This is a genomic window from Pseudarthrobacter cellobiosi (genome assembly GCF_023913815.1).
Taxonomy (GTDB): domain Bacteria; phylum Actinomycetota; class Actinomycetes; order Actinomycetales; family Micrococcaceae; genus Arthrobacter; species Arthrobacter cellobiosi.
The window spans coordinates 56896-242665 of record NZ_JAMXBK010000021.1 but is presented as its reverse complement, the minus strand read 5'-3'; the positions used below and the strand labels follow the sequence as shown (position 1 = coordinate 242665).

The following is a 185770-nucleotide window of genomic DNA, read 5'->3' as shown; positions in this document are numbered from 1 at the left end:
TCCTCACAGACGGCCGCTTCTCCGGCGGAACCACCGGCCTCTGCATCGGCCACGTGGCACCGGAAGCTGTCGACGGCGGCCCCATCGCCTTCGTCAAGGACGGGGACCGGATCCGCGTGGACATCGCCGCCCGCAGCTTCGACCTGCTGGTTGATGAGGCCGAACTCGAATCCCGCAAGATCGGCTGGGAGCCCCTCCCGGCCAAGTTCACCAAGGGTGTGCTGGCCAAGTACGCCAAGCTGGTCCACAGCGCCTCCACGGGCGCATACTGCGGGTAGCACGGTTTCGTTCCTCAACCTCCGGCCGCTGGTTGAGCCCAACTAGGTAGCAGTAACTGTCGTTATGAGCGCTCATAACGACAGTTACTGCGACCCAGTTGGGGAACGTGGCCAACCAGTGGACAATGGAGTCCACACTGTGAGATGCGCACAGTCCTCGTTGACATGTATCTCACACAGAGGGAAAACTGAACGCATGATCGCATTCGTTACCAGCTGCGCCGCTGCAGATGCAGCCGTCGTCCTTACCAAGCGCGTGGCTAACTAGCCCGACTGGTAACGAACCGTCACGCGCAACCCCTCGAAAAGCCGCCAGGCTGAGGGGTTTTTTTATTTCCCGCATTTCCAAGTACACAGATGATCCACAAGGAAGAGTCCGATGAGCAAAGGATCGCCGATCAGCCCCTCGCTGATGGCTACTAAGTCCGCTGGAGCCCCCAAGGCTCCGGAACGCGCCGACCGTACGGCTGACCAGCCCGCCGTCGTCGCTGATCTTGCCGCTGTCTCTCCTGTCCTTGGGCCGAACAACGTTGTACCCCCAACGGTGATGACCGGCTCGCAAGCTATTGTCCGCTCGCTCGAAGAACTCGGCGTCGACGATATTTTTGGTTTGCCTGGTGGCGCGATCCTGCCTACCTATGACCCCTTGATGGCCTCCAGCATGAATCACGTACTGGTCCGTCACGAACAGGGAGCCGGCCACGCCGCGCAAGGCTATGCCATGGTTACCGGTCGGGTGGGCGTCTGTATCGCCACCTCGGGCCCCGGTGCCACCAACCTCGTTACCCCCATCATGGATGCCCACATGGACTCCGTGCCGCTGGTGGCCATCACCGGCCAGGTCTCCAGCGGCGTGATTGGCACCGATGCCTTCCAGGAAGCCGACATTGTTGGCATCACCATGCCGATCACCAAGCATTCGTTCCTGGTGACCGACCCCAACGACATCCCGCACGTTATGGCAGAGGCGTTCCACCTGGCCTCCTCTGGACGTCCCGGCCCGGTGCTCGTAGACATTGCAAAGGACGCCCAGCAGGGTCAGATGACCTTCTCCTGGCCGCCGAAGATCGACCTCCCCGGCTACCGCCCGGTGACGCGCGGCCACAACAAGCAGGTCCGCGAAGCAGCCAAGCTGATCGCCGCGGCCACCAAGCCGGTGCTGTACGTGGGCGGCGGCGTGGTCAAGGCACACGCCTCCAAGGAACTCCGCGAACTGGCTGAACTGACCGGCGCCCCCGTTGTCACTACCCTGATGGCGCGCGGCGTGTTCCCCGATTCCCACCCGCAGCACGTGGGCATGCCGGGTATGCACGGCACCGTTTCCGCGGTCACGGCGCTGCAGCAGTCCGATCTGCTCATCACCCTCGGAGCCCGCTTCGATGACCGGGTGACCGGCATCCTGAAGTCCTTCGCGCCGAACGCCAAGGTGATCCACGCGGATATTGACCCCGCCGAAATCTCCAAGAACCGCACCGCCGACGTGCCGATCGTGGGATCCGTCAAGGAAATCATCCCCGAGCTCACCGAGGCTGTCCGCTCACAGTTCGAATCCGCCGGCACGCCGGACCTCACCACCTGGTGGGCGTTCCTTAACAACCTTAAGGAAACCTACCCACTGGGCTGGACCGAGCCGGAGGACGGGCTCAGCGCCCCGCAGCGCGTCATCGAACGCATCGGCGCGCTGACCGGCCCTGAAGGCATCTACGTTGCCGGCGTTGGCCAGCACCAAATGTGGGCCGCGCAGTTCATCAAGTACGAGCGCCCGCACGCCTGGCTGAACTCAGGCGGCGCCGGCACAATGGGCTATGCCGTACCGGCTGCCATGGGCGCCAAGGTGGGGGAGCCGGACCGTGTGGTCTGGGCCATCGACGGCGACGGCTGCTTCCAGATGACCAACCAGGAACTGGCCACCTGCGCCATCAACAAGATCCCCATCAAGGTTGCCATCATCAACAACTCCTCGCTGGGCATGGTCCGCCAGTGGCAGACCCTGTTCTACGAGGGCCGCTACTCCAACACGGACCTCAACACCGGCCACGAAACCGTGCGGATCCCGGACTTCGTCAAGCTGGGGGAGGCCTACGGCTGCGCTTCCTTCCGCTGCGAGCGGGACGAGGATATTGATGCCACCATCCAGAAGGCCCTCGAAATCAATGACCGCCCCGTGGTCATCGACTTCGTGGTGAGCCCCGACTCCATGGTGTGGCCAATGGTGCCCGCCGGCGTGAGCAACGACCAGATCCAGGTTGCCCGCAACATGACCCCGGAATGGGAAGAGGAGGACTGAACATGACCCGCCACACACTGTCCGTTCTGGTTGAAGACAAGCCCGGTGTACTGACCCGCGTCGCGAGCCTCTTTGCCCGACGCGCCTTTAACATCAACTCCCTGGCCGTCGGCCCGACGGAAGTTCCGGGCATGTCCCGGATGACCGTCGTCGTCGACGCCGACGGTGACCTGATTGAACAGGTCACCAAACAGCTCAATAAGCTGGTCAACGTGATCAAGATTGTTGAGCTCACCTCCGAATCTTCCGTGCAGCGAGACCACATCCTGGTCAAGGTACGTGCGGATGCCGCGACTCGTCTGCAGGTGACCCAGGCTGCAGACCTGTTCCGTGCTTCAGTGGTTGACGTCTCCACAGACTCCGTCGTCATTGAAGCAACAGGCCACCCCGAAAAGCTCACGGCGCTGCTCTCAGTGCTTGAGCCCTTCGGCATCCGCGAAATTGTGCAGTCCGGCACCCTGGCCGTTGGACGGGGATCCCGCTCCATGAGTGACAGGGCTTTGCGCAGCGCTTAGTTAAGGCGGGGCACGGCCCCACCTGCGGCGCAATGCCCGTGCAGTACCGCAACACCCCAGACTAATTACCCAGTGAATCACTCAAGAGGAGTTACCCAAGTGACTGAAATGTTCTACGACGACGACGCCGACCTGTCGATCATCCAGGGTCGTAAGGTCGCCATTGTTGGCTATGGCTCCCAGGGCCACGCCCACGCGCTGAACCTGCGCGACTCCGGCGTCGAGGTTGTCATCGCCCTCAAGGAAGGCTCGAAGTCGATCGCCAAGGCCGAAGAAGCCGGCTTCAAGGCCCTGACCGTTTCCGACGCCGCCGAATGGGCCGACGTCATCATGATCCTGGCACCGGACCAGCACCAGCGCTCGATCTACAACGACTCCATCAAGGACAAGCTGACCCCAGGCAAGGCACTCGCCTTCGCCCACGGCTTCAACATCCGCTTCGGCTACATCGAGGCACCTGAGGGCGTTGACGTCATCCTGATCGCTCCGAAGGCTCCCGGCCACACCGTGCGCCGCGAATTCGAAGCAGGCCGTGGCATCCCGGACATCATCGCCGTGGAGCAGGACGCCTCCGGCGCAGCCTGGGACCTGGCCAAGTCCTACGCCAAAGCCATCGGCGGCACCCGCGCCGGCGTCATCAAGACCACCTTCACCGAAGAGACCGAAACCGACCTCTTCGGCGAGCAGGCTGTCCTGTGCGGCGGCGTGTCCCAGCTGGTCCAGTACGGCTTCGAGACACTGACCGAGGCCGGCTACCAGCCGGAGATCGCCTACTTCGAGGTGCTTCACGAGCTCAAGCTCATCGTTGACCTCATGTGGGAAGGCGGCATCGCCAAGCAGCGCTGGAGCGTTTCCGACACCGCAGAGTACGGCGACTACGTCTCCGGCCCGCGCGTCATCACCCCCGACGTGAAGGAAAACATGCAGGCTGTCCTCGCCGACATCCAGAGCGGCGCGTTCGCCAAGCGCTTCATCGACGACCAGGACAACGGCGGCGAAGAGTTCAAGGCCCTGCGTGCCAAGGCTGAGCAGCACCCGATCGAGGCCGTTGGCCGCGAATTGCGCTCCCTGTTCGCCTGGCAGCAGACGGACGAGGACTACGTAGAGGGCTCCGCAGCCCGCTAAGTCTGCTGTGCGGGTGCTCCTCGGGGTGCCATCATGAGGCCGGGTTCACTTAACAATGTGAGCCCGGCCTTTCCGTCCGCCTAGACTTGTTCCATCCCAAGGACTGCAACGCAGAGGATCACTCGTGTCAAAACCCGTAGTACTGCTCGCCGAAGAACTTTCGCCCGCCACCATCGAGGCCCTCGGCCCGGACTTCGAGATCCGCCAGACTGACGGCTCCGACCGGTCCCAGCTGCTCGCCGCCATCGCGGACGTGGACGCCATCCTGGTCCGCTCCGCCACCCACCTGGACGCCGAAGCCATTGCCGCCGCGAAGAACCTCAAGGTCATCGCCCGCGCCGGCGTTGGCCTGGACAACGTTGACATTAAAGCCGCCACACAGGCCGGCGTGATGGTGGTCAACGCCCCGACTTCGAACATCATTTCGGCAGCGGAACTGACGGTGGGCCACATCCTGAGCCTCGCACGCCACATCCCGCAGGCCAGCTCCGCGCTGAAAAACGGTGAATGGAAGCGCTCCAAGTACACCGGCATCGAACTATTCGAGAAGAAGATCGGCATCATCGGCCTGGGCCGCATCGGCGCCCTCGTTGCTGCCCGCCTCCAGGGCTTCGACACCGAAATCCTCGCCTACGATCCGTACATCACCTCGGCCCGCGCCGCGCAGCTCGGAGTCAAGCTCGTCACCCTCGATGAACTGCTGAGCCAGTCGGACTTCGTTACCATCCACATGCCCAAGACGCCGGAAACCGTCGGCATGCTCGGCGCTGACGCGTTCACCAAGATGAAGTCCACCGCCTACGTGGTCAACGTGGCACGTGGTGGCCTCGTGGACGAAGAGGCTCTCTACGCAGCCCTGCAGGACCGCCAGATCGCCGGCGCAGCCGTGGACGTCTTCGTCAAGGAACCCAGCACGGACCTGCCGTTCTTCGCCCTGGACAACGTGGTGGTCACCCCGCACTTGGGTGCATCCACCGATGAAGCCCAGGAGAAGGCAGGCGTCTCGGTTGCCAAGTCCGTTCGATTGGCGCTGGCCGGCGAACTCGTACCGGATGCCGTGAACGTGGCCGGCGGCGTGATTGCCCCCGACGTCCGTCCGGGCATCCCGCTGATCGAAAAGCTGGGCCGGATCTTCACCGCGCTGACCCATGCCTCCCTGACCCAGATCGACGTCGAGGTGGCCGGCGAGATCGCGGCGCTGGACGTCAAGGTCCTGGAACTGGCCGCGCTCAAGGGCATCTTCGCCGATGTGGTGACCGAACAGGTCTCCTACGTCAACGCCCCGGTTATCGCCGAACAGCGCGGCATCAACGTCCGCCTCATCACGACGGCGGAAGCGGAGGACTACCGCAACGTCCTCACCATCCGGGGTGCTTTGAGCGACGGCAGCCAGATCTCCGTGGCAGGTACGCTCACGGGCCCGAAGCAGGTGGAGAAGCTCGTCGGAGTCAACGGCTACGACGTTGAGATCCCCATCAGCGAGCACCTTGTGGTGGTGGCCTACGCTGACCGGCCGGGTGTGATCGGAACCATCGGACACATCCTGGGTATGAACAACATCAACATTGCCGGCATGCAGGTGGCACGGCAGACGGAAGGCGGCCAGGTTCTGGCACTGCTGACCATCGACAGTTCCGTTCCGCAGCAGGTGCTTGACGCCATCAAGGCAGGCATCGGCGCCGAAATGGTCCGCGAAGTGGACCTCGAGGACTAAGAACCGCACCGCCATCAACTACGCGTGACCGAACCTTAACGTCGGCAACGTATGATTGGCCGGTCTGCTTACAATGGCTAGGTCCTGTTTCAGGACCAGGCCGGCAGACCGGCCAATACTTTTTGCACACCAGGCAGGAAATCCTATATATCCGCCGCCTGCGGATCCCGGTGTGCGCACGCAATCCAGGTTTCAGGGAGCCCAATGAACGCCGTCCAGAGGTTCATCAGAAGCAAAGTGCTGCTGCTGACCGCGGCCATCTTGATCGCAGCCATGTGCTTGTCGGTCCTCGTCCAAGGCCAGTCGCAGGCCGCACTCAACCGAACGGTGGATGAAAACTCGCGGGGTCTCTACGACGTCCTGGTCCAGGCCAAGGCAGGCTCCGGGGCGCTGATGCAGCCGGAGATCGCCAACGGTGGCGGCGGCATCGGCTTCGACCAGCTCGAGAGCATCCGGAAGCTTTCCGGAACGTCCGTGGCGGCCCCCATCAGCCTGGTGTCCCGCGTGACGCAGAACCTGGAAGCGCCACGGCTCGACGCCATGGACTACCTTGGCTACAACTCCGGGCTGGCAGGCACAGCGACCACGGACCAGGCCGCCGGCGCCACAGATCCCAGCAAATGGCCCGCTGCTGAGTCCGTGCTCGGCGATACCCCCAAGAGCTACCGCCTGACCGCCAGTGCCGTCAGCTCCGACGGTGTCTCCGAGCAGACCCTGTTCAAGTCCACGGCCGAGGGCAGCCTGGGCAAGGCCAAACTCGTCGAGGAGAAGGCTGCCGGGGGCACCAGCATCCGGATCGCACCACCCGCAGGCGAGACGGGCATCAAATTCCCCGCTCCAGCCGGCGGCTCCGAACATAACCTGTTCAACCTTTCGGTGTCACTGCCCCTGTCTCCCGAAGTGACCGAGTCCGTGGTCGCCGTCGACCCCGTCTCCGAGCGCGCACTGCTCGGCTCGGCGGGCGACTTCCTCGCCCCGCTGGAGAAGGCCCCGCCCGCTGACGCGCGGAACGCCGGAGCCATCGGCCGGCACTTCGAAAGCCTCTTCACCAACGGCATCAGCCTGGAAGAGCTCAACGAGGGCCCTGACTTCCTCGGTGTCAAGCTCAAGTACTGGGCACCGCTGATGACGCAGTACCAGCAGGCGAAGCGCAGCGGACAGCTGACCGCGGACTCGCAGGCCATTCCCCTGGTTGTCCGTTCCGGCACATCCCTGGACCTTAAGTACAACGTGAAGATCGAGGAGATCGACGCCGCGGGCAAGGTTGTCAAGGAAGTCGGCACCGCCACGCGTTCCCTCGGTAAGGACTACCTGCCGTTTGTGTCCAAGGACCCGTTCGCGCTGTCCTGGCCCGGCTCCACCGACCACTCCGGTCTCCTCGGCAGCGCCGGCAACTTCAACCAGGGCCTCTACACCCCGGCTACGTGGAGCACCGACTTCGCTGCCGCGCCGAAGTACACGGACGGCGACGCCGCGGCCAATGGGGCGGTCCAGAAGACCGCCGTTCCCGGCGACTGGGTCACCGTAAACCGCCTGCCGGAGAAGGGTGCCAACGGCGCCCCGGTGGACCAGACCCAGCGTGAGCCTGTGGATGAACGTTCCTACCGGGAAGACCTGGCAACAGGGGAAAAGCTCGCGGCTCCGCTGGCCATGGTCTATGGGACCTTCGACCCCGCGGCTGTCGAGAAGGCCGCCGGCGACGTCAACCGCCTTCCGCTGGGTGGCTACGACCCCACTCCGTTTACCCTCACCAAGGATGCCGAAGGCAAGACAGTCACCGGTACCGAACTCAAGCCTTCACTCAGTGCCACCGGACTGGCGAGCCAGTCGGCCGGTGCCATCACCGACTTCTACGGCCTGGCCGCAGCACGCGGCTACAAGGACAACGCCGCCGTGATCGACGCCGTACGTGTCCGGGCCAAGGCCCCCGGAAGCTGGAAGGAAGCCCAGCCCGACGTCGAAAAGCTCGCCAGCGAGATCCGCGAAATGGGTCTTGAGGCTACTGTTGTGGCCGGTTCCGCCCGTGAGGACGCCAGCATTTTTGTCCCCGGATACTCCAAGGACGACGCCGGCAAGGAGTCAGCGCTGGGCACTGTCCAGCAGTCCTGGGTCCGGCAGAATGCAGCGGACGCAGTCTCCGGCTCCCTCACCGGGACCAACGTGACACTGCTCTTCCTGACGCTGTGCGGAGCCGCGCTGTTGACCGGCGCCTCCACCGTCAGCTACATCCGGAAACGCAAACGCGAAGCCGGAACCCTCCGCGCCATGGGCTGGACCCAGCTGCGCATCAGGAACTGGGTGCTCGAGGAATTCGGTGTCGGCGCTGCGCTGCTCGCGGTAGCCGGGATCATCCTGAGCCTGGTGAGCTGGAGCGTGACCACAGCCATCGTCTCAGCCTCCGTCCTGGTCCTGTATGCGGCAGCGGCCTTCTTCGCCGCCCAACAGCTGCGCCACCGTGATGTGGTGGACCAGGAACCGCAGCACGACGAGCGGCTGATCCCGGTGGACTCCCCGCTGACCTTTGCCAACCGGCAGCTCAGCACGAACAAGTTCAACACTCTGTCCCTGGCCGTCGCAGTCGGCGTGTTCGGCGCCGCGGTGGGCGGGCTGGTGGCCTTGCTCATCGACATTCCCCGTGCCGCCGGAGCGAGCGCCCTCAGCGGACTGGCCGCAGCAAGCGTGGCGCTGCCCAGCATGCTCCTGGCACTTGCCGGCGTCGCAGTGGGGCTGGTCCTGACCTTGGTTACCGGCCGGTTTGAGCTCAACGCCAAACGCCAGTACCTGGGCATCCTTGAGGCCATGGGCTGGAACCCGGACATGCTCCGCCAGGTCCGGCTCTTCGAAAACGCGCTGGTGGGCACGGTGGCCCTGCCGCTGGGCGTCCTGGGCGCGCTGGGCATCGGGCTCCTACTTGCCCCGTATGCCGCGCTATGGGCCGGCGTCGCCGGCCTGGTGGCTGTACTTTGCTGGATACCGATTGCAACGAAAGTGGTCCAATGACAAACGAGACGAATGTTCACCGGAGCCGGAGGTCCGGCTTGGCTGAGGCCCCCCTGCAGACCCGGGCCAACACCATCGTCAAGGCCGCGGACCACGGGACCCCGCTGGAACTGAGCGACATTACCATCCGCTACGGAGGCGGCAAGGGCGGTGCCGAAGCAGTCAGTGTTGTGGAGGGCTTCGACCTCACGCTGCACGCCGGCGAGATGCACTGTGTTGCCGGCCGAAGCGGATCCGGCAAGACCAGCATCCTGACAGTGGGCGCGGGACTGACCCTGCCGACGTCGGGCCGTGTCTTCTGGGAAGGGGATTCCCTCGAAAGCATGGGCGACGACGAAATCGCCGACCGCCGTCGGGCCCTGATCGGTTACGTTGACCAGGGCGGCGCCCTGATCGACGGCATGAGCGCCCTCGAAAACGTGCTCCTGCCGGCCGTGCCCGACGGCGAGGTGGACCAGCGCCGCGACATGGCCAAGGACCTCCTGGACCTGGTGGGCCTGGGCCGCCGGATGCGGCACCGTCCGGCCCAGCTGTCCGGTGGTGAACGCCAGCGTGTGGCGATCGCCCGAGCCCTGATCCTGGGCACGCGCGTCCTGGTGGTTGATGAGCCCACGGCCAGCCTGGACCGGGCCTCCGCCAACCGCATCATCAGCATCCTCAAGGACACCACCTCGGACGGCATCGCAGTACTGGTCGCTTCACACGACCACGAACTGGTCCGCCTGAGCGATACGCTGACTGAACTGATCTAGCCCTACCCCTTCGCACCAAAGGTAACGTCCGCACGTGAGCGCAACAGCCAAAACCCCGTTCTACATCACCACGGCCATCACCTACCCGAACGGTGTTCCGCACATCGGACATGCCTACGAGTACATCGCCACCGACGCCATGGCGCGCTTCAAGCGGCTTGACGGCTTTGACGTGATGTTCCTGACGGGCACGGATGAGCACGGCATGAAGATTGCGCAGGCGGCCGAGAAGGAAGGCGTCACGCCCAAGGAGCTGGTGGACCGCAACGCGGAAGTCTACAAGTCTGCCCACGCCGCGCTGGGGATCACGTACGACCGCTTCATCCGGACCACGGACGCTGACCACTACGCAGCGTCGCAGGCCATCTGGAAGAAGATGGAAGCCAACGGCGATATCTACCTGTCCAAGTACGAGGGCTGGTACTCCGTCCGGGACGAGGCCTTCTATGTGGAGGACGACACCCTGGTCAAGGACGACGGCGTGCGGTACTCCAAGGAGACAGACACCGAGGTGACGTGGACGGCTGAGGAGAGCTACTTCTTCCGGCTGTCCTCCTACCAGGACCGCCTGCTGGCGCTGTACGAGGCCCAGCCGGAGTTCGGGGCACCGCAGTCCCGCTTCAACGAGGTCATCAGCTTCGTCAAGCGCGGCCTCGAAGACCTGTCGATCAGCCGCACCACGTTCGACTGGGGTGTCCCCGTCCCCGGCAACGACAAGCACGTCATGTACGTCTGGGTGGACGCGCTCACCAACTACCTGACCGGCGTCGGCTACCCGGACGTCGAGTCGGAATCCTTCAAGAAGTTCTGGCCCGCCGATGTGCATGTGATCGGCAAGGACATCTCACGGTTCCACGCCATCTACTGGCCGGCGTTCCTGATGAGTGCCGGCATTGAGCTGCCCAAGCGCGTAATGATCCACGGCTTCCTGCACAACAACGGTGTGAAGATGTCCAAGTCGCTCGGCAACGTGGTGGCACCGGCAGACTTCGTGGCGCAGTACGGGCTGGACCAGGTACGGTTCTTCTTCCTCCGAGAGGTCCCGTTCGGCGCCGACGGCAGCTACAACCATGAGGCCATCGTGGGCCGCATGAACTCGGACCTGGCCAACAACTTCGGCAACCTGGCGCAGCGTTCGCTGTCCATGGTGGCCAAGAACTGCGAGGCCCGGGTCCCGGTTCCGGGTGCCTTCACGGCTGAAGACACCGCGATCCTGGCGCAGGCCAACGGGCTCCTGGAGACTGCCCGGGCCGCCTTCGAAAAGCAGGAATTCAGCCGCGCACTCGAGGCCATCTGGGGCGTCCTGGGGGACACCAACGCCTACTTTGCCGAGCAGGCTCCCTGGGTACTGCGGAAGACCGACGTCGAACGCATGAACACCGTGCTGTACGTGACGCTGGAAGTGCTGCGCATCGTGGCCATCCTGGCCCAGCCCGTGATGCCCACCGCCACGGCCGCGCTGTTGGACACGTTGGGACAGCCCGACGGCGGATCGCGCCAGTTCTCCGCGCTCACCACACCTATTGTCGCCGGAACTCCGCTGCCGGCTCCGGCGCCCGTCTTCCCCAAGTATGAGGAACCGGCCGAAGCCTAGGTATGTCCCTGCTGGCTACTTGCTGGTACGCGGACTGAGTATTGTTCCGGGTCCGGTCAGTAGGGCCCGCCTTGTAAGGCGGGTACTGAGTACTGGAGACATCCTGGTGTCCGTCTGTCTAGCCTTATCTGGTTAGCAAACTGATGATTCGCATCTGGGAGAACCGTCGCCCCGATGCTGTCCGTTTGCCTTTAGCCCTCCGTGTCGGGGATGGCGCCGTTCTTCCACCTGTCTGATCAGTTTGGACCAGACAATGGATGGAGACGGAAATGAAACGGATCCTTGCCGCTTTTGGTGTCGCGGGTCTTGCGCTATTGGGTGCCACTGCGCCGGCCACCGCGTCGCCTTCTGAGGACGAGAAAAAGATCACCATTTGCCACGCCACCGGCTCGGAAAGCAATCCCTACGTGCCGGTGACCATCAGCCTCAACGCGCTCAACGCCCACGTGGGCCACCAGCACGATGAGGACATCATTCCGGCCAACGACGGGAAAGTTCTTCCCGGCGGCCAGAACCTTGACAAGGCCGGCATCTGGAATGCAGGCTGCGCCGCACCAGGCGAGCCGAACGGCAACGGCCACGGCGATCACAAGATCACCATCTGCCACGCCACCGGCTCGGACAAGAACCCGTACGTGCCGATTACGATCGCTCTGCAGGGACTCAACGGCCACGCCAATGCCAACCACCAGCACACTGAAGACATCATCCCGCCGAACACCGGCAAGGTGCTGCCTGCAGGCCAGAACTGGACGGCTAAGGGGCAGGCAACCTACAACAACGGCTGCGTTCCCACATCGGTGCCGACAGTAGTGCCGCCGGGAGAGACTCCCAGGGGGGCGGTTGTGGGTACGCCGGGCGAGACTCCCAGGGGGGCGGTTGTGGGTACGCCGGGCGAAACTCCCAGAGGTGCTGTTGTGGGTGCGCCAGCGGGTCAAGGTGCCGTAGCCGCCAACAACCCTGGCTTCAATGTCCAGACTGCAGTGGCAGGTTCGACTGACGTTTCCATCGCCCCCTGGGCCGCTGGCATCGTCGTGATGTTGCTCGCTGCAGCGGGAGTGGCTGCCCGCAGGACCCTGGCAGCCAGCGGTACCGTATCCCGGCCCCGGAAGGAATGACGCCGGCTACTGCCGCCCGCAGGGGCGCTGTTTGAATCACCGGCAGGCGCCGTGGCCGCAAAGGGCGCGGCGTCTGCCGGCAAACCGGGCAAATCCGACTGACAGCGGGTAACGATGGACAGCGATGGAAGGCTCTTCACCGCCAAGAGCATTGTCTTTGTGGCGCTGTGTGGCATGCTGGCCTACCTGGCGTTCGCATTTCTGCCATTCCTGGCCGGGCCGGGAGCGTCGCCGGCAGTGACCGGGGTTGCTGTGCAGTCGACCACCCAGGCCCCAGCGCCGTCCACCCCCACGCCCTCCACGGACACCGGCGCTCCGGTCCCGGCGGGTCCGGCAGCGTCCCCGCCGCAGCGGCTGGTGTATCAGGCCGCAGACATCGATGTAGTGGTCCACCCGCTCGAACCCACCGGCGAGGACCAGGCCACCCAGACCATCGTGCCGCCGCCCACCATGGACGGCTACTGGCTGTCGCCCTACGGTGTGCCCGGAGTGGGCTCGGTCAATACCACCTACATTGCCGGCCATAGCTGGGTGGACAGGGACGCGCCGTTCAACCGGCTGAGTACACACGCGGCAGCAGGTGACAGGCTGACCGTGGCCACAGCCACGGGCGAAGTGGCCTACTTGGTGGATTCAGTGACTACCTACGAAAAATCCGGGCTCAAAGACAGCCACATCTGGCAAGTGGCACCCAACAGGCTGGTCCTCATTTCCTGTTACACGGATGATTTCTGGGGCACCAACGTGGTGGTGGTGGCCTCACCGGAGGACCCAGTCCTCCGTCTCAGCAAATGAGACCGATTGTCCGGCATGCGGATCATCTTAATATTCTTGGAGCATGAGCGCATCCACGATCAATCTCGCTGTCATTCCCGGTGACGGCATTGGCCCAGAGGTCATTGCCGAGGCACTGAAAGTCCTCGAAAAGGCTGTCGCCGCTGAAGGCGTTGTCCTCGAGCAGACTCACTACCAGCTCGGTGCCGAGCACTGGCTGGCCACCGGCGAGACCCTTCCGGATGAGGTCCTCGCCGACCTGCGCACGCGGGACGCGATCCTCTTCGGTGCGGTCGGCGCCGCCCCCGGCGACACCCGGATTCCGTCCGGTATCATCGAGCGGGAGATGCTGCTCAAGCTCCGCTTCAGCCTGGACCACTACGTCAACCTGCGGCCGTCGCGGCTGTACGGAACAGTCGGCAGCCCGCTGGCCAATCCCGGCATCATCGATTTTATCGTCGTCCGCGAGGGAACCGAGGGTCCATATGTGGGCAACGGCGGCTCGCTTCGCACCGGCACACCCCACGAGGTGGCCACCGAGGTCTCACTCAACACGGCATATGGCGTGGAGCGCGTTGTCCGCGATGCCTTCCGCCGCGCCAGCGCCCGGGAACGCAAGCATGTGACCCTGGTGCACAAGCACAACGTCCTGGTCTACGCCGGCCACCTGTGGAAGCGCACCGTCGAGTCGGTGGCCCAGGAATTCCCCGAGGTCACCCACGATTACCTGCACGTTGATGCGGCCACCATCTTTATGGTCACCGACCCCTCACGCTTCGATGTCATTGTCACCGACAACCTCTTCGGCGACATCCTCACTGACCTCGCTGCAGCCATCACCGGCGGCATCGGGCTGGCGGCGTCCGGCAACATCAACATGGACCGCACCGCCCCGTCCATGTTTGAACCGGTCCACGGCTCGGCCCCGGACATCGCCGGACAGCAGAAGGCAGATCCCACCGCGGCCATCCTGTCGGCGGTGCTCCTGCTGGACCACCTCGGCTACACCGCCGCGGCCCGCAGGATCGAAGCTGCGGTGATCGCCGACGTCGAAACCCGCGACGGCGGCGCCCGCAGCACCAGCGCCGTCGGGGACGCCATCGCCGCAGCGCTCTAGGCCCGGCCGGGAGGTCCTGCCAACGGGCGTAAGCTTGTTTCGAATCACCAAATGCTGCCCTGCGGTTCAGTGTTGAACCACATTCAGAAGGCAGCCGATCGTGGAGGAACCATGACTCAGACCGCCCATGGCGTCGAATTTAACCAGCAGCTCTCGGCAACCCCGAAGTCAGCTGAAGAGCGTGCAGCCATCCTGGCCAACCCGGGATTTGGCAATTACTTCACCGACCACACCGCCGTCGTCGACTACAGCGTGGACGAGCAAGGCGAGGGTGGCTGGCACAACGCCCGCGTTGAGGCCTACGGACCCATCTCCCTGGACCCGTCTGCCGCGGTGCTGCACTACGGCCAGGAGATCTTCGAAGGCCTCAAGGCATACCGCCACGCTGACGGCTCAATCTGGACCTTCCGTCCGGAGGCCAACGCGGCCCGCCTGAACAAGTCGGCCCGACGCCTGGCACTTCCGGAACTGCCCGAGGAATACTTCCTCGGCGCCATCCGGGAACTGGTGCAGGCGGACAAGGAATGGGTTCCCGCCGGTGACGGCGAGGCCCTTTACCTGCGCCCGTTCATGATCGCCACCGAGGCGTTCCTGGGTGTCCGGGCAGCGCGGGAGGTGTCCTTCCGGGTGATCGCATCGCCCGCTGGCAACTACTTCGGCGGCGAACTCAAGCCCGTGTCCATCTGGATCTCACGCGAGTACGCCCGCGCAGGCCGCGGCGGCACCGGTGCCGCCAAGTGCGGCGGCAACTACGCAGCCTCCCTGATCGCCCAGCAGGAAGCCGAAGCCAACGGCTGCAAGCAGGTGCTGTTCCTGGACCAGTTCAACGACAACGCCGTCGAAGAGCTCGGCGGCATGAACGTGTTCTTTGTGATGAAGGACGGATCCCTCGTGACTCCTGCACTCACCGGAACCATCCTGGAGGGAATCACCAGGATGTCCGTTATCCAGGTGGCCAACGACATGGGCCGGCAGGTCACCGAGCGCAAGATCACCCTTGATGAATGGCGCGACGGCGTGGCCTCCGGCGGGATCACCGAGGTTTTTGCCTGCGGCACCGCAGCGGTGATCACCCCGATCGGTGTCCTGAAGGACACCACCGAATTCATCGGTTCCGAGGACGCGAAGGCGGGGGAGACCACCATGGCCATCCGCGAACAGCTCCTCGGCATCCAGACCGGAACCGTGCCGGATACTCACGGCTGGCTGACCCGCCTGGCCTAGGCACGCCACGCACTTAGGAATAACGACGGCGGTTGGCCGGCGCTGTGGGAAGTTCAACACAGTGCCGGGCAACTGCCGTCGTCCGTTAACGGGGTCTTCCATTAATAGTGAGTCGCGGCCTCAGCGGCGGGCGGCCTTCCGGGCCGCGTTCTTGAGGGCCTTGCGGGAGACCGGCTTCAGGGCTTTGCGCGCCGCTTCGTCGTCCAGGGCACGGTTGCGGCGGGCATCGATGACGTCGTTCCAGAGTGCGGTGGCGAAGGCACCGCCGTCCTGGGCGTAAACGTCGTAGGGATAGTCGGCAAAGATGGACTGTTTGCTGCCGCCGGTGGGCAGATCCGTCCCTGTTGCCTCCGCAACGGCGTCGGCCACAGCCCAGGTCCGGGTGAGGTGCTTCGTGAGGTTCGCCTGGACAAAAATGTTTGCGTCGCTGGAGGCAGCGGCGCGCGCGTCAGGAGCGCGTCGAGGTCACGGGCCAGGAACCTGGACGCCCCGGCTTCCACGGGTAGTGAACCTGATCTGAAGTCCTCAGCGAAAGCGTCGACTTCCTCGCGCCAGTCGGTGGTTTCGCGGAACTTCTGCCACGTGGGAAACCAGACAATGGAGCCCGTCGCGTGGTTGTGGATGTGCAGCAGACCGCTGTTTTTCTCTGCCAGTGCGTGGTCGTGTCCCGCGGCGTCGGCGCCGGACAATAGTTCGGACAGCGAGGTGGTGGGTGAAGTGCTCATGGGTATGCCTGGCTGCTCTCTCTGGGCGGTGGGTTCACCAGCCATAACCCGCCCCGGGGGTGCGGTTATTCCGTGCCGTCCTGATGCGAAGATGGTGCAGTGAACTCCACCTCGAGCGGCGCTCCAGTCGCTGCCAGCCCACTGACGGCTTTCTTCCTGGCACCCAACCCCGGGCCCATGAGCCTGGACGGCACCAATTCGTACGCCATCTCCGCCCCCGGCGCCAGTACATCCGTGGTGGTGGATCCGGGCCCGGCGGACGAGGGCCACCTTCGCCGCCTCGCAGACGTGGGCCCCGTGGAACTCATTCTCGTGACGCACCGCCACTCCGACCACACGGCAGGCTCCCAGCGGCTCCATGAGCTCACCGGCGCCCCGGTCCGCGCGGCCGATCCCCGGCACTGCCACGGCGGCGAGCCCCTGCAGGACGGTGAAACCATCCACGCGGCGGGTGTTTCCATCCGGGTCCTGGCAACGCCGGGCCATACGTCCGACTCCGTCTGCTTCCACCTTCCCGGCGACGGCCCGCACGGCTCTGTGCTGACCGGCGACACCATCCTGGGCCGCGGCACCACCATGCTGGACTACCCTGACGGCAGGCTGGGGGATTACCTTGAGTCCCTGGACCGGCTCGAAGCCCTTGGCCAGGCCACCGTCCTGCCGGCCCACGGCCCGGTGCTTCCCTCCCTTGCGGCCGTTACCCGCTCCTACCGCGAGCACCGGCAGGAGCGTCTGGCGCAGATCCGCGCAGCGCTGGCCCGCTTTGGCGGGGACGCCACTGTCGCGGACGTGGCGGACGACGTGTACGCCGACGTCGAACCTTCCGTCCGGCGGGCGGCCGAAATGTCGGTGGCCGCGCAGCTGGACTACCTCCGTGGGCTGCCCGGGGCCTGACCGGCGGACGTGACGCAGGGCAAGTGCCGCCGCTCAAGACGGTAGGCTAGCCACCATGCGTATTGCCAGGTTTGTAGTCGATTCTGATCCCCTCTACGGCGTTGTTGAAGGAGAGCCCGGCAGTGAGGAAATCACTGTCATCAACGGCGACCCCTTCTTCAACGGGGTGGAGCGCACGCACGTCAAGCACAAGCTCGAAGACGTCCGGCTCCTGGCCCCGATCATTCCCCGCAGCAAGGTGATCGGCGTGGGACGCAACTTCGCCGAGCACGCCGCCGAGCTGGGCAACGAAGTCCCGCAGCAGCCGCTGCTGTTCCTGAAGCCGAACACCTCCGTCATCGGCCCCGGCGACCCCATTGTGCTGCCGGAATTCTCAGACGAAGTTTCGTTCGAGGCCGAGCTGTGTGTGGTCATCGGCCGGATCTGCAAGGACGTCCCGGAAGACCGCGTCGACGACGTCATCTTCGGCTACACCTGCGGCAACGATCTCACCGCCCGCGACGTCCAGAAAACGGACCTGCAGTGGGCCCGGGCCAAGGGCTTCGACACCTCGGCACCCCTCGGACCCTGGATCGAGACCGAGCTGGACACCGAAGACCTGGCCATCAAGGGCTGGCTCAACGGTGAACTGCGCCAGGACGGCAGCACCAGCCAGATGATCCGCGGCGTCCGGGAAATCGTCTCCATCGTGTCCCAGGCCTTCACCCTGCTCCCGGGCGACGTCATCATGACCGGCACCCCGGCCGGCGTCGACCTCGTCACCGCGGGGGACCGCTACGACGTGGAGATCGAGGGCATCGGCCGCCTGTCCAACCCGGTGGTCCGCCGCTGACGGGTAAAGTTGGAACCACTATGACTACTGCCTCCGCGCTGAACCCTGCCGCCATCCCGTCCGTCACTGCCGAAACCCCGGTCCGGGTGCGGTTCTGCCCGTCACCCACGGGCACCCCGCACGTGGGCCTGATCCGGACGGCGCTGTTCAACTGGGCCTATGCCCGGCACACGAAGGGGACCCTGGTTTTCCGCATCGAGGACACGGACTCGGCGCGGGACAGCGAGGAAAGCTACCACCAGCTGCTGGACGCGCTGAAGTGGTTGGGCATCACCTGGGACGAAGGTGTCGAGGTGGGAGGCCCGCACGAGCCGTACCGCCAGTCCCAGCGCAGCGACATCTACCAGGATGTCATCGCTCGGCTGAAGGCCGGCGGCCACATTTACGAGTCCTACTCCACGCCCGCTGAAATCGAAGCCCGCCACCGTGCGGCGTCCCGCGACCCCAAGCTGGGTTATGACGGGTTTGACCGTCACATCACCGAGGAACAGCTGGCCCAGTACAAGGCAGAAGGCCGCCAGGCCGTGCTGCGCCTGCGGATGCCGGACGAGGACCTCACGTTCAAGGACCTCGTCCGCGGCGAGATCACGTTCAAGGCCGGCTCCGTGCCGGACTTCGCGGTGGTCCGTGCCAACGGCGCGCCGTTGTACACGCTGGTGAACCCGGTGGACGATGCCCTGATGGGCATCACGCACGTGCTGCGCGGCGAAGACCTGCTCAGCTCCACGCCGCGCCAGATCGCCCTGTACCGTGCCCTCTACGCCATTGGCGTTGCGGAGTACATGCCGGAGTTCGGGCACCTGCCGTACGTCATGGGCCAGGGCAACAAGAAGCTCTCCAAGCGCGACCCCGAATCCAGCCTGTTCCTGCACCGCGAACGCGGCTTCATTCCCGAGGGCCTGCTGAACTACCTGTCCCTCCTGGGCTGGTCCCTGAGCGCCGACGAGGACATCTTCACCGTCAAGCAGCTCGTGGAGCACTTCGACATCCACGATGTGCTGGCCAACCCGGCACGTTTTGATCTGAAGAAGGCAGAAGCCATCAACGGCACGCACGTCCGGCTGCTTGAGGCCGCCGATTTCCGTGCGCGCCTGGTGCCGTACCTCCGGGCCGCGGACCTGGTAGGGGAGATCCTCACGGACCGGGAGGAAGAGATCCTCACCGAGGCTGCACCCCTCGTCCAGGAGCGGATCACCCTGCTGGGGGAGGCCCCGGAAATGCTCGCCTTCCTGTTCAAGGCCGACGACGCGATCGACGTCGCGGACGACGCCCGCAAGGGCCTGCCCGCCAACCTGACCGAAGTACTTGATGCCGCCCTTGCGGCCCTTGAGCCTGTTCAGGACTGGAACCCGGAGGAGATCCAGACGGCCCTGAAGCAGGCACTCGTGGAGGACCTCGGGCTGAAGCCGCGGCTGGCCTTCGGTCCTGTCCGCACCGCCATCTCCGGGCGCCGGATCTCGCCGCCACTCTTCGAATCCATGGTGATCCTGGGCAAGGACTCGTCCCTGAGCCGGCTCCGCACCTTCCGCGGCTGATGTCCGCCACCGGCACCACCGCTGACGGAGTCCTGAAGACGCGCTTCGGGACCATCCGGGGCGTCCTGTTCGACATCGACGACACCCTGGTGGACCTCGAATACGCCATGACCACAGCCCTTCGCGAGGTCAGCGAGCACCTCCTGCCCGGTCTGGACCAGACCGGGTGGGAGCGTTTCGGCAGGATCTTCACGCACGAGACCACGCACTACTACGACCGGTACCTGGCCGGGGAGTTGACCTTCAACGACCAGCGCCTTCTGCGGGGACGCGCCGCCCTGGGGCACTTCGGGGTGGATCTTGCCGACGGCGAAGAAGCGCACGGGTGGCTCTCGGCCTACAGCCGGCTGCAGCCCACGTATGTGCGTGCCTTTGAGGACGTGCTGCCGCTCCTGGACCTGCTGGACGCTGCCGGCATCCCCTACGGTGCCGTCAGTAACAACGTGCACGACTACCAGCGGGCCAAGCTCGACGGCGCCGGCCTGGAACGCGTCCGCCGCCTGGTTGGCACGGACACCGTAGGCGTTGCCAAGCCTGAGCCGGCCATCTACCTCGAAGGAGTCCGCCTGCTGGGGACTGTCCCGGAGGAGACCCTGTATGTGGGGGACAACAGGATGCTGGACGCAGACGGTTCGACGGCGGCGGGCCTGATAGGCGTCTGGCTCAACAGGGTGGGGGAGCCAGCGCCGGATTTCGCCGGTCACAAGATCACCTCGCTGTCACAGCTGCTGGGCTGACCAGCCGTCTACCCGGCAGACTGAAGCCTTTGCCTGTTCCGCAGCACCATGTAGATGCCCACGGATCCGAGTACCAGCACAGCAACCAGGCCGAGGGCAACGGCGGTATCCGACTTCCCCACCATGCTGGTGGGCGAGATGGCCGCTGCGCTGGAGTACAGAGTGTCCGTGCCATCCGCAATCCGGGCGTTGCCATCAGCAAGTTTCCCGGCACCGGTCGCCAACTCTGTCGATCCCGAGGCCAGCTTGGTGTTGCCTGTGGCCAGTTTCGAGGCGCCTGCCGCCAGTGCCTGGGAGCCCTGGAGCAGGCCAGGGGTTGAGGGATCGGCGGGATCGCCCTTGATCCCGGCATTCAGTGCCAACGTGCCGTCCGCCAGCCGTGAGCTGCCCTCCGTGATCTTGGCGACGGCATTGATCAGGCCCGGGCGGTCGGCATTGCCAGGCACGCCGTCCATGCCGGTGCGGATCTGGGACGTTCCGGCGGTCAGCAGTTCGGTGCCGAGCACAACGCCCGGGTTGTTGGGATCGCGGCTGTTGAGCTTTTCACCCAGGGTGGCGAAGCCGGCGGTGAGGCGCCCCGTTCCCGTATGCAACTGCGCCGCTCCGTCATTGAGCTTCCCGGCGCCAGCCTGCAGTTGCTGCGCCCCGGCGTCGAGCTTGTGGGCTCCAGCGGTGATCTTGGCGATCTTGTCCTTGATTACGGCCAGCGGCACCAGACCCTGAAGCGGGTCCGAGGCCGCCGCCTCCAGCAGCTCAAGGGCCTGCGCCAATGCTGCCGTACCGGTGCCGGCCTCGGGGGAATTGTTCGCTCCTCGGTAGCCCTTCAGCTGGGCCGTTCCGGCGGCCAGCTCTCCCGTCCCGGAGGCCAGGCGGGCCGCACCCGCATCCAGCGCAGTCGCGCCGTCCGCCAGGTTGTTCTCGGCATTTCCGGCGGCCGTAGGCGTCAGTGCCGCGGCGAGCTGGGTTGCTCCGGCGGCGAGCTTTCGGGCGCCATCGTCCACTTTGTACACGCCGGGCGCGAGCTTGTTGTTGACGTCAGTTTCGATCTTGACAGCGCCAGCGGCGAGCTGGTCTGCACCGGACTGCAGTTTTTCAGCGCCCGGGGCCAGCTTCTCGCTGACACCCAGGAAGACTTTGTCGGCGCCGGAGGAGAGCTTGCCGGCACCGGTGTCTGCCATGCCCGCGCCGGCCGCCAGCTGACCGGCGCCGTCCTTGAGCTGCTCGGCGCCGGCCGAGGCCTGGCCCGCACCGTCCATCAGCTTGGCCGATCCGTCGGTGATCCTGCCGGTGACCAGTGTGTAAAACCCAAGCAAAGCAATCAGCATCAGGGCCAGGACGGCGATGGCAAGCTGCTGTGCCCGGGTTCGGGTCTTGATGGGCGCGGCGGCACGACTTTGTGTCACGGTGGGTCCTCTCGATGGTTTGCCGGCAGTGTGAAATCTGCCGGCCACCCACCTGGACCAGGGGCGGCAAGTCCGGACGCAAAACTAAATTCCGAAGTGCCTGCAGCAAAGGCAGAGGGTGGTTACTCTCGGGTAACTTACCGAGAGTAAACTTATTCCGGGTGATCTGGCAAGGGGTCCGGACCCCGGGTCTTCGGTGCCGATTTGTGCCAGCCCAAAGTCTCGGGTAAAGTAATTTCTCGTGCTGAGGCGCACGGAGCGCGGCTTGAAGCCCGAAACTCCGGCCCGAAAGTATCATTGGGATATGGTGTAATTGGCAACACTACGGTTTCTGGTACCGTCATTCTAGGTTCGAGTCCTGGTATCCCAGCTCTGTTTGGTCGCAGGCTAACCGCGGCAAATCAGTGGTTTCAGATCGGTTCGCCGATTTGAAACGCGCGCTGAGTGTATGAAATACTCACTTAGCAAACCGGCCTGGCGCCGGTTGGAAGTGAAAGCTTCCTGGAAGTACGCGGCCCCATCGTATAGCGGCCTAGTACGCTGCCCTCTCACGGCGGTAACGCGGGTTCGAATCCCGCTGGGGTCACCAACGAACGGTCCCGGGCATCAGCCCGGGGCCGTTTTTTCGTTGTGGAGTCCACCCTGCCGGTCACAGGACACAACCGGGGCCCGGTGGGAAAGCTGCCGCAACTGGCATGATGATGCTGTGACCTCCTCAGACGGGCTTCGTCCCACGCAGCCTCCGCCGCCTCTGCGCGCACCGAAAACGCAGCCGGGCCGGCCCGACGCGGCGTCGGAGCCGGCCGTGGCTTTGCTCGAGGCCGTGCGTGGGGATCTGTCTGCGGTGTCGTTGCCGCTCGCCCTTGCGGACGTCGAACAGGCGCGCCAGGACACGCGGAACGCCGTCGCCCAGCTGGACGATTACATCCTCCCGCGGTACCGGAGCCTGGACGCACCGTTGCTGGCCGTCGTCGGGGGTTCCACGGGCGCCGGCAAGTCAACGCTGGTGAACGCCTTAGTGGGGCACCCGGTCACACGCTCCGGCGCCATCAGGCCCACCACCCGGCAGCCCATTCTGCTGCACCACCCGGCCGATGCCGGCTGGTTCGAAGGCCACCGTGTGCTGCCCACCCTCAACCGGATCCGGGGCACTGTCTCTACGGAACCCGTCCCGGCCAGCCGGGCCGGCGCAACACCCGGTGCGGAGGCCATTTCCTCCCTGGTGCTGGTGGCGGACCAGGCTGTTCCGCAGGGGATCGCGCTGCTTGACGCTCCCGACGTCGACTCAATTTCCGACGACAACCGCAGGCTGGCCGGTCAGTTGCTGGCCGCCGCGGACCTCTGGGTTTTTGTGACCACTGCCAACCGCTACGCAGACGCGGTCCCGTGGAAACTGCTCCTGGACGCGTCCTCGCGGGACATCATGGTGGCCGTGGTCCTGGATCGTGTGCCGGCGGAGGCGGAAGCCGAAGTCAGCGCCGATCTCCGGGCGTTGCTGCAACAGGAAGGCCTCGGCGACGCCGGACTGTTCATTGTGCCGGAGACAGACCTGGACCATCTCGGCATGCTGCCAACGAGCGCCGTGGAGCCGCTGCGGCGGTGGCTGCAGGACCTTGCAGCCGACGCCGCGGGGCGGTCCGAAATTGCCCGCCGGACCCTCAACGGGACGGTGAAGGCGCTGGCCGGGCGGGTCGGTGCCGTGGCGCACGCGGTCCAGGGGCAGGAGCGGGCCGCGGCCTCACTCCGTGCAGGCGCTGAGGCCGCCTATCGCGATGCCGGAACCCGGATCCTGGACGCAACAAAGGACGGCGCCCTCCTCCGTGGCGAAGTATTGGCGCGCTGGCAGGACTTCGTCGGAACAGGGGAGTTCTTCCGGGCGCTGGAACAGAACATCGGACGGCTGCGGGATCGCGTGGGAGCGTTTTTCCGGGGCGAGCCGACGCCGGCCGTCCGGGTTGAGGCCGCCATCGAAACGGGGTTGCAGGCCGTCATCCTGGACGAGGCCGCCAACGCCGGCGAGGAAACTGACCAGCGGTGGCGCTCGGACCCGGCCGGCCGCGAGCTCCTGGGGACGGACGATCTGTCCGGCACCAGCCCCGGCTTTGCCGATGTGGCCGCAGCGGAGATCAGGGCCTGGCAGGCCGGCCTGATGGAACTGATCCGCACGGAGGGGCAGGGCAAGCGCACGCAGGCCAGATGGCTTTCCTTCGGGATTAACGGGCTGGGTGCCGCACTGATGATCGTGGTGTTTTCCATGACCGCCGGCCTCACCGGGCTGGAGATCGGCGTGGCGGGCGGTACCGCCGTCGTCGGTCAGAAACTGCTCGAGGCAGTGTTCGGCGAAGACGCGGTCCGCCGGCTTGCGCGGACTGCGCGGGATGACCTCCATGCCCGTTGCCAGCGGCTGCTGCAGGCAGAGCAGCAGAAATTCCTCAAACGCCTGCCGGAGGGTGGCGCGGACACTGGCCGGATTCTGATCGACCACGCCGGTGCCCTGGCGCGCCTGGCGGACAAGGCATGAGCCGCCACAGCATTGCCCGCGAAGCGTCACAGCTGGATCGCAGGCTCGAAGCCCTCAATGATGCCCGCGAACTCGCCGAAGGTGTCTTGCCGGATGCCGCACTCGAGGAGGTGTTCCAGCTCCTCGAACGCGCGAGCACCCGGCGGTCATTATCGGCTGATCACACCGTTGTTGGGTTTTTCGGTGCCACCGGCAGCGGAAAATCGTCACTCTTCAACGCGGTCAGCGGCGCTGAAATCGCGACGGCGGCCGCCCGCCGGCCCACAACGTCGGAACCGTTGGCTGGTGTCTGGGGAGCGGACGGCAGCGAGCCGCTGCTGGACTGGCTTGAGGTGCGCAACCGCCACCATGCCGGGCCCGTGGCCGGCTTCGCGGACGAGGACACCGGACTGATCCTGCTGGACCTGCCTGACTTCGATTCCACCAGGGCGGCGAACCGCGAGATCGTTGAGCGCATGGTTGGCCTGGTGGATGTCCTGGTCTGGGTCCTGGATCCGCAAAAATACGCCGACGCGGCAGTCCACAACGATTTCCTGACGCCCTTGTCCGCACACGGAGCCGTGACCCTGGTGGTCCTCAACCAGGTGGACCGCTTGCCCGAACGGGACGTGCAGCCTGTGCTGGAGTCCTTGAAAGGGATCCTTGCCCGCGACGGGCTGGGCAAGGTTCAGGTCCTGGGCGCATCCGCCCTGAAGGGCACCGGCGTGGACAAGGTCCGGAGCGCCATCCGCGGTGTGGTGTTGCAGCGCCAGGCAATCTCGCAGCGGCTGGCCGCAGACGTTTCGCGGGCCTCGGGGCAACTCCGGGACGCCGCCGGCGCTGGGGAAGCCGCCGGTGTCAGGCCGGCGTCGAGATCCCGGCTCACCGATGAGCTGGCAACGGCCGCCAACGTGCCCGTGGTGGTGGACGCAGTTGCGCGGTCCTACCGCATCGAGTCGACGCGCCGCACGGGGTGGCCGGTGACGCGGTGGCTGGTGCGGTTCCGGCCTGATCCGCTCCGCCGGCTCAATCTGAGAAGTTCTTCTCCGTCCCAACTTAACCGGACCTCGCTCCCGGCCGCGGGCGCCCCGGAACGCGCCCGGACGGATGCTGCTGTCCGTGAGTTTGCGGACGCGGCGAGTGCGGGCGCACCCGGACCGTGGCGTGCCGCGATCAGGGGTGCTGCCCGGGAAGGGCGGGAGGCGTTGCCGGATGCCTTGGACCAGGCCATCGCAGGCACGGACCTGATGGCGTCCCGGAAGTCCTGGTGGTGGGGCATGTTCAACGTGGTCCAGTGGCTCGCGCTGCTGACAGTCCTGGGCGGCCTGGGCTGGCTGGGTGTGCTGGCAGGGCTCGGCTATCTCCAGCTGCCCGTGCCCCAGGTTCCGAAGGTGGAGGGCTGGCCGGTGCCGACGTTGATGATTGCCGGCGGCGTGGCGCTGGGAATCTTCCTGGCGCTGACCGGAAAGTTCATTGGGTCGGGAGCCGCGAGTGCGCGTGCGGCCAGGGCCAGGAAACGGCTGAGGGCAGCGGTGGGCGAGGTTGCCCGGGACTTCGTGGTGGAGCCGGTGGAAGTTGAGGTCAGCAGGCTCGCGTCCTTCAACGCGGCGCTGAAGGCTGCGGCCGGAAACTAAGGCCGCTACGCCAAGGCGGTTGCGGCGTCACTGACCTTGATCAGCGTCCGCAGGTTCCGAGTGGTAGTGGTTGCCTTGAATTTTGCCTTGGACGAGATCTTGCTGAACGGGCTGTCCAGTGTCCCGCCAGCCGGGGCCAGCCAGGCCAGTGCCTCCGGGCCGAGGCGTTTCTGTTCAGTCCCGTCAAGGGCTGCGCCGGCCGCGTCCAGCTCATCGAGCATGGCGGTGTCTGAGGCCAGCGTGATGTAGGTGTGCGTTGCCTTGTCGTCCGCCGGGTACGGGCAGGCCGCCACGAGTTCGGAGACCCGCTGGGCCGTCAAAACCACCACCCAGGCGTCATAGCCGAACGCGTCACGCAGGCACTTCTCAAATGTCCGTTTGACGGCGGCAGGATCCTCGTCGCTGGCAAGCACCACGTTGCCGCTGGCCAGCAGTGTCTTGACTTCCGCGAACCCCTGCGATGCGAGGGCATTCTTGAGGTCAGCCATCTTGATGTTGATCCCGCCGACATTTATCCCGCGGAGGAAGACTGCGAAGCTGTTCATGGCGACAGCCTAGCCGGGGGGCAGCCAGGCCTGGACGGAGGCGAGGCCTCAGTCGTTGCCCTTGCGCAGGGCCTCGGTGAGGAGCCGTGCGGCATTGCAAACCACCTCGGCGTGGAGGCGGCCCGGCTGGCGGGTGAGCCGCTCGATGGGGCCGGAGATCGACACGGCGGCGATCACGCGTCCGGACGGTCCCCGGACCGGGGCCGAGACTGAGGCGACCCCGGGCTCGCGTTCGCCGAGGCTCTGGCCCCAGCCCCGCCGTCGTACGCCTGCCAGCACGGTAGGCGTGAAGCGGGCGGCCTGCAGGCCCTCAAGGAGCCGGTCGTGGTCTTCCCAAGCGAGCAGCACCTGGGCCGCGGAGCCGGCCTTCATGGAGAGTTTCGTGCCCACGGGGATGGTGTCGCGCAGGCCGATGGGGCGTTCTGCGGAGGCGACGCAAATACGCCATTCGCCCTGGCGGCGGAAGATCTGGGAGCTTTCGCCGGTGGCGTCCCGCAGCTGCATCAGGACCGGGCCGGCGGAAGCGATGAGACGGTCCTCGCCGGCGGCGGAGGCGAGCTCCACCAGACGGCTGCCGAGGACAAACCGGCCCTGGATGTCGCGGCTCACCAACCGGTGATGGATCAGGGCCAGGGCAAGCCTGTGCACGGTAGGCCGGGCCAGACCTGTGGCGGCCACCAGCTGTGCCAGCGTGGTGGGTCCGGCCTCCAATGCATCAAGCACATGGGCCGCTTTATCAATGACGCCGACTCCACTAGAATTGTCCATGTAATGATATTGCCGTCTCATTATCTGAGATGCAAATCTTCGGGCTGGCACATAATGCAGCCCTGCTGGTTCAGTGGAACCAAACAGCCAAACAGCAGTGAAGGGAGATGGCCGTGGCAAAGACACTGGCCGAGAAAGTCTGGGACGCGCACGTGGTGCGTAAAGGCGACGGCGAAGGAGCCAATGCTCAGCCCGACCTCCTCTTCATTGACCTTCACCTTGTCCATGAGGTGACGTCTCCGCAGGCATTTGAAGGTCTGCGCCTGGCGGGCCGCAAGCTGCGCCGCCCGGACCTCACCATCGCCACGGAGGACCACAACACGCCCACGCTGGACATCGACAAGCCCATTGCCGATCTCACCAGCCGTACGCAGATCCAGACGCTGCGCAACAACTGCGCGGAGTTCGGCGTCCGCCTGCACTCGCTCGGCGACGCGGAGCAGGGAATCGTGCATGTTGTTGGCCCGCAGCTTGGCCTTACCCAGCCCGGCATGACCGTTGTCTGCGGTGACTCCCACACGTCCACCCACGGCGCGTTCGGTGCCCTGGCCATGGGCATCGGCACGTCCGAGGTGGAACACGTCATGGCCACGCAGACGCTGTCCTTGAAGCCGTTCAAAACCATGGCCATCAATGTCGAAGGCACCCTGCGCCCGGGCGTCACCGCCAAGGACATCATCCTGGCCGTGATTGCCAAGATCGGCACCGGCGGCGGCCAGGGCTACGTCCTGGAATACCGCGGTTCCGCCATCCGTGCGCTGTCCATGGAAGCCCGCATGACCATCTGCAACATGTCCATCGAAGCCGGTGCCCGCGCCGGCCTGGTGGCCCCCGACCAGATCACCTACGACTACATGGACGGCCGCCCGCACGCGCCGCAGGGCGCGGACTGGGATGCCGCCGTCGAGTACTGGAACACGCTGAGGACCGACGACGATGCGACGTTCGACGTCGAGGTGGACCTTGACGCCGACACGCTGGAGCCGTTTGTCACCTGGGGCACGAACCCGGGCCAGGGCGTTTCGCTCTCAGCCAGAGTTCCGTTCCCTGAGGACTTCGGCGACGAAAACGCCAAGGCGGCCGCCGAACGCGCCCTGCAGTACATGGGGCTTGAAGCCGGGACGCCGATGAAGGATATCCGGGTGGACACGGTCTTCCTGGGCTCCTGCACCAACTCACGCATGGAGGACCTCCGGGCCGCTGCGGACATCATCCGCGGGCGCCAGAAGGACCCCAACATCCGGATGCTGGTAGTCCCCGGCTCGGCACGCGTGCGGCTGGAAGCAGAGGCCGAAGGGCTGGACAAGGTCTTTAAGGAATTCGGCGCCGAATGGCGGTTTGCCGGCTGCTCGATGTGCCTGGGCATGAACCCGGACCAGCTGGAGGTGGGGGAGCGTTGCGCCTCGACCTCCAACCGCAACTTCGAAGGCCGTCAGGGCAAGGGCGGCCGCACGCACCTGGTGTCGCCGGTGGTGGCGGCGGCCACGGCTATCCGTGGCACCCTGAGTTCGCCGTCGGACCTCGATCCGGTTCCCGAATCCGCCGCCATCCGCACCGACGCAGCCTAGGAGGCCGCCATGGAAAAGTTCACCACCCACACCGGCGTCGGCGTACCGCTGCGCCAGAGCAACGTTGACACGGACCAGATCATCCCGGCGGTCTACCTCAAGCGGATCACCCGCACCGGCTTCGAAGACGCACTGTTCTCCGCCTGGCGCAAGGACCCGGCCTTCATCCTGAACCAGGCGCCGTTCAACGCCGGCTCCGTCCTCGTGGCAGGCCCGGATTTCGGCACCGGTTCGTCCCGTGAACACGCCGTCTGGGCCCTGAAGGACTACGGCTTCAAGACGGTCCTCTCGTCCCGCTTTGCCGATATTTTCCGCGGCAACTCCGGCAAGCAGGGGCTGCTGGCCGCTGAGCTCGCCCAGGACGACATCGAGCTGATCTGGAAAGAACTCGAGAATGCTCCCGGCACCGAAGTCACCGTTGATCTCGTCTCCAAGACTGTCATCTGCGGCACCATCGTGGCACCCTTTGAAATCGACGATTACACGCGCTGGCGCCTCCTGGAGGGCCTGGACGATATTGGCCTGACCCTCCAGCACGAAGAGGACATCACCGCCTTCGAGGCCACGCGTCCGGCCTTCATGCCCACAACGCTTCCGGCCCGCCTCTCCTGAGCCGGAGGCCGGAATTTCCCGCCCCGGACGGAGCCGCCTGTGCGGCGCCGCGCCGGAGGCTTTCGGCGCCCGTATTTCGGTTCGGTAACGCAACCTCCTATGCTTAGCTGGAGCCTTTGCAAGGATTTTGGGGCGAGTAATCGTAAGGAAACCGGTATATGAGTAGTGTTCTGACAATCCGCGGCGGAGTCCCGCTTACAGGCCGCGTCAGCGTCCGGGGGGCCAAAAACCTTGTTCCGAAGGCAATGGTGGCAGCATTGCTGGGCAACGAGCCGTCGGTGTTGCGGAACGTTCCGGAGATCAAGGACGTGGAGGTTGTCACCTCGCTCCTGCAGCTGCACGGGGTGACGGTGGTCAAGGATCCCGTCAGTGGCGACCTCACCCTGGATCCGAAGGCGGCAAAAACCGCCCCGAGTACTGCGATCGATGCCCACGCCGGTGATTCACGGATCCCCATCCTGCTCTGCGGACCCCTGATCCATGCGATCGGTGAGGCCTTCATTCCGGACCTTGGCGGCTGCAAGATCGGGGACCGGCCCATCGACTACCACCTCAACGTGCTCCGCCAGTTCGGCGCCGTGGTGGAAAAGCGCCCGGGCGGCATCCATATATCCGCACCCAAGGGCCTGCATGGCGCCAAGATCAATCTGCCCTACCCCTCGGTGGGTGCCACGGAACAGGTGCTGCTCAGCGCCACCCGCGCCGAAGGGATCACCGAGCTTTCCGGCGCCGCCACCGAGCCTGAGATCATTGACCTCATTGCCGTGCTGCAGAAGATGGGCGCCATCATCAGCGTCCAGACCGACCGGACCATCCGTATTGAAGGTGTCCGGGACCTGGGGGGCTATAACCACCGCGCCCTTTCGGACCGCAACGAATCGGCGTCGTGGGCTTCGGCAGCACTGGTGACCCGCGGTGACATCTTCGTCGAAGGCGCCTCGCAGCGGGACATGATGACGTTCCTGAACACCTACCGGAAGGTAGGCGGCGGCATGGACATCGGCGAAGACGGCATCCGCTTCTACCACCGGGGCGGCAAGCTCAACCCGCTGGTCCTGGAAACGGATGTGCACCCCGGCTTCATGACCGACTGGCAGCAGCCCCTCGTGGTGGCCCTGACCCAGGCCGAAGGCGTCTCGATCGTTCACGAGACCGTCTATGAAAACAGGTTCGGCTTCACCGATGCGCTCATCCGGATGGGAGCGAGCATCCAAGTGCACCGCGAGTGCCTGGGCAGTGTGCCGTGCCGCTTCGGCCAGCGCAACTTCCTCCACTCCGCCGTCATCTCCGGCCCCACCCAGCTCAAGGGCGCCGACATCGACGTACCGGACCTGCGTGGCGGCTTCAGCCACCTGATCGCGGCGCTGGCCGCTTCCGGCACGTCCCGCGTGACCGGGATTGACATCATCAACCGCGGCTACGAACGCTTCAGCGAAAAGCTGTCCGGCCTCGGCGCCGATTTCGACATCACCTCGACAAAGTAGCGGTGGGTACGTGAAGGAAACGGCCAAGAGCCAGGCCACATTCGTTGTGGTCGCAGCCATAGTGCGCACGGTGCTGAACGCAATGATGAACAAGAAGTGGGAAGGCCTCGAGAACCTCCCCGCCGGCGGATTTATTGCCGTGCCCAACCATTGCACGGAAATCGATCCGCTGATTGTGGGGCACATTCTCTACAACCAGAAGCGCGCCCCGCACTTCCTGGCCAAGGCCGGGCTGTTCAAGGTTCCGGTCCTGGGTGCGGTCCTGCGGGCCACCCGGCAGATCCCGGTGGAACGCTCGACGGCGGGGGCGAACCGCTCGCTGCAGCTCGCCCAGGAGATTGTGGCGGACGGCGGGGCCATCATCATCTACCCCGAAGGTACACTCACGCGCGATCCCGCGTTGTGGCCGATGAAGGGCCACACCGGCGCTGCCCGCCTTGCCTTGGAAGGCGGCATTCCCGTGGTACCGATCGCGCACTGGGGCGCCCATGAAGTGTTCCCGCGTTATGCGAAGCGGTTCCACCTTTTCCCGCGCAAGACGTCCAGGGTGATGGTGGGCAAGCCCGTGGACCTCAGCCAGTACGCGGACCGGCCACTGGATAAGGCAACGCTGACCGCGGCTACCGCGACGATCATGGACGCCGTGACCGGTTTGCTGGCCGGCATCCGCGGGGAGGAGCCTCCCGCAGAACGCTGGGACCCGTCCAAGCACAATCAAGCCACGCACGGTCGCTTCGTTGAGCGGGAAAATCCTGACGATGCTGCGGATGCCACCTGATGGCTGACGAAAGCCGTCAGGGTTCCGCCCGGTCTGTCGCCGTCCTGGGCGCCGGATCCTGGGGAACCACGTTCGCCAAGATCCTCGCCGATGCGGCTGGAGCAGCGGGGGAACAACGGAGCATCCGGATCTGGGGCCGCCGCAGCGAAGTGGTGGAGCAGATCAACAGCTCCCACCGCAACGTCCAGTACCTGAAGGACACCGAGCTGCCGCCCAGCATCACGGCCTCCACGGACGTCAGCGAGGTGCTGGTGGGCGCGGACCTGGTGGTCCTGGCCGTTCCTGCACAGTCACTGCGCCTCCAGCTCCGTGAATGGAAGCCGCTGATCGCCGCTGACGCCATGGTGGTGTCCCTGATGAAGGGCCTTGAGCTCGGCACGGACTCCCGGATGAGTGAGGTTATCAGCGACGAACTGGGGATTCCCAAGGACCGCATTGCCGTGGTTTCCGGTCCCAACCTGGCCATGGAGATCGCCCGGGAGGAACCGACTGCTTCTGTGGTGGCCTGTTCCGATGCGGCGGCCGCGGGCTGGATCGCGAGGAGCTGCACCGCACCGTACTTCCGTCCGTACACCACGGCGGATGTCGTCGGCGTGGAAATTGGCGGCATCGTCAAGAACGTCATAGCGCTGGCCGTGGGCATCTGTGAAGGTAAACAGATGGGGGACAACACCAAGGCCTCCGTGATCACCCGGGGCCTGGCCGAAACATCCAGGCTCGCCCTTGCCCTTGGTGGCGAGGCACGGACCATGGCCGGGCTGGCGGGCCTGGGGGACCTGGTGGCAACGTGTTCCTCGCCGCTGTCGCGAAACCATACTGCCGGCCGTATGCTCGGCCAGGGACTTACCCTCGAGCAGTTGGCCCAGCAGATGACCCAAACAGCCGAAGGCATCAAATCCGGCCAGGCTGTGCATGAACTTGCGGGGAAACTGGGCGTCGAAATGCCCATCACTGCCGCTGTCGTAGCCGTCCTGGCCGGCAAACTGTCCGTTGACCAACTGGGGCCGCTGCTGCTGGCCCGGGACCTGAAACCCGAAGGCGATTACTGACGATGTCCGACGATAACCTGACCGCAGCGGACTCCGCCCCCCGGGCCAAACCCCGCGTCGCGGTCCTCTTTGGTGGCCGGTCCAGTGAACATGCCGTGAGCTGCGTGACCGCCGCCGGCGTCCTGGGCGCCATCAACAAAGACAAGTACGATGTCATCCCCATCGGCATCGCCAAGTCGGGGCAGTGGGTGCTGGCTGCGGGGGATACCGCCCAGTGGTCCCTGTCCGCGTCGTCGCTGCCGGAGGTCCCGCCGTCGTCGGAAACGGTGACACTGGCCGAGATCGGCGGCGAGCACCAGCTGATCGTCGCCTCACCCAACCAGGTACCGCAGGAACTCGGGACGGTGGACGTCGTGTTTCCCCTTCTCCATGGTCCCTTTGGCGAGGACGGCACCATCCAGGGACTCCTGGAACTATCCGACACGCGCTACGTCGGCGCCGGCGTGCTCGCGTCGGCTGTGGGCATGGACAAGCACTACATGAAAGTCGTGTTCGAGGCCGCCGGGCTGCACGTGGGGCCCTACATCGCCGTCACGGACCGTCAGTGGGTCAAGGACGCGGAGGCCGTTCGCAAGCAGGTGGACCAGCTCGGCTTTCCCGTGTTCGTCAAGCCGGCGCGGGCGGGTTCGTCCATGGGGATCTCCAAAGTGGACTCGCTCGAGGGACTCGACGCCGCCGTCGAGGAAGCCCGGCGCCACGACCTCAAACTGGTCATCGAGGCTGGCATCGTAGGGCGTGAGATTGAGTGTGCGGTGTTGGAAGGACGCGGGACTGATTCCCCCCGGACGTCCATGCCGGGCGAAATTTCCGTCGCCGCCGGAACGCACGAATTCTACGATTTCAACGCGAAGTATGTTGAGGACGACGCCGCCGCGCTGAGCTGCCCCGCAGACATTCCCGAGGAAGCCATCGTGCGGGTCCGGGAGCTCGCGGCGGCTGCCTTTGACGCTGTAGGCGCCGAAGGCCTGAGCCGCGTGGACTTCTTCTACACGCCCGACGGTGAACTGATCATCAATGAGATCAACACCATGCCCGGGTTTACGCCCAAGAGCATGTACCCGCAGATGTGGGCAGCCTCGGGCCTGGACTATGCGGACCTGATCGATGAGCTGATCTACCTGGCCCTTAACCGGAAAACCGGCCTGCGGTAGCGCTGTTCCCAGGCGGTAGGGCTTGTCGAAACCCCGGTGGTCGAGCCTACTGGCTGGACGGCAGGTTCTGCAGGTCTTCCTGACCCACGCAGTTCCGGCTGGCCGGGATCTTTCCGGCTGAGGCGGAAAGATCAGCCAGGACAGTTGCGGAGCTGATCTTCTCCGGATCCATCAGGATTTCCGTGGCGGGTTCGCGGCCGAATGTAGTCAGCGTCCACACCGGATCGCCCTCCTTGATAACCCAGTCGATGCCGTTGACACTCACGCACCGGTCCGTCGTCGGGCCTGGAACATTGACGCCGCAGCGCAGGATCACCTGAGACGGGTCCCCCCAGGCCGCGGTGGCCTGGCTGTTGGTTTTCCGCAGGGCAGCATCGCCGATGGCGTCCGGAAGGGCCACCATCATCGGAGCGCAGGCCGGGTTCGCCGCGTCGCCTGCAGCAGTGACATCCACTTCGGGGGAGCACGCCGCCAAGGAGAGCGCGGCGGCCAGGGCCGCCGCTGCGCCGGAGACCCTGGTAAACGCCAGTGGCGGGGGCACGATCATGGTATGCAAGGAGGGGCGCATGCTTCCCATCATCTCCATTTAGCGGCGCCTGCGCGAATCTCCGAAGGTTAGCGCAGTTTTTGCGAAAGAACACCCGGCAACGCCTGTGGTTCGCCTAGGATGACTGAATCACTTCTGGTCTCACCCCTAAGCGAGCACTCTTGAATATTCTGCGTCGGACGGCCCTGGCCGTATCCGTTATCGTGCTGTCCTCCGCCTTCCCCCAAATCGCCGTTGCGTATCCGTCGCCGGTTGCGGTGCCCGCGGTGACCGTACCGGGGCCCCTGCCGGTGGATGATTTTGTGATCCTCGAGAAACCGCGAAGGGATGTCCAGTCGGAATACACGTACGTTGACCAGCCCTTGGCAGGGTCCATCAAGACAACCTTGGTCACCGTGAAGCTGGCCGACAAATCCGTGGATCAGACAAATGCTGCGGTGCCGATGGGAGCAGCGCAGGCTTCCCTGAACGCCGCCAGCACTTATTGGGCGGCGCAGACTTCGGGCCGAGTCAGCATGCCCCTGATAAATGCCGCCACGGCTGTCTCCTCGGCTGCCAGGTCTACCCAGACACCAAACGAGATCGTAGACATCGTTTCGCGTGAACTGGGGTGGACGCAGACTCCCTACACGGCTCTTGTCATGTACATTCCGGGAGCCTACCTGACCAACGGGGCCGCTGGCATGGTGTTCAGCAACGGATCCGTGGGTGGCCGGATCATCATGCCCGAGAACGGAAGGCTGAGCACTCCGGTCCTCACACATGAATTCGGACACACCCTCGGGCTGGATCATGCCAACAGCCTGCAGTGCGGCAGCGGGATCTCAGACGTAGGTCCTGGCCAGTATTCAGGATTCGCTGACCCCACCTGCGGCATCAAAATCTACGGGGACAACTTGGACGTGATGGGCATCTCCCATTACGACTACATGCCGGTCATTGGCGCTCCGCTATGGGAGATGGGCCGCTTCGGAAACGGAAATGAGATTGCTGATGCCGGCACAGTCACCACAACCAAGTCCCTGACACTTAAGCCGTGGGCAGGGACAGGGGCTGACCGCGCCGCCAAATTCACCGATCCGAAATCCGGGGAGGTCTACTACCTTGAGCTACGGGCTCCCGTCGGGTATGACGCAGGCAAAGCAACTGGCGGCAACCGTGGGGTGAAGATCTCGCAGCAGGGCTCGGGCAATTCTTCCATCCTGCTGCCTCCCTCCACGCTGCCCATCAGCGGAAACTACAGCTCAACCCAGGCGTGGCAGGCAGGGACCACATTCAAGACGCACACGGGAACGCGGGTCACCATCGATTCGGTCAGTGACTCGGCTGCTGTCGTCACACTTCGTCCGCCCGGAGCACCTGCCGTGGGATACGCCGAATCAGTGGCAATCAACCGTTCAGGTGACAAGGCATCCCTGGACGTCCGCGGATGGGCCTACGACGGAGCCAAACCCGCAGAATCGTCTCAGGTCCATATCTACGTAACAACTCCCGGAGGCATCCGCACGGGCTACCCCGTGACTGCCAACCAACCCCGGTCCGACGTAAACGCCATTATGCAAGTGGCAGGAGATCACGGGTTCGCGAAGTCGTTCGACCTGACGACAGCCGGTACTTACGATGTTTGCGTTTACGCGCTGGGATCAGTCGAAACCGCGGATCTTGGCTGCCGGACGCTCAATCTGGAGGGTTCGGCGCCGCCCATTGGTTACCTCGATTCTGTTGCCGTGGCCCTTAGTAACGGCAGCCCCGTCCTGAGGGCCGAGGGTTGGACCTTCGACCCGGGATCACCGGCGGCTTCCATTCCCGTACATCTCTACGTCACAGATCCGGCCGGAAAGACCACTTCCCAGCCTTTCACGGCAGACAGGCCAAAAGCCGATGTGAACGCCATCATGGGCGTTCCGGGTAACCACGGCTACCGCGCTGACGTCCCCATCACGCTTAGCGGGCAGTACACCGCTTGCGCGTATGGCCTCGCAGTCAGCCAGTTCAATCTCGGAAACAGCCTCCTGGGCTGCAAATCAATTTCTGCCCAGCCGACGGCTGCACCCGTCGGATACGTGGACACCACGTCGGTGAACAGCGCAAGCACGGCGGCCTCCATCACCGTCAAGGGCTGGTCATTGGATCCGGGGACGCCCTCGGCATCCATACCGGTCCATGTCTACGTCACAGCCCCTGACGGGACGACAACCAGCACGGCACACATGGCTGACCAAGTCCGTGCCGATGTCAATAGTGTCATGGGCACGAAAGGTAACCACGGTTATCAGGCCACCATTCCGATCAGCCGGGCCGGATCGTACAGGGTGTGCGTTTACGGCCTCGCGGTCAGCGCCTTGCCGTTGGGCAACACCCTCCTGGGCTGCCAGGTCACGACTGCGAAAGCCACTGCAGCCCCGGCAGGCTACCTCGACTCCGTGAAGATTCTGGCAGGTGCCCAGGGAGCCAACCTCACGGCCAAGGGGTGGACACTCGATCCTGCGCTGCCTTCTGCCAGCATCCCGGTCCATCTTTACGTCACCTACCCGGATGGCACCACCAAGGCGACTGCATACCTGGCTGACAACAGTCGCCCGGACGTGAACACGATTATTCAGGTCGTTGGTGACCACGGCTACGAGGAGGCCATACCGGTGACGCAGCGGGGAACTTACACCGTCTGTGCGTGGGGCCTGGGAGTTGCTGGTCTCTCTGAGGGCAACACCCACCTCGGCTGCCGACAGGCAACATACTGACAAAAATTGTCGGTGCCGCGCTGTAGCGTAGGGGCGTGCCTGAAATTCCGTTGACCGAAGAAACGCTGACTGTCGCCGCGCTGTCCGAAGCCGAACTGCTGGCCCGGATCTTTCCACGGCTGGAAATGGGCGGAACTCACGGTTCGGCAACCCTGCTTGGCCCGGGAGACGATGCCGCCATTGTCGCCGCTCCGGATGGCAGGACAGTAATCAGCATCGATACCCAGGTGCAGGACCAGGACTTCCGGCTGCAGTGGCCCAACGGGTACCGCACCACGGGCTTCGACGTCGGCTGGAAGGCGGCGGCCCAGAACCTGAGCGACATCAACGCCATGGGCGGCGTTGCGACGTCGATGGTGGTGAGCCTGAGCCTCCCGCCCGACACTCCTGTCAGCTGGGTGGCGGATCTGGCCGACGGCCTGACTGCGGGAATCCGGGATCTTGGGGCCACACACTGTTCGGTGGCGGGGGGCGATTTGGGCCGCGGCAGGGAAATCTCCGTGACGGTCGCCGTGCTGGGCTCACTGGCTGGCGGCAAAGCGGTCCTGCGGTCGGGGGCCCGTGCCGGCGACGTCGTGGCCCTGGCCGGGTCGGTGGGCAGGGCAGCAGCCGGGCTTGCGCTCCTGGAATCGGAGGCCACTGTGCAGTCCCTGGCACCCGCACAGCGGGTGCTCGTGGAACTTCAGTGCAGGCCACGGCCACCCCTGTCCGCCGGGCCGCTGGCCAGGTCAGCCGGTGCCACGGCCATGCTGGATATTTCGGACGGCCTGGTACGCGACGGCGGCCGCCTCGCCGCCGCCAGCGGCGTCGTCCTTGACCTTGACCCCGCGGCACTGAAGCCTCTCGCGGAAGCGCTGCGTCCGGCGTCAGACCTTCTCAGAGCTGACCCCATGGCCTGGGTGCTGGGCGGGGGCGAGGACCATGGGCTGCTGGCCACATTCCCGGCCGGCGTTCAGCTGCCTGCCGGATTCACTGCGATAGGCTCAGTACAAGCCCCGGAAAGCTCCTCGCATCCGGGCGTCACAATTGCGGGCCACGCCGTTGGCACCGGGGGATGGGATCACTTTGCAGACTAAGGTTGCCGCCAACGCGCAAGCGATGAAGCGGTGGTTGGACAAGGCTGAAACCGCCATTGCCAACCACAGCGACCGCCTCAATGCCATCAACATTTTCCCCGTGGCGGACGGTGACACCGGCACTAACCTTTACCTCACGGTTCGGGCGGCCACCCGTGCCCTGCACAGCAACGCGGCGGGCCAAGGTGCGGCAGTCCCCGCTGACGCCGGCCAGGCGGATGTCGGAGCAGTGTTGGCGCGTGCCGGCAGGGCCGCGATGGAGCAGGCCCGCGGTAACTCCGGAACCCTCTTCTCAGTCTTCCTCTGCGCCGCAGCTGAACCCCTGGCCGGTCACACCCGCCTGACATCAACCCTCTTGGCCGCCGCGCTGAACCGCGCCCAGATCCGGGCCTGGTCCGCGTTGAGTGACCCCGTACCGGGCACCATGCTTTCGGTTATGGAAGCCGCGGCCCGGGCCGCCGCGGCAGTGGACGCTGGCCACAATGGCGACGACAGCAACCAAGCCCTGGGCAAAGCCCTCGATGCTGCCGTCAACGGCGCGCTGAAGGCAGTAGTCAGCACCGAGAGCCAGTTGGCCGCCCTTGAAGCCGCGCATGTGGTCGACGCCGGGGGCGTTGGTATGCTGCTCATCCTCGACTGCCTCCGCTCCGCCGTTCTTGGCGAGGAGCTGCAGGGCGAACTCCTCGACGGGCTGCACGGCTATGACGTCCAGGACCCCCACATCCACACTGATATGCCGGTTGACGACGGCGTTGAGGTCATGTGCACCATCAGCCTTTCGCCGCTCAGCGCGGCCACGTTGCGCCAGCGGCTCGACGAGATTGGCGAGTCCGTCATCATGAGCCAGGTGGACAGCCTGGCCGATGCTGAGGGCAGCTACCGGTGGCGGGTCCACGTCCACGTCCCCGACGCAGCACCAGCGGTCGCCCTGATCCGTTCCCTCGGCGAACCCAGCGACATCTCGGTCAGCGAACTCGCCATGGCCCGCGAACCCGAACCAGCTCCGGTGAACTCCAGTGGGCATGAGCGCTGAACTGGACCTGGGCCTGGAACGCCTGATCGGAAAGCGGTCAGCGTCGGCCATTGAGAAGCACCTGGGCATCGCCACAGTCGGCGGCCTGCTGAACTACTTTCCCCGCCGCTACCTGAACCGCGGCGAACTGACCCCCATCGGCGAGCTCCCTGTGGACGAGGAGGTCACCCTCATTGCCCGGGTACTCTCCAACAGCACCCGCAAGATGCATACGCGGCGTGGTTCCATCACCGACGTCGTGATCACTGACGACGCCGCCTCCCACGGCCGTCCACGCCTTTCGGCGGTAGCCCCCGGCAGCGGGCACGGCACGCTCAAGATCACCTTTTTTAGCGGACACCGGGCACAGGCCCAGCTCCTGCCGGGCAGGCGGGTGATGTTTTCCGGAAAAGTTACGCGCTACGGAGCGTCCCTGGGCCTGACCAACCCGGATTTCCACCTCCTCGACGAGGACCCGGACATGCCGGCCATGGACCCCGAAAAGCTTGCCGCCATGCCCATCCCGGTGTACCCGGCCACGAACAAACTGAGCAGCTGGTCGATTCAGAAAGTCATCTCCACGCTCCTGGAAACCGTGGATCTGGACGCGCTGCCGGATCCGCTGCCGGAGTCCGTCTCCGCGCGGGAGGATTTCCTGCCGGTGGCCGAGGCCTACCGGCTCATCCACAAGCCGGAATCGCAGGCTGACTGGAAGAAGGCCCAGGAGCGGTTGCGCTACCAGGAGGCCCTGGTCCTGCAGGCGGCATTGGCACGGCGCCGTGCCCAGCTTGCGGCCGAGGAAGCCACGGCGCGGCGCCCGGCCACCAACGGGCTGCTGGCGGCGTTCGACAGGCAGCTTCCCTTCACGCTCACCGGCGGCCAGGCCGCCGTCGGAAAAACGCTGGCCACGGAGCTGGCGCAGGACAGCCCCATGAACCGGCTGCTGCAGGGCGAGGTCGGCTCGGGCAAGACCATCGTCGCGCTGCGGGCCATGCTGCAGGTGGTGGATGCCGGCGGGCAGGCCGCGCTCCTGGCGCCGACGGAGGTCCTCGCCGCCCAGCACTTCGAATCCATCCGGCGGACCCTGGGATCCCTGTCCCGCGACCCGATGCTGTCCGCGGACGGGCTGCTGGGCGGCCTGGCCGAAGAGGCGGTCCAGGTCGCTCTCCTCACCGGCTCCATGCCCACTGGCGCCCGGAAACGGGCCATGCTGGACGCCGCATCCGGCGCCGCCGGAATCGTGATCGGCACGCACGCGCTGCTCAGCGATAACGTCGCGTTCTACGACCTTGGCCTGATTGTGGTGGACGAACAGCACCGGTTCGGTGTGGAGCAGCGGGACGTTCTCAGGTCAAAGGCCAACAAGCCGCCGCACCTGCTGGTCATGACGGCTACGCCCATTCCACGTACGGTGGCCATGACGGTCTTCGGTGACCTCGAAACCTCCATCCTGGACGAACTGCCCGCCGGCCGGGCGCCGATTTCCACGCATGTGGTGGGCCTCGCCGAGAACCCCGGCTGGGCAGACCGCATCTGGTCCCGTTCCCGTGAGGAAATCGACGCCGGGCACCAGGTGTATGTGGTGTGCCCCAGGATCGGAACGGACGACGACGGCGACTTCAGTCCGGGGGAAGCGGAACCTTCCGCGGCTGACCTGGCCGGTGACGGCGGTGCGCGGGAGCTCGCGTCGGTGACCGCCGTCGTCGAACATCTCCAGCAGGAGCCAGCCCTGGCCGGTGTGCCCCTTGGGCCAATGCACGGCCGTTTGGACACTACAGTGAAGTCCGCGGCGATGGCCGACTTCACCGCCAACCGGACCAAGCTCCTGGTATCCACCACCGTCATCGAGGTCGGCGTCGACGTCCATAACGCTACGTTGATGGTGATCCTCGACGCCGACCGCTTCGGCATTTCCCAGCTGCACCAGCTGCGCGGCCGGGTGGGTCGCGGCGGGCTTCCCGGGACGTGCCTGCTGGTCACCACCCTGGAACGCGGGCACCCGAGCCGGCGCCGGCTGGATGCCGTGGCGGCAACCACCGACGGCTTCGAACTGTCGCAGGAAGACTTGAAGCTGCGCCGCGAGGGCGACATCCTGGGCGCGTCGCAGTCCGGCGGCCGCTCCACCCTGAAACTGCTGCGCGTGCTGGAACACGAGGACATCATTGCGCAGGCGCGCCAGGACGCCCAGGAAATTGTGGGCTCGGATCCGGCCCTGGCGCGGCATCCGCGGTTGGCGGAGGCCATTGACGAGTACTTGAACCCCGAGAAGGAGGCGTTCCTTGAGCGCGGATAGGAGGCGGACTTGAGCCGCATCATCGCGGGCGCCGCAGGCGGGACCCCCCTGGTCAGCGTCCCCGGCTCCCTGACCAGGCCCACTACCGACCGCGTGAAGGAAGCATTGTTCTCCCGGCTCGACGCCTTCGGGATCATTGCCGGTGCCCGGGTCCTGGACCTCTACGCAGGGTCCGGATCGTTGGGCGTGGAGAGCGGCAGCAGGGGTGCTGAGGCCGTTGACCTCGTGGAATTCGATGCCAAGGCCAGTTCCGTGTGCCAACGCAACGCGGACCTGATCAACGGCGTGCTGGGCCGCAAGGCGGTGACTGTCCACCGGTCCAAGGTGGAGTCCTTCCTGGAGCGCGCGGCGGAGACGGCCAGCTGGGACCTGGTGTTCCTGGACCCGCCCTATCCGCTGGATGACCCGGCCCTGTCGGCGGTGCTGGGCAAACTCGCCGAGCATCTGGCTCCGGCGGCCGTGGTGGTGGTGGAGCGGTCCTCGCGTTCACCGGAGCCGTTCTGGCCGGCCGGTCTGGAACGGTTTGCCGAGAAGAAGTACGGCGAAACCCGGCTCTGGTTCGCGGAGCCTTTTGTGCCTGACGCCATCGCGCCGGACCTTGTTATTGGGGAGCAGGAGCAGAGCCAGGCTTAGGGCCGGGCCTGGCCTGGGACGCCTGGGACCCTGGGCGTCTGCGGCTCAGCCGGCGAGGCCATCCAGGGCCACGCCGGCCAGAACCTTCGCGGGGTGGGGGCCTCGTGCCGTCAGTTCGGCTGTCCAGGCTTCGGGCCAGGGCGCCTGAGTTCCGGCGAGGATGATGTTGCCGGGGTAGCGGCCCGCGAACATCCCGGTTTCGGCGAAGGCGGCAACGTCGGTCATGGCGCGGCGCATGGCGGCGGCCTGGCTTCGCACCAGGGTCAGGCCTGGTTCGTCGCCCACGTTGACGATCAGCAAGCCTTCCGGTGCAAGGCGTGCACGGGCCTCCTGGTAGAACTCCTGGCAGGCGATGTGGGCCGGGGCTTCCGGACCAGAGAAGATGTCCAGGATCACGACGTCGAACTGAAGTGCCTGGTCCAGGTCCGCCAGGGCGTCGCGGGCATCGCCGATGACGGTGTGCAGGTCGGTTCCGCCGGGTAGCGGTAGCTGCTGCAGGACAAAGTCGAGGAGCTCGCGTTCCAGCTCCACCGCATACTGGACGGATCCGGGCCTCGTCGCCTGCACATAGCGGGCAAGAGTCAGAGCCCCGGCCCCAAGATGGAGCGCGGTGATTGGCTGGCCTTCGGTGGCGGCGAGATCCACCAGATGGCCGATCCGTCGCAGGTACTCGTAGAAGATCTCCTCAGGATGCGCCAAGTTAACGTGGGACTGCTCGGCCCCGCCGATGCTCAGGACGTAGCCGCCATCGGTGAAAGCATCGGGCTCGATGGAGGCGTGCTGACCCGTGGTCCGCAAGAACCGCGTGGAACGTGTGCCGCCGGGCTCCGCCATCAGAGCTTTCCGCTGAGGGTCGCCAGCCTGGCGGCGGCCTCCTCGAGGAGCTCCACTTTCTTGCAAAACGCGAACCTGAGCAGGCTCCGCGTCCGTTCCGCGCCCTCCGGGTGGCAGAAGACGGGGACGGGGATCGCGGCCACTCCCACCAGTCCGGGCAGCCTGCGGGCCAGGTCCACGGAGTCGCTGATGCCAAGGGGTGCGGTGTCCACGTTGACGAAATACGTCCCCTGCGGCGTGTAAACGTCGAATCCTGCGGCGCGGAGGCCTTCGCTGAGGATGTCCCGCTTCTTCTGGAGAGTGGCCGAAACGCCCTGGTAGAACTCATCCGGCAGTGCGAGGCCGGTCGCAATGGCCGTCTGGAACGGTGTCCCGGAGCTGTAGGTCAGGAACTGCTTGACCGTGCGGACAGCCGCCACCAAGTGCTCCGGGCCGGTCAGCCAACCGATCTTCCAGCCAGTGAAGGAGAAGGTCTTTCCGGCAGACGAGATGGTGATGGTCCGCTCCGCTGCACCCGGCAGGGTGGCGACAGGAATGTGCCTGGCGCCGAAGGTGAGGTGCTCGTACACTTCGTCGGTGATGATGAGGCAGTCATGCTTTGCGGCAAGCTCGACGACGCGCTGCAGAACATGGCGGGGGAAGACGGCACCGGTGGGATTGTGCGGATTGTTCAACAGCACCACCCTGGTGCGGTCGGTGAAGGCCGCTTCCAGGGCCGCCATGTCCGGGTAAAAGTCGGGAGCCAGCAGCGGGGCCGTGACGTGGGTGGCGCCGGACAGGCCGATGACGGCGCCGTACGAGTCATAAAACGGTTCGAACGTCAGCACCTCATCACCGGGGCCGACGAACGCCAGCAACGTTGCGGCGATCCCTTCGGTGGCGCCGGTGCTGATGATGATCTCGGTCTGCGGGTCCGGGGTCAGCCCGTAGAAACGGTCCTGGTGGGCAGCCACGGCCTCACGCAGTTCCAGGATGCCCTTGCCGGGCGCGTACTGGTTGGCCCCGGCTTCGATGGCGGCCACTGCGGCCGCCTTGATTTCCAGAGGTCCGTCCTCGTCGGGAAAGCCCTGCCCGAGGTTAATGGCGCCGGTCTGTGCCGCCAGGGTGGTCATCTCCTCGAAGATGGTGACGCCCAGCTGGCCGGCAGGTCCCAGCAGGTTGGCGCCTGAGGCAGTGCGCTGCCACGGGGCAGGCACGGTGGGCATGGAAAGGTCCCGCGGTGGATGCATCCAGTCATGGTATCCCGGCCGTCCCATGCGGTAGGTTCGGTGCATGAGACGCGCTGTCTGCCCCGGATCCTTTGACCCCATTCACAACGGCCATCTCGAGGTCATCGCCCGTGCCGCCGGCCTCTTCGATGAGGTGATCGTGGCGGTTTCGACCAACTATGCGAAGAAGTACATGTTCAGCCTGGGGGACCGCCTGGATATGGCGCGCGAAACCCTGGCATCCCTCAAAGGCATTGTGGTGGAACCGGTGGGCGACGGTCTCCTGGCCGAGTATTGCCGCCAGCGCGGTGTCTCCGCGATCGTCAAAGGTCTCCGCTCATCCTCAGACTTCGACTACGAACTTCCGATGGCCACGATGAACCGCCAGCTCAGCGGCGTGGAAACAGTGTTCCTGCCGGCGGAGGCGCACTACCTGCATTTGTCATCCACCCTGATCAAAGAGGTGGCCGGTCTGGGTGGCAGCGTGTCCGACTATGTGCCCCGGTCCGTACATAAAAGGTTGCTCGCGGGCGGGTCTGCGCCCGATCAGTCGCCGAGAGGGTAGGCTAGTCCGGTACTTCGACGGCCGTCCGTCGCCTGGTTTGAGTCCCTGCGGTTCTTCAGGCTAAGATGGTACGTCGGTCATATGTTCAACAGGAGTTCTCATTAAACGAGATGCTAGTTCGCCCTTGGCGTTCGACGTCAAGGATCTCGGGCGCAGCCCGGGCAGCATGCGGACACTGAAGGAACATGTACCCGCACCAAGTGATCTTGGTGTGGCACTCATTGGCGTTCAGGAAGGCTCGGACATCGAGCTGGATCTGAGGCTTGAGGCCGTACACGAAGGAATTCTGGTATCAGGAACCGCCGTCGCCGAAGTCAAAGGCGAATGCGGCAGATGCCTGGATCCCCTTGCGTATGACCTTGAGGTAAATGTGCAAGAACTTTTCTTCTACGACGGCGTTGTGCTTTCGGACGAAGAAGACGAAGAAGAGCAATATCGAGTCGAGCGCGATCTGATCGATCTTGAACCGGTGTTGCGGGACGCAGTTGTAACCATGCTGCCGTTCCAGCCGGTGTGCCGGGAAGACTGCCAGGGCCTTTGTTCCGAATGCGGAATTCGCCTGGAAGACGAGCCGGGGCACCACCACGAGGTCTTGGATCCTCGCTGGGCTGCCCTAGCTGATATGGCTAAGCCTGACCGGCAAAATTGATTTGTACGTGTTTGTCTAGAGAGAAATGAGTTAGCCGTGGCTGTCCCGAAGCGGAAAATGTCTCGCTCGAATACCCGCGCCCGCCGCTCCCAGTGGAAGGCAACTGCCCCCCACTTGGTGAAGACCGTAGAGAACGGCCAGGTTTCTTATAGCCTGCCGCACCAGGCGAAGGTCGTCACCGACTCGGCTGGCACTGCGTTGTTCCTTGAGTACAAGGGCCGCAAGGTCGCAGACGTCTAATCGGCCGCTTGGGCTGACATGATGTCTTCAACTGAAGAGCTTCTGAAGCGTCTCGGTGTCTCCATTGACGCCGGGACGCTTCGTCTTGCTCTCACGCACCGTTCCTACGCCTACGAAAACGGCGGCATCCCCACCAACGAGCGGCTCGAATTCCTGGGCGACTCCATCCTGGGTTTCTCCGTGACCGATGCCCTGTACCGGGACAACCCCACACTGCCCGAAGGTGACCTGGCCAAACGCCGCTCTGCGGTGGTCAGCACGCGCGCCCTCGCCGGCATCGGACGAAGCCTCGGCATCGGGGATTACATCTACCTGGGGCAGGGCGAAAAGCTCACCGAGGGCAAGAATAAGGCTTCCATCCTGGCGGACACCATGGAAGCCCTCATTGGGGCCACCTACGTGTCCAACGACATCGAGACCGCCCGCCAGTTGGTCATGCGCCTGATAGGTCCCCTCCTCAAGGATGCGGGCGCCCTCGGCGCAGGTACGGACTGGAAGACCAGCATCCAGGAACTGGCAGCCAGCAGGCAGATGGGCACCATCTACTATGCCGTTGAGGGCGCCGGGCCGGACCACGCCCGAACCTTCACCGCTGTCCTAAATATCGGTGGCAAGCCATATGGCAATGGGTCGGGCCATTCGAAGAAGGAAGCGGAGCAGGAAGCTGCCGCGGACGCCTGGCGTCAGCTCTCCGGAACCGCGGGAGCCGCCGTGGCCTCAGCGGCGGAGGGCGCATCACCAGAGTCCTCCCGCAGCGTCTAGGCTGAGCCGTGCCCGAACTGCCTGAAGTTGAAGTGGTCCGCCGCGGACTGGTGAGTTGGGTCCGCGGCCGGACCATCACATCGGTGGACGTGCTGGATCCGCGTTCGCTCCGCCGGCATGCCATGGGCGCCGAGGATTTCAGAGGCAACCTCCAGGGTGCCACGGTTGTGGACGTGGTGCGCCGCGGTAAATTCCTTTGGATGCCGCTGTGTGAGACACCCGGCGCCACCGACACGCCCACCGTTGCACTGATGGCGCACCTCGGGATGAGCGGCCAGCTCGTGATGCAGGACGCGGAAGTGCCGGACGAAAAACACCTCAAGGTCAGGCTGCGCCTGAGTCCCGTGGCCGGTATGCCTGAACAGCTCCGGTTTGTTGACCAGCGGATTTTCGGCGGGCTGTTCGTCACCGGCATGGTTCCCACGGACGACGGCGGCCCGGGCGGCCAGGCGGAATCTCCCGTTGCGTTCATCGCCGAGGAAGCGTCCCACATCGCCAGGGACCCGCTGGACCCGGCATTTTCCTTTGACCTGTTTTACAGCCGGCTGCGGAAGCGGAAGACGGGCGTCAAACGCGCACTGTTGGACCAGGGACTGGTTTCCGGAATCGGCAACATCTACGCCGACGAGTCCCTGTGGCGGGCAAAGCTGCACTACGCCAGGCCCACCGATACGCTGCGACGCGGCGACGCGGAACGGCTCATCACCAGCGCGCGCGAGGTCATGCTGGACGCACTTGCGGCCGGCGGTACCAGCTTTGATTCGTTGTACGTCAACGTCAACGGGGCCTCTGGCTACTTCGACCGGTCCTTGAATGCCTACGGGCGGGAGGGCAAGCCCTGCAGCCGTTGTGCCGCCGTCGGAATTAACTCCATACTTCGCCGCGAGCAATTCATGAACCGCTCCTCCTACACTTGTCCGGTCTGTCAGCCGCGCCCCCGCAACGGCCGCTGGTAGGCCGCGTCGCCCTGCCGGGCATGATCGGGCGCTGCTCCGGTGCAGGGACAGACACCCGCAAATCCGCGGATTTCCGCCCTAACGCAGTAGATTTGGGGCAGCAAAGCAGCCGCTTCAGCCACTCAGGAGACCAGAAATACCTTGCACCTCAAAAGCCTTACCGTCCGTGGGTTCAAGTCGTTTGCGTCGGCCACGACCTTCGATTTTGAGCCTGGCGTCACGGCAGTGGTGGGGCCGAACGGTTCCGGGAAGTCCAACGTGGTGGACGCCCTCTCCTGGGTGATGGGGGAGCAGGGAGCCAAAACGCTCCGCGGCGGCAAAATGGAGGACGTTATTTTTGCCGGCACCTCAGGGCGGCCGCCGCTGGGCCGGGCCCATGTGTCCCTGACCATCGACAACGCTGACGGGGCGCTGCCCATCGAATACAGCGAGGTCACCATCTCGCGGACCCTCTTCCGCACCGGCGGCTCTGAATACGCTATTAACGGTGCCAGCTGCCGCCTGCTCGACATCCAGGAACTGCTCTCGGATTCCGGTATGGGCCGGGAAATGCATGTCATCGTGGGCCAGGGGCAGCTGGACAAGGTCCTGCACGCCACTCCGGAGGACCGCCGCGGCTTCATCGAGGAAGCCGCCGGGATCCTTAAGCACCGCCGCCGCAAGGAAAAAACGCTCCGCAAGCTGGAGGCCATGCAGGCGAACCTGCAACGGCTGAGCGACCTGACGGGGGAGATCAGGCGCCAGCTCACGCCCCTCGGCAAGCAGGCTGATGTGGCGCGCCGCGCCCAGCGGGTCCAGTTCGATGTCCGGGACGCACGCGCACGGCTGTTGGCCGACGACCTCGTCCAGCAGCAGAGTTCACTCGATCAGGACGTGGCGGACGAAACGGCGCTGAAGGCCCGCCGTGCCGTAGTGGAGCAGCAGCTGGAGGAGGGGCGCCGCCAGCAGGCAGCTGTGGAACAGCTCGCCGCCGAGGCCACGCCAAAGCTGAACGCCGCGCGGGATACCTGGTACCGGCTCTCCGCTTCCAGGGAACGGCTCCGTTCGCTGGGCTCACTGGCCCAGGAGCGCGGCCGGCTGCTGGGTGCCGTTGATGCTGAACCGTACTCGGGCAGGGATCCTGAGCAGCTGGAACGGCAGGCCGTCCGGGTCAGGGATGAGCTGACGGAGCTGGAGCGCCACATCCTGGACCGGCGCAGCGCGCTGGACTCAGCGACGGCTGCGAAGACCGGGGCCGAACTCGAGGCGTCTGCCGAGGAAAAAAGGCTCACTGCCGTCCTGCGGGCCGCAGCGGACCGGCGCGAGGGCTTGGCGAAACTTGCCGGACAAGTTGGTGCGGCAAGATCGCGGGTTGAATCAGCGCAGGCCGAGCTGGGCAGGCTGCGGGAATCACTCGCCGCCGGACAGGAACGCCGCCGCCGGGCCCAGTCGGAGTTCACCGCCCTGGAAACCCAGGTGGCGGGGGTCGAAGAGGGGGAGGAAAGCCTCGACGCCGACTACGAGGACGCCAGCGCAGAGCTCGACGCCGTCGTCCAGGACATTGCCGATCTGACCTCCGCAGGGGGAGAAGCTGTGCGCCAACGTGACGCCCTCGTGGCCCGACGGGACGCACTGCAGCTCGGCCTGAACCGAAAAGACGGCGCGGCGCACGCCCTCAACTCCGGGCTGGATGGCGTTGTGGGCACGCTTGCCTCGGGCCTCACCATTCAGCCGGGCTATGAGACGGCGATTGCCGCGGCGCTCGGCGACACCTCCGAAGCGATAGTGGTCCGGGATCCAGCCGTGGCCGCCGTCATGGTGCAACTTCTGAAGGACGACGATGCGGGGCGTGCCTCCCTGCTGCTGGCGTCTGCTGTGCCCCTGCGGGACGCAAACTCCGGCACGGGCGGACCCCTGCCGGCAGGCGCACGCTGGGCTGTGGACGTGGCATCCGGCGGGGGCGGGCCCGCACCCGTTGTGGCCGCGCTCCTGACCGGGGTGGCAGTTGTTGAAGATCTGAATGGTGCCGGGCTGCTGGTTGCCGAACGCCCGGACCTGACAGCCGTGACCCGGGCCGGGGACGTGTTTACCGCCCTCACGGTGACTGGAGGCTCGGCAAAGGCGCCGTCCCTGCTTGAGGTGCAGGCCGCCGTGGACGACGCCGAGGCCCGACTGGCCGTTGTCACTGCGGATCTGGAACGGAACAGGTTCGCCCTGGCCAGCGCCGAGGTCCGGCGCGCCGAAGCCCGGACGAGGGCAGAATCTGCCCTGGACCGCCTGCACGATTCCGACGCCCGGCTCGCGGCCGTGGCCGAAAAGCTCGGCCAGCTGAACTCCATCCTGCGCAGCGCCGTCGGCGAAAGCGACAGGCTGGCCACCTCGCTGGCAAGGGCCGAGGCCAATGTTGTTACCGAGGAACAGGCGCTCGCCGCCGTTGCGGCGCGGCTGGCTGCGGCGCAGGAGGCGCCAGCCGAAGAGGAACCCTCCACCGAACAGCGCGATGCGCTCGCATTGGCTGCATCCCTGGCCAGGTCTGCGGAAATGGACGCAAGGCTCTCGCTGCGCAGCACGGAGGAGCAGCTGACCGCCACCCGCAACCGGGCTCTCTCGCTGGAGCGGGCAGCGGCGACCGAACGACGGGCGCGTGAAGAGGCTGCAGAACGGGCGCGCCGCCGTCGGATCCAGGCCAGACGGGCGGCCGCCGTCTCCGCTGCGGTGGAGCTGGCAATCCGGTTCATCGACGTGTCTGTTGAGCTGGCCCGGCATGAACGCGACCGCGCCGAAGAGAACCGGGAAGAGCGGGACCGTGCACTGCTGGCGACCCGGACAGCCAATGACGCCCTGGCCCGCGAGCTGGCTGAACTGACGGACTCGGTTCACCGGGACGAACTGGCCCGCGCCCAGCAGCGGGCACGGATTGAAGCCCTGGAAACACGTTCCATCGAGGAACTAGGGATTACCCCCGACGTGCTGGTGGCGGACTTCGGCCCGGACGTTCCCGTGCCCGTCCCCGCGGAGGAAAGCGGGGACAAATGGGCGGCACTGCGGACACCCGTGGACGACGACGGCACACCGGTTCCCGAAGGCATGCCCTTTGTCCGCGAGGAGCAGGAGAAGCGCCTCCGGAAAGCCGAAAGGGACCTGTCAGCCCTGGGCAAGGTCAACCCGCTGGCGCTGGAGGAGTTCGCGGCCCTGGAGGAGCGGCATCAGTTCCTCAGCACCCAGCTGGAGGACCTGAAATCCAGCCGCAAGGACCTGCTGGACATCATCAAGGAAGTGGATGACCGGGTCCAGCGGGTCTTCACCGAGGCCTTTGAGGACACCCGGGACCAGTTCGTCCACGTCTTTGAACGCCTCTTTCCCGGCGGCGAAGGCCGGCTGGTCCTCACGGACCCTTCGGACATGCTCACCACCGGAATCGAAGTCGAAGCGCGTCCGGCCGGCAAGAAAATCAAGCGCCTCTCACTCTTGTCAGGAGGCGAACGGTCCCTCACCGCCGTCGCCCTCCTGGTGGCCATCTTCAAGGCCCGCCCCTCGCCGTTCTATGTTATGGACGAGGTCGAAGCGGCACTTGATGACACCAATCTCGGCCGGCTCATCACCATCTTCGAAGAGCTGCGGGAGTCCAGCCAGCTGATCGTGATCACCCACCAGAAACGGACCATGGAAGTGGCTGATGCGCTGTACGGCGTCACCATGCGCGGGGACGGCGTGTCCACCGTCATCAGCCAGCGGCTGGGCGCCGACGTCTAGCATCCGCGGCAGGTGGCCGCCCCGAACGCCTGCCGCGTTTGTGAGAAGCTAGGGGAGTGAATGACATCCTCCCCATTATTCTGTCCATTGTTGCTGCCCTGGCGGTTATTGGCGGGCTGATCCCGGTCCTGTTGAAGACGCGGAAGAACATCACCCAGTACCCCGGGACGCGCGACGCCAATGATCCTGCCACCCCGCAAGGCGGGGGAACACTGCTCGAGGACGCGCCCGTGGTTCCGGCCGAGCCCAACGCCCCCGCCGGCGTCGACCTCGAAGACCTCGAAGTCACCGATGTACCTGATGACGTGGCGGGCCTGGAAACCATCCAGGTTGAGACGCCCCTTCCCGTCGCCGGCCGCCTGACCCGCCTCCGGGAGCGACTGGTCCGGTCGAACAACATCCTCGGCAAGAGCCTGCTCGCGTTGCTGTCCAGTGACAAGATCGACGAACACGTCTGGGACGAAGTGGAGGAGACCCTCCTGCTGGCCGACCTCGGCACTGAACCCACCATGCAGCTGGTCGACGCCCTGCGGGAGCGCGTGAAAGTGCTCGGCACCAGGACCCCGGAGCAGGTCAAGGCACTGCTCCGCGAGGAACTGATCAAGCTCGTGGATCCCACCATGGACCGCGCCCTGCGCACCGACCGGCACGCGGACAAGCCGGCCGTCGTGCTGGTGGTAGGCGTCAATGGCGTGGGCAAGACCACCACCGTGGGCAAGCTCGCCCGCGTGCTCGTTGCCGAGGACAAGGACGTCCTGCTGGGCGCGGCGGACACGTTCCGCGCGGCAGCCGCGGAGCAGTTGGCCACGTGGGGCCAGCGTGTGGGTGTTCCCACGGTGAAGTCCGACGTCGACGGTGCGGACCCGGCGTCCGTCGCCTATGAGGCGGTCAAGGCGGGCATTGAGCAGGAAGTCGACGTTGTCATGATTGACACAGCGGGCCGCCTGCAGAACAAGACCGGCCTCATGGACGAACTCGGCAAGGTCAAGCGCGTCATCGAGAAGCTGGCTGAGGTGGATGAGGTTCTGCTGGTGCTGGACGCCACCACCGGCCAGAACGGCCTGAACCAGGCCCGCGTTTTCTCCGAGGTAGTGAACATCACCGGCATTGTCCTGACCAAGCTGGACGGGACCGCCAAGGGTGGCATCGTGGTGGCCATCCAGAAATCACTCGGCGTGCCGGTCAAGCTGATCGGTCTTGGCGAAGGCGCCGACGACCTGGCTCCGTTCGAAGTTGAGAGCTTTGTCGACGCCCTGCTGAACTAGGGACCGGGTCTACACCAACGAGGGGTGAGTTCCCGCCGCTAAGCACAGGCTTTAGCCGCGGGAACTCACCCCTCGATGCGTTTCATCGGCTCGCGCGTCACGGACCAGCAGGCCGCCGCGAGCACCAGCACACCGCCGGTGACGCCGAATGCCCAGCCGTAGCCCAGCCGGTCCGCCAGGACGCCCACCAGCACCGGTCCGGCAATGGCCCCGACGTCCGAGGTCATCTGGTAGGCCGCCAGGACCCGCCCGCCGGACCGCTCATTGCCAATGACATCCGCGACGGCGGCCTGCTGGGCAGGTCCCAGCAGGCCCGACCCCACCCCGGCCACAACTGACGCGGCGAGGAACCAGCCCAGGTGGGACGTGAAGCCGATGGCGGCCGTCGCGAGTCCGGCGACCAGGAGCCCAACGACCATCAATGGTCGCCGGCCCAGGCTGTCCGCCAACCGTCCGGAGAACGTCAGCGCGGCGGCATTGCCGGCAGCAAAAACGGCCAGCGCAAGGCCGGCAGCCTCAGGACCGGCGCCGAGCGCAGCAACGGCAAACAGCGGGACGGTGGCCATCCGCACACCGAACGTGGCCCAGCCGTTGGCGAAGCTGGACAGCAGCGCCGAGCGGTAGATGCCAACTCTCCAGGCCTCGGTGAACGGCATGTCAGGGGCGCGGCCCACTGTGGACCGGGCCGCGGCCGGCGCGTGGCTGAGCTGGGTCTGTACCACCGCGGCAGCAAGGATCAGCGCGGCGGCGTAGCAAAGGAACGGTACGCGCAAGCCGAATCCGGCGAGCAGCCCGCCCACCACCGGGCCCAGGACGCTGCCGATCAGGAACGCGGACGCGTAAGCGCCGGATACCCTGCCCCGGCTTTCCGGCGGCGCCAGCCGCACCACAAGGGCCATGGAGGCCACCGTGAACATCACCGAGCCCACGCCGCCGAGCCCCCGGAAGACCAGCAGCTGCCAATAGTCCTGGGCAAAAGCGCACGCTGCGGTTGATACCGCCACAATCAGCAGCCCCGCCACATAGACCGGCCGCTCACCCCATCGGCCGATCAAGGCCCCGCCGGCCGGCGCGAACACCAGCCGCATAAAGGCGAAGATGCTCACGATCACGGCGGCGGCTGTTGCCCCGACGTCGAAAGTGGTGGCGAACTGGGGCAAGACGGGCGCCACCAGCCCAAAACCGAGGGCAATCAGGAACGCCGCAGCGAGCATCACCTTGATGTCGCGCGGAAGCGTGGGCCGCTGCGGACGGATAACGGACAAGATCCGCGTTGTGGCGCGGCTCACGCGCGATGGTGCCGTCATGGGGTGGGTTCCTTGCAAGGTAGGCAGCCGAGTGGCCGGCGGCAGTGGTGAAACATAACCGTAACAAGCCAGATATGCACCATTTACTTCCGGGAGGTTGTTGTAACAAGCCAGCAATGTAAATCCTCTGCGGGCGAAACACGGCAGCGACAGACTCGATGCAGGACGCAAAAGGCGTTAGTAAGGCGGAGCATTCCGCAGCATCGAACATAGGGAGGACGTGCACCATGGAACTTACCGCAGGTCACGTATGGCTCATGGTGGCAGCAGCACTCGTGCTGTTCATGACACCAGGTCTGGCATTTTTCTACGGCGGCATGACGCGCGCCAAAGCTGCACTGAACATGATGATGATGAGCTTCATCTCCATCGGCATGGTCGGCGTGGTGTGGGTCCTCTGGGGCGCTTCGATGAGCTCCGGCGAGGGCTTCCTGCAAATCGTCGGGAACCCGTTCGCCACCTTTGGCCTTGAAGGCATCACCACCCCGGACGGGCTCATCAAGGTCGGCTACGCCGCCACCTTCGCCATCATCACCGTCGCCCTCATCAGTGGCGCGATCGCTGACCGCGCCAAGTTCGGCGCCTGGGCCCTCTTCGTCCCTGTCTGGGTCACCGTTGTCTACTGCCCGCTTGCCTACATGGTCTGGGGCGGCGGCCTCTTCGGCCCTGAAGGCGCAGTTGGCCAGGCGCTCGGCCCGGCCATCGACTTCGCCGGCGGCACCGTGGTCCACATCAACGCCGGTGTGGCAGCCCTCGTCCTGGTCCTGATCATCGGCAACCGCCGCGGCTTCGGCAAGGACCCGAACCACCGCCCGCACAACATCCCGTTCGTGATGCTCGGTGCAGCCATCCTGTGGTTCGGGTGGTTCGGCTTCAACGGCGGCGCGGCCACGACTGCTGAGCAGGGCGGCCTGATCTGGGTCAACACCCTCGCAGCCCCGGCCGCGGCAATGCTCGGCTGGCTCGTCACCGAACGTATCCGCGACGGCCACCCCACTTCCCTTGGTGCTGCCTCCGGTGTGGTTGCCGGTCTGGTTGCCATCACCCCGGCCTGTGCCAACGTCAGCCCGGTGGGCGCACTCGGTCTCGGTGTCATCGCCGGTGTCGCCTCGGCCCTGGCCGTCGGCCTCAAGTTCCGCTGGGGCTTCGATGACTCCCTGGATGTTGTGGGCGTTCACTTGGTCTCCGGCATCATCGGAACGGTTGCCCTGGGCTTCATCGCCCTCCCCACCGACGGTGTGGGCGGCGGCCTCTTCTACGGCGGCGGCGCGACCCAGCTTTGGGCCCAGCTCGCAGCAGCAGGCATCGCCATCGCCTACTCGGCAATCCTCACCGCAATCATCGCCTTCGCCATCCACAAGACCATGGGCTTCCGCGTCTCGCAGGAGCAGGAAGTCGTTGGTGTTGACCTCAGCCTGCACGCCGAGACGGCGTACGAGTTCGGAGTGGGCGGCCACGGCGGGAGCTTCCAGCCGCTCCACGAACTGATCAAGGGCAAGGGCTCGGCCACAGACGGCGAAGCAGCCGGCGCAAAGAAGACCGAACCGGCAGCGGGCAAGGAAAGCGTGGAAGCATGAAACTGATCACAGCCATCGTCCGCCCGGAGAAGCTCGAAGCCATCCGGGAAGGCCTGGAGTCCTACGGTGTCCAGGGGCTGACGGTCAGCGCCGCCAGCGGCTACGGCCGCCAGCGCGGCTACACAGAGGTCTACCGCGGAGCTGAATACAACGTGGACCTCCTGCCCAAGATCCGGGTTGAAGTCCTAGCCACGGACGAACAGGCCGATGACATCCTGGACGTCATCATCGCCAGCTCCAACACCGGCCGCGCCGGCGATGGCAAGGTCTGGACCGTGGACGTCTTCGAAGCGGTCAGGGTCCGGACCGGCGAACGCGGCGTCGCCGCCATCTAGCTGTTCCAGAAGTTTATTGATCCACACGAAAGAGCGGGCAGGGAACCTCAAAAGGTTCCCTGCCCGCTCTGTTCGTTCTGGCCTACTCAGCCGGCGCGGAACTTGGCCATCCGGCGGGACCGGCCGAACCGGCGTCGTACTTTTCCAGCGGCACGGTGCCCTGCTGCCAGGCCTTCAGGACGGGCTCGAGAATCCGCCAGCAGTCCTCCGCTGTGTCGCCGCGCACCGAGAGCAGCGGGTCGCCGCTCAGGACGCCTTCCAGCACTTCGCCATAGGGCAGCAGCTCAGAAGCGCTCAGCTCCGCATTCAGCGTTGTGCGGCTCAGGCTGAAGATGCTGCCGGGACCGTTGACGTCGACGTCGAACGCCAGGGTATCCGGCCCGAACCCGATCCGCAGCTGGTTGGGGGAGTCCACGCCCGTGAATCCTGCCGGAAGATGCGGGACGGGGCGGAAGGTGACCACGGCTTCCTTGCGCTTCAGCCCGAGGGCCTTGCCCGATCGCAGGATGAACGGGACCCCCTTCCATCGCCAGTTGTCGATGTTCACCCGGACTTCCGCCAAGGTCTCTGTCCCGCGGGCTGCGTCTACCCCTTCTTCCTGCGCATAGTCCGGGACGTTCCTGCCGGCAATTGAACCCGCCGTATACGTGGCCCGGCGGGTGGATTTCGCGTACGGCGCGCTGATGCTGCTGGCGCGGAGCACGGCTGCGATGGCGTCCCGTAGGTCCCGTTCTCCGATGGTGGCCGGCGGCTCAATGGCCATCAGGGCCATGATCTGCAGCAGGTGGCTCTGGATCATGTCGCGCAGGGCGCCGGCGTTGTCGTAATACCTCGCCCTTCCCTCCAATGCCAGGTCCTCATCGAAGATGATCTCGACCTTCTCCACATGCTCGCGGTTCCAGACGGGTTCCAGGAAATTGTTCGCAAAGCGCAGGCCCAGGATGTTCAGCACCGTCGCCTTGCCCAGGAAATGGTCCACCCGATGGATGTGGTCCTCCGGCACCAGGGCGGCGAGCGTGTGGTTAAGGGAACGGGCCGATGCAACACTTGCGCCGAACGGCTTCTCCATCACCAGCCGTGTTCCGGCCGGAACCTGGTCACGGTGCAGGGACTCGCAGGCCAACTGGCTGACATGGGGAGGCAGTGCAAAATAGATCGCGGTGGGGCCTTCCAGGCCTGCCAACAATGCCGCCAGGGCTCCGTCCGCCGTAACATCCAGCTGGTGGTAGGGGGTAGCTTCCGCCAAGGCGGTGAGTGCCTTTTTTCCAGCCGCGTCGGCGGCCTCCGCGGCGGGGGCGAAGGCTTCGTGGACCCGGGTCCGCCATTGTTCCGGCGTCCAGGCATCGGAGCCGGCGCCCACCAGGGTCAGGCCATCGCCGCGGCCGCTCGCCACCAGCCGGGCTAGTCCCGGGAGCAGGAGGCGTCCCGTCAAATCGCCTGAGGCACCCAGAATGAGCAGGGTTTTTACACTTGTTTGGCTCGTCACCCTGCCAGCATGCCATCCGGCAAGCCCGACTTGGTACCCTAGATAGTCGAGTCCACCCTGTAAATCCACTGAAAGAAGTGCGCGGCGCGTGTTCAATTCACTCTCTGACCGGTTGACAGCAACCTTCAAGAATCTCCGTGGCAAGGGCCGCCTCACTGAGGCCGACGTCGATGCCACAGTCCGGGAGATCCGCCGCGCCCTCCTGGATGCCGATGTCGCCGTTCCCGTGGTGCGTGAGTTTACGGCCCGCGTCCGCGAGCGTGCCCTCGGGGCAGAGGTATCGGGGGCGCTGAACCCCAGCCAGCAGATCGTCAAGATCGTCAATGAGGAACTCGTTGAGATCCTCGGTGGCGAGACCCGCCGGATCCGCCTTGCCAAGACCGGTCCCACCATTATCATGCTGGCCGGCCTCCAGGGTGCCGGTAAGACCACCCTGGCGGGCAAGCTCGCCAAATGGCTCAAGGCCCAAGGCCACAGCCCCCTGCTGGTGGCATGTGATCTCCAGCGACCCAATGCCGTCACCCAGCTCCAGGTTGTCGGCAACCGCGCAGGCGTGCCCGTTTTCGCGCCGCACCCCGGAGCCACCTCGGAACTGGAGCACCCCGCCGGTGACCCGGTCGCCGTCGCCCGCGCCGGCGTCGAGGAAGCGCGCCAGAAGCTGCACGACGTCGTGATTGTTGACACCGCCGGGCGCCTCGGTGTTGACGCCGAGATGATGGAGCAGGCGAGCGAGATCCGTCGCGCCATCGTCCCCAATGAAGTGCTGTTCGTGATCGACGCCATGATCGGACAGGACGCCGTGAACACGGCAGTCGCGTTTGACGAGGGTGTGAACTTCACCGGAATCGTGCTGTCCAAGCTCGACGGCGACGCCCGCGGCGGTGCCGCGCTCTCGGTTGCGTCGGTCACCGGTAAGCCGGTTATGTTCGCCTCCACCGGCGAAGGCGTGGATGACTTTGAGCTGTTCCACCCGGACCGCATGGCCTCACGCATCCTGGACATGGGTGACGTCCTCACCCTGATTGAGCAGGCCGAAAAGAACTGGGACAAGGACGAAGCCGCCCGGATGGCGAAGAAATTCGCCGACCAGGAAGACTTCACCCTGGACGACTTCCTCTCCCAAATGCAGCAGATCCGCAACATGGGCTCCATGAAGAAGATGCTCATGATGATGCCCGGTGCGCAGAACATCCGCGAGCAGCTGGAGAACTTTGACGAGCGCGAGATCGACCGTGTCGAAGCGATCGTGCGTTCCATGACGCCGCACGAACGCGTCGCCCCGAAGATCATCAACGGCTCCCGCCGGGCACGCATTGCCCGGGGTTCCGGCGTGCATGTCTCCGAGGTCAACGGCCTGCTGGAGCGCTTCGGCCAGGCCCAGAAGATGATGAAGAAGATGGCCCAGGGCGGCGGCATGCCCGGAATGCCCGGGATGCCTGGCATGGGCGGCCCCGGCGGTGCGCGGAAGGGCGGCAAGAACGCCCCGAAGAAGAAGGCCCGCTCAGGCAACCCTGCCAAGGCTGCCCAGGAGCTCAAGGACGCCGAGGCCCGTCGGGTCGGCGCTGCGAAGGCTCTGCCCACGGGGGCAGCGTTCGGCCAGCAGGGCGGCGACTTCGATCCTTCGCAGTTGAACCTGCCCAAGGGATTCGACAAGTTCCTCGGCAAGTAACCACGCCTCCCGGCTGGGTAACAGCAGGTGTTGCGTTGAGCACTCACAACGACACTTACTGCTGCCCAATCGGGATGTCGGCGCCGTGGAATAGGGTTGGGTCATGTTCAAACAGCGGGTAGCGTTCGTGCACGGCGCCGGACCTTTCGGTGCGGCGGCGTGGCCGCGCCAGCACGGAATGGCCCTGACGTACGACGCCCTGTTCCTGCGGCGGCACGGTTTTGACCCCGTCGCTGAACCCGTGGAGTCCTCGTTCTCGGAAGATACCGCCATCATCCTGCGCTCACTTGCCGATGACGGCCGCGGGGCCGCTGGGGGCCATATTGTTGCCCACGCCGAGGGCGCGATTGCGGCCATGATGGCTGCCGTCGAACACCCCGAGCTGGTGTATTCCCTCACGCTGGTAGAACCGGCGTGCCTGTCCTTGACCGCCGAACTGCCGGCCACGGCCGCACACCGCGCCCTGATGCAACCGCTGTTCGACGTCCGGCACCAGCTCTGCGATGAAGACTTCCAGCGTGAGTTCGTGCGGCGAATGTTCGCGGCGGACCTGCAGGAGCCCGCCACGCCGGAGGAAAAACGGTCGGCGCGCCGGCTCCGGTTGCAGGCGCCGTCCTGGGAGGCCCCGCTGCACATTGTTCCGGGCGTCCCCACCCTGGTCCTGACGGGTGGGTGGGAACCGCTCTACGAGGAGATCGCCGGATATCTGCAGGAAACCGGTGCCCTGCACCGCATCGCTGCGGGAGGACACCGGCCCCAGGACTCTGCCGAAGGTGACCGTGCCATCCGGTCCTTCATCGCCGACGTCGGCAGGTCACGCTCGGTTCAGGCTTCCTGAGCCGTCAGCTCCCGGCCGGGATCCGAAGCTCGGGGAGGTAGACCTTCCCGCCGGCGGCCAGGAACTCCGCACTCTTTTCGCGCATCCCGCTGTAGGCCTCGGCGATGGCCGCCTGCGAATCTGCCGAACCGTATTCGTCCCTGATGTCCTGGCTGATCTTCATGGAGCAGAACTTCGGGCCGCACATGGAGCAGAAGTGGGCGGTTTTGGCCGGTTCGGCGGGCAGCGTCTCGTCATGGAAGGCCTCCGCCGTGACCGGATCCAGGGACAGCGCGAACTGGTCGCGCCAGCGGAACTCGAACCGGGCCTTGGACAGGGCATCATCCCGCTCACGGGCGCCGGGGTGGCCCTTGGCAAGGTCTGCTGCGTGGGCGGCGATCTTGTAGGTGATCACCCCGGTCTTCACGTCGTCCTTGTTCGGCAGGCCAAGGTGTTCCTTGGGCGTGACGTAACAAAGCATCGCCGTGCCGTACCGGGCGATTTCCGTGGCGCCGATGGCGGACGTGATGTGGTCGTAGCCGGGGGCAATATCCGTAACCAGCGGCCCCAGGGTGTAGAACGGGGCGCCCTTGCAGAGTTCCTGCTGGCGTTCCACGTTCTCCCGCACCAGGTGGAACGGGACGTGCCCGGGACCTTCCACCATGACCTGCACGTCGAATTCCCACGCCCGCTGGGTCAGTTCAGCCAGGGTGTCGAGCTCGGCGAACTGGGCGGCGTCGTTGGCGTCCGCCGTCGCTCCCGGGCGCAGTCCGTCGCCCAGGGAGAACGCGACGTCGTACTTGGCGAAGATCTCGCACAGGTCGTCGAAGTGCGTGTACAGGAAGTTCTCCTGGTGGTGGGCCAGGCACCAGCCTGCCATGATGGCACCGCCCCGGGAGACGATGCCGGTGACGCGGTTGGCCGTCAGCGGCACGTAACGCAGCAGCACACCGGCGTGGATGGTCATGTAGTCCACGCCTTGCTCGCACTGCTCAATGACCGTGTCCCGGAAGATTTCCCACGTCAGAGCGTTGGCTTCGCCATTGACCTTCTCCAGCGCCTGGTATATCGGTACCGTACCGATGGGCACGGGGGCGTTGCGGATGAGCCATTCCCGGGTGGTGTGGATGTCATCGCCGGTGGACAGATCCATCACCGTGTCGGCGCCCCACTGGGTGGCCCACTGGAGTTTGTCCACTTCCTCGGCGATGGAGCTGGTCACGGCGGAGTTGCCGATGTTCGCGTTGATCTTGACCAGGAAGGCCTTGCCGATGATCATCGGTTCGGATTCCGGGTGGTTGATGTTGTTGGGGATGATGGCGCGGCCAGCAGCGACTTCGCTGCGGACCAGTTCCACGTCACAGTTCTCGCGGAGGGCAACGAACTGCATCTCGGGGGTGATGACACCCTGCCGCGCGTAGTGCATCTGCGTGACCGTCCGGCCGTCGACGGCGCGGCGGGGCACCGGCTGTGCGCCCTTCCACTCCGCAGAGGCTGCGCCGCGGCGCACGGCCGACCTGCCGTCGTCGAGCAGGTTCCGTTCCCGTCCGCTGTAGGGCTCGGTGTCGCCGCGGGCGGCGATCCACTCTGAGCGGAACGGGTTGAGGCCCACCACCGGATCGCTGCCCGGTCCCGCCGTGCGGTAGGTCCGGAAAGGCCCGTTCGCTTGGCCGTTCGGCGACGGTTCCAGCGCGATTTCGGTCACGGGAACCCGGATCCCCGTGGCCTCATCGTTGATAAACGCCAGCGAGTGGGACTTCAGTGACTGGGTTTCAGGCTGGAGCGTTTGATCCACGTCGGCTTCATTTTTGGCAAGGATCAGCTGTGTTTCTTGTGTATTCAATGAATACTCACTTCCTTCGCCGGCATTACCCGGACAGGTTCAACGGTCGCAGGCTGCGTCAGCCCGATCTCAGCCCCTGCAAGGGCTCCCGTGTGGTCAAGTCGAAGCTACCACAGGCGGAGGGTGGCCTGGTGACAGCAATCACGGGAAAGCGGTCGCAATTTGGCTGCGCCGCCACTTGAATTAAATTGAAGCTTCAAGTAAATTGGAACCATAGCCGCCTTCCATCCGAAGGCCAACGGACCGGGAGTTTTCAAATGACTGCAGAAGCCACCAGCCGGGATCTCCTTCCCGCCGACCTCTCCATGGGCGCCGTGATGCTCAAGGTGGGCGACATGAAGCTGATGACCGACTACTACCAGCGTGCGCTCGGCCTGGAGGTCGTCGCGGAACAGGACGGCGGCGTCTATCTTGGCCGCCTTCAACGCCCGCTGGTCCACCTCGCGGCCGCTCCGTCGTTGAATCTGCCTGGCAGGGGAGAGGCAGGGCTGTTCCACACCGCACTGCTGTTTGACGACCAGGCTTCGCTTGCCGCAACGGTAGCCACCGCTGCCCAGTACGAACCCCGGTCCTTCACCGGCAGCGCCGACCACCTCGTCAGCGAGGCCTTCTACTTCAATGACCCCGAAGGCAACGGCATCGAACTGTACTGGGACAGGCCGCGCGAAAACTGGTCCTGGAACGGGAAGGATGTAGTGATGGACAGCCTGGCACTGCCGCCGCAGCGCTACCTCGAGCAGCACCTGACCCAGGATTCCGTGGCCGGCCAGCGGGCCAGCGAAGCCGGCGTGGGCCACGTCCACCTCCAGGTGGGCGACGTCCAGTCAGCGCACGATTTCTACGTGGGCACGCTGGGCTTCGAAAAGACCGCCGGCTGGCACGGGCAGGCACTGTTTGTCTCCGCGGGCCGGTATCACCACCACATGGCCATGAATGTGTGGAACAGCCGCGGAGCCGGTCCCCGCAAGGACACCCTGGGCCTCGGCGAAGTGCTCATCGAGGTCCCTTCCGGGGATGACGTCGGAGCGCTCGCCGACCGCCTGAAGGTCGCCGGTGTGGCCTCGCACCACACGGGCGCCGAGCTTCGCTTCGAGGACCCGTGGCGCAACAATATCCGTGTCGCCGTCCGCTGAGTGCGGATGCCAAATGTGCGGCCTGCCTTGTACTAGGCTGATTCTGAACGGCCGGGGCGGCGCTTGCTGCTGCCCTTTCAGGCCGCACCGTCGATGGAATGAGGGCTGTTCCCATGGGCTTCACTGAAATTTTTGTTTCCACTCACGATGCCGCTCTGAAGCGGGCGGACGTCCTGGATGCAGGCGGCTCCCCGGCGGGCCAGGCCCTGCGGATTCCCGGAATCAGCGATTTCGAAATCGAGCAGCTTGGCGATCTTGCCGGCGTTGCGGTGCACGCCGGTGGCGCGGACTACGAACTGGCCATGGTTGACGTGGCCAGTGATTCCCTCCTCGGGGTCCCGCCGGCCATGGTGCGTGCGCTCGCGGACCTGCTCAGCTACGAGACTGAAGGCGAAGGCAATGTCCTGGACGACGTCGCTGAAAAGTGGGCCGCCCAGGATGACATGCCGTTCGGCGCAGCCGAGGCCCGGACGTATGTCCAGCAGTTCGCTGAGCTTGCCAACTCCGTCGATGACGCCGCACGCACCGGCGTGTATGTCTGGTCGTCGTAGACCGGCCGTGGCCCGCCGGGTCCGCCCGGCTGCCCCATCCCGACGTGTCAAGTCGAAATCCGGACGCTGATCTGGCACAATAAACAGGTACTCGATCTGCGTGGCCCCTCTCTCCGCGTCCGGATCCTGTCCTTCGAACCCTCAAGTATGGCCCGCCCCACGGGTGCAGAACGTCGGTTCACCCCTTTTCTGAAACAGGAGTGACCACAAAAGTGGCCGTAAAGATTCGCCTTAAGCGCTTTGGCAAGATGCGCGCACCGTATTACCGCATCGTCGTCATGGACGCACGCTCCAAGCGTGACGGCCGTGCCATCGAAGAGATCGGCAAGTACCACCCCACCGAAGAGCCCTCATACATCGAGGTGGACACGGACCGTGCCCAGTACTGGCTCGGCGTCGGCGCACAGCCGTCCGAGCAGGTTGCCGCGATCCTGAAGATCACCGGTGACTGGCAGAAGTTCAAGGGCCTGCCGGGCCAGGAAGGCACCCTGAAGACCAAAGCTCCGAAGGCTGCCTTTGTTGCCCCGGAAAAGGGTTCCGTGATCATCCCGGAAGCCATCACCAAGAAGTCGAAGCAGTCTGACGCAGCCGAGGCCCCGGCCGAGGCAGAGACCACCGAGGCTGAGTAGATTGCTGGCAGAAGCGCTCGAACACCTCGTCCGGGGAATCGTTGATTCGCCGGACGATGTCAAGGTCAGCTCGAAGAACAACCGCCGCGGGGACACCCTCGAGGTTCGTGTTCATCAGGATGACCTGGGACGGGTGATCGGCCGCCAGGGCCGCACCGCACGGGCATTGCGCACCGTTGTGGCGGCACTGGCAGACGGCGAGCCGGTCAGGGTCGACGTCGTCGACACCGACCGCCGCCGCTAAGCGCTCGGCAACATCAGTTTTTTGCTCCGGCCCTTCCACCAGAAACGGTGGAGGGGCCGGAGTGCTTTCACCACACAACCGTGGAGAATCCACAACCGAAACAGAGGAACAGATGCAGCTTCAGGTGGCACGAATCGGCAAACCGCATGGAATCCGCGGCGAAGTGACGGTCCAGGTGCTGACCGACGCTCCCGGGGACCGGTTTGTTCCCGGTACCGAGTTTGTGGTGGAGCCTGCATCGGCCGGCCCGCTCATTGTTGAGGGTGCGCGCTGGAACAAGGACATCCTGCTGCTCGCATTCGAAGGAATCGAGACCCGAAACCAGGCAGAGACCCTGCGCGGCGCCAAGCTTTTCATCGAAACCGAAGAGCTGGACGAGGACGACGACGAAGGCTGGTACGAGCACGAACTGGTAGGGCTCGAGGCGCGCGTCGGGTCGAAGGTGGTCGGCAAGATCGCCGCCCTGCACACCTTGCCCGTCCAGGACCTGCTCGTGGTTGAAATGCCGGACGGCAAGGAAATCCTTGTCCCGTTTGTGGAGCAGATCGTTCCGGAGGTCAATGTGGCCGGTGGCTTCGTCCTGCTGACGCCGCCGGACGGTCTCTTTGAGGTCAACGACGGCGAAGCCGGCCCCGGTGAAGCGGAGGAAAACGCGTAGATGAGAATCGACGTCGTCAGTATCTTCCCGGAGTACCTGGCGCCCCTGGAGCTCTCGCTCATTGGCAAGGCCCGCCAGGACGGCCTGTTGGACCTGCGCGTCCATGACCTGCGTGATTTCACCACCGACAAGCACCGCTCAGTGGATGACACCCCGTACGGCGGCGGCGCCGGCATGGTGATGAAGCCTGAGCCTTGGGCGCAGGCATTGGCTGCTGTTGCCGCAGCTGCTGTCGCCGGATCCGGTGAAGCCGCAGGGGGCGCCGAGGCCACGGCCGCCGAGCCCGCCAAACCGGTTTTGATTGTCCCGTCGCCGGCAGGGGAGCGCTTCAGCCAGGCCCTGGCCCATGAGCTCGCAGAAGAGGACCAGCTGGTTTTTGCCTGCGGCCGCTATGAGGGCATCGACGAGCGTGTCATCGAGTGGGCGGAAGAGCACTTCACGGTGCGCCCCATGAGCCTTGGTGACTATGTGCTGAACGGCGGCGAAGTGGCCGTTTTGGCCATGGTCGAAGCCATCGGCAGGCTGCTGCCAGGCGTTGTGGGCAACCCTGATTCCCTGGTGGAGGAGTCGCATTCGGACGGGCTGCTGGAATACCCCGTGTATACCAAGCCCGCCAGCTGGCGGGACCGGGATGTCCCGGCAGTGCTGCTTAGCGGCAACCACGGGAAGATCGCGCAGTGGCGCCGCCACGAGCAGTACCGGCGGACGGCGGAACGCCGTCCGGACCTCCTGGAAACGTTCGACGCCGGGAAGCTGCCACGTGCCGACCGTACGGCTTTCGCCGACCTCGGGTACGACGTCGTCGACGGTCACCTCCTGGCGCGGCGGCAGGCCGATACCAGCACGGACACCGGAACCGACGCCTCAACCTGAACCGGCGCGTCTGTGGTCCGAGGCGATTGGCTGTAGGCCCGCGAGTGTGGCAAAATTAGTCTTTGTGTCTGCTGGGTCCGCACCTGCCACAGGGGGAGCGCAACCAACAGCTGGACACCCCGGGACCTTCAATCAGTGAAGGAACCGGCCCCACTTAATTTTCGGCGGTAATTTCCGGTACTCCCGGGCTTGCCCGCCGTGACCCAAAGTGAATGACCTGTGGCGTTCACCAGGAGTGCAATTATGCATATTCTCGATTCCGTAGATGCAGCCTCGCTGCGCACCGATGTTCCTGTCTTCCGCGCGGGTGACACCCTCAAGGTTCACGTGAACATCATCGAAGGCAAGAACTCCCGTGTCCAGGTATTCCAGGGCTTCGTCCTGGGCCGCCACGGCGACGGTCTTCGCGAAACCTTCACCATCCGCAAGGTCTCCTTCGGCGTCGGTGTGGAGCGTACCTTCCCGGTGCACTCCCCGATCATCGACAAGATCGAGGTTGTCTCCAAGGGTGACGTGCGCCGCGCGAAGCTGTACTACATGCGCGACCTGCGCGGCAAGGCTGCGAAGATCAAGGAAAAGCGCGACTTCCAGCCCAAGAAGTAAGTCCCCAGGGACCTACAAAGCAGGCCCCAGCCGTACCAGGCCAGCGCCGGAGCCCTTCGCATCAGCGCCCCAGGAATACGGATCATGGACCAGACAAAACGCCAGCCCAGACGAATGGGCTGGCGTTTTGCGTTCGTGGCAGTTCTCCTGGCCGTGGTCATCAGCGGGCTGGTCCGTTCCCTCTTGCTGGATGTCTATTACATACCATCCGAATCCATGGAGCCGGTCCTTGCGAAAGGGGACCGCATCCTGGTCTCCAGGACAGACTTCCATGCCGAACCCATCCGTCGGGGCGACATTGTGGTCTTCGATGGCAGGGGTTCGTTTGCTCCCCTGAACAGTGGGAAGGGCCCCCTTCTGGATTCCCTTGCAGCGGCCGGGCAGTGGCTTGGCCTGGCCGGCAGTGACACCACATACGTCAAACGTGTCATCGGCCTGCCTGGGGACACCGTGGTCTGCTGCGATGCAGACGGAAAGATCACCGTGAACGGCGGGGCACTCGACGAGCCGTACTTGTTCGACGGAGACAGCCCAAGCACGCAGGTCTTCAGCGCCGTGGTGCCCGACGGAAGGCTTTGGCTGCTCGGTGACCACCGCTCGGCGTCCGCTGATTCGCGCAGCCTGCTCGGGGCGCCCGGCGGTGGCATGGTGCCAATGGACCGTATCATCGGCAGGCCGGTCCAGATCGTCTGGCCACTTGATAGATTTGCTGCAGTACCACGGCCGCCAGCGGCAGGATCAACAACAGAGGACGGACAGTAAATGCCCGAGAACAATGCCCGGACACCCGAGCCGCCTCGCGAAGGCGCCCCCGGTGCCGGCGCCGACGGTATGTCCGCCAACACGATTTCCGGCGGCGGGACCTCCGACGGCGTGATTGCCGACGACGGCGCGTCGGACGGCGTGGCGGATGGCAGCCCGTCGGCGCCACGGTCCGGCAGACGATCCGCGGCACCGACTACCGAGCCCGCCGAGCCCAGCCAGCTCTTTGTCTGGCTGAAGGAGGTTGCCACGGTGGTGGTGATCGCCGTGGTGCTGTCCTTCCTGATCAAGACCTTCCTGTTCCGCGCGTTCTATATTCCGTCCGAGTCCATGGTCAGCACCCTGGACGTCAACGACCGCATCTTCGTGAACCTGCTGGTTCCGGAGCCGTTTTCCCTCTCACGCGGCGACGTTGTGGTCTTCCGTGACACCAAGGGCTGGCTGAGCACCGCACCGGAGGAACCGAATGGACCCTTCACCTGGGTCCAGGACGGCCTGACATTTGTGGGACTTTTGCCGGACAACTCGGAACAGCACCTCGTCAAACGGGTCGTCGGGCTACCCGGTGACCACGTGATCTGCTGCGACGCCGGCGGTAAACTGACCATCAACGGATCTCCCATTGATGAAACCTATGTCAACAGGGCTGAGGAACCGCAGATCCGTGCTTTCGACGTCGTTGTTCCGGAAGGGAAGGTCTGGGTCATGGGCGATAACCGGAACCACTCCGCGGATTCCCGCTCGCACCTGGAATCCAATGGCGGATTCGTCGACCTCGTGGACGTGGAGGGCAAAGCCGCCGTCATCGCATGGCCGTTGAACCGGATCACTGTCCTTGACAATTATCCGGCCGTCTTCCGGAACGTGCCTGCGGGAGGCTAGGAGTGTCCGCAGTGATACCGGCCACCGGGTCCAAGGTTCCAGCCCGCAAGACGGACGGGGTCCGCTCCAAAGCACCGACGCTCCGGCATGAGCGGACGTTCAAAGCGCAGGGCGCCCGTTACCTGGCCGGCGTGGACGAAGTGGGACGGGGGGCGCTGGCAGGACCGGTGAGCGTCGGAATCGCCGTCGTGGACCTCCACACCCAGAAGCCCCTGGCCGGTGTGCGGGACAGCAAGCTCCTCAGCCCCGCCGAACGGGAACGGCTGGAACCGCTGGTCAGACGCTGGAGTGTTGCGTCCGCCGTCGGGCACGCTTCCGCACGGGAGATCGACGCATTGGGCATTATTGCTGCGCTGCGGCTGGCCGGTACGCGCGCCTGGCAGGACATCCTTGCAGCCGGCATCAGCCCAGATGTGGTGCTGCTCGATGGTAGCCACAACTGGCTCTCGCCCGCCGGGCAGCCTTCCCTGTTTGACGAGCCACCCATGGATTTCGCGTGCCTTGCCCCGGTCCACACCAGGATCAAGGCGGACATGCAGTGCCTGAGCGTGGCCGCAGCCAGCGTGATTGCGAAGGTGGAACGCGACGAGCAGATGCGCGGCCTCCACGGTGAATACCCCGAGTTTGGCTGGGACGTCAACAAGGGCTACGCCACGGCAATTCACCGGGACGCGCTCCGCGCCGCCGGAGCCACACCGTACCACCGGGTGAGTTGGAACCTCTTGGGCGGCGAACTCTGATTCCGTGCCGCTCGAGTGCCTGCCGCACTGGTGTGGGGCTCATGCGGCGGGGACGCTGCGACTGCGGCGCCCTGGATGGTGCAAGATGGAAGCATGAGTGCAGAGGATCTTGAAAACTATGAAACCGACATGGAGCTGCAGCTCTACCGTGAATACCGCGATGTTGTCGGGCTCTTCAGTTACGTTGTCGAGACCGAACGCCGCTTTTACCTCGCAAACCACGTTGACCTGCAGGCCCGAAGCGCCGACGGCGAGGTCTACTTCGATCTGACGCTCCAGGATGCCTGGGTGTGGGATGTGTACCGTTCGGCACGGTTCGTGAAGACAGTCCGTGTCCTGACGTTCAAGGATGTCAACGTCGAAGAACTGCCCCGCAACGAGGAACTCGCCCTGCCGAAGGACGCTGACCTCGGCAACTGACGCCGGCCCACTGCTCCTCCACAGCCCCGCTGTATTGGGGCGGTTTTCCCGGGTTGCCCACATACGCGAATAGCCTGCTGTCCTCCGCTGTCCTGCCACTGCAGGCTGGTTGCGGAGGTAGAAATGAAATCCAAAGACCTGTTGGGCCGGCACGGCGAGGAACTCGCGGCCGGCTATCTTGAATCGCTCGGCATGCTGGTGGTGGAACGCAACTGGCGCTGCGCCGAGGGTGAAATAGACATTGTGGCCCTGGACGGCGACGCCTTGGTCATCGCAGAGGTGAAAACCCGCCGTTCCCTGGACTACGGGCACCCGTTCGAAGCTGTAGGGCCAGACAAACTTGCCCGGCTGCATCGGCTTGGTTCGGCATGGTGCCGGGACCGGGAGCTGCGGATGCCGCTACGGCGCGTGGACGTCATTGCCGTGGTGGACGACGGCGGCGGCGAACCCCTGGTGGAACACCTCAAGGGGGTGGGGTAGATGGCGCTGGGCCGGGCCTACTCCGTGGCGCTGGTGGGATTGAACGGGTACATCGTCGAGGTAGAAGCCGATATTGGCCAGACCCTGCCGGCATTCGTGATCCTGGGCCTCCCGGACGCCGCCCTCAACGAGGCCAAGGAACGCATACGTTCCGCGGCCAAAAATTCCGGAATTCCGCTGAGCCGGCGGAAGATCACGGCCAACCTCATCCCTGCGTCGCTGCCCAAACGCGGTTCCGGCTTCGACCTTGCCGTGACCATGGCAGTCCTGAGGGCCGCAAATGACATCAAGCCCACCGGCCGGACCGTCTTCATCGCCGAACTCGGGTTGGATGGCCGGTTACGGCCGGTGCGTGGCATCCTGCCGGCAGTGATGGCGTCGGTGCAGGCCGGCTATCCGGACGTGGTGGTCGCGCACGCCAACCTCGGCGAAGCATCGCTGGTCCCCGGAGCCAACGTCAAGGGGTACCGCACGCTGGCGCGGCTGGCGCTCGATTTCGGTGCAGATCCGCAAGAGCTCGCACTGGACTTCGAGCCGGAGGACGAGGCCGGTCACGGGGACTCCGAACCGGGGGCCCAGGCTGTTCCTGACATGGCCGACGTCTCCGGCCAGGGCGAAGCCAGACGTGCACTCGAGGTGGCCGCTGCCGGGGCCCACCACCTGCTCCTGACCGGACCTCCGGGTGCGGGCAAGACCATGCTGGCCGAAAGACTTCCCGGTCTCCTGCCGGACCTTGCCGACAATGAGGCAATGGAAGTCACTGCCATCCACTCCCTCTGCGGCCTTCCCTCATCCGCCGTTCAGCTTGTGCGGCGGCCGCCGTTCGAAAACCCGCATCATTCGGCCACAGCCGCCGCCATTATCGGCGGGGGATCGGGGTTGCCGCGCCCGGGTGCGGCGTCGCGGGCACACCGCGGTGTCCTGTTCCTGGACGAGGCGTCAAATCTATTGCACCCCCCGGTGCATGGTCAAGGCACCGGGGGTGATCACTCAGTTGGAAGATCCAGACAGGTCAATCCGACGGTGGAGAAGGCTTGCGAACGCCAGGTACTCCAGCGCCTGTTGTGGGTCTTCCTCCCTGAAGAGCTCGTGAGCCTTCGGATTACGGATACCGATCATTGCACCCCGAAACAGTGCCATGAAGCCCTCACGCTCATCCTGAGCGCTCCTGCCGTCCTCTGTGGCGACATCTAGGATGGGCGACTTCGCCGCGAAAGCCGTCGTCATCAACGAGGCCCCCGACTGATCCAGTCCTGACAGCTTACGAACGCGCACTTCAAGCGACTTGAACGCCTCGGAGACTGCCGAGCCCATGTGCCCGTCCGCAAACAGATTTCCCGCTGCGGCCTTAACATCTGGATGGAGGTTTTCAAAGGTCAGCCGTCGGACAGGAGCGACCCTCTGGACTGGCGCCTTGCCCCACTTGACCTGTGTGTGGCGCATATTGGACGAGCCGAAGTCATTTACCTTGACTTCACGAGCCAGCCGCACGTCGGTTCCACCACGAGGGTCAGGGATTTCAACCAGATCACCTTCATAGATGGGCGTGGTGACTTCGAAGAAGCCAGATTCACTCTGGATCATCGCAGTCACCGTTGTACGCTCTTCATCAGCGGTACCGGGCTTACTTACGATTATTACCTGCTTTGTCCCATGGGAACCCCCCATAGTCCGAAAAAGACTCACAATTTTCTCCTTGTAATTGTTCGATTTGGGATGGGGCTGGGTAGTATAAGAACTACCCAGCCCCTGTCGCCCTTGTGGCGACTGCGAACTACAGCGTTGGCGCGCTAGCAGTCCGGGGTCTGTGGATGTGGGTGCTCACCGTTCTTTGCAATGAACGTCTAGGTGGGCACCTACAGTTTTTTGCGCTTACGCTTACGCCGAGTCATAAGTCATCACCTCCCCTCCTTTACGTAGTGATCCTCAAGGGTCTGCCAGGCTTCCTGGCTTTGAGGGCTGTAGATATAGGCGTGCTTACCGGTCTGCCGGGTCCATCCGTACTTTACGGACCGCTTCACTGCGATAGTGATGGCATCCTTGGGGCGCGCCCAGTCTGAGTCAACCCAGCCGCGCTGCTGGAAGGCCTCAATGATCTCGGCGATGTCCATCTCGCGCTTCTCCATCTGAAGGAGCGCCGCTGCTCGGTAAGACGTGTTGGTCTTGTTCGGCTGACGGGAAAGACCCATGGCTGGCGGAAGATCGGGGATTTCACCCAGGGCGTCGATACCCCTTTGCCAGTTCGGCTTAGATTGCAGGGCCGGCGCGTGCATGTACGGGGAGTCCAGTTCCAGCTGCCCGGCGTCGTCATCCTCAGCAGGCGGTGTGGGGGCGGCCTGACTTGCCTGAGGAATCAAACTCAATGGCGTGTCGTAGCCACCCTCTTGCATGCGCCTGGCTACCGCGATAGTGCCCCTTAGCTTCATCGTCTCCGACTCAAGTTCCGTGATGCGCTGGCGGTACATCGCCATCTGCTGCTGCACGTGTTCCAGCATCGACTCGGTCTCGTGTTGAACTTCGTCCCACTTGATCATGACCATCCTCCTTCCCCAACACTAATTTCAAACTGTTGATGCTTACAGCCTACACGACACGACGACATGGGCAACTCGACGCGTTGAGAGCGTGTTGCGCAAACTTCCTCTTGTTCTAGCGGTTTCAACAAACCACACCGCGCGGTGTCCAGTCTGGTGTCCACTTTTATCCACAGAAACTGTCCCCTCAAGATCTGCTCAAGAGGGGGTAGCAAGGGTTATCCACAGGTCTGTCCACACGAGTTTGGGTTGTCGGGGGCATGTGGTATACGAATGACCTTAGATCGCTACACGAGGGTCGAGGCGACACGGCTTGACAGGATCGACTACCTCTGTGCAGCCACGAGGCTAGTGACAGTGGAGAGGGCCGTTGAGTCAGTTACTCGCAAAGAAACCCCGCTTGATTGGGTCGATTTCTTTATATAATTCGCGAGAATAAAACTCATTTCTGCATCTATTATATCAATTTACTTATTGACAATAAATAGCATTCACTCATAATGACGGCAGAAGTGATCGCACCCAGTGATTGCTAGCACCTATCCCTATGAGGGGGTGACAGATATGGGTTACAAGAACATCAGGACAAGCGACATCAGCGGGAAGACTCTCGAAGATGACCAGGTGATCACCGTCGTCGTTCGTGGACTCGGAAAGCTCTTCGATGCATCGAAAGATGAATTGGACGGTCTGAAGCGGCTCACCAACGTAGTTGAGATCGAACTGCGTCATCCTGACGGCAACACTGAAGAGTTCATCACCAGCAAGGGCGACTTTGACAAGGTGGTTACTCCCGAAGTGTTGGCTGCTGCCGACAACATCCGCGGACGCCGCAATGGGTTTACTCCCAAAGGTGCCTGACCGGGAGGTGATCCACGTATCTATCGGTGAGCAATCACCCTCAAATCGGCCCGCATCTCAGATTGAGTAAAATCTCTGAGGTGCGGGTCTTTTAATTTGAACTCTTGCAACCACGGCCAAGTGGCTATATTAGACTTCTATTGAACTTTCTATTGTTGTTCCGGTGAATGCGGATATATCGGACTCTGCTCGCTCTTGCATGCCGCTGCGCCATCCCCAAATGACCTGCTCAACAATATCTTTGTGAGCCTTTCGTTGCTGCGGGTCTGTGTATGTCGCATCAATGTATGTTTTAAGCTGACCTACAAGACGATTAGTGTCGCTTGATCCAGTGATGTAATGCACGACCTTTGGATTTTTTGGCTCGACTTCTCCAGGTACCACTTCCTTGAAACTTACTGCAGTGGCTACTGGCAAGCCCCATTCATCTGGTATGTGCATTTCCAAATGTGCAGCACGACGATCCTGCGCTGTCGTTGGATCTGGTGTGCGGCGATTATATGTGACTGATAGTAATACTTTACTCATAACTAAACTTCTTTCTAAACTTAACTTGGCCGTAGATGTAAAAGTACTATCTCCACTATGATTGAATCCAAGTCTTTTGCAAGAGAAAAGTCCGCCATATAGACGGACTAATCCCATGATTCAAGCAGGAACGATACGCACATCATTGACGGCGAACCACCTTGAGGCGAGTGCCAGGCCATCGTTGTAGGCAGTTACCCAGTCCTCATAGCGCCGTTGGTTGCCGTTCCAAACGTCCAGGTCAGACACTGTGGTGACTTCGTACTTGTACACCTTGGTTTTGAACAGCAGCTCTACTAGCTCGCGTGGCACGTCTTGCATGTTGCCTTCATCGTCGGGCCTGCCAACGATGAGTACGTCACCAGCCAGGGCATCATGCCCACGCCAGCGTGTGAGGTGAACCCAAAGCAACAAGGTTGCTCGACGGTTCATGGGTAGACCCATCACTTTTCCTTCCTCATTCAGAATGAGCGTGGCGTCGGGACGGTCTATATCCATTACTTCTATGAGTCCGCCAACAGCGGCTTGCAGACCGGTTAGGCCTTCGATGGCTACTTTGTACAGGGGCCGTTCCTCATCTGCGGGAACGAGTATCGCGTGGATCACACTGATCACATCCTTCGATCATGGAATGTACTTGAAGCCGAATAGCTCCAAGACCCAGCCCACGATCGGGCTTACTTCTTTACCTTTTTGACCTTCTTGTTTTGGCAGACGGTGCAGGTCTTGACCAGACACTTCTTCTCACCAGGGCTCACCATGTTCCCGCCACGACATTCGGTCCACTCATTGCGTGAAGGTCCTGCTTTGATGTCAGCGGATGTGATGATCTCGCCTGCGCCCGTCATCAGTACGGGTTCTTTGAGGCGCTTGATCTCAACTCGGTGCTGCTGTGTCTCAGCTACTAGGTCTACGAGGTCACTGAAGCGGACAGTTGCCAGCACTTCATCGTCGGACGTAAACACGACGGTTGGAATACGGCTGATGCTTGCGCCGGCTACTGCCTGTCTGAACCACTCTTTGATCTTGATCGTCTGGTGGTTCTTGCACTCGATGTCTAGGGGAGTGTCTTGGAAGTAGTCTTTGATGTCGGTCTTATGGTGAGGGCCGGCGCCGCTGCGACTGTCCCTGGCTACACGAGCACCTAGCTTCTTCTGGAGCATCTTGGCGACTTCCTTCTCTAGGGAGACACCTTTGTCGGATGAGATACTCACCCTACACTTTCTCCTCAGCTAACCATTTTGGTAAATCAACCATCGGTACCTTTTGATTGGCTAACGTGTGCGTACAGTCTCCAAGATATTCCCACTCACCTTGTCTTATGAAGCTATGGCAGCGCGTATCAAACTCGCCGCCTTGCACAAGAATACTTGGGCTAAATGTCGGGCTTTCTATATTCCCATCGAATTGCCATGAATTGGTGATACGGTGAGCTTCATCGCAACCAGGGCACCATAGCCAGTAGCTGATCTCATCGGCATCATTGTCTATCCGTAGCTTCATTCACTCATTCTCCTCTATAAAATAATGTCTGCTCATCTCCGTAGGTTCGCGTCTTAGGCTGGTTTCTTTAGCTGCAATCCATGACCCGTATGCAGTAGAGATGAGCGTGAACAGGCGAGCATTGCGGACTCTCCTGTCCATCACTAGCCGCAAGCGAGTTGTGAGTAGTGATGGATTGAAGGTATGTGGTAGAGGGCAAGTCTGATAGCTATAACCGCACCTGAATCCCATCTTCACAGCCGCTAAGCTGGTACTCCGTTCTACAGGGTCAACACTTCATGTTGCTCCCTCCCATATATCTTCAATGTCAATGTACAAGGGTAAGGTTGCCGTACCAGGATAATTGGTACTCGGTCTGACACGGTGGTCCTAAGCGAACTTAGTCGGGCAACCCACTACTTTGTTTCTTCTTCGCTTTGATACGGGCTTTAGACGCCTCATGTCGGTCATCTGACTCTTGCCATTCGTAGTAGATTCTAAGCTTCTGTAAACTGTTCATCTTCTAGGGCGGTATTATGAGCGAAACGAGCTATTTATTCAAGAGCTTTCCTGATGAAGTACACGCTTCCGTCTTTGTCATAGCCGACTTTCTCGATGTCGCCGACTGACAAGCTCTGCATGTTCTCTAGGTTGGATGCGACACCCGTAGCGCTGACGACATACATAGCGGTCGGTTGCTTGCCAACAAGGTGTCGCTCGCATAGCTGTATGGCCTCTCGCAGCTCGTCCGGGTTGTCCAGGTCCACTAGGTTCAGCAAGTCACGTGCGGACTGTCCGCCTTGCTCCAGCACGTCCTGAAGCCGATCGTCTAGGTTCTCACTGTTGGTTGGTAGATGTTCACTCATTACTTCAGCTCCTTTGCATCGTCTAATGCGATAGCTAGTTTTAGGAGGGCTTTGAGTGGGGTGTCTGATACTTCTTTATCAAGCCAACCAATTCCGTCGTACCAGCCGTATGTTCCAGCAATCCATTCACCCCGTTCATAGCTATTGGTAATTAAGACCTCTGGCAGCTTCTCTAGTAGATAGTCTGTAGTGAAGAGAGGAACGTCATCATAGCCTTTGCCTCTGTATTTTTTCTCCGTAACATCGGTTAGCTTGTGACCTTTAGTAGTCCAAGCGTAGAAGTAGTAATTGTCGGTCATCTTCCATCCAGTCCGCCTATACACTTCCTTACATAGGTCAAATAGTTCGCTATCCATCTTCACCTCCTCCTTCTGGCCGTCCGGCCTTGATTATCTTGTCCGCTGTGCTGAACACACTGCGGATACTCTTCTCGTCCGGTTTGTGGCCCTGGAGCCAAGACTGGATGTAGTGCCGGCTCTCGTCTGCGTCGAACTGATCAGTCGCGCCTAGCTCGTTCATGATGAGGTAGGCCGATCCCTCGGCTTCGAACTCGAAGATGCCGCGGTGGTCGCCGTACTCTGCCAGCTTGTCGTCAGCGGTGTGACCGTGAACGATATGGCTCAGCTCGTGCTGCATGGTCTTGAACGGATAGGCCGCGACTGGATTAACAGCGAACTGCCTGTGCCGCGAATAGCCCTGGGCATTGCCGTTGAGACTCTCGTAGGCCATCTCCTGAATCGCCAGGGAACCGAGTGCACGCTCCTTGTTCCAAGTTGGTGCTTCGTACTTTGGTAGATCGTCGCCTTCAGTGTCAGACACCGCGAACATGCAGTTGACCAGCTTGAAGCCGGATAGCCGGCGCTCTTCATCTCCGTTGTCCTTTTCCTGCTTGCGGAACATCGGCACGAAGATGGCTTTGGCTTTGCTGCCCTTCTTCACATGGCGGTTCAAGTCCGGCCAGCCCTTGAAGGTGTGTACGGGCTCTATGACGCCTTGCATCATCAGGAGTGCCTGGTTGCCAAGACTCAGCGTGCGGAAGCGCGAATAGGTTGATCCGGCTTCACCCGGCAGGCTGAGTGCCGTCTCTAGTACCTGTTCCCAATGTGGGGGAGTAGTAAGGCGCTCAGGAGACATCACCGGCCTCTTTGGTAACGATGCCTTGCTTGAAGAGTTCGATGCCTAGCTTGGCTACTACGTCGGCAGCGCTGTCTGAGTAGTGGGGTAGCTGCCAGTAAACCAGCCGCTCAATCTGCTCGTCGTCAAAACCGTCGCGCTTCAGTGAAGACTTATGACTAGTAACCCAGGCATCGTTTTGATAGCTGATGTTGAAGCCGTGGCCTAGGGGAGTCAGGTGCCAGCGATACCAGAAGCTGTGTTCTGCATTCCTGATGGTTTCCGGCAGCTTGCTAAGTAGATAGCTGAGGTCGTAAAGCGCCCACCACTCCTTGCCCACACCGTGTTCGTTGCGGACTGTGTGGCCCATTTGAGAGGGCATAACCCAGCCGCTCAGCTCATACAGTTCCTTACATAGTTCCAGGGATGCGACGGTCATAGCCGCACACCATCAGCGTCGCGCACTTCCATCTCACTCAGTAAGTAGTTCAAGATGCTCTGGCAATCCGTGCGCTGGCCTGGCGTAAGGTCTGTCTGCTCCAAGTCGATGTAGTACTCGGCTTTGGCTATGAGCTCGGCCGGCCCCAGGTCGCCATAGTCATCGCGCTTGCGCGCTTCTAGGCGTAGCTCCAGCGATAAGGACGGTGCGACTTCTTGTTGTCTAGTACTGATGTTGATTACTTCGCCCATGTCGGGTCCTCCTGAAAATTAGTTTGTTGTGCCTCTTCCTCTAGTTGGTGTCGAAAGCTGGGGCTGATCTTGTACTCGATGCGGCTGAGTAATGCCCTGATGATGAAGTCCACGAGTTGGCGTTGCTCGTCATCGAGTGGCCGGCTCTCCAGTTCGTGCAGCTTGTCATAGCGACGGACCAGCTGGATCTCATCTAGGTTGAAGTAGTCCGACTCAGTAGCCTTGACTTCCTTGCTAAGAGCGCTGACTAGGTCCGGGTATCGCTCACCTGTCATCACGATGCCCTTGCAGAACGAACCGCCACAGTCCGCCCTTCTCGCGGATACTGAGGATGTTCCAGCCTTCTACTCTTAGATCAGCGATCCTGGCACTGTAGCGGAAGGCTATGCGGTTCAACTCGTGGTTGGTTGCTTCGCCTTTTGCCTTCAAAAGCTTCAAGATACGAGCTGTCTGTGTAAGAGATTCACTCATGCCTCATCCCTCTTCACGTACCAATAAGCAACGGCGAGTACTAGACCAACCAGGGCGAGCGGTGTCACCGTCAGTGCAATTATGATGCTTACTGCTCCGATGATGATCGTTGTAGTGCGAGGGCTCATGACTTAGCCTCAAGCAGCTCAGGATTTTCGTAGATGTTGCCGATAACTTCGAACTCGTCCATACCTAGCAGGTAACGGTTCTCTTCATCGCCAGTTCCAATGTGCTTGCCGTCACGAAAGGTGTTCATAGCAAATCTTGCTTCTGAGTTGAGATAGATCACGACGTCAAGGTCTGGAGTTTCAGTAAGCTCTTGCTCCCAGTCGATCCAGCGCAGTAAATCGCCCTCATATATTTCTATACCGTTCTTGTCTTTGAGGCCTGTGTACTCCATGAGTTCCAGGTCCTCCATAGTCATCCGATCAAACTCGAAGGCACCTTCAGGCATGGGGCTGGGATACTTCTTGCACCAGCGGACGCCATGATTCATTACGAGGATCTGGTAGCAGATGGAGCTGTTGCCCTTCTGCCTATTCTCAGCACTCCAATAGTCGCCGTCGTGAAGCATCTGCTTGCGCTGCTTGTCCCACGCTCTAAACTTCGTTTTTCTCATTCTGTGTTTCCTTGACGGCTGACCGTCCTTATGTTGTGGGTCGTAACCCATGCCGCCCGCTGGCTGTAACATCTATTAGTAGTCCGGCAGGCGGCATGGTCGGCGAACTGTGGATAACTCACCATTTTGCGCTGCTGAGTTCGTTTTTGACGGACGTACCCTGAATGTTGTCCAGTAGTACTACTACGCCATGTACTTGCTGGTTTGTCCCTACTTTCAGGGGTCTTGACTTTCTGAGTTCTATGTTCTGACTAGGTTTTGAAGTCTGACCCCTGTAAACATGCGGCGCACAATCACTGTTCGATGAAGCACACTATCGCGAACTATGCCTCACCAGTAGTGCTGATGGTCGCCTGCGGCCGCGACGGCGGCTGTTAGTCGGTCAACTTCGTCAGGATTGCTTTCTCGCCAAGACAACCAGCTGCTATCGGCAAGCTTCCAGTGCTGCCATTCCTCTATGTCTTCCTTTGGATCGTATGAAGCTTTATATGAGTAGCAGCGAGGGCAGAGTTCGATCATTCTGTCTGACCCCCTGGGTGTTCGGTACGAAAGATGCTCCGAGCAGAAGTAGAGGCCGCATCCGTAATCTGTGACGAAACCGCCGCAGCAGTAGCTCATACCCCTGTCTATGTTGGTCTGGCAACCTGGCTTATCGCAGACTGCTGGAACCCCGTATCCAATGTCGCGCCCGTTTGGGCCAGTACCGATGGAATATCCCATATTTAGTTATCTCCGTTTATACTTAGTCTTATATATGCCAAGACGCCACTACGATCTCGATGAAGTACTTGCTCTAGCCGAAGCCGGCAGGACTGCTGCTGAGATTGTCGAAGAGCTTGGTCTTATGGTGGGGGAGCGAGCGATACAGAAAACCGTGAATAAGTTTCTCGGTCCTCGTCCTCAGCGTGCCCCCGCTTTGTCCGGTGATCGTCTACGTCGTCGTATCGTCGCTTGGATGGTTGCTAGCGGCTTGGATGACCACTACTGCTATGAATGCGAGAAGTGGTCTGCCTGGTCCTGTTCTATCCGTGAGCTGAAGCAGGACGATGACTTAGGTTCATTGGTCTTTGTCTGCCGTCACTGCGTTCGCCCTGGGGATGTTTAGTTTCGACAGTTGAGCGTCCAGGTGCTAGGCGCTCGTGACTGCCTTTTTGCGGCGGCTCTTCCGGCCGCCCTTGGCTCCAGCTATACGTGCGAGCTCTGGATTGGCTGCGAAGCCGCCTGTACGGCCGTTGGACCCTCCGATTTTTCCAATCCTGGAATAAAAGTCTGGATCAATGGCAAGGTTCTTTGCGCGAGCCTTCAGCGCTCCGATGCGAGTCCCAGCCATCTAGTTACGTCCCCGAAGGCGTCCAAACAGTCCGGTGGGCTTAGGAGTGCCGATAAGGGAGTACAGGCGACCAACCTTACGATTCAGGTATTCCCATTCTTGGACGGTTACAATCTTGACCTCCTCCGATGGAAGCGGCTGAATCTGGTTCGCTGGTTCCCGGGTGATCTTGTCGAGCTGTTCTAAGTCGGTGCCTAGACTCTGTTGGACTGCAACGGCCTTGATCGGCTTTGACGCCTCAAGTGGCCGGCGCTGCTCGTTCTTCAGCTTCTTCATCGCTTCGAAGCGTGGCCATGTCTTTGCTCGCTTGACGGTGCGGACTGTCTCTTCACTGACTGAATGGACGGCGGCGATGTCTTTGACCTTGCCATGCACCTTCAGGTCGCGGTTAATAGCGTAGAACTTCTGCTTAGTAAGTCGTGTGCGTTTGGACATTTAGTTGTTCTCCGAGGTTGTCACCTCATTAGTTGTTTCGTTTTCCGCCAGCTCTCGCCCCTTGGCGATGGCCAACAGCTCATATGGAACGCTGACGTTGGTAGCCGTCATCTCGTCTATGAACTGCTGGGCCACGCCAGGAAGGAACGCAAGGGCGAAGTCTTTAGCTGCTTCACCTACGTCGGCTGGCAGGGGAGCGGAGATTTCTCGCAATCGCTCCGTACTCATTTCTCTTGTAATCAGGTAGAGCGTTTCCTGTGCGCGTTCACGAGGGGTCACGCAACGTCCTCCTGGACGATCTGCTCACGATCTGTCGATCCATACCAGTCACCGGGGAGCTTTTCCTCGCCACTTTCGACGCGAGCTAATACCTCATCCAGCTTGACTAGATCGTCCAACTTGCAGGCTCCGATAAGCGTTTTGCCTGTATGTACTTTGATGAACTGACGTATGGTGGCGTTGTCTTTGAGCTGTAGCGCCTGAAGACGCTTTGATATCGTTTCCGTTGATACGTGAGATGGTTCATCGCCAACGGGGATAGTCTGCGCGTTGTCAGCAGCTTTCCGCGCCCTTACAGCGGCAGCTCGGCCGGCCATGATCTTATCCAGATCGTCTAAGGCAATGACTGCCTGATCGTCGGTTCGTAGGCCGCGGAGCTTTCTATCAACTTCTTCTTCAGGGAACTTGAGGCTCTTGCATATAGCAGCGATCTCATCCAAGTGTTCCTGGGTAGGAGGCGGAAGGTGGTTACTAGCCTTGTTGCCGTCATCGTCTTCGTCCTTAGCGGAGAGACCGAGGATAGCCATTACAGACTGACGCCGTGTGTAGGTCAGTGCTGAGCCGAGCCCCTGGGGGTCCTGCTTCACTAGGAGCAGTTTGATGTCGCTCTGCATTGACGCGCCGCTCTCGTGAGCCAGGACGCTGTGCAGGAAGTGTTCATTACCTACCGTTATAGGCCACTGCATGAGTGACAGCTTGTTCTTTGTCAGGAGCGGCAGTGCTGCGTCCATGACTTCGTCTAAGGGTGCATAGGTGTTTTTGAAGTGATCGTTCTTAGCGGTCTTGCCGAGCCCACGTACATCAGCCTGGAGAGCGACGAGCGCCTTTGCGATCTCGGGCGGGATGCTCATCGTGGTTGCTGGGGGAGTAGGAGCTTTGTCGCTACTGTCGTTTAATTCCGTCGATGTATCTGCGGCCATGGACCACCTCCTTTTCGAGTCTTAGTTTTTTCTGGTGTTCATCACGAAACTGTTGGTAGAAGGAAGTCACTAGAACGTTGCCAGCTGACACCAAGTGTCCTGAGGTCTCCGTCTGACGTTCCGCGAACTCCTGGATGACGACCTTGTCGATAGGGTCAACCCTGAGAAAGAGCGGTGCCATTGCTAGACCTTTTACCTTTGTTACTTTTTTGAACTCGATTGATTTTGTCATATTGTGAATCCTTTACGATGATTGCTTACCCCTTTGTTAGTGATTATTATCGGGCTGCTGCTGGTAGCAAGGCAGGGATTTGCCGAGAAGCGTTATCTACGGGTTACCCCCGTAGTCACTACTCGTATAGTCACCCTGCATATCTCATCGAAGCTCGCTTGTCTTGGCTGGTTTCCCAACAAGCGCCCGAGACTATGAACCATTATTTAGCGTCTACCTATTCCGCCACTTGCTACCATGAGTAGCCCGATAATCTGAGTTGTTAAAGTCTTACAGCTAGTTGCATAAGCCCTAGTAATTGTTGGCTTGCTTTCGCTGTGCATCACTATGAAGCAATAGTCTGAAATATGCAATACTATTTTTTGCATTGCCTGTGGATAAAACGCAATCACATCACTGGTGTGGTTTTTGCTGTGCACATGACGTGGCAGTCGCTACCGTCAAAACCGCCGCTGACCTGCGGAAACTTCGCCCTAGGCACGCGTACTACTCACGTATACACTAAGACCATGTTTGCGACCGATCGCGACCGCCAAATTGTCCAGGCTGTTTCCCGCTTCGGACAGCTCACTTCCGGGCAAATTTCGGAACTTCTTTTTCATGATGGTTCCAGTCCAACTCGTCCTAGTCGTGCTCTAAATAGGCTCATCCATAGTCGTCACCTGTCACGGATCGAGCGGCGTCTAAGAGGTGGGACAGGGGCTGGCTCAGCACAATATGTCTACCAATTAGGTACTCAAGGGCGGAAGTACGTTGGCCGTGAGGCCGGCTATCCCTATAGGGCGGTTCACTATCACACGCTCGCCATCGCTGACGCGTTCATTGGACTCAAGCGGCTAGAGCGTGAGGGAGGCATTGAAGTAATTGGGATGGCTACTGAGCCCGACACATGGCGGGTTATCGCGGGTGCTGACCTGAGGCCTGACCTCCACGTTGAACTCAGCGTCCCAAGTAGGCGCATGAACGTCTCATTGTTTTTGGAAATCGATATGGGGACGGAACGCCAGAAGCAACTGAAGGAAAAGCTTGCACGATATTGGCACGCTTACCAGCACGCCACCGAAGCCGACATGGCCGTCTACCCTCGTGTGCTCTTCCTGGTCCCAGATGATGAGCGCCTGAGGGAATTGACCTGGCTAATCAATAGTGGGCCTGAGGAAGCTAAGGAACTGTTTAGAGTCCAGATGCAAGACAGCTTCCCAGAGTTGCTACTGTCTTGATGTTGTTTTAACTACATCTGATTATCAATAAATAGTATTGCTTATTTACGGAGGTAATCTTATAATAGAGAAGTAATACAAAAGGGTAAGCAAGGAAAATTGAACATGAAATACAAAGGATTTGAAATTGAGGGAATACCGACAGATAACGGACGAGAGTACCGAGCCTACTGGAACGGCGATCTAGCCGCTGGACACGAAACATTCGCTGGCGTCATTGACCTTATTGAAGCGATGACAGCGATAGGTGCAACTCATGAGAGCTACGTACTGGCTGAAAAGGCGGTGGTATAAAATATCTATCTACCTTTAGCGGCATAGGGGGATTCGAGCTTGGCATACACGCTGCTTATCCCGCTGCAGAGTGCGTCGGTTACTCTGAAATCGACAAGTACGCAATATCAGTCTATGAAAGGAAATTCCCAGAGACACACAATTATGGAGACATCACAAAAATCAACGCAGCAGAACTACCCGACTTCGACCTCTTGGTGGGTGGCTTCCCTTGTCAGGCATTTAGCATCGCCGGCAACCGACGTGGCTTCGAGGATACCAGAGGGACGCTCTTCTTTGACCTTGCGAGAATACTCTGGGCTAAGTCCCCGCGACTCTTTGTATTCGAAAATGTCAAAGGACTGCTTAGTCACGACGACGGAGCAACTTTCAAAACCATCATCGCCGCGATTGATGAGCTGGGGTACGACTGTCAGTGGCAAGTGCTCAACAGCAAGAATCACGGAGTTCCACAGACAAGGGACCGCATCGTCATTGTTGGACATCTTAGAGGAACACCCCGACCACAAGTATTTCCTTTCGGAGAGAGCGGTGGCCGGCATCCACAGGCACAAGGCGGAACACAAGGCCAGGGGCAACGGATTCGGAGCGACGATCTTTCAGGTTGGTGCGAAGCGGAAACACCACTTATAGCAAAGACGCTGGCTGTCCGTGATTACAAGGGAGGCAACAACCTCTTACAGTACGATGACGGCAGCATCCGTCGCCTTACCCCCAAAGAAAGCGAACGTCTACAAGGGTTCCCCGACGATTGGACTAAGTACGGCAAAGACGACGAGCTTATCAGCGACACGCAGCGGTACAAGATGTGCGGTAACGCAGTGACGACCAATGTCTTCCACGATGTCTTCGCTAAGATTTTCGAGGTTGCAGCATGATTGTCCAAACATCAGCCGGCCTCACCAATACTAACGGGGGCGAAATCCTCGACTTGTCACCTCTCCGATATAAACCCCGTGGCCGCGTGAGATGCCCTGCACGGCGTTACCACCGCAAAGATGAACACACACTCAACTCCTGGCACTTCATCGCTCTGGTTAGCACCCTCGGAATGTGGATAAGCCTGACGAACTAAGCGCATAAGTAAAGCCGCCCAAGATGGGCGGCTATTTTTGTTGGTGGTGTTGTGTTTGTGGAGTGTAATTGAGGAGAGTTACGCGGCATCGCTGCCGCATCTATAGAAGGTGCGAGACTATCAGCGTGTTGACCCAGGCTAGTAATCTGCCCTGAGTGTAACACTAACCATTCTGACGCGGTAGATAGATTTTGCGTTTAGCGTTGTCTTTTAGGTCCGCCAGGATAGCTGACTGAGGCCGCGGCATAATCAATTTTGGCACGGTAATCGTACGGAACAGCGACAGCGGTTTTTGTTTACGGGATTGCATAGCCACAGTATGGGGGATAGCTACCCTTTTGCCTAGAGCGTTTTTGTAAGATATTTCACTTTTTGCATTGTAAAAGAAAGCTCGACACCGCATAATGGTCACCAGCTCGTATGCTTCTTGCGATTCATACGTAGCCACATAGTTAGACTAGGGATTCAGAAATAAAAGAATTCCCACTATTTCTAGTGGGCGTATGCTTCTTGCTGCCTTTTAGTATGACCCATTCAAATGATTATGTCCATACCTTTACAGCACAAAATGAGTTATACGAGCTCATTCCAACAAAGACGTAGATTGAGTGTAGAGACTAAACCAGGCAACGGATCACTGACGACCTGGTCCTCCCTCTGCACTCAATCAATAAGACTACAAGTAAAGATGTGGGAAGAGACGCCGAGAGGCGAGGGCTATTTGCTAAAGGCGGTTGACTGGAATCCGCGCCCTGACATTGAAAGTAGTGTGCTGTATCGCTAATCACCTAAGTCCCCTATACAGGGAGGATAGAGTGGCTTAATGCCAATAAACTAATAAGGAGGTGATATGACCAAGCGCTTATACGGGTACAACGGCCAACGCATACTTGTCAGTCCTGAGGACTATGAGCTGCTTTCCACAAAAGGTCTTTGGAGTACGTCGGGCAAATATGCCATGTCAATGTGGTGGGGCAAGCAAGTACCCATGCATCGTATCGTCTTAGAAAACAAGCTGGGTCGCGAGCTTCTCAAAGGTGAGTTCGTCGATCACATAAATGGCGACGGCTTTGATAACAGGCGCGAAAACCTGCGGCTCGTTACGGCTCAACAGAACTCCTGGAACACGAGGGCGGGCTCAAACTCTGTCTCAGGATATAGAGGCGTCTGGTACGACAAGCGTTTCAACAAGTACAGGGCGCACGTAATAGACGGAACACATCGAATATATCTAGGTACTTTCGACACCGCCGAGGACGCCGCGTACATGCGAGACCAGTTTGCTTATGGATTACGCGGCGAGTATGCCTATCTAAATGTTCTCGATAAATGATATGAAATACAAAAATAGTATTGCTTATTTTTGCAGTGTGTGTTTAACTATGAGCAGTTCAATACGAACGAACAATTCAACCGCTCCTACTGAGCAACCAGCCAGGTCGATATCGTGCAATCCGATCTAATCTCGACAAGCTAGAGATGAACTGAGCCGAGGTGCTTGGTCGAAGCGGTTGAATAGAACATTTACAATCAGGTTCACACGGTTTCATGGGCATATAAGTGGCGGAATAGGTAGACGCAGAACGTGGTGGATGTAGCGAACGGTGAGTTAGGAACTCTGCAACACAGTCCTCACCGAAAGTGCTAGCAGCGATGTTGGAAGACATCAGTATATCCATACGGACTCATAAGACAGAGTGCAGTAAAGTACGTATCGTCTGAAAGAGGGTCAGCTACATCATGCAGGGTGACTATACGAGTAAAATAACAGACCTTTTGGCTGAAGTTTATATAAATTTAGCCCATCGACTAAATTTGTCTCGTCAAATCCCTGCCTTATATGTTCAACATGGCTATGTAAGTAGCGTCAACGGGAAACGGTAGATACGTACAGAGTCCTGGCGTAATCGTATTCTTACATAGTTAGCTAGATAGCAAGGGTCTATGGCGTGCGCACCGCCCATTAAGCGGGATAATTGCTACTAGCACCATGAAACCGTATGACCGTCTGTAGACCGAGTAATCGCAACGACAAAAGACAGCTGTACAAGCCAAGCGCCGACATGCGTGAGGTAGGGAAGCGAACCATTCGTTGCGATTACTGGCTCTACAGCCAAACAAACATAAATAACGCCTACTACGGGCAAGGGTAAAAGTAAGAATCATGACAAGCAAAGAAGCAGCAGTAAAACCACAAGACATACCAGCACCTAAGACAGTGAACCGAACAACGTTCATCCTCACGATCGCACTGACGTTCTTCACAACGTTAGTAGTCGTAACCGTAGCCAACTGGTTCCTGTACACGAACATCCACAGCGAGGCTCGCCAGGCTGTCGTCCAGGATATGAGCATCGTGTCAAAAGCACAAAAGTAGTTCGACCCGCCAAGACTACTCAGATCAGCACGGCGGAAGCGCAGACGATAGTTGAGCCGGTTCAAGTGGCAGAAGCCCCACAGCCGGCCCCACAAGCAGTCGTAGCACCCATCATCGCGACGAGTACTGAAGCGGAAGACAAGGCGTTCATCTACTTCAAGGAAAGCACTAACCTTTTAGACGCTGAGAACAGCGGCGGTTGCAAGGGACTTGGCCAGGACTGCAACGGGCAGCTCGTCATCGACTGTCCTGACTGGAAAACCAACTACGCCTGTCAGGATGCGTACTGGGAGCGGTACATGACATCGAGGTACGGAACCTGGGGAGCAGCAAAAGCACACTGGACGGCACGAGTACCGATCAACGGTCAGAATGTTGGCAACTGGTGGTAAAGATCAAAGAGGGCCATGCGAGAGCCCTCTTTGATAATAAGAAACTAATAATGAAAGAAAAGGTGATGCGTAACAGTCTCAAATATCTACTGATCACAACCACGCTCATAGTCGCCGCGATTATTGCTAACCACTTGTCAGCAGACCGGGGCTCGCAACATGCCACCTCATCAACAGTCTCAACCCTCCAACTAACAGAGCCCGTCCCTGGCATCCTCGCAGCGGTGAACGAGTACCGATCAACCAAGCATCTGCCGCCGCTAACTATGGACCGCAAACTCAACAGCTCGTCACAGGCGAAGGCTCACGATCTAGTCACCAACCAGTACTGGAGCCACACGGCACCAGACGGCAGCACAGCATGGGACTTCATTAACGAGGCCAGCTACGACTACAAGACGGCTGGCGAGAACCTGGCTAAGTGCTACGACTCAGCGGATGCGGTTGTGAATGCGTGGATCGCCAGTCCATCTCATGAAGCAGTGCTTGTGGCTGACTATCAGGACGCCGGCTTCGGCCTACAACATAACGACAACGACAACTGCGAGTACGTTGTTGGACACTTTGGGCGCGAGTGACAGCAACCGCCGACGCCAAGCGATGATGGTTGTATGGACAATCAACTGAAGACTCGACTGGAAGAAGCTCTGGACGTCATCGGAAAGCAGAGACGCCTGGAAGCAGTGATTGACGCCGTCATCGCTTCCCTGCCTGAACCGCCAAGCAGTTCTTCCAAGGTGTACCAGTCGGCATACCGCGATGCATCGCTTGAGGTCAGGGCGATCCTGCTCGAAGCAAGAATGAGCTGAGAAGCATGCTTATCGTTTGCGATAGCCTCATGACATGCACTTTGCGGATGTAGGACGTTGCAAGAAACTGTTCCAGGTGAGCGGGTGGGACGACACTAGTTTCAAGTACGTCGGTGGATCTCGCGACAAGATCGAGATGATGCCACGCGACAGCCGCGTGTGTCTGCCGGATGTCCCTGCCTACGACCTTGGGTTCTTGGTTCGGCGTCTGCCGTATGCGGTCAGTGTGACTGTCAGCACCAAGGGATTCACGACGACGGCGGCAATGATGCGGCACCGCCCGCCATTCTTCAACTACCTAGCTCGCGATGCGTCACCCGAGAACTCGACGGTCGATGTCTTCTTGGAGCTTTTCAAACAGAACGTCCTCACCCGGCGTGGATCAGCAGACTGACTATCGGGGGTCGCCCGTAGAATTGACGGCATGACTCTCTTGGCCGACGTTCCCCCGAAACTGCACATGCCCTGGAAGACGGACGGTATCCGCTCTGTCGTTCAAGCGTTCCCGTATCAGGGCAGCAAACGACAGCTCGTTGGTCAGATTCTCTCGCTGTTCCCAGACGAAGGCGTCCCCCTTCTGATTGAACCGTTCGCCGGCTCGGCCGCGATCTCTGTCGCCGGTCGTCACTATGGCAGGGTTGGCGAAGTCGCTATCTCTGACGTGAACGGCCCACTGATGGCGCTGTGGGATCAGATCATCAACACACCAGATGAGCTGATTGCTGAGTACACGAGACTCTGGAACGAACAGCTGGAAGATCCACGTGCCTACTTCCTCAAGGCTCGCGGGACATTCAACGAGTCCCAAGATCCTGCCCATCTGCTCTACCTACTGTGCCGGGTGGTCAAAGCGGCAGTTCGATACAGCAAGAACGGGGACTTCAATCAGGGCGCGGATCACCGCCGCCTGGGTGCGAAGCCGGCCAACATGCAGGAGCGCATCTCGGAAGCCTCACGGCTCATGCAAGGCGCTTCTGTATCTAGTGAGTCGTACGAATCTCCACTGGTGAATGCTCCACGTGAAGCACTCGTATATATGGACCCGCCCTACCAGGGCACCACCGACGTTCCGGATCACCGCTACCTGACCGGGCTCAAGCGTGACCCGTTCATCGAAACGCTGCAGCACGCAATCGACAACAACGTGAGTTTCATCGTGTCCTACGACGTTGTTAGGGAGGACAACAAGTATGGGTTCGCCTTGCCAGAAGAACTTGGACTGCTTCATCGGCATGTGGTGGCTGGTGTGTCCTCTCAAGCGACACTCAGCGGCCGCAAGGAAATGACGGTTGAGTCGCTATACCTAAGTCCTGCCCTCGTGGAGCGGCTAGGTGGCGCGGACATCATTGACACGCGAATCGATCTAGAACCAGCGGGTCAAGACGCGTTGTTCTGAGGTTTAAGCCAGACCATCTAGTAACGTCTGGTGGGTGATTAATACTGGGGGAACTAAACCGACCTATAGTGCGGCATTCGTCGCTTGGATCAAGGCATTGCCAATGTCCTCACGAGCTGCCGCAGCTCGTGACCATCTGCTGCAGTACGGGAGCCTGACAACCGAGCAGCTTTCAGACATGGGGTACCAGCATCCGCCTCGCGCCGTCGCTGATCTGCAGGATGCCGGAGCCACGATTGATAAGGCCTCCGTCATTGGTTCAACCGGACGCAGGATTGCCCAGTACACCTTGGTGGACATCATCACCTCAGGTCGTGCCGGACGCGTGAACATCCCGAAGAAGTTCCGGCTCGATTTGAACAGCGCTCACGGTCATCAATGCGGGATCTGCTCTGGCAGGTTCGAAGACCGTGAGCTGCAGGCGGATCACCGCATACCCTTCAGGATTGGCGGAGACATCGCCGTTTTGGATCAAGCCGACTACATGCCGCTTTGTGCTTCAGATAACAGGTCTAAGTCTTGGTCGTGCGAGCACTGCCCGAACTGGGAGACCAAGGACGTCGACACCTGCAGGACATGCTTTTGGGCGTACCCCGAAAACTACTCACATGTTGCTATGAAACCAGAAAGGCGACTGACTGTTACGTTCCAAGGCGATGAGACGGATGCTTACGACAGGCTGAAAGCCGACGCTGACCGGTCGGGGACGCCGATTGAAGATCACGTAAAGGGTAAATTCGGCAGGTGACTACTAACACTGAGCTGCGCCGGGTGTTGCTTGCTGCCTTGGAAGACCGCAGTGACGCTCAGTCCATAGTGACCAAACTTCTGCCTGTGATCGACCGTTTCTGTGACGAGAAGGTCGCAGAGAGCAGACAGTCCGGTTACGAAGACGCGATGAATGACCTTCGAGAGTTTGCGGGCTTTGGCGGCAGACAGCTCGACTTGTACATTGAGATGCGCCTGGGGACGTTTACAACTTACCTAGATTATGCGAACCGCCACGGCCTATCTCACCAGTCAGTTCGTCAGGCTTACGAACGCCTAGAAAAGAGCGGCGGCTTGCCTGCTGACGCGCCGCGAATAAAGCGCCTAAGGCGCCGCCGGATTGATGTCAGTGATACGAACTCGCCGCAAGAAATGTAGTTATTATGCAAAGGGCAGCGAGCCCCTTCCATTGCCGAAGGAAATGCTGTCACCATTTCCTTTTTTGCGTCTTGGTGTTTAAATAGGGGCATATATGCCAGATACTGACACACCAGACCAACCAGCAGAAAAGAACAAGGGCGGACGACCGCTCAAGTTCAAGACCGTCGATGAACTTCAAGTATCAATCGATTCCTATTTTGACGCGTGCGATCCACATCTAGAGTCCCGCTTAGTGGAGTCAGGTATCAACGAGCGCGGTGAGACGATCTTTGCCCAGCGCAAGGTGATGACCGAGCAGCGCCCCTACACTGTCTCAGGCCTTGCCAGGGCGCTTGGCATCACTCGAGACACACTTTTGAGCTACTCAGAACGACCCGAGTTTCTCGACACGGTAGACAGCGCCAAGGAGCGTTGCCACGAATACGCGGAGAATCAGCTCTTCGGAAAGTCATCTTCCGGTGCATCCTTCAGTCTCAAGAACAACTGGGGTTGGAAGGACCGTCAAGAGATAGATCACACCACCAAGGATCAGCCGATGCCACTTCTTGCCGGCTACGCTCCATCAAAGCTTGAGGTAGACGACGATGCCGACGCTTCAGCCGACGACAGCTCTCAAGAAGATCTCTAGTCTCCGTAAGCGTCTTCGCATCATCCAGGGCGGGACTAGCGCGTCTAAGACGTTCTCTATTCTCGCGTACCTGATCCACACAGCTCAGACCAACGAGAACCTGGTCATCAGCGTCGTCAGTGAGTCTCTGCCCCACCTTAAAAAAGGGGCGATGCGCGACTTCCAGAACATCATGCGCTGGCAGCGCTACTGGCGTGATGACGAGTGGAGCAAGACTGAGTTCATCTACCGCTTCGCCAACGGATCAATTATCGAGTTCTTCAGCGTGGACGATGTCAGCAAGGCCCACGGACCACGGCGCGACATCCTCTTCGTGAACGAAGCCAACAACGTAAGCTGGCCCGTCTACCGTCAGCTGGCAGGTCGTACTCGCCGCGTGATCATCATTGACTTCAACCCTGTGGCTGCCTTCTGGGCTCACGAAAAGCTCATGGTCCATCGCGTGCATGACTTCCTGAAGCTCACGTACAAGGACAACGAAGCACTAGAAGCATCCCTTGTTAATGAGATCGAAGAGAACGGCCGCATCGATGAGGACTACCGGCAGGTCTATGTCCTAGGCAACATCGGCCGTAATGAAGGTCAGATCATGACGAACTGGATTCAGCTGGACCAGCTGCCGTCTGAAGCGCGTCTCGTACGTCGTGGCCTGGACTTTGGCTATACGAACGACCCGTCAGCCATCGTGGACATCTACGAATGGAATGGCGGCTATATCTGGGTCCTGGTGACGTACACGAAGGGTCTAAGCAACAAGCAGATTGCAGACATCATCCTCGCGCAGCCAGAGCAAGTCCTGGTCATAGGGGACAGTTCAGAGCCTAAGTCCATCGCCGAGATCAAAGGCCATGGCATTGCGATTGTCGGAGCAGTCAAAGGTGCTGACTCAGTAATCAACGGCGTCTCTCTGATCAAGAGCAAACAAGTCTATGTTCTAAAGCAGGATACCGAGCTGATCAAAGAAGAGCGCAATTACCTATGGAAGATGGATAAGAACGGCGAACCGCTAAACGTGCCGCGGGATCTTTTCAACCATGCGATGGATGCCGGTCGTTATGCTATGACCGATCTCATTGGAAACGCTGCAGCTCCATTAGGTGATGTTGAAGATGATGACTATGAATCAATTACATCGGGATTGCTAGACGAAAGCTTCTAATTGTCGTACTTTTAGTAGTAGATGGATACAAAGAAACTTCAAACAAAGGAAATCGGAACTTCTGGAGTTTCTATTACTAGCGGTCTTATCACTGGGGAAGAGTACAACCCTAAGCTGACCGGCAAAAAGGCGATTGATGCCTACGACCAGATGCGCCGCAGCGATGCCACCGTGAACGCCGCTCTCAATGCCGTGAAGCTGCCGGTCCTGAGTGCTGACTATGAAGTCGATCCAGCCTCAGATGATGATGCGGACAAGGAAGTTGCTGACTTCGTCAAGGACTGTCTCTTCCACGTCGTTGACTGGGACCAGTTCCTGGGTGAAGCCCTTACCTTCCTCGACTTCGGCTATGACGTGCACGAGATGGTGTTCGAACCGCGTGAGATCAATGGCACTCTTCGAATCGCCCTGGTGAAGCTCGGTTACCGCAAGCAGACGACGATCCAGAAATGGGAGACCGTTGACGGCAAGCCTGGCATCCAGCAGTTCGACAACACTGGACATACCTACTCGATCCCGGTACAGAAGTTGGTCCGTTTCACTCACAAGCAAGAGGGCGACAACTACGAAGGAATCTCCCTGCTCCGTGCTGCTTACAAGCACTGGTACATCAAGGACAAGCTCTACCGCATCGATGCCGTCGGCCATGAGCGCCATGCACTTGGCGTCATCGATGTCACTACACCCGTAGGTGCGTCAGAAGCTGACAAGAAGAAGATGCGCACGCTGGTTCGCAACCTTCGCGCCAATGAAGAGTCTTACATTGAACACCCTGAAGGCTGGATCGTTCAGTTCCTCGATATGAAGGCCAACTCACTCAAGGACGTCGAGCCGTCTATCAACCACCACGACCGCCAGATTATGAAGAACGTCCTGGCGCAGTTTCTTGAGATCGGTGCATCAGGCGGCAGCGGTACGCGTTCAACCAGTGAGGACCATAGCCGGCTGTTTGAGCTCGCTGTTCAATCAGTGGCGCGCCGCATCGTCCAGGTTCTGCAGAACACTGTGGTCCGGACTCTCGTTGATCTCAACTTCACTGATCGTGAATATCCGACGCTGCGAGTCGGCAACATCAGCGATGACAACATCCCGGTCATGAGTGATGCCATCAAGAAGTTTGTTGATGCGGGTGTGCTACATCCACGTGCCATCGATGAGAACAGCACTCGTAAGATGATCGGCTGGTCCGAGCTTACTGATGAGGACATCAAAGCACTTGAAGCGGAGCCAAAGAAAACGGTCAAGCACAAGGCTGACAACGAAGAGATCCAGGCAGCGAAGAAGCTTCACGCATCCATAACGGGACGGCTCTATGGCGACACGTCAAGAGTTGCTTAACGCCCGCGAACAACTCCACATAGCCATTCACGCAGCTGAGGAATGGCAGGACAGCTACAAAGCGAGTCCTATTACGTTTGCGGACCTACTTCGCCTAGAGGCGGCCTTAGAAACGGCCGCGGGGGAGTATCTGCATGAGCTGGCAGACCGTGCACCCAGCTACGTGGATTGGTCCCGCCTACCTGAGCCGATCAAAGCAGACGCCGGCCCTGTGGCTAACAACGACGATCCAGTCTGGAAGCAAGAGCAGATCCTTCTGACTGCAGCCGTCATCGACATCATCACTGACCTTGTGGCAACTGGTGCTGTGGCAGGGGAGACGCTGTATGGTATCCCGATTGGCTACTCGACACTTGAGTTCGCCTCGCTAGATGAAGCCATCATGCAAGCGGCCAGGAAGCACACGGCGCAGATGGTCTCAAACGTCAGCGAGACGACCCGCAAGCTAATCCGCGAATCCGTAGCTAAGAGCATTGCCCTGGGGGAGAACGCTGACTTTGCGACGGTGCGCCTGATGAACGTCATCGACAACCCGATCCGAGCCCAACTGATCGCTCAGACGGAGCCAGTCAACGCCTATCAAACGGGGCTGAAGCACTATGCCTTGCAGACCGGGGCAAAGGAAAAGACCTGGGACGGACTCAGCGCAGCTTGCCAAATCTGTTCACCACTCATCGGTAAGACACTGCCTATTGGTGATCTCTTTGTTCTGGCGAATGGCCGCGAGATAGACAGGCCTGCCGGGCATCCAAGGTGTCGTTGTTCTTTAATCTACATTTATTGATTGACAATTAAAGCCATTCATAAGACATTAAGTATTAGATATGGCTATAAAAGGATTTCACAACCTAGTAAAGATCAGCGCGGACGCTGAAGGCAATGCGCCTAAGACTATTGAATTACTTCGATCGGGCAAGTGGAACACACCATGGCATGGTGACTTTGAGATCACCCCGGAAGACATCCAGCAGTACGTCCTGAACGCTGCGAACGGTGTTGGCCTCGTTGCTGCCGATCCTAAGGTCCCGATCAACTACGGCCACGCCTCTTACGACAAGGCTGCGGCCTGGATTCCTCGCATCTACGCAAGCGACGACGGTCAGGCACTCCTGGGCGATCCAGACTGGACGCCGGCTGCCGCCCAGGCAATCAAAGACGGCGAATGGAAGTACATCTCACCAGAGTTCAACCCGACCTCATGGCCATGGGAAGACCCTGAAGAAGAGTTCCGCTTCGTCAAGAACGTCATCACGGGCGCTGCCCTGACCAACATCCCATTATTCAAGAAACTGAAGCCGATCACTGCGTCTCGCCTACCTACCAAGGTGGTCAACGCAGACCAGACCGGCAACGGTGATAACCATAAAGGAGAAACTATGACGCTAGAAGAGATTCGAGCCAAACAAGTTGCTGAGCTGAACGACGAAGAAAAATCGTTCCTAGCTGAGCACAAGTCTGAGTTGACCGCTGAAGAGCTGAAGACCTACGGACTAGAAGAGGAAGCTCCGGCTGAAACGCCTGAGACTCCAGAAGTACCTGAACAGAAACCAGAAACACCAACAGCGCCAATCGAAGCGAGTGCCATCAAAGGCATCACGGACGAAGAGATTGCACAGCTTCGGGCAGACGCTCAGGCCGGCATAGAAGCGAAGAAACAACTCGCTGAGAACGAAGCCCGCAACTTCATCAAGGCCAGCATCACGAGCGGCCGAGTGAAATCAGATCAGCAAGAAAACGCAGTCAAACTGCTCCTTGCCTCTAAGGGTGAACAGCGCACAGCGCTTGAGTCGTTTATCAACGCTCTCCCTGAAAACAAGCTGCTCGGCGACGAGAAGGGCAGCGGCAAGGGTGAAGCAGAGACGGAAGTCGTCATCACTGACGAAGAGAAGGACCTCGGTTCCAACTTCGGCAACAGTGCTGAAGACATTGCCGCGTTCAAAAAATCACAAAGCGAAAGCAAATAAGAAAGGTCTATAGACAATGAGCAATCTAACTGCATCAAAAGCTGACGAACGACAAGAAGGCATCCTGATCGATGTGAAGCTTGCGGCCGTCAAGGTATTCAAGGGTTCAAACCTCAACTTCAACGCTGCCGGCTTCGCCACTAAAGCCGGTGACACGGCAAGCGAACGATTCGCCGGACTAGCAATGGAAACAGTAGACAACAGCACAGGCGTAGCTGGTGACAAGATCGTCCGCGTCTGGGTAGAAGGCGTCAGCTCAATGAACTGCGCAAGCGCTACTCAGGCATGGGTAGGCCAAGACGTCTTCGCCGTCGATGACAACCTGGTCGCACTAGCTGCAACCACACTCAACGATGTCAAGGTCGGCAAAGTCGTCGGCTTCATATCAGCAACTGAAGTACGCGTAAAAATCTAAGACGAATACAGAAAGGAAACATTTTAAATGTCTGTAATCACACGAGAACTGCTAGAAGCCCTTGATACGAACATCAGGGTCACATGGCAAAAACGATTCGAAGCAGCGCCAACAGCTGATCTTTGGAAGAAAATTGCCATGCCTATCAACAGTAAGAGCTTGAGCGAGAAGTATTCGTTCCTTGGCACCGTACCTGGACTCCGTGAGTTCAAGTCTGAGCGCATCCCTGGCACACTGTCTGGCTTCAACTATGAGATCAGCAACAAGAAATGGGAATCAACCCTCGACGTAGACCGTGATGTCATCGAAGACGACAACACTGGCCAGATCATGCTCGCTGTCACCGGCCTAGCCACCAAAGCTGCTAAGCACTACACAGTCCTTACAGCCAAGGCTTTCGATCTAGCAGACAGCACACTCATCTACGACGGCCAGAACTTCTTCGACGTTGATCACACCACTGGTAGCAACTACCTTGGTACTGCGAAAGACTTGAACGCTACGAACGTCGCTGCCGCTGAGCTCTTGCTCAACAAGCAAGTAGACGACCGCGGTGAATACCTTGGCTACATGGGCACAGCGATCATCTGTGGTCCTGAGCTCGCAGCTGCTGCCAACAAACTGGTCAACTCGAAAACCATTAATGACGGCGGTATCGCTGTGGACAACCCTAACTACCAACGCTACGAAGTAGTCGTTCTGCCTCACCTCGGAACATCTAAGAAATGGGCTGTGGCCGATCTCAGCCAGGGCTTGCTTCCGTTCATCGTTCAGATCCGTATCGCAATCTCATTGCTAGCGAAAACTGACCTAAACAGCGACCGGGCGTTCGACAAGGACATCTTCACTTGGGGCACACGCGCTCGTCACAACGTCGGCTACGGCAACCACCAATTGATCGTAGGAGCTGTCTCTTCTTAGGAAGAGCAGTACTGACCTATGTATAGCGTCACCCTTCCACGAGAGTTCCCCTACGAGCAGCGCGTTCGTGCTGGCATCGTCGTGAACAAGGTTTATGGCTTTGAAGGCGAGCTTACGGACGAGCAGCTTGAAGCTATCAAGGCTGATGGCGTCCTAAGCGTCACGAAAGTCCAGGCACCTGCGTCTAAAAGCGAATCAAAAGACTCAGGCAACAAGCCAAAATAGCTGATTGCCTAAACACAAATGAGAGCGTCCAAACCGGGCGCTCTTTTAATTGTTGCCGCGTGGTGTTTAAATAGGGACATATATGGCAACAACAATCCGAGTAGATTCATTCAACGAAATAAACATTGTCGAACGCAGTGAGCTAAGCGCCGATTACGTCGCCGCTCCGTTGGTCCTGAAGCTGAAAAGTACCCAAGGCATTGTGGTCGGCCAAGTGTTGTATGTCGGGCAGCTATCACGCGAAGGCGTTGAGAAGGCCGTCGTCAGCACAGTTGGTGATGAAACGACTATCAACCTTACTCAAGCCCTAAAACTGCCACACACGCGCTATGAGCCAGTCACAGCCGCACTTGGTGACTCGGTCCGAATCCACCGCGCACCGAACGCTAATGGGACCGTACCAGCTGATGGCCAATTCGCTGTCCTAACGACGCGCGCCATCGATCCAGACCAAATCTCGACTTACTACAAGGACCCAACCGGCTCTAGTGACTTCTGGTATCGCTACACCTACTTCAATACCTCGACATTAGAAGAGACGCCACTTACCGCCTTCGATGCTTTCCGCGGAGACGACTTCGCCCACTACGCGAGCTTGTCAGAGATCCGCGTCGAAGCTGGTTTTGAGAACGCGCTCAACCTTAAGGACTCCACCGTCGAGCAACAGCGTCGAGCAGCGGAGACGGAGATTAACGCCTCGCTGAGTGGCGTGTATACCGTGCCCTTTAGCCCGGTCCCCGGGATCGTTCGAACGCTGACGATCCAACTGGCAGCTGCGCTGCTCCAGGTCAATGCCTACGGCGATACCTCGGGTAATCGACAGAAACTTAAAGATGCCAGGGCAGCTATCGATGCCTACAAGCTAGGCGCTTCCGTCCTCACCGATGACGCCGGCACCGCCCTCTCAACGTCAGAGTCAGTCAGCGGCTTCCCCGGTGATCCAGATGACGATGCACCGAGGTTCTTTAGAATGAGCGATCGCTTCTAATGTCCGGACTCAAGCTGGTCATCCAGGGTGACAAAGAGCTCGTAGCCAAACTGCGGAAGTTTGGTGTCTCGGTCCTCGATCTCAGCGACTCCATGGATGAGACAGGGCGCTATCTCACAAGATTCTTCTCCGGTGAAGTCTTTGCTTCACGCGGACAGGTGTTCGGCAAGCCCTGGCCAGCTCTCAACGACAACTACGCGGCGTTCAAGGCGCGAACCTTTCCAGGCCGGCCACCCCTCATCCGGTCTGGTCTTATGAACCGATCCTTCAAGCACAAGTCAACGAAACTAACCGCCAGCCTCTGGAACGAAGCCAAGTACTTCGATTACCACCAAGAAGGCAGGGGAGTGCCAGAGCGCGTGATGATGCACGTCGATGAGAAGCGCGAACGTTCGATCGTCGGCTTCGTAGCTGAGGACATCAGCGGAAAGATGAAGGCCGCCGATGTCTAAGTACGAAGACAACGTCCAGCGCATCCTGCACCTCATGAAGGCCACGTTTGGGGACACGTTCAAGACCTACTACGACGGTGATCCTGAAGCGATTCCCGTCTTCAATCTTCCGGCCATTGTGGTGACGCAGACCAGTGACACCACTACTCAAGACTCCTGGCAGCAGGATGAAGTGGAAGACACTCTGACCGTCAAGATCATTCTCAACAAACGGGACGACTTCGACAATGACAAGGTCAATCCGCTCAACATGACCGAGCGCAAGATCAGGAACTTCGTCGCTGAGCGTGACCAGACGACAGGGACCTATCTGCTGCGAACCGTCAAGGGCGCAGTACGCACCATGGCGTTAGACGGCATCACGGCCATTGCCGGAACCATGAACGTGGAGTACGGGATTAACCCACGTGTATCTGGTGAGGGCCTTGCTGACCTTACAGCCGAAGGCCACGTGACCTTCAGTATCAGCTATCCAGTTGATATTCCAGTTGCATCATAGGCTTTTAAATACTTGTCAATTGTTTTAGATTAAAGACATGGGAAACAAGTTAGCAAAGCATATTAAGACTAAAGCGGTGAATGCATCCATTCAATACTTCTTTGTCCCGTCGATCCTTCGGACGATAGAGGCAACAGACCTGGCGGACGTCGAGGCCCTAGTCGCTAAAGATATAACTAATCAAGAAATAGAGGTAGGTAATGGCAACAGCTGATCAACATATAGGCAGACGAGTAGGCGTAGGAATTGGCATCGAAGCCACTCCTGGTGTGACCGTCGCTCCACAAACGTTCCTACGATGGGATACAAACGATCTTCAACCAAAGACAAACGTTGTTGAAGACGACAGCGCTATGGGTGTCGTGGATGAGATTAGCGACAGCGGCATTACATCTCGTTGGGCAGAAGGAACGCTAGGCGGCAAGATCAGTGCAGTCGACATGGGCTTCTTCTTCCTGGGGCACTACGGAGCGGTCACGACTGGCGCAGCGGTGGCCGGCGTCTACCCTCACACCTTCAGCGTCAAGCAATCAAGCATCCCGACAACGGTCAGCCTATCGATTTCGAGCCCGTTGCAGTCGCAACGTCACGGCTATGGTGTGTTCGAAACCTTGGAGATCACGGCAGAGCAGAACGGCTACGTGAACTTCTCGGCTGCAGTCAAGGCGCGAGTCGGTGTTACTTCCAGTGAGACGGTGGCCTACACGGCGCAAAACCTTTTCACGAGTAAGCACATCACCCTCAAGATTGCAGATACGAGTGCCGCCCTCGGTGCCGCCGCAGCAATCAGTGCACTGAGCGTCAAGTTCATGTCTGAGCGTCCATCTGAAGCTGTCAGCCCGCTTGGCACGATGGATGAAGTTGAGTTCGACCGTGGCAGCTACAAAGCGAACGGTGAGTTCGTGGTCCGTCTGAAGTCCACCGAGTACGAGGAAGCCTTCCTGGCAAACACCGTCAAGGCCCTGCGCATCTCTATGGTCAACGGCAACGACGGCCTTGAGATCACAGCCACTAAGGTCCGCTACCGCGAGCTTGAACAGTCTCGTGACAAGAACGATGTCGTGACCGCGACGATCCAGTACTTCTGCGAATACGACACCGCGGTTGGTGCTTCAAATGTTCCGGTCCTGAAGAACTCACGCGCTTCTTACGTCGCTGCTTAGTTCATCCTTTACTGAAATGCTGCCCCATGTTTAACTAGGGGCAGTTATTTAATTGGAGCATCTATGACCGAAGTTAAGCGATATGCGGCAGTAAAGAAATCATCACTAGCTGGGCTCAGCGAAGAGTGGGGCGATGAGTGCTACGCCTACGTGCAGCCAGCTACTTACGCAGACAACATGGCCGTCACTGAGGCGGACTTCTCAACGATGAAGCAGCGCGAGCAGGTGGAGTGGCAGACAAAAATGGTCAAAGATCACTTCATTAGCGGCAAGATAAAGGCTTTCAACGGCTCTAAGTTTGAGTTGGTGGACATGGCGGATGAGGACATCGACGCCAGTATCGCCGTCAACGACAAGCTCTACGCCGACATCATGGGGTTTGATCTGGACCCAAAAGATTTACGCAAGGCAGTGATGGAGAGCGCCTTGCAGACGAGCGAGCAGAACACTACCGAAACTACATCGTCAGAGGAATCAGTTCCGGAGTCCCCGACGCAGTAGTTCGGGAGATCATGCTTTTCCGCTACATAGAGCGTCTGAACCAAAGCTATATTCAGGCAGCGAATGAAACGCCATGGGCAGAAATAGAGCGCGCTTTTTACATATGGTCGTTAGATAGTGACCGTGATAAATTAGAGACAGAAAGAAGCGGCGGCACTTAAACACACAACTTCATGGCATCCAATACAATATCTATCCTCATCAAAGCCCAAGACAATGCCTCTAAGGTGATTAAGGATGTTGGGGATAACATCGACGGTGCCGGCAGGAAATCAGAAGCCAGTGCCAAGTCAATCAATAGCCTGAATGATCATATGGGCGCACTCGCAGGCGTGACTGCTACCGCTGGCGTCGCTACCTACAGTCTCATCGGCATGATGGACCGCAGCATCAGTTCGGCCAACAAGTATCAAGCCGCATTGACCGGCTTGAACAGTGTCGCAACAGCCTTTGGCCACGACGCGGGAAGAGCAGAGCAGGCAGCGCAGTCTCTTGCCAAAGACGGGCTCATGACAGTCACCGACGCGGCGATAGGCCTCAAGAACCTATTGGCGTCTGGGTTCAGTCTCGACCAGGCAACGACTTTGATGAAGCGTTTTAAGGACAGCGCAGCCTTCGGCCGACAAAGTGCCCTGAGCTTCGGTCAAGCAGTGTCAAGTGCGACGGAAGGTATCAAGAACGGCAACAGCATCCTGGTAGACAACGCTGGCGTGACGAAGAACCTCAGCAACATGCTGACGGAGGCCGGCTACAGCGCCCAGGATCTTTCAAAGGCAACGACCGACGTCGGCATACGCCAGGCGCTTTTCAACGGCATCCTCAAAGAGACGAACGCTCAATCTGGAGACGCAGCCAAGCTGGCTGATAGTGCTGCAGGTAAGCAAGCGGTCTGGGCGGCACAGACGGAAATCTTGAATCAGAAGATTGGCATGGCACTCCAACCGGCCCTCTTGTCTCTGCTTCAGACGATGACACCAATCATCACCTCAATTGCCGACTGGGTTTCACAGAATCCACAACTCGCCGCGGGACTGGTTATCGGCACAACTGCTGTGGTCGGACTGACGACAGTAGTAGGAACCCTAGCTCTTGCTGTCGCGGGTCTTGGTCCCGTGTTCGCCCTATTCAAGTTTGCGTCCATTGCTGCAATTGGTGCAGTCGGTACTGGCATGACCGGCCTAGCTGCACTCGTCGCATCGCCGCTCGCTATGCCAGCCATCGCCGTGGCCGCTGCTGCCGGCGCACTCTTTCTCGTCTATGACGCCGCAGTCAAGGCTCGCAATGCAGTCAATGAAGCGACCGCTGCCAAGGCAAACCTTGCATCTCAAGATGCCAAAGACAAGGCAACTGCATACAGCGTTCTCAACAGCCCAGCATCAGCTGAACGGAAAGCGGCCGCGCAAAGAGTCCTAAACAACATCGCTGCACGCGGCAATGCATCGGGTACGGCCTACTCACCTGGTGGATCAACACTCGTTGGTGAGAACGGTCCGGAGATCGTCAACATGCCACGTGGTTCCCAAGTCACTCCTGCCTACAGAACACGCAATGAGCTTGCTTCAGACGGCTCAGGAGGCGTCACGAACATCTTGAACGGCAACTTTACATTCCAGTCCGCGGAGGCCGTCCAGGAGTTCTTTAATCGCCTCGACAAGACACAGCGCCTGGCCAAGTTTGGAATGGCCTCATGATCGGCGTCAGCTACGGCGACTTCAACATGCAGGCGAACGGCGTCACTGTTACTGGTACTGATGTCTATTCAGCGCCGACAAACAACATCCAGGCCGATGAACTGGCAGAGCGCGACGGTGCACTCATCGTCCAACAGAAGTTCCAGAAGAAGGCATTCAAAGTTGAGGGGCTCATCCGCAAAGCTACACAGCTAGAGCTGGAGCAGACGCTCGATGCGTTCAAGCTAGCGATGTCGAAAAAGAACCAGGGCTTTGATGTGGCCTACGCGGGCGGCATCCGTCGCTACCTCGCGTCGGTCCAGAACAACATCATCAGCAACCGTGGCATCACGAGCGTCGGGTTCTCGATTGAGTTCTTGTCACCTGATGGCATGGGCTGGGATCTTCAAGCGACGACACTTATCTCTAGCGCTGCCAACACGACATCTAACACGACCGTCTCGCTGAGCGTGGGCGGCTCGTACAAAGCTGATCCGTACATCAAAGTGACAGTGGGCGTGATAACTGGAGGTACGAGCAAGACGATCACCCTCTCTAACGCGGCAACGCTTCGCTCGATAGCAGTGACACGAACCTGGGTAGCCGGCGATGTCCTTGAGGTCGACGCGTTGAAGGGCCTCGTTTTAGTCAACGGAGCCGCATCAGATTTCACCGGTCAGTTACTCAGCTTCGAACCTGGCGACGGGGGACTAGGGTATCTCGATGATTTCACTACCCGCAGCATTACGATAACGAGCAGCTACACAAGACGATGGTTGTAAGTTACATTAAAGACAGAATTAAATAGGAAAAACTACATATGGCGAATTCACTTTTTGATAAGGCACGAGAAGGATTTCTCTCAGGACAGATCCTCTGGAACTCAGACAACATAAAGGCTGTGCTTGTTGATACTGGTCTCTATACGCCCAGCCTCAGCACTAACCAGTACCTCAGTGACATCGCCGCTGGAGCACGAGTCGCCACCAGTACCAACCTTGCCGGCAAGACCATCGCGAACGGAGTAGCCGACGCGGCAGACGTTACGTTCCCAGCAGTCACGGGTGCTTCTGTTGAAGCCATAGTTCTCTACAAAGACACAGGAACAGCCACCACTTCGCGCTTGATCTGCTACATCGATAGCGGCGTCGGCGGCATCCCGATCACGCCGAACGGTGGTGACATCGCCACTGCCTGGAACGCTAGCGGCATCTTTAAGTTGTAGGTGCTGACTTAGATGGCAAATCGTTACTGGGTACCATCTGGAGGTTCAGGTTCGGGGAACTGGACTGACACAGCGCATTGGTCTACGACAAGTGGCGGTGCTGGCGGTGCGAGCGTCCCGACGAGTACTGATGACGTGTTCTTTGATGCGAGTAGTTTCTCCGGCAACGGATTTACGGTAACGGTTAATGCCTTCAGTACGATACGTCACTTGAATGCCAGTAGTCTGAACGACAGCATGACAATAGCAGGATCAGTGGATCTTGTTGTGTATGGAAATGTCACCCTATCTTCACTGCTTACGATGACTACGCCGCTTCTAATCAGATCCACCAACTGTCTGTTTACTCGAAGCAGCGCAACACTAAACACTTCAGTCACACTCGGCAATTCCGCCACACTCGAACTCAACGACGCATTCGCTGCAAATTCATTAAATTTCGGTATTGTATCCGGAATTTATAGCGGTTCGCTTTTTACGAATAATTATCCGATTACCGTAGCAGCTATTAGCTTCTACCGGGCTCTAAATATATTCTTTGGAACTTCTGTCGTGACGCTAACAGGTAGTGGAATCACCGTCATTGACTATACCGGCACAAACATATACTCCAATAGTGCAACCTTCATCATGACAGGTACGGGGGTACTAAATCTAAACTACGAGGATGTCGGAACCCTAGAAATATACGGTACGACGACCGTCACAACATCTCATACATTCAACACCTTGAAGTTGTACCCCGGCTCAACACTAATCTCGACCGTCGGCGGCATGTCAGCAACGACTCAGACGATAACCAACTTCATCGCCAATGGCACGGCTGCTGCGCCTATCACTATAAAGTCATCATCTGTCGGTTTGCAGCACGTTCTACGCAAGACTAGCGGCACGGTAGATGCTTACTATCTCCACCTTCAAGACTCGGCGGCGAGCGGTGGAGCAACCTGGAACAACATAGGCGGAGTCAACAACGGCAATAACAGCGGTTGGAACTTCCTTGCGCCACCGCTGCCCACGTGGGATTTCATCGACTCGACCGCATCAGTCTTCCAACCCACACTGACTCCAGGCGTGTCCACTATGTCGCCTAATTTCATCGACAGCACCTCGACGGTCTACAGCGCAATTAACACCATGTACTTATCTGGCGGTACGTTCATCGACTCAACCGCATCCGTCTATGCCCCGGTCCTAACGCAGCTGCCACCTCCACCTCCACCTCCGACTGACTGGGAAGCTATCGGTAAGGAAGACGAGAAGGTTTACGTCTACAAGGTTTACACATCAACCGGCACGTTCATCGGGATCTGGACTGACGTGCGGGACAACCTGAAGTTCACGCGCAAGATCAACACTCCAGGAACGACGACGACGATCATCCTTGCTCGCTCCCCGAACACGACAAAAGAAGTCCGCGCGAATCTGACGACGGAGGCCGGCGAGCCGATCACCACGGAAGACGGAGATAGGTTGACCGTTACCTACGAAACGAACAACTCAGTCGGTGAAGGCACTGATGTGGATATCAATTACAAGGTGGATGTCTATGTCCACTATGGAGAGTTCCAACGCTTGGTCACTGAAGCAGGGGAACCACTGACTACGGAAGACGGAGAATATCTGCTAGCGGCATCCGGAGCACCGAGCGGCGTCCGGGTGTTTAGCGGCACGATTCTTGATTACCGATCTACCTATGCCGAGGAAACCGGCGTCATGGTCACACTGGCATCACACGGTCTGGCCTTATCAAACGAGTTGGTACGTAGTGGCGAGACGACGACGGTCAACTACTCATCTCAGCCGCTCCAAACAACGCTGAAGAGCGTCCTGGACTCCAACCCTCAGGTGATGACATACAGCACTGACTCGATAGCTGCCCCAGGTGTGTCTGCGGCCTTCAAGTTTGAGCTCAGTACGAAACTCGAGGCCGTTGAGCGCGTCTATGAGCAGTCACCTGATGGTTGGTACTGGTACGGCGACGTGGCCGACAACTTCATCTACATGCAACCAACAGCGTCGACACCACACCACATGTTCAAGAAGGGCTACCACGTTAAGTCGCTTGATCTCACACGCTCTAAGGAGCAATTGATCAACCGCGTCTACTTCATTGGTGGGGAAGTAGCCGGCGTTCCTGTCTTCAAGAAGTACGAAGACGCTGCCAGCATCGCGCAGTGGGGAGTGGGTCTGCATCGAATCGTCGATCGGCGGTTCACTGATGCAGCGGCCATGCAGCGCAAAGCCATGAAGCTGATCAATCGATTCAAGAATCCTATCTATACCACGCCAATAACGATCAGCTCGGCCAGGTATGACCTTGAATCGATCAGGGAAGGGCAAGTCGTCGGGTTTGCTAACTACGGAAACTTCGTGGATGACCTGTTGCTACAAATTGTCAGCCTGTCCTATACGCCGACAGCCGTGACGCTCGAAGTCGGCGACGTTCTGCAAGCACAACACGAAAGAATCGAAGAGATAAGTGACGAGTTGCAAGGCGAACAATATCAAAACCTTCCAACTGCGCCTGTTTGATGTTAAATTAAGGAATATAAAGGATTTAGAAATGTATGGCCGAAGATAAAAACGAAATAGACCTGCGCAGACTCTATAAGTCTCGCATATATCGCATCTGGTCGAATATGAAGACACGCTGCACTAACCCCAAAGCGACTCAGTACGAAAACTACGGGGGTAGGGGAATTAGATTCACTCCAGCGTGGAACAGTTTCGAAGGTTTCTACGTGGACATGTCGGATGGATATAGCGACGAGCTGAGCCTGGACCGTATCGACAACGATGAAGGCTATAGCAAAGATAACTGCCGATGGACCACCCGCGAAGAGCAGTGCTCCAACAGATCGAGCAACAAAATCGTGGAGATCAATGGCGAGAAGAAGACGCTAGCTCGGTGGATTCGCACTGTCGGTGCAAAGCCGAGCACGGTTCGTCAGAGGTACTACGTCTATGGCTGGTCTATTGAAAAAGCTTTAGGAATGGAGGTATACCTTGGCTGATAAAAAAGTAAGCGATTTACCCGCGTTAGTAACAGCCGATGCGACCGACGTCGTTCCCCTCGTGGACATATCCGCGTCGGTCACGAAGAAAGTCACAGTTGCTGGCCTGGCCCCTGCAGTCGCCGCAAGTGTTCCTGCAGGCACCTTCCCCGCATCAGTCATGGATATCAACGCCAACCCTGAGACGCGTATGAGCGAGAGCCTGGGCAACTTCGTTGCGTCCGGTCTTGTCTGGTCCGCAACCTCAGGACTGGCTGCCGCGATGACAGTCGGTGTTGTGTATATCGGTGGGCTGCGCGTTCCCGTCAGCCTGATTTCTTCCAGGACATTCACCGCGAGCAAAGACACGTATGTCAGTGTCAATAATGCGGGCACGGTTGCCTATAGCGAAGTCACGAACAACGCTGCTTCACCTTCGTTGCCAGCTAACTCAGTTTGGTTGGCGATCGTGGTGACTAACGGTAGTACGGTAACTAGCGTCAATGTAGGCCAAGTTGGGGCCGTCGCACCAGTCATATCAAGCATCGCCATTAATGTCTCCACATCACTCGGCGACCTTATATGCCCTAAGCCAGGTCAGAAGCTTATCGCCTATGCACAGGCGGTTGGAGACTTCACCACCGCCAGTACGACACCAGTCCAAATTACGGGCCTCATCGTCTACGCAAAAGTCCCCGCAGGAAGAACCGTTAAGCTAACGGCTGCGCTTCCATCGGCCTACAACACTGCGACAGGCACGAACAAGCTCTCTGTCTATGACGGCGCAACGCATCTTGGTATGGCCTCGCAGACCATCCCAACAGGTGGGTATGCGGCGAACATGACGAACATTATTCATCAAACACCCGTCACTACGTCGAAGACTTACTCTGCGGCATTATCAGCGACCGCAGGAACGGCGGGCACGATATTCGTTTCACCAAGCATCAATTCGTTATCAGTGGAGCTTGAATAGGCGATGAACCATGGGGGATAGCGATTCAACGGTCAAACGCCACGAGCTCGAACGAGTGGCCGAGCATCTGGAGATGTACCAGAAGCGCACCCTTGAGGACAACGTTGAGATCAAGCAGCTACTCAAAGATGTCGGGGCATCCATTCGCGCGAACACCGTTGAGATCAAGAAGAACTACGTGAGCAATGACCGGCTTGAGATCCGTCTTGCTCCGCATGAAACCATCCGCAAGTTCTTCTGGTGGGTTGCCGGCGGTATGGGCGTCATGTTCCTGGCGACGCTCTACCAACTCCTCATCAACGGAGTGAAGTCACTATGAAGTTCTTGTCCAAAAGCGGAGTGATACGAGCTGCCGTCATCGTGCTCGTCCTGCTGATAGTTGGCGGCAACGTCTTCTTCACCAACCAGCTCATTGAGCGGAAACAGCCAGTCGTCGGCATTACCCCGGGCTCTCCTACCAAAGGTGAGAAGGGTGATAAAGGCGATCGGCCAACAGCTCAGGAAGTTCAACTAGCAGTCGTAAAATACTGTGCTGAGACGGGCGTATGTGAGGGCGCAAGGCCAAGCTTTGAGACTGTCTACGCCGCAGTGACGAGATACTGCCAAGACACCACGTGCCGTGGAGCTGACGGTACTAACGGGCAGGACGCGCCCGCCTTGACTGATGCACATATACAAGCTCAGATTATTGCTTACTGCGCCGCTAATCAGTGCATAGGGGCTGACGGTTCTGATGGTTCAAACGGGCAAGCTGGCCTTCCAGGGCAAGCCGGCCGATCCCCAGTTATATCTTGCGTCATCCGTTCAACTACTACCGTCGATGCCCAGTACGTGGCGTGGAAGTATGCGGATGAGACTGACGATCAATACAAAGACCTCTATGAATTGCATGTCGGGGACAAGTGCCCAGAACCAGTCGATCTAAGAGAGGCACCACAGCAACCATAAACGGAGACATCATGAATGAGCTACCAATATCTAACGCAATGGGATAGTCCCAACTTCACACCAGCGAACCAGACGGCGCAGTCTTGGGGAGTAAATAGGCAAATCAAAGAGATAGCTATTCACTGGTGGAACGCACCCAATAGCGGCGCAACCTTTGAAGGGGTCGTCGGGGGATTCCTCAAACCAGGAGGACTGTCAGCGCACTACGTCGCTACTGGCAGCGGACGCCGCGTGGCTTGCCTCGTAGATCCAACGCACAACTCCTGGGCAACTGGTCCCGGCAACCCCTATACGATCTCGATCGAATGTGATCCCGCCCAGAGTGATGCAGACTTCGATGTCATCGCTGAACTGATCGCTGACATTCGTTCTGCCTATGGTGATCTGCCTCTTGTCGCGCACAACAAGTACGTCAACACCCGCTGTACTCCGTACGACCTTGGCCGGCTCGACAGGGAAGCTCGCAACAAGTTCTCCCACGCGACTGATTGGGGGAAGGGCGGAACAGTTACGGCACCGACTCCAAAGGTAACGGCTGCTCAGATTGCTGCTGCTTACCTAGAAGTGCTTGAGCGGACTTACGACCAAGGCGGTATGGATACGTACCTAGGTAGCGGATTCGACATCGAACGCATCAAGAATGAACTCCGAAACTCCAATGAGTACGCGGATCTAAAGGTACGCAAGGCTCAGGCTTCTCAAGCGGCCTTGGATGCGGCTAAGAAAGCTGCTGAAGAACAAGCACGACTGGATGCTGAACGTGCAGAGCGGGACCGTGCATCTTCTGTTGCCGACGCCGCTGCCCAAGCAGCCAAGGATGAAGCGCTAGTTCTAGCCAGAGAGAACAACAACCTGCTCAAGCAAATATGGGCAGCTATCAAACGAATATTTAACCTAGGAGCATAGACATGAAACCATCGTCACAATTTTGGAACACCAACGTAGGCAAAACTTTGAAGGCTGCGGCATGGTCAGCTGCATCAGCAGTCCTGGCCTACATCATCACAGCAACGACTAACGATCCTGAGCTGTTCGGTCCGATGACTGTCTTCATCAACGCGGCGCTTGTGTTCGTACAGAAGACGTTCCTGAGCCAAGATACGCCGAATATATAGCCTGTGAGGCTGTCAGAAGCCGCGCATGGCTCGCTAGCTTCGAAAACGACTAAGTACCGACTTCAAAGCCCTAAGCATCGACTTAGGGCTTTTGTGTGTAGTGTTATTACATGGCAAAGACTACGATCACGAAAATTACCGATGACCTTGATGGCTCGGACAACGCATCCTCCTACACATTCTCCTGGGGTAAAGACCAATATGAGATTGATCTGAGCGAGAAGAACGTCAAGGAACTCGAAGACTTCCTCGGCAAGTACATCGACGTTGCTTCCAAGGAAACTGCCCGACTTCCTCGCGAACGTAGCGCTTCATCATCAGCTCCTAAGAGCAACAAGGAGTACTTGACCAAAGTGCGATCCTGGGCATCTCAGAATGGACATGAAGTAAACGCTCGCGGGCGCGTGGCTCAGTCTGTGATAGATGCGTATGAAAAGGCAGCTCACTAAGAGTCTCGTCCCCACGGTGTTATACCGATGTTTGGTCGCTGCGCCTTCGGTGTCGTAGCGGCCATTCGTCGTTCTGTCTCCTGACGCTCGATGTCAGAGACACGCCGTCCGTACTTATCGTTGGAGCGCAGGGTAGCTGCTTTAGCAGTGCCGGCCTTTTTCGCTGGTGGCAACGTCTTGATCGTTACTGGTGAGCTGATACCGCTGTCAGTGTTGATACGAGCGATTGCCTGGTAGGCCTTGAGGTTCGTGATGTCCGACTTATCTACAGCCCTAGACCCGAACTCGTGCTGCCAGATGTTCGCACCTTCGGCGTTGGTCTGGAAGATAATCTTGGTCCTGGCGTTCGCCTTGATGGCCTGAGACAGGTTTTGCGGCAAGCGCTCGACGTACTGCGTGGCCAGCACCATGCCCAGCTTGAATTTACGAGCCAGCGCCAAGACGTCATCAAAGCCCATAGGGATGTCGGCAAACATCTGGAATTCATCGAGATAGACGTAGTTCTCTTTCTCTACCGGCACCCGCTGGGCGGCCTCCCATATGGCGTTGAACAGCAGGGTTCCGACGATCTCCGCTGATTCCTTCGGCACACCAGCCAAGTTCACGAGCAGGATCTTGTTCTGACGGATGATGTCTTCTGCCTGGAACGACGAGATGCTTTGCCCGAACAAGTAGCGCGGTTCTACTCGGCCAATGATCTGCCAGATACGGTTCTCGACTACTCCTGCATGCTGAACGCGTTCGCTTTCCTTGAGCTGATTCCAGCGCTGCCAGAACTTGACCAGCTCCCTGTCTTTGACGCCCTTCATAATCCCGTCCGCCCAGGCCTTTTCCGCAGCGTCCTTTGGTGAGATGAGAGGCGACAAGTCATTAAACGTCAGCCCCTTCACGGTGGCGAGTGTCATGAGGCCGTGGAACATCAGCTCGCGGAACCAGACGCCGTTGTCCTTGTACTTGAACTGGAACAGCTCCACCAGCTCATCAATGACCGTCCTTGGGTTGCCCTGGTCTAGCAGGTTGAAACCGACGGGATAGAGGCCGTTGCTGAAGTCGATGATGACCACATCGTCCAAGCGGTTGTGGGGTACGTAGTCCAGCACGTCGTAGAAAAGATCACCTTTAGCTTCGAGGACTATCAGACCGTGGCCGGCTTCCATGTCCTGCTTCGCCATATTCGCCATCAGAGTCGTCTTGCCAACAGATGTAGCCCCTCCGACAAAAACGTGCGTGGCCCCAGCTTTGGGACTCATCGCTATAGGGCGCTCGGTTCCTGGATAGGTAGACAGGCCAAGGATGCGCCCCGCGCGGGGGATAGCTTCATTTGGTGGCAGGTGTCTTGTCGCCCCGCTCGGCAGCCCTGCGATGAGTGGCGAACCTAGAGGCCACGTCATGAAGGACACGAGCTCACTCGCTGATACCTGACAGCCAAACTGCCACGGCGTTGAGGCATAGCTGACGGACTCAGCCAGGGCACGCTTGTTGAAGTTGAAGGCGGGCGCAAAGCGGCCGGTACTAGACAGCGGACGGAAGAACAGTGCAAGCAGATGTTGGCTTCGCCGCTTGGTTGGAGCGTTGACAGCGATTCTGAATGATCCGACAAAGTTGGGTTCATCGAGCTTGGCCTTGAGTAGTGCTATCTGCTCACTAGAAGGCGGCTTAGAACCAAGCAGTGCATCAACCAGCGTCGGCTGCGGTGCAATCGTGCGCGGGGGAGTAGACGGCGCTATGACCCACTGGAAGATAGCTGACTCGTTCTTTTTAAGCTGACCGAGGGTGAGCAACATAGAGGTGGACATACTGAAGCTGTCCTTGACGACAAGCGGGTGGTCAGTCCTACGGATACGGAACTCAGTGGCAATTCCCCAGGCGATAAGGGGTCGCTCTTCATCAGGGATTGCGCCGATACCAGGAATCAAGCCCTGCAGTTGACCGATGATGTAGTCAGCATCCTGTTTCGGCATCGACAGCCGGTGGATGATCTCGCGGTCGTTGGCCCACGTTTCAAGAACAATAGTCGGCATTGTAAGTAGTGACGTCTTGTATAGTGACCCGCTGACTTGTCGCAGCCAGTTCAACAGCTCGGGCGTCTTCAGCTCAGCGGGGAAGGCTATGAGGTAGGTCTTACGCGTCTGATCGAGTTCTGTTTGACTAGCCATCTTTAGTAGCGACACTCCTGCTGATAGAAGCGGAACAAGTGATACGTAAAGAAAAAGCCACGTCATGCCTAGTTTTACTTTGGCACAACGTGGCTTTTTCTACCAGAACTTGCGTCTGGCGTATACCAGTCTGAATAAGAGAATCAAAACGGAAAGCAGGATCAATCCTGCTGAGACGATGCCGATGATGGGCATGTAGGGGGCGATGGCTTCGCTGACGATTCCGATGAGGACGATGACAACGATAAAAAGTGCAACCGCTTCCCAGACCTTACGCACGGCCCCGCTTGCGCATCTCTTTATCCGCTACTTCGCGGATGGCCTCTTCAAAGAGCCCGTCTTCAATCTCTGCGTCGCGCATGCCCTGGCGGATAGCGTGTTTCATGTGCTGCTTGCGATCAAGGCGCTGTCCGCGCTTGGAGGTCAGTGCCCAGTAGCAGAAAATGATGCCGCCGAGCATGACGCCCATGAAAACTACGGCAAATACAAATGTTCCAAATCCATTGCCCACGGTGATTCTCGCTTTCAGTACAGTCGTTCGTCGGTTGTTATCTGTTCGATTACTTCTACCGTGCCGTTAGGAAGCGCCCGTATCACTCGCTGAACCTGTGTGCGGCGTTCGACGTACGGGGCGACTTCTTCTTGGAGTTCTTCTTGGAGCTGCTCCAATCCCTTGCCGTACTTCAGAAGGTGGTAGAGCGCTTGTCCAACTTCATCAGGTGTTACTCGCACCATGTGAGTTCTCTCTATTTAGTTCCCAAACTGCCTTGAAGTTGTGGACTCAAACTAGCAGACATTGCAGAGAGATTGCAAGCACATTGCATCGACCAAGCGTTGTGAGGTTGCATCGACCTTACAGAGACATGGCAGGTAGACTATCGTCATGGTCACACTGGTTGAAAAGATCGAAACTGAACTCCAGGAACTGATCCAGGACGAAGGGTTGCACCCTGCTCGCGTCGGAAGATTTGCCCCCAACATCATGAAAGCAACGGGGACTGATAACTGGAATCACGCCACTGACCGAGTCAAGGCTGAATGCTGGGCTTTGGGGGAGGGCAAGTACGCGGTAGCTCTCAGGGCAGCCTTAGCAATGACTGTCTATGCAGAGTCGTTGACGCTGCGCCGGTCGAACTTGCTGGATTCTGGTGGTTTTCCAGACGTCTCGGAGGCAACTTTGCGGAGGTGGGAAAGGATTGCAATCAAACAGCTGGCGCAACTGCTTGCGGACCGAACCACTGATAGTTCAGGTTTCTCCCCGTGGATGATGGGCACTGACCTCGTTCGTCAAATCGGTCCGCTAAAGCAGAAGCATGACAACCTAATTTCGCGCGTGAGATCGGCCAGAGATACTTTGGCTCGCGCTGCCACCTACGGTAGTCCGCCAATGGATTCGTCAAGTCAGAAAATTCTGCTGGACACGCTCATGACGACGCTGGCCGATCAAGACACCTTACGGCGCGAAGTGAACGTGCTTATCGATGAGCTCAAGGCAGCCGAGGTGCGTGATTTGTCATAGCTAGGACGTCCAGCGAATCTCAACACGGTCAGGGTTGAAGATCCACTGCTTGTAGCGAGCTTTGCCATCGCCTAGCTGTTTCGGGTGAATCAGTATCTTGTCAATCAAGGTATCCACTAGTTGGCGTCTCCAGGCGAGATCTGCCCGGTCCCAAGCTTCACGAACGCTTTGGCCGGCTGGAACTTGGCCGAGGGTGTTGCGGGTCGACTTCTGGTCCAGCTCGCGTCCTAGAGCCTGCAGCCGTGCCGCGGCGGCGACTTTGGCGATCTTGTACTCGTCAAAGGTGATATCGCCGGTTGAGTACAGATTCAAGATTTCCTGTAGACGAAGGCTCTGAGTCTCATGATCGCGCATGAGTGCCTTGAGTTCAGTGGTGTCATTTTTACTACTTGCCAGCAACGCGGCAAGGTCAGGCGTGTCCAAGCGGTACATGATGCAGTCAACGATGAGATCCTCTACAGGGTCCTTCTTGCGCTTCACTTTTCCGCATCCGACCACTTGACCGCGGTGGTCCTTCTTTCGACAAGAAAAGGCGGGGGAGTAACTACCGTCTCGCTGTTGCGCATTGATGATCTTCATACGAGAGTCGCAGAGCCCGCAGAAGACGAAGCCGCTGAGAAGGTGCTTGCGGGCGTACGACCGTTTGCCATAGATTGCTTGGCCTTTCATGATGGCGAGTTGCAGGTCATCCCAAGTGTCCTGCGAGACGAGCGCTGGCCACTGAGCCGGGTACTCGCTGTCGTTATGAACGCGGATAGAAATATTGCGAGGGCGGACAGCGACGTTGCGGACGTTGATAGCTGACCACTTGTTGCCCTTGGCTGTCGGGATAGATCGTGCGTTGAAGTCGAGGGCGATTTCGTTCCAGGAATGGCCAGCAATGAAGCGCTCGATCGACTCACGGACTACTGCGCACTCACGCTCGATGATGACCATGCCGTTTTGCTCGTAGCCATAGGCGCGGTTTCCACCCGAAGGCTTGCCAGCTCTGGCGGCCTGGAGCTTCGCCGCCTTGACTCGGTCCGTTGATGTTTCGACTTCATACGAGGCCCAGGCAGCGAGGGTCTTAGCGACGGCCCGGCCCGCTGGTGTCGTGAGATCAAGCTGACCTGCTTTGACCGTGTAGGTCGCGACATTCAGCGGCTGGCAGACTTCGATGTAGTTCTCGAGGTCAATCGTTCGGCGAAGAAGACGGTCCTGATGCCACACCGCCACAGCGTCGACATCGCCGTTCTTGATGGCCTGTAGAAGTGACTCGTAGCCAGGGCGGTGCTTCCCCGAGTATGCCGAAATGTCGTCATCTCTAAAAATTGCTACCACTTCGCCCTTCAAGCCGGATACTAGGTCGCGACAGTCCGTTACCTGTCGTTCAACTCCAAGGCCCGCCCCGACTCTGTCTCTTGATATGCGACCGTAAATAGCGAACCTCACGGCTGCTGCCTACCGATGATGTTGAGCTGTGCGAACTCGTCGAACAGCTGAATGGCAGCAACGTCGTACATGAGTGCCGCTGCTTCTGGATCATTGCTCATACCTGTGTGGAGAGATCTGCCGTCTATAGTCAGTCGAGCGACGTACTCTTGGCTCTGCTTCCTCCAGTAGATCCCCTTGTAGCCAGTCTTATTGGCGACGGTCCGGTTTCGTATGTTCTGCTGCCGACTGCAGAATCTTAGATTTGATCGTCTGTTATCGAGCGGATCGCCGTTGGCATGATCGATCTCCGTACCTGGTGTGGCGGACATGATGTGCCTATGCAGCAAGAGCGGCGTGTAGTTGCTGCGCCCATTCTTCTGTCCGACGTACTTATATCTCTGGACGTAACCATTAGTTCCGACATGCCACTTGTACGATGCGACGTCTGTTTGCTGCGCCACGTCATCATCGACGATGGCGTACTTTCCATCTCCGCGTATTCCGCTGAGCTTTATCCTTTTCATTTGATTGCTTGCCTGCTTTCTGTGCATAAGTATACAGAAGAATGAATAGTGATACAATTGTGATGCCGTCCCATCGCTTGCCTGCATGGGGCGGTTTCTTGTCTTTGAGTGGGGTGTGCTTGGGGAGTTCGTGCTGAGGCCCCGGAATACGAACGGCGCGTCCTGGACGCCCTTCGCCAGCCCCTGGAGAGCGGGGAGCTGGTCATTCACCGCTCGGCAGGAACGGCGGCCTACCCTGCCCGGTTCCAGCTGGTCCTTGCCGCCAATCCCTGTCCGTGCGGCAAGGCTTCGGGAAAGGGCCTGGACTGCACGTGTACGCCTATGATGCGGCGCCGCTACGTGGCCAGGATGTCCGGTCCGCTGCTGGACCGGGTGGATATCCAGCTTCAGGTGGAGCGCGTGTCACTGGCCGACTTCGGCCAGGCGGGCGCCGAAGAAGACACAGCGGCCGTGGCACGGAGGGTCGGCGACGCACGCCGGCGGCAGGCCGAACGGCTGCAGCCGCTGGGAATGGAAACGAACTCGCAGGTGCCCGGCCGGATTCTGCGCGGCGCCCTGCGGTTGCCGGCCGGCGCCACGCGGATCCTGGACCACTCACTGGAACGGGGCGTGCTGACCGCCAGGGGTTATGACAGGGTTCTCCGGCTGGCCTGGACCCTGGCGGACCTGTCGCACCGCGACGTGCCCGACACCAACGACATCGGCCAGGCCCTTGGCCTCCGGCAGGCTGCCTCGGCAGCTGCGTGAAGGAAGAAACCACATGGACAACGAACGGATCGTCCGGGCCGCCCTGTCGCGGCTCATGGAACCGCAGGACGCGGCCGGGCTGGCCCTCGTACAGGCCACCGGCGCACCCGACGCCTTGAAAATCGCCACGGGCCAGGCGGCCGCCGGCCCGGCACTGGAGCGGGAGATCAGCGGACTGCTGGCGGACAACGGCGCCGGAACCAGCTGGGCGGGGATGGCTGCCTCCCTCAAACGCTGGGCTCCCCGCATTCCGGATCTGGCGCCCGAGCGTGACCTGGCCACCATGGCACGCCTTGGCGGCCGGCTGATTATCCCGTCGGATGATCTCTGGCCTGCCCAGCTCGGGGACCTTGGGATGCAGGAGCCCATCTGTCTGTGGTGGCGGGGCCTGGAACAGGAGCTTCCCGGTCCGGCCCGGAGCGTGGCGCTGGTGGGGTCCCGCGACAGCACCAGCTACGGCGCCTCGGTGACCGGGGACCTCGCCTACTCCCTGGCTCAGCGGGGCTTCACCGTGGTTTCCGGGGGCGCGTACGGCATCGACGCCCACGCGCACCGGGCAGCACTGGCCGGGGGATCAGCGGCGGTGCCTACCATCGCGGTGATGGCTGGTGGTGTGGACCGGTTCTACCCGTCCGGCAACGAGGATCTCCTGCGGGCGGTCTGCAACCAGGGAGCGGTGCTCGCAGAGGTGCCGCCGGGGTCGGCGCCCACCCGCTACCGCTTTCTCCAGCGGAACAGGCTGATCGCGGCCTTGGCCGCTGTGACGGTGGTGGTGGAAGCGCGCTGGCGGTCCGGTGCGCTGAACACGGCCCACCACGCGGAGACGCTTGGCCGGGCGGTGGGAGCTGTGCCGGGGTCCGTGAACAGCGCCAACTCCGCCGGCTGCCACCGGCTGCTCCGGGATGGCGGGGCTGTCTGCGTGACTGACGCGGCGGAGATCGCCGAACTGGCCTCCCCAAGCGGCGTGGGGCTTGCGGCGCCCGGGACAGCGCATGCGGCCGACCATGACGGACTGACCTTGGAGGATCTGATCCTTCTTGACGCCCTGCCGCTGCGGTCCACCACGTCCGTGGACAAGCTCTGCGCAGTTGCCGGCCTCAGTGCGGACTCCGTGCGGGCCGGGTTGGGCAGGCTAGGCCTGCTGGGGCTCGCAGCTTCAGAAAGGGGAGGCTGGAAACGGGCCAAGGAATTAGCGTAGTTGCCTGTGTCCGGGACGGGATTCCCGCGGAGTTCTGGGACAGTTGAAAAGTGCAGAATCAGGAACTGTCCCGGGCGTTTGAGCAGGCACTTGCAGACTTCGGTAGATACCTGACCGCCGAGCGGGCCCGGTCCGGGCATACGCTTCGGGCATACCTGTCCGATCTTCGAAGCCTCCTGGAATACGCCGCCTCCGAGGGCGTTACGGATCTGCCGGGCCTGGAGCTGGGCACTCTCCGACGCTGGCTCGGGGCGCAGAGCCAGGCCGGGATATCCCGGGCCACCCTTGCGCGGAGATCGGCCACAGCGCGTTCCTTCACCACGTGGGCCATGCGGGAAGAACTCATCGAGACCGACCCTGCCCTCCGTCTCAGGGCTCCCAAAGCGGACAAGTCACTGCCCGGGGTGCTGCAGTCCCAACAACTCCTCAGGCTGCTGAACAGTCTGGAAGAAGCCGCGGCTGACGGGTCACCGGTTCCGGTGCGCAACCGGGCCATGGTGGAGCTCCTATACGCCACGGGGCTACGGGTGGGGGAGCTGGCCGCCTTGGATGTGGACGATCTCAACCCGGACCGCCGGACCCTGCGGGTGGTCGGCAAGGGCAACAAGGAACGGACGGTTCCCTACGGCGTCCCGGCAGCTGTAGCGGTCGACGACTGGCTCCGCAGGGCCAGGCCGCTCCTGGCGACGGGCCACAGCGGACCGGCGCTTTTCCTGGGCGCCAGAGGAAACCGAGTTGACCAGCGTCAGGTCAGGACCGTGGTGAATGCTCTCTTCGAAGCTTTGGGCGACACCTCAGCAACCGGTCCGCACGCGCTAAGGCATACTGCGGCAACGCACCTGCTCGATGGCGGCGCGGATCTTCGTGCGGTCCAGGAAATCCTGGGCCACAGCAGCCTCGCCACCACGCAGATCTACACCCATGTGTCCGTTGAGCGGCTCCGGAGCAGCTACCAGCAGGCCCATCCCCGGGCCTGAGAGCCGGGGATTCCCGCCAACGCGGGGTAATTCCAGGACCGTGCCACCCGTGGCGAATCGCACTGGCGTAATTACGCGGCGTACGGCACAATAAGAGTCACGTCCGGCAACTTTCAAGTTTCGCGTGAAGCTCTTTCGCTTCGTGCGTTACCGCAAGTCCGGACACAGCTTAATAATCAGGCAGGGAACACCGCCGCTGGAACATACAGCACCGGGCAGTTTCATCCAGGCAGAGGTCGTTGGGGAAGACGTACCTACAGCTATGGAGGATGGAATGTCTGTTGCAATGACCCGCGGTGTGCTGTTTGTTCACTCAGCCCCTACAGCACTGTGTCCGCACGTTGAGTGGGCCATTGGATCCGTCGTGGACAAGCGGACGGATCTAGAGTGGACCCCTCAGCCTGCCGCGCCCGGAATGTTCCGCGCCGAGCTCTCCTGGACAGGAACCCCGGGTACCGGATCGCTGCTGGCTTCCTCCCTTCGCGGCTGGGCCCATCTGCGCTACGAGGTCACTGAAGAGCCGAGCCAGGGCGTTGACGGCGGCCGCTGGTCGCATACCCCCGAATTGGGGATCTTCCATGCCACCACGGACGTCCACGGCAACATCATGGTCTCAGAGGACCGCATCCGTTACGCCTACGAATCGGGCGCCGGCGATCCTTCGGCCGTGTATCATGAGCTCTCCCTGGCCTTGGGTGAGGCGTGGGACGAGGAACTTGAACCGTTCCGCCACGCAGCCGAGGGCGCACCGGTCCGCTGGCTGCACCAGGTGGGCTGACCGCCGTCGGACATCACTCTGTCGTACTTCCTCTCCGCTGTCCCGGCATAAGCCGTGCCGGATCGGAATGCGGGGCTCCATAGCAAAAGCAGAGGCCCCGCCACATGGCGGGGCCTCTGCTTCGTCTGCGGTACATGCTGTTCCCGCGCTGCCGTTAGATGCTGCGGACAGCGATCACGGCGTTGTGGCCGCCGAAGCCGAACGAGTTGCTCAGCGCCACGATGTCGCCTGCCGGCAGATCCCTCGCCGACGTGACGACGTCGAGCGGGATCTCCGGGTCCTGGTTCTCCAGGTTGATAGTGACCGGGGCCTTGCGGTGGTAGACGGCCAGCACGGTGAGTACTGCCTCCACGGCACCGGACGCGCCCAGGAGGTGGCCCATCTGTGACTTGGTGGCGGACACTGCGACGTTGTCGAGGTGGTTCCCCAGCGATGCGCGGAGGGCCGTGTACTCGGGCTTGTCACCTACGGGAGTGGAGGTGGCGTGCGCGTTGACATGGACAACGTCCTCGGCCTGGATCCGGCCGTCGAACATCGCTGCCTTCAGCGCGCGGGTGGCGCCCAGGCCCTGCGGGTCCGGGGCGGTGATGTGGTAGGCGTCGGCCGTCACGGAGGTGCCGGCCAGTTCGGCGTAGATGCGGGCGCCGCGGGCAATGGCATGCTCCTCAGCCTCAAGCACCAGCGCACCGGCGCCTTCGCCCATCACAAAGCCGTCGCGGCCCAGATCGTACGGGCGTGAGGCGCCCTGGGGGTCATCGTTGCGGCGGGAAAGCGCCTGCATGGACGAGAACGCGGCCAGGGGCATGGGGTGAATGGCCGCCTCGGCGCCGCCGCACATCACGACGTCGGCCTTGCCGGAGCGGATCAGCTCCAGGCCCAGGTGAAGGGCCTCGGTGCCCGACGCGCAGGCCGAAACAGGCGTGTGGGCGCCGGCGCGGGCGCCAAGGTCAAGGCTGACGGCTGCTGCGACGCCGTTGGGCATCAGCATGGGCACCGTCATGGGCAGGACGCGGCGCGGGCCCTTTTCCTTCAGCGTGTCCCACGCGTCCAGCAGCGTCCAGACGCCGCCGATGCCGGTGGCGAAGGCGACGGCAAGGCGGTCGGGGTCAATCTCGGTGATGCCGGAATCGGCCCAGGCTTCACGGGAGGCGATGACGCCGAACTGGGTGGACGGGTCCATCCGCTTGGCCTCAACGCGGCTCAGGACCGACAGTGCCGGAGTGGAGCAGCGGGCGGCGAAGTGGACCGGCAGTTCGTACTTGGCGACCCATTCGTCTTCCAGCGTGCGGGCACCGGAGACCCCCTTCAGCGCGTTGTTCCACATGGTGGGTACGTCGCCGCCGATGGGCGTGGTAGCACCCAGACCGGTAATGACTACTTTGCGTGTCATTGGATCACTCTCTGTCGGTGGGCAGGCCGTATCCGGTTGTCCGGCGGGGTCCCGCGTGTGGGGCAGCTGGCTGCCGAAAAATGTGGTGGACTGCCGGTCCGGCCTGAGCACGGACCGGCAGTCCAGTCAGCCATAAGGGGCTGAAGCCTTGGCTAGGCCTGAGCGCCGGCGATGAAGCTGACGGCGTCGCCCACGGTCTTGAGGTTCTTGACCTCTTCGTCCGGGATACGCACGCCGAACTTCTCTTCGGCGTTGACCACGATGGTCATCATGGAGATGGAGTCGATGTCCAGGTCCTCGGTGAAGGACTTGTCCAGTTCCACAGCCTCGGGGGCAAGGCCGGTTTCTTCGTTGACGATTTCAGCCAAGCCGGCCAGGATCTCTTCGTTGCTAGCCATTGATGGCTCCTTTTCTTGTTATTGCCGGCAGGGGATGCCGGAAACGGTGCAGTCCGCGGATGCGGCCTGTATGGGGCGTTCCTAAGGAAGGACGATTACCTGGGCACCGAAGACCAACCCGGCGCCGAAGCCGATCTGGAGTGCGAGGCCGCCGCTGAGCTCAGGGTTTTCCTTGAGCAGGCGGTGGGTGGCCAGGGGGATGGAGGCCGCCGAGGTGTTTCCGGCATCGGCGATGTCCCGGGCCACGGTGACGGATTCGGGAAGTTTCAGTTTTTTGACCATCTCGTCGATGATCCGCATGTTGGCCTGGTGCGGGATGAACGCAACAAGGTCTTCAGCCTGGACACCAGCGGCCTCCAAAGCCTGCTGTGCCATCTTGGCCATTTCCCAGACCGCCCAGCGGAAGACGGTCTGCCCGTCCTGGCGGAGTGTGGGGTAGAGCTCCTGCGCTTCTTCGAGCAGGGCAAAGTCGCCGGGCTCGTCGGACTGGCGGGCCGCCATGCTGAGGTCGCGAACATCCAGCATGGAACGCGTCATGCCGATGGCGTCCCACTTGCTTCCGTCCGAACCCCACACCGAGGGTCCGATTCCGGGGGTGTCCGAGGGGCCGATCACAACAGCGCCCGCGCCGTCGCCCAGCAGGAAGGAGATGGTGCGTTCCCGGTTGTCGATGACGTCGGAAAGCTTCTCCGCGCCAACCACCAACACGTACGTGGCCGTGCCGGCGCGGACTAAGGCATCAGCCTGGGCGATGCCGTAGCAGTACCCGGCGCAGGCGGCCGAGATATCGAAGGCCGGAGCCGGCGTCGCACCGATGCGGTCAGCCAGGGCGGCGGCAGCCGACGGCGTGGCGTACGGGTGGGTGACGGTGGAAACGATGACGGCACCCAGCTGGGAGGCTTCGATGCCTGCCTGCTGCAGGGCCTCCCGGGCAGCGCCCTCTGCCATGTCGATGACGCTGACGTCGGCGGCGGCCCGGTGACGGGTCACGATGCCGGTCCGCTGGCGGATCCATTCGTCCGAGGAATCAATCCACTGGCAGACGTCGTCGTTGGTGACGATGACGTCAGGCCGGAATGCGCCGAGGCCGATGATGCGGCTGTATTCGTTGACGGGAACCTGTTTCAGCGTGGGAACGCTCATGCATTTCCCTCCAGTTCTGCGAAGAGTGCCAGTGCGGCCGTGAGGTCGTCCGGGGTTTTGACTGCAACGGTCTTGACGCCGGGCATGCCGCGCTTGGCGAGCCCGGCCAGGGTGCCGGCCGGGGCCAGCTCAATGACACCGGTGACGCCGCGCTGCACAAGGGTTTCCATGCAGAGGTCCCAGCGGACCGGCCGCGAGACCTGCGCGATGAGGCTCTCGACGGCGGCGCCGCCGTCGGTGACTTCCCGGCCGTCAAAGTTGGACAGCAGGGGCACCTGCGGCTTCTGCGGCTTGAGGCTGGGCTTGAGCGACTCGAGGGCGCTCACGGCGGGTGACATGTGGGAGGTGTGGAACGCCCCGGCCACCTTCAGCGGGATGACGCGCGCCTTGGCCGGAGGGTTGTCCGCCAGGGCCTTGAGCTGTTCGAAGGTTCCGGCTGCCACGGTCTGGCCCGCGCCGTTGACATTGGCCGGTGTCGCGCCGGTAGCCTCGATGGCGGCCAGGACCTCTGCAGGGTCCCCGCCCACCACGGCACTCATGCCGGTGGGGGTTACGGCAGCTGCGGCAGCCATGCTGTTGGCGCGTTCCCGGACGAACGTCATGGCTTCCTGCTCGGTGAGCACGCCGGCGAGGGCCGAGGCGGTGATTTCACCGACGGAGTGGCCGGCAAGGATCACGGGAAGCGTGCCGAGTTCGACGTCGAACAGCGACTTTGCGGCCACCAGCCCGGCGGCAACAATCAGGGGCTGCGCAACGGCGGTGTCCTTGATAGTTTCCTCGTCAGAGGTGGTCCCGTGGGCTGTCAGGTCGATGCCTGCGATCTCACTGAGGGAGGCCAGATGGCCTGCTACCGAAGGCAGTTCCAGCCAAGGGGCCAGAAAACCCGGGGTCTGTGAGCCCTGTCCAGGGCAGACTATTGCAAGCACGTATCCAGCTTTCCAAATTTCGGGGTCATCCAGCGGTGTTTGTCTGCACCAAGCTCAAGGGGTCAGATTGTAGGAAGTCTACAACGACTCACGGCTGGTTCCGCGCCGGATGACGCTCCGCCGGGGCTTTTGGCGGGGCTGAAAGCCGCCCGACTACCAGCGCCGCTTGCAGCACAAACGCCTCCCGGGGGAGGAGCGGATCCCAGCCCGTAACGTCACAGACGCGCTTGAGCCGGTACCTGACGGTGTTGGCGTGGACAAACAATTCGCGGGCAGTAGCCTCAAGGGAATGGCCCAACTCCAGGTAGGTACCCAAGGTCTCGACCAGCCCGTTGGAGGCGGCGACAAGCGGACGGTAGATGTTCTTCACCAGGGAACGGCGCGCCGCTTCGTCACCGGAGATGACGCGTTCCGGCAACAGGTCATCGGCGGCCACGGGCCGGGGAGCGGCGGGCCACGCCCTTGCCGCGGTCAGGCCGGCAAAGGCAGACTGCGCTGATCCGCTGGCCTCCAGCAGGGAGCCGGCTTCCGGGCCGTAGACCACCGGGCCGGGGGCGAACATTTCGCTGAGTTTCAGGTATGCGGTCTCGCGGTCCTGGACGCCGCCAAGGATCAGGATCAGCCGGTCGCCCTGGATGCCCACCAACGCATCCTCGGCGTAGCGGCCTGCCAGGCGGCGCAGTTCGCTGACGTAGCTGGCACTGGGTTCCGACGGCGAATTGCCCACCATCACGGTGAACCTCTCCTGTGCCTTCCAACCCAGCGCGGCGATCCGGGACCGCAGGGCGTCCGTGTTTTCGCCACGGAGGATGGCGTCCACGATCAGCGCTTCCAGCCGCGTATCCCAGGAACCGCGGGACTCGGCCGCCCGCGCGTACACGTCTGCCGCCGCGAAGGCCACTTCCCGTGAGTACCGCAGCACCGCTTCGCGGAGGGAGGGCTGGTCAGCTTCGGGGGCAATGACCGGCACCTGGTCTTCCACCACTTCCACCACGATGCGGATGAGCTGGAGCGCCTTCTGGAGGCTGATGGAGCGCGTCAGCTCGGTGGGGGCCGTCCCAAAAACGTCGGAGAGGATCCACGACGGTGAGCTGGGCCGCTCATACCAGGTGACAAACGCTGCGATGCCGTTTTGCGCCACCATGCCCAGGGCCGAGCGCTCGTCGGAGCTGAGCCGCGAATACCACGGCAGCGACTTCTCCAGCTGGCGAAGGGTGGTGGTGGAGAGCTGGCCCACGCTTGCCCGGAGCTTTTTCAGGGTTTCGGATTTCTCCGGTGTCATGCTGCGCGGCTTGCGCTTCACGGGCGGGGTGGTTGGCTCTGGCATCCTACGAGCATACGGTGCCTGCCCGGCAAGCTCCATTTGTGCAAAGGCTACAACGTTGTTGGACCTGCATCACAGGCGGCCTCCTGTCCGGAAAGGCAGGGGGACGACGACGGCGACCCTCGCCTTTTCGGTGAGGGTCGCCGTCGTCGTTCATTTCCGCTGACAGCAGGTCAGCGGGAGTTGATCAGGACTCGCCGCCCGCATTGCCGGTGGAACCGGCGTTGACGTTGTGCAGCTTGTACTTCTCGATTGCCTGGGCCGGGGCCTGGGCATCAACTTCGCCGCGGCGTGCCAGCAGTTCCAGGGAACGGACCACGATGGAGTGGATGTCGTTCTTGAAGAAGCGGCGGGCAGCTGCACGGGTGTCGGAGAAGCCGAAGCCATCCGCACCCAGCGTGGCGAACTCGTTCGGCACAAACTGGCGGATCTGGTCCGGGACGGCCTTCATGTAGTCCGAGACCGCAACCACGGGTCCTGTGGCGCCGGCAAGCTGCTGGGTCACAAACGGAACACGGGCGGGCTGGCCCGGGTTCAGGAAGGCCTCCTCCTCGGCGGCCATGCCATCGCGGCGCAGTTCGTTCCAGGACGTGACGGACCAGACGTCGGCGGAGACGCCCCAGTCCTCGGCGAGCAGCCGCTGGGCTTCGATGGCCCAGGGAACCGAGACACCGGAGGCCAGGATCTGGGTCCGGGGACCGTCGATCTTCGCCGGAGCCAGGAGGTAGATGCCCTTGAGGACACCTTCCACGTCGAGCTCTTCGGGCTCTGCGGGCTGCGTGATGGGCTCGTTGTAGACCGTGATGTAGTACATCAGGTTCCGGTCAGCCGAATCGGGCCCGTACATGCGCTCGATGCCGTCCCGGATGATGTGGCCCATCTCGTACCCGTAGGCGGGGTCGTAGGTGACCACTGCCGGGTTCGTGGAGGCCAGCAGCGGGGAGTGGCCGTCGGCGTGCTGGAGGCCTTCGCCGGTCAGTGTGGTCCGCCCGGCGGTGGCGCCGATGATGAACCCGCGGGCCATCTGGTCCCCGGCGGCCCAGAAGGCGTCGCCGGTGCGCTGGAAGCCGAACATGGAGTAGAACACGTACACCGGGATCAGCGGTACGCCGTGGGTGGCGTAGGCGGTGCCGGCGGCGGTGAACGCTGCGACCGCGCCGGCTTCATTGATGCCGGGGTGGATCAGCTGGCCCTGGGCCGATTCCTTGTACGCGAGGACGAGGTCCCGGTCCACCGACAGGTAGTTCTGGCCCTTGGGGTTGTAGATCTTGGCCGTGGGGAAGAATGCGTCCATGCCGAACGTGCGGGCCTCATCGGGGATGATCGGCGCGATGTGCTTGCCGAAGTTCTTGTCCCGCATAAGGTCCTTGAGGAGCCGGACAAACGCCATGGTGGTGGCCGCCTGCTGCTTCCCGGAACCGCGCTTGGCAACCTCGTACGTTTTTGCCTCCGGGAGGGCGATCTCCTGGTGCTTGGAGCGGCGCTCAGGAACAGAACCGCCCAGCTGGGCGCGGCGTTCCATCATGTACTGGATCTCCGGCGCATCGGTGCCCGGGTGGAAGTACGGGGGCTGGTACGGGTCCTTCTCCAGCTGCTCGTCGGTGACCGGAATCCGCAGGTGGTCGCGGAACTTCTTCAGGTCATCGAGGGTGAGCTTTTTCATCTGGTGGGTCGCGTTGCGGCCCTCGAAGTGCGGTCCGAGTCCGTAGCCCTTGACCGTTTTGGCCAGGATCACGGTGGGCTTGCCCTTGAATTCGGTGGCAGCCTTATACGCGGCGTAGACCTTGCGGTAGTCGTGGCCGCCGCGCTTGAGGTTCCAGATCTCGTCGTCGGAGAGGTCCGCGACCATGTCCTTGGTCTGCGGGGTCTTGCCGAAGAAGTGCTCGCGGACAAACCCGCCGGATTCTGCCTTGTAGGTCTGGTAGTCACCGTCCGGGGTCTCGTTCATGATCTTCACGAGCGAGCCGTCGGAGTCCTTGGTGAGCAGGTCATCCCACTCCCGGCCCCAGACGACCTTGATGACGTTCCAGCCCGCGCCGCGGAAGAACGCTTCGAGTTCCTGCATGATCTTGCCGTTGCCGCGGACGGGACCGTCCAGGCGCTGGAGGTTGCAGTTGATCACGAAGTTGAGGTTGTCGAGGTTCTCGTTGGCGGCGAGCTGGAGCAGGCCGCGGGACTCGGGCTCGTCCATTTCGCCGTCGCCCAGGAACGCCCAGACCTGCTGGTCGCTGGTGTCTTTCAGGCCGCGGTTGTGCAGGTACCGGTTGGACTGGGCCTGGTAGATCGCGTTCATCGGGCCGATGCCCATGGAGACCGTGGGGAATTCCCAGAAGTCTGGCATGAGGCGCGGGTGCGGGTAGGAGGAGAGCGCGTGGCCTTCCTTGGACTTTTCCTGCCGGAATCCGTCCAGGTCCTCCTCGGCGAGCCGGCCTTCCATGAACGCGCGGGCGTACATGCCGGGGGAGGCATGGCCCTGGAAGAAGACCTGGTCACCGCCGCCGGGGTGGTCCTTGCCGCGGAAGAAGTGGTTGAAGCCCACCTCGTACAGGGTGGCGGCCCCGGCGTAGGTGGAGATGTGCCCGCCCACGCCGATGTTTGGCCGCTGGGACCGGTGCACCATGATGGCGGCGTTCCAGCGCATGTACGCCCGGTACCGGCGCTCGAACTCCTCGTTGCCGGGGAAAGGAGCTTCCTGATCCACCGGGATGGTGTTCACGTAGTCCGTGGTGGTCACCATCGGCACGCCGACGCTCTGCGCGCCGGCGCGCTGGAGCAGGCTCCGCATGATGTATTGGGCACGCTCGGTGCCCTGTTCCTGAATCAGGGCATCCAGGGACTCCAGCCATTCGGCGGTCTCTTCCGGATCACGATCAGGCAGCTGGTTTGTCAACCCGCTGAGGATATGGGAGGTCTCTTCTCCTGCAGCCACGTCCAACCTCTCTTTGCGCGCATGCATCGGCGCCCACATGCCGGGCAGGGTGACTGTCCGGCATGAATGCGACGTGTGCGACGTATCGGTTACAACAGCCCGGTCATGTGCGCCGGGCAGGGTCCTATCACGCCTATGTCTGCCATTGAGTTCCAGGCGGTCGCCCCGCAGGCATAGTTGTCACCAGTCACTCTAGCTGTGACTCCAGCGCGATGCGTAGCCGCGTCCATGGCGTCCCTGTTGTATTTCGCCGTCATACTGGTTGTGTGACGAAAGCCGCTGCAACGCAGGCTGACGGCGCCGGATGTGACGCAGAATATGGCGGATCGCGGTGGTGGCAGCTTGAAGCGCAGGCACAAAGGGTGTTGGCTGGGAGTAATGGAAATCACTATGCGAATTGCATGTATTAGGCATTGGAGGAACACGTGAGCGAGGCCGACGCCGCCACTTCGGTAAATGTGGCGGAAAAATTGGGTTTCAAAAACGGGGATCTGATTCAGGAGTTCGGTTACGACGACGACGTCGATTTCGACTTACGTGACGATATTGAGGACCTGACAGGGTCCGAGCTCCTGGACGAGGACGATCACGACGTTGTTGACGCCGTCATTTTTTGGTGGCGGGAGGGCGACGGGGATCTGGTAGATAGCCTCATGGATTCCCTGACCACCCTGAGTGAAACCGGGGTTGTTTGGGTGTTGACGCCAAAGTCCGGGCGCACCGGGTACGTGTCGCCGGCGGAAATCCAGGAAGCGGCGCCCACTGCGGGCCTGCACCTCACCACCTCGGCAGGTGTGTCAAAGGACTGGAGTGCCACCCGCCTGGTCAGCAGGAAGAACAAGTGACGGCAGCTCTTGCCGTAGCCGGGCAGACTGTTCCGGCGGTGGGGGAGCTTGCCCCGGACTTTGAGCTGGTAAACCAGTTCGGAGAACCTGTCCGGTTATCGACTTTCCGCGGGCAGAACGTTGTGCTGGTGTTTTATCCGTTTGCATTTTCGGGTGTCTGCACCGGCGAGCTCTGCGAAATCCGGGACAACCTGGCCGCGTTCGAGGATGCCAGGGCCACTGTCCTGGCCGTGTCTGTGGACAGCAAGTTCAGCCTGCGGGCCTATGCCGAGAAGGAAAGCTACGGCTTTGACCTTCTGGCCGACTTCTGGCCGCACGGCGCTGTCGCCACCGCGTACGGTGTCTTCGACCCGGAGAGCGGTATGGCTGGGCGCGGGACGTTCATCATCGATGCAACCGGAACAATCCGCTACGTCGTGGTGAATCCGCGTGGGCAGGCCCGCGAGCTCGCCGAATACCAGGATGCTCTGGCAGGTCTGGAACAGGCCTGAAGCCGCATGGACCAGCAGCGGCACGGCATCGGCCTGACGGGCTTCGCCAGCCTGCCGGCAGCCGCTGACCCTGCTGCGCTGTCCAGTACGGACCTTCAAGGACTGGAACGCGTCAAGGAGTTGTTGTCCGGCAACCGACTGGTGCTGCTGACCGGCGCCGGGCTGAGCACCGATTCGGGCATACCGGATTACCGCGGGCCGGACGCCGTGCCACGGTCGCCCATGACGTACCAGGAGTTTGTGCGTGACGCCGCCAACCGCCAGCGCTATTGGGCGCGGAACCATATCGGCTGGTCCCACTTGCGGCACGCAGATCCAAACCCTGGGCACAGTGCGGCCGCAGAACTTGAGCGGCGGGGCCTGCTCGCCGGGTTAATCACGCAGAACGTGGACCGGCTGCATGAAGACGCCGGCAGCCGGAATGTCATTGACCTCCACGGCCGTTTTGACCGGGTGGTCTGCCTTGAATGCAAACGCACCTATACCCGCCGCATGCTGGCGGGGGTGCTCGACGAACTCAATCCCGGCTTCCTGGCGCGCGCCACAACGTCCGGCCTGGTGGAAATGGCGCCCGACGCCGACGCCACTGTTGAGGACATGGCTCTGGTCAGCAGTTTTGTGGTCGCCGCCTGCCCCGCCTGCGGCGGAATGCTCAAGCCCGACTTTGTCTACTTCGGCGAGAACGTGCCCAAGGAACGCGCGGAAGCCGCCTACGCGATGGTGGACAGTGCAGAGGCATTGCTTGTTGCCGGATCATCGCTGACCGTGATGAGCGGACTGCGGTTCGTCCGTCACGCGGCGAAGGACGGCAAGCCTGTGGTGATCATCAACAGGGGCGATACCCGGGGCGACCAGTACGCCACCATCAAGCTCGACGCAGGCGTCAGCGAGGCACTGACCTGGCTCGCCGCCGAACTCCCCGATCTTTGACCGTTCGGGGCCGATCGTGTCGATTGGCTTTTCGTCCCGCCCGTCAGGTAGAGTTTATGTTCGTTGGTTGACGCGCTGAGGTGCGAAAAACTGGCAGTTTGGGTCTTTAGCTCAGCTGGTAGAGCGCCACGTTTACACCGTGGATGTCATCGGTTCGATCCCGGTAGGACCCACCACCAACCCCGTTGTTCCTGGCCCGAGTGGCCGGGAACGGCGGGGTTTTTGTTGCACAGTGGAGCACGTCGGCTCGACATCGGTTCCCGGGCTTGCTTCGAAGCCGGTCATCGACATTGTCCTGCTCGTCAAAGACTCCGCCGCTGAGGAAACGTACATCCCCCAGCTTGAGACCGTCGGGTTCCTTCACCACCTCCGCGAGCCGGGGTGGTTCGAACACCGCCTGTTGAATCACAAGGTTCACGAGGTGAATTTGCACGTGTTCACCGCTGGATGCGAGGAAGCAACGCGCATGATCCGGTTTCGGGACTACCTCCGAAGTGACCAGGACGCCCGGATCGAATACGAACAGCTCAAACGTAGGCTGGCGGATCAGGATGGACTTTCATGCAGGACTACGCAGACGCCAAGGGTTCAACAATCCGTGCCATCCTGGCTCAATTCCGCTAGGGCGCCATATTGTCGGTGGCTGTCCCTAGTGTTCCCGCTATGGAATATGTGGTGATGAAGACGGCCAAGGACGGCAGCCCGACGGCGGTGGTCAGCAACGGCAGGGAGTGGGCCGTCGGTGCCGAGGCAGTGAGATGGTTTGAGCGTGTGAGCTGGTGGGAGGCGCAGCGGCGTATGCCCAAAGGGTTGGGCCGCGTGGACGTTGAGGTCTTGCAGGTCCAGGTGCGGCTGGGCCGCAATCCGCAGTCCGCGCTGACCACCATGGTGCTGGAGCGCGACGGCCTTGGTGGCGGCTGGAGGCTGAGGGAATCCGTGGTGGACGTCGCCTGAACCCGGCGGCCAAGCCCGCGAAAACATTCAGGCATTGGAAAACCCTCCACCGCGACTATTGGGGGATGCCGCGGTGGAGGGTCTGAAATGAATATACCGTGAACTTCCTGAAACAAACAAATGCCAGGCGAACCGGGGTACGTGGCGCGGCGGACGGCGCCTTGGCCCGGGCCCTGAATCACCGCTAAGCCATTATGATGGTTACTGTTCAGCAGAATGAACGCATCTACGCGAAGCGCTCCGGCGTGCCGATCGAAGGAGAATCATGGCCGATTCCCGCACCTCCCGCTCCTCCGAGGGTTTGGGGAGCACATCGCCGGCGCCGGCGGTCACGCGTGCCGCCGCCGTCATGGACGCCTTGTCAGCCTCTGCGACGGGGCGGCTGACACTGAGCGACCTGGCCCGCGAGCTGGGTATCCCCAAGTCGTCCACCTCCAACCTGTTGCTGGCGTTGGAAGAAGCCCGGCTGATCAGCCGCCAGGGCGCCGAATTCACGCTGGGCCGCAAGCTCGTGGAACTCGGCGCCGCCTATCTCAGCCGGCTCGACGAAGTACAGGAGTTCTACCGGTTCTGCGAGCAGGCGCCGACCCTTTCCGGGGAGACAGTACGCATAGCCATGCTGGACGGAACCAACGTGATCTATTTGGCCCGCTACGAGGGCCATCCGGCGGTCCGGCTGACGTCCAACATCGGTGACAAGATGCCGGTGTCCCTGTGTGCCGTGGGCAAGGCCCTGATTGCCCGCCTTCACGACCACGACGTCGACGCAATGTTTTCCGATGACGCCCAGCTTCCGGTGCTGACCCCGAAGTCCCTCCGCACCGGGGCCGAATTGAAGGCGCAGCTCACAACCATCCGTGAACAGGGCTATGCGTTCGAAGATGAGGAATCCACTACTGGAGTGGTCTGCCTGGCTGTGGCCGTGCCTACGCGCGGTGCCCACGGCCCGAGCCTTGGTTTGTCAGTCACGGCCCTTAAGGCCACATACTCCGCGGAGCAGGGTTCCCGGATGGTCAAGGAACTGAACGAGCTGGCGCGGTCCCTGGGCAACCCAATGGGCTGAGTGTCCGCGCTCTGGCGGCCCTATTTAACGTTCATCACCCCGGTTGTGAACAAAATATCCGTCAACCACTTGCTACGTGTTCAACTTGCTGTACTCTGTTCAGTATAGTGATCGACGCCACGGCGTGTCCTCGCTATCCCACCAGGCCAACGGGGGCCTGGAGTGTTTTTGAGGGAGTTCTTGTGACAACTCGTACTAAATCACCGCAGACTGACATGGACGGCGCCGCCGTCGATCCGGAGCAGCTGCGAAGGGCAACTCTTGCCAGCTCAGTAGGCTCCGCACTGGAGTACTACGACTTCTACATCTACGGCCTCGCCTCGGCCTTGATCTTTGGACCGCTCTTCTTCTCACCGCTGGGGGAAAGCGGCGCCGTGATCGCGTCGTTCGCCACCTATGGTGTGGGCTTCGCAGCCCGGCCGTTCGGCGGCATCGTCTTCGGCTACATCGGTGACCGGTTCGGCCGGAAGATGGTCCTGATCCTGACCATCGGCCTGATGGGCATGGCCAGCTTCGCCATCGGGCTCCTGCCCACCTTTGAACAGGCGGGAATGGTCGGCGCGGTGCTCCTGGTTGCCCTTCGAATCCTTCAGGGCCTGGGCGCCGGCGCCGAGCAGGCAGGCGCCACCACCCTGATTTCAGAAGTGGCCCCGCGCCGCCGTCGTGGATTCTTCGCCGCACTGCCGTTCGTCGGCATCCAGCTGGGCACCCTGCTCGGCGCAGGCACCTTCGCCCTGATGGCACTGGCCGACAAGGAAGTGCTGCAGGGCTGGCTGTGGCGCGTTCCGTTCCTGGCGAGCGTCATTCTGATTGTCATCGCGGTCTTCATCCGGCTCCGACTCAAGGAAACGCCGGTGTTCCAGGAACTGGAAAAGCACAAAGCCGTGGCCAAGAACCCCGTCGTGGAGATCTGGAAGCACTCGAAGAAGAACGTGCTCATCGGCATCGGCCTGCGGATGGGTGAAAACGGAAACTCCTCCATTTACTCCGCCCTCCTGGTGTCCTTCATCAGCATGCCCGCCGGAATCTTCGCCGGCGACAAGTTCATCGGCCCCACCGGCCTCCTCATTGCCGCTGGATTCGCAGCGGTCATGGTGGTCACCTTCGGCGCCCTTTCCGACCGCTTCGGACGCGTTCCTGTATACCGCTACGGCGCCCTCTTTCAGGCCGTCATCGCCCTGCCGGCCTTCTACCTGGTCACGCTCGGCAACGTCACCCTCGTCTGGGTGGTCATGGTGGTGGGCATTTCACTCGGCGTGCAGTCCATGCTCGGTCCGCAGTGCGCCATGCTGCCGGAACTCTTCGGCTCCCAGCACCGCTTCACCGGCGTGGCGCTGAGCCGTGAACTCTCAGCCGTCCTGGCCGGCGGATTCGCACCCATGATCGGTGTGGCCCTCCTGGCTGCGACCGGCCATTCCTGGCTGGTTCCCGCCATCTACTCCCTGGTCCTGGCGCTGATCTCCTTCGGCACCACCTTCTTCACCCCGGAAACCAACGGCCGGGACCTGCTCCTGGTGGAGGACGCACGCTAGGCACTCCACCCACGCAATAGGCGGCCTCCACTTGATGGGGAGGCCGCCTATTTCCGTGCCGCTCGTTAATTGGGCGCCGCCCAGCATGAATGCGTAACTTTTGGCCGCCGACGCGACGCCGACGCAGCCGCCGACACAAAGAGCCCCTGCTGCGGATTCCTGGTTCTAGGATCCACGGCAGGGGCTCTGTGGTGCCGGCCGGGGCCTGCGCCTTAGTAGAAGTGGACCGGGTCCACCAGGTGGGGGAGGTCGCCGCCGTTGAGGAACGTGCGCAGGTTGCTGCAGAAGCGCTCCGCGATCAGGCGGTTCTCCGCAGCACTGAGCGCCGAGGTATGCGGCGACACCATAACCTTGGGGTGGTTCCACAGCGGGCTGTCCTGGGGCAGCGGCTCCACGGCGAAGACATCAAGGCAGGCGTAGGAAACCTGGCCGTTGTCCAGGGCCTCCAGCAGGGCGTCCTCGTCCACCACGGTGCCGCGGCCGACGTTCACAAACACCGTTCCCGGCTTCATCGCTGCAAATACGTCACGGTTGAAGAGCTTCTCCGTGTACGGCGTGCCGGGCAGCGTATTGACGACGGCGTCCGCCAAGGCGAGCAGCCCGGCCAGTCCGTCGTTGCCGGCAACCTGTTCGATTCCTTCGAGCGGCTCAACATTCCGCTTGGTGCCGCTGACCGTCATGCCCAGGGCGCGGGCGATCCGGGCGGTCTCCAGGCCGATTTCGCCCAGGCCGGTCACTACCAGCGTGGAACCGCTGACCAAACGGGTGGGGGTCCGAAGCTCGGGCCACACCTTGGCCGCCTGGTCCTGGGCCAGCTCAGCGCTGCGCTTGAAGCCGTTAAGGATTCCCAGGGCAGCGAATTCTGCCAGCGGCAGGGCGTGGACTCCGGCGGAGGTGGTCACCTTGAATTTGAGGAGGGTTTCCTGGTCCAGCCCGGATGCCTTGACAGCGCCGCCGGCGCCGGCGGCCATGGCGTGGACCCACTGGAGCCGTGGATTCTCGCGCGCGATGCGGGCCAGGCCCGCGGGGCTCTCATTGGGCAGGCCGTACAGCACCTGCGCCTTGTTGAGCATGGCCCAGTACTGCTCCTCCTGCGCGGGAGTGCGTTTGAAGTCCGGATCCCCGGAGTGGTCGGCCGGAAAACGCTCGGGCGGAAGCAGGTCCGGCTCATAGAGGACAGTTACGGAGGGGTGTACGGCGCGGATGCGGTCCACCAGCTCTGCTTCGAGCGGGACGGCGATCGCGACGGTGGTTAGAGTCGTCATAGTGTTCATCATACTGAATAGCGGCTAGGATATTGGACAGATTTCCCTTCATTAACCACACAACGATGTGAGTCGAGGCCTAGATATGGAAGACAGAACAGCGGGCTTTGTAGGCCTGGGGCTGATGGGGTTGCCCATGGCAGCGAATCTGGTCCGTGCCGGCTGGGCGGTCACCGCCTGGAACAGATCCGATGGTCCCCTCCAGGAGTTGGTGGCGCAGGGTGGCCACTCCGCGCCCGACGTTGCATCCCTGCGGGACCTGCCAATCATCGCCTTTATGCTTCCGGACCTGTCCTTCATCGAGGAGGCCTCGGCGGGGTTGCTGGCGAGCTGGGATGAGAATCCGCCGCAGGCCGGCACTGCCGTGGTGGTCGCAAGCTCAGTCTCACCGGCGAAGGTCCAGGACTTCGGGCGACGGGTTCACGCGGCAAGCCGCGGCCGCGCCACAGTAGTGGACGCCCCGGTCAGCGGCGGGACCAAGGGCGCCACCGACGGCACCCTGGCCATCATGGCCGGCGGTACCGCGGACGACTTCCGGCGGCTCGAGCCCTTCTTCAACGCGATGGGGACAACCGTCAGGCACATGGGCCCACTGGGCGCGGGGTCGCTCGCCAAGGCCTGCAACCAGCTCATTGTTGGAACCACGACGGCGGCGCTCGCCGAAGCGGCCGAGCTCGCCGAGCGCTCCGGGATGGATCCAGCGGCGCTTTTCGGCGTCCTGGCCGGCGGCCTTGCGGGCAGCCGTGTGCTGGAGAACGTGGGACCGCGTCTGGCCCGGAAGGACTACACACCAACAGGCCCGGCGAAATTCATGCATAAGGACCTGTCCTTTGTGCTCGAATCAGCCCGGGCGGCCGGCGCTGCCGTGCCGATGGCGGCTGCCGCCGTGGAGCTTTACGCCGACCTCAAGCGGCAGGGCCTTGGCCATCAGGACCTTGCCGTGGTCCGCCAGGCCATTTCGAATCTGAGCGACAACACCGATATCGCGGAACCTGTGGGTGCCGCAACGAAAGGGACGGCTGCACCATGAGTGGACTTTTTGATTTGACGGGGCGGGTTGCCCTGGTGACGGGTTCGAGCCGGGGGATTGGCAACGCGTTGGCGCGGGCGTTGGCTGATGCCGGGGCGACGGTGGTGTTGAACGGGATTAATGCGGAGCGGTTGAAGGCTGCCGAGGTGGCGATGGCCGCGGACTTCGCGCCGGGGCGGGTCCATAGTGTCTCGTTTGATGTCACGAGTGATGCCGAGGCGGCCCGGGGTATTTCGTGGGTGGAGGAGCAGGTGGGTCCGTTGCAGATCCTGGTGAACAATGCCGGGATCCAGCACCGGGTGCCGATGCTGGAGCTGGATGTGGCGGATTGGGAGCGGGTGATCAGGACGGATCTGACGAGCGCGTTCCTGGTGGGGCGTGAGGCCGCCCGGCACATGATCCCGCGCGGCAGGGGCAAGATCATCAATATCTGTTCGGTGCAGACGGACCTGGCCCGGCCCACGATCGCCCCGTACGTGGCGGCGAAGGGCGGGTTGCGGAACCTGACCCGGGCCATGACGGCGGAGTGGGCGGGGTCCGGGCTGCAGATCAACGGGATCGCCCCGGGCTACATCCACACCGAGATGACGCAGCACCTGGTGGACGATGAGCAGTTCAACACCTGGATCCTGGGCCGGACCCCGGCGCACCGGTGGGGCACGGTCCAGGACCTGGCCGGCCCGGCGGTATGGCTGGCCTCGGACGGGTCGGACTTTGTGAACGGGCAGACCATCTTTATCGACGGCGGAATGACGGTGGTGGTCTGATGCGCGCGAACACAACACCGCCCGACGCAGCCGTCACCGGGTCTGTCCTGCCTGTTTCCGCGGTGCCCGTTTCAGCCCTGCCGGTGTCGGGTGCGGCGGTGGTGGCGTATGCGGCGGGGGATCTGCGGATCGAGGAGGTCCCGTTGGCGGCACCGACCGCGGACGAGGCGGTGGTCGAGGTTGCGTATGGCGGGATCTGCGGGTCGGACCTGCATTACTGGCTGCACGGCGCGGCGGGGGAATCCATCCTGAAGGCGCCGCTGGTGCTGGGGCATGAGATTTCCGGGACCGTGGTCCGGGCCGCGGCGGACGGGAGCGGACCGGCCGCGGGCGCCGCGGTTGCGGTCCACCCGGCCACCCCCGGCCCCGGTGCGGGGGATGTGCGGTGGCCGACGGACCGGCCCAACCTCTCCCCGGGCTGTACGTACCTGGGCAGTGCGGCGCGGTTCCCGCACACCGAGGGCGCATTCGCCCGGTACGTGAACCTGCCCGCGAGGATGCTGCGGGCGCTCCCGGCCGGCCTGGATCTGCGGACCGCGGCGCTGATCGAGCCGGCCTCCGTTGCCTGGCACGCCGTCGGACGGGCCGGGGATGTGGCCGGCAAGAGCGTGCTGGTGATCGGCTGCGGCCCGATCGGTGCGCTGGCGGTCGCGGTCCTCAAGCGTGCCGGCGCGGCACGGATCACCGCCGTTGACGTCCATGCCAAACCGTTGGAGATCGCCTCCGCCGTCGGAGCGGATCACACCCTGCAGGCCGGGGACACGGACGCGATCGCGGCCGTGCAGGCCGATGTGGTCATCGAGTCCTCGGGCAGCCACCGAGGCCTGGCCTCAGCCATTCAGGGTGCGGGGCGGGGCGGGACCGTGGTCATGGTCGGGCTACTGCCCACCGGACCCCAGCCTGTCCTGGTTTCCCTGGCAATCACCCGGGAACTGGACCTGCGCGGGTCCTTCCGCTTCAACGACGAGATCGACGACGTCATCACCGCACTCGCCGACAGCACCCTGAACATCGGCCCCGTCATCACCCACGAATACCCCCTCAGCCAAGGACTCAAGGCCTTCGAAACCGCCAAAAACTCCGCCGCATCAGGAAAAGTCCTCCTCAACTTCCAACCGGAATAGCACGATAAAGGACGCGCTGGTTCTCGCTGGTTCTGGGCGTTGTCAGGTCCGGCGGACCGGGATAAACACCCGGGGCTGGTCCGTCCAGGTTCCGGACAGCCGGGAGGTGGTGCGGCGCATGATCTGTTCGGACGCGTCCCGGGCCGTGGCGGCGTCCCCGGCGGCGACCGCTTCGGCCAGATCGACGTGCCACTGGAGCGCCCCCTCGTGGGGGTGGTCCGGCATCAGTCCGTGGACAGTGCGCCCCGTCAGGGTCTCCGCCACCTGCCCCATCAGGTTGGCGAACATTTCGTTGCCAGACCCGGAGAGCAGGACCGAGTGAAAAGCGATGTCCAGCTCCAGGAACTTCTGTGCGTCCCCGGAGTGGCCGGCGTCGCGGAGTGCATGGGCAATGTCCACCAGTTCCCGCCGCAGCTGCGCCGGTGCATTGTTTGCTGCCAGTTCGGCAGCGGCGGGCTCGACGGCGGAACGCAGTTCGATCAGTGACCGCAGCTGGGCGCCGCGGGCGTCGCTGGACAGCCGCCAGCGGATGACCTGGGAATCGAAGGGGTTCCAGCGGCTCGGCGGCAGCACGCGGATGCCCACCCGCTTGGTGGTTTCCACGAGGCCCAGGGACTGAAGGACCCGCACAGCCTCGCGGACCACGGACCGCGAAACCTTCAGTTCTTCCTCAAGGTGCTCGGCCAGCATGATGTGTCCGGTGGGCAGCTCGCCCGTGATGATCCGGGTGCCAAGGTTCTCAATGGCACGGTGGTGCAGGCTGGTCGACATGGACTCAAGCCTAAACTGGGATTGACTGGCCCCGTTCCACAAAGTGGGCACCGCTTCCCTCAAGCCGATTGAATATATATGCTTTATTAGGATCCATCGGTTCGTGACAGCGTGCTTCGCAGCGAACGCGGAGCCATCTGCACATCCATTGCACAACGAAATTGGAGTTTTGATGTCTGCACACATCGGTGTCACCGGCCTCGCGGTGATGGGCGCCAACCTGGCCCGCAACCTGGCCCGCAACGGCTTCACCGTTGCCCTGCACAACAGGTCCGTCGAAAAGACCGACGCGCTGCTCGAAAAGCACGGCACGGACGGCGACTTCGTCCGCACCGAAACGCTGCAGGAACTTGTTGACTCGCTGGAGAAGCCCCGCCGCGTCCTGATTATGGTCAAGGCCGGCAAACCGGTTGACTCGGTCATCGAGCAGCTTGAACCCCTGCTGGAAGCCGGCGACATCATCATCGACGCCGGAAACTCCCACTACGAGGACACCCGCCGCCGCGAAGCCGCGCTGGCGAAGAAGGACCTGCACTTCGTCGGCATCGGCGTCTCCGGCGGTGAGGAAGGTGCCCTGAACGGCCCGTCCATCATGCCCGGTGGTTCCAAGGAGTCCTACGACGCCCTCGGCCCGCTGCTCGAAAAGATCTCCGCGCACGTCGACGGCAAGCCCTGCTGCGCCTGGATCGGCACCGACGGGGCCGGCCACTTCGTCAAGATGGTCCACAACGGCATCGAATACGCCGACATGCAGGTCATCGGCGAAGCCTTCGACCTCCTCCGCTCCGGCGCCGGCATCGAACCCGCTGACCAGGCCAAGATCTTCGAAGAGTGGAACAAGGGCGAGCTCGCCTCCTTCCTGATCGAAATCTCCGCCGAGGTCCTGGGCCACGTTGACACCCGCACCGGCAAACCGTTTGTCGATGTTGTGGTGGATGCCGCAGGCCAGAAGGGCACCGGACGCTGGACGGTCATCTCCGCCCTGGAGCTTGGTTCCCCGACGTCGGGCATCGCCGAGTCTGTCTTCGCCCGCGCCCTGTCATCGCAGTCCGAGCAGCGCAAGATCGCCCAGGAGCTCCTCGTCGGTGAGGAAATCGCCGTCGACGTTCCGGACACCTTTGTTGAGGACGTCCGCCAGGCGCTGTACGCGTCCAAGCTGGTTTCCTACGCCCAGGGCCTGGACATGCTGACCTCAGCAGCCAAGGAATACGGCTGGGACCTCAAGCTGGACGAGATCGCTTCGCTGTGGCGCGGCGGCTGCATCATCCGTGCAGAGCTGCTCAAAGAAATCACCAACGCCTACGCCGCCGAAGACAAGCCGGCCAACCTGCTATTCGCCCCGGCGTTCACGAAGGCCATCGCCGAGGTCCTGCCGGCATGGCGCCGCGTGGTCTCCACCGCCGTCCAGCTCGGCATCCCCGTGCCGGTCTTCTCCTCTTCACTGGCCTACTACGACGGCCTGCGCCGCAAGCGCCTGCCGGCCGCAGTGATCCAGGGCCAGCGTGACCTCTTCGGCGCGCACACCTACGGCCGCGTCGACGCCGAGGGCACGTTCCACACCCTGTGGGGCGAGGACAAGTCCGAAATCGAAGCAGTGGACACGCACTAATCCCCATGCTCTGATTGCATCAAGCTGCAAACCCTGCGGCCGGCACTTCCCGGATATTCTGGGAGCTGCCGGCCGTTGGCGTTTCCGGCAGCAGCCGCGGTGTCCGTCCATCCAAGGAGACAGAATGCCCAAGCCAGTCGCATTTGTTACGGGAGCCTCCACGGGTATCGGCTTCGAGGCGGCGAAGAAGCTCAGCAGCCATGGCTTCATCGTCTACGCCGGCGCCCGCCGCGTGGAAAGGATGGAGCCGCTGAAAGCGCTTGGCATCCAGGTCCTGGCACTGGACGTGACGGACGACGACTCGATGCGTGCCGCCGTCGGCCGTGTCCTGGAAGAGCGCGGGCGGATAGACGTTCTGGTCAACAACGCCGGCTACGGGTCCTACGGGGCGCTGGAACAGGTGGACCTGGCCGAAGGCCGCCGCCAATTTGAGGTGAACGTCTTTGGCCTTGCCAGGATGACCCAGCTGATCCTGCCGGCCATGCGGAGTGCGGGCCGGGGCAGGATCATCAACATCTCGTCCATCGGCGGAAAATTCTACGAACCCCTTGGTGCCTGGTACCACGCCACGAAGTTCGCCGTGGAGGGCATGAGCGACGCGCTGCGGCTGGAACTCAAGCCGCATGGCATCGAGGTAGCCATCATTGAACCGGCAAGTACGCTCAGCGAATGGGGCCGGATTTCCGCTGACGGGCTGTTGGCCAGCAGCGGCGAGGGGCCGTACGCTGCCCAGGCAAAGCACATGGCGGATGTCCTGGCGTCCACGGCCAGGCCGGAAACGTCAACGCAGCCAGCGGTGATCGCTGCGGCTGTACTGCACGCGGCCACGGCTGCGCGTCCCCGGACCCGGTATCCGGTGGGCAGGGGAGCGGCAGCCATTCTGGGCCTGCGGCGCGTCCTGCCGGACCGGATCTATGACGCGGTGGTCATGGCAGTCCTGAAGCGTGTTGCCGGGTAGAGGCTGCAGCGAAGGGTCAGATCCGGTATTCGATGTCGTACTCGGCCGGATCCACTGCGGGCTTGGTTTCTCGCTGGGCATCGCGATGGCGCCACTTGGCGGGCACACCGGTCACAATCGATTCCGGTGGCGCGTCCTTCACCACCACGGCGTTGGCGCCCACGGCGCTGTCCCGGCCGATGGTGATGGGTCCCAGGATCTTGGCTCCGGCACCGATGGTGACCCGGTCCTCAATGGTGGGGTGACGCTTGACCTTGGCCAGGGAGCGGCCGCCGAGTGTGACGCCGTGGTAGATCATCACGTCTTCGCCGATTTCGGCGGTCTCGCCGATGACCACACCCATACCGTGGTCGATAAAGAAGCGTCGGCCGATCGTGGCGCCGGGATGGATCTCGATTCCGGTCAGGAAGCGGCCCAGCTGCGACACCAGCCGCGCCGGGAACCGCAGCCCCGGGGTCTGCCACATCCGGTGCGTCAGCCGGTGGATCCAGATGGCGTGAAGCCCCGAATAGGCGAAAAAATTCTCAAAAGAACCTCGAGCCGCCGGGTCGTGTGACCGGGCGGCGTCGAGGTCTTCCTTCAGTCTTGCGAAAAAGCCCACAAAGTTCTTTCTACAGGAAACGGGGCGACAACGGACTGATCAGCCGCGGATGTCGTCATAGAGCACGGTGGAGATGTAACGCTCACCGAAGTCGCAGACAACCGCCACGATCAGCTTGCCGGCATTCTCCGGACGCTTGGCAAGTTCCAAGGCACCCCAGACGATGGCGCCGGAGGAGATGCCGCCGAGGATGCCTTCCTTGACGCCGAGTTCACGGGCGACGCGGACGGAATCCTCCAGGGTGGCGTCCAGGACTTCGTCGTAGACGTTGGTGTCCAGAATTTCCGGGATGAAGTTCGCACCGATGCCCTGGATCTTGTGCGGCCCGGGAGCGCCGCCGTTCAGGATGGCGGAGTCCTTCGGTTCGATGGCCACAATCTGGACCTCAGGATTGCGTTCCTTCAGGACCTGGCCGACGCCGGTGACGGTTCCGCCGGTGCCGATGCCGGCGACGAAGATGTCCACCTTGCCGTCGGTGTCGGACCAGATTTCCTCGGCGGTGGTGGTGCGGTGGATCTCAGGGTTGGCCTCGTTGGCGAACTGCTGGGCCCAGATGGAGTTCTCCGTGTTGGCCACGATCTCCTGGGCCTTTTCCACGGCGCCGCGCATGCCCTCGGAACCCGGGGTCAGCACAATTTCGGCACCGAACGCCCGCAGCATAACGCGGCGTTCGGTGGACATGGTCTCCGGCATGGTCAGAATAACTTTGTAACCGCGGGCAGCGCCCACCATGGCCAGGGCGATGCCGGTGTTGCCCGAGGTGCCTTCAACGATGGTGCCGCCGGGCTTGAGGGCGCCGGACTTCTCGGCGGCGTCAACGATGGCCACACCGATGCGGTCCTTGACGCTGTTGGCCGGGTTGTAGAACTCAAGCTTGACGGCCACAGTGGCGCCCAGACCCTCGGTGAGCCGGTTCAGGCGGACCAGCGGAGTGCCGCCGACCAACTGCGTTACATCGTCATAGATCCGTGCCATGTAGATATGCCTATCTCTCAAGAGTGAATGCTGAGGTCAGCCTAACGATGGCTGAGCGGCCGCTGCTAAGCATTAAGCCATGCAGAGTAATATTTCCTGGCCTTGGCGAGCTTCGGATTGATGATCACCTGGCAGTAACCCTGCTCGGGATACTTGGCGTAGTAGTCCTGATGGACGTCCTCCGCCACATGGAACCGTGGCAGCCGGCTGACCTCGGTCACAATCGGGTGCGGCCACAGGGCCTGGTTCCGTTCGATGGCTTCCTCGAAGAGAATCTTCTCCTCGGTGGTCTCATAGAACATGGACGAGCGGTACTGCGTGCCCACGTCGTAGCCCTGGCGGTTGAGCGTGGTGGGATCGTGCAGCGCGAAGAACATGTCCAGGATGACCTCGGCCGGGATGACGGACTCGTTGAAAGTGACCGCCACGACCTCAGCGTGGCCCGTGGTCCCGCCGCAGACGGAGTAGTAGTCCGGCTGGGGGTCATGGCCACCCGTGTACCCGGAAATCACTGATGTTACGCCCTTGGTTTTTTGGTACACAGCGTCAAGGCACCAGAAGCAGCCCCCGCCAAGAACAAAAGTTTTCATGATCTCTTCAATGGTTGAGCGCGCCGGATGATTCCCTGACCACCCTACGAGACTTTGAAAGATGCCGGGCAATCGGCCCGATGGGGTAAAACTGAGACTATGGAATCTGCAGACACCGGCGTTACAGATGCGGACAAGCATGACGGCGGCACCCTTACTGGGGAGGACGCTGCAGCGGATGGTCCGGCTGCTCCCACGCTGGGCCAGGTGCTGCTGGCGGTCGAGGAACTCTGGCCCGAATCGCTGGCCGAAAACTGGGACGAAGTTGGCCTCGTGGCCGGCCACCCGTCAGCGCCCGTTACCAGGGTGATGTTCGCCGTTGATCCCACGCTCACGGTGATCGAGGAAGCCGTGGAATGGGGTGCCGATCTCCTGATCACCCACCACCCCTTGCTCCTCAAAGGAGTCACGTCGGTGGCCGCCACCACTGCCAAAGGGCAGGCCATCCACCGTCTCATCGAGTCTGGCACCGCGCTCCTGACCGTCCACACCAACGGTGATTCCGCCGTCGGGGGCGTTTCCGACGTCCTGGCTGATGCGCTGGGACTGGAAGGCGTTGTCCCGCTGACGGTTGCCGCGAACGGCCTGCCCGAGGAAGGCATCGGACGCGTGGGTGATCTGGCTGACGTGATGAGCCTGGGCGATTTCGCGGCCAGGGTGTTCGGCATCCTGCCGTCGGTGGCCGGGGGAGTCCGCGTGTCCGGGGATAAGGATGGGCTGGTGCGGCGTATTGCGGTGTGCGGCGGCGCGGGGGATTCCCTGTTCAACGAGGTGCGGGCCAACAACGCCGACGTCTATGTCACCGCCGACCTCCGGCACCATCCGGCGTCCGAAGCCCGCGAAGCGGCAGTGAACGGCCGGCCGTACCTGATTGACGTTTCGCACTTCGCCAGCGAATGGCTGTGGCTGCCCGCCGCTGCGTCGGCACTGGGCAATGTGCTCGCCGATCAGGGCCACGACGTCGAGATCCAGGTAAGTACCACCAACAGCGATCCGTGGGACTTCATTCTGACTCCGGGCTAAGCCTGGCGTGCGAAGTCCGTCGCCGGGCCCACACCGGCGAGGGACCCACACCGAGCGCAGCGAGGTTTGGGAGCCGGTGGGGATGTAGCGAGGCAGGGGAGCAGGCCAGGCGCTAGAGTCTATACAGCGCCGATACGGTGCCCGGCTTCGGCCGGATTGGATTTAGCGGAGGTAAATAGTGGCCAAGGCAGCACCGGCGGAACAGTTGAAGTTGCTCGAACTGCAGGGGCTGGACGCAAAGCTCAAGTCCCTGTCCAACCGCCGCCGCGCCCTGGAAACCGATCCCCGGATCGAGGACCTGCAATCTGCCCTGTCCGTCGCCACCGGTGAACTCGGCTCCGCCAAGATGGCCGTCCATGACGCCGAAGCCGAGCTGAAGCGCGCAGAGGCCGACGTCGAACAGGTCGCCTCCCGCATCGAACGCGACGAAGCCCGGCTCAACAGCGGAACGGGGCTGTCGAAGGACCTCGTGGCCCTGCAGAAGGACATTGCCTCCCTCAACAAGCGTCGCTCCGACCTTGAAGACGTGGAGCTGGAAATCCTGGAACGCCTGGATTCGCTGCGCGAGCGTCAGGCTGCCCAGCAGCTCATCGTGGACAACGTCCAGGGCTCGTTCGGCGGCATCCGCGCCGAACTCGATGAAGCCCTGGCCGAAGTGGCCGCTGAAGCGACCGTTGTCCGCGGCAAGCGTGCCAAATTCGCTGAAAACCTCGACGCCGGGATGCTGGCTGTCTACGAAAAGACGCTCGCAAAGCGGGGAGTGGGCGCCGCCCGGTTGTTCCACGGGACTTCCGAAGCCTCCGGAATGAAGCTGAGCCCCGGAGACCTCGCCGAGATCAAGGCAGCCGCAGAGGACGACATTGTGTTCTGCCCGGATTCGGGTGCCATCCTGGTGCGCTCCGCCGAGTGGAACACGCCCGCCCCAACTGCCTAGTTGGGAAGGATGATGTTCAGCGCGTGCGGTTTCCGCGCTGAACCATCAACCAGCTCCGCGTCCCATTTTTCGAGCGCGGCTTTCAGCAGTTGCACCGGGGTCTGCGGGGCGTTGCCGCGGCGGGCCAGCAGGTGCCGGGCCAGCTGACCGCGGGTGTGCTTGGCGAAGTGGCTGACCACCTTGCGCACGCCGTTGACCTCCGTGAAAACGTTGACGGCCACCGTCTGAGCCGGCGGCGGGGCCCATGCCGCGGTATAGGTGCTGGAGCGGCAGTCCACGAGCAGATGTCCGGATGCCGACTCCGCGAGGGCCTCCGAAAGCTGCGGCTTCCAGAACGAGGCGAGGCGGCCGACGTCGGGCAGTGCCGTTCCCATCGACAGCCGGTAGGCAGGCACGCGGTCGGCGAAGCGGATGGCACCCCACAGTGCCGAGATCACCAACACCGAAACATCGGCCTTCCGGCGCTGCGCAGGCGTCAGGGTTTTGTAGCCTAGGGCGTCGTACAGAACGCCCGAATAGATCTGGTGCGCCGGGGCCGCCGGTTCGGCGTGGAGCCGGGTGTTACGTTCGACGTCGTCCTGCAGCGATGCGCCGACGCCCAGCAGCGCGAGGGCATCCTCATGTGCGCTCACCGTGCCCAGCGCCTCCAGGACCTTGGCCCGGTAGGTGTTGAGTTCGGGAAAGCTCAGTGACGGCCAGTCGACGGCGGACCCGCGGACTGCGGGGGTCTTGCCTTCGGAGGGGGGAAGCAGAATCAGCACCGTACGATCCTACCGGCGACGGCAGTGCCCCCTTCCGGCGGTAGACTGGGCTCCGGATGGGTTGACCAGGCGGCCGCGCGTCACGCAAGTGGCTCGAGGAACGTCCGGGCTCCGCAGGGCAGGGTGGTGGGTAACGCCCACTCGGGGTAACCCGCAGGCCAGTGCCACAGAGAACAGACCGCCTGCGTTTTCCGGTGACGGACGGCAGCAGGTAAGGGTGAAACGGTGGTGTAAGAGACCACCAGCTTCCCGGGTGACCGGGAAGGCTAGGTAAACCCCACCCGGAGCAAGGCCAGACAGGACACGTTTGAGGGCTGCCCGCCCGAGTGTCCGGGTAGGCCGCTGGAGGGCGTCGGCAACGGCGTCCGTAGATGGATGGCCGCTACTCCCGCGCTGGTAACGGCACGGGAGCACAGAACCCGGCGTATCGGTCAACCCATCCAACACCCCAGCCGGGCACGGAGCCGCCCCGTATGTGAGTGATTTCACGCTGGTGGCGGCTGTCCGCGGGTCTGCTCCAGCCTAGAATGGAGAGCGAACGTAGAAGTTCTGCCGCCGGGTCTGCGTTCGCAGCCGGTGGCTTTTCTTTGCGCTTCTCCACGGCACCCGGGATGGACCGCATCCTGCCGGTGCCAGAGCCCCTGGACAACATCAGGTGGCCGCCAACCGCGTACGACGACGTATGCGGCTGAACCGAGGAAGGTAGTTCTGTGAGCCAGACGTCAGATTCTTGTCTTGATACGTGGATGGGCCGGGAGGCTCTCGCTGAGGCCATGATTCCGGTGATTGGCCGGCTGTACCGCGAGAACAACGTGGTGACCAGCATTCACGGCCGTAGCCTGATCAACAAGTCCACCATGAACATCCTCAAGGCGCACCGTTTCGCCCGCCGCATGAGCAACACCGAGCTCCTGCTCGAAGAGACCGCACCGCTGCTGAACATCCTGGCTCAGCTGGAGCTTGGTGCGGCGGCCATCGACGTCGCCCGCCTGGCGGAGAAGTTCAAGGCAGAAGGCGACGGCGCCACCCTGGAAGAGTTCCTCCGTGCTGAGCTTGCCGAGGTAGTGGGAAAGCGCGGGGGCGATGACCGCACCAGCACCGACGTTGTGCTGTACGGCTTTGGCCGGATCGGCCGCCTGCTCGCGCGCCTCCTCATCGAAAAGGCAGGCGGCGGCCACGGCCTGCGCCTGCGTGCCATCGTGGTGCGCCGCGGCTCGGACAAGGACCTCACCAAGCGCGCCAGCCTGCTGCGCCGCGACTCGGTCCACGGCTCCTTCGAAGGAACCATCCGTGTGGACGAGGACGCCAACACCATCACCGCCAACGGTGTCCAGGTCCAGGTCATCTACTCGGATAACCCCGCCACGATCGACTACACCGCCTACGGCATCCACAACGCCCTGGTGGTGGACAACACGGGCCGCTGGCGCGACGCCGAGGGCCTGTCCCAGCACCTGCAGAGCAAGGGCGTTTCCCGCGTTCTCCTCACCGCACCGGGCAAGGGCGAACTCAAAAACATTGTGCACGGCATCAACCACGGCACCATCGAGGACACAGACCAGATCGTGTCTGCAGCTTCCTGCACCACCAACGCCATCACCCCGGTGCTGAAGGCCATCAACGACAAGTTCGGTGTGATCCACGGCCACGTGGAGACCGTCCACTCGTTCACCAACGACCAGAACCTGATCGATAACTTCCACAAGGGCGACCGCCGCGGCCGCTCCGCCGCACTGAACATGGTGATCACCGAAACCGGCGCCGCCAAGGCCGTGGCGAAGGCACTGCCCGAGCTGCTGGGCAAGCTGACCGGCAGCTCCATCCGTGTCCCCACCCCTGACGTCTCCCTGGCCATCCTGAACCTCAGCCTGGAGAACGGAACCACCAAGGACGAGGTCAACAACTACCTCCGCGAGATGTCGCTGCACTCGGACCTGCGCAAACAGATCGACTATATCGACTCACCTGACGTTGTTTCCATGGACTTCGTTGGCTCCCGCCGTGCCGGCATCGTTGATGGCCTGGCCACGATCTCCAACGACAAGAACCTGGTTCTCTACGTCTGGTACGACAACGAATTCGGCTACAGCTGCCAGGTGGTCCGGGTTATGGAAGAGATGGCCGGCGTCAACCCGCCGTCCTTCCCCGCCAAGGAACCCGCTGCTGCCTTGGCCGCAATCGCCGTCTAGGCTCGTCTGCCGGGCTGGCTGCCCGACATTCCCGGCTGATTCGCTGGAATCAGCCGGGAATCGGGACCACACTGGTGGCATGGATAACGAAACTCTCCACGAGACCACCCTTGAACACGCCCTCGACGTCGCCAAGGCCAACCATAAAGAAGCCATCAGGCTCCTGGAGCAGGCGCGAGCGTCCCGGGCTTCCGGCGACGTCGGCGCGGACCGGGTGCGCCAGCTCGAAGGGCTCCACCAGGTTGCCGAAGAGGATCTGCGCCGCGTAGCCCGGGAGCAGTAGCCGGTCTTGCCAGTAGGCGGCGTACCCGCGCCACTCTTCCTCCCCATTGTGGATAACCGCCTGGGTGTCAGTGGGGTGGCCTAGGCTCTTCTGGTGCATCACATTTCCAGAAGGGCTGGTTGCCCGTGACCGTCAGCTGGCGTGCCTACCGCGGTGCCCGCCGCCGCTCGAGGCAGGCCTGGGCCCTCCTGGCCGTGCTGGCACTGTCTGCAGTGGGCGCCGCGGGGTGGTTTTTCACCGCGGGCCAGTTCGCAGCGGCAGAACCAGCAATCGCTGGGCCCAGCGAGGCGCCTGTTTTCGACGGGACCTGGATGAAACCCGTGGTCCCCGTGCACGCTGTACCGCAGGGGAGTGCCCTGGACGCCCTCGAGCGGCTTGCCGTCAAGGGACGGGCCCCCAAGGACAACTACCAGCGGGAGGCCTTCGGGCAGGCCTGGCTGGACGTCGACCGGAACGGCTGCGACACCCGCAACGACATCCTCCGCAGGGACCTCACGGCTGTGGGCTTCACAGAGGGGTCCAAATGCAAGGTAGTGTCAGGGTCCATCCATGAGCCGTACACGGGGAAAGCCGTGGAGTTCCGGCGTGGCCCTGAAAGCAGCAAGGAAATCCAGATCGACCACGTCGTGGCGCTCGGAGACGCGTGGCAGAAAGGCGCACAGGGGCTGACCCCGCAGCAGCGCCAGAGCCTGGCCAACGATCCCATAAACCTCATCGCCGCGGACGGTCCCGCCAACCAGCAGAAGAGCGCAAGCGACGCCGCCACCTGGCTGCCGAAGAACAAGAACATCCGCTGCCATTACGTGGCCCGCCAGATCTCGGTGAAGGCATCCTATGGACTGTGGGTCACGCAGCCGGAGAAGGATGCGATGAAGCGCGTCCTGGACTCCTGCCCGGACCAGCCAACCATTACCGCGAGGTAATGCGTTGGCTCAGTGGCCGAACGGGTCCGGATCCACGCCGGGCATCCAGGTCAGGCCGGGCACGCCCCAGCCGCTCCTCTTGGCCAGTTTCATGGCCTTCCGTGCATAGCGGTCAATCAGACGGTTGACGTAGAGCTTTCCGTCGAGGTGGTCGTATTCGTGCTGGATGACCCGTGCGAACCAGCCGGTCGCTTCGAACTCCACCGGCTGCCCATGGCCGTTAAATCCTTCCACCCGCGCCCACTCCGCACGCTTGAGCGGGTAAGCGCCGCCGGGGAAGGAGAGGCAGCCCTCTTCCTCTTCCTCGGGGTCCGGCAGCGCGCCAGAGATCTTGGACAGGGTCAGCTCCGGGTTTACCAGGACCCCGATGGGCGGAGCGCCGTCGTCATTGGCGTACTTGTACACAAAGATTCTTTTGCCCACACCAACCTGCGGCGCCGCCAGGCCCACGCCGTTGGCGGCCTCGTTGGTTTCAAACATATCCGCGATCAGGGTGCGCAGTTCGTCGTCGAAAACCTCCACCTCGGCGGCGCGGCGGTGCAGCACCGGTTCACCCCAGACGGTGATTGGCAGAACTGTCATGTCAGGCGGCCCTTCGTGCGTGCGGCGTGGCGCCGGCGGTTATGCAAAAAAAATGAAGGCCGTACCGGATATCCGGTACGGCCTCCAAGTGGACGGCTTTTACTGCCGCCCTATGAGGGTGAGCTACGGGGGTTGAACCCGCGACCTCCTGGACCACAACCAGGCGCTCTGCCAACTGAGCTAAGCCCACCATGTGCCCCACAGATTTCCCGGCGGTCCGGTGCTCTGGAAAGGCAACTCAAATAGCTTACCTGCTGTTTGAGGGTGCTTGCGCCACTTTTGGGGTTTTTGCGAAAATTTCCGCCAAACGTGGGGCAGATTACTCTTTCGGAATACCTGCTGTGCCCGGCGAGGCAGTGATGCGCTGGGCGACTTCGCGGGCCGTGACGCTGTCAGGCCCAGGAGCCGGAACGAAAACCGCCTCGCGGTAGTAACGGAGCTCGTCGATGGAATCCTGGATGTCACCCAGGGCGCGGTGGCCGCCCTTCTTGGCGGGGGACTGGAAGTAAGCCCGGGCGAACCAGCGTCGGGAGAGTTCCTTGATGGTGCTCACGTCGATCACGCGGTAATGCAAGTGCTCCACAACGGCCGGCATGTCACGGGATAGGAAGACGCGGTCGGTCCCCACGGAGTTGCCGCCCAGCGGTGCCTTGCGCGGGTCCGGCACCCACTTTTCGATGTATTCCATCACGGCGGCTTCGGCCTCGGCCATGGTCTTGCCGTGCGGCAGTTCCTTGAGCAGCCCGGACCGGGTGTGCATGTCCCTCACGAAGTCGTTCATCTGGGCGAGGGCAGTGTCCTCGGGCTTGATCACCACGTCCACACCGTCGCCGAGAATGTTGAGCTCTGAGTCCGTCACCAGCGCCGCCACCTCGATCAGGGCGTCGTTCTTGATGTCCAGGCCGGTCATTTCGCAGTCGATCCAGACGATGCGTTCGTTAGATATAGGCACCGGACCAGCCTACCGTTTAGCTCCGGCGTAACCGTCCGATGCTAGGATTTCGGGTACATGGGGGCGAGGATTTTGCCGCTGTGCTGTGCCTGCGCGGCCCGGGCGGCCACCGCCGCCCGCGGGACTGAAGCGCCGAGTGTAAAGAGATTGGACGATCCTGAGATGACGGCGCCTTTGCCTGCAACGGGGGATATGGCCGCCAGCGTGATCCCGGAGCCCGCTGCGGCACAAGTGGATAACGCCAGGTCCCCCATCCTTGCCGGTCTTGTCGGCTCGGTCCTTATGGTGTTCGGATCCCTCGGCGTCGGCTGGCTGGCCCCAGTTTCCGAACTCCGCCGCGTACCGATCTTTATCTGGATGCGGACGGAGGCCATCGGTGTTGCCCTGGCCATCGTGCTGGTTGCGGTAGGCGGCATGCTCCTGGTCCGCTCCTGGCTGAGGCTCGGCCAGCGGGTCCGCGTGTGGGGGCCGGCGGCGCGAAAGGCCACGCTGCAGGCCATCGCAGCATGGGGCCTGCCGTTGATGTTCACCGTCCCGCTGTTCAGCCGCGACGTGTATGCCTACATTGGCCAGGGCAGGCTGATGGTGGAGGGGTTCAACCCCTACGAGAACGGCATCTCGGCGCTGTCCAACTATTTCCAGCTTGGCGCTGACAAACAGTGGACTGAAGCTCCCGTGCCGTACGGCCAGCTGTTCCTATGGATTGAACAGTTTGTGGTGTGGTCCACCAACGTCCAGCCCGAGGCCAGCGTGATGCTTTTCAGGCTCGTTGCGCTGTTTGGTGTGGTCCTCTGCGTCATCTACGTGCCAAAGCTGGCAGAGCTTCACGGAGTCAATCCGCACCGCGCCTTGTGGCTCACCGCGGCCAACCCCCTGTTCCTCACCAACTTCATCGCCAGTGTCCACAACGATGCCCTCATGATCGGGTTAGCCCTTGCCGGACTGTACTACGCGGCCACCAGACGCGTGGTGCTGGGCATAGTCCTCGTCACCCTTTCCATCGCCGTCAAGCCCATCACCATCGTTTTCCTGCCGTTCATCGGCCTGATCTGGGCAGGCAAGAACGCAGGCTGGCCGCGGAAATTCCTGTTCTGGGGACTGACGGGAGGGCTGAGCCTGGCCATTCTGTATGGCCTGAGCCTAGTCAATGGTTTCGGTTTCGGCTGGATCAACGGGCTGTCAGCCCCTGGCAGCCTCTTCATCTGGTACGCGCCGGTGGGCCTGGTGGGGCTGGTGGTCGCTTCCGTTTCGAATGCCTTCGGCCTCGACGGGTGGACGCTCGCAGACTGGGTGTTCGACGCCGGCAAAATACTTGCGGTAGGCATCGTCGCCTTCCAGATCTTCAAGGGTGAGCATGAGCGGCTGATCCGCCGCCTCACCTTGGGCTTTGCGGCCATTGTGGTGCTGGCGCCGATGATCCAGGCCTGGTACGTGGTGTGGCTCATCCCGCTGTTCGCGGTGACAGGCATCCGCAATGACTGGCAGGTCAAGGCCCTGTATTTCATCGTGTCGTTCTTCATGATCTACGCCATTTCTGACCAGCTGGAGGTATTTCCCTACCTCCAGACCGAGGACCTGGGACTTGCCCTGGTGCTGGCCCGCTTCGCGGCGGCGATTACCGGCCTGCTTTTTGCCATGTACCTGATCTTCATGGATCCAGACACCAAAAGGCTTTTCCGGAAGTCGGCCGAACCGGTGACCGAACGCCCCGTTATCTAGTCTCCGCAGGCGCGGTTATCCGGCGCCGGTGATTCCCGCCGTCGTGCCCTGTTCCAGATGCCGCAAGGCTTCCTTCCGGGACAGCGGACTCAACCGCGTGCCCTTTTCCACTAGGAAATCGTGTACCCACTCCGGGTCCGTTTTGGCGTATTCACGAAGCGCCCAGCCAATGGCCTTCCGGATGAAAAACTCCGGGTCCGCCAGGTTCGGCTCAATGACAGCCCGTAGCAGGTCCTGATCCGTGCTGGCCTTGGCCTTCAACTGCGAGGTGATGGCCGATCGCCGGATCCAGAAGTCCTGGTCTATACTCCAGGCCAGCAGGAGTTCGGTCATCATGGGCCGGCGGGCCTGAAGAAGCCCGCCGATACGATACGACACCCCATCCACGAAATCCCACCATGCGCCGGTGCGGATGATCTCCTCATAGATCGGGAGCATCAGCTGGTCACGGGCCACCAACCGGAGGCTCGTCAGGTCAATGGCCGCATAGCGTTCCTCGCGGACTGTGGAGCCGCGCCAGAGTTCAAGCACCGTGGCCCGCAACTGGCCCGCCGACGTCAAGGGATGGGCGGCGGCAGCGGCCAGCGCCAGCCGCCTGACTTCCGGGACCCTGACGCCAAGTGACGGAAGGGCGGACTTCATGTACGCCTGCGCTCCGGCGGCCCGCACCGGGTCCGTCCGCTCCCGCAGCGCCGCGCGGACGGCATCCAGCAACTCGCGGTTCGGAGCCTCCGTGACCGCACCTTCCGTGACCGGTGCGTCCGTGTCCAGCGATTCGTCATTCGGCGACATTCGGTCCATGGTGCAACTTTAGCGAGGTGACGGCGGCGTGAAGGCCGGCCGGTCCGTCCTCAGCGGGACGGCTCTAGAGTGAGACCAGACAAACTGCACGTTCCCTTGGACCGTGCCACCCGACGTCGGAGGTTCCCTGCATGTCCATGATCAAGACTCCCGAGCAGATTGCGCTCATGGGCGAAGCCGGGCGGGTGGTGGCCAATACGCTGGCGGCGGTGCGTGAGGCGGCCGGAGTGGGTGTCACCCTGCGTGACCTCGATGCGCTGGCCGCCGAGACGATTGCCACAGCGGGAGCCACACCGGCCTTCCTGAACTACCACCCGCGCTGGGCCTCAGTTCCGTTTCCCGGCGTGATCTGCACCAGTGTGAACGACGCTGTGGTCCACGGAATCCCCGACGGATACGAGCTCCAGGACGGTGATCTGCTCAGCGTTGATTGCGGGGCATTCCTGGAGGGCTGGTGCGGCGATGCGGCCGTCAGTTTCATTGTGGGAACACCGGATCCTGTGGACCAGGCCCTCATTGATGCCACGGATGCCGCCCTGGCCCGTGGGATCGAGGCAGCCCGGATCGGCAACAAAATGGGCGATCTTGCCTACGCGATCGGCGGCGCCGCGCGCCGGGCGGGCTACGGTCTGCTGGCTGACCACGGCGGCCACGGGATCGGCCGCACCATGCACGCCGAACCGCCGGTGCCCAACGACGGCAGGCCGGGACGGGGGATCAAGCTCACCGAGGGGCTGGTCATCGCCATCGAGCCCATGCTGATCCTGGGCAGCAAGGACGACTACTACCAGGACGACGACGGATGGACGCTGCGTTCCGCCAACGGCCGCCGGGCTGCCCACAGCGAACACACAGTGGCCATCACTGCCGATGGCCCGCTGATCCTTACGCTCCCTTAGGTCCGGTGAGGCTCAGGCGCACCACGGCCCGCCCTGGGACGGCGCTGCTGACTACGGTGAACCCGGCGCGCAGGAAGAGGTTAAGCGTGCCGTGGTAAAGGTCTGCGGGTCCCGCTTTGGGCCGCTGCTCGCGGTCCACCGGGTAGCCTTCCACAACGTTGGCACCATTGAGCCGGGCATGCTCGACGGCGGCGCGCAGCAGCGCGGCTGCCACGCCGCTCCGGCGGTGGCCGGCGGCGACCACGAAGCAGGTCACTGACCACACCCAGCCGGACGCATCCGGTGATGCTGTTTCGGAATCGGGCGGCCCTGGTTCCTCAGCCAGCCGCAGCCTGCGGGAGCGAAGCACTCGGGGATAACAGGTCCGGGGCTCCACGGCACACCAGCCCACGGGCTGACCGTCGACGAAGGCGAGGACGCCGGGGGCTGGGGAGCCGCCGTCGAACTTTTCCTTCAACTGTGCCTTGCGGGCGGCCGGCTCCAGCGCGGAGTACTCCGGACCCGTGAGGGCAAAGAACCGGCACCAGCAGCGGGACGGCTCACCGGGCCGGCTGAACAAGCGCTCGACGCCGTTCCACTGCGCCGCGGCCGTCGTCAGGCCGGGGACGTGCCCGTCAGTCATTCTGGTCAGGCCACCGACTCGGCTCTGCTCGGGTGTGCCACTTCGGTGCTGCGCCGGAGTATGACCTGGCCGGTTATCCGGGGCGAACCGGCATCGTCGGCGGACGGTCCGGCTGCCCTGCTGGCGGCCTGCCGTCCGATCTCCTCCAAGGGAAGGTGCACCGTGGAGAGGGCCGGCCGGAAATCGCGCAGAGTCTCAATATCGTCGAAACCGGCAACGGCGGCGTCGCGCGGGATCCGCAGTCCCTGGGAGCGCAGCGCGGCGGCGGCCCCGATGGCCATAACATCGTTGACTGCAAAGATGCAGAGCCGTTTTGTCTCGGTCCCGGGTTGGGACGCTGTGATCCGTGCAGCCAGGGCGAGGCCGGCCTCGAAGCCGCCCGCACGGGTGAAGTCCGTGCGGATGACGTCCGCGGCAGGGAGGCCGGCGCCGGCAAGGCCGCGCTGGAACCCACGGATCCGGTCGTCGGAGGTGAACAGCCCTTCCGGGCCGCCGACGATGACGAAGTCTCCTTCCCGCGACGCGGCCAGCTCAGTTGCGAGCTGCGCGGCCAGCTCCTCATTGGGAACACTCACCACGTGGTAGCCGTCCGCTGCCGCGGCCCCCACAATCCCGTGGCCGATCACGCCCACGCGGCCGCCATTGCGGCAGTAGCGGTCCAGTTCCGCAGCGAGTTCGGTGTTGCCTTCCAGGTCCTCGGTGCGGGAGGTCCGTGATCCTGCGATCACGATGGAATCGGCGCGGCGTGCGGCGAAGGCAGCCACGGCCTCCTTCTCACTGTCCGGAGCGCCCTCGGTGGTGGCCAGCAGCACCATCTTGTGCTGTTCCCTCGCGGCATCCTGGACGCCGCGGGCAATGGCTGCGAAGTACGGATCGGCAATGTCATGCACGATCAGCCCGATCAGCCCGGAGCTGGACTTCGCCAGCCCCTGCGCCTGGGCGTTGGGAATGTAGCCGAGGGATTCGGCGGCCTGGCGCACCCGGTCCGCAATATCCTTGCCGGGTATCCGGGCGGAGCCGTTCAGCACGCGGGAGGCGGTGGCCGGCGACACGCCCGCCAGCCGGGCCACCTCGGTGAGGGTACTTGCAGCCACAACTTCTCCCGTTCGTACAGACTTTCAGCGCCGTTAGCGCCGCTTTCAGTATGGCAGTCTGAGGATACTTTGGGAAAGCGCTTGCCAACCCGAAGGGGAGAGGTGCATGATGAACGGAGTGGGAATGCGCTTTCCCAGTACCGTTTGAGTAACACTACTCACTCACCGTGGAGGACACATGGGCTTCGAAACAAAGACGATCCGTATCGCCATGAACGGCATTACCGGCCGGATGGGTTACCGCCAGCACCTGCTGCGTTCCATCCTTCCCATCCGCGACGCCGGGGGCTTCACGCTGGAGGACGGCACCAAGGTCCAGGTGGAGCCGATCCTGGTCGGCCGCAATGAAGCGAAGATCCGCGAGCTGGCAGAACTGCACAAGGTGGCCGAATGGACCACGGACCTTGATTCCGTGATCAACGACCCGTCAGTGGACATCATCTTTGATGCCTCCATGACCAGCCTCCGAGCCGCCACCCTGAAGAAGGCCATGCTCGCCGGCAAGCACATTTTCACCGAGAAGCCCACGGCAGAATCCCTCGAAGAGGCCATCGAGCTGGCCCGCATCGGCAAGGAGGCCGGCGTTACTGCCGGTGTTGTGCACGACAAGCTGTACCTGCCGGGCCTGGTCAAGCTGCGCCGCCTGGTGGACGAAGGCTTCTTCGGCCGCATCCTGTCAATCCGCGGCGAGTTTGGCTACTGGGTCTTCGAGGGCGACGTGCAGGCAGCGCAGCGCCCGTCATGGAACTACCGCAAGGAAGACGGCGGCGGCATGACCACGGACATGTTCTGCCACTGGAACTACGTCCTCGAAGGCATCATCGGCAAGGTCAAGAGCGTCAACGCAAAGACCGCCACCCACATCCCGGCCCGCTGGGACGAGGCAGGCAAGGAGTACAAGGCCACCGCCGACGACGCCTCCTACGGCATCTTCGAACTCGAAACGCCGGCGGGCGAGCCGGTCATCGGCCAGATCAACTCCTCCTGGGCTGTCCGCGTCTACCGCGACGAACTCGTGGAATTCCAGATCGACGGCACGCACGGTTCCGCCGTTGCGGGCCTGAACAAGTGCGTCGCCCAGCAGCGCGCCCACACCCCCAAGCCGGTCTGGAACCCTGACCTGCCCGTCACCGAATCCTTCCGTAGCCAGTGGCAGGAAGTCCCCGCCAGCGCCGAGCTGGACAACGGCTTCAAGCTGCAGTGGGAGGAATTCCTCCGCGATGTCGTGGCGGGCCGGGAGCACCGCTTCGGCCTGCTGTCCGCCGCCCGCGGTGTCCAGCTCGCCGAGCTGGGCCTGCAGTCCAACGACGAACGCCGCACCATCGACATCCCGGAGATCACGCTCTGATGACTTCCCTGATCCTTCCCACCCACGACGGCGGCACCCGCGAGTACCGCCTCCAGGGCGGCGTGTCGTGGGCCCGCCCCACCGCCCCGCTCACGTCTCGGCGTGCCTACGCCGCCGCACATGTCATTCCCGAGGTCCTGGCCGACAACACGCCAGGTGCCCCGGCCAGCCTCGACTGGGACGCCACCATGGCGTACCGGCACGAACTCTGGTCCTACGGCCTGGGTGTTGCGGACGCCATGGACACAGCCCAGCGCGGAATGGGCCTGGACTGGGCCGCAACCCAGCAGCTCATCAAGCGCACCGGTGTGGAGGCCGCATCGGTGGTGACCGCCGGTGGCCCCGCTAGCGTCGGGAAAACTGTGCGCGATCTCGTCTCGTGCGGCGCCGGCACCGACCAGCTGGACCTCGCCACACTGCCCACCGGCAACGCGGGACTCGCCGCTGTCCTGGACGCCTACCGCGAGCAGATCGCCGTCGTCAGTGAAGCCGGACCCAAGATCATCCTCATGGCTTCACGGGCGCTGGCCCGCGTGGCCAACGGTCCGGACGACTACCTGCACGTCTATTCGACGCTGCTGCAGGAAGTGGACCAGCCCGTCATTCTGCACTGGCTCGGAACCATGTTCGATCCCGCGCTGGCCGGATACTGGGGTTCGGACGACGTCGCTGCCGCGACCGAGACGTTCCTGTCCCTGGTCCGCCAGCATGCCGCCAAGGTGGACGGCGTGAAGGTGTCCCTGCTGGACGCTTCGCATGAGGTTGCCCTGCGCGCCGCCCTGCCGGAAGGCGTCCGCCTCTACACCGGCGACGACTTCAACTACCCGGAACTGATCGACGGCGACGGCAGCCACCACTCGGACGCGCTGCTGGGCATCTTCGCGGCGATCTACCCTGCCGCATCGGTTGCACTGCAAAACTACGACGCTGGCAAGGCTGAGGAAGCGCGCGCCATCCTGGACTCCACCCGCGAGCTCGGCAAGCACATCTTCAGCGCCCCCACGTTCTACTACAAGACCGGGATCGCCTTTATGTCCTGGCTCAACGGCAGGCAGCCCGGCTTCCAGATGGTGGGCGGCCTGCACTCCGGCCGCTCCGTCTGCCACCTGGCCAAGACCTTCGAACTGGCCGACCAGGCAGGGCTGCTGAAGGACCCGGCGCTCGCCGCATTCCGGATGTCATACTACCTGCGCATCAACGGAGTGGGAGTATGACATCTAATTCAGAACCGTCCCCGTTTCTACGGCTTTCCCTGAACAGCGCCACCACCAAGAAGCTGACGCTTGCCGAAGTGGTTGATGGCTGTGTCCGCGCCGGAATCCCCGCGATCGCCCCGTGGCGCGACCGGGTTAAAGAAGCGGGGCTGGACAAGGCCGCCAAGCTGATCAAGGACGCCGGCCTCCGGGTCTCCTCCCTGTGCCGCGGCGGCTTCCTGACAGCGCCCGACGCCGAAGGCCAGGCCGCCGCACTCGCGGACAACCGCGCGGCCGTCCTCGAAGCTGCGGCGCTGGACACCCGGGAACTCTTCCTGGTGGTCGGCGGGCTGGCGCCCGGGGAGAAGGACGTGCTGGCAGCCCGCCAGCGCGTCGCCGACCGCCTCGCCGATCTTGTCCCGTTCGCCTCGGAGAACGGCATCCGGTTGGTGCTCGAACCCCTGCACCCCATGTACGCAGCGGACCGCGCCGTCATTTCGACCCTGGGCCAGGCCCTGGATCTTGCGGCCCCGTTCGACACGAAGGATGTTGGCGTCGCCGTCGACACCTTCCACGTGTGGTGGGATCCGGAGCTGAAGGCGCAGATTGAACGCGCCGGCCGGGAAGACCGCATCGCCTCCTACCAGGTGTGCGACTTCAACATGCCCATAGCGGCCGATCCGCTGCTGTCGCGCGGATACATGGGCGACGGCGTCATTGACTTCGCCACCATCGGCACCTGGGTCAGGGATGCCGGGTACACCGGCGACATAGAAGTCGAAATCTTCAATCAGGAGATCTGGGACTTGGACGGCAACATCGTCCTTTCCAAGGTCAAGGAGCGCTACGCGGAGCTGGTGCTTCCGTACGCCTGAGAAACGGCAATTTCACACCAGTCACACAACGAGAAGCACCCCCGGTCCGAGGACCGGGGGTGTTTTCGCTGACCGGCGCATCCGTATAACGATGGCCCGATTCATCACGATGGTGCCCCAGGAGGGAATCGAACCCCCGACCGGCGGATTAGAAGGCCGCTGCTCTATCCCCTGAGCTACTGGGGCACGTGGCGCCACGACCGTAGATCCGGCGCATCAAAAGTCTACATTGCCCCGACGCGCAGCAGCGTCAGCGTCGCGCGCTGCCGGTACTTCTCCTCAACAAGGCAGTTTCGGGAAGGGTTGTGCACATACGCGAAGTTGTCCCTCGCGGCCCGGTCCTGTCCGCGCGAAGCTGGTTCTGCCGCTAAGGCGCTACCTTTCGAGACAGGACATGATGATGACTGACTACCAAACATTCCGGGGCTTCGTTGCCACGGATATCAAGACCTCCACGACTCCGGGCGGCGTTGGCACCGCCTCGTTCCGCCTCGGTTCAACGGCGCGGCGTTTTGACCGGGCTACCAGTACCTGGGTGGATAGCCACACCAATTGGTTCAACGTCCAGGGCTACCGTCAGCTGGCCGGGAACATGGCCTGCAGCATCAAAAAGGGCCAGTGCGTCATCGTCGTTGGCCGGCTCAAGCTGCGCAGCTGGGAGAAAGACGGCCGGGTCTACCATTCGGCCGAAATCGATGCGGATTCCGTGGGTCACGACCTCAAGCGTGGTTCGGCCAACTACATCCGTACCAGCGACACCGGACTGCACCTCGTCTCAGACAACGGCGCGGCAGGGCAGGAGGCGTCAGCGGACGGCAGCGGCGTCGGCCCCGCTGATCCTGACGAGGACGGCGGAGACCCGGAAGACGGGGAGCACACGGATGACGACGCTGCAGCGTTGGGAGTCTTCCACGAGGATGCAGACGGCAACCACATTCCGGTGGACGCTGAAACAGGCGAGCTCGCCGGAGCCACCGTCTGAAAGTGCTGGCGTTGGATACCGCACGGGACGCGGGCGGGCCCGGTGCCGGCAGCCCGGCCGCGCCGGGACCGTTCCGTCCCAGGCTTGGCCGCGTGGCAGAATGGCGGCATGAATCGCGCGACGGACAACCGGCAGGCAACCCCCATCACCAGCCGGACCACCCCATCCCGTCGGCTTGGGCCGTCTGCGGGACGGGCGCCCGCGGCGCTCGCCGGAAGCCTCCTGATGGTTCTTGCGCTTGCAGCCTGCGCCGGCGGATCCCCAACGGCGACCGGCACGGGCGCTGCCACGCCCGGCGAAGTGGCAACCCCCTCGGAGCTGGCAACCACGGGCTCCACCCAGCCGGCCGCCACGTCCCCGGCGGAGGATCCGGCCATCGTGGCGATGAAACAGACTGTGACGGATGCGCTGGGGAAGCTGGCGGCGGGGACACCAAAGCCAGCCACAGCCCAGGTGACAGATGCCCTGACCGGCGCAGGGATTTCCCCGCCGGCGCTCGAAGTGTCGGCGAGCCGGACGCCTACCGGGCTGGAAGCTGATGCCATTGAGGCCGCTGTGTTGCAGGGCACGGACTGCGTGGTGGGACAGGTCCGCGATGGTACGGTCACCGTTATCGTTCTGCCGGTCCTCGCCAGCGGCAAGTGCTTCGTGGGGGCGGCTGCCTGACGCCTCGAATGTGAGTTAAGCCCGCCAACCCACTAGATTTGGAACCATGGCGGAATTTATCTACACAATGACCAATGCCCGCAAGGCAGTTGGCGAAAAACTCATTCTTGACAACGTAAGCATGTCGTTCTTCCCGGGCGCCAAAATCGGTGTTGTTGGCCCGAACGGTGCCGGTAAGTCCACCATCCTGAAGATCATGGCCGGCCTGGACATCCCCTCCAACGGTGAGGCCCGGCTCAGCCCCGGCTACACCGTGGGGATCCTGTTGCAGGAACCGCCACTGAACGAGGAAAAGACTGTCCTGGGCAACGTCCAGGAAGGCGTTGGCGAGATCTACGGCAAGATCCAGCGCTTCAACGAGATCTCCGAGGAAATGGCCAGCCCCGACGCTGACTTCGACGTTCTGCTCGAAGAAATGGGTCAGCTGCAGGAGGCCATTGACGCCGCGGAGGCTTGGGATCTCGACTCCCAGCTTGAGCAGGCCATGGACGCCCTCCGCTGCCCGCCCGCGGACGCGGACGTGACACTGCTCTCCGGCGGTGAGCGCCGCCGCGTGGCCCTCTGCAAGCTCCTGCTGCAGAAGCCCGACCTCCTGCTCCTGGACGAGCCCACCAACCACCTGGACGCCGAGAGCGTGCTGTGGCTGGAACAGCACCTCTCCAGCTACGCCGGCGCAGTCCTAGCCGTCACCCACGACCGGTACTTCCTTGACCACGTCGCGGAATGGATCGCCGAGGTTGACCGCGGCCACCTGTACCCCTACGAAGGCAACTACTCCACGTACCTGGAGAAGAAGCGTGCCCGCCTGGAAGTCCAAGGCAAGAAGGACGCCAAGCAGGCCAAGCGCCTCACCGAGGAACTCGAGTGGGTGCGCTCCAACGCCAAGGGCCGCCAGACCAAGTCCAAGGCCCGTCTGGCCCGCTACGAGGAGATGGCAGCCGAGGCTGACCGCACCCGCAAGCTTGATTTCGAAGAGATCCAGATTCCGCCGGGCCCGCGCCTGGGCGGCCTGGTCCTGGAAGCCAGGAACCTGCAGAAGGGCTTCGACGACCGCACCCTGATCGACGGCCTGTCCTTCACGCTTCCCCGCAACGGCATCGTCGGCGTCATCGGCCCCAACGGCGTGGGCAAATCCACGCTGTTCAAAACCATCATTGGCCTGGAGCCGCTCGACGGCGGCGAGCTGAAGATCGGCGATTCGGTCAAGATCTCCTACGCTGACCAGAGCCGCGGCGGCATCGACCCGAACAAGACCCTGTGGGAAGTTGTTTCCGACGGCCTCGATTACATCCAGGTGGGCCAGGTCGAAATGCCGTCCCGCGCCTACGTTGCCGCTTTCGGCTTCAAGGGCCCGGACCAGCAGAAGAAGGCCGGTGTGCTCTCCGGTGGTGAGCGCAATCGCCTCAACCTTGCGCTGACCCTCAAACAGGGCGGTAACCTGCTGCTCCTTGACGAACCCACTAATGACCTCGACGTGGAGACCCTCAGCAGCCTTGAAAACGCGCTGCTGGAGTTCCCCGGCTGCGCCGTGGTGGTATCGCACGACCGCTGGTTCCTGGACCGGGTGGCCACGCACATCCTGGCCTACGAAGGCGACGAGGAAAACCCCGCCAAGTGGTACTGGTTCGAGGGCAACTTCGAATCCTACGAGGAGAACAAGGTAGAGCGGCTCGGACCCGATGCGGCCAAGCCGCACCGCGTTACGCACCGCCGCCTCACCCGCGACTGATCGCAAAGAAAGGCCGGCACCCCGTCAAGGGTGCCGGCCTTTCTGCTGCCTGCCGGAAGAATGCCAGCCGGCTCAGTCAGTCCCGCCCAGCGTCAGTTCCGGCCGGCCTTGCGGATCTGGTGCTCCAGGACTTTGGACTGGAACGCGCCAACTACTTTGTTTTTCAGGTCGGTGGGAACCCGGACCATGCCCTCCTGCGCCACCGAGGCAACGTGCTGCCCGGCCCGGTTGAAGATTTTGCCCGTGGCGAGTCCGCGGGCTCCCTGGGCGCTGGGGGATTCCTGGACGTAGAGCAGCCATTCGTCCACGCGGGCGGGACGGTGCCACCACATGGCGTGGTCGAGGCTGGCGACGCTCATGCCGGGCGTGATCCAGCTCAGCCCGTGGCGGCGCAGGATGGATTCCAGCAGCGTGTAGTCGCTAGCGTAGGCCAGGGCGGCCCGGTGCAGGTTTGAATCATTGGGCATGGGCCCGAACGTCTTCATCCAGACGGCGTTCCGGGCCTCCTTCTTGCCTTTGGCCGAAACGTAGAGCGGCGGGTCAACGTGCCGGATATCAAAGGGCCGCTCGTAAGCCCAGTGCTGGGCTATGGGGTGGTCGAACTTGCCCAGCAGGTCGGCCGTGCTGGGCAGCGACTCAGGATCGGGAATGCCGGCGGGCATCTTGGATTCGTGGTCGAGGCCTTCGTCCAGGTCCTGGAAGGACGCGATCATCGAAAGGATGGGCACCCCTTCCTGATAGGCATGGACACGCCTCGCCGAAAAGGACCGGCCGTCACGCAGGCGCTGGACACCGAACGTGATGGGCTTGTTGGCGTCGCCGGGCCGGAGGAAATAGCCATGCATGGAATGGACAAACCGTTCCGCGTCCACCGTCCTCATGGAAGCGACCAGCGACTGGGCCAGCACCTGGCCGCCGAACACACGCTGCCGGGGCTGCTGCTGCGACGGGCCAAGGAAGATATCCTCATCCGTCCGGGCTCCCTCAAGCTCACCAAGGTCAAGGAGCTGGATGAGCGTTTCGGTGGGGTCGCCGCTGGGTGGCGCCAGCAGTCCGGTTTCGGCTTCAGTCATGGATTGACTCTAGACGTCGCCCCGCCGCTGCTCAACCAAGCTTCAGCCGGTAGTGTTCTTAATGTGTCTGACCTACTTACGAAGTCCTTCCGGTTCGCCGATCCGCGTGATCTCGCCGATCTGCGAACATTCACCACCCGTGCCAAGACGGTCGACGACGGCGCCATCCGGCTTCAGGCCGCAGGGTCCGTTCTCGCGGCCTACGTGTGCATTCTGCGGCCCCGCCTGCTGGGCGAATCCACCCCCACCATCTTGGGCCTGCGCACCATGGCGCTGGCGGAACCTTCCGTGATTGACGTGACGGTACCGCTCTCAGCCGTCCTTGACCGGCTTGCCAGGGCAGGGGAGGACGACGTCGAGCTGCCGGTTCCGCCGTCCACCGTCACCGAATCGTGGACAGGCGTCGGCGCACCGCGCACCGGCTGGGAACTAGTGGGTGCGTTGTCGGATGCCGAACTCCGGCGCGCGGCCGAAGCCGGCATTACCGAAGTGGCGGGCATCATGCCCGCCCAGCCGGGGGCGCTGATCGTCAACAACGCACGCGCCGCTGTGTGGGGCAGGGCCCTTGATGACTCCGGCCTTCCGGCAGGAGCCGCCTTCGCGGCCCTCACCCTGGGATTCCTCGCAGACGCGGACCAGAAGCTGTACCGGGCGGGGCGTTGGTTCCGCCTCAGTGGTCCACGCGGCCACGTCCTGGCACGCACCGGCAGCGGCCTCTAAAACCCGGCCAGCCGCCGTCGTACTCGCCCATGCGCTAAGCCCGAAGGCCGCGTCAGGCCTCCGACGGGCTGTTCACCATGGACAACGCGGCACGGTCCATGTAGTCCCAGAGCGTTCCCTCGTACAAGGGAGGCAGTTCCAGGGCGTCGACGGCCGTCCTCATGTGGAACAGCCAGCGGTCCTTGGCTTCCGGCGTGACCCGGAACGGTATGTGGCGCATCCGCAGGCGAGGGTGCCCGCGTTCCTCGCCGTACGTGGTGGGGCCGCCCCAGTACTGCTCCAGGAACATCAGGAACCGCCGTTTGGCCGGTTCGAGGTCCTCCTCCGGGTACATCGGGCGCAACAGCGGGTCCGTGGCTACGCCATCGTAAAAGACGTCGATCAGCTTGACGAACGTCTCGTGTCCGCCCACGGCATCGAAGAAGTTGTCCGTGTAGCCGGGCTGGCTGAAGGGATCGTTCTGCATAAGCCGACGTGGCTGCTGCGGCTCGGCGGGTGTGGTCATGTCTCTATTCTCCGGCCTTTTGCTCGGTCTTTTTCGCCTCGGTGGCGGGCGCACTCAGGGCAGTGTCCGGCCCGGCGACCGGCACGTCCGGCACCGGCACGTAGTTGCCCTGCGAACGGTTGCCGACGCGAAGGATCTCGCCATTGCGGAGGTACCAGATTGCGCCGTCCTCCGAACGGACCCGGGTGATGCGCAGCCCCATGGACTCCACCACACCCACTACTTCGCTGGTTTCGATGACGTCGCCGATCCCGTACTGGTCTTCGATGGTGATGAAGATCCCGGCGAGGAAGTCACGGATCAGCTGCTGCGCGCCAAAACCGATGGCGATACCCAGGATTCCCACGCTGGTCAGCAGCGGGGCGATGTTGATGTCCAGGTTCTGCAGCACGTACATGGTGGTGATCACGGCCACCAGAACTCCGACGATGCTGTTGAGCAGGGAACCAATGGTTTCCGCCCGCTGCACGCGGCGCTCGTGATCCAGGGCCCGCAGGGCGGGGGCAACCCACTTGAAGTGCGGTTTCTTGAAGAAATTGGTACCCGACGCCACGCGCTTGCTGATCCGGGAAATTACGAAGGTGGCCACCAGCCATATCGCGATTCCGACGCCAAGGCTGATCACAATGCCCGTAATGCTGACGCCGCTTGGCTGCGAGGTGAGGGGCGGGGGTGTAAGCGACATCGTGCTGAACATAGAGGTAAAACTCCTTGGGGGGTCACCGGCGGCGGCCGGGGGGATGACGTCGGCCCATGCACAGGTTCGCCCGCGGCATAAGGCTCTGTTCTCCTTCAACCCTAGCGCCGTAGCGTGGCCCCATGCGCATCCTCATTCTGGGCGGAACCGCCTTTCTCTCGTCTGAAATCGCCCGGCAGTCCGTTTCCGCAGGTCACACAGTCACGTGCCTGGCCCGCGGATCCGCGACGGAACCGCCAGCCGGCGTCCAGTGGGTAAGAGCGGACCGTTCACTCGGCGTGAACAGCTATGCACAGGTGGCAAGGGACTGGGACGCGGTGATTGACGTGGCTCGCGATCCTGTCCCTGCCAAGGAGGCGCTGACCGCACTGGCCCACCGGACCGCCCACTGGACGTTTGTGTCCAGCTGCTCCGTCTACGCAGACCATTCGACGCCGGGAGCGGCTGAGGACGCTGACCTGCTGGCACCGCTGCCAGCAGGCACGGAATCCACTCCGGATACATATGGTGAATCCAAGTCAGCGATTGAACAGGCCACCCTGGAGGCCGCGGGGGACAGGGCGCACCTCTGCCGCGCCGGCCTGATTAGCGGCCCCGGTGACGGGACGGACCGGTACGGCTACTGGCCTGCGAGGTTCGCCAGGGACGACGGCCCGGCCGTGGTCCCGGATATCGACGCCCACGCCACGCAGGTCATTGATGTGCGGGACCTGGCGGCCTGGGTCCTCGATGCTGCCCGGCGTGGGGTGACGGGGCCGCTGAACGCCGTGGGGGACCAGGTGCCCTTTGGCAACTACATCGAGGCGGCCAAAACAGTGGCCGAATACCGGGGCGAGGTCTTGAACGCGCCGGAGGATTGGCTGGTTAGAGCACGGTATCGACTACTGGGCCGGACCGGATTCCCTCCCGCTGTGGCTGCCGCCCGGCCACGAGGGGTTCTGCAGCCGCGGCAACCACGCCGCCAGGCAGGGCTCACGCCCGCCACCGAAGCACGGCTGGCAGAGGAGCTTGTTCGGAGCCGCTGAGGCCGGCCCCCTGAACTGGGTAGCACCCCACCCATGTAGGTCGCACTAACTGTCGTTATGAGCGCTCATAACGACAGTTACTGCGACCCAGTTGGGTCTCAGGCCACCACGGTCACGGGTGAATGATGGACTGGGAAGTTGACGCTCCGGGCGATGAAACAGACCGCGTTGGCTTCGCGGTGAAGCTGTTCAGCCAGATCCACATGGGCCGCGTCCGCCACGGTCACCCTCGGGTTCAGCGTGACGGACTCGAACTGTCCGCTGCCGTCGCGGTTCAGCCGCATCACACCGGTGGCGTCGTCCTGATAGTCGGTCACCACCACCCCGTGCTTCACCGCCACGTGCAGGAACGACAGCATGTGGCACTGCGCCAGCGCAGCCAGGAGCAGTTGCTCCGGGTTGTAGCGGTCACGGTCCCCATGGAACGTCGGATCGGCGGAACCGGGCAGGACCGGCAGCCCCGGGATCCGGATGTCGTGATCCCGTGAGTAGCCACGGTACGACGACGTGCCGTCTCCCAGGTTGCCGGTCCACTGCACCGTCAGGGAATAGTGGTGCTCGCCCCGACCCACGGCGCCAGCCTAGGCTTCGCCCGGCAGGACGTCGGCCGCGCGTGCCCGCAGAGCCCGGGCCACGCCGTCGCGGTTTTCCAGCATCATGCGGCGCAGGGCGGCGCTGTCGGCCGGCAGGCCGGCGAGGAAAGCATCCGTCCGGTCCACCGTTGCCTGCGTGGTCAGCAGCGCCGGGTAAAGCCCGACGACGATCTGCTGGGCGAGTGCGTGTGTGCGGTTTGCCACGATCCCGGGAACAGCCTCGAAGTACTTCTCCGCGTACGGCTCCAGCAGCGAACGGTCCAGCACCCGCATAAAGCCTGAGACCGCTGAACCCTGGAGCGCATTGGAGAGTTCTCCCGTGACCACGACCGAGTCCCAGGCGGCGGCTTTGGCTTCGGCGGTGGGGATGGCGGCCGTGGCCAGCGCCGCGGCGTTCTGTCCGCTCGCGGTGTTGTCGCGTTCCAGTTCGGCGTCGATCTGTGCCTGGCCCCGCCGGCCGCCGGCCACCAGGGACGCCAGCAGCTCCCAGCGGAGGTCCTGGTCCACGGCCAGCCCGTCCAGGGTCGCTGTGCCGTCCAGGAGCCCGGCGACGGTGTCCAGCTGGCCTGAGCTGCAGGCCAACAGGGCAAACGACTTCACAAACTGCAGCTGGGCGTCGGACCCGCCAGGTGCTGCGCTGGCAAGATCCCACAGCGTGTCCACGGCCGCGACCGTGGTGGCCTCGCGGTGCTCCTCGGCCACATAGAAGTTCAGCGTGGTGGCCAGCTGGCGCAGCTGGACCAGGATCACCGAAGAATCCGATTCCGCGGCCACGTTGGCCAGGATCAGCTCCACGTACCGGCGCGCCGGGGACTCGCCATCGCGGGCAGCGTCCCAGGCGGAGTTCCACACCAGGGTGCGCGGCAGGCTCTCGCTGAAGTCCTTCAGGTGCGCCGTTGCCGTGGCGAGGGACTTCTCGTCCAGCCGGACCTTGGCGTAGGCGAGGTCGTCGTCGTTGACCAGGATCAGGTCAGGCTGCGCCAGGCCGGCCAGCTCCGGCACCTCGGTGCGCTCGCCGTCGACGTCGAGCTCCTCGCGGTGCACGCGCTCCAGCTTGCCTGCGCTGTTCAGGTTGTAGAACCCGACGGCGAGCCGGTGCGGACGGATGGTGGGCCACTCCTCGACGGCGGACTGCACGATGGTGAAGGACGTCAGCGTCCCGGAGTCGTCCACGGAGAGTTCGGGCTTGAGCGTATTGACGCCGGCGGTTTCCAGCCAGAGGCGGCCCCACTGGTCCAGGTCGCGGCCGCTGGCCTTCTCCAGCTCCACCATGAGGTCGCTCAGCTCGGTGTTCTGCCAGGCGTGCTTGGCGAAGTACTCCCGGACCCCGGCCATAAACTGCTCCGGCCCCACCCAGGCCACCAGCTGGCGCAGCACTGAGGCGCCCTTGGCGTAGGTGATGCCGTCGAAGTTGACCTCCACATCCTGCAGGTCGTTGATGTAGGCGAAGATCGGGTGAGTGGTGGGCAGCTGGTCCTGGCGGTAGGCCCAGGACTTCTCCACCGAGGCGAAGGTGGTCCACGCGCTGGTGAAGGAAGTGTTTTCCACTGCCGCGAGGTGGGACATGTATTCGGCGAAGGATTCGTTGAGCCAGAGGTCATTCCACCAGCGCATGGTCACCAGGTCACCGAACCACATGTGCGCGAGTTCGTGCAGGACGGTGATGGCCCGGCGCTCGATCTGAGCCCCGGTCACCTTGCTCCGGAAAACGTAGCCTTCGAGGATGGTCACCGCGCCGGCATTCTCCATGGCGCCCGCGTTGAACTCGGGCACAAACAGCTGGTCGTACTTCTCGAACGGGTACGGGAAGCCGAACTGCGCCTCGAAGAATTCGAAGCCCTGACGGGTCAGCTCGAAGATGTTGTCCGCGTCGAGGTACTGCATCAGGGACTTCCGGGCAAAAACTCCCAGCGGGATCACCCGGCCGTCGGAACTGGCCACTTCGCTGCGGAGTGACTGGTACGGGCCGGCGATCAGGGCGGTGACGTAGGAGGACAGCCGTGGTGTGGGGGCGAACGTCCAGACCGAGCGGGCGCCGCCGTCGTCCCCTGGTGTGGACTCCACCGGGGCGGGGGTGGGGGAGTTGGAGATGACATCCCAGTGCGACGGCGCGGTGACCGTGAACCTGAAGGTGCCCTTGAGGTCGGGCTGCTCAAACACCGCAAACATCCGGCGCGAATCGGGAACCTCGAACTGCGTGTACAGGTACACCTCGTGGTCCACCGGATCCACAAAGCGGTGCAGGCCTTCGCCGGTGTTCATGTACGGCGCGTCGGCCACCACGGTGAGCTCGTTGGAGCCGGCGAGGTCCGGCAACTGGATCCGGATACCGTCGGACACTGCCGCAGGGTCCAGGGCGTGCCCGTTGAGCGTGACGCTGTGCACGGCGTGCGTGACGGCATCGATGAAAGTGGTGGAACCCGGCACTGCCGTGAACTTCACCGTGGTGGTGGTTCCGAAGACCTTCCCGCCCCTGGTCAGGTCGAGGATGACATCGTAGGAGTCAACGTTGATGAGTGCGGCACGCTCGCGGGCTTCGGCGCGAGTCAGGTTCATACCTGGCAAGTGGGGCCTCCAGAAGGGGTTGCGGTTGCCGGCGGGCGGTGGCCTGCACCGGCACAGTGAAGTCATTCTGTCACGGCCTCCGGCGGGAGTAGCGTTAATGCATGGGAAAGTTCCGGGATTCGGTGGACACCAAGGCACTGCGCTTCGCCGTCGGCTTTCCCGTGGTCCTGGCGGCGGCTTTTGTGTTCTGCGCCTTCTTGCTGCGTCCCGATCTTCCGGACCCGGTAGCGATCAGCTGGACGGCCGACGGCGGCGCCTCCTTTGCCCCGTTCGGCGCCTATGCGGGCGGCGGCGCGCTGCTCATCATCGCCTCAGGCTGGCTGGTGCTGTTCCAGGCGGTACCGCTGTCCCGGCCCGCTGTTATGCGCCGGATCATGATGGGAACGGGATTGTTCCTGAGCCTGTTCATCACCAGCGTCCTTGCGGCCGGGCTGGTGGGCCAGGCCGGCCTCGCCGACGCCCGGGAGTCCCGGGTGGATCTCACGGTCCTCGCATTGGGCAGCGGGGCGGCGTTGTCGCTGGGTGTCATCATGGGCTTCGTGTTCAAGGCCGACCGGCAGTGGTCGCTTGACGATGACCGGGCCCTGGAGCAGGCCCTCGCCCGCGAGCTTGACCCGGAGCTTGCGGGGGACACGTTCCGGATGTGGGTGCACGCCCGCAGCTCGGTCTTTGTGATGATCGCGGTGGCAAGCCTGTTCCCGGCCGCGCTGATCGCTGTGGCGCTGCCTTGGCTCGGGGCCCTGGTGGCTGCCCTCGCTGTGGTGGCCGCTGCTTTCCTCTGCGCCCGCGTCAAGGCCGACCGCCGTGGCCTGCGTGTCCTGGTGGCCGGCGTGCTGCCGGTCATGGATGTGCCGGCGGCCGCGATCTCCACCGCAAGTGCCGCGGACGTCCGCGCCGCCGACTACGGCGGGTGGGGCTACCGCAACCACAGCGGCACCGCCGCGATGCTGGTCAGCAGCGGCCCCGCCGTCGTCGTTCATCAAACCGATGGGCGCAACCTTGCGGTCAGCGGCGGCAGCCCAGCATCCGCGGCCCGGCTGGCCGAGGTCTTGACCCGGGTGGCTGCCAGGGCGCACGGGGGCACTTCCGGCGAACGCGCGCCGGAGTCCGAGTCCTAGTAACCTTGTCCCTGATGATCTGACCCTGGCCTGAACCAGCACTGCTGGCCCCGGCGCCGAAACGAACGGATACTGCTGTGACTTCTTCCCCTGCCTTCCCGCGGGTACACATCGCCACCGACCACGCCGGCATGGAACTCAGCGCCCACCTGGTCAGCCACCTCACGGCCAAGGGCTACGACGTGGTGGACCACGGCCCCAAGGAATACGACGCCCTGGACGATTACCCGTCCTTTTGCATCAACGCAGCGCTCGCCGTCGTCGCTGACCAGCAGGCAGGAATCCACGCCCTGGGTATCGTCCTGGGCGGCTCGGGCAACGGTGAGCAGATCGCCGCCAACAAGGTCAAGGGGGTCCGCGCAGCCCTCGCCTGGAACCACTCCACCGCAACTTTGGCACGCGAACACAACGACGCCAACGTGGTGGCCGTTGGCGGCCGCCAGCACACTGTCGGGGAAGCAACCGAACTGATCGAGGCGTTCCTGGCTGAGCCCTTCAGCAACGACGAAAGGCACGTCCGCCGCATCGGCAAGATCGCGTCTTACGAAACCACCGGCGAGGTCATCGAATAGTGCCCGAAGGGCATTCAGTCCGCCGCCTGGCGCAACAGTTCGGGGACGTCTTTACCGGGGAATCGCTATCCGTGAGCAGCCCGCAGGGCCGGTTCGTTGCCGGCGCAGCCCTGCTGGACGGCCAGGTCCTGACGGATTCGCGCGCCCACGGCAAGCATCTCTTCCTGCATTTTGACCACGCCGTGGTGCTGCACGTCCACCTGGGGCTCTACGGGGCCTGGGACTTCGGCGGCGACGCGACCTTCAGCGGGGCCTCCAGCATCGGTGCCCCGCGGAAGATCGGGGAGCGCGAGGTTTTCGAGGACCCCGAAATTACCGACGACGCCGGGATGGTTGAGTACGAGGGCCCGCCCGAGCCCCGCGGCGCCGTGCGTGTCCGGCTGGTCAGCAAGCATGGCTGGGCGGACCTCCGCGGTGCCACCACTTGCGCGGCTATCACCGAGGCAGAAGCCCGGGCCGTCCTGGCCCGGCTGGGGCCGGATCCGCTGCACAACCATCCCGCGGACAGGACCCGCTTTGTGACGGGCCTTTTGTCCCGCAAGACGTCCATCGCAGCGCTGCTGATGGACCAGAAGGTGATTGCCGGCGTCGGGAATGTCTACCGGGCCGAAGTGCTGTTCCGGCAGCGGCTGGATCCGTGGCTGCCGGGTACTGGACTCTCCAGCAGCGCCGCCGGTCTGTTGTGGGATGACACAGCCGCAGTTATGGCCGACGGCGTCCGTGACGGGCGGATCATCACCACACCGCCGGTGTATTGGGAGCCGGATAACCGGGAACCGGGGGCGCTCCTGCCCACGGGCGGCGACGCCCACTTCGTGTACAAGCGGGAAGGGCAGCCCTGCCGAGTCTGTGCCGTGCCGGTGGCCATCACCGAAATTGTGGGCCGCAAGCTGTACTGGTGCCCCGGCTGCCAGCAGCAGTAGCCAACAAAGTCAGCTTGATCCCAAGTCAGCCAAACAAAAAGCAGGGCCCCTCACTGAGGGGCCCTGCTTTTATGTGGAGGGGACGACGGGAATCGAACCCGCATCATCAGTTTGGAAGACTGAGGCTTTACCACTAAGCTACGTCCCCGGAAAAATACAGCTCAGCTGTTGCATCAGGCTGCACTGCGTTTCTTCGGGCTGGCTGTTGAAGCCGGATACAACTAAACCTAATTCATGCCCCACGTGTCAAATGTGCAAAGAACGCCCGGATGACCGTAGACTTGCCTGTGCACTTACGGGGTGTAGCTCAGCTTGGCTAGAGCACCTGCTTTGGGAGCAGGAAGTCGCAGGTTCAAATCCTGTCACCCCGACTCTGCGGCTCGGGCCGTGCATACGGCCCGGGCAGAAAAATGCGTTTGCAGAAACCCATCCCACAAACCCAGGAGTACTTAGACCGTGAAGAGCGCTGTCGAGAACCTCACCCCCACGCGGGTCAAGCTCAATGTTGAGGTCCCTTTTGAGGAATTGAAGCCCAGCATCGACGAGGCATACAAGACTGTTGCTTCGCAGATCCAGGTCCCTGGCTTCCGTAAGGGCAAGGTCCCGTCCAAGCTGATTGACCAGCGCGTTGGCCGCGGCTACGTCCTGGAGACGGCCATCAACGAAGGCCTCAACGGCTGGTACCAGGCTGCAGTCCAGGAATCCGGCATCCGCCCCCTGAGCCGTCCTGAGGTTGAAATCACCGAAGTTCCGGACCCCAGCTCCACGGACGGGGAACTGAAGTTCCACGCCGAGGTTGATATCCGTCCGGAGATCGAACTTCCCGACTACGCCGGCATCAAGGTCGAGGTAGCCGCAGCGGAGTCCTCCGACGAAGACGTTGACAAGGCCCTGGATGAACTGCGCGGCCGCTTCGGCACGCTGAAGTCCGTGGACCGCCCGGCCGCCGATGGCGACTTCCTGACCATCGACATCACCGCCACCATTGACGGCGCCGACGTTGATTCCGCGTCCGGCCTGTCCTACCAGGTGGGCACCGAAACCATGCTCGAGGGCCTGGACGAGGCCGTGACCGGCCTCAGCGTTGACGAGGACGCCATCTTCGAAACCACCCTGGTGGGCGGTGACCACGCTGGCGAGTCCGCCCAGGTGAAGGTTGTTGTCAAGGCCGTCAAGGAGCGCGAGCTTCCCGAGGCCAACGACGACTTCGCCCAGCTGGCCTCCGAGTTCGACACACTCGCCGAACTCCGTGAGGACCTGGCCAAGCAGGCCGCCGACTCCAAGGTTATTGAGCAGGGCGTAGAGGCCCGCGACAAGGTCCTGGACAAGCTCGTTGAGCTCGTTGAGGTTCCGGTTCCCGACTCCGTGGTTGAAGAGCAGGTCGACGCCCACTTCAAGGAGGGCAACGGCCACGGTGAAGGCGAACACGACACCGAGGAGCACCGCGAAGAGGTCAAGGCCAACACCGCCCGCGCCTTCCAGAACGAAGTCATCCTTGACGCCATTGCCGAAAAGGAAGAAGTCAACGTCAGCCAGGCTGAGCTGATCGACTACATTGTCAGCGCCGCCAGCCAGTACGGCATGGACCCGAACCAGTTCGCCCAGATCATCGATCAGAGCGGCCAAGTTCCCATGATGGTTTCCGAGGTCCGCCGCCGGAAGGCCCTGGCCGTAGTCCTGGGACAGGCCACCGTGACCGACACCGACGGCAAGACCGTTGACCTCAGCGACTTTGTCCGCCCCGGCGGCGAAGATGAGGCTCCCGCCGTTGAGGCTGAGTCCGCTGAAGACACCAACGCCGAGACCGAGGCCACCCCGAGTGACGACCCGGCAGCCGTGAAGTTCTAGCACGCCCCTGGCAGTGCGACTGAAGGCAGCCCCCGGACCTACTGGTCCGGGGGCTGCCTTGGTTAACGGGCCGTCGCAGGGATCGTGCGCCGTCAGCGAACAGCGCGATTCCCGCGAACAAATCGGCCACCAAACCGGTTAGTGTCCAAGTAGTGAAGTTCAGTGATGTCACCGTCACCAGCGAGAGGTAAGTACATATGTCACAGCACGCAGAGGCCCCCCGGATGGCGACTGTAGATCCGGCCGGCCAGGACAACTACATCTACAACCGCCTCCTGAAAGAGCGCATCATCTGGCTGGGCTCCGAGGTGCGTGACGACAACGCCAACGCCATCTGCTCGCAGCTGCTGCTCCTGTCCGCCGAGAACCCGGAAAAGGACATCTACCTTTACATCAACTCTCCCGGCGGCTCCGTGACCGCGGGCATGGCCATCTATGACACCATGCAGTTCATCCCGAACGATGTCGTCACCGTCGCCACCGGCCTGGCAGCCTCCATGGGCCAGTTCCTGCTCTCCTCCGGCACCAAGGGCAAGCGCTACGCCACCCCCAACGCCCGCGTCCTGATGCACCAGCCCTCCGGCGGCATCGGCGGCACGGCCTCGGACATTAAGATCCAGGCCGAGCTGATCCTGCACATGAAGAAGGTCATGGCTGAACTGACCGCGGATCAGACCGGCCAGTCGGTGGAAACCATCCTCAAGGACAACGACCGCGACAAGTGGTTCACCGCGCCTGAAGCCCTCGAATACGGCTTCTTCGACAAGATCGCTGCCCACGCCAATTCCGTCTCCGGCGGCGGCGGAACCGCCAATGGTACCTCCGGCGAGTCAGCCTCCGAGAAGTAACCCGGCACTTAGAACACTTAGATCAGGAGCAACAAAATGACTTACAACTTCGGATCGACTGCCGGTAATCTTCCGACCAGCCGCTACGTCCTTCCCCAGTTCGAAGAGCGCACGCCTTATGGCTTCAAGCGCCAGGACCCCTACACCAAGCTGTTCGAGGACCGCATTATCTTCCTCGGCGTCCAGGTGGATGACGCCTCCGCCGATGACGTCATGGCCCAGCTGCTGGTCCTTGAGTCCACCGACCCGGACCGTGACATCACCCTGTACATCAACTCCCCGGGTGGCTCGTTCACCGCCATGACGGCGATCTACGACACCATGCAGTACATCCGGCCCGAGATCCAGACCGTCTGCCTGGGCCAGGCGGCAAGCGCCGCCGCGGTCCTGCTGGCTGCCGGTACGCCCGGGAAGCGGCTGGCACTGCCCAACGCCCGTGTCCTGATCCACCAGCCGGCACTGTCCGGCGGCCAGGGCGGCCAGGCTTCGGACCTTGAGATCCAGGCGGCCGAAGTCATGCGAATGCGCTCCTGGCTTGAGGACACGCTGGCGCACCACTCCGGCCGGACCTCAGAGCAGGTCAACAACGACATCGAGCGCGACAAGATCCTGACCGCGGCCGACGCCCTGGATTATGGCCTTATAGACCAGGTCCTTGATTCCCGCAAGATCAAGCCGCAGGCAATTACCAGGTAGTACGGCTCTTCGGCGGCCGGTGCGGTCCCAGTTATTTGGGCCGCACCGGCCTTCGCTTTCCACCCTTGGACGCAATTGTGACCTAGAGTGGAAGATGTCACGGCCGGTCCTCCCAGGCCCGCCACGATTCCAGCAACGGTGCACAGCTGCCTGGCAGCAAGATACTTAAGGGGTTCACATATGGCTCGGATTGGCGAGAGCACGGATCTGCTGAAGTGTTCTTTCTGCGGAAAGAGCCAGAAGCAGGTACGCAAGCTCATTGCCGGGCCCGGTGTCTACATCTGCGACGAATGCATTGAGCTCTGCAACGAGATCATTGAGGAAGAGCTCGCGGAAGTCGCCGATCTGGGAAGCTTCGAACTGCCCAAGCCCCGCGAGATCTTCGACTTCCTGCAGGAATACGTCATCGGCCAGGAACCGGCCAAGCGTTCCCTCGCCGTCGCCGTTTACAACCACTACAAGCGGATCCAGGCCGGCCACGCCCCGAAGAGCGGCAGCCTCGCCGACGGCGGCCACCACGACGACGTCGAAATCGCCAAGTCCAACATCCTCCTGATCGGCCCCACCGGTTGCGGCAAAACTTACCTTGCCCAGACACTGGCGCGGCGGCTGAATGTTCCGTTCGCGGTGGCCGACGCCACGGCGCTCACCGAAGCCGGCTATGTGGGTGAGGACGTGGAGAACATCCTCCTCAAGCTCATCCAGTCAGCGGATTACGACGTCAAAAAGGCCGAACAGGGCATCATCTACATTGACGAAATCGACAAGATTTCGCGCAAAAGCGAGAACCCCTCCATCACCCGGGACGTCTCAGGCGAGGGCGTGCAGCAGGCCCTCCTGAAGATCCTCGAAGGAACCGTAGCCTCCGTTCCGCCCCAGGGCGGACGCAAGCACCCCCACCAGGAATTCATCCAGATCGACACCACCAACGTGCTGTTTATTGTGGCGGGCGCCTTTGCCGGGCTGGAAGAGATCATCGGTTCGCGCTCGGGACGCAAGGGCATCGGCTTCGGCGCCCCACTCAACGATGCCAGCAACAAGGTGGACTCCTACGGCGAAGTGATGCCCGAGGACCTCCTGAAGTTCGGCCTCATCCCGGAATTCATCGGCCGCCTGCCCGTGATCACCACGGTCTCCAGCCTGGACCGCGACGCCCTCATCCAGATCCTCTCGACGCCGAAGAACGCGCTGGTCAAGCAGTACCAGAAGATGTTCCAGATCGACGGCGTGGAACTCGTCTTCGATGACGACGCCCTCAATGCCATCGCCGACCAGGCACTGGAGCGTGGCACCGGTGCCCGTGGCCTGCGCGCCATCATGGAGGAAGTGCTGCTCCCGGTCATGTTCGACCTCCCCAGCCGCGAAGACGTGGCCAGCGTGGTCATCACCGCCGACGTTGTCCTCAGCAAGGCCGAGCCAACCCTCATTCCGCACGTGACCAAGCGACGCAAGTCCGCCTGACACGTCCGCCACCCCGCCTGACACTTCCGCCTTCCACCCCCGCACGCCCAGGAACCAGGGGACTCACGCATGACTGAAACAACCATCAACCAGGCCGACTTCTGGTTCGATCCGCTGTGCCCGTTCGCCTGGATCACCTCACGCTGGATCGGCGAGGTTGAGGCCGTCCGCGATATCAAAACGGTGTGGCATGTGATGAGCCTGGCCGTCCTCAACGAAGGGCGCGAACTCGACGCCGGCTACCGGGAGCTCATGGACAAGGCGTGGGGCCCGGTCCGGGTCATCATCGCGGCCCAGGAGCAGCACGGCCACCACGTGGTGAAGCCGCTCTACGACGCCATGGGCACTCTGATCCACCTTGGCGGGGAGAAGGACTACGGCGTTGTCATCAGCAAGGCGCTGGCCGAGTGCGGACTCCCGGCCAGCCTGGCAGACGTAGCCACCACGGACGCCTTCGATACCCAGCTCAGGGCCAGCCACGAGGAGGGCATCTCGCTGGTGGGCCAGGACGTCGGCACGCCGGTTGTTGCCTTCAACGGAACGGCTTTCTTCGGGCCCGTGCTGACCCGCATCCCGTGCGGCGAACAGGCGGGCCGGCTGTGGGATGCCACCGTCACACTCGCCTCGTACCCGCACTTCTTCGAGATTAAGCGCAGCCGCAGCGAACGTCCCGAATTCAACTGACGCAGACAGCAAAGAGCCCCGGACGAACTACTCTGATGTAGTTCTTCCGGGGCTCTTGCGCATCCAAACCGTCGGGACAACAATGGTCTTACCCACTTCGAAAGAAGCGGGACGCAGGAACCAAAGATTCAGTGATATGTATCCGACGCAGCCATCGGCAAAGTCAGATACAAGCTACCAGTGACGAGGTAGGAAGACCTGAAGATCCAAGGATCCTGCCAGACCAGCAAAGACGTCACCAGGATGGCCGAAAAGTCGAAGCCCCACCAACGGCAAAACGCTGATGGGGCTTCCCCTTTGCCCAAAAACAGGTCAGGCCTTGGGCTGTTCCTCCGGGGCGGCCAGCACGACATCGCTGACGGTCAGTTCGCCGTCGCCTGCCACGAGGGTCAGTTCGCGGGCGTTCGAGGCTGCCTTCAGGTCGCCAAGTCCGGCCTTCAGCTGCGTGGTCAGGGATTCCGACGCCGTGATGGTGGCGGAGAGGACCTCGGTGCGCTGCTTGACCTTGGCCTCGGACTTTGCCTTACGGACACCGCTCAGGGCCGTGCCAACGGTGGCAAGCAGGGTGGTGTCGCCGTCAACGTCCACTGCGGTGGGCCACTGCGCACGGTGCACGGAGCCGTTGCGCCACCAGCCCCAGACCTCTTCGGTGGCGAAGGGCAGGAACGGGGCGAACAGGCGGAGCAGCGTGTCCAGGCTGGTGGCGAGAGCTGCCAGCACGGAGGCTTGCTCAGCGTCGCCGGCGGCACCGTAGGCGCGGTCCTTGATGAGCTCCACGTAATCGTCCGTGAACTGCCAGAAGAAGCTCTCGGTGATCTGCAGGGCCCGGGCGTAGTCGTAGTTCTCGAACGCCTTGGTGGACTGGCGCACCACCTCGGCCAGCTGGGCCAGCACCGCGCGGTCTAAGGGGTTGATCAAGGGCCCCGACGCGGGTGCTTTTTCCGCGTTGGGTCGATCAACACCGGGGTTGGTCAGCACCGAGAGATCGGTGGAGACCACGGAATTCTCCGTCGCGCCCAGGTTCAGGACGAACTTTGAGGCGTTCAGCAGCTTGATGGCAAGGCGGCGGCCGATCTTCATCTGCGCGATCTCGTATGCCGTATCCGCGCCGAGCTTGGCGGACGTGGCCCAGTAGCGGACGGCGTCGGAGCCGAATTCGTCCAGCACATCGGTGGGAACCACCACGTTGCCCTTGGACTTGGACATCTTCTTCCGGTCCGGGTCCAGGATCCAGCCGGAGATGGCGGCATGCTTCCACGGCGCGGCGTGCTGCAGCGCATCAGCCTGGACTACCGAGGAGAACAGCCAGGTGCGGATGATGTCGTGGCCCTGGGGGCGCAGGTCAAACGGGAAGACCTTGGCGAAGAGGTCCTCGTCCCGGCTCCAGCCGCCCACAATCTGCGGCGTTAGGGAAGACGTGGCCCACGTATCCAGGATGTCAGCGTCGCCAGCGAAGCCACCAGGAACGCCGCGCTGGGCTTCGTCGTAACCGGGTGCGGCATCGGCGGCGGGGTCAACCGGCAGCTGTTCGTCCAGGGGCACGATCGGGGCGTCGTACTGCGGGTTGCCCTCGGCGTCCAGCGGGTACCAGACGGGAATGGGCACACCGAAGAAGCGCTGGCGGGACACGAGCCAGTCGCCGTTCAGCCCGGAGATCCAGTTCTCGAAGCGGGACCGCATAAAGGCCGGGTGGAAGTCGATCTCGTGGCCGCGCGCGATCAGGCGGGCGCGGCGCTCTTCGTCGCGGCCGCCGTTGCGGTAGTACCACTGGCGTGAGGTGACAACCTCGAGGGGCTTGTCGCCCTTTTCGTAGAAGTTCACCGGGTGCATGATCTTCTTCGGTTCGCCGTCGATCAGATCTTCGGCGGCCAGGAGCTCCACCACTGTTTCCTTGGCGCTGAAGATGGTCTTGCCGGCGATGGCTTCGTAGGCGGTGCGCCCTGCATCGGTGGTGATCCAGTCCGGGGTTTCGCCGACGATCCGGCCGTCCCGGCCCACGATGGCTCGGGTGGGCAGCTGGAGTTCCCGCCACCAGGTGACGTCGGTGAGGTCACCGAACGTACACACCATGGCGATGCCGGAGCCCTTGTCCGCCTTGGCCAGCGGGTGGGCCTTGACCTCAACCTCAACACCGAAGACCGGGGACGTGACCATCTTGCCGAACAGCGGCTGGTACCGCTCGTCGTCGGGGTTTGCAACGAGGGCGGCGCAGGCTGCCAGCAGTTCGGGACGGGTGGTCTCGACACAGATCTTTTCGCCGTCTTCGGTGAAGAACGGGTAGCGGTAGTACGCGCCGGCAACTTCGCGGTCTTCGAGTTCCGCCTGGGCCACGGCCGTGCGGAAGGTGATGTCCCAGAGGGTTGGCGCTTCGGCCATGTACGCGTCGCCGGCTGCCAGGTTGGCCAGGAAGGCGCGCTGAGAGACTTCGCGGGAGGCGTCGTCGATGGTCCGGTACGTCAGTTGCCAGTCCACGGAAAGTCCGAGCTGCTGGAACAGGCTTTCGAAGACCTTCTCGTCCTCCACGGCAAGTTCTTCACACAGCTCGATGAAGTTCCGGCGCGAGACGACGTCGAAATCGCGCTGGTTCTTGGCGGGCTCGGCCGGGGCGCGGTAGCCGGCGTCGTACGGGATGGCCGGATCGCAGCGCACACCGTAGTAGTTCTGGACGCGGCGCTCGGTGGGCAGGCCGTTGTCATCCCAACCCATCGGGTAGAACACGTTCTTGCCGATCATTCGCTGGTAGCGGGCCAGCACGTCCGTCTGCGTGAAGGAGAACATGTGCCCCACGTGCAGGGAGCCCGACGCGGTGGGCGGGGGAGTGTCGATCGAGTAGACCTGCTCCCGGGTGGTGTCCGGGTTGAACTTGTAGGTCCCTTCGGCAAGCCAGCGCTGCGTGAGGGCAGCTTCGAGCCCCTCAAGGGCGGGCTTGTCCGGAACGTTGATAGGGGCGGTGGAGGGCGTGTCTGTACCCTGAGTGTCTTGAGCCATCTGGCAATTGTTTCATGTTCCGCTGCCGCGGCCTGCCGTTACATGCGGGAGATGGGCGCAACCGCGGAAAGTTCAAACTCAAGCACCGGTAGCTGCTCTGCCGTTAGGGTGGTGCCATGACTGAGGATTCACGGAACGCGACAGCACAGAACCAGGCATCACAAAGCGATTCACTCCAGAACAGGGCGGCGGTGGTTACCGGCGCCAGCACCGGCATCGGCGAGGCGACCGTGCGGGCATTGCGGGAGGAAGGCTGGACGGTATTCGCTGTGGCACGCCGCGCCGAACGGCTGGCCGCGCTGGAAGCTGAAACAGGCGCCGTCGGAATTCCCGCTGACATCACCGAGGACGACGACGTCGCCAGGCTCCTTGCCCGCGTCACCGAAGCCGGCGGCGTGGGGACGCTCATCAACATCGCCGGCGGGGCCCGGGGTGCTGACCTGGTGGGCGAGGCCAACACCGAGGACTGGGAATGGATGTTCCGGGTCAACGTCCTCGGCACCGTGAAGCTCACCCGGGCGTTCTTGCCGATGCTCCGCGCCAACGGCGAAGGAACCGTCCTGAACCTGACGTCGACCGCCGGACTCGTGGCCTACGAGGGCGGCGGCGGCTACAACGCCGCCAAGTTTGCCCAGCACGCACTGACTGGTGCCCTCCGGCTGGAAGAGGCGGAGCACAATATCCGCGTCATCGAGATAGCCCCGGGCCTTGTCCGCACCGAAGAGTTCGCGCTCAACCGCTTTGGTAACCAGGACGCCGCGGAGAAGGTTTACCAGGGCGTGGAGAAGCCCCTGACCGCAGCCGACGTCGCCGACGTGGTGCGCTACGCCGTCAGCGCGCCGCACCATGTCAACCTGGACCAGATCGTGATCCGGCCCGTTGCGCAGGCGGCCACCCACAAGCTGATCCGCAAGCGTTAGGGAAGCTGGATCTCCAGGGTGGCGATCACTGCAGCGTGGTCGGTGCCGCTGACAGGGTGGACCGAGTAACCCGAACTTGAAATGTCCGGGCTGGTCACCAAATGGTCCAGAGTCACGCCGGGAAGGCTGTAATCCCGCATCGGCCAGGTGGGGATGAGCCGGCTGCCCAACGCGGTTGCAACATCCACCAGTTTCCGGCCGCCGCCGGCCCCCTCCAGCATCGCGCGGAATTCCCAGTGGTCATATGTCGCGTTGAAATCGCCCGCCAGAAGCGTAGGACCGGCTCCGCTGCTTGCCCGGGCCACAGCTGTAAGGTCACTTCGCCATTGCTGAACGGCATTGTCCACGGGCGCGTGCGTGTGCACATTGATGACCGTCAGGCCGGCGCCGGAGCCCGGGTCACTGGTCTCAAGCCGGACAATCGGCATACTGAACGCTGTGTCAGGGACCAGTCCCACCTCCTTTAGCCGGAAAGACGAGTAGACGGCGCTGCCGGCCGCTCCATTCCGGGGATGGGACACGCGGTGGGGAAGCACGCTGCCCAGGTCCGCACGCGCCAGCCGATTCTCCAACTCCTGGCTGTGCTCCTGGACGGTCAGCAGATCAACATGGTGGTCCTGGACCAGCCGGACGATGGCGGCGCTATCAGCACCTCCGAGCCGGGCATTGAGGTTCATGACTGTCAGCTTCGCCGCGGCTGGAGCATCCGGCCCCCGGACCTGGGGGTACCCTCCCTGACGGGCCAGGAACACTTCCGGCGGGAACAGCCAGATGACCTGTGCGATCAGCAGGATCGCCGCCGGCAGGATAGCCCAGGCACGCCGGCTGGGCAGTGCCAGCAACACCGCGGCCGCGGCGAGGAATGCCAGCCACGGCGTAAAGGCCACTACCTGTACCACAAGCGGCGGCCACGGCGCCGGGACGGCGCGGAACCAGGACAGTGCCACAACAGGTGCCGCAACCAGGCCAGCAGACCACAGCCAGCCGCGGTGTGCACGATGGCCCATCAGGGACCGGAACAAATCGCCCGGGAGACTGTCATGGCACGAGTCTAAACAGTCGCCGCCCTGGCGTCGCCCGTTGATTGGATCGGCTTTGCGATGAAGCCCAACGTTTGCTGTCCCGTCGCACTCCGGCCAGCCCGCTGTGGCCTGACGTTGGCCGCAGGACGGCACTGTAGCAGGCGCAAACTGCACGCCACGAGCGGAGATTCTTTCCAATGCGTACCCCGATGAAGCTTGGCGCTGCCGTACTCAGCGCAGCCCTGCTCCTCACCACTTCGGTCCAGGCTCAAGCCGCTGACACGAACTGGTGTGTCCACCCTGGAGCTTGACCTTCAGATCACCAGGGACGGCCGCGAAGTCATTACCCATGACCGCAAGATCAGCAACAAGAAGTGCCTCGACACAGCGCCGGTCACGCCGAGCGACCCCCAGTTCCCCTATGTGGGCAAGTACATCAAAGACCTGACGTTTGAGCAGGTCCGCAGCCTTGACTGCGGTTCGCTCACCCAGCCACAATGCCCCGGCCAGACGGCGTCCCCCGGTGCCAAGATGCCCACCCTGGCTGAGGTCTTTGCGCTCGTCGACGCCCACCTGGCCAGCCAGGTGAAGTTCAACATCGAAACGAAGGTCGAAGCCGGCGCCCCGGCACAAACTGCCCCGCGGGAGCAGTTTGTCGATGTCGCACTCCGGGAAATCAAGGCCGCCAGGATGCAGCACCGAGTCTCCATTCAGAGCTTCGATTGGGGCTCATTGCGCCTCGTCCAGGAGCGGGATCCGCAGATCCGTACGGTGGCCCTGACCAACAAGGACTTCTTGCAGGCCGGCCAGCCGGGCAGCTCGCCGTGGCTGGGCGGTATTGATGCGGACGACTTCGGCGGAGACCTCATCGCGGCGGCGTCCTCGCTGGGTTTCGACGCCGTCTCGCCTGTGCATGGTACGCCGCAAAACGGACAGGTCACCGACCCCGGCTACGTCCCCTACGTTGCCGCGGACATGGTGGAGCGTGCGCACGCCGCGGGGATGCAGGTCATCCCGTGGTCTGTGGATGACCAGCCCACCATGCGGGCTCTGATCGACGCCGGAGTTGACGGGATCATCACCGACTACCCGGACCGGCTCCGCGATGTCATGGCTGCTGCCGGAATAAAGCTGCCGCACCGCTTTTAGTCCCGTCCGGGCGATTCCGACCCGCCGTCACTGCGTTTCCCTGCTCAGCGGACCGGCTGTGCAGTGAAACGCAGTGACTTCTCCGGTAACATCGACTTAGCAGCTTTGACCCGGCCATCACCGGTGAGCTTCCGGAAGAACGCTCCGGCGCAAGGATCAGCACGCGCCAGGGCCGGTAGAACCGGACGGGTAAGCCCGTCACAGCAGTAATGAGCGGCCGGCGCACCAACAAGCTTCCCCCGGAGCACGGTGGAGTGCCGGTAAGTGAGGTGGTACCGCGGTAAGCGTGCAGTCCCAGGACAGCACACGAGCCGTCCTCGCATCCTGAACGGAACCATCCAGCAACGGCTGAGTGGTTCACCAGCTCAACCCAGGATGTCGAGAATGACGTATTACCCCAAAGCCTCAGCCTCCCCTTCGGCTGCAGTTTCGAGCGGCGCTGCCGCCGGTGTCTCCGCCTCCGTGAAGTTCCCGGAGATCGAAGAGCGCATCCTGAAGTACTGGGACCAGGACGGCACTTTCCAGGCCAGCATCGACCAGCGCAGCGCCGACGCCCCCGGCGGGCAGCCCGGCAGCAACGAATTCGTCTTCTACGACGGACCTCCCTTCGCCAACGGCCTGCCGCACTACGGCCACCTCCTGACCGGGTACGCCAAGGACCTCGTGGGCCGCTACCAGACACAGCGCGGCCGCCGCGTGGAACGCCGCTTCGGCTGGGACACCCACGGACTGCCGGCTGAACTGGAAGCCATGAAGCAGCTGGGCATGACGGACAAGACCCAGATCGAGGCCATGGGCATCGACAAGTTCAACGACGCCTGCCGTGCCTCCGTGATGAAGTACGCCGATGAGTGGAAGAGCTACGTCACCCGCCAGGCCCGCTGGGTGGACTTCGATAACGATTACAAGACGCTCAACGTCGAATACATGGAATCGGTCCTGTGGGCGTTCAAGCAGCTGCACGAAAAAGGCCTGACGTACAACGGCTACCGTGTGCTGCCGTACTGCTGGAAGGACGAGACGCCGCTGTCCAACCATGAGCTCCGCATGGACGACGACGTTTACAAGAACCGCCAGGACCAGACTGTCACGGTGACGTTCCCCATCACGGCAGGGGAGTCGGCGCTGTCGCAGCAGCTCGCCGGCGTCCAGGCGCTCGCATGGACCACCACGCCCTGGACGTTGCCCACCAACCTGGCGCTCGCCGTCGGGCCTTCCATCACCTACGCCGTTCTGCCCGCCGGACCCAACGGCGTCAAGGCTGCTTCGCCGGACGCGCCCGTCACCGGCAGTTTCCTCCTGGCCGCGGACCTGCTGGCCGCGTACGCCAAGGACCTGGGCTATGAGGATGTGGACTCCGCCGAGGCTGCAGTGACGTCAACCCACACCGGCGCCGACCTTGAGGGCCTGGCCTACCAGCCGCTCTGGTACGACTTCAGCGACGACGAAAAGTACGGCACCCAGAACGCCTGGCGCTTCCTCGTGGCCGACTACGTCACCACCACCGACGGCACCGGCATCGTCCACCAGGCTCCCGCCTACGGTGAAGACGACCAGAAGGTCTGTGAAGAGGCCGGCATCCCGGTGGTCCTGTCCGTGGACGAAGGCGCCAAGTTCCTGCCGCTGTTCAGCCACGGCGACCTGCACGACATCGCCGGGCTTCAGGTGTTCGAGGCCAACAAGCCCATCACCCAGGTGCTGCGCGCCCAGGGCCGCCTGGTCCGCCAGGCCAGCTACGAGCACAGCTACCCGCACTGCTGGCGCTGCCGCAACCCACTGATCTACCGCGCCGTGTCCTCCTGGTACGTCGAGGTCACCAAGTTCAAGGACCGCATGTCCGAGCTGAACCAGGACATCAACTGGATCCCGGGGAACGTCAAGGACGGCCAGTTCGGAAAGTGGCTCGCCAACGCCCGCGACTG

At 62.2% G+C, this 185770-nt stretch carries 186 protein-coding genes, 7 tRNA genes, 1 other RNA gene, 4 pseudogenes and 1 riboswitch (1 of these 199 cut by a window edge); of the genes and pseudogenes, 137 read left to right on the top strand and 61 right to left on the bottom strand.

Annotation, left to right across the window (positions count from 1 at the left end):
* The 12 genes and pseudogenes from NG701_RS07990 to NG701_RS07935 form a co-directional block, all read left to right on the top strand.
* Positions 1-278, top strand: a pseudogene (locus NG701_RS07990) (dihydroxy-acid dehydratase domain-containing protein); the annotation flags it as partial.
* 379 nt (positions 279-657) lie between these two features.
* Positions 658-2565, top strand: a complete 1908-nt coding sequence (locus NG701_RS07985) for an acetolactate synthase large subunit (RefSeq protein WP_252566122.1) — start codon at positions 658-660, stop codon at positions 2563-2565.
* Positions 2566-2567: 2 nt separating this feature from the next.
* A complete protein-coding gene (gene ilvN / locus NG701_RS07980) occupies positions 2568-3080 on the top strand; it encodes an acetolactate synthase small subunit (RefSeq protein ID WP_028271611.1) in 513 nt (170 codons plus the stop codon).
* A gap of 99 nt (positions 3081-3179) precedes the next feature.
* Complete coding sequence (gene ilvC, locus NG701_RS07975) at positions 3180-4205, top strand: ketol-acid reductoisomerase (RefSeq protein ID WP_252566118.1); 1026 nt, start codon at positions 3180-3182, stop codon at positions 4203-4205.
* A gap of 124 nt (positions 4206-4329) precedes the next feature.
* Positions 4330-5919, top strand: a complete 1590-nt coding sequence (serA, locus tag NG701_RS07970) for a phosphoglycerate dehydrogenase (RefSeq protein ID WP_252566116.1) — start codon at positions 4330-4332, stop codon at positions 5917-5919.
* Between the two features lie 204 nt (positions 5920-6123).
* Entirely contained in the window at positions 6124-8919 is a 2796-nt protein-coding gene (locus NG701_RS07965) for an ABC transporter permease (RefSeq protein WP_252566113.1), read from the top strand.
* Positions 8916-9671 carry an ABC transporter ATP-binding protein gene (locus tag NG701_RS07960; RefSeq protein WP_160671852.1) on the top strand — a complete coding sequence of 252 codons (756 nt, stop codon included), beginning with the start codon at positions 8916-8918 and terminating at the stop codon, positions 9669-9671. The genes NG701_RS07965 and NG701_RS07960 overlap by 4 nt, the downstream gene beginning before the upstream one ends.
* Positions 9672-9705: 34 nt before the next feature.
* Positions 9706-11265 carry a methionine--tRNA ligase gene (gene metG, locus NG701_RS07955; protein WP_252566109.1) on the top strand — a complete coding sequence of 520 codons (1560 nt, stop codon included), beginning with the start codon at positions 9706-9708 and terminating at the stop codon, positions 11263-11265.
* Between the two features lie 269 nt (positions 11266-11534).
* Positions 11535-12383 carry a hypothetical protein gene (locus NG701_RS07950; protein ID WP_252566107.1) on the top strand — a complete coding sequence of 283 codons (849 nt, stop codon included), beginning with the start codon at positions 11535-11537 and terminating at the stop codon, positions 12381-12383.
* A gap of 114 nt (positions 12384-12497) precedes the next feature.
* The gene (locus NG701_RS07945; RefSeq protein WP_252566104.1) at positions 12498-13178 is read left to right on the top strand and encodes a class F sortase; all 681 of its coding nucleotides are present in this window, start codon (positions 12498-12500) and stop codon (positions 13176-13178) included.
* Between the two features lie 43 nt (positions 13179-13221).
* Positions 13222-14274, top strand: a complete 1053-nt coding sequence (locus tag NG701_RS07940) for a 3-isopropylmalate dehydrogenase (protein ID WP_252566101.1) — start codon at positions 13222-13224, stop codon at positions 14272-14274.
* Between the two features lie 111 nt (positions 14275-14385).
* A complete protein-coding gene (locus NG701_RS07935) occupies positions 14386-15498 on the top strand; it encodes a branched-chain amino acid aminotransferase (protein ID WP_252566098.1) in 1113 nt (370 codons plus the stop codon).
* Between the two features lie 120 nt (positions 15499-15618).
* On the opposite strand, the gene NG701_RS07930 is transcribed toward NG701_RS07935, so the two are convergent.
* A complete protein-coding gene (locus tag NG701_RS07930) occupies positions 15619-15867 on the bottom strand; it encodes a hypothetical protein (protein WP_252566096.1) in 249 nt (82 codons plus the stop codon).
* Positions 15868-16322: 455 nt separating this feature from the next.
* Between NG701_RS07930 and NG701_RS07925 the strand changes: the two genes are divergently transcribed.
* The 4 genes from NG701_RS07925 to NG701_RS07910 are packed head-to-tail and all read left to right on the top strand — an operon-like array spanning position 16323 to position 20221.
* Positions 16323-17117 (top strand): MBL fold metallo-hydrolase, encoded by a 795-nt coding sequence (locus tag NG701_RS07925; RefSeq protein ID WP_252566093.1) that lies wholly within the window; start codon positions 16323-16325, stop codon positions 17115-17117.
* Positions 17118-17172: 55 nt separating this feature from the next.
* Complete coding sequence (locus NG701_RS07920; RefSeq protein ID WP_058932084.1) at positions 17173-17949, top strand: fumarylacetoacetate hydrolase family protein; 777 nt, start codon at positions 17173-17175, stop codon at positions 17947-17949.
* Between the two features lie 20 nt (positions 17950-17969).
* Complete coding sequence (gene gltX, locus NG701_RS07915; RefSeq protein WP_252566090.1) at positions 17970-19484, top strand: glutamate--tRNA ligase; 1515 nt, start codon at positions 17970-17972, stop codon at positions 19482-19484.
* Positions 19484-20221 (top strand): HAD family hydrolase, encoded by a 738-nt coding sequence (locus NG701_RS07910; RefSeq protein ID WP_252566087.1) that lies wholly within the window; start codon positions 19484-19486, stop codon positions 20219-20221. The genes gltX and NG701_RS07910 overlap by 1 nt, the downstream gene beginning before the upstream one ends.
* A gap of 8 nt (positions 20222-20229) precedes the next feature.
* Here the strand turns inward: NG701_RS07910 and NG701_RS07905 are convergent, their stop codons facing one another.
* Positions 20230-21624: a hypothetical protein gene (locus tag NG701_RS07905; protein ID WP_252566084.1), complete on the bottom strand. Its 1395-nt coding sequence runs from the start codon at positions 21622-21624 to the stop codon at positions 20230-20232.
* Positions 21625-21922: 298 nt separating this feature from the next.
* Here NG701_RS07905 and NG701_RS07900 point away from each other — a divergent pair.
* The 4 genes from NG701_RS07900 to NG701_RS07885 all read left to right on the top strand — a co-directional run bounded on the left by NG701_RS07900 (position 21923) and on the right by NG701_RS07885 (position 25758).
* Positions 21923-21994: transfer RNA gene (locus NG701_RS07900), tRNA-Gln, on the top strand.
* 143 nt (positions 21995-22137) lie between these two features.
* Positions 22138-22213, top strand: a tRNA-Glu gene (locus NG701_RS07895).
* Positions 22214-22429: 216 nt separating this feature from the next.
* On the top strand, positions 22430-24145 hold the full coding sequence (locus NG701_RS07890; protein WP_252566081.1) for a dynamin family protein: 1716 nt from the start codon (positions 22430-22432) through the stop codon (positions 24143-24145).
* Entirely contained in the window at positions 24142-25758 is a 1617-nt protein-coding gene (locus tag NG701_RS07885) for a GTPase (RefSeq protein ID WP_252566078.1), read from the top strand. The genes NG701_RS07890 and NG701_RS07885 overlap by 4 nt, the downstream gene beginning before the upstream one ends.
* 5 nt (positions 25759-25763) lie before the next feature.
* On the opposite strand, the gene NG701_RS07880 is transcribed toward NG701_RS07885, so the two are convergent.
* Together NG701_RS07880 and NG701_RS07875 are read right to left on the bottom strand one after the other, a co-directional pair.
* Complete coding sequence (locus NG701_RS07880) at positions 25764-26303, bottom strand: DUF1697 domain-containing protein (protein ID WP_252566074.1); 540 nt, start codon at positions 26301-26303, stop codon at positions 25764-25766.
* 48 nt (positions 26304-26351) lie between these two features.
* A complete protein-coding gene (locus NG701_RS07875; RefSeq protein WP_056349182.1) occupies positions 26352-27071 on the bottom strand; it encodes an IclR family transcriptional regulator in 720 nt (239 codons plus the stop codon).
* A gap of 113 nt (positions 27072-27184) precedes the next feature.
* On the opposite strand from NG701_RS07875, the gene leuC reads away from it, so the two are divergent.
* The 6 genes from leuC (at position 27185) to NG701_RS07845 (ending at position 33713) form a co-directional block, all read left to right on the top strand.
* Positions 27185-28639 carry a 3-isopropylmalate dehydratase large subunit gene (gene leuC / locus NG701_RS07870; protein WP_252566071.1) on the top strand — a complete coding sequence of 485 codons (1455 nt, stop codon included), beginning with the start codon at positions 27185-27187 and terminating at the stop codon, positions 28637-28639.
* Between the two features lie 9 nt (positions 28640-28648).
* Positions 28649-29251, top strand: coding sequence for a 3-isopropylmalate dehydratase small subunit (gene leuD / locus NG701_RS07865; protein ID WP_252566070.1), 603 nt, complete (start codon positions 28649-28651; stop codon positions 29249-29251).
* Positions 29252-29409: 158 nt separating this feature from the next.
* Entirely contained in the window at positions 29410-30735 is a 1326-nt protein-coding gene (gene murA / locus NG701_RS07860) for a UDP-N-acetylglucosamine 1-carboxyvinyltransferase (RefSeq protein ID WP_252566067.1), read from the top strand.
* 10 nt (positions 30736-30745) lie between these two features.
* The gene (locus tag NG701_RS07855; protein WP_252566064.1) at positions 30746-31513 is read left to right on the top strand and encodes a lysophospholipid acyltransferase family protein; all 768 of its coding nucleotides are present in this window, start codon (positions 30746-30748) and stop codon (positions 31511-31513) included.
* The gene (locus NG701_RS07850; RefSeq protein WP_252566061.1) at positions 31513-32562 is read left to right on the top strand and encodes an NAD(P)H-dependent glycerol-3-phosphate dehydrogenase; all 1050 of its coding nucleotides are present in this window, start codon (positions 31513-31515) and stop codon (positions 32560-32562) included. The genes NG701_RS07855 and NG701_RS07850 overlap by 1 nt, the downstream gene beginning before the upstream one ends.
* Before the next feature lie 2 nt (positions 32563-32564).
* The gene (locus NG701_RS07845) at positions 32565-33713 is read left to right on the top strand and encodes a D-alanine--D-alanine ligase family protein (RefSeq protein WP_252566059.1); all 1149 of its coding nucleotides are present in this window, start codon (positions 32565-32567) and stop codon (positions 33711-33713) included.
* Between the two features lie 46 nt (positions 33714-33759).
* Here NG701_RS07845 and NG701_RS07840 read toward each other — a convergent pair whose 3' ends face one another.
* The gene (locus NG701_RS07840) at positions 33760-34242 is read right to left on the bottom strand and encodes a DUF3515 domain-containing protein (protein ID WP_256475645.1); all 483 of its coding nucleotides are present in this window, start codon (positions 34240-34242) and stop codon (positions 33760-33762) included.
* Positions 34243-34421: 179 nt separating this feature from the next.
* Here NG701_RS07840 and NG701_RS07835 point away from each other — a divergent pair, with 179 nt between their 5' ends.
* From NG701_RS07835 to rsmD, 5 genes are all read left to right on the top strand, one after another.
* On the top strand, positions 34422-37001 hold the full coding sequence (locus NG701_RS07835) for a zinc metalloprotease (protein WP_252566054.1): 2580 nt from the start codon (positions 34422-34424) through the stop codon (positions 36999-37001).
* A gap of 125 nt (positions 37002-37126) precedes the next feature.
* On the top strand, positions 37127-38077 hold the full coding sequence (thiL, locus tag NG701_RS07830; protein ID WP_252566165.1) for a thiamine-phosphate kinase: 951 nt from the start codon (positions 37127-37129) through the stop codon (positions 38075-38077).
* Between the two features lie 22 nt (positions 38078-38099).
* Positions 38100-39110 carry a DAK2 domain-containing protein gene (locus tag NG701_RS07825; RefSeq protein ID WP_252566051.1) on the top strand — a complete coding sequence of 337 codons (1011 nt, stop codon included), beginning with the start codon at positions 38100-38102 and terminating at the stop codon, positions 39108-39110.
* Positions 39100-41382: an ATP-dependent DNA helicase RecG gene (locus tag NG701_RS07820; RefSeq protein ID WP_252566048.1), complete on the top strand. Its 2283-nt coding sequence runs from the start codon at positions 39100-39102 to the stop codon at positions 41380-41382. Before NG701_RS07825 ends, NG701_RS07820 begins: the two co-directional genes overlap by 11 nt.
* 9 nt (positions 41383-41391) lie before the next feature.
* Positions 41392-42015, top strand: a complete 624-nt coding sequence (gene rsmD / locus NG701_RS07815; RefSeq protein ID WP_252566046.1) for a 16S rRNA (guanine(966)-N(2))-methyltransferase RsmD — start codon at positions 41392-41394, stop codon at positions 42013-42015.
* A gap of 45 nt (positions 42016-42060) precedes the next feature.
* On the opposite strand, the gene NG701_RS07810 is transcribed toward rsmD, so the two are convergent.
* The gene (locus NG701_RS07810) at positions 42061-42849 is read right to left on the bottom strand and encodes a spermidine synthase (protein WP_252566042.1); all 789 of its coding nucleotides are present in this window, start codon (positions 42847-42849) and stop codon (positions 42061-42063) included.
* A complete protein-coding gene (locus NG701_RS07805) occupies positions 42849-44078 on the bottom strand; it encodes an aminotransferase class I/II-fold pyridoxal phosphate-dependent enzyme (protein WP_252566039.1) in 1230 nt (409 codons plus the stop codon). The genes NG701_RS07810 and NG701_RS07805 overlap by 1 nt, the downstream gene beginning before the upstream one ends.
* A 43-nt stretch (positions 44079-44121) precedes the next feature.
* Between NG701_RS07805 and coaD the strand changes: the two genes are divergently transcribed.
* The 7 genes from coaD to ftsY all read left to right on the top strand — a co-directional run bounded on the left by coaD (position 44122) and on the right by ftsY (position 52226).
* On the top strand, positions 44122-44622 hold the full coding sequence (gene coaD / locus NG701_RS07800) for a pantetheine-phosphate adenylyltransferase (RefSeq protein WP_252566035.1): 501 nt from the start codon (positions 44122-44124) through the stop codon (positions 44620-44622).
* A gap of 124 nt (positions 44623-44746) precedes the next feature.
* A complete protein-coding gene (locus tag NG701_RS07795) occupies positions 44747-45271 on the top strand; it encodes a YceD family protein (protein WP_252566033.1) in 525 nt (174 codons plus the stop codon).
* A gap of 36 nt (positions 45272-45307) precedes the next feature.
* Complete coding sequence (gene rpmF / locus NG701_RS07790; RefSeq protein ID WP_104061248.1) at positions 45308-45511, top strand: 50S ribosomal protein L32; 204 nt, start codon at positions 45308-45310, stop codon at positions 45509-45511.
* A 21-nt stretch (positions 45512-45532) separates the two neighbouring features.
* Positions 45533-46273: a ribonuclease III gene (gene rnc / locus NG701_RS07785; protein WP_252566031.1), complete on the top strand. Its 741-nt coding sequence runs from the start codon at positions 45533-45535 to the stop codon at positions 46271-46273.
* 8 nt (positions 46274-46281) lie between these two features.
* A complete protein-coding gene (gene mutM / locus NG701_RS07780; protein WP_252566029.1) occupies positions 46282-47229 on the top strand; it encodes a bifunctional DNA-formamidopyrimidine glycosylase/DNA-(apurinic or apyrimidinic site) lyase in 948 nt (315 codons plus the stop codon).
* Positions 47230-47370: 141 nt separating this feature from the next.
* Complete coding sequence (gene smc / locus NG701_RS07775) at positions 47371-50961, top strand: chromosome segregation protein SMC (RefSeq protein ID WP_252566027.1); 3591 nt, start codon at positions 47371-47373, stop codon at positions 50959-50961.
* A gap of 56 nt (positions 50962-51017) precedes the next feature.
* Positions 51018-52226: a signal recognition particle-docking protein FtsY gene (ftsY, locus tag NG701_RS07770; protein WP_252566025.1), complete on the top strand. Its 1209-nt coding sequence runs from the start codon at positions 51018-51020 to the stop codon at positions 52224-52226.
* Between the two features lie 65 nt (positions 52227-52291).
* On the opposite strand, the gene NG701_RS07765 is transcribed toward ftsY, so the two are convergent.
* Positions 52292-53533 carry an MFS transporter gene (locus NG701_RS07765; RefSeq protein ID WP_252566022.1) on the bottom strand — a complete coding sequence of 414 codons (1242 nt, stop codon included), beginning with the start codon at positions 53531-53533 and terminating at the stop codon, positions 52292-52294.
* Between the two features lie 227 nt (positions 53534-53760).
* On the opposite strand from NG701_RS07765, the gene NG701_RS07760 reads away from it, so the two are divergent.
* Positions 53761-55110 carry an ammonium transporter gene (locus NG701_RS07760; protein WP_252566019.1) on the top strand — a complete coding sequence of 450 codons (1350 nt, stop codon included), beginning with the start codon at positions 53761-53763 and terminating at the stop codon, positions 55108-55110.
* Positions 55107-55445 carry a P-II family nitrogen regulator gene (locus NG701_RS07755; RefSeq protein WP_056349123.1) on the top strand — a complete coding sequence of 113 codons (339 nt, stop codon included), beginning with the start codon at positions 55107-55109 and terminating at the stop codon, positions 55443-55445. Before NG701_RS07760 ends, NG701_RS07755 begins: the two co-directional genes overlap by 4 nt.
* A gap of 82 nt (positions 55446-55527) precedes the next feature.
* On the opposite strand, the gene NG701_RS07750 is transcribed toward NG701_RS07755, so the two are convergent.
* Positions 55528-56931 carry a glucose-6-phosphate dehydrogenase gene (locus NG701_RS07750; RefSeq protein ID WP_252566016.1) on the bottom strand — a complete coding sequence of 468 codons (1404 nt, stop codon included), beginning with the start codon at positions 56929-56931 and terminating at the stop codon, positions 55528-55530.
* An 88-nt stretch (positions 56932-57019) separates the two neighbouring features.
* On the opposite strand from NG701_RS07750, the gene ffh reads away from it, so the two are divergent.
* Positions 57020-58600, top strand: coding sequence for a signal recognition particle protein (ffh, locus tag NG701_RS07745; RefSeq protein WP_252566013.1), 1581 nt, complete (start codon positions 57020-57022; stop codon positions 58598-58600).
* Between the two features lie 103 nt (positions 58601-58703).
* Positions 58704-59438 (top strand): alpha/beta hydrolase, encoded by a 735-nt coding sequence (locus NG701_RS07740; RefSeq protein WP_252566010.1) that lies wholly within the window; start codon positions 58704-58706, stop codon positions 59436-59438.
* 4 nt (positions 59439-59442) lie between these two features.
* On the opposite strand, the gene thiC is transcribed toward NG701_RS07740, so the two are convergent.
* Entirely contained in the window at positions 59443-61260 is a 1818-nt protein-coding gene (gene thiC, locus NG701_RS07735) for a phosphomethylpyrimidine synthase ThiC (protein WP_305884420.1), read from the bottom strand.
* A riboswitch (TPP riboswitch) is annotated at positions 61255-61362 on the bottom strand. It overlaps the preceding gene by 6 nt.
* Positions 61363-61517: 155 nt before the next feature.
* On the opposite strand from thiC, the gene NG701_RS07730 reads away from it, so the two are divergent.
* The 13 genes and pseudogenes from NG701_RS07730 to NG701_RS07670 form a co-directional block, all read left to right on the top strand.
* Positions 61518-62393 (top strand): VOC family protein, encoded by an 876-nt coding sequence (locus NG701_RS07730; protein ID WP_252566007.1) that lies wholly within the window; start codon positions 61518-61520, stop codon positions 62391-62393.
* A gap of 113 nt (positions 62394-62506) precedes the next feature.
* The gene (locus tag NG701_RS07725; protein WP_252566004.1) at positions 62507-62944 is read left to right on the top strand and encodes a hypothetical protein; all 438 of its coding nucleotides are present in this window, start codon (positions 62507-62509) and stop codon (positions 62942-62944) included.
* 212 nt (positions 62945-63156) lie between these two features.
* Positions 63157-63573: a 30S ribosomal protein S16 gene (rpsP, locus tag NG701_RS07720; RefSeq protein WP_056349101.1), complete on the top strand. Its 417-nt coding sequence runs from the start codon at positions 63157-63159 to the stop codon at positions 63571-63573.
* Between the two features lies 1 nt (position 63574).
* A complete protein-coding gene (locus tag NG701_RS07715) occupies positions 63575-63817 on the top strand; it encodes an RNA-binding protein (RefSeq protein WP_160671756.1) in 243 nt (80 codons plus the stop codon).
* Positions 63818-63929: 112 nt separating this feature from the next.
* Positions 63930-64475, top strand: coding sequence for a ribosome maturation factor RimM (rimM, locus tag NG701_RS07710; protein ID WP_252566001.1), 546 nt, complete (start codon positions 63930-63932; stop codon positions 64473-64475).
* Entirely contained in the window at positions 64476-65348 is an 873-nt protein-coding gene (trmD, locus tag NG701_RS07705) for a tRNA (guanosine(37)-N1)-methyltransferase TrmD (protein WP_252565999.1), read from the top strand. It abuts the gene before it with no gap.
* A gap of 243 nt (positions 65349-65591) precedes the next feature.
* Positions 65592-65951, top strand: coding sequence for a 50S ribosomal protein L19 (rplS, locus tag NG701_RS07700; RefSeq protein WP_056349088.1), 360 nt, complete (start codon positions 65592-65594; stop codon positions 65949-65951).
* A gap of 84 nt (positions 65952-66035) precedes the next feature.
* Entirely contained in the window at positions 66036-66713 is a 678-nt protein-coding gene (gene lepB, locus NG701_RS07695; protein ID WP_252565997.1) for a signal peptidase I, read from the top strand.
* Entirely contained in the window at positions 66714-67595 is an 882-nt protein-coding gene (gene lepB / locus NG701_RS07690; RefSeq protein WP_252565994.1) for a signal peptidase I, read from the top strand.
* An 11-nt stretch (positions 67596-67606) separates the two neighbouring features.
* Positions 67607-68335 (top strand): ribonuclease HII, encoded by a 729-nt coding sequence (gene rnhB / locus NG701_RS07685; protein ID WP_374208666.1) that lies wholly within the window; start codon positions 67607-67609, stop codon positions 68333-68335.
* A gap of 93 nt (positions 68336-68428) precedes the next feature.
* Positions 68429-68755 (top strand): DUF2469 domain-containing protein, encoded by a 327-nt coding sequence (locus tag NG701_RS07680; protein ID WP_056349080.1) that lies wholly within the window; start codon positions 68429-68431, stop codon positions 68753-68755.
* A 123-nt stretch (positions 68756-68878) separates the two neighbouring features.
* Positions 68879-69235, top strand: coding sequence for a YraN family protein (locus NG701_RS07675; RefSeq protein WP_252565991.1), 357 nt, complete (start codon positions 68879-68881; stop codon positions 69233-69235).
* Positions 69236-70174 (top strand): annotated as a pseudogene (locus NG701_RS07670) (YifB family Mg chelatase-like AAA ATPase); the annotation flags it as partial.
* Between the two features lie 51 nt (positions 70175-70225).
* Here the strand turns inward: NG701_RS07670 and NG701_RS21365 are convergent.
* A complete protein-coding gene (locus NG701_RS21365) occupies positions 70226-70549 on the bottom strand; it encodes a TIGR02391 family protein (protein ID WP_374208665.1) in 324 nt (107 codons plus the stop codon).
* Positions 70550-71133: 584 nt separating this feature from the next.
* Positions 71134-71769: a hypothetical protein gene (locus NG701_RS07665; protein WP_252565989.1), complete on the bottom strand. Its 636-nt coding sequence runs from the start codon at positions 71767-71769 to the stop codon at positions 71134-71136.
* A gap of 564 nt (positions 71770-72333) precedes the next feature.
* Here NG701_RS07665 and NG701_RS07660 point away from each other — a divergent pair.
* Positions 72334-72630, top strand: a complete 297-nt coding sequence (locus NG701_RS07660; protein WP_252565986.1) for a hypothetical protein — start codon at positions 72334-72336, stop codon at positions 72628-72630.
* Positions 72631-72759: 129 nt separating this feature from the next.
* Here NG701_RS07660 and NG701_RS07655 read toward each other — a convergent pair whose 3' ends face one another.
* The 17 genes from NG701_RS07655 to NG701_RS07580 all read right to left on the bottom strand — a co-directional run bounded on the left by NG701_RS07655 (position 72760) and on the right by NG701_RS07580 (position 81595).
* Positions 72760-73158 (bottom strand): hypothetical protein, encoded by a 399-nt coding sequence (locus tag NG701_RS07655; RefSeq protein ID WP_252565983.1) that lies wholly within the window; start codon positions 73156-73158, stop codon positions 72760-72762.
* Between the two features lie 120 nt (positions 73159-73278).
* Positions 73279-73764, bottom strand: a complete 486-nt coding sequence (locus NG701_RS07650; protein ID WP_252565980.1) for a DUF3846 domain-containing protein — start codon at positions 73762-73764, stop codon at positions 73279-73281.
* Between the two features lie 71 nt (positions 73765-73835).
* Positions 73836-74372 (bottom strand): putative PDDEXK endonuclease, encoded by a 537-nt coding sequence (locus tag NG701_RS07645; RefSeq protein ID WP_252565978.1) that lies wholly within the window; start codon positions 74370-74372, stop codon positions 73836-73838.
* Between the two features lies 1 nt (position 74373).
* Positions 74374-74661: a ubiquitination-like system serine protease family protein gene (locus NG701_RS07640; protein ID WP_252565975.1), complete on the bottom strand. Its 288-nt coding sequence runs from the start codon at positions 74659-74661 to the stop codon at positions 74374-74376.
* Positions 74662-75194: 533 nt separating this feature from the next.
* Positions 75195-75506, bottom strand: coding sequence for a hypothetical protein (locus NG701_RS07635; protein WP_252565973.1), 312 nt, complete (start codon positions 75504-75506; stop codon positions 75195-75197).
* A complete protein-coding gene (locus tag NG701_RS07630; protein ID WP_252565971.1) occupies positions 75506-75862 on the bottom strand; it encodes a hypothetical protein in 357 nt (118 codons plus the stop codon). The genes NG701_RS07635 and NG701_RS07630 overlap by 1 nt, the downstream gene beginning before the upstream one ends.
* Positions 75855-76640 carry an ArdC-like ssDNA-binding domain-containing protein gene (locus NG701_RS07625; protein WP_252565969.1) on the bottom strand — a complete coding sequence of 262 codons (786 nt, stop codon included), beginning with the start codon at positions 76638-76640 and terminating at the stop codon, positions 75855-75857. The genes NG701_RS07630 and NG701_RS07625 overlap by 8 nt, the downstream gene beginning before the upstream one ends.
* Entirely contained in the window at positions 76630-77058 is a 429-nt protein-coding gene (locus tag NG701_RS07620) for a hypothetical protein (protein ID WP_252565967.1), read from the bottom strand. Before NG701_RS07620 ends, NG701_RS07625 begins: the two co-directional genes overlap by 11 nt.
* The gene (locus tag NG701_RS07615) at positions 77055-77309 is read right to left on the bottom strand and encodes a hypothetical protein (protein ID WP_252565965.1); all 255 of its coding nucleotides are present in this window, start codon (positions 77307-77309) and stop codon (positions 77055-77057) included. Before NG701_RS07615 ends, NG701_RS07620 begins: the two co-directional genes overlap by 4 nt.
* The gene (locus NG701_RS07610; RefSeq protein ID WP_252565963.1) at positions 77297-77584 is read right to left on the bottom strand and encodes a hypothetical protein; all 288 of its coding nucleotides are present in this window, start codon (positions 77582-77584) and stop codon (positions 77297-77299) included. The genes NG701_RS07615 and NG701_RS07610 overlap by 13 nt, the downstream gene beginning before the upstream one ends.
* Positions 77574-77780, bottom strand: coding sequence for a helix-turn-helix domain-containing protein (locus tag NG701_RS07605; RefSeq protein WP_252565960.1), 207 nt, complete (start codon positions 77778-77780; stop codon positions 77574-77576). Before NG701_RS07605 ends, NG701_RS07610 begins: the two co-directional genes overlap by 11 nt.
* Before the next feature lie 124 nt (positions 77781-77904).
* Positions 77905-78399: a YopX family phage-derived protein gene (locus tag NG701_RS07600; RefSeq protein ID WP_252565957.1), complete on the bottom strand. Its 495-nt coding sequence runs from the start codon at positions 78397-78399 to the stop codon at positions 77905-77907.
* A gap of 1129 nt (positions 78400-79528) precedes the next feature.
* Positions 79529-79729 carry a con-10 family general stress protein gene (locus NG701_RS21360; RefSeq protein WP_374208664.1) on the bottom strand — a complete coding sequence of 67 codons (201 nt, stop codon included), beginning with the start codon at positions 79727-79729 and terminating at the stop codon, positions 79529-79531.
* Positions 79730-80164 (bottom strand): hypothetical protein, encoded by a 435-nt coding sequence (locus NG701_RS07595; protein WP_252565954.1) that lies wholly within the window; start codon positions 80162-80164, stop codon positions 79730-79732. It abuts the gene before it with no gap.
* Positions 80165-80443, bottom strand: a complete 279-nt coding sequence (locus tag NG701_RS07590) for a hypothetical protein (RefSeq protein ID WP_252565951.1) — start codon at positions 80441-80443, stop codon at positions 80165-80167.
* On the bottom strand, positions 80440-81363 hold the full coding sequence (locus NG701_RS07585) for an ERF family protein (protein WP_252565948.1): 924 nt from the start codon (positions 81361-81363) through the stop codon (positions 80440-80442). The genes NG701_RS07590 and NG701_RS07585 overlap by 4 nt, the downstream gene beginning before the upstream one ends.
* Entirely contained in the window at positions 81326-81595 is a 270-nt protein-coding gene (locus tag NG701_RS07580; protein ID WP_252565945.1) for a hypothetical protein, read from the bottom strand. The genes NG701_RS07585 and NG701_RS07580 overlap by 38 nt, the downstream gene beginning before the upstream one ends.
* 509 nt (positions 81596-82104) lie before the next feature.
* Here NG701_RS07580 and NG701_RS07575 point away from each other — a divergent pair.
* The 35 genes from NG701_RS07575 to NG701_RS07405 all read left to right on the top strand — a co-directional run bounded on the left by NG701_RS07575 (position 82105) and on the right by NG701_RS07405 (position 109939).
* Positions 82105-82815, top strand: a complete 711-nt coding sequence (locus tag NG701_RS07575) for a replication-relaxation family protein (protein ID WP_252565942.1) — start codon at positions 82105-82107, stop codon at positions 82813-82815.
* Positions 82816-82920: 105 nt separating this feature from the next.
* Positions 82921-83109, top strand: coding sequence for a hypothetical protein (locus NG701_RS07570; protein WP_252565939.1), 189 nt, complete (start codon positions 82921-82923; stop codon positions 83107-83109).
* Positions 83106-83987: a DNA cytosine methyltransferase gene (locus NG701_RS21145; RefSeq protein WP_308292588.1), complete on the top strand. Its 882-nt coding sequence runs from the start codon at positions 83106-83108 to the stop codon at positions 83985-83987. The genes NG701_RS07570 and NG701_RS21145 overlap by 4 nt, the downstream gene beginning before the upstream one ends.
* Positions 83988-85034: 1047 nt before the next feature.
* Positions 85035-85517 (top strand): HNH endonuclease, encoded by a 483-nt coding sequence (locus NG701_RS07560; protein WP_252565937.1) that lies wholly within the window; start codon positions 85035-85037, stop codon positions 85515-85517.
* An 831-nt stretch (positions 85518-86348) separates the two neighbouring features.
* Complete coding sequence (locus NG701_RS07555; RefSeq protein ID WP_252565934.1) at positions 86349-86561, top strand: hypothetical protein; 213 nt, start codon at positions 86349-86351, stop codon at positions 86559-86561.
* 65 nt (positions 86562-86626) lie between these two features.
* Positions 86627-86953 (top strand): aggregation-promoting factor C-terminal-like domain-containing protein, encoded by a 327-nt coding sequence (locus tag NG701_RS07550; RefSeq protein ID WP_252565931.1) that lies wholly within the window; start codon positions 86627-86629, stop codon positions 86951-86953.
* Positions 86954-87003: 50 nt separating this feature from the next.
* Positions 87004-87531, top strand: coding sequence for a CAP domain-containing protein (locus NG701_RS07545; RefSeq protein WP_252565929.1), 528 nt, complete (start codon positions 87004-87006; stop codon positions 87529-87531).
* A 33-nt stretch (positions 87532-87564) separates the two neighbouring features.
* Complete coding sequence (locus NG701_RS07540) at positions 87565-87762, top strand: hypothetical protein (RefSeq protein ID WP_252565926.1); 198 nt, start codon at positions 87565-87567, stop codon at positions 87760-87762.
* A gap of 34 nt (positions 87763-87796) precedes the next feature.
* Positions 87797-88156, top strand: a complete 360-nt coding sequence (locus NG701_RS07535; RefSeq protein WP_252565924.1) for a hypothetical protein — start codon at positions 87797-87799, stop codon at positions 88154-88156.
* A gap of 30 nt (positions 88157-88186) precedes the next feature.
* The gene (locus NG701_RS07530) at positions 88187-89158 is read left to right on the top strand and encodes a DNA adenine methylase (protein ID WP_252565921.1); all 972 of its coding nucleotides are present in this window, start codon (positions 88187-88189) and stop codon (positions 89156-89158) included.
* Positions 89159-89192: 34 nt separating this feature from the next.
* A complete protein-coding gene (locus tag NG701_RS07525; protein ID WP_252565919.1) occupies positions 89193-89906 on the top strand; it encodes a hypothetical protein in 714 nt (237 codons plus the stop codon).
* Complete coding sequence (locus NG701_RS07520) at positions 89903-90304, top strand: hypothetical protein (protein WP_252565917.1); 402 nt, start codon at positions 89903-89905, stop codon at positions 90302-90304. The genes NG701_RS07525 and NG701_RS07520 overlap by 4 nt, the downstream gene beginning before the upstream one ends.
* 94 nt (positions 90305-90398) lie before the next feature.
* Positions 90399-90935, top strand: a complete 537-nt coding sequence (locus tag NG701_RS07515) for a terminase small subunit (RefSeq protein WP_252565915.1) — start codon at positions 90399-90401, stop codon at positions 90933-90935.
* Positions 90892-92094, top strand: coding sequence for a PBSX family phage terminase large subunit (locus NG701_RS07510; protein WP_252565914.1), 1203 nt, complete (start codon positions 90892-90894; stop codon positions 92092-92094). The genes NG701_RS07515 and NG701_RS07510 overlap by 44 nt, the downstream gene beginning before the upstream one ends.
* A gap of 21 nt (positions 92095-92115) precedes the next feature.
* Positions 92116-93432: a phage portal protein family protein gene (locus tag NG701_RS07505; protein WP_252565913.1), complete on the top strand. Its 1317-nt coding sequence runs from the start codon at positions 92116-92118 to the stop codon at positions 93430-93432.
* Positions 93407-94216 (top strand): structural protein, encoded by an 810-nt coding sequence (locus NG701_RS07500; RefSeq protein ID WP_252565911.1) that lies wholly within the window; start codon positions 93407-93409, stop codon positions 94214-94216. Before NG701_RS07505 ends, NG701_RS07500 begins: the two co-directional genes overlap by 26 nt.
* A 40-nt stretch (positions 94217-94256) precedes the next feature.
* Positions 94257-95396, top strand: coding sequence for a phage protease (locus tag NG701_RS07495; protein WP_252565909.1), 1140 nt, complete (start codon positions 94257-94259; stop codon positions 95394-95396).
* A 16-nt stretch (positions 95397-95412) separates the two neighbouring features.
* The gene (locus tag NG701_RS07490) at positions 95413-95811 is read left to right on the top strand and encodes a hypothetical protein (RefSeq protein ID WP_252565907.1); all 399 of its coding nucleotides are present in this window, start codon (positions 95413-95415) and stop codon (positions 95809-95811) included.
* Positions 95812-95838: 27 nt separating this feature from the next.
* A complete protein-coding gene (locus NG701_RS07485) occupies positions 95839-96732 on the top strand; it encodes a Mu-like prophage major head subunit gpT family protein (protein WP_252565904.1) in 894 nt (297 codons plus the stop codon).
* Positions 96733-96750: 18 nt separating this feature from the next.
* A complete protein-coding gene (locus NG701_RS07480; RefSeq protein WP_252565901.1) occupies positions 96751-96957 on the top strand; it encodes a hypothetical protein in 207 nt (68 codons plus the stop codon).
* Between the two features lie 82 nt (positions 96958-97039).
* Positions 97040-97945, top strand: coding sequence for a phage protein Gp36 family protein (locus NG701_RS07475; protein ID WP_252565899.1), 906 nt, complete (start codon positions 97040-97042; stop codon positions 97943-97945).
* Positions 97945-98397, top strand: coding sequence for a hypothetical protein (locus NG701_RS07470; protein ID WP_252565896.1), 453 nt, complete (start codon positions 97945-97947; stop codon positions 98395-98397). Before NG701_RS07475 ends, NG701_RS07470 begins: the two co-directional genes overlap by 1 nt.
* Positions 98390-98896, top strand: coding sequence for a hypothetical protein (locus tag NG701_RS07465; protein ID WP_252565893.1), 507 nt, complete (start codon positions 98390-98392; stop codon positions 98894-98896). The genes NG701_RS07470 and NG701_RS07465 overlap by 8 nt, the downstream gene beginning before the upstream one ends.
* Positions 98897-99096: 200 nt before the next feature.
* On the top strand, positions 99097-100059 hold the full coding sequence (locus NG701_RS07460; RefSeq protein ID WP_252565891.1) for a phage tail tube protein: 963 nt from the start codon (positions 99097-99099) through the stop codon (positions 100057-100059).
* A gap of 63 nt (positions 100060-100122) precedes the next feature.
* Complete coding sequence (locus NG701_RS07455; RefSeq protein WP_252565888.1) at positions 100123-100560, top strand: hypothetical protein; 438 nt, start codon at positions 100123-100125, stop codon at positions 100558-100560.
* Positions 100561-100733: 173 nt separating this feature from the next.
* Positions 100734-102251 (top strand): phage tail tape measure protein, encoded by a 1518-nt coding sequence (locus NG701_RS07450; RefSeq protein WP_252565885.1) that lies wholly within the window; start codon positions 100734-100736, stop codon positions 102249-102251.
* Positions 102248-103012: a phage distal tail protein gene (locus NG701_RS07445; protein WP_252565882.1), complete on the top strand. Its 765-nt coding sequence runs from the start codon at positions 102248-102250 to the stop codon at positions 103010-103012. Before NG701_RS07450 ends, NG701_RS07445 begins: the two co-directional genes overlap by 4 nt.
* A 38-nt stretch (positions 103013-103050) precedes the next feature.
* A complete protein-coding gene (locus NG701_RS07440; protein WP_252565879.1) occupies positions 103051-103455 on the top strand; it encodes a hypothetical protein in 405 nt (134 codons plus the stop codon).
* A 135-nt stretch (positions 103456-103590) separates the two neighbouring features.
* Complete coding sequence (locus NG701_RS07435; RefSeq protein ID WP_252565876.1) at positions 103591-105990, top strand: phage tail protein; 2400 nt, start codon at positions 103591-103593, stop codon at positions 105988-105990.
* Between the two features lie 35 nt (positions 105991-106025).
* On the top strand, positions 106026-106472 hold the full coding sequence (locus tag NG701_RS07430) for a hypothetical protein (RefSeq protein ID WP_252565874.1): 447 nt from the start codon (positions 106026-106028) through the stop codon (positions 106470-106472).
* Positions 106465-107427, top strand: a complete 963-nt coding sequence (locus tag NG701_RS07425) for a hypothetical protein (RefSeq protein ID WP_252565871.1) — start codon at positions 106465-106467, stop codon at positions 107425-107427. Before NG701_RS07430 ends, NG701_RS07425 begins: the two co-directional genes overlap by 8 nt.
* A gap of 10 nt (positions 107428-107437) precedes the next feature.
* A complete protein-coding gene (locus tag NG701_RS07420; protein WP_252565868.1) occupies positions 107438-107746 on the top strand; it encodes a hypothetical protein in 309 nt (102 codons plus the stop codon).
* Between the two features lie 644 nt (positions 107747-108390).
* On the top strand, positions 108391-109281 hold the full coding sequence (locus tag NG701_RS07415; RefSeq protein ID WP_252565865.1) for a peptidoglycan recognition protein family protein: 891 nt from the start codon (positions 108391-108393) through the stop codon (positions 109279-109281).
* Positions 109282-109283: 2 nt separating this feature from the next.
* Positions 109284-109490: a hypothetical protein gene (locus NG701_RS07410; RefSeq protein WP_252565863.1), complete on the top strand. Its 207-nt coding sequence runs from the start codon at positions 109284-109286 to the stop codon at positions 109488-109490.
* Between the two features lie 110 nt (positions 109491-109600).
* Positions 109601-109939, top strand: coding sequence for a histone-like nucleoid-structuring protein Lsr2 (locus NG701_RS07405; RefSeq protein WP_252565860.1), 339 nt, complete (start codon positions 109601-109603; stop codon positions 109937-109939).
* Here the strand turns inward: NG701_RS07405 and NG701_RS07400 are convergent.
* The 3 genes from NG701_RS07400 to NG701_RS07390 are packed head-to-tail and all read right to left on the bottom strand — an operon-like array spanning position 109936 to position 112606.
* Complete coding sequence (locus tag NG701_RS07400; RefSeq protein WP_252565857.1) at positions 109936-112161, bottom strand: type IV secretory system conjugative DNA transfer family protein; 2226 nt, start codon at positions 112159-112161, stop codon at positions 109936-109938. The genes NG701_RS07405 and NG701_RS07400 overlap by 4 nt on opposite strands.
* 33 nt (positions 112162-112194) lie before the next feature.
* Positions 112195-112374, bottom strand: a complete 180-nt coding sequence (locus NG701_RS07395) for a hypothetical protein (RefSeq protein WP_252565854.1) — start codon at positions 112372-112374, stop codon at positions 112195-112197.
* A complete protein-coding gene (locus NG701_RS07390) occupies positions 112367-112606 on the bottom strand; it encodes a hypothetical protein (RefSeq protein WP_252565851.1) in 240 nt (79 codons plus the stop codon). Before NG701_RS07390 ends, NG701_RS07395 begins: the two co-directional genes overlap by 8 nt.
* A 372-nt stretch (positions 112607-112978) precedes the next feature.
* Between NG701_RS07390 and NG701_RS07385 the strand changes: the two genes are divergently transcribed.
* Positions 112979-113614, top strand: a complete 636-nt coding sequence (locus NG701_RS07385; protein WP_252565848.1) for a hypothetical protein — start codon at positions 112979-112981, stop codon at positions 113612-113614.
* Here the strand turns inward: NG701_RS07385 and NG701_RS21140 are convergent, their stop codons facing one another.
* Together NG701_RS21140 and NG701_RS07375 are read right to left on the bottom strand one after the other, a co-directional pair.
* Positions 113615-115045, bottom strand: a complete 1431-nt coding sequence (locus NG701_RS21140) for a recombinase family protein (protein WP_252565846.1) — start codon at positions 115043-115045, stop codon at positions 113615-113617.
* On the bottom strand, positions 115042-115638 hold the full coding sequence (locus tag NG701_RS07375; protein ID WP_252565843.1) for an HNH endonuclease: 597 nt from the start codon (positions 115636-115638) through the stop codon (positions 115042-115044). The genes NG701_RS21140 and NG701_RS07375 overlap by 4 nt, the downstream gene beginning before the upstream one ends.
* A 48-nt stretch (positions 115639-115686) precedes the next feature.
* On the opposite strand from NG701_RS07375, the pseudogene NG701_RS07370 reads away from it, so the two are divergent.
* The 4 genes and pseudogenes from NG701_RS07370 to NG701_RS07355 all read left to right on the top strand — a co-directional run.
* Positions 115687-116298 (top strand): annotated as a pseudogene (locus NG701_RS07370) (ATP-binding protein); the annotation flags it as partial.
* A 13-nt stretch (positions 116299-116311) separates the two neighbouring features.
* Positions 116312-117496 (top strand): DNA-processing protein DprA, encoded by a 1185-nt coding sequence (gene dprA / locus NG701_RS07365; RefSeq protein ID WP_252565839.1) that lies wholly within the window; start codon positions 116312-116314, stop codon positions 117494-117496.
* A gap of 50 nt (positions 117497-117546) precedes the next feature.
* Complete coding sequence (locus NG701_RS07360; RefSeq protein WP_252565836.1) at positions 117547-118473, top strand: tyrosine recombinase XerC; 927 nt, start codon at positions 117547-117549, stop codon at positions 118471-118473.
* A 274-nt stretch (positions 118474-118747) separates the two neighbouring features.
* The gene (locus NG701_RS07355; protein ID WP_056349065.1) at positions 118748-119251 is read left to right on the top strand and encodes a DUF3145 domain-containing protein; all 504 of its coding nucleotides are present in this window, start codon (positions 118748-118750) and stop codon (positions 119249-119251) included.
* A gap of 154 nt (positions 119252-119405) precedes the next feature.
* On the opposite strand, the gene NG701_RS07350 is transcribed toward NG701_RS07355, so the two are convergent.
* The 6 genes from NG701_RS07350 to aceE all read right to left on the bottom strand — a co-directional run bounded on the left by NG701_RS07350 (position 119406) and on the right by aceE (position 127388).
* Positions 119406-120641, bottom strand: a complete 1236-nt coding sequence (locus NG701_RS07350; protein ID WP_056349063.1) for a beta-ketoacyl-[acyl-carrier-protein] synthase family protein — start codon at positions 120639-120641, stop codon at positions 119406-119408.
* Positions 120642-120793: 152 nt separating this feature from the next.
* Positions 120794-121039 (bottom strand): acyl carrier protein, encoded by a 246-nt coding sequence (locus NG701_RS07345; protein ID WP_009359314.1) that lies wholly within the window; start codon positions 121037-121039, stop codon positions 120794-120796.
* A gap of 81 nt (positions 121040-121120) precedes the next feature.
* Positions 121121-122182 (bottom strand): beta-ketoacyl-ACP synthase III, encoded by a 1062-nt coding sequence (locus NG701_RS07340; RefSeq protein WP_252565833.1) that lies wholly within the window; start codon positions 122180-122182, stop codon positions 121121-121123.
* The gene (locus NG701_RS07335; protein WP_252565830.1) at positions 122179-123108 is read right to left on the bottom strand and encodes an ACP S-malonyltransferase; all 930 of its coding nucleotides are present in this window, start codon (positions 123106-123108) and stop codon (positions 122179-122181) included. The genes NG701_RS07340 and NG701_RS07335 overlap by 4 nt, the downstream gene beginning before the upstream one ends.
* Before the next feature lie 88 nt (positions 123109-123196).
* Positions 123197-124435: a PucR family transcriptional regulator gene (locus NG701_RS07330; RefSeq protein ID WP_252565827.1), complete on the bottom strand. Its 1239-nt coding sequence runs from the start codon at positions 124433-124435 to the stop codon at positions 123197-123199.
* Positions 124436-124619: 184 nt separating this feature from the next.
* The gene (aceE, locus tag NG701_RS07325; protein WP_252565826.1) at positions 124620-127388 is read right to left on the bottom strand and encodes a pyruvate dehydrogenase (acetyl-transferring), homodimeric type; all 2769 of its coding nucleotides are present in this window, start codon (positions 127386-127388) and stop codon (positions 124620-124622) included.
* 398 nt (positions 127389-127786) lie between these two features.
* Here aceE and NG701_RS07320 point away from each other — a divergent pair, with 398 nt between their 5' ends.
* The 8 genes from NG701_RS07320 to NG701_RS07290 all read left to right on the top strand — a co-directional run bounded on the left by NG701_RS07320 (position 127787) and on the right by NG701_RS07290 (position 133176).
* Positions 127787-128206: a DUF3052 domain-containing protein gene (locus NG701_RS07320; protein WP_248760175.1), complete on the top strand. Its 420-nt coding sequence runs from the start codon at positions 127787-127789 to the stop codon at positions 128204-128206.
* Positions 128203-128697 (top strand): peroxiredoxin, encoded by a 495-nt coding sequence (locus NG701_RS07315; RefSeq protein WP_252565822.1) that lies wholly within the window; start codon positions 128203-128205, stop codon positions 128695-128697. Before NG701_RS07320 ends, NG701_RS07315 begins: the two co-directional genes overlap by 4 nt.
* 6 nt (positions 128698-128703) lie before the next feature.
* Positions 128704-129627, top strand: a complete 924-nt coding sequence (locus NG701_RS07310) for an NAD-dependent protein deacetylase (protein WP_252565819.1) — start codon at positions 128704-128706, stop codon at positions 129625-129627.
* A 100-nt stretch (positions 129628-129727) separates the two neighbouring features.
* Positions 129728-129803: transfer RNA gene (locus NG701_RS07305), tRNA-Val, on the top strand.
* Positions 129767-130306 carry a GrpB family protein gene (locus NG701_RS21355; RefSeq protein WP_374208662.1) on the top strand — a complete coding sequence of 180 codons (540 nt, stop codon included), beginning with the start codon at positions 129767-129769 and terminating at the stop codon, positions 130304-130306. Before NG701_RS07305 ends, NG701_RS21355 begins: the two co-directional genes overlap by 37 nt.
* Positions 130291-130581 (top strand): hypothetical protein, encoded by a 291-nt coding sequence (locus NG701_RS07300; protein WP_252565815.1) that lies wholly within the window; start codon positions 130291-130293, stop codon positions 130579-130581. Before NG701_RS21355 ends, NG701_RS07300 begins: the two co-directional genes overlap by 16 nt.
* A 265-nt stretch (positions 130582-130846) precedes the next feature.
* Entirely contained in the window at positions 130847-131644 is a 798-nt protein-coding gene (locus NG701_RS07295; RefSeq protein WP_252565811.1) for an IclR family transcriptional regulator, read from the top strand.
* A 215-nt stretch (positions 131645-131859) separates the two neighbouring features.
* Positions 131860-133176, top strand: coding sequence for an MFS transporter (locus NG701_RS07290; protein ID WP_252566153.1), 1317 nt, complete (start codon positions 131860-131862; stop codon positions 133174-133176).
* Between the two features lie 212 nt (positions 133177-133388).
* On the opposite strand, the gene NG701_RS07285 is transcribed toward NG701_RS07290, so the two are convergent.
* Positions 133389-134453, bottom strand: coding sequence for a D-2-hydroxyacid dehydrogenase (locus NG701_RS07285; RefSeq protein ID WP_308291988.1), 1065 nt, complete (start codon positions 134451-134453; stop codon positions 133389-133391).
* Positions 134454-134526: 73 nt separating this feature from the next.
* Between NG701_RS07285 and NG701_RS07280 the strand changes: the two genes are divergently transcribed.
* The 3 genes from NG701_RS07280 to NG701_RS07270 are packed head-to-tail and all read left to right on the top strand — an operon-like array spanning position 134527 to position 137362.
* Positions 134527-135471 carry an NAD(P)-dependent oxidoreductase gene (locus NG701_RS07280; protein ID WP_252565805.1) on the top strand — a complete coding sequence of 315 codons (945 nt, stop codon included), beginning with the start codon at positions 134527-134529 and terminating at the stop codon, positions 135469-135471.
* The gene (locus tag NG701_RS07275) at positions 135468-136238 is read left to right on the top strand and encodes an SDR family oxidoreductase (protein ID WP_252565802.1); all 771 of its coding nucleotides are present in this window, start codon (positions 135468-135470) and stop codon (positions 136236-136238) included. The genes NG701_RS07280 and NG701_RS07275 overlap by 4 nt, the downstream gene beginning before the upstream one ends.
* On the top strand, positions 136238-137362 hold the full coding sequence (locus tag NG701_RS07270) for an L-idonate 5-dehydrogenase (protein WP_256472334.1): 1125 nt from the start codon (positions 136238-136240) through the stop codon (positions 137360-137362). Before NG701_RS07275 ends, NG701_RS07270 begins: the two co-directional genes overlap by 1 nt.
* A 42-nt stretch (positions 137363-137404) precedes the next feature.
* Here the strand turns inward: NG701_RS07270 and NG701_RS07265 are convergent, their stop codons facing one another.
* A complete protein-coding gene (locus NG701_RS07265) occupies positions 137405-138133 on the bottom strand; it encodes a FadR/GntR family transcriptional regulator (protein ID WP_252565799.1) in 729 nt (242 codons plus the stop codon).
* 172 nt (positions 138134-138305) lie between these two features.
* On the opposite strand from NG701_RS07265, the gene gnd reads away from it, so the two are divergent.
* Together gnd and NG701_RS07255 are read left to right on the top strand one after the other, a co-directional pair.
* The gene (gene gnd, locus NG701_RS07260; RefSeq protein ID WP_252565796.1) at positions 138306-139742 is read left to right on the top strand and encodes an NADP-dependent phosphogluconate dehydrogenase; all 1437 of its coding nucleotides are present in this window, start codon (positions 138306-138308) and stop codon (positions 139740-139742) included.
* 124 nt (positions 139743-139866) lie between these two features.
* A complete protein-coding gene (locus NG701_RS07255) occupies positions 139867-140700 on the top strand; it encodes an oxidoreductase (RefSeq protein WP_252565793.1) in 834 nt (277 codons plus the stop codon).
* Positions 140701-140716: 16 nt separating this feature from the next.
* Here the strand turns inward: NG701_RS07255 and epsC are convergent, their stop codons facing one another.
* The 3 genes from epsC to msrA all read right to left on the bottom strand — a co-directional run bounded on the left by epsC (position 140717) and on the right by msrA (position 142866).
* Entirely contained in the window at positions 140717-141301 is a 585-nt protein-coding gene (epsC, locus tag NG701_RS07250; protein ID WP_058932136.1) for a serine O-acetyltransferase EpsC, read from the bottom strand.
* Positions 141302-141340: 39 nt separating this feature from the next.
* Entirely contained in the window at positions 141341-142276 is a 936-nt protein-coding gene (gene cysK, locus NG701_RS07245) for a cysteine synthase A (protein ID WP_185263766.1), read from the bottom strand.
* A 65-nt stretch (positions 142277-142341) separates the two neighbouring features.
* Positions 142342-142866: a peptide-methionine (S)-S-oxide reductase MsrA gene (gene msrA, locus NG701_RS07240; protein WP_252565790.1), complete on the bottom strand. Its 525-nt coding sequence runs from the start codon at positions 142864-142866 to the stop codon at positions 142342-142344.
* 99 nt (positions 142867-142965) lie between these two features.
* Here msrA and NG701_RS07235 point away from each other — a divergent pair, with 99 nt between their 5' ends.
* Both NG701_RS07235 and NG701_RS07230 read left to right on the top strand, forming a co-directional pair.
* Complete coding sequence (locus tag NG701_RS07235; RefSeq protein WP_252565787.1) at positions 142966-143889, top strand: Nif3-like dinuclear metal center hexameric protein; 924 nt, start codon at positions 142966-142968, stop codon at positions 143887-143889.
* A 178-nt stretch (positions 143890-144067) separates the two neighbouring features.
* A complete protein-coding gene (locus tag NG701_RS07230) occupies positions 144068-144823 on the top strand; it encodes a zinc ribbon domain-containing protein (protein WP_252565784.1) in 756 nt (251 codons plus the stop codon).
* Here NG701_RS07230 and NG701_RS07225 read toward each other — a convergent pair.
* Positions 144820-145584 carry a YaaA family protein gene (locus NG701_RS07225; RefSeq protein WP_252565781.1) on the bottom strand — a complete coding sequence of 255 codons (765 nt, stop codon included), beginning with the start codon at positions 145582-145584 and terminating at the stop codon, positions 144820-144822. The two genes, NG701_RS07230 and NG701_RS07225, sit on opposite strands and share 4 nt — an antisense overlap.
* A 57-nt stretch (positions 145585-145641) precedes the next feature.
* On the opposite strand from NG701_RS07225, the gene rnpB reads away from it, so the two are divergent.
* The 4 genes from rnpB (at position 145642) to NG701_RS07205 (ending at position 148979) form a co-directional block, all read left to right on the top strand.
* Positions 145642-146027: RNase P RNA component class A (rnpB, locus tag NG701_RS07220), an RNA gene on the top strand.
* Between the two features lie 267 nt (positions 146028-146294).
* On the top strand, positions 146295-147773 hold the full coding sequence (locus NG701_RS07215; protein ID WP_308291987.1) for a glyceraldehyde-3-phosphate dehydrogenase: 1479 nt from the start codon (positions 146295-146297) through the stop codon (positions 147771-147773).
* A 79-nt stretch (positions 147774-147852) separates the two neighbouring features.
* Positions 147853-148056, top strand: a complete 204-nt coding sequence (locus NG701_RS07210) for a hypothetical protein (protein ID WP_252565779.1) — start codon at positions 147853-147855, stop codon at positions 148054-148056.
* Between the two features lie 125 nt (positions 148057-148181).
* Positions 148182-148979, top strand: coding sequence for an HNH endonuclease family protein (locus NG701_RS07205; protein ID WP_252565777.1), 798 nt, complete (start codon positions 148182-148184; stop codon positions 148977-148979).
* 9 nt (positions 148980-148988) lie between these two features.
* Here NG701_RS07205 and def read toward each other — a convergent pair whose 3' ends face one another.
* From def to orn, 3 genes are all read right to left on the bottom strand, one after another.
* Positions 148989-149561 carry a peptide deformylase gene (def, locus tag NG701_RS07200; RefSeq protein WP_252565774.1) on the bottom strand — a complete coding sequence of 191 codons (573 nt, stop codon included), beginning with the start codon at positions 149559-149561 and terminating at the stop codon, positions 148989-148991.
* Between the two features lie 117 nt (positions 149562-149678).
* Positions 149679-149751, bottom strand: a tRNA-His gene (locus tag NG701_RS07195).
* Positions 149752-149880: 129 nt separating this feature from the next.
* The gene (gene orn / locus NG701_RS07190; protein ID WP_308291986.1) at positions 149881-150513 is read right to left on the bottom strand and encodes an oligoribonuclease; all 633 of its coding nucleotides are present in this window, start codon (positions 150511-150513) and stop codon (positions 149881-149883) included.
* Positions 150514-150675: 162 nt separating this feature from the next.
* Here orn and mptB point away from each other — a divergent pair, with 162 nt between their 5' ends.
* Positions 150676-152232 (top strand): polyprenol phosphomannose-dependent alpha 1,6 mannosyltransferase MptB, encoded by a 1557-nt coding sequence (gene mptB / locus NG701_RS07185; RefSeq protein WP_252565771.1) that lies wholly within the window; start codon positions 150676-150678, stop codon positions 152230-152232.
* Positions 152233-152247: 15 nt separating this feature from the next.
* Here the strand turns inward: mptB and NG701_RS07180 are convergent, their stop codons facing one another.
* Positions 152248-153024: a DNA alkylation repair protein gene (locus tag NG701_RS07180; protein ID WP_252566142.1), complete on the bottom strand. Its 777-nt coding sequence runs from the start codon at positions 153022-153024 to the stop codon at positions 152248-152250.
* Between the two features lie 140 nt (positions 153025-153164).
* Here NG701_RS07180 and map point away from each other — a divergent pair, with 140 nt between their 5' ends.
* Complete coding sequence (map, locus tag NG701_RS07175; RefSeq protein WP_252565768.1) at positions 153165-153932, top strand: type I methionyl aminopeptidase; 768 nt, start codon at positions 153165-153167, stop codon at positions 153930-153932.
* Here map and NG701_RS07170 read toward each other — a convergent pair.
* Positions 153919-154554 carry a GNAT family N-acetyltransferase gene (locus NG701_RS07170; protein WP_252565765.1) on the bottom strand — a complete coding sequence of 212 codons (636 nt, stop codon included), beginning with the start codon at positions 154552-154554 and terminating at the stop codon, positions 153919-153921. The two genes, map and NG701_RS07170, sit on opposite strands and share 14 nt — an antisense overlap.
* A 5-nt stretch (positions 154555-154559) precedes the next feature.
* The gene (locus tag NG701_RS07165) at positions 154560-155648 is read right to left on the bottom strand and encodes a LacI family DNA-binding transcriptional regulator (RefSeq protein WP_252565763.1); all 1089 of its coding nucleotides are present in this window, start codon (positions 155646-155648) and stop codon (positions 154560-154562) included.
* A 178-nt stretch (positions 155649-155826) separates the two neighbouring features.
* Here NG701_RS07165 and NG701_RS07160 point away from each other — a divergent pair, with 178 nt between their 5' ends.
* Genes NG701_RS07160 through NG701_RS07150 form a run of 3 tightly spaced genes read left to right on the top strand, consistent with a single transcriptional unit; the run spans position 155827 to position 159064 of the window.
* Positions 155827-156996, top strand: a complete 1170-nt coding sequence (locus NG701_RS07160; protein ID WP_252565760.1) for a Gfo/Idh/MocA family protein — start codon at positions 155827-155829, stop codon at positions 156994-156996.
* On the top strand, positions 156996-158210 hold the full coding sequence (locus NG701_RS07155; RefSeq protein ID WP_252565757.1) for a dihydrodipicolinate synthase family protein: 1215 nt from the start codon (positions 156996-156998) through the stop codon (positions 158208-158210). The genes NG701_RS07160 and NG701_RS07155 overlap by 1 nt, the downstream gene beginning before the upstream one ends.
* Entirely contained in the window at positions 158207-159064 is an 858-nt protein-coding gene (locus NG701_RS07150; RefSeq protein ID WP_252565756.1) for a sugar phosphate isomerase/epimerase family protein, read from the top strand. Before NG701_RS07155 ends, NG701_RS07150 begins: the two co-directional genes overlap by 4 nt.
* 110 nt (positions 159065-159174) lie before the next feature.
* Here the strand turns inward: NG701_RS07150 and NG701_RS07145 are convergent.
* Positions 159175-159250, bottom strand: a tRNA-Arg gene (locus NG701_RS07145).
* 214 nt (positions 159251-159464) lie between these two features.
* Between NG701_RS07145 and NG701_RS07140 the strand changes: the two genes are divergently transcribed.
* From NG701_RS07140 to ettA, 3 genes are all read left to right on the top strand, one after another.
* Complete coding sequence (locus NG701_RS07140; protein ID WP_252565754.1) at positions 159465-160046, top strand: single-stranded DNA-binding protein; 582 nt, start codon at positions 159465-159467, stop codon at positions 160044-160046.
* A gap of 108 nt (positions 160047-160154) precedes the next feature.
* Positions 160155-160712: a DUF6993 domain-containing protein gene (locus tag NG701_RS07135; RefSeq protein WP_252565751.1), complete on the top strand. Its 558-nt coding sequence runs from the start codon at positions 160155-160157 to the stop codon at positions 160710-160712.
* A 46-nt stretch (positions 160713-160758) separates the two neighbouring features.
* Positions 160759-162441 (top strand): energy-dependent translational throttle protein EttA, encoded by a 1683-nt coding sequence (ettA, locus tag NG701_RS07130; RefSeq protein WP_058932192.1) that lies wholly within the window; start codon positions 160759-160761, stop codon positions 162439-162441.
* 92 nt (positions 162442-162533) lie between these two features.
* Here the strand turns inward: ettA and NG701_RS07125 are convergent, their stop codons facing one another.
* The gene (locus tag NG701_RS07125) at positions 162534-163514 is read right to left on the bottom strand and encodes an acyl-CoA thioesterase (RefSeq protein WP_252565749.1); all 981 of its coding nucleotides are present in this window, start codon (positions 163512-163514) and stop codon (positions 162534-162536) included.
* Positions 163515-163577: 63 nt separating this feature from the next.
* On the opposite strand from NG701_RS07125, the gene NG701_RS07120 reads away from it, so the two are divergent.
* On the top strand, positions 163578-164234 hold the full coding sequence (locus tag NG701_RS07120) for a DUF8185 domain-containing protein (protein ID WP_252565746.1): 657 nt from the start codon (positions 163578-163580) through the stop codon (positions 164232-164234).
* A 52-nt stretch (positions 164235-164286) separates the two neighbouring features.
* Here the strand turns inward: NG701_RS07120 and NG701_RS07115 are convergent, their stop codons facing one another.
* On the bottom strand, positions 164287-164739 hold the full coding sequence (locus NG701_RS07115; RefSeq protein ID WP_305884419.1) for a globin: 453 nt from the start codon (positions 164737-164739) through the stop codon (positions 164287-164289).
* A 4-nt stretch (positions 164740-164743) separates the two neighbouring features.
* Entirely contained in the window at positions 164744-165436 is a 693-nt protein-coding gene (locus tag NG701_RS07110; protein WP_252565743.1) for a mechanosensitive ion channel family protein, read from the bottom strand.
* 122 nt (positions 165437-165558) lie between these two features.
* Here NG701_RS07110 and NG701_RS07105 point away from each other — a divergent pair.
* Positions 165559-166447, top strand: a pseudogene (locus tag NG701_RS07105) (NAD-dependent epimerase/dehydratase family protein); the annotation flags it as partial.
* A gap of 112 nt (positions 166448-166559) precedes the next feature.
* On the opposite strand, the gene NG701_RS07100 reads toward NG701_RS07105, so the two are convergent.
* Positions 166560-167033, bottom strand: coding sequence for an OsmC family protein (locus tag NG701_RS07100; RefSeq protein ID WP_252565740.1), 474 nt, complete (start codon positions 167031-167033; stop codon positions 166560-166562).
* Positions 167034-167042: 9 nt separating this feature from the next.
* Positions 167043-169610 carry an aminopeptidase N gene (gene pepN, locus NG701_RS07095; RefSeq protein ID WP_252565738.1) on the bottom strand — a complete coding sequence of 856 codons (2568 nt, stop codon included), beginning with the start codon at positions 169608-169610 and terminating at the stop codon, positions 167043-167045.
* 110 nt (positions 169611-169720) lie between these two features.
* Here pepN and NG701_RS07090 point away from each other — a divergent pair, with 110 nt between their 5' ends.
* The 3 genes from NG701_RS07090 (at position 169721) to NG701_RS07080 (ending at position 172232) form a co-directional block, all read left to right on the top strand.
* Positions 169721-170737, top strand: a complete 1017-nt coding sequence (locus NG701_RS07090) for a hypothetical protein (protein WP_252565735.1) — start codon at positions 169721-169723, stop codon at positions 170735-170737.
* A 77-nt stretch (positions 170738-170814) separates the two neighbouring features.
* On the top strand, positions 170815-171309 hold the full coding sequence (locus tag NG701_RS07085) for a ribose-5-phosphate isomerase (protein ID WP_252565732.1): 495 nt from the start codon (positions 170815-170817) through the stop codon (positions 171307-171309).
* Positions 171309-172232, top strand: coding sequence for an Fpg/Nei family DNA glycosylase (locus NG701_RS07080; protein WP_252565729.1), 924 nt, complete (start codon positions 171309-171311; stop codon positions 172230-172232). The genes NG701_RS07085 and NG701_RS07080 overlap by 1 nt, the downstream gene beginning before the upstream one ends.
* 74 nt (positions 172233-172306) lie before the next feature.
* Here NG701_RS07080 and NG701_RS07075 read toward each other — a convergent pair.
* A tRNA-Gly gene (locus NG701_RS07075) sits at positions 172307-172380 on the bottom strand.
* Between the two features lie 148 nt (positions 172381-172528).
* Here NG701_RS07075 and NG701_RS07070 point away from each other — a divergent pair.
* The 6 genes from NG701_RS07070 to NG701_RS07045 all read left to right on the top strand — a co-directional run bounded on the left by NG701_RS07070 (position 172529) and on the right by NG701_RS07045 (position 177769).
* Positions 172529-172603 (top strand) — tRNA-Pro (locus NG701_RS07070).
* 85 nt (positions 172604-172688) lie between these two features.
* Positions 172689-174080, top strand: a complete 1392-nt coding sequence (tig, locus tag NG701_RS07065) for a trigger factor (RefSeq protein ID WP_252565726.1) — start codon at positions 172689-172691, stop codon at positions 174078-174080.
* Positions 174081-174304: 224 nt separating this feature from the next.
* Positions 174305-174928, top strand: coding sequence for an ATP-dependent Clp protease proteolytic subunit (locus tag NG701_RS07060; protein WP_252566136.1), 624 nt, complete (start codon positions 174305-174307; stop codon positions 174926-174928).
* A 36-nt stretch (positions 174929-174964) separates the two neighbouring features.
* Positions 174965-175624, top strand: a complete 660-nt coding sequence (locus tag NG701_RS07055) for an ATP-dependent Clp protease proteolytic subunit (protein WP_141140836.1) — start codon at positions 174965-174967, stop codon at positions 175622-175624.
* A 180-nt stretch (positions 175625-175804) separates the two neighbouring features.
* The gene (gene clpX / locus NG701_RS07050; RefSeq protein WP_252565723.1) at positions 175805-177085 is read left to right on the top strand and encodes an ATP-dependent Clp protease ATP-binding subunit ClpX; all 1281 of its coding nucleotides are present in this window, start codon (positions 175805-175807) and stop codon (positions 177083-177085) included.
* Positions 177086-177154: 69 nt separating this feature from the next.
* A complete protein-coding gene (locus tag NG701_RS07045; protein ID WP_252565720.1) occupies positions 177155-177769 on the top strand; it encodes a mycothiol-dependent nitroreductase Rv2466c family protein in 615 nt (204 codons plus the stop codon).
* A 312-nt stretch (positions 177770-178081) separates the two neighbouring features.
* On the opposite strand, the gene valS is transcribed toward NG701_RS07045, so the two are convergent.
* On the bottom strand, positions 178082-180757 hold the full coding sequence (gene valS / locus NG701_RS07040) for a valine--tRNA ligase (RefSeq protein ID WP_252565717.1): 2676 nt from the start codon (positions 180755-180757) through the stop codon (positions 178082-178084).
* A 116-nt stretch (positions 180758-180873) separates the two neighbouring features.
* Between valS and NG701_RS07035 the strand changes: the two genes are divergently transcribed.
* A complete protein-coding gene (locus NG701_RS07035; RefSeq protein ID WP_252565715.1) occupies positions 180874-181677 on the top strand; it encodes an SDR family oxidoreductase in 804 nt (267 codons plus the stop codon).
* Here NG701_RS07035 and NG701_RS07030 read toward each other — a convergent pair.
* Complete coding sequence (locus NG701_RS07030; protein ID WP_252565712.1) at positions 181674-182684, bottom strand: endonuclease/exonuclease/phosphatase family protein; 1011 nt, start codon at positions 182682-182684, stop codon at positions 181674-181676. The genes NG701_RS07035 and NG701_RS07030 overlap by 4 nt on opposite strands.
* A 306-nt stretch (positions 182685-182990) precedes the next feature.
* Here NG701_RS07030 and NG701_RS07025 point away from each other — a divergent pair, with 306 nt between their 5' ends.
* Positions 182991-183848 carry a glycerophosphodiester phosphodiesterase family protein gene (locus NG701_RS07025; RefSeq protein WP_374208661.1) on the top strand — a complete coding sequence of 286 codons (858 nt, stop codon included), beginning with the start codon at positions 182991-182993 and terminating at the stop codon, positions 183846-183848.
* Between the two features lie 384 nt (positions 183849-184232).
* Positions 184233-185770: the 5' end (the start) of an isoleucine--tRNA ligase gene (gene ileS / locus NG701_RS07020; protein ID WP_252565709.1), read on the top strand. 1789 nt of this gene lie beyond the right edge of the window; only the first 1538 of its 3327 coding nucleotides appear in the window; it begins with the start codon at positions 184233-184235; its stop codon lies beyond the right edge, outside the window.

Coding starts and splice junctions, on each gene's coding strand:
- NG701_RS07675 (WP_252565991.1), top strand. CDS start 68,879: ATGAAATCCAAAGACCTGTTGGGCCGGCACGGCGAGGAACTCGCGGCC.
- NG701_RS07270 (WP_256472334.1), top strand. CDS start 136,238: ATGCGCGCGAACACAACACCGCCCGACGCAGCCGTCACCGGGTCTGTC.
- NG701_RS07410 (WP_252565863.1), top strand. CDS start 109,284: ATGAAACCATCGTCACAATTTTGGAACACCAACGTAGGCAAAACTTTG.
- NG701_RS07450 (WP_252565885.1), top strand. CDS start 100,734: ATGGCATCCAATACAATATCTATCCTCATCAAAGCCCAAGACAATGCC.
- NG701_RS07625 (WP_252565969.1), bottom strand. CDS start 76,640: ATGTCTCCTGAGCGCCTTACTACTCCCCCACATTGGGAACAGGTACTA.
- NG701_RS07635 (WP_252565973.1), bottom strand. CDS start 75,506: ATGAGTGAACATCTACCAACCAACAGTGAGAACCTAGACGATCGGCTT.
- NG701_RS07045 (WP_252565720.1), top strand. CDS start 177,155: ATGACTGAAACAACCATCAACCAGGCCGACTTCTGGTTCGATCCGCTG.
- NG701_RS07620 (WP_252565967.1), bottom strand. CDS start 77,058: ATGACCGTCGCATCCCTGGAACTATGTAAGGAACTGTATGAGCTGAGC.
- clpX (WP_252565723.1), top strand. CDS start 175,805: ATGGCTCGGATTGGCGAGAGCACGGATCTGCTGAAGTGTTCTTTCTGC.
- NG701_RS07755 (WP_056349123.1), top strand. CDS start 55,107: ATGAAACTGATCACAGCCATCGTCCGCCCGGAGAAGCTCGAAGCCATC.
- NG701_RS07960 (WP_160671852.1), top strand. CDS start 8,916: ATGACAAACGAGACGAATGTTCACCGGAGCCGGAGGTCCGGCTTGGCT.
- NG701_RS07640 (WP_252565975.1), bottom strand. CDS start 74,661: ATGAAGCTACGGATAGACAATGATGCCGATGAGATCAGCTACTGGCTA.
- ilvN (WP_028271611.1), top strand. CDS start 2,568: ATGACCCGCCACACACTGTCCGTTCTGGTTGAAGACAAGCCCGGTGTA.
- NG701_RS07730 (WP_252566007.1), top strand. CDS start 61,518: ATGACTGCAGAAGCCACCAGCCGGGATCTCCTTCCCGCCGACCTCTCC.
- NG701_RS07150 (WP_252565756.1), top strand. CDS start 158,207: ATGACATCTAATTCAGAACCGTCCCCGTTTCTACGGCTTTCCCTGAAC.
- NG701_RS07935 (WP_252566098.1), top strand. CDS start 14,386: ATGACTCAGACCGCCCATGGCGTCGAATTTAACCAGCAGCTCTCGGCA.
- NG701_RS07630 (WP_252565971.1), bottom strand. CDS start 75,862: ATGGATAGCGAACTATTTGACCTATGTAAGGAAGTGTATAGGCGGACT.
- NG701_RS07940 (WP_252566101.1), top strand. CDS start 13,222: ATGAGCGCATCCACGATCAATCTCGCTGTCATTCCCGGTGACGGCATT.
- NG701_RS07845 (WP_252566059.1), top strand. CDS start 32,565: ATGTCCGACGATAACCTGACCGCAGCGGACTCCGCCCCCCGGGCCAAA.
- NG701_RS07600 (WP_252565957.1), bottom strand. CDS start 78,399: ATGAGAAAAACGAAGTTTAGAGCGTGGGACAAGCAGCGCAAGCAGATG.
- NG701_RS07300 (WP_252565815.1), top strand. CDS start 130,291: ATGGAATATGTGGTGATGAAGACGGCCAAGGACGGCAGCCCGACGGCG.
- NG701_RS07265 (WP_252565799.1), bottom strand. CDS start 138,133: ATGTCGACCAGCCTGCACCACCGTGCCATTGAGAACCTTGGCACCCGG.
- NG701_RS07415 (WP_252565865.1), top strand. CDS start 108,391: ATGAGCTACCAATATCTAACGCAATGGGATAGTCCCAACTTCACACCA.
- NG701_RS07515 (WP_252565915.1), top strand. CDS start 90,399: ATGCCAGATACTGACACACCAGACCAACCAGCAGAAAAGAACAAGGGC.
- gltX (WP_252566090.1), top strand. CDS start 17,970: ATGACTACTGCCTCCGCGCTGAACCCTGCCGCCATCCCGTCCGTCACT.
- NG701_RS07470 (WP_252565896.1), top strand. CDS start 97,945: ATGTCCGGACTCAAGCTGGTCATCCAGGGTGACAAAGAGCTCGTAGCC.
- NG701_RS07680 (WP_056349080.1), top strand. CDS start 68,429: ATGAGTGCAGAGGATCTTGAAAACTATGAAACCGACATGGAGCTGCAG.
- NG701_RS07400 (WP_252565857.1), bottom strand. CDS start 112,161: ATGACGTGGCTTTTTCTTTACGTATCACTTGTTCCGCTTCTATCAGCA.
- NG701_RS07030 (WP_252565712.1), bottom strand. CDS start 182,684: ATGGGCCATCGTGCACACCGCGGCTGGCTGTGGTCTGCTGGCCTGGTT.
- NG701_RS07180 (WP_252566142.1), bottom strand. CDS start 153,024: ATGTCGCCGAATGACGAATCGCTGGACACGGACGCACCGGTCACGGAA.
- NG701_RS07495 (WP_252565909.1), top strand. CDS start 94,257: ATGGCTATAAAAGGATTTCACAACCTAGTAAAGATCAGCGCGGACGCT.
- NG701_RS07235 (WP_252565787.1), top strand. CDS start 142,966: ATGGAATCTGCAGACACCGGCGTTACAGATGCGGACAAGCATGACGGC.
- NG701_RS07375 (WP_252565843.1), bottom strand. CDS start 115,638: ATGCAGGCAAGCGATGGGACGGCATCACAATTGTATCACTATTCATTC.
- NG701_RS07665 (WP_252565989.1), bottom strand. CDS start 71,769: ATGATCAAGTGGGACGAAGTTCAACACGAGACCGAGTCGATGCTGGAA.
- NG701_RS07440 (WP_252565879.1), top strand. CDS start 103,051: ATGGCGAATTCACTTTTTGATAAGGCACGAGAAGGATTTCTCTCAGGA.
- NG701_RS07655 (WP_252565983.1), bottom strand. CDS start 73,158: ATGAGTAAAGTATTACTATCAGTCACATATAATCGCCGCACACCAGAT.
- NG701_RS07090 (WP_252565735.1), top strand. CDS start 169,721: ATGGGAAAGTTCCGGGATTCGGTGGACACCAAGGCACTGCGCTTCGCC.
- NG701_RS21360 (WP_374208664.1), bottom strand. CDS start 79,729: ATGGCTGGGACTCGCATCGGAGCGCTGAAGGCTCGCGCAAAGAACCTT.
- def (WP_252565774.1), bottom strand. CDS start 149,561: ATGACAGTTCTGCCAATCACCGTCTGGGGTGAACCGGTGCTGCACCGC.
- NG701_RS07445 (WP_252565882.1), top strand. CDS start 102,248: ATGATCGGCGTCAGCTACGGCGACTTCAACATGCAGGCGAACGGCGTC.
- NG701_RS07510 (WP_252565914.1), top strand. CDS start 90,892: ATGCCGACGCTTCAGCCGACGACAGCTCTCAAGAAGATCTCTAGTCTC.
- map (WP_252565768.1), top strand. CDS start 153,165: ATGTCCATGATCAAGACTCCCGAGCAGATTGCGCTCATGGGCGAAGCC.
- NG701_RS07275 (WP_252565802.1), top strand. CDS start 135,468: ATGAGTGGACTTTTTGATTTGACGGGGCGGGTTGCCCTGGTGACGGGT.
- NG701_RS07535 (WP_252565924.1), top strand. CDS start 87,797: ATGCACTTTGCGGATGTAGGACGTTGCAAGAAACTGTTCCAGGTGAGC.
- NG701_RS07345 (WP_009359314.1), bottom strand. CDS start 121,039: ATGGCTAGCAACGAAGAGATCCTGGCCGGCTTGGCTGAAATCGTCAAC.
- NG701_RS07480 (WP_252565901.1), top strand. CDS start 96,751: ATGTATAGCGTCACCCTTCCACGAGAGTTCCCCTACGAGCAGCGCGTT.
- NG701_RS07280 (WP_252565805.1), top strand. CDS start 134,527: ATGGAAGACAGAACAGCGGGCTTTGTAGGCCTGGGGCTGATGGGGTTG.
- NG701_RS07850 (WP_252566061.1), top strand. CDS start 31,513: ATGGCTGACGAAAGCCGTCAGGGTTCCGCCCGGTCTGTCGCCGTCCTG.
- murA (WP_252566067.1), top strand. CDS start 29,410: ATGAGTAGTGTTCTGACAATCCGCGGCGGAGTCCCGCTTACAGGCCGC.
- NG701_RS07760 (WP_252566019.1), top strand. CDS start 53,761: ATGGAACTTACCGCAGGTCACGTATGGCTCATGGTGGCAGCAGCACTC.
- NG701_RS07455 (WP_252565888.1), top strand. CDS start 100,123: ATGACCGAAGTTAAGCGATATGCGGCAGTAAAGAAATCATCACTAGCT.
- NG701_RS07115 (WP_305884419.1), bottom strand. CDS start 164,739: ATGACCACACCCGCCGAGCCGCAGCAGCCACGTCGGCTTATGCAGAAC.
- NG701_RS07465 (WP_252565893.1), top strand. CDS start 98,390: ATGTCTAAGTACGAAGACAACGTCCAGCGCATCCTGCACCTCATGAAG.
- NG701_RS07820 (WP_252566048.1), top strand. CDS start 39,100: ATGAGCGCTGAACTGGACCTGGGCCTGGAACGCCTGATCGGAAAGCGG.
- pepN (WP_252565738.1), bottom strand. CDS start 169,610: ATGAACCTGACTCGCGCCGAAGCCCGCGAGCGTGCCGCACTCATCAAC.
- NG701_RS07055 (WP_141140836.1), top strand. CDS start 174,965: ATGACTTACAACTTCGGATCGACTGCCGGTAATCTTCCGACCAGCCGC.
- NG701_RS07810 (WP_252566042.1), bottom strand. CDS start 42,849: ATGGCGGAGCCCGGCGGCACACGTTCCACGCGGTTCTTGCGGACCACG.
- NG701_RS07310 (WP_252565819.1), top strand. CDS start 128,704: ATGGACCAGCAGCGGCACGGCATCGGCCTGACGGGCTTCGCCAGCCTG.
- NG701_RS07125 (WP_252565749.1), bottom strand. CDS start 163,514: ATGACTGAAGCCGAAACCGGACTGCTGGCGCCACCCAGCGGCGACCCC.
- NG701_RS07420 (WP_252565868.1), top strand. CDS start 107,438: ATGGGGGATAGCGATTCAACGGTCAAACGCCACGAGCTCGAACGAGTG.
- NG701_RS07805 (WP_252566039.1), bottom strand. CDS start 44,078: ATGCATCCACCGCGGGACCTTTCCATGCCCACCGTGCCTGCCCCGTGG.
- NG701_RS07060 (WP_252566136.1), top strand. CDS start 174,305: ATGGCGACTGTAGATCCGGCCGGCCAGGACAACTACATCTACAACCGC.
- NG701_RS07965 (WP_252566113.1), top strand. CDS start 6,124: ATGAACGCCGTCCAGAGGTTCATCAGAAGCAAAGTGCTGCTGCTGACC.
- aceE (WP_252565826.1), bottom strand. CDS start 127,388: ATGCATGCGCGCAAAGAGAGGTTGGACGTGGCTGCAGGAGAAGAGACC.
- NG701_RS07725 (WP_252566004.1), top strand. CDS start 62,507: ATGGGCTTCACTGAAATTTTTGTTTCCACTCACGATGCCGCTCTGAAG.
- valS (WP_252565717.1), bottom strand. CDS start 180,757: ATGGCTCAAGACACTCAGGGTACAGACACGCCCTCCACCGCCCCTATC.
- NG701_RS07740 (WP_252566010.1), top strand. CDS start 58,704: ATGTTCAAACAGCGGGTAGCGTTCGTGCACGGCGCCGGACCTTTCGGT.
- rplS (WP_056349088.1), top strand. CDS start 65,592: ATGCATATTCTCGATTCCGTAGATGCAGCCTCGCTGCGCACCGATGTT.
- mptB (WP_252565771.1), top strand. CDS start 150,676: ATGACGGCGCCTTTGCCTGCAACGGGGGATATGGCCGCCAGCGTGATC.
- NG701_RS07490 (WP_252565907.1), top strand. CDS start 95,413: ATGAGCAATCTAACTGCATCAAAAGCTGACGAACGACAAGAAGGCATC.
- NG701_RS07475 (WP_252565899.1), top strand. CDS start 97,040: ATGGCAACAACAATCCGAGTAGATTCATTCAACGAAATAAACATTGTC.
- NG701_RS07350 (WP_056349063.1), bottom strand. CDS start 120,641: ATGACACGCAAAGTAGTCATTACCGGTCTGGGTGCTACCACGCCCATC.
- NG701_RS07885 (WP_252566078.1), top strand. CDS start 24,142: ATGAGCCGCCACAGCATTGCCCGCGAAGCGTCACAGCTGGATCGCAGG.
- NG701_RS07170 (WP_252565765.1), bottom strand. CDS start 154,554: ATGACTGACGGGCACGTCCCCGGCCTGACGACGGCCGCGGCGCAGTGG.
- NG701_RS07505 (WP_252565913.1), top strand. CDS start 92,116: ATGGATACAAAGAAACTTCAAACAAAGGAAATCGGAACTTCTGGAGTT.
- NG701_RS07580 (WP_252565945.1), bottom strand. CDS start 81,595: ATGACAAAATCAATCGAGTTCAAAAAAGTAACAAAGGTAAAAGGTCTA.
- NG701_RS21365 (WP_374208665.1), bottom strand. CDS start 70,549: ATGGGCTCGGCAGTCTCCGAGGCGTTCAAGTCGCTTGAAGTGCGCGTT.
- NG701_RS07500 (WP_252565911.1), top strand. CDS start 93,407: ATGGCGACACGTCAAGAGTTGCTTAACGCCCGCGAACAACTCCACATA.
- NG701_RS07575 (WP_252565942.1), top strand. CDS start 82,105: ATGTTTGCGACCGATCGCGACCGCCAAATTGTCCAGGCTGTTTCCCGC.
- NG701_RS07340 (WP_252565833.1), bottom strand. CDS start 122,182: ATGAGCGTTCCCACGCTGAAACAGGTTCCCGTCAACGAATACAGCCGC.
- NG701_RS07355 (WP_056349065.1), top strand. CDS start 118,748: ATGTCTGTTGCAATGACCCGCGGTGTGCTGTTTGTTCACTCAGCCCCT.
- NG701_RS07110 (WP_252565743.1), bottom strand. CDS start 165,436: ATGTTCAGCACGATGTCGCTTACACCCCCGCCCCTCACCTCGCAGCCA.
- msrA (WP_252565790.1), bottom strand. CDS start 142,866: ATGAAAACTTTTGTTCTTGGCGGGGGCTGCTTCTGGTGCCTTGACGCT.
- NG701_RS07160 (WP_252565760.1), top strand. CDS start 155,827: ATGGGCTTCGAAACAAAGACGATCCGTATCGCCATGAACGGCATTACC.
- NG701_RS07950 (WP_252566107.1), top strand. CDS start 11,535: ATGAAACGGATCCTTGCCGCTTTTGGTGTCGCGGGTCTTGCGCTATTG.
- rnc (WP_252566031.1), top strand. CDS start 45,533: ATGTCTTCAACTGAAGAGCTTCTGAAGCGTCTCGGTGTCTCCATTGAC.
- NG701_RS07140 (WP_252565754.1), top strand. CDS start 159,465: ATGACTGACTACCAAACATTCCGGGGCTTCGTTGCCACGGATATCAAG.
- NG701_RS07540 (WP_252565926.1), top strand. CDS start 87,565: ATGGACAATCAACTGAAGACTCGACTGGAAGAAGCTCTGGACGTCATC.
- NG701_RS07035 (WP_252565715.1), top strand. CDS start 180,874: ATGACTGAGGATTCACGGAACGCGACAGCACAGAACCAGGCATCACAA.
- NG701_RS07660 (WP_252565986.1), top strand. CDS start 72,334: ATGGGTTACAAGAACATCAGGACAAGCGACATCAGCGGGAAGACTCTC.
- thiL (WP_252566165.1), top strand. CDS start 37,127: ATGGGCGGAACTCACGGTTCGGCAACCCTGCTTGGCCCGGGAGACGAT.
- NG701_RS07615 (WP_252565965.1), bottom strand. CDS start 77,309: ATGGGCGAAGTAATCAACATCAGTACTAGACAACAAGAAGTCGCACCG.
- NG701_RS07585 (WP_252565948.1), bottom strand. CDS start 81,363: ATGGCCGCAGATACATCGACGGAATTAAACGACAGTAGCGACAAAGCT.
- NG701_RS07485 (WP_252565904.1), top strand. CDS start 95,839: ATGTCTGTAATCACACGAGAACTGCTAGAAGCCCTTGATACGAACATC.
- ettA (WP_058932192.1), top strand. CDS start 160,759: ATGGCGGAATTTATCTACACAATGACCAATGCCCGCAAGGCAGTTGGC.
- NG701_RS07595 (WP_252565954.1), bottom strand. CDS start 80,164: ATGTCCAAACGCACACGACTTACTAAGCAGAAGTTCTACGCTATTAAC.
- NG701_RS07545 (WP_252565929.1), top strand. CDS start 87,004: ATGAAAGAAAAGGTGATGCGTAACAGTCTCAAATATCTACTGATCACA.
- leuD (WP_252566070.1), top strand. CDS start 28,649: ATGGAAAAGTTCACCACCCACACCGGCGTCGGCGTACCGCTGCGCCAG.
- NG701_RS07210 (WP_252565779.1), top strand. CDS start 147,853: ATGGATAACGAAACTCTCCACGAGACCACCCTTGAACACGCCCTCGAC.
- NG701_RS07530 (WP_252565921.1), top strand. CDS start 88,187: ATGACTCTCTTGGCCGACGTTCCCCCGAAACTGCACATGCCCTGGAAG.
- NG701_RS07560 (WP_252565937.1), top strand. CDS start 85,035: ATGACCAAGCGCTTATACGGGTACAACGGCCAACGCATACTTGTCAGT.
- NG701_RS07825 (WP_252566051.1), top strand. CDS start 38,100: ATGAAGCGGTGGTTGGACAAGGCTGAAACCGCCATTGCCAACCACAGC.
- NG701_RS07295 (WP_252565811.1), top strand. CDS start 130,847: ATGGCCGATTCCCGCACCTCCCGCTCCTCCGAGGGTTTGGGGAGCACA.
- NG701_RS07985 (WP_252566122.1), top strand. CDS start 658: ATGAGCAAAGGATCGCCGATCAGCCCCTCGCTGATGGCTACTAAGTCC.
- NG701_RS07920 (WP_058932084.1), top strand. CDS start 17,173: ATGCGTATTGCCAGGTTTGTAGTCGATTCTGATCCCCTCTACGGCGTT.
- NG701_RS07880 (WP_252566074.1), bottom strand. CDS start 26,303: ATGAACAGCTTCGCAGTCTTCCTCCGCGGGATAAATGTCGGCGGGATC.
- gnd (WP_252565796.1), top strand. CDS start 138,306: ATGTCTGCACACATCGGTGTCACCGGCCTCGCGGTGATGGGCGCCAAC.
- lepB (WP_252565994.1), top strand. CDS start 66,714: ATGCCCGAGAACAATGCCCGGACACCCGAGCCGCCTCGCGAAGGCGCC.
- NG701_RS07555 (WP_252565934.1), top strand. CDS start 86,349: ATGACAAGCAAAGAAGCAGCAGTAAAACCACAAGACATACCAGCACCT.
- NG701_RS07875 (WP_056349182.1), bottom strand. CDS start 27,071: ATGGACAATTCTAGTGGAGTCGGCGTCATTGATAAAGCGGCCCATGTG.
- NG701_RS07945 (WP_252566104.1), top strand. CDS start 12,498: ATGGACAGCGATGGAAGGCTCTTCACCGCCAAGAGCATTGTCTTTGTG.
- NG701_RS07605 (WP_252565960.1), bottom strand. CDS start 77,780: ATGAGTGAATCTCTTACACAGACAGCTCGTATCTTGAAGCTTTTGAAG.
- NG701_RS07385 (WP_252565848.1), top strand. CDS start 112,979: ATGGTCACACTGGTTGAAAAGATCGAAACTGAACTCCAGGAACTGATC.
- NG701_RS07155 (WP_252565757.1), top strand. CDS start 156,996: ATGACTTCCCTGATCCTTCCCACCCACGACGGCGGCACCCGCGAGTAC.
- lepB (WP_252565997.1), top strand. CDS start 66,036: ATGGACCAGACAAAACGCCAGCCCAGACGAATGGGCTGGCGTTTTGCG.
- NG701_RS07405 (WP_252565860.1), top strand. CDS start 109,601: ATGGCAAAGACTACGATCACGAAAATTACCGATGACCTTGATGGCTCG.
- NG701_RS07255 (WP_252565793.1), top strand. CDS start 139,867: ATGCCCAAGCCAGTCGCATTTGTTACGGGAGCCTCCACGGGTATCGGC.
- NG701_RS07430 (WP_252565874.1), top strand. CDS start 106,026: ATGGCCGAAGATAAAAACGAAATAGACCTGCGCAGACTCTATAAGTCT.
- NG701_RS07765 (WP_252566022.1), bottom strand. CDS start 53,533: ATGACGGCACCATCGCGCGTGAGCCGCGCCACAACGCGGATCTTGTCC.
- rimM (WP_252566001.1), top strand. CDS start 63,930: ATGCAGCTTCAGGTGGCACGAATCGGCAAACCGCATGGAATCCGCGGC.
- NG701_RS07610 (WP_252565963.1), bottom strand. CDS start 77,584: ATGACAGGTGAGCGATACCCGGACCTAGTCAGCGCTCTTAGCAAGGAA.
- NG701_RS07570 (WP_252565939.1), top strand. CDS start 82,921: ATGAAATACAAAGGATTTGAAATTGAGGGAATACCGACAGATAACGGA.
- coaD (WP_252566035.1), top strand. CDS start 44,122: ATGAGACGCGCTGTCTGCCCCGGATCCTTTGACCCCATTCACAACGGC.
- dprA (WP_252565839.1), top strand. CDS start 116,312: ATGGACAACGAACGGATCGTCCGGGCCGCCCTGTCGCGGCTCATGGAA.
- NG701_RS07460 (WP_252565891.1), top strand. CDS start 99,097: ATGGCAACAGCTGATCAACATATAGGCAGACGAGTAGGCGTAGGAATT.
- NG701_RS07290 (WP_252566153.1), top strand. CDS start 131,860: ATGGACGGCGCCGCCGTCGATCCGGAGCAGCTGCGAAGGGCAACTCTT.
- NG701_RS07330 (WP_252565827.1), bottom strand. CDS start 124,435: ATGCCAGAGCCAACCACCCCGCCCGTGAAGCGCAAGCCGCGCAGCATG.
- NG701_RS07910 (WP_252566087.1), top strand. CDS start 19,484: ATGTCCGCCACCGGCACCACCGCTGACGGAGTCCTGAAGACGCGCTTC.
- cysK (WP_185263766.1), bottom strand. CDS start 142,276: ATGGCACGGATCTATGACGATGTAACGCAGTTGGTCGGCGGCACTCCG.
- trmD (WP_252565999.1), top strand. CDS start 64,476: ATGAGAATCGACGTCGTCAGTATCTTCCCGGAGTACCTGGCGCCCCTG.
- NG701_RS07285 (WP_308291988.1), bottom strand. CDS start 134,453: ATGATGAACACTATGACGACTCTAACCACCGTCGCGATCGCCGTCCCG.
- NG701_RS07135 (WP_252565751.1), top strand. CDS start 160,155: ATGAATCGCGCGACGGACAACCGGCAGGCAACCCCCATCACCAGCCGG.